This is a genomic window from Aeromonas sp. R10-1 (genome assembly GCF_040908465.1).
Classification (GTDB): domain Bacteria; phylum Pseudomonadota; class Gammaproteobacteria; order Enterobacterales; family Aeromonadaceae; genus Aeromonas; species Aeromonas caviae.
This window is the reverse complement of sequence record NZ_JBFODT010000036.1, coordinates 1-225,831: the sequence shown is the minus strand read 5'-3', so window position 1 is coordinate 225,831 and position 225,831 is coordinate 1. Positions and strand designations below refer to the sequence as shown.

Annotated in this window: 193 protein-coding genes, 5 tRNA genes, 3 pseudogenes, 2 riboswitches and 1 other annotated feature (1 of these 204 only partly in view); of the genes and pseudogenes, 106 read left to right on the top strand and 95 right to left on the bottom strand. The window is 62.5% G+C overall.

Features of this window, described 5'->3' with window-relative positions; translation table 11 throughout:
• On the top strand, positions 1–1,031 hold the end of the coding sequence (dnaE, locus tag AB5Y93_RS18635) for a DNA polymerase III subunit alpha (protein WP_368230066.1). 2,449 nt of this gene lie to the left of the window's left edge; only the last 1,031 of its 3,480 coding nucleotides appear in the window; its start codon lies off the left edge, out of view; its stop codon occupies positions 1,029–1,031.
• A 16-nt stretch (positions 1,032–1,047) separates the two neighbouring features.
• Positions 1,048–1,998 carry an acetyl-CoA carboxylase carboxyl transferase subunit alpha gene (gene accA, locus AB5Y93_RS18630; RefSeq protein ID WP_368230064.1) on the top strand — a complete coding sequence of 317 codons (951 nt, stop codon included), beginning with the start codon at positions 1,048–1,050 and terminating at the stop codon, positions 1,996–1,998.
• A gap of 81 nt (positions 1,999–2,079) precedes the next feature.
• Here the strand turns inward: accA and AB5Y93_RS18625 are convergent, their stop codons facing one another.
• Both AB5Y93_RS18625 and AB5Y93_RS18620 read right to left on the bottom strand, forming a co-directional pair.
• Positions 2,080–3,471 (bottom strand): MATE family efflux transporter, encoded by a 1,392-nt coding sequence (locus tag AB5Y93_RS18625; protein ID WP_368230062.1) that lies wholly within the window; start codon positions 3,469–3,471, stop codon positions 2,080–2,082.
• A gap of 106 nt (positions 3,472–3,577) precedes the next feature.
• On the bottom strand, positions 3,578–4,483 hold the full coding sequence (locus AB5Y93_RS18620; RefSeq protein WP_039039436.1) for a LysR family transcriptional regulator: 906 nt from the start codon (positions 4,481–4,483) through the stop codon (positions 3,578–3,580).
• A gap of 496 nt (positions 4,484–4,979) precedes the next feature.
• Here AB5Y93_RS18620 and AB5Y93_RS18615 point away from each other — a divergent pair, with 496 nt between their 5' ends.
• On the top strand, positions 4,980–6,272 hold the full coding sequence (locus AB5Y93_RS18615) for an HAAAP family serine/threonine permease (protein ID WP_049636279.1): 1,293 nt from the start codon (positions 4,980–4,982) through the stop codon (positions 6,270–6,272).
• A gap of 125 nt (positions 6,273–6,397) precedes the next feature.
• Positions 6,398–7,678 (top strand): L-methionine/branched-chain amino acid transporter, encoded by a 1,281-nt coding sequence (gene yjeH, locus AB5Y93_RS18610; protein WP_143237914.1) that lies wholly within the window; start codon positions 6,398–6,400, stop codon positions 7,676–7,678.
• Between the two features lie 42 nt (positions 7,679–7,720).
• Here yjeH and AB5Y93_RS18605 read toward each other — a convergent pair whose 3' ends face one another.
• The 4 genes from AB5Y93_RS18605 to AB5Y93_RS18590 all read right to left on the bottom strand — a co-directional run bounded on the left by AB5Y93_RS18605 (position 7,721) and on the right by AB5Y93_RS18590 (position 12,988).
• Positions 7,721–8,260, bottom strand: a complete 540-nt coding sequence (locus AB5Y93_RS18605) for a GNAT family N-acetyltransferase (RefSeq protein ID WP_368230060.1) — start codon at positions 8,258–8,260, stop codon at positions 7,721–7,723.
• Positions 8,261–8,332: 72 nt separating this feature from the next.
• The gene (locus AB5Y93_RS18600; protein ID WP_368230058.1) at positions 8,333–10,060 is read right to left on the bottom strand and encodes an ABC-F family ATP-binding cassette domain-containing protein; all 1,728 of its coding nucleotides are present in this window, start codon (positions 10,058–10,060) and stop codon (positions 8,333–8,335) included.
• Between the two features lie 350 nt (positions 10,061–10,410).
• On the bottom strand, positions 10,411–10,848 hold the full coding sequence (locus tag AB5Y93_RS18595; protein WP_042883192.1) for a PliI family lysozyme inhibitor of I-type lysozyme: 438 nt from the start codon (positions 10,846–10,848) through the stop codon (positions 10,411–10,413).
• 112 nt (positions 10,849–10,960) lie between these two features.
• Positions 10,961–12,988: a M13 family metallopeptidase gene (locus AB5Y93_RS18590; RefSeq protein WP_368230056.1), complete on the bottom strand. Its 2,028-nt coding sequence runs from the start codon at positions 12,986–12,988 to the stop codon at positions 10,961–10,963.
• A gap of 129 nt (positions 12,989–13,117) precedes the next feature.
• On the opposite strand from AB5Y93_RS18590, the gene tilS reads away from it, so the two are divergent.
• A complete protein-coding gene (gene tilS, locus AB5Y93_RS18585) occupies positions 13,118–14,452 on the top strand; it encodes a tRNA lysidine(34) synthetase TilS (RefSeq protein WP_368230054.1) in 1,335 nt (444 codons plus the stop codon).
• Positions 14,453–14,494: 42 nt separating this feature from the next.
• On the opposite strand, the gene AB5Y93_RS18580 is transcribed toward tilS, so the two are convergent.
• Positions 14,495–15,421 carry a GGDEF domain-containing protein gene (locus AB5Y93_RS18580; RefSeq protein ID WP_041214696.1) on the bottom strand — a complete coding sequence of 309 codons (927 nt, stop codon included), beginning with the start codon at positions 15,419–15,421 and terminating at the stop codon, positions 14,495–14,497.
• Between the two features lie 191 nt (positions 15,422–15,612).
• Between AB5Y93_RS18580 and AB5Y93_RS18575 the strand changes: the two genes are divergently transcribed.
• A complete protein-coding gene (locus tag AB5Y93_RS18575; RefSeq protein WP_368230052.1) occupies positions 15,613–17,565 on the top strand; it encodes a cation:proton antiporter in 1,953 nt (650 codons plus the stop codon).
• Between the two features lie 27 nt (positions 17,566–17,592).
• Here the strand turns inward: AB5Y93_RS18575 and AB5Y93_RS18570 are convergent, their stop codons facing one another.
• The 5 genes and pseudogenes from AB5Y93_RS18570 to AB5Y93_RS18550 all read right to left on the bottom strand — a co-directional run bounded on the left by AB5Y93_RS18570 (position 17,593) and on the right by AB5Y93_RS18550 (position 21,297).
• On the bottom strand, positions 17,593–18,753 hold the full coding sequence (locus AB5Y93_RS18570; protein ID WP_111896669.1) for a patatin-like phospholipase family protein: 1,161 nt from the start codon (positions 18,751–18,753) through the stop codon (positions 17,593–17,595).
• A 117-nt stretch (positions 18,754–18,870) separates the two neighbouring features.
• Positions 18,871–19,728, bottom strand: coding sequence for an alpha/beta hydrolase (locus tag AB5Y93_RS18565; RefSeq protein ID WP_368230050.1), 858 nt, complete (start codon positions 19,726–19,728; stop codon positions 18,871–18,873).
• 72 nt (positions 19,729–19,800) lie between these two features.
• A complete protein-coding gene (locus tag AB5Y93_RS18560; protein WP_368230048.1) occupies positions 19,801–20,382 on the bottom strand; it encodes a TetR/AcrR family transcriptional regulator in 582 nt (193 codons plus the stop codon).
• Between the two features lie 159 nt (positions 20,383–20,541).
• Positions 20,542–20,622, bottom strand: a pseudogene (locus AB5Y93_RS18555) (DNA-binding response regulator); the annotation flags it as partial.
• Positions 20,623–20,652: 30 nt separating this feature from the next.
• A complete protein-coding gene (locus tag AB5Y93_RS18550) occupies positions 20,653–21,297 on the bottom strand; it encodes a response regulator transcription factor (RefSeq protein ID WP_010673435.1) in 645 nt (214 codons plus the stop codon).
• Between the two features lie 158 nt (positions 21,298–21,455).
• Between AB5Y93_RS18550 and AB5Y93_RS18545 the strand changes: the two genes are divergently transcribed.
• Complete coding sequence (locus AB5Y93_RS18545; protein WP_128296890.1) at positions 21,456–22,082, top strand: glutathione S-transferase; 627 nt, start codon at positions 21,456–21,458, stop codon at positions 22,080–22,082.
• Between the two features lie 63 nt (positions 22,083–22,145).
• On the opposite strand, the gene AB5Y93_RS18540 is transcribed toward AB5Y93_RS18545, so the two are convergent.
• From AB5Y93_RS18540 to AB5Y93_RS18520, 5 genes are all read right to left on the bottom strand, one after another.
• Entirely contained in the window at positions 22,146–24,269 is a 2,124-nt protein-coding gene (locus AB5Y93_RS18540) for an alpha-amylase (protein WP_368230046.1), read from the bottom strand.
• Positions 24,270–24,476: 207 nt separating this feature from the next.
• Positions 24,477–25,643 (bottom strand): membrane protein, encoded by a 1,167-nt coding sequence (locus tag AB5Y93_RS18535; protein ID WP_029313951.1) that lies wholly within the window; start codon positions 25,641–25,643, stop codon positions 24,477–24,479.
• Positions 25,643–26,014, bottom strand: a complete 372-nt coding sequence (locus AB5Y93_RS18530) for a GtrA family protein (protein WP_010673439.1) — start codon at positions 26,012–26,014, stop codon at positions 25,643–25,645. The genes AB5Y93_RS18535 and AB5Y93_RS18530 overlap by 1 nt, the downstream gene beginning before the upstream one ends.
• The gene (locus AB5Y93_RS18525) at positions 26,011–27,069 is read right to left on the bottom strand and encodes a glycosyltransferase family 2 protein (RefSeq protein ID WP_368230044.1); all 1,059 of its coding nucleotides are present in this window, start codon (positions 27,067–27,069) and stop codon (positions 26,011–26,013) included. The genes AB5Y93_RS18530 and AB5Y93_RS18525 overlap by 4 nt, the downstream gene beginning before the upstream one ends.
• A gap of 57 nt (positions 27,070–27,126) precedes the next feature.
• Positions 27,127–27,672, bottom strand: a complete 546-nt coding sequence (locus AB5Y93_RS18520; RefSeq protein WP_010673441.1) for a hypothetical protein — start codon at positions 27,670–27,672, stop codon at positions 27,127–27,129.
• Between the two features lie 309 nt (positions 27,673–27,981).
• Here AB5Y93_RS18520 and AB5Y93_RS18515 point away from each other — a divergent pair, with 309 nt between their 5' ends.
• From AB5Y93_RS18515 to AB5Y93_RS18500, 4 genes are all read left to right on the top strand, one after another.
• Positions 27,982–28,749, top strand: a complete 768-nt coding sequence (locus AB5Y93_RS18515) for a substrate-binding periplasmic protein (protein ID WP_368230042.1) — start codon at positions 27,982–27,984, stop codon at positions 28,747–28,749.
• A gap of 91 nt (positions 28,750–28,840) precedes the next feature.
• Complete coding sequence (locus AB5Y93_RS18510; RefSeq protein ID WP_368230040.1) at positions 28,841–30,322, top strand: murein L,D-transpeptidase; 1,482 nt, start codon at positions 28,841–28,843, stop codon at positions 30,320–30,322.
• 148 nt (positions 30,323–30,470) lie between these two features.
• Positions 30,471–31,016 carry a DUF882 domain-containing protein gene (locus AB5Y93_RS18505; RefSeq protein ID WP_039039271.1) on the top strand — a complete coding sequence of 182 codons (546 nt, stop codon included), beginning with the start codon at positions 30,471–30,473 and terminating at the stop codon, positions 31,014–31,016.
• A gap of 103 nt (positions 31,017–31,119) precedes the next feature.
• Complete coding sequence (locus AB5Y93_RS18500) at positions 31,120–31,371, top strand: hypothetical protein (RefSeq protein ID WP_010673445.1); 252 nt, start codon at positions 31,120–31,122, stop codon at positions 31,369–31,371.
• Between the two features lie 94 nt (positions 31,372–31,465).
• Here AB5Y93_RS18500 and AB5Y93_RS18495 read toward each other — a convergent pair whose 3' ends face one another.
• Both AB5Y93_RS18495 and cysZ read right to left on the bottom strand, forming a co-directional pair.
• Positions 31,466–32,080, bottom strand: a complete 615-nt coding sequence (locus AB5Y93_RS18495) for a trimeric intracellular cation channel family protein (protein ID WP_010673446.1) — start codon at positions 32,078–32,080, stop codon at positions 31,466–31,468.
• A gap of 134 nt (positions 32,081–32,214) precedes the next feature.
• On the bottom strand, positions 32,215–32,979 hold the full coding sequence (cysZ, locus tag AB5Y93_RS18490; protein ID WP_368230039.1) for a sulfate transporter CysZ: 765 nt from the start codon (positions 32,977–32,979) through the stop codon (positions 32,215–32,217).
• A 110-nt stretch (positions 32,980–33,089) separates the two neighbouring features.
• On the opposite strand from cysZ, the gene AB5Y93_RS18485 reads away from it, so the two are divergent.
• The 3 genes from AB5Y93_RS18485 (at position 33,090) to ligA (ending at position 39,716) form a co-directional block, all read left to right on the top strand.
• The gene (locus AB5Y93_RS18485; RefSeq protein ID WP_368230037.1) at positions 33,090–36,464 is read left to right on the top strand and encodes an AAA family ATPase; all 3,375 of its coding nucleotides are present in this window, start codon (positions 33,090–33,092) and stop codon (positions 36,462–36,464) included.
• A 15-nt stretch (positions 36,465–36,479) separates the two neighbouring features.
• Positions 36,480–37,610, top strand: coding sequence for a cell division protein ZipA (zipA, locus tag AB5Y93_RS18480; RefSeq protein WP_042864248.1), 1,131 nt, complete (start codon positions 36,480–36,482; stop codon positions 37,608–37,610).
• A gap of 99 nt (positions 37,611–37,709) precedes the next feature.
• The gene (gene ligA, locus AB5Y93_RS18475; protein ID WP_368230035.1) at positions 37,710–39,716 is read left to right on the top strand and encodes an NAD-dependent DNA ligase LigA; all 2,007 of its coding nucleotides are present in this window, start codon (positions 37,710–37,712) and stop codon (positions 39,714–39,716) included.
• Between the two features lie 57 nt (positions 39,717–39,773).
• Here the strand turns inward: ligA and AB5Y93_RS18470 are convergent, their stop codons facing one another.
• On the bottom strand, positions 39,774–40,742 hold the full coding sequence (locus AB5Y93_RS18470) for an ABC transporter substrate-binding protein (RefSeq protein ID WP_368230033.1): 969 nt from the start codon (positions 40,740–40,742) through the stop codon (positions 39,774–39,776).
• Between the two features lie 439 nt (positions 40,743–41,181).
• On the opposite strand from AB5Y93_RS18470, the gene nrdD reads away from it, so the two are divergent.
• The 4 genes from nrdD to AB5Y93_RS18450 all read left to right on the top strand — a co-directional run bounded on the left by nrdD (position 41,182) and on the right by AB5Y93_RS18450 (position 44,676).
• The gene (gene nrdD / locus AB5Y93_RS18465; RefSeq protein WP_368230031.1) at positions 41,182–43,299 is read left to right on the top strand and encodes an anaerobic ribonucleoside-triphosphate reductase; all 2,118 of its coding nucleotides are present in this window, start codon (positions 41,182–41,184) and stop codon (positions 43,297–43,299) included.
• A 113-nt stretch (positions 43,300–43,412) separates the two neighbouring features.
• A complete protein-coding gene (gene nrdG / locus AB5Y93_RS18460) occupies positions 43,413–43,922 on the top strand; it encodes an anaerobic ribonucleoside-triphosphate reductase-activating protein (RefSeq protein WP_182935980.1) in 510 nt (169 codons plus the stop codon).
• A 57-nt stretch (positions 43,923–43,979) separates the two neighbouring features.
• Positions 43,980–44,150 carry a YqaE/Pmp3 family membrane protein gene (locus AB5Y93_RS18455; RefSeq protein WP_010673454.1) on the top strand — a complete coding sequence of 57 codons (171 nt, stop codon included), beginning with the start codon at positions 43,980–43,982 and terminating at the stop codon, positions 44,148–44,150.
• A gap of 133 nt (positions 44,151–44,283) precedes the next feature.
• Positions 44,284–44,676, top strand: a complete 393-nt coding sequence (locus AB5Y93_RS18450) for an energy transducer TonB (protein WP_319883969.1) — start codon at positions 44,284–44,286, stop codon at positions 44,674–44,676.
• Between the two features lie 58 nt (positions 44,677–44,734).
• Here the strand turns inward: AB5Y93_RS18450 and AB5Y93_RS18445 are convergent, their stop codons facing one another.
• From AB5Y93_RS18445 to slyA, 4 genes are all read right to left on the bottom strand, one after another.
• On the bottom strand, positions 44,735–45,094 hold the full coding sequence (locus tag AB5Y93_RS18445) for an MliC family protein (protein WP_010673456.1): 360 nt from the start codon (positions 45,092–45,094) through the stop codon (positions 44,735–44,737).
• 183 nt (positions 45,095–45,277) lie between these two features.
• A complete protein-coding gene (locus AB5Y93_RS18440; protein ID WP_010673457.1) occupies positions 45,278–46,306 on the bottom strand; it encodes a DUF2955 domain-containing protein in 1,029 nt (342 codons plus the stop codon).
• A 10-nt stretch (positions 46,307–46,316) separates the two neighbouring features.
• Positions 46,317–47,372, bottom strand: coding sequence for an HlyD family secretion protein (locus AB5Y93_RS18435; protein WP_010673458.1), 1,056 nt, complete (start codon positions 47,370–47,372; stop codon positions 46,317–46,319).
• A gap of 1 nt (position 47,373) precedes the next feature.
• Positions 47,374–47,847, bottom strand: coding sequence for a transcriptional regulator SlyA (gene slyA, locus AB5Y93_RS18430; protein WP_010673459.1), 474 nt, complete (start codon positions 47,845–47,847; stop codon positions 47,374–47,376).
• 258 nt (positions 47,848–48,105) lie between these two features.
• On the opposite strand from slyA, the gene AB5Y93_RS18425 reads away from it, so the two are divergent.
• On the top strand, positions 48,106–49,671 hold the full coding sequence (locus AB5Y93_RS18425; RefSeq protein WP_214002724.1) for a sensor histidine kinase: 1,566 nt from the start codon (positions 48,106–48,108) through the stop codon (positions 49,669–49,671).
• 3 nt (positions 49,672–49,674) lie between these two features.
• Positions 49,675–50,367, top strand: a complete 693-nt coding sequence (locus AB5Y93_RS18420; protein WP_039039279.1) for a response regulator — start codon at positions 49,675–49,677, stop codon at positions 50,365–50,367.
• Positions 50,368–50,481: 114 nt separating this feature from the next.
• Here AB5Y93_RS18420 and AB5Y93_RS18415 read toward each other — a convergent pair whose 3' ends face one another.
• A complete protein-coding gene (locus AB5Y93_RS18415; RefSeq protein ID WP_043152344.1) occupies positions 50,482–51,390 on the bottom strand; it encodes a LysR family transcriptional regulator in 909 nt (302 codons plus the stop codon).
• A 99-nt stretch (positions 51,391–51,489) separates the two neighbouring features.
• On the opposite strand from AB5Y93_RS18415, the gene AB5Y93_RS18410 reads away from it, so the two are divergent.
• From AB5Y93_RS18410 to AB5Y93_RS18400, 3 genes are read left to right on the top strand one after another with little or no spacing between them, the layout of a single operon-like run.
• Positions 51,490–52,473, top strand: coding sequence for an aldo/keto reductase (locus tag AB5Y93_RS18410; protein WP_368230029.1), 984 nt, complete (start codon positions 51,490–51,492; stop codon positions 52,471–52,473).
• Positions 52,470–52,709 carry a hypothetical protein gene (locus tag AB5Y93_RS18405; RefSeq protein ID WP_368230028.1) on the top strand — a complete coding sequence of 80 codons (240 nt, stop codon included), beginning with the start codon at positions 52,470–52,472 and terminating at the stop codon, positions 52,707–52,709. Before AB5Y93_RS18410 ends, AB5Y93_RS18405 begins: the two co-directional genes overlap by 4 nt.
• A 6-nt stretch (positions 52,710–52,715) precedes the next feature.
• Entirely contained in the window at positions 52,716–53,009 is a 294-nt protein-coding gene (locus AB5Y93_RS18400) for a carboxymuconolactone decarboxylase family protein (protein ID WP_368230112.1), read from the top strand.
• Here AB5Y93_RS18400 and AB5Y93_RS18395 read toward each other — a convergent pair.
• Positions 52,969–53,856: a DMT family transporter gene (locus AB5Y93_RS18395; RefSeq protein ID WP_368230026.1), complete on the bottom strand. Its 888-nt coding sequence runs from the start codon at positions 53,854–53,856 to the stop codon at positions 52,969–52,971. The two genes, AB5Y93_RS18400 and AB5Y93_RS18395, sit on opposite strands and share 41 nt — an antisense overlap.
• 96 nt (positions 53,857–53,952) lie before the next feature.
• On the opposite strand from AB5Y93_RS18395, the gene AB5Y93_RS18390 reads away from it, so the two are divergent.
• Positions 53,953–54,747: a helix-turn-helix transcriptional regulator gene (locus tag AB5Y93_RS18390; protein WP_010673466.1), complete on the top strand. Its 795-nt coding sequence runs from the start codon at positions 53,953–53,955 to the stop codon at positions 54,745–54,747.
• A 51-nt stretch (positions 54,748–54,798) separates the two neighbouring features.
• On the opposite strand, the gene AB5Y93_RS18385 is transcribed toward AB5Y93_RS18390, so the two are convergent.
• Positions 54,799–56,316, bottom strand: coding sequence for an aldehyde dehydrogenase family protein (locus AB5Y93_RS18385; RefSeq protein WP_139700619.1), 1,518 nt, complete (start codon positions 56,314–56,316; stop codon positions 54,799–54,801).
• A gap of 290 nt (positions 56,317–56,606) precedes the next feature.
• Here AB5Y93_RS18385 and AB5Y93_RS18380 point away from each other — a divergent pair, with 290 nt between their 5' ends.
• The 19 genes and pseudogenes from AB5Y93_RS18380 (at position 56,607) to AB5Y93_RS18290 (ending at position 74,911) form a co-directional block, all read left to right on the top strand.
• Positions 56,607–58,283 carry a sigma-54-dependent Fis family transcriptional regulator gene (locus AB5Y93_RS18380; RefSeq protein ID WP_043152357.1) on the top strand — a complete coding sequence of 559 codons (1,677 nt, stop codon included), beginning with the start codon at positions 56,607–56,609 and terminating at the stop codon, positions 58,281–58,283.
• Positions 58,284–58,566: 283 nt separating this feature from the next.
• The gene (locus tag AB5Y93_RS18375; protein ID WP_324040738.1) at positions 58,567–59,853 is read left to right on the top strand and encodes a GGDEF domain-containing protein; all 1,287 of its coding nucleotides are present in this window, start codon (positions 58,567–58,569) and stop codon (positions 59,851–59,853) included.
• A 68-nt stretch (positions 59,854–59,921) separates the two neighbouring features.
• Entirely contained in the window at positions 59,922–60,332 is a 411-nt protein-coding gene (locus tag AB5Y93_RS18370; RefSeq protein ID WP_010673470.1) for a VOC family protein, read from the top strand.
• A 102-nt stretch (positions 60,333–60,434) separates the two neighbouring features.
• Positions 60,435–61,124, top strand: a complete 690-nt coding sequence (phoB, locus tag AB5Y93_RS18365; protein WP_010673471.1) for a phosphate regulon transcriptional regulator PhoB — start codon at positions 60,435–60,437, stop codon at positions 61,122–61,124.
• Positions 61,125–61,196: 72 nt separating this feature from the next.
• Entirely contained in the window at positions 61,197–62,492 is a 1,296-nt protein-coding gene (gene phoR / locus AB5Y93_RS18360) for a phosphate regulon sensor histidine kinase PhoR (protein WP_042014623.1), read from the top strand.
• 273 nt (positions 62,493–62,765) lie between these two features.
• Positions 62,766–63,740, top strand: coding sequence for a PstS family phosphate ABC transporter substrate-binding protein (locus AB5Y93_RS18355; RefSeq protein WP_039039286.1), 975 nt, complete (start codon positions 62,766–62,768; stop codon positions 63,738–63,740).
• A 152-nt stretch (positions 63,741–63,892) separates the two neighbouring features.
• Complete coding sequence (locus AB5Y93_RS18350; protein ID WP_010673474.1) at positions 63,893–64,708, top strand: M48 family metallopeptidase; 816 nt, start codon at positions 63,893–63,895, stop codon at positions 64,706–64,708.
• Entirely contained in the window at positions 64,696–65,202 is a 507-nt protein-coding gene (locus tag AB5Y93_RS18345; RefSeq protein ID WP_039039287.1) for a GNAT family N-acetyltransferase, read from the top strand. Before AB5Y93_RS18350 ends, AB5Y93_RS18345 begins: the two co-directional genes overlap by 13 nt.
• 109 nt (positions 65,203–65,311) lie before the next feature.
• The gene (locus tag AB5Y93_RS18340; RefSeq protein ID WP_368230024.1) at positions 65,312–66,214 is read left to right on the top strand and encodes an ROK family protein; all 903 of its coding nucleotides are present in this window, start codon (positions 65,312–65,314) and stop codon (positions 66,212–66,214) included.
• Positions 66,215–66,255: 41 nt separating this feature from the next.
• Positions 66,256–66,981: a copper homeostasis protein CutC gene (locus AB5Y93_RS18335; protein ID WP_368230022.1), complete on the top strand. Its 726-nt coding sequence runs from the start codon at positions 66,256–66,258 to the stop codon at positions 66,979–66,981.
• A 38-nt stretch (positions 66,982–67,019) separates the two neighbouring features.
• A pseudogene (locus AB5Y93_RS18330) lies at positions 67,020–67,109 on the top strand (copper homeostasis protein CutC); the annotation flags it as partial.
• A gap of 191 nt (positions 67,110–67,300) precedes the next feature.
• Positions 67,301–67,912: an FKBP-type peptidyl-prolyl cis-trans isomerase gene (locus AB5Y93_RS18325; RefSeq protein ID WP_010673478.1), complete on the top strand. Its 612-nt coding sequence runs from the start codon at positions 67,301–67,303 to the stop codon at positions 67,910–67,912.
• A gap of 137 nt (positions 67,913–68,049) precedes the next feature.
• Complete coding sequence (locus tag AB5Y93_RS18320; RefSeq protein WP_336591885.1) at positions 68,050–68,931, top strand: ABC transporter ATP-binding protein; 882 nt, start codon at positions 68,050–68,052, stop codon at positions 68,929–68,931.
• A 79-nt stretch (positions 68,932–69,010) separates the two neighbouring features.
• A complete protein-coding gene (locus AB5Y93_RS18315; protein ID WP_368230020.1) occupies positions 69,011–70,024 on the top strand; it encodes an ABC transporter permease in 1,014 nt (337 codons plus the stop codon).
• The gene (locus tag AB5Y93_RS18310; protein WP_029313965.1) at positions 70,009–70,320 is read left to right on the top strand and encodes a DUF2845 domain-containing protein; all 312 of its coding nucleotides are present in this window, start codon (positions 70,009–70,011) and stop codon (positions 70,318–70,320) included. The genes AB5Y93_RS18315 and AB5Y93_RS18310 overlap by 16 nt, the downstream gene beginning before the upstream one ends.
• A 460-nt stretch (positions 70,321–70,780) precedes the next feature.
• Positions 70,781–71,800, top strand: a complete 1,020-nt coding sequence (locus AB5Y93_RS18305) for an amino acid ABC transporter substrate-binding protein (protein ID WP_368230018.1) — start codon at positions 70,781–70,783, stop codon at positions 71,798–71,800.
• Positions 71,801–71,862: 62 nt separating this feature from the next.
• Positions 71,863–73,050, top strand: a complete 1,188-nt coding sequence (locus AB5Y93_RS18300; protein WP_233462977.1) for an amino acid ABC transporter permease — start codon at positions 71,863–71,865, stop codon at positions 73,048–73,050.
• 9 nt (positions 73,051–73,059) lie between these two features.
• Positions 73,060–74,154 (top strand): amino acid ABC transporter permease, encoded by a 1,095-nt coding sequence (locus tag AB5Y93_RS18295; protein ID WP_041214718.1) that lies wholly within the window; start codon positions 73,060–73,062, stop codon positions 74,152–74,154.
• Positions 74,155–74,167: 13 nt separating this feature from the next.
• Entirely contained in the window at positions 74,168–74,911 is a 744-nt protein-coding gene (locus AB5Y93_RS18290; RefSeq protein ID WP_010673485.1) for an amino acid ABC transporter ATP-binding protein, read from the top strand.
• Positions 74,912–75,006: 95 nt separating this feature from the next.
• Here the strand turns inward: AB5Y93_RS18290 and AB5Y93_RS18285 are convergent, their stop codons facing one another.
• Positions 75,007–75,222, bottom strand: a complete 216-nt coding sequence (locus tag AB5Y93_RS18285; protein WP_010673486.1) for a DUF1107 family protein — start codon at positions 75,220–75,222, stop codon at positions 75,007–75,009.
• Between the two features lie 177 nt (positions 75,223–75,399).
• Here AB5Y93_RS18285 and yfcD point away from each other — a divergent pair, with 177 nt between their 5' ends.
• The 3 genes from yfcD to AB5Y93_RS18270 all read left to right on the top strand — a co-directional run bounded on the left by yfcD (position 75,400) and on the right by AB5Y93_RS18270 (position 77,606).
• The gene (yfcD, locus tag AB5Y93_RS18280; protein ID WP_368230016.1) at positions 75,400–75,930 is read left to right on the top strand and encodes an NUDIX hydrolase YfcD; all 531 of its coding nucleotides are present in this window, start codon (positions 75,400–75,402) and stop codon (positions 75,928–75,930) included.
• A gap of 112 nt (positions 75,931–76,042) precedes the next feature.
• A complete protein-coding gene (locus tag AB5Y93_RS18275) occupies positions 76,043–76,513 on the top strand; it encodes a peroxiredoxin (RefSeq protein WP_041213349.1) in 471 nt (156 codons plus the stop codon).
• Between the two features lie 124 nt (positions 76,514–76,637).
• Positions 76,638–77,606, top strand: a complete 969-nt coding sequence (locus tag AB5Y93_RS18270; RefSeq protein ID WP_010673489.1) for a calcium/sodium antiporter — start codon at positions 76,638–76,640, stop codon at positions 77,604–77,606.
• Positions 77,607–77,671: 65 nt separating this feature from the next.
• On the opposite strand, the gene AB5Y93_RS18265 is transcribed toward AB5Y93_RS18270, so the two are convergent.
• Positions 77,672–78,820: a type III PLP-dependent enzyme gene (locus tag AB5Y93_RS18265; protein WP_010673490.1), complete on the bottom strand. Its 1,149-nt coding sequence runs from the start codon at positions 78,818–78,820 to the stop codon at positions 77,672–77,674.
• 506 nt (positions 78,821–79,326) lie between these two features.
• A riboswitch (glycine riboswitch) is annotated at positions 79,327–79,437 on the top strand.
• A gap of 107 nt (positions 79,438–79,544) precedes the next feature.
• On the opposite strand from AB5Y93_RS18265, the gene AB5Y93_RS18260 reads away from it, so the two are divergent.
• Positions 79,545–80,921 (top strand): sodium:alanine symporter family protein, encoded by a 1,377-nt coding sequence (locus AB5Y93_RS18260; protein ID WP_045523510.1) that lies wholly within the window; start codon positions 79,545–79,547, stop codon positions 80,919–80,921.
• A gap of 201 nt (positions 80,922–81,122) precedes the next feature.
• Here the strand turns inward: AB5Y93_RS18260 and AB5Y93_RS18255 are convergent, their stop codons facing one another.
• The gene (locus AB5Y93_RS18255) at positions 81,123–81,836 is read right to left on the bottom strand and encodes a protein ligase (protein WP_368230014.1); all 714 of its coding nucleotides are present in this window, start codon (positions 81,834–81,836) and stop codon (positions 81,123–81,125) included.
• Positions 81,837–81,936: 100 nt separating this feature from the next.
• Complete coding sequence (locus AB5Y93_RS18250) at positions 81,937–83,334, bottom strand: nucleobase:cation symporter-2 family protein (protein ID WP_128272630.1); 1,398 nt, start codon at positions 83,332–83,334, stop codon at positions 81,937–81,939.
• Positions 83,335–83,577: 243 nt separating this feature from the next.
• Between AB5Y93_RS18250 and AB5Y93_RS18245 the strand changes: the two genes are divergently transcribed.
• Positions 83,578–84,717 carry a diguanylate cyclase gene (locus tag AB5Y93_RS18245; protein ID WP_368230012.1) on the top strand — a complete coding sequence of 380 codons (1,140 nt, stop codon included), beginning with the start codon at positions 83,578–83,580 and terminating at the stop codon, positions 84,715–84,717.
• Positions 84,718–84,747: 30 nt separating this feature from the next.
• On the opposite strand, the gene AB5Y93_RS18240 is transcribed toward AB5Y93_RS18245, so the two are convergent.
• Both AB5Y93_RS18240 and AB5Y93_RS18235 read right to left on the bottom strand, forming a co-directional pair.
• Complete coding sequence (locus AB5Y93_RS18240; RefSeq protein WP_010673495.1) at positions 84,748–84,996, bottom strand: YciN family protein; 249 nt, start codon at positions 84,994–84,996, stop codon at positions 84,748–84,750.
• 151 nt (positions 84,997–85,147) lie between these two features.
• Positions 85,148–86,527 carry an MATE family efflux transporter gene (locus AB5Y93_RS18235; RefSeq protein WP_029313969.1) on the bottom strand — a complete coding sequence of 460 codons (1,380 nt, stop codon included), beginning with the start codon at positions 86,525–86,527 and terminating at the stop codon, positions 85,148–85,150.
• 120 nt (positions 86,528–86,647) lie between these two features.
• On the opposite strand from AB5Y93_RS18235, the gene AB5Y93_RS18230 reads away from it, so the two are divergent.
• Positions 86,648–87,505: an AraC family transcriptional regulator gene (locus AB5Y93_RS18230; protein WP_253585339.1), complete on the top strand. Its 858-nt coding sequence runs from the start codon at positions 86,648–86,650 to the stop codon at positions 87,503–87,505.
• A gap of 55 nt (positions 87,506–87,560) precedes the next feature.
• Positions 87,561–89,255: an NAD-dependent malic enzyme gene (locus tag AB5Y93_RS18225; protein ID WP_214005300.1), complete on the top strand. Its 1,695-nt coding sequence runs from the start codon at positions 87,561–87,563 to the stop codon at positions 89,253–89,255.
• A 74-nt stretch (positions 89,256–89,329) separates the two neighbouring features.
• On the opposite strand, the gene AB5Y93_RS18220 is transcribed toward AB5Y93_RS18225, so the two are convergent.
• The 4 genes from AB5Y93_RS18220 to AB5Y93_RS18205 form a co-directional block, all read right to left on the bottom strand.
• A complete protein-coding gene (locus AB5Y93_RS18220; RefSeq protein WP_368230009.1) occupies positions 89,330–90,388 on the bottom strand; it encodes an OmpA family protein in 1,059 nt (352 codons plus the stop codon).
• 219 nt (positions 90,389–90,607) lie between these two features.
• Positions 90,608–91,609 (bottom strand): porin OmpA, encoded by a 1,002-nt coding sequence (gene ompA, locus AB5Y93_RS18215; protein WP_039039303.1) that lies wholly within the window; start codon positions 91,607–91,609, stop codon positions 90,608–90,610.
• 412 nt (positions 91,610–92,021) lie between these two features.
• Positions 92,022–93,041, bottom strand: coding sequence for a porin OmpA (gene ompA / locus AB5Y93_RS18210; protein WP_010673501.1), 1,020 nt, complete (start codon positions 93,039–93,041; stop codon positions 92,022–92,024).
• A 305-nt stretch (positions 93,042–93,346) separates the two neighbouring features.
• Positions 93,347–93,934 carry a hypothetical protein gene (locus AB5Y93_RS18205; RefSeq protein ID WP_103244459.1) on the bottom strand — a complete coding sequence of 196 codons (588 nt, stop codon included), beginning with the start codon at positions 93,932–93,934 and terminating at the stop codon, positions 93,347–93,349.
• Positions 93,935–94,192: 258 nt separating this feature from the next.
• On the opposite strand from AB5Y93_RS18205, the gene AB5Y93_RS18200 reads away from it, so the two are divergent.
• Together AB5Y93_RS18200 and AB5Y93_RS18195 are read left to right on the top strand one after the other, a co-directional pair.
• Positions 94,193–94,459 (top strand): DNA-binding transcriptional regulator, encoded by a 267-nt coding sequence (locus AB5Y93_RS18200; protein ID WP_010673503.1) that lies wholly within the window; start codon positions 94,193–94,195, stop codon positions 94,457–94,459.
• 195 nt (positions 94,460–94,654) lie between these two features.
• Complete coding sequence (locus AB5Y93_RS18195) at positions 94,655–96,016, top strand: sodium-dependent transporter (RefSeq protein WP_042864227.1); 1,362 nt, start codon at positions 94,655–94,657, stop codon at positions 96,014–96,016.
• 65 nt (positions 96,017–96,081) lie between these two features.
• On the opposite strand, the gene rssA is transcribed toward AB5Y93_RS18195, so the two are convergent.
• A complete protein-coding gene (gene rssA, locus AB5Y93_RS18190) occupies positions 96,082–96,951 on the bottom strand; it encodes a patatin-like phospholipase RssA (protein ID WP_029313973.1) in 870 nt (289 codons plus the stop codon).
• Positions 96,952–96,985: 34 nt separating this feature from the next.
• Positions 96,986–98,542, bottom strand: a complete 1,557-nt coding sequence (locus AB5Y93_RS18185; RefSeq protein ID WP_368230007.1) for a diguanylate cyclase — start codon at positions 98,540–98,542, stop codon at positions 96,986–96,988.
• A 210-nt stretch (positions 98,543–98,752) separates the two neighbouring features.
• Here AB5Y93_RS18185 and AB5Y93_RS18180 point away from each other — a divergent pair, with 210 nt between their 5' ends.
• The 3 genes from AB5Y93_RS18180 (at position 98,753) to AB5Y93_RS18170 (ending at position 105,523) form a co-directional block, all read left to right on the top strand.
• A complete protein-coding gene (locus AB5Y93_RS18180; protein WP_368230006.1) occupies positions 98,753–99,805 on the top strand; it encodes an efflux RND transporter periplasmic adaptor subunit in 1,053 nt (350 codons plus the stop codon).
• Positions 99,805–102,957 (top strand): efflux RND transporter permease subunit, encoded by a 3,153-nt coding sequence (locus tag AB5Y93_RS18175; protein WP_368230005.1) that lies wholly within the window; start codon positions 99,805–99,807, stop codon positions 102,955–102,957. The genes AB5Y93_RS18180 and AB5Y93_RS18175 overlap by 1 nt, the downstream gene beginning before the upstream one ends.
• Before the next feature lie 196 nt (positions 102,958–103,153).
• Entirely contained in the window at positions 103,154–105,523 is a 2,370-nt protein-coding gene (locus AB5Y93_RS18170; protein ID WP_368230004.1) for a YgiQ family radical SAM protein, read from the top strand.
• A 61-nt stretch (positions 105,524–105,584) separates the two neighbouring features.
• Here AB5Y93_RS18170 and AB5Y93_RS18165 read toward each other — a convergent pair whose 3' ends face one another.
• Positions 105,585–106,952 carry a hypothetical protein gene (locus tag AB5Y93_RS18165; RefSeq protein WP_368230003.1) on the bottom strand — a complete coding sequence of 456 codons (1,368 nt, stop codon included), beginning with the start codon at positions 106,950–106,952 and terminating at the stop codon, positions 105,585–105,587.
• 407 nt (positions 106,953–107,359) lie between these two features.
• Between AB5Y93_RS18165 and AB5Y93_RS18160 the strand changes: the two genes are divergently transcribed.
• Complete coding sequence (locus tag AB5Y93_RS18160; protein WP_368230002.1) at positions 107,360–108,310, top strand: transposase; 951 nt, start codon at positions 107,360–107,362, stop codon at positions 108,308–108,310.
• 114 nt (positions 108,311–108,424) lie between these two features.
• On the opposite strand, the gene AB5Y93_RS18155 is transcribed toward AB5Y93_RS18160, so the two are convergent.
• The 4 genes from AB5Y93_RS18155 to AB5Y93_RS18140 all read right to left on the bottom strand — a co-directional run bounded on the left by AB5Y93_RS18155 (position 108,425) and on the right by AB5Y93_RS18140 (position 113,799).
• Entirely contained in the window at positions 108,425–108,601 is a 177-nt protein-coding gene (locus tag AB5Y93_RS18155; protein WP_368230001.1) for a hypothetical protein, read from the bottom strand.
• A gap of 1,210 nt (positions 108,602–109,811) precedes the next feature.
• A complete protein-coding gene (locus tag AB5Y93_RS18150; protein WP_104454538.1) occupies positions 109,812–110,645 on the bottom strand; it encodes a hypothetical protein in 834 nt (277 codons plus the stop codon).
• Positions 110,646–110,647: 2 nt separating this feature from the next.
• Entirely contained in the window at positions 110,648–112,243 is a 1,596-nt protein-coding gene (locus AB5Y93_RS18145) for an SPOR domain-containing protein (RefSeq protein WP_368230000.1), read from the bottom strand.
• A 17-nt stretch (positions 112,244–112,260) separates the two neighbouring features.
• The gene (locus AB5Y93_RS18140; protein ID WP_368229999.1) at positions 112,261–113,799 is read right to left on the bottom strand and encodes an OmpA family protein; all 1,539 of its coding nucleotides are present in this window, start codon (positions 113,797–113,799) and stop codon (positions 112,261–112,263) included.
• A 634-nt stretch (positions 113,800–114,433) separates the two neighbouring features.
• Between AB5Y93_RS18140 and AB5Y93_RS18135 the strand changes: the two genes are divergently transcribed.
• The 4 genes from AB5Y93_RS18135 to aqpZ all read left to right on the top strand — a co-directional run bounded on the left by AB5Y93_RS18135 (position 114,434) and on the right by aqpZ (position 117,595).
• Positions 114,434–114,661 carry a hypothetical protein gene (locus tag AB5Y93_RS18135; RefSeq protein WP_368229998.1) on the top strand — a complete coding sequence of 76 codons (228 nt, stop codon included), beginning with the start codon at positions 114,434–114,436 and terminating at the stop codon, positions 114,659–114,661.
• Between the two features lie 283 nt (positions 114,662–114,944).
• The gene (locus AB5Y93_RS18130; protein WP_368229997.1) at positions 114,945–115,853 is read left to right on the top strand and encodes a Gfo/Idh/MocA family protein; all 909 of its coding nucleotides are present in this window, start codon (positions 114,945–114,947) and stop codon (positions 115,851–115,853) included.
• A 233-nt stretch (positions 115,854–116,086) separates the two neighbouring features.
• On the top strand, positions 116,087–116,608 hold the full coding sequence (gene ruvC, locus AB5Y93_RS18125; RefSeq protein ID WP_010673515.1) for a crossover junction endodeoxyribonuclease RuvC: 522 nt from the start codon (positions 116,087–116,089) through the stop codon (positions 116,606–116,608).
• 300 nt (positions 116,609–116,908) lie between these two features.
• A complete protein-coding gene (gene aqpZ / locus AB5Y93_RS18120) occupies positions 116,909–117,595 on the top strand; it encodes an aquaporin Z (RefSeq protein ID WP_010673516.1) in 687 nt (228 codons plus the stop codon).
• Positions 117,596–117,700: 105 nt separating this feature from the next.
• On the opposite strand, the gene AB5Y93_RS18115 is transcribed toward aqpZ, so the two are convergent.
• Positions 117,701–118,441 (bottom strand): lytic transglycosylase domain-containing protein, encoded by a 741-nt coding sequence (locus AB5Y93_RS18115; protein WP_368230111.1) that lies wholly within the window; start codon positions 118,439–118,441, stop codon positions 117,701–117,703.
• Between the two features lie 342 nt (positions 118,442–118,783).
• Here AB5Y93_RS18115 and AB5Y93_RS18110 point away from each other — a divergent pair, with 342 nt between their 5' ends.
• Positions 118,784–119,224, top strand: coding sequence for a GNAT family N-acetyltransferase (locus AB5Y93_RS18110; RefSeq protein ID WP_223919618.1), 441 nt, complete (start codon positions 118,784–118,786; stop codon positions 119,222–119,224).
• Between the two features lie 4 nt (positions 119,225–119,228).
• On the opposite strand, the gene AB5Y93_RS18105 is transcribed toward AB5Y93_RS18110, so the two are convergent.
• Positions 119,229–119,771 (bottom strand): DUF1439 domain-containing protein, encoded by a 543-nt coding sequence (locus AB5Y93_RS18105; protein WP_042017301.1) that lies wholly within the window; start codon positions 119,769–119,771, stop codon positions 119,229–119,231.
• A 96-nt stretch (positions 119,772–119,867) separates the two neighbouring features.
• Between AB5Y93_RS18105 and cls the strand changes: the two genes are divergently transcribed.
• Together cls and AB5Y93_RS18095 are read left to right on the top strand one after the other, a co-directional pair.
• Positions 119,868–121,349, top strand: coding sequence for a cardiolipin synthase (cls, locus tag AB5Y93_RS18100; protein WP_010673520.1), 1,482 nt, complete (start codon positions 119,868–119,870; stop codon positions 121,347–121,349).
• A 109-nt stretch (positions 121,350–121,458) separates the two neighbouring features.
• Positions 121,459–122,727: a DUF945 family protein gene (locus tag AB5Y93_RS18095; RefSeq protein ID WP_319903147.1), complete on the top strand. Its 1,269-nt coding sequence runs from the start codon at positions 121,459–121,461 to the stop codon at positions 122,725–122,727.
• 58 nt (positions 122,728–122,785) lie between these two features.
• On the opposite strand, the gene purU is transcribed toward AB5Y93_RS18095, so the two are convergent.
• Positions 122,786–123,622, bottom strand: a complete 837-nt coding sequence (gene purU, locus AB5Y93_RS18090) for a formyltetrahydrofolate deformylase (RefSeq protein WP_029313992.1) — start codon at positions 123,620–123,622, stop codon at positions 122,786–122,788.
• Positions 123,623–123,831: 209 nt separating this feature from the next.
• Positions 123,832–123,989, top strand: a riboswitch (FMN riboswitch).
• Between the two features lie 104 nt (positions 123,990–124,093).
• Between purU and ribB the strand changes: the two genes are divergently transcribed.
• Both ribB and AB5Y93_RS18080 read left to right on the top strand, forming a co-directional pair.
• Positions 124,094–124,747, top strand: a complete 654-nt coding sequence (gene ribB / locus AB5Y93_RS18085) for a 3,4-dihydroxy-2-butanone-4-phosphate synthase (RefSeq protein ID WP_368229996.1) — start codon at positions 124,094–124,096, stop codon at positions 124,745–124,747.
• Between the two features lie 225 nt (positions 124,748–124,972).
• Positions 124,973–125,215, top strand: a complete 243-nt coding sequence (locus AB5Y93_RS18080; RefSeq protein WP_010634682.1) for an Lpp/OprI family alanine-zipper lipoprotein — start codon at positions 124,973–124,975, stop codon at positions 125,213–125,215.
• 142 nt (positions 125,216–125,357) lie between these two features.
• Here AB5Y93_RS18080 and AB5Y93_RS18075 read toward each other — a convergent pair whose 3' ends face one another.
• Positions 125,358–126,206 (bottom strand): tetratricopeptide repeat protein, encoded by an 849-nt coding sequence (locus AB5Y93_RS18075; RefSeq protein ID WP_041214740.1) that lies wholly within the window; start codon positions 126,204–126,206, stop codon positions 125,358–125,360.
• The gene (locus AB5Y93_RS18070; protein ID WP_368229995.1) at positions 126,203–126,925 is read right to left on the bottom strand and encodes a 4'-phosphopantetheinyl transferase superfamily protein; all 723 of its coding nucleotides are present in this window, start codon (positions 126,923–126,925) and stop codon (positions 126,203–126,205) included. The genes AB5Y93_RS18075 and AB5Y93_RS18070 overlap by 4 nt, the downstream gene beginning before the upstream one ends.
• Before the next feature lie 276 nt (positions 126,926–127,201).
• On the opposite strand from AB5Y93_RS18070, the gene AB5Y93_RS18065 reads away from it, so the two are divergent.
• From AB5Y93_RS18065 to AB5Y93_RS18055, 3 genes are all read left to right on the top strand, one after another.
• Positions 127,202–127,690, top strand: coding sequence for a C40 family peptidase (locus AB5Y93_RS18065; protein ID WP_039039319.1), 489 nt, complete (start codon positions 127,202–127,204; stop codon positions 127,688–127,690).
• Positions 127,691–127,841: 151 nt separating this feature from the next.
• Positions 127,842–128,789, top strand: a complete 948-nt coding sequence (gene rlmF / locus AB5Y93_RS18060; RefSeq protein ID WP_368229994.1) for a 23S rRNA (adenine(1618)-N(6))-methyltransferase RlmF — start codon at positions 127,842–127,844, stop codon at positions 128,787–128,789.
• 236 nt (positions 128,790–129,025) lie between these two features.
• The gene (locus AB5Y93_RS18055) at positions 129,026–129,751 is read left to right on the top strand and encodes a MaoC family dehydratase (protein ID WP_201969436.1); all 726 of its coding nucleotides are present in this window, start codon (positions 129,026–129,028) and stop codon (positions 129,749–129,751) included.
• Between the two features lie 63 nt (positions 129,752–129,814).
• Here AB5Y93_RS18055 and AB5Y93_RS18050 read toward each other — a convergent pair whose 3' ends face one another.
• Entirely contained in the window at positions 129,815–130,798 is a 984-nt protein-coding gene (locus AB5Y93_RS18050) for a DUF481 domain-containing protein (RefSeq protein ID WP_368182453.1), read from the bottom strand.
• A 22-nt stretch (positions 130,799–130,820) separates the two neighbouring features.
• A complete protein-coding gene (locus AB5Y93_RS18045; protein ID WP_368229993.1) occupies positions 130,821–131,738 on the bottom strand; it encodes a L,D-transpeptidase family protein in 918 nt (305 codons plus the stop codon).
• Between the two features lie 340 nt (positions 131,739–132,078).
• On the opposite strand from AB5Y93_RS18045, the gene AB5Y93_RS18040 reads away from it, so the two are divergent.
• A tRNA-Ser gene (locus AB5Y93_RS18040) sits at positions 132,079–132,168 on the top strand.
• Between the two features lie 388 nt (positions 132,169–132,556).
• On the opposite strand, the gene AB5Y93_RS18035 is transcribed toward AB5Y93_RS18040, so the two are convergent.
• Positions 132,557–135,994 carry an ATP-binding protein gene (locus tag AB5Y93_RS18035; protein ID WP_368229992.1) on the bottom strand — a complete coding sequence of 1,146 codons (3,438 nt, stop codon included), beginning with the start codon at positions 135,992–135,994 and terminating at the stop codon, positions 132,557–132,559.
• A 249-nt stretch (positions 135,995–136,243) separates the two neighbouring features.
• Between AB5Y93_RS18035 and AB5Y93_RS18030 the strand changes: the two genes are divergently transcribed.
• Together AB5Y93_RS18030 and AB5Y93_RS18025 are read left to right on the top strand one after the other, a co-directional pair.
• Positions 136,244–136,319, top strand: a tRNA-Gly gene (locus tag AB5Y93_RS18030).
• A 55-nt stretch (positions 136,320–136,374) separates the two neighbouring features.
• A tRNA-Cys gene (locus AB5Y93_RS18025) sits at positions 136,375–136,448 on the top strand.
• Between the two features lie 63 nt (positions 136,449–136,511).
• Here AB5Y93_RS18025 and AB5Y93_RS18020 read toward each other — a convergent pair.
• A complete protein-coding gene (locus AB5Y93_RS18020) occupies positions 136,512–136,799 on the bottom strand; it encodes a hypothetical protein (protein ID WP_368229991.1) in 288 nt (95 codons plus the stop codon).
• A 214-nt stretch (positions 136,800–137,013) separates the two neighbouring features.
• On the opposite strand from AB5Y93_RS18020, the gene AB5Y93_RS18015 reads away from it, so the two are divergent.
• A complete protein-coding gene (locus AB5Y93_RS18015) occupies positions 137,014–137,214 on the top strand; it encodes a YbfA family protein (RefSeq protein ID WP_010673543.1) in 201 nt (66 codons plus the stop codon).
• 256 nt (positions 137,215–137,470) lie between these two features.
• Here the strand turns inward: AB5Y93_RS18015 and AB5Y93_RS18010 are convergent, their stop codons facing one another.
• From AB5Y93_RS18010 to AB5Y93_RS17995, 4 genes are all read right to left on the bottom strand, one after another.
• Complete coding sequence (locus tag AB5Y93_RS18010) at positions 137,471–140,692, bottom strand: transporter substrate-binding domain-containing protein (RefSeq protein ID WP_368229990.1); 3,222 nt, start codon at positions 140,690–140,692, stop codon at positions 137,471–137,473.
• Positions 140,693–140,835: 143 nt separating this feature from the next.
• The gene (locus AB5Y93_RS18005; RefSeq protein WP_041213317.1) at positions 140,836–141,603 is read right to left on the bottom strand and encodes a class III extradiol ring-cleavage dioxygenase; all 768 of its coding nucleotides are present in this window, start codon (positions 141,601–141,603) and stop codon (positions 140,836–140,838) included.
• 298 nt (positions 141,604–141,901) lie between these two features.
• On the bottom strand, positions 141,902–142,372 hold the full coding sequence (locus AB5Y93_RS18000; RefSeq protein ID WP_010673545.1) for an FKBP-type peptidyl-prolyl cis-trans isomerase: 471 nt from the start codon (positions 142,370–142,372) through the stop codon (positions 141,902–141,904).
• Positions 142,373–142,510: 138 nt separating this feature from the next.
• A complete protein-coding gene (locus AB5Y93_RS17995; protein WP_368229989.1) occupies positions 142,511–143,665 on the bottom strand; it encodes a Na/Pi symporter in 1,155 nt (384 codons plus the stop codon).
• A 251-nt stretch (positions 143,666–143,916) separates the two neighbouring features.
• On the opposite strand from AB5Y93_RS17995, the gene AB5Y93_RS17990 reads away from it, so the two are divergent.
• Complete coding sequence (locus AB5Y93_RS17990) at positions 143,917–144,309, top strand: hypothetical protein (protein ID WP_069651686.1); 393 nt, start codon at positions 143,917–143,919, stop codon at positions 144,307–144,309.
• A 75-nt stretch (positions 144,310–144,384) separates the two neighbouring features.
• On the opposite strand, the gene AB5Y93_RS17985 is transcribed toward AB5Y93_RS17990, so the two are convergent.
• From AB5Y93_RS17985 to AB5Y93_RS17965, 5 genes are all read right to left on the bottom strand, one after another.
• Complete coding sequence (locus AB5Y93_RS17985; RefSeq protein ID WP_039039328.1) at positions 144,385–145,728, bottom strand: APC family permease; 1,344 nt, start codon at positions 145,726–145,728, stop codon at positions 144,385–144,387.
• Between the two features lie 470 nt (positions 145,729–146,198).
• Positions 146,199–147,542, bottom strand: coding sequence for an APC family permease (locus AB5Y93_RS17980; RefSeq protein WP_041214747.1), 1,344 nt, complete (start codon positions 147,540–147,542; stop codon positions 146,199–146,201).
• Positions 147,542–147,679, bottom strand: coding sequence for a hypothetical protein (locus AB5Y93_RS17975; protein ID WP_368229988.1), 138 nt, complete (start codon positions 147,677–147,679; stop codon positions 147,542–147,544). The genes AB5Y93_RS17980 and AB5Y93_RS17975 overlap by 1 nt, the downstream gene beginning before the upstream one ends.
• A 233-nt stretch (positions 147,680–147,912) precedes the next feature.
• Complete coding sequence (gabT, locus tag AB5Y93_RS17970) at positions 147,913–149,202, bottom strand: 4-aminobutyrate--2-oxoglutarate transaminase (RefSeq protein ID WP_368229987.1); 1,290 nt, start codon at positions 149,200–149,202, stop codon at positions 147,913–147,915.
• A gap of 231 nt (positions 149,203–149,433) precedes the next feature.
• Positions 149,434–150,897 carry an NAD-dependent succinate-semialdehyde dehydrogenase gene (locus tag AB5Y93_RS17965; RefSeq protein ID WP_368229986.1) on the bottom strand — a complete coding sequence of 488 codons (1,464 nt, stop codon included), beginning with the start codon at positions 150,895–150,897 and terminating at the stop codon, positions 149,434–149,436.
• Positions 150,898–151,206: 309 nt separating this feature from the next.
• Between AB5Y93_RS17965 and puuR the strand changes: the two genes are divergently transcribed.
• Together puuR and AB5Y93_RS17955 are read left to right on the top strand one after the other, a co-directional pair.
• Positions 151,207–151,815 (top strand): HTH-type transcriptional regulator PuuR, encoded by a 609-nt coding sequence (gene puuR, locus AB5Y93_RS17960; RefSeq protein WP_029314011.1) that lies wholly within the window; start codon positions 151,207–151,209, stop codon positions 151,813–151,815.
• 49 nt (positions 151,816–151,864) lie between these two features.
• Positions 151,865–153,142 (top strand): FAD-binding oxidoreductase, encoded by a 1,278-nt coding sequence (locus AB5Y93_RS17955; RefSeq protein WP_239053903.1) that lies wholly within the window; start codon positions 151,865–151,867, stop codon positions 153,140–153,142.
• Positions 153,143–153,238: 96 nt separating this feature from the next.
• Here AB5Y93_RS17955 and AB5Y93_RS17950 read toward each other — a convergent pair whose 3' ends face one another.
• The 5 genes from AB5Y93_RS17950 to AB5Y93_RS17930 form a co-directional block, all read right to left on the bottom strand.
• Positions 153,239–154,438, bottom strand: a complete 1,200-nt coding sequence (locus AB5Y93_RS17950) for a transporter (RefSeq protein WP_041213311.1) — start codon at positions 154,436–154,438, stop codon at positions 153,239–153,241.
• 62 nt (positions 154,439–154,500) lie between these two features.
• Positions 154,501–155,160: a hypothetical protein gene (locus AB5Y93_RS17945; protein ID WP_010673556.1), complete on the bottom strand. Its 660-nt coding sequence runs from the start codon at positions 155,158–155,160 to the stop codon at positions 154,501–154,503.
• 7 nt (positions 155,161–155,167) lie between these two features.
• Positions 155,168–155,845 (bottom strand): C39 family peptidase, encoded by a 678-nt coding sequence (locus AB5Y93_RS17940; protein ID WP_039039335.1) that lies wholly within the window; start codon positions 155,843–155,845, stop codon positions 155,168–155,170.
• A gap of 52 nt (positions 155,846–155,897) precedes the next feature.
• Complete coding sequence (locus AB5Y93_RS17935; RefSeq protein ID WP_010673558.1) at positions 155,898–156,857, bottom strand: hypothetical protein; 960 nt, start codon at positions 156,855–156,857, stop codon at positions 155,898–155,900.
• A gap of 187 nt (positions 156,858–157,044) precedes the next feature.
• Positions 157,045–157,623 carry a hypothetical protein gene (locus AB5Y93_RS17930; RefSeq protein ID WP_223924172.1) on the bottom strand — a complete coding sequence of 193 codons (579 nt, stop codon included), beginning with the start codon at positions 157,621–157,623 and terminating at the stop codon, positions 157,045–157,047.
• 346 nt (positions 157,624–157,969) lie between these two features.
• Between AB5Y93_RS17930 and AB5Y93_RS17925 the strand changes: the two genes are divergently transcribed.
• Positions 157,970–159,271 (top strand): sigma 54-interacting transcriptional regulator, encoded by a 1,302-nt coding sequence (locus tag AB5Y93_RS17925; RefSeq protein WP_368229985.1) that lies wholly within the window; start codon positions 157,970–157,972, stop codon positions 159,269–159,271.
• A gap of 98 nt (positions 159,272–159,369) precedes the next feature.
• Here the strand turns inward: AB5Y93_RS17925 and ybaL are convergent, their stop codons facing one another.
• Complete coding sequence (gene ybaL / locus AB5Y93_RS17920) at positions 159,370–161,001, bottom strand: YbaL family putative K(+) efflux transporter (RefSeq protein ID WP_368229984.1); 1,632 nt, start codon at positions 160,999–161,001, stop codon at positions 159,370–159,372.
• A 373-nt stretch (positions 161,002–161,374) separates the two neighbouring features.
• Positions 161,375–163,150: a gamma-glutamyltransferase family protein gene (locus AB5Y93_RS17915; protein ID WP_368229983.1), complete on the bottom strand. Its 1,776-nt coding sequence runs from the start codon at positions 163,148–163,150 to the stop codon at positions 161,375–161,377.
• Between the two features lie 112 nt (positions 163,151–163,262).
• Between AB5Y93_RS17915 and AB5Y93_RS17910 the strand changes: the two genes are divergently transcribed.
• Positions 163,263–163,880 carry an arylesterase gene (locus AB5Y93_RS17910; RefSeq protein WP_103244482.1) on the top strand — a complete coding sequence of 206 codons (618 nt, stop codon included), beginning with the start codon at positions 163,263–163,265 and terminating at the stop codon, positions 163,878–163,880.
• Between the two features lie 179 nt (positions 163,881–164,059).
• Here AB5Y93_RS17910 and rdgC read toward each other — a convergent pair whose 3' ends face one another.
• The gene (rdgC, locus tag AB5Y93_RS17905; RefSeq protein WP_010673564.1) at positions 164,060–164,971 is read right to left on the bottom strand and encodes a recombination-associated protein RdgC; all 912 of its coding nucleotides are present in this window, start codon (positions 164,969–164,971) and stop codon (positions 164,060–164,062) included.
• Between the two features lie 179 nt (positions 164,972–165,150).
• Between rdgC and AB5Y93_RS17900 the strand changes: the two genes are divergently transcribed.
• The 3 genes from AB5Y93_RS17900 to AB5Y93_RS17890 all read left to right on the top strand — a co-directional run bounded on the left by AB5Y93_RS17900 (position 165,151) and on the right by AB5Y93_RS17890 (position 170,754).
• Positions 165,151–165,579: a GNAT family N-acetyltransferase gene (locus tag AB5Y93_RS17900; RefSeq protein ID WP_010673565.1), complete on the top strand. Its 429-nt coding sequence runs from the start codon at positions 165,151–165,153 to the stop codon at positions 165,577–165,579.
• 110 nt (positions 165,580–165,689) lie between these two features.
• Positions 165,690–166,916, top strand: coding sequence for an exonuclease SbcCD subunit D C-terminal domain-containing protein (locus AB5Y93_RS17895; protein ID WP_368229982.1), 1,227 nt, complete (start codon positions 165,690–165,692; stop codon positions 166,914–166,916).
• A gap of 82 nt (positions 166,917–166,998) precedes the next feature.
• Positions 166,999–170,754 carry an AAA family ATPase gene (locus AB5Y93_RS17890; RefSeq protein WP_368229981.1) on the top strand — a complete coding sequence of 1,252 codons (3,756 nt, stop codon included), beginning with the start codon at positions 166,999–167,001 and terminating at the stop codon, positions 170,752–170,754.
• Between the two features lie 81 nt (positions 170,755–170,835).
• Here the strand turns inward: AB5Y93_RS17890 and AB5Y93_RS17885 are convergent, their stop codons facing one another.
• The 5 genes from AB5Y93_RS17885 to cysK form a co-directional block, all read right to left on the bottom strand.
• A complete protein-coding gene (locus AB5Y93_RS17885) occupies positions 170,836–171,381 on the bottom strand; it encodes a cytochrome b (protein WP_042015896.1) in 546 nt (181 codons plus the stop codon).
• A gap of 254 nt (positions 171,382–171,635) precedes the next feature.
• Positions 171,636–172,145, bottom strand: a complete 510-nt coding sequence (crr, locus tag AB5Y93_RS17880) for a PTS glucose transporter subunit IIA (RefSeq protein ID WP_010673569.1) — start codon at positions 172,143–172,145, stop codon at positions 171,636–171,638.
• A 43-nt stretch (positions 172,146–172,188) separates the two neighbouring features.
• A complete protein-coding gene (gene ptsI, locus AB5Y93_RS17875) occupies positions 172,189–173,916 on the bottom strand; it encodes a phosphoenolpyruvate-protein phosphotransferase PtsI (protein ID WP_323901464.1) in 1,728 nt (575 codons plus the stop codon).
• A gap of 44 nt (positions 173,917–173,960) precedes the next feature.
• Entirely contained in the window at positions 173,961–174,218 is a 258-nt protein-coding gene (locus AB5Y93_RS17870; RefSeq protein WP_005303128.1) for an HPr family phosphocarrier protein, read from the bottom strand.
• A 443-nt stretch (positions 174,219–174,661) separates the two neighbouring features.
• On the bottom strand, positions 174,662–175,630 hold the full coding sequence (cysK, locus tag AB5Y93_RS17865) for a cysteine synthase A (protein WP_010673571.1): 969 nt from the start codon (positions 175,628–175,630) through the stop codon (positions 174,662–174,664).
• 162 nt (positions 175,631–175,792) lie between these two features.
• Here cysK and AB5Y93_RS17860 point away from each other — a divergent pair, with 162 nt between their 5' ends.
• From AB5Y93_RS17860 to AB5Y93_RS17850, 3 genes are read left to right on the top strand one after another with little or no spacing between them, the layout of a single operon-like run.
• The gene (locus AB5Y93_RS17860) at positions 175,793–176,635 is read left to right on the top strand and encodes a MoxR family ATPase (protein ID WP_049636619.1); all 843 of its coding nucleotides are present in this window, start codon (positions 175,793–175,795) and stop codon (positions 176,633–176,635) included.
• Positions 176,636–176,638: 3 nt separating this feature from the next.
• Positions 176,639–177,802 (top strand): VWA domain-containing protein, encoded by a 1,164-nt coding sequence (locus tag AB5Y93_RS17855; RefSeq protein ID WP_368229980.1) that lies wholly within the window; start codon positions 176,639–176,641, stop codon positions 177,800–177,802.
• A gap of 55 nt (positions 177,803–177,857) precedes the next feature.
• The gene (locus AB5Y93_RS17850) at positions 177,858–178,979 is read left to right on the top strand and encodes a beta-ketoacyl-ACP synthase III (RefSeq protein WP_368229979.1); all 1,122 of its coding nucleotides are present in this window, start codon (positions 177,858–177,860) and stop codon (positions 178,977–178,979) included.
• 67 nt (positions 178,980–179,046) lie between these two features.
• Here AB5Y93_RS17850 and tsaA read toward each other — a convergent pair whose 3' ends face one another.
• The gene (tsaA, locus tag AB5Y93_RS17845) at positions 179,047–179,751 is read right to left on the bottom strand and encodes a tRNA (N6-threonylcarbamoyladenosine(37)-N6)-methyltransferase TrmO (RefSeq protein ID WP_041214760.1); all 705 of its coding nucleotides are present in this window, start codon (positions 179,749–179,751) and stop codon (positions 179,047–179,049) included.
• A gap of 316 nt (positions 179,752–180,067) precedes the next feature.
• Between tsaA and AB5Y93_RS17840 the strand changes: the two genes are divergently transcribed.
• Positions 180,068–181,063, top strand: coding sequence for an NAD-dependent epimerase/dehydratase family protein (locus AB5Y93_RS17840; RefSeq protein WP_368229978.1), 996 nt, complete (start codon positions 180,068–180,070; stop codon positions 181,061–181,063).
• 71 nt (positions 181,064–181,134) lie between these two features.
• On the opposite strand, the gene AB5Y93_RS17835 is transcribed toward AB5Y93_RS17840, so the two are convergent.
• The 4 genes from AB5Y93_RS17835 to cydD form a co-directional block, all read right to left on the bottom strand.
• Positions 181,135–181,521, bottom strand: a complete 387-nt coding sequence (locus tag AB5Y93_RS17835) for a DUF488 domain-containing protein (protein ID WP_368229977.1) — start codon at positions 181,519–181,521, stop codon at positions 181,135–181,137.
• Between the two features lie 8 nt (positions 181,522–181,529).
• Positions 181,530–181,901, bottom strand: a complete 372-nt coding sequence (gene rcsF / locus AB5Y93_RS17830; protein WP_010673578.1) for an Rcs stress response system protein RcsF — start codon at positions 181,899–181,901, stop codon at positions 181,530–181,532.
• Between the two features lie 107 nt (positions 181,902–182,008).
• Entirely contained in the window at positions 182,009–183,754 is a 1,746-nt protein-coding gene (cydC, locus tag AB5Y93_RS17825) for a cysteine/glutathione ABC transporter ATP-binding protein/permease CydC (RefSeq protein ID WP_368229976.1), read from the bottom strand.
• A complete protein-coding gene (gene cydD, locus AB5Y93_RS17820) occupies positions 183,747–185,522 on the bottom strand; it encodes a cysteine/glutathione ABC transporter permease/ATP-binding protein CydD (protein ID WP_368229975.1) in 1,776 nt (591 codons plus the stop codon). Before cydD ends, cydC begins: the two co-directional genes overlap by 8 nt.
• A 201-nt stretch (positions 185,523–185,723) precedes the next feature.
• Here cydD and AB5Y93_RS17815 point away from each other — a divergent pair.
• Positions 185,724–185,797 (top strand) — tRNA-Gly (locus AB5Y93_RS17815).
• A gap of 94 nt (positions 185,798–185,891) precedes the next feature.
• Positions 185,892–185,966 (top strand) — tRNA-Gly (locus tag AB5Y93_RS17810).
• A gap of 147 nt (positions 185,967–186,113) precedes the next feature.
• Here the strand turns inward: AB5Y93_RS17810 and arcA are convergent.
• A complete protein-coding gene (gene arcA / locus AB5Y93_RS17805) occupies positions 186,114–186,833 on the bottom strand; it encodes a two-component system response regulator ArcA (RefSeq protein WP_010673581.1) in 720 nt (239 codons plus the stop codon).
• A 385-nt stretch (positions 186,834–187,218) separates the two neighbouring features.
• Between arcA and AB5Y93_RS17800 the strand changes: the two genes are divergently transcribed.
• Together AB5Y93_RS17800 and AB5Y93_RS17795 are read left to right on the top strand one after the other, a co-directional pair.
• Positions 187,219–187,611 (top strand): DUF3293 domain-containing protein, encoded by a 393-nt coding sequence (locus AB5Y93_RS17800; RefSeq protein ID WP_368229974.1) that lies wholly within the window; start codon positions 187,219–187,221, stop codon positions 187,609–187,611.
• A gap of 113 nt (positions 187,612–187,724) precedes the next feature.
• Positions 187,725–188,204, top strand: a complete 480-nt coding sequence (locus tag AB5Y93_RS17795; RefSeq protein ID WP_039039382.1) for a putative 4-hydroxy-4-methyl-2-oxoglutarate aldolase — start codon at positions 187,725–187,727, stop codon at positions 188,202–188,204.
• 3 nt (positions 188,205–188,207) lie between these two features.
• Here the strand turns inward: AB5Y93_RS17795 and AB5Y93_RS17790 are convergent, their stop codons facing one another.
• Entirely contained in the window at positions 188,208–188,684 is a 477-nt protein-coding gene (locus AB5Y93_RS17790; protein ID WP_039039355.1) for a hypothetical protein, read from the bottom strand.
• A gap of 166 nt (positions 188,685–188,850) precedes the next feature.
• Here AB5Y93_RS17790 and AB5Y93_RS17785 point away from each other — a divergent pair, with 166 nt between their 5' ends.
• Positions 188,851–189,240: an META domain-containing protein gene (locus AB5Y93_RS17785; RefSeq protein ID WP_368229973.1), complete on the top strand. Its 390-nt coding sequence runs from the start codon at positions 188,851–188,853 to the stop codon at positions 189,238–189,240.
• 102 nt (positions 189,241–189,342) lie between these two features.
• Here AB5Y93_RS17785 and aceK read toward each other — a convergent pair whose 3' ends face one another.
• Positions 189,343–191,070 carry a bifunctional isocitrate dehydrogenase kinase/phosphatase gene (aceK, locus tag AB5Y93_RS17780; RefSeq protein ID WP_368229972.1) on the bottom strand — a complete coding sequence of 576 codons (1,728 nt, stop codon included), beginning with the start codon at positions 191,068–191,070 and terminating at the stop codon, positions 189,343–189,345.
• 195 nt (positions 191,071–191,265) lie between these two features.
• On the opposite strand from aceK, the gene AB5Y93_RS17775 reads away from it, so the two are divergent.
• The 5 genes from AB5Y93_RS17775 to AB5Y93_RS17755 all read left to right on the top strand — a co-directional run bounded on the left by AB5Y93_RS17775 (position 191,266) and on the right by AB5Y93_RS17755 (position 197,484).
• Positions 191,266–191,973: a tRNA/rRNA methyltransferase gene (locus tag AB5Y93_RS17775; protein ID WP_039039357.1), complete on the top strand. Its 708-nt coding sequence runs from the start codon at positions 191,266–191,268 to the stop codon at positions 191,971–191,973.
• 72 nt (positions 191,974–192,045) lie between these two features.
• Positions 192,046–192,176 (top strand) — a sequence feature (Thr leader region).
• 57 nt (positions 192,177–192,233) lie between these two features.
• A complete protein-coding gene (gene thrA / locus AB5Y93_RS17770) occupies positions 192,234–194,693 on the top strand; it encodes a bifunctional aspartate kinase/homoserine dehydrogenase I (protein WP_104451710.1) in 2,460 nt (819 codons plus the stop codon).
• Between the two features lies 1 nt (position 194,694).
• Entirely contained in the window at positions 194,695–195,687 is a 993-nt protein-coding gene (gene thrB, locus AB5Y93_RS17765; RefSeq protein WP_319899313.1) for a homoserine kinase, read from the top strand.
• On the top strand, positions 195,684–196,958 hold the full coding sequence (gene thrC, locus AB5Y93_RS17760; RefSeq protein WP_368229971.1) for a threonine synthase: 1,275 nt from the start codon (positions 195,684–195,686) through the stop codon (positions 196,956–196,958). Before thrB ends, thrC begins: the two co-directional genes overlap by 4 nt.
• A 124-nt stretch (positions 196,959–197,082) precedes the next feature.
• Complete coding sequence (locus AB5Y93_RS17755; protein WP_368229970.1) at positions 197,083–197,484, top strand: nuclear transport factor 2 family protein; 402 nt, start codon at positions 197,083–197,085, stop codon at positions 197,482–197,484.
• 295 nt (positions 197,485–197,779) lie between these two features.
• Here AB5Y93_RS17755 and AB5Y93_RS17750 read toward each other — a convergent pair whose 3' ends face one another.
• The 3 genes from AB5Y93_RS17750 to AB5Y93_RS17740 are packed head-to-tail and all read right to left on the bottom strand — an operon-like array spanning position 197,780 to position 200,961.
• Entirely contained in the window at positions 197,780–197,989 is a 210-nt protein-coding gene (locus tag AB5Y93_RS17750; RefSeq protein ID WP_368229969.1) for a KTSC domain-containing protein, read from the bottom strand.
• A 1-nt stretch (position 197,990) separates the two neighbouring features.
• Positions 197,991–199,781 carry an ATP-binding protein gene (locus AB5Y93_RS17745; RefSeq protein ID WP_368229968.1) on the bottom strand — a complete coding sequence of 597 codons (1,791 nt, stop codon included), beginning with the start codon at positions 199,779–199,781 and terminating at the stop codon, positions 197,991–197,993.
• A complete protein-coding gene (locus AB5Y93_RS17740; protein WP_368229967.1) occupies positions 199,774–200,961 on the bottom strand; it encodes an SIR2 family protein in 1,188 nt (395 codons plus the stop codon). The genes AB5Y93_RS17745 and AB5Y93_RS17740 overlap by 8 nt, the downstream gene beginning before the upstream one ends.
• A gap of 478 nt (positions 200,962–201,439) precedes the next feature.
• Here AB5Y93_RS17740 and AB5Y93_RS17735 point away from each other — a divergent pair, with 478 nt between their 5' ends.
• Positions 201,440–201,820, top strand: a complete 381-nt coding sequence (locus AB5Y93_RS17735; protein WP_368229966.1) for a hypothetical protein — start codon at positions 201,440–201,442, stop codon at positions 201,818–201,820.
• A 160-nt stretch (positions 201,821–201,980) separates the two neighbouring features.
• On the opposite strand, the gene AB5Y93_RS17730 is transcribed toward AB5Y93_RS17735, so the two are convergent.
• Positions 201,981–204,005 (bottom strand): BCCT family transporter, encoded by a 2,025-nt coding sequence (locus tag AB5Y93_RS17730; RefSeq protein ID WP_368229965.1) that lies wholly within the window; start codon positions 204,003–204,005, stop codon positions 201,981–201,983.
• 297 nt (positions 204,006–204,302) lie between these two features.
• On the opposite strand from AB5Y93_RS17730, the gene AB5Y93_RS17725 reads away from it, so the two are divergent.
• The 8 genes from AB5Y93_RS17725 (at position 204,303) to AB5Y93_RS17690 (ending at position 210,848) form a co-directional block, all read left to right on the top strand.
• Positions 204,303–204,566 carry a DUF2282 domain-containing protein gene (locus AB5Y93_RS17725; RefSeq protein ID WP_010673595.1) on the top strand — a complete coding sequence of 88 codons (264 nt, stop codon included), beginning with the start codon at positions 204,303–204,305 and terminating at the stop codon, positions 204,564–204,566.
• A gap of 59 nt (positions 204,567–204,625) precedes the next feature.
• Entirely contained in the window at positions 204,626–205,468 is an 843-nt protein-coding gene (locus AB5Y93_RS17720) for a DUF692 domain-containing protein (protein WP_368229964.1), read from the top strand.
• Positions 205,461–206,213, top strand: a complete 753-nt coding sequence (locus AB5Y93_RS17715; protein ID WP_368229963.1) for a putative DNA-binding domain-containing protein — start codon at positions 205,461–205,463, stop codon at positions 206,211–206,213. The genes AB5Y93_RS17720 and AB5Y93_RS17715 overlap by 8 nt, the downstream gene beginning before the upstream one ends.
• Positions 206,210–206,665, top strand: a complete 456-nt coding sequence (locus tag AB5Y93_RS17710) for a DoxX family protein (RefSeq protein WP_368229962.1) — start codon at positions 206,210–206,212, stop codon at positions 206,663–206,665. The genes AB5Y93_RS17715 and AB5Y93_RS17710 overlap by 4 nt, the downstream gene beginning before the upstream one ends.
• A 60-nt stretch (positions 206,666–206,725) precedes the next feature.
• Positions 206,726–207,190 carry a GNAT family N-acetyltransferase gene (locus AB5Y93_RS17705; protein WP_368229961.1) on the top strand — a complete coding sequence of 155 codons (465 nt, stop codon included), beginning with the start codon at positions 206,726–206,728 and terminating at the stop codon, positions 207,188–207,190.
• Between the two features lie 202 nt (positions 207,191–207,392).
• Positions 207,393–208,688, top strand: coding sequence for a methyl-accepting chemotaxis protein (locus tag AB5Y93_RS17700; protein ID WP_368229960.1), 1,296 nt, complete (start codon positions 207,393–207,395; stop codon positions 208,686–208,688).
• A gap of 144 nt (positions 208,689–208,832) precedes the next feature.
• Positions 208,833–209,390, top strand: a complete 558-nt coding sequence (locus tag AB5Y93_RS17695) for a DUF3332 domain-containing protein (RefSeq protein WP_319884014.1) — start codon at positions 208,833–208,835, stop codon at positions 209,388–209,390.
• Between the two features lie 84 nt (positions 209,391–209,474).
• Positions 209,475–210,848 (top strand): HD-GYP domain-containing protein, encoded by a 1,374-nt coding sequence (locus AB5Y93_RS17690; protein ID WP_045523958.1) that lies wholly within the window; start codon positions 209,475–209,477, stop codon positions 210,846–210,848.
• A 69-nt stretch (positions 210,849–210,917) separates the two neighbouring features.
• Here the strand turns inward: AB5Y93_RS17690 and AB5Y93_RS17685 are convergent, their stop codons facing one another.
• The 3 genes and pseudogenes from AB5Y93_RS17685 to mobA all read right to left on the bottom strand — a co-directional run bounded on the left by AB5Y93_RS17685 (position 210,918) and on the right by mobA (position 213,439).
• Positions 210,918–211,997, bottom strand: a complete 1,080-nt coding sequence (locus AB5Y93_RS17685; protein ID WP_045523960.1) for an FUSC family protein — start codon at positions 211,995–211,997, stop codon at positions 210,918–210,920.
• A gap of 345 nt (positions 211,998–212,342) precedes the next feature.
• Positions 212,343–212,828 (bottom strand): annotated as a pseudogene (gene mobB, locus AB5Y93_RS17680) (molybdopterin-guanine dinucleotide biosynthesis protein B); the annotation flags it as partial.
• Positions 212,825–213,439: a molybdenum cofactor guanylyltransferase MobA gene (gene mobA, locus AB5Y93_RS17675; protein ID WP_368229959.1), complete on the bottom strand. Its 615-nt coding sequence runs from the start codon at positions 213,437–213,439 to the stop codon at positions 212,825–212,827. The gene mobA and the pseudogene mobB, both read right to left, overlap by 4 nt.
• Before the next feature lie 221 nt (positions 213,440–213,660).
• Here mobA and AB5Y93_RS17670 point away from each other — a divergent pair, with 221 nt between their 5' ends.
• A complete protein-coding gene (locus tag AB5Y93_RS17670) occupies positions 213,661–215,370 on the top strand; it encodes an NAD-dependent malic enzyme (RefSeq protein ID WP_010673606.1) in 1,710 nt (569 codons plus the stop codon).
• 117 nt (positions 215,371–215,487) lie between these two features.
• Here the strand turns inward: AB5Y93_RS17670 and AB5Y93_RS17665 are convergent, their stop codons facing one another.
• Positions 215,488–216,657, bottom strand: a complete 1,170-nt coding sequence (locus AB5Y93_RS17665) for a Hint domain-containing protein (RefSeq protein ID WP_368229958.1) — start codon at positions 216,655–216,657, stop codon at positions 215,488–215,490.
• A 317-nt stretch (positions 216,658–216,974) separates the two neighbouring features.
• Here AB5Y93_RS17665 and AB5Y93_RS17660 point away from each other — a divergent pair, with 317 nt between their 5' ends.
• Together AB5Y93_RS17660 and AB5Y93_RS17655 are read left to right on the top strand one after the other, a co-directional pair.
• Positions 216,975–218,213: a uracil-xanthine permease family protein gene (locus AB5Y93_RS17660; RefSeq protein ID WP_041213272.1), complete on the top strand. Its 1,239-nt coding sequence runs from the start codon at positions 216,975–216,977 to the stop codon at positions 218,211–218,213.
• Between the two features lie 134 nt (positions 218,214–218,347).
• The gene (locus AB5Y93_RS17655; protein ID WP_368229957.1) at positions 218,348–219,088 is read left to right on the top strand and encodes a dienelactone hydrolase family protein; all 741 of its coding nucleotides are present in this window, start codon (positions 218,348–218,350) and stop codon (positions 219,086–219,088) included.
• Between the two features lie 63 nt (positions 219,089–219,151).
• On the opposite strand, the gene AB5Y93_RS17650 is transcribed toward AB5Y93_RS17655, so the two are convergent.
• From AB5Y93_RS17650 to pykF, 4 genes are all read right to left on the bottom strand, one after another.
• Positions 219,152–220,150, bottom strand: coding sequence for a beta-propeller fold lactonase family protein (locus AB5Y93_RS17650; RefSeq protein WP_368229956.1), 999 nt, complete (start codon positions 220,148–220,150; stop codon positions 219,152–219,154).
• Positions 220,151–220,206: 56 nt separating this feature from the next.
• Positions 220,207–220,815: a LysE family translocator gene (locus tag AB5Y93_RS17645; protein ID WP_368229955.1), complete on the bottom strand. Its 609-nt coding sequence runs from the start codon at positions 220,813–220,815 to the stop codon at positions 220,207–220,209.
• Positions 220,816–220,935: 120 nt separating this feature from the next.
• Positions 220,936–224,253 (bottom strand): mechanosensitive channel MscK, encoded by a 3,318-nt coding sequence (mscK, locus tag AB5Y93_RS17640; RefSeq protein WP_053288265.1) that lies wholly within the window; start codon positions 224,251–224,253, stop codon positions 220,936–220,938.
• Positions 224,254–224,403: 150 nt separating this feature from the next.
• Positions 224,404–225,816 (bottom strand): pyruvate kinase PykF, encoded by a 1,413-nt coding sequence (pykF, locus tag AB5Y93_RS17635; protein ID WP_368229954.1) that lies wholly within the window; start codon positions 225,814–225,816, stop codon positions 224,404–224,406.
• Between the last annotated feature and the right edge of the window lie 15 nt (positions 225,817–225,831).

Sequence of the window (225,831 nt, the reverse complement as noted above, 5' to 3'; positions counted from 1 at the left end):
ACACCGGTCGCTACCGCTTCAGCGTCAACGAGGACGGCCACATCGTCTACGGCATCGGCGCGGTGAAGGGAGTAGGGGAAGGGCCCATCGAGGCGATCCTGGACGCGCGGGATCGGGACGGACCGTTCCGCGACCTGTTCGATTTCTGCAACCGGGTCGACATCAAGAAGCTCAACAAGCGGGTGATGGAGAAGCTCATCCTCTCCGGCGCCATGGACAGGCTCGGCCCCCACCGCGCCGCCCTGATGGCGACCCTGGAGGAGGCGATGCGCGCCGCCGAGCAGCACGCCAAGGCCCAGGCGGTGGGGCAGGTCGACATGTTCGGCGTGCTCACGGAGGAGATCGACGACGTCAAGAAGGCGTTCGCCAACGTGCCGCACTGGCCCGACAAGGTGTGGCTGGAAGGGGAGCGCGAGACCCTGGGGCTCTACCTCACCGGTCACCCCATCAACCAGTACAGCAGCGAGCTGCGGCGCTACACCTCGGGCCGACTGTGCGATCTGCATCCCACCTCCCGGGATACGGTAACCACGGCGGCGGGGTTGGTGATCGCGGCGCGCAGCATGGTGACCAAGCGAGGCAACAAGATGGGGATCTTCACCCTGGACGACAGATCCGGCCGTCTGGATGTGACCCTTTTCAGTGAAGCGCTGGAAAAATACGAAGAATTGATGCAAAAAGACCGTATTTTAGTGGTTTCTGGACAGGTCAGCTTTGATGACTTCTCCGGTGGCCTTAAAATGTCGGCCCGCGAGTTGCTGGATATCAACGATGCGAGGGAGCGTTTTGCCAGGGCAATCCGCATCTCCCTCGATGAACAACGCATTGACGAGCGCTTTTTCCCGCGTTTGTGCGAGATTTTGGAGCCCGCCCGTGCCGGAGTCTGTCCGGTTCAGGTAAACTATCGTCGCCCCGGTTCCCGGGTGCGATTGACGCTCGGTACCGAGTGGCGGGTGACGCCCACCGATCAACTGATAGATGACTTGCGAGTCCTGCTTGGACGAGAGCGGGTTGAATTGGTTTTTGATTAGAGGATCTATTGTCCCTATGAGTCTTTTTCTGGATTTTGAACAGCCGATCGCCGAGTTGCAGGCACAGATCGATGAACTGCGCCATGTGAGCGAGCACAACAGTGCCGTGGATCTCAGCGAAGACATTCGCCGGCTGGAGAAGAAAAACGAAGAGCTGACCAAGAAGATCTTCGGCGATCTGGGTGCCTGGCAGGTATCCCAGATGGCACGTCATCCCCAGCGCCCCTACACCCTCGACTACATCGAGCAGATCTTCACCGATTTCGACGAGCTGGCCGGGGATCGCGCCTATGCCGATGACAAGGCCATCGTCGGCGGCATCGCCCGTCTCGACGGCGAGCCCGTGATGATCATCGGTCACCAGAAGGGTCGCGAGACCAAGGAGAAGATCAAGCGCAACTTCGGCATGCCGCGCCCGGAAGGGTACCGCAAGGCCCTGCGCCTGATGGAGATGGCCGAGCGCTTCAAGATGCCGATCATCACCTTCATCGACACCCCGGGTGCCTACCCCGGCGTGGGTGCCGAGGAGCGTGGCCAGTCCGAAGCCATCGCCCGCAACCTGAAAGTCATGGCCGGCCTGACCGTGCCGGTGGTCTGCACCGTGATCGGTGAAGGCGGCTCCGGCGGCGCTCTCGCCATCGGCGTGGGCGATCGGGTCAACATGCTGCAGTACTCCACCTACTCCGTCATCTCCCCGGAAGGGTGCGCCTCCATCCTCTGGAAGAGCGCCGAGAAGGCCTCGGTGGCGGCGGATGCCATGGGCATCACCGCCCAGCGCCTGAAGGAGCTGAAGCTCATCGACAACATCGTCGAGGAGCCCCTCGGCGGTGCCCACCGCGACGTGGAGAAGATGGCCAAGCACCTGAAAGCGCGCATCAAGCAGGATCTGGATGCCCTGCGCCCCCTCGAGAGCGAGCAACTGCTGGAGCAGCGCTACCAGCGTCTGCTGGGTTACGGCTACTGCTGATCTGCCGCTTCCAATAAAAAGTCCCCGCATGCGGGGACTTTTTTTATGGGCGACGTTTGTGGGGGGACGCCGGGGCGGGCCTCAGGGGGCGGTCAGCGCCCGTTGCATGGGGGCGGAAGCACGCCCTCCGGCAGGGCTCAGGGCCCGCCACTCCCGCCACAGCAGCCAGCACAGGGGGGGCGTCAGGAGCAGCACGGTGGCGGGCTGGGCCATCAAGACCCCGTCGCGCCCCCACCAGAGAGGCAGCAGGAAGATGAGGGGCAGCAGCAGCACCGTCTTGGCCACGGAGATGACGAGGGCCTGGCGGGTGCGGGCCATGGCCTGCAACAGCACGATGCCGAACATGACGATCCCCTCCAGGGGCAGGGCAGCGAGGTTGAGGGTCAGGCTGCTGATGGCGGCGGCGAGCAGCTCTGCATCCTGATCCCCGGTGTAGAGCATGGCGACCGGCTGCGGCAGCAGCTGGACAATCAGCCAGACCCCCAGGCCATAGACCAGGGTGATCTTGAGCCCCATCGCCATCAGGAACTGGAGGTCGCGATGGCGCCCGGCTCCCGCTGCCTGGCTCACCAGGGGCTGGATGCCAAACGCCAGTCCCTGCAGGATGACGATGAAGACCGCCTCCGTGTATCCCGCCACGGTGAAGCCCGCCAGATCCTTGACCGTGCCGTGCACCATCAGCTGGCTGTTGTGCAGCAGCAACAGCAGCCCCAGATTGAACTGGGCGATGAGGCTCGGCAGCCCGGTGAAGAGCAGGCCGGGCATGGCCGGGAAGCGTGGCACCAGCTGGCACCAGGTCAGCCGCAACCGGGCGTGGCGGGTGAAGAAGTACCCCAAGCCGAGCAGGCTGACCATGGCCTCCGAGAGGAGGGTGGCCTGGGCTGTGCCCACCAGCCCCAGCCCGAGCCGGCCCACCATGATGTAGTTGAGCAGGATGTTGAGGAGGGCGCCGCCGCTCACCAGTACCATGGCGAGGCGAGGGCGGCCGTCGTTGCGAAGCAGGTAGGGCACCGCCAGGTTGCTGGCGAGCAGCAGGGTGCCACCGCCAATCCAGGTGAGGTAGTCGCTGGCCTGCTGCCAGGTGTCGGTGCCGGGGGCCATTCCCAGGGCCTGCAGGATATCGGTGTGCCAGTGGTGCAGCAGCAGCGGCGCTACCGTGCCCAGGATCAGCAGCAGCCAGAGGGCGCTGACCAGAGCCTGGCGGGCCAGAGCGAGGTTCCTGGCGCCCTGCTGGAAGGAGATGGCGGTGGCGGCCCCCATGGCGATCATGGCGGCGAGGCCGATGAGCACCATGATGACCGGATAGACCAGGTTGATGCCGGCAAGGCCGGCGGCCCCCACGTAGTGGCCGACGAAGATGCCATCCACCAGGTAGTAGGCGCCGGAGACCAGCATGGCCATGACGGAGGGGAGGGCATAGCCCCAGAAACGGCGGGCCATGGCCCGTTGACGCAGGCGGAAGTAGGCGGACATATCTGTACTCGGGAAAAGGGCCGGAATCGAACAGACAGTCTAGTTTCTTATGGTTTAATTGATAATCAGGCTTTCATTTGATGAATTGCTGAATTCAGCTCATCAATTAACGGATCCTGTGATACTCCTTCAGCATGTCGATCAGGGCTCGCAGCCCTTGCCCCAGCTGGTGCCGGCCCGGATAGAAGAGGTTGAACCCGGCAAAGCTGGGGCTCCAGTCATCCAGCACGCTCACCAGCCGCCCCGATGCCAGGGCGTCGAACACCTCCCCTTCATGGCAGTAGGCAAGCCCGAGCCCCGCCTCGGCCGCCCCCAGGTAGAGCGCGGGCGTGCTGGTGGTGAGCGGGCCCGTCACTTCGATCTCAAGCAGCTCCCCCTCGGCGGCAAAGGCCCAGCGATAGTGGTGATGGGGCGTGAGCCGATAACCGATGCAGTCGTGCTGACGCAGATCCGAGGGGTGGCGAGGGGTGCCACGCCGTGCCAGATAGTCGGGGGAGCCCACCACCAGATAGCGCTGCTGCGGGCCCAGGGGAACCGAGATCATCTCCTGGGGCAGCAGGTCGCCATAGAAGAGGGCGGCGTCGTAGCCATCCTCGATGAGGCGGGGCATCAGCTCCAGCTCCTCCACCTCCACCTGCATGCGCGGGTAGCGCACCAGATAGTCGATGAGCACCGGGGCCAGCACCTCCTGGATGGCGGCTCGCGGGGCACAGAGCCTGAGCCTGCCCACGGGTTCGCCCGCGTGGCGCGTCAGCTCCGCCAGCGCCGCCTCCAGTTGCCCCAGGGTTGGCAGCACCTGGGCCAGCAGCCGTTCGCCCGCCTCGGTCGGCACCACGGCCCGGGTGCTGCGATTGAGCAGCCTGACGGCCAGGCGACTCTCCAGCCCTTTGAGGGCATGACTCAGGGCCGAGGCGGAGACCCCGAGCTCGAGGGCGGCCTTGCTGAAACTGCGGTGACGGGCGACGGCGGCAAACACGGCCAGCTCGGCGAGATCGGTGCGGGAGAGGGTCATGGTCGGTACGCAGAAAAGGGGCGGACACAAAGGGTACGCCATGGGGCGACGGGAGACAATCGGGGGGCAATGAGGGGGTTGTGACAAAATTGTTGCGCGTTTCAAGGGTGAGGTGGATCACACTAGAAAGTTTATATGTTAAAAAAAAATCGCAATATGGCGATTCAAGTGTGATCTGAAGCGATGGAAAGGCGATTCCAATCAAACTTTGGTTGATTAATTCAAAAAAACGCTGTGATTAATAGGGCCTTTTAACTAGAGTCATCTCATCGGATGAGGTGAGCGTTATCCCGTTGTTAACGAGCGAGCACGATCCCCTCTGTATTACGACTCCCCGCCCGTGTTTGTTGCAATCAGGTTGCCACAAGGAGTGGCGGCCGGATGGCCGGGGCGGAGGAATAAACAGGACGAATAGCTGGAGTTCCAGGGAAAGGAACCGGGCCCAGGCCCACTGACAAGTTAAGATCCCACTTTCCTTGATGACAGGAACACCCCTATGTCTGACATGAACATTGCAGTTGAAGGCAGCTTGAGCAAAGCCTCCTCCCGTGGCATCAACAAGGCCGACGTGGTCTGGATGCTGGGTCTGTACGGTACCGCCATCGGCGCCGGTGTCCTCTTCCTGCCGATCAATGCCGGTGTCGGTGGCCTGTGGCCGCTGGTCGCCATGCTGATCCTGGCCCTGCCGCTGACCTTCTTCGCCCACCGTGGCCTGACCCGCTTCGTGCTGTCCGGCTCCACCCGTGACGGCGACATCACCGAGGTGGTGGAAGAGCACTTCGGCAAGACCGCAGGCAAGTTCATCACCCTGCTCTACTTCTTCGCCATCTACCCCATCCTGCTGATGTACTCCGTGGCCATTACCAACACCGTCGAGAGCCTGATGGTGCACCAGCTGGGCATGACGGCACCTCCCCGTGCCATCCTCTCCCTGGTGCTGATCCTGGGTCTGATGGCGATCGTTCGCCTGGGCGGTCAGGTCATCGTCAAGGCGATGAGCGTGCTGGTCTTCCCGTTCGTGGTCACCCTGATGGGTCTGGCGCTCTACCTGATCCCGCACTGGAACGGTGCCATCATCACCGAAGCCCCTGCGCTGGGTGAGGCCTTCAACGGCGACTTCATCAAGACCCTGTGGCTGGCCATCCCGGTGATGGTGTTCTCCTTCAACCACTCCCCGATCATCTCCTCCTTCGCGGTGGACAACAAAGGCCGCTACGGTGCCAACGCCGAGAAGAAGTGCAGCAACATCCTGCTGGGTGCCCACGTCATGATGGTGATGACGGTGATGTTCTTCGTGTTCAGCTGCGTGCTGAGCCTCTCCCCGGCTGACCTGGCGGCGGCCAAGGAGCAGAACATCTCCATCCTCTCCTACCTGGCCAACCACTTCGACAACCCGGTGATCGCCACCGTGGCACCGCTCATCGCCATGGTTGCCATCAGCAAGTCCTTCCTGGGTCACTACCTGGGTGCGCAAGAGGGCATGAACGGCCTGATGGCCAAGTCCCTGCGCGAGAAGGGCAAGAACGTCGACGTCAAGCAGCTGAACAAGGTGACCGCGGTCTTCATGATCCTGACCACCTGGGCCGTGGCCACCATCAACCCGAGCATCCTCGGCATGATTGAAGATCTGGGCGGCCCCATCATCGCCATGCTGCTCTTCCTGATGCCGATGTACGCCATCGCCAAGGTACCGGCCATGCGCAAATATGCCGGCAACCTCAGCAACGGCTTCGTCACCCTCATCGGCCTCATCGCCATGTCCGGCATCATCTACAAGCTGATTGCCTGATGACAGCGTTCATCCCTGTGAGAAAGCCGCCCCCCGGGGCGGTTTTTTTATGGGCACAAATGCTTAACAAAGCGGTGGTGGCGGCCTAACATGGCGGGATGTTTTTCTAGACGGGACAACAGGATATGTCTGGGTTGAAAAAGGATCTCGGGCTCTGGCAGGGGATGGGGCTGCTCGCCACCTCCCTGCTCGGTACCGGGATCTTCGTGGTACCGGCCACCGCCGCCTCGCTGGCGGGAGGGGCGTCGCTGTGGGCCTGGTTGCTGCTGATTGCCCTGGTGCTGCCCATCGCCTTTACCTTCGCCCGCCTCGGGCGGCGTTATCCCCACGCGGGTGGCGCGCCCCATCTGATTGGCCTCGCCTTTGGCAACGGCGCTGAGCGCTTCTCCGCTTTCCTCTTTCTGGCGGTGCTGCCGGTGGGCCTGCCTGCCGCCCTCACCATCGCCGCCGGTTTCTGGCACGCCCTGTTCGACATGGGGGAGTGGACCCTCTGGGGCATCCAGCTGCTCACCCTGCTCGGGGTCTTTCTGCTGGGGCTGCGGGGGGCGCGCTCCTCCGGCAATCTGCAATTGCTCATTGCCCTGGCTATCCTGGGGCTCACCCTGCTCATCTGGTTCAAGGGGGATCTCAGCTGGCGCGATGCCGCCCAGCCTCTGCCAACGGCGAGCGAGTGGCCCGCCATGGGATCGGCGCTGGCGGTGATGTTCTGGTGTTTCGTGGGGCTCGAGGCCTTCGCCCACATGGGGGAGGAGTTCAAGCGGCCGGAGCGGGACTACCCCCTTGCCCTGCTGGGGGGCGTGCTGCTGGCGGGGCTCATCTACTGGGTGCACTCGCTGGTGGTGCTCAAATATGACCTCTACGGGGACGAGGCGACCAATGCCACCGCCATTCCGGCCCTGCTCTCCCTGCTGTTCGGCCCCACCGCCAAGTGGCTGGTGGCGGTGCTGGGCTATCTCTCCTGCTTCGCCAGCATCAACATCTACCTGCAAGGTTTTGCGCGCCTTATCTGGAGCATGGCGCGGGAGGGCAAACTGCCGGTCTCCCTCTCTCGCCTCTCGGCCCGGGGCGCTCCCCTGCATGCCCTTGCCTGGGTGCTCGCCATCTGTTTCGTCTCCATCACCCTGATCCTCTGGCTGCGTCTGCCCCTCGATGCGCTGATCCGCTACGCCAACGGCAACTTCGTGCTGGTCTATCTGCTCTGCATGGCGGCCGGCTGGCGCTTGCTGTCGGGGACCGGCAAGGGGCTGGCGGGCCTCAGCGTGCTGCTCTGCACCCTGGTGCTGCTGGCCCTCGCCACTCAGGTGCTCTATGCCGTCGTGCTGAGCCTGGGGTATGGCGGCTTCTCCCTGTGGCGGCGCAGACGCCGCCGCTCGGCGTCCGATGAGGGTGTCTGCGCCATCAAGTAACTCCCGAAAAAAGCCCCGCAGTGCGGGGCTTTTTGTTGCTGGTCACAGGCTGGCGGGCAGGTCGCTGCGCAAGATGGCGTAGTGGCGCAGGGAGATGAAGCCATCCCCCTTGCGCTCGCACTCCCGCGCCGTGCCCTCGTAGTGAAAACCGGCCCGCTCCAGCAGGCAGGCGGAGGGGTGGTTGGGCTCCTCCACCACTGCCATAAGCCGGTGCAGGTTGGTGGTGCGGTAAGTGAGCGGGAGCCAGAGTTGCAGCGCCGCGCTCATCACCCCCTTGCCCCAGTGTTCGGGATAGAGCCAGTAGCCCAGCTCGGCACACCGGTGAGTCGGGTCGGCATCGTTGTAGCCGATGGCCCCCAGCGGCTCGCCCGAGAGTCGGTCGCGAATGAGATGCCAGGCGCCACGGCCGGTGCGGGTCAGCTCGGCATACCAATCCATCTGTGCCCGGCATGCCGCCAGGCTGTCGTAGCTGACGCCGTAGTAGGCGACGACCCGGGGATCGGAGAGGCCGCGATAGATGTGAGGCAGGTCGGTGTCGGTGACGGGATCCAGCCTGATGTGAGGTTGTTGCATTGATGTCATGGTGGCTCCTTGCGGCCAGCCGTGGCTGGCCGCGTGTGTTGCGTAACAAGAGATGGATGATCCGGGCTGGCGTCAGGCAAACCCGAGCCGCTCGGCAAGGCGCGCCAGCTCGTCACGCCACTGCTGCTGCAGGCGCGGGGTCTGGTGCCTGGGCTTGCGGGCCAGATCGGCGGCGAGCAGGGCATCGAGCTCATACCAGCGCGCCAGCAGCGCCTCTTCGTCATCCCCCGTGGCGGCCGCGGTCTGCGGGTCACCTGATCGAGCCGGGCTGCCCGCCTGCGGCAAGGGGGCATCGCCCAGCAGCTCGGCATAGGCCCGCGCGGCACTGTGAGCCTCCTGGATGCGCCCGTCCTTTATCAGCCAGAAGCGGTTGCAGCTGCGCTCGATCAGCTCCCGGTCGTGGGAGACCAGCAGCACGCCCCCGGGGAAGGCCGCAATGGCGTCGGCCAGCTCCTCCTTGCCCGCCAGATCCAGGTGATTGGTGGGTTCGTCGAGCCAGAGCATGTGGTGGCTGCCGAGGGACAGGGCGAGGAACAGCAGCCGTGCCCGCTCGCCCCCGCTCAGGGTGTGCACCTGCTGGCCGTGGCGGGCATAGGGGAAGCCTGCCCGGATCAGCGCCTGTCGCCGCGTCACCTCAGGCAGAGGGGCCAGGGGGTACAGCGCGTCGCTCAGGGTGGCGTCGTCAAAGAGCTGCTGCAGGGACTGATCGTAATAGGCGATGCTGGCGCCGGGGTGGCAGTACCAGCCCGCCTGCGGACTCAGGTCTGTCAGTTCGCGCCAGCACTGGCGCAGCAGGGAGGACTTGCCGGTGCCGTTGGCACCGAGCAGGGCGACCCTGTCCCCTGCCCGCAGCCAGAGTCCCTCGGCACGCAGCAGCGGCGGCAGTGCCGGTGCCGGCGATACGTCGAGGGCCTCCAGTCGCAGCAGGGTGTCGGCGGGCAGGCTCACTCCGCGCAGCTCGAGCCGCCAGGGGGCCAGCGCCGCCACCTGGCTCTGTTCCTCCTGCAGGCGGGCGATGCGCTTTTCCATGGACTTGGCCTGGCGCACCAGCTTCTCGTTGTCATGCTCCCGCCCCCAGATGGCGAGGCGCTTGCTGCTGGCGCTCAGGCGGTCTATCTCCTTTTGCTCGTCCGCCCGGCGCAGGCGGGTCTGCTCATCCTCGGCAGCCAGCGCCGCCCTGGCCTGGCTGCAGGGCAGGGCGAAGCGGTGCAACTGGCCGTCTCGCAGGATCAGGGTCTGATCCGTGACGCTGTCCAGCAGGCGACCGTCGTGGGAGACCAGCACGAAGGCGCCGCGCCAGCCCAGCAGAAACTGCTCGAGCCAGAGCAGGGCGGGCAAGTCCAGGTGGTTGCTGGGCTCATCGAGCAGCAGCAGGTTGGGTTGACGCAGCAGGGCGCGCCCTATCTGCAGCCGGCTGTGCTGGCCACCGCTCAGTGCACTGACCGGCAACGTGGCCTGGGCCTCCAGCTGCAGTTCGGCCAGCAGCTTGTCCACCTGCCATTCGGCGGCGGGGTCATTGCCCAGTGCATCCAGCAGCACGGCGCGGGTGCTGAGGGTGGAAAGCCCGGCGGGCAGTTGCTGGGCCACGAACTCGCAGCGGCAGGCGGCGGCCTGCACGACCCGGCCGGCCTGGGGCGTGCGCTCGCCCGCCAGCAGCGCGAGCAATGTGCTCTTGCCGCAGCCGTTGGCGCCAATCAGGCCGAGTCGGTCGCCTGCGCGAATGCCGAGTTCGAGGTGATCAAATAAGGGAAGGTGCCCCGCACTCATCTGCAGGGAATGGGTACTCATCAGGGTTGTCATGCTCTTGCTCTCTTAAATCGCGGGATGGGAAATCCCTGTCATCAGGAGCGCTGGCGACAACGGCAGAGTCGAGAAAGGTCTCGGTATGGAAGGGAGTCGGCTTTGCTCGAACCCGCTATCGCAGCGCGATGGTATGCAGGCAAGAGCACTTGAATGTGCCGAACAGGCGAGCCGAGAACATCGGACACGCTTGGATAACCATTTTTTACCTCCTTGTGTTTCGTTATGGCAGGGTGCGGCGATTATAGGCACAGAAAAAAACAGTCGTCCATCCGCCCTGTGGGGGGCCGTGGGCACCGCATCGGGAGGCGCGGGGTAAAAAAACGCCCCGTGATACGGGGCGTGGGGGGTCAGTCGCGGGGGGTCTTGAGGGCCTCAATCACATCGTCACTGGGGGCCAGTCCCTCCACGTGGTTGAAGCTCTCCAGCCCCTCCTGGGGATTGATGGTGAGGGCGTCGGCGCTCAGGTAGCTGCCGCTGCCGGCGCTCTCCACCACGACGATGACTTCAGGCTGCTTGTCGCCGTTGAGATCCAGCAGCTTGAGCTCCTTGATGCTGCCATCGCGCGGCAGCACCTTGCCGTCGATGAACTGATCCAGCGGAAACTGGGGGTTGGCACCGGAGTAGAGGCGCACGTCGTAGCTGCCGGTGGAGGCAGGCTCGCCGCGCCCTTCGCTGACGGTCACCACCTGGCCGGAGGGGAGTGTCAGCTGTTTGAAGAAGCCGTCCGCCGCCTGGCTGGCGAGGGGCAGGGTGAGCAGGCCGAGAGTAAGGAATAAGGCTTTCATGGAGAGGACCCTTGTTGCTGCTTGTGTGTCTGTGACGGGCAGGGGACGCTTCCCTGCCACGTCGGAAGCGGGCAGGGGGCCGCTGGTCGACCGCCCCCTGCCCGGGTTGTCATCACCATATCTTGACCCGTTTGGCCGGGTCCAGATAGAGCTTGTCGCCGGGCTGGATCTTGAACGCCTCGTAGAAGGCGGGGATGTTTGGTACCACGCCGTTGACCCGGTATTCCGGTGGCGAGTGGGGATCCGAGGCGAGCAGCATCTGCATCAGCTCGGGGCGATACATGCCCTTCCACACCTGGGCCCAGCCGAGGAAGAAGCGCTGCTCGCCGGTAAAACCGTCCAGCACCGGGGCCTCCTTGCCATCCAGGGAGAGCTGGTAGGCCTTGTGGGCGATGGTGAGGCCGCCGAGATCGCCGATGTTCTCCCCCAGGGTAAACTGGCCGTTGACGTACTGGCCCTTGATGGGCTCGAAGCGGTTGTACTGGGCCACCAGCCGGCTGGTGCGGAAGCGAAACTCCTTGAGATCCGCCGGCGTCCACCAGTCGCGCATCACGCCGTCACCGTCGGATTTGGCCCCCTGATCATCAAAACCGTGGCCCATCTCGTGGCCGATCACCCCGCCGATGGCGCCGTAGTTGACTGCATCGTCCGCCGTCATGTCGAAGAAGGGGGGCTGCAAAATGGCGGCCGGGAAGACGATCTCGTTGTTGCTCGGGTTGTAGTAGGCGTTCACCGTCTGGGGCGACATGTGCCACTCGTCCCGATCGACCGGCTTGCCGAGGCGCGCCAGGCTGTCGGCGTATTCGAAGGCGCGGGCCCGCTGCAGGTTGCCCACCAGATCGTCGGGGCGAATGGTGATGGCGCTGTAGTCCTTCCACTTGTCCGGGTAGCCGATCTTGGGTCTGAACTTGGCGAGCTTCTCGAGGGCCTGGGTCTTGGTGGCCGGGGACATCCAGTCCAGCTCCTGGATGCTCTGGCCGTAGGCGGTGCGCAGGTTCTCCACCAGCTGCTCCATACGGGCCTTGGCCGCAGGCGGGAAGTAGCGTTCGACATAGAGCTTGCCCACCGCCTCCCCAAGATTGTTGTCCAGTACCCCGAGGGCCCGCTCCCAGGAGGCGCGCTGCTTGGGCGTGCCGCTCAGGGCGGTGCCGAAGAAGGCAAAATTCTGGGCATCGGTCTGGCTGTCGAGGTAGGGGGCGTAATCGGTGATGAGCTGCCACTTGAGGTAGGCCTGCCAGTCAGCAACCGGGGTCTGCTGCATCACCTCGTTCAGAGCCGAGAGATAGGTGGGCTGGCCGATGACCAGGCTCTGCTGCCCCGCAAGGCCGGCCTGGGCCAGGTAGGCGTCCCAGTCGATGGCGGGGGCGAGGCGTTTGAGCTCGCTCTGGGGTCCCTTGTTGTAGTTCTTCTCTCTGTCCCGCAGGGCCACGTTGTCCCACTGGATCTGGGCGAGCCTGGTCTCGAGGGCCAGGATGCGTTTCGCCTTGGCCTGGGCATCCGTCTCACCGAAGCGGGTCAGCATGGCGGCGATGTGTTGCTCGTACTTGTGCAGCAGCGCCTGGCTGTTGGGGTCGCGCTTGAGGTAGTAGTCCCGATCCGGCAGGCCGAGGCCGGCCTGGTAGAGGTAGACGGCATAGCTGTCAGGGGCCTTGGCGTCGGCGTCTATCCAGAAACCGAAGGGGGAGCCGCCACCGGTGCGGGCGCTCTGTGCGAAGGCGCGGGCGAGATCCTGCGGCGTGCTGATCTGCTCTATCTCGCTCAGCATCGGCAGCAGGGGCGTGGTGCCCTTGGCGTTGCGGGCGGCCTGATCCAGATAGCTCTGGTAGAGGTCGTGGATCTGCTGGGCCGGGGTGCCGGCGGCTTTGCCATCCAGCCCCTCCACCAGCACTCGCACGTCCGCCAGGGATTTGTCCCGCAGCAGGTAGAAGGCGCCGTCGGCGGGCCTGTCATCGGGGATCTTGGCCGTGGCGAGCCAGTGGCCGTTCACGTAGCGGAAGAAGTCGTCACCAGGCTTGACGCTGGTGTCCATGTTGGCCAGCGCAAGGCCGGAGTGTTTGTCCGGTTGGCTCGGTGCCTGACTGCAACCGGCCAGCAGGGCCAGCCCGACGAGGGTGGCCAGGATGTGTTTCTTGTTGTTCATTATGGTTTTATTCCAATTCGGGTTATATGGCTTCCTTGCCCACGCAGGGAGCGATTCACTCTAGCAGCCGGGTTAGCGCTTGATAAGCCCGACTCTGCTAAGATCGGCCTGGTCGTATTGGGGAAGCCTATGATTTCTCGTATTTATTCTCGTTTTTGTCAGACCCTGCCCGCGCCGGAAGGTTCCCGCGGTCTGCTGGTGGCTTTCAGCGGCGGGCTCGACTCCACCGTCTTGCTGGTGCTGGCGGCCCGTTTTGCCCGCGCCCACGGCCTCGCCCTGAACGCCCTGCACGTTCATCACGGCCTGAGCCCCCATGCCGACGACTGGGTGACTCACTGCGAAGGGGTGTGCCAGCAACTGGCGGTGCCCCTCATCGTGGAGCGGGTGCAGCTCTGTCGGGGCAACGGGGAGAGCCTGGAGGCCCAGGCGCGGGCGGCGCGTTATGAGCGACTCGCCGCCCACCTGGGGGAAGGGGAGTGGCTGCTCACCGCTCACCATCAGGACGATCAGCTGGAGACCCTGCTGCTGGCGCTCAAGCGGGGTGCCGGTCTGCGCGGGCTGGCGGGCATGGTGGCGAGCCAGCCTTTTGCCGCAGGCCATCTGTTGCGCCCCTTGCTCGACATGAGCCGGGCCGAGCTGGCGGAAGCCGCGCAGTCACTTCCTTATGGCTGGGTAGAGGATGAGAGCAACGAGGACCCGAGCTATGACCGCAACTTCCTGCGCCAGCAGATCATCCCCCTGCTCAAGGACCGCTGGCCCGCCATGGCCCGGACGACGGCGCGCACCATGGCCCTGTGCGCCGAGCAGGAGGCGCTCATCAGCGAGCTGGCCGAGGCGGACTGGCAGGCGGTGGGTGAGGGAGAAGGGCTGCGCATTGACGGACTCCTCTCCCTCTCCCCCGTGCGGCGCAACAACCTGCTGCGCCACTGGATCCGCCGCCAGGGGGGAGAGATGCCCTCCCGCGAGCTGCTGGGCCTGCTGTGGCAGGAGGTGGCGCTGGCGCGCGATGACGCCAACCCCAGGCTGAGCTTGCAAGGGTTGGCGTGCCGCCGCTATCAGGGGCGCCTGTACCTGGTGGCGCCGGATCTCGCCCCCCGCGAGGAGGTGCTGCCCATCCGGATGGAAGAGACGCTCACCCTGCCGGACGGGCTCGGGCAGTTCAGGCTCTGGAGAACGGATGGCGAAGGGTTGCGGACACCGAGGGGGGACGAGCCGCTCTCGGTGCGTTTTCAGGTCGCCCCCGGCGTCATGCTGAAACCGGTGGGGCGGGTGGGCAGCCGGCGGCTCAAGAAGCTGCTGCAAGAGTACGGGGTGCCCTCCTGGCAGCGGGGGCGCATTCCCATCCTCTACTACGGTGAACAGGTGGCACTGGTGGCCGGGCTCTTTGTCTGCGACGGATTTATGGCGCCAGAAGAGGGGGTGGCGTGGGAGTGGCGGCCCCCCGTCACCCCGGATGCGGATTGACATCGCAGAGTGACAGGGGGCCGGGAGGTGAAGGGGGATGCCCTATTCGGGCAGGCCGGAGCCCCCGGCTTTCTTGCGGGCGTAAAGATGAGTATCGGCCGTCTCGTAGAGGCGCTGCACATCCATGCCCGACTGCCAGCTGGCGGCTCCCAGGCTGCACCCCACCGAGAAGGCGCTGAGCTCCTTGTGGCTGTGGAGCACATGTTGCAACCGCAGCCAGACCGGGCGCCAGGCCTCGGGGTCCGCGGGTTGTAGCAGCAGGGCAAACTCGTCCCCGCCGAGGCGAAACGCCTGATCCGTCCCGCGAATGCACCCCTGCAGCAACTGGGCGAAGCGGCTTAGCACCAGGTCGCCCACCGGGTGGCCCCAGGTGTCATTGACCTGCTTGAATCTGTCGAGATCCAGCAGCACCAGCACCAGGCCGTGGGGTTCCCGGCTGTGTTGCTCCACCGCCCGGCCGATGGCCTCATCGAAGTAGGCGCGATTGCCAAGCCCGGTCAGGTGGTCGAGCCGCACCTGCTGTTCCAGCCGATCCAGCCGCAGATAGAGGGGCAGGGTGAGACTGAACAGCTGATGATATTGCTCAAGCAACCGCCTCTGGCCGTCGCTCAGGGGGTGCTCCAGCTCGTAGTGCAACTGGCCGAGCAACTGCTCGTGTCGTCCCCGCAGCTCGAAGCGATAGGCATGCAGGGTCAGCCTGGCCTGGGGCGGGTGCGAGATGAGGGGATGGGGCTGGCCACAGTCGAACTGGAGCGAGTGGATCCGGACAATGTTTGCCACCCGCTCGGCAAAGATTGCCAGCAGGGCGTCAAGATCCCGTTGCCCCAGCAACTGCTCTATCTGCTGATAGCGGTCCTGCCCGGTCAAGGGCGCAAGCCGCTCCATCTGCTGTACCCACTGCTCTATGCCATGTCCGAAGCCGTTCAATGACGATGTGTTTTCCACGTTACAGCCCTTACACCTCTCCATTCATTGCGCAGGCTCTTGCAAGCCCTGTGCCTAAAATATGTCCGATGAAAAACAAGGGGGCTGGCTAGGCTTAACGGGATGAAACGGGAGGGGAAATCCCTGCCGCTGAGCGAGTGGCGTGCCATATGGGGAGCGGGCGCTGTGCTTGCTGTGTCAGGGAAGAGGCCCGGGCAGATGAAGGAGAGGGATGGGTGTACGCCGATGTGTTGATCCTGCTGATCTTCGCCGTTGTGCTGGTGGCCATTTTCCGGCGCCTCGGCCAGCCGGTGATCCTTGCCTATCTGTTTGCCGGCATGCTGCTCGGCCCCCATGGCGTGGCCATCGTCACGGGTCAGGCCATGATGCAGACCATAGGGGAGCTTGGCATCGTGTTCCTGATGTTCTCCCTCGGGCTCGAGTTCTCCCTGCCGCGTCTGCTCGCCATGCGCAAGCTGGTGCTGGGGGTCGGCAGCCTGCAGGTGCTGCTCACCTCACTGCTGTTTTTCGGGCTCGGCTGGTGGTGGGGGCTGAGCCTGGCCCAGGCGCTGGTGGTGTCAGGCACCCTGGCGCTCTCCTCCACCGCCGTGGTGATCAAGCAGCTCGGCGAGCTCAAGCAGCTCCATACCCGGCGAGCCCAGCTCGGGGTGAGCGTGCTGCTGTTCCAGGATCTTGCCGTGGTGCCCCTGCTGGTGATGATCCCCATCCTGGCCCAGCCCGAGGTGCAGGGCAGCGCCCTGCTGGCGGAGGTCGCCTGGGCCTCCCTCAAGGGGTTGTTTGCGCTCTCCGTGCTGCTGGCGGTGGGGAAGTGGCTGCTGCCCATGCTGTTTTTCGAGGTGGCGCGCGCACGTTCAGATGAACTCTTCGTACTGAGTGCCCTGCTGGTGGCATTGCTGGCGGCCTCCCTGACCCAGTGGATGGGGCTCTCCATGGCGCTCGGTGCCTTTCTGGCGGGCATGATGCTGGGGGAGTCCCACTATCGTCATCAGCTCGAAGTGGACATCAAGCCGTTTCGCGACGTGTTGATGGGGCTCTTCTTCATTACCATCGGCATGACCATGGACTGGGCGCTGGTGGCGGGCGCCTGGTGGCAGGTGTTGGCCTGTGTGACGGGGCTCATCCTGTGCAAGTCGCTGCTCATATTGCTGGCGGGCCGCCTGATGGGGGAGCGCAAGCGCGACGCCATGGCCGCTGGCATCATGTTGAGCCAGGTCGGGGAGTTCGGTTTTGTGCTGCTGGCGCTGGCGAGTCATCACGGCTTGCTGGATCACCAGCTGGTCTCTCTGCTCATCGGCATCGGTGTCATCTCCATCGCCCTCACCCCCTGGCTGGTGTTGCGGGCGCTGGGGCTTGCCCACTCCCTCACCGACAGTGCCCTGCTCTCTCGCGCCGAGGTGGCCCAGTCGGGCCTGAGCAAACACCAGCACGTCATCATCGCCGGGTTCGGACGCACCGGCCAAACCTGTGCCCGCTTTCTCAAGCTCGAAGAGATACCTTTCCTGGCCCTGGATCTCGATCCCGAGCGGGTGAGTGAGGCGAAGCTCGCGGGGGAGCAGGTGGCGTTCGGCGATGCCAGCCGGCGCGACATCCTGCTGGCGGCCGGTCTGTTGCGGGCGCGGCTGGTGATCATCACCTTCGACGATCAAAAGCGGGTCGATGCCATGCTGACGCTGATCCGGGAGCTGGCGGGGGAGATCAAGGTGCTGGTGTGTACCCGGGATGACAGTTTCCTTGAACACTACAAGCAGGCCGGCGCCTTCGAGGTGATCCCCGAATCCCAGGAGGGAGCCCTGATGCTGGTCTCCCACCTGCTGCTCAACTGCGACATTCCCATCGGCCGGGTGATCCGGCGCATGGAGCACGAGCGCAGCAGCCAGTATCGCTTTCTGCACGGTTTCTACTGGGGCGGCAAGAGTGCGGGCAATCTGGAGACGGATCAACAGCTCGAGCGACTGCATCCCGTGCTGCTGCACGACCAGGCCTGGGCGGTGGGACACAGGGTACGGGATCTCGCCCTGGGAGAGGTGCGCATCAAGGCGATTCATCGCGGGGAGCGCAGCCTGGATCCCAGGCGCGAGCTGGTGCTGGCGGCGGGAGATACCCTGGTGCTTTTCGGCACGGCCGTGGCCATGGAACAGGCCGAGCAGCGCCTGCTGGAGGGACGCTAGGATCTCCTTGCCATGGGATAAGGCCCCTCAGGCCTCTTCGCGAAACTGCTGCTGCCTCCCGCTGCCCGGCAGGTCGAGGAAGGCCTCGATGCGCTGGCGGTGATCCAGCGCGTCCTGGTATCCCAGCTTGATGAGCCGCTGGCAATAGCCGGGGTCAAACATCAGGAAGCTGGCCAGGCTGCTGCTCTCTTCGCCGTTGACCCCGAGCACTCGCAGCAGACGGCGCAGCTGGGTCGGCAACCGTGGGAGGTATTCGAGGGCGATGAGGTCGAGATCCTGGCTGGGGCGGATCACGCAGGTCTCCACCTGGCGCAGTTTCAGTCGACTGCGCTCCCGTGCCGGAATAAGGGAAAGGGTCTGGTTGATGCGCCCGAGCCGCTCCAGATCCGAATTGAGGGTGTCGGAGAAAACGGTGTTGAGCAGATGGCTCGCGATGTTGGAGCTGGTCAGGTGCCCCTGGCGGGGAGTCGGGTTCTCCCTGTGAGGGGAGTCCAGGGTCACCAGCAGGATCCGCTCCGCCCCCAGGTGGATGGCGGGGCTGAGCGGGCTCAACTGGTGGATGGAGCCATCCCCGTAGACGCGATCGCCGATGGAGGTGGCGGGAAAGACAAAGGGCAGCGCCGACGAGGCCAGCAGATGATCCGAGGTGAGCAGGGTACGCAGGCCACGTCGTCTGGCGCGCTCCCAGGGCTGATGTTCGGCCCGCCCCTGGAAGAAGGTGGTGGAGAGGCCGTCATCGTAGTCGGAGGCCGTGATGGCGATGGCCTCCAGGCTGCCGTAGAGGATGTTGTCATCGATGCGGTGATAGTCGATGAGCTGATCCAGCAGACGGCGCAGAGGGGCGTTGTCAAACAGGTGAAAGGCTCGGTTGCTCTGGGGGGTGATGAGGCCGGCCGAGCCCTGATAGAGGGTGCGCCACAGCAGTTGGCAAGGGTGGAAGTCGAAGATGTGGTGGGTCTCGAATCGTCGCCAGACCCACTCCAGCTTGCGCACCCCCAGATGGAAACAGGAGGCGTAGCACGCCAGCGCCGTGATGTTGAGAGCCCCCGCCGAGGTACCGCACAAAATGGGGAAGGGGATGCCGATGTTGCGGGGGTAGAGTTCGGCCACCGCCTTGAGTGCGCCGACCTGATAGGCGGCGCGGGCACCACCACCAGTCAGCAGAAGAGCAGTATTGGGTCTGGCCATGAGGGTGCGCCTTATCGTGATCGCCAGGGCGGGTTGCCACCGCGCAATTCAACTATAAGACGTTGTATACCGGATAAAAATGGGCCGCACGCTCAATTTTTGCGGCCCGTTTCATTTTCAGTTTGCCAAGGGCGTCTGGCTCAGTTGATCGAAGGCGGCGAAGGCTGGAGGGCTTGCCAGAATACGGCCATGGCCGAGCCCCCGGGTGCTCACCAGCCGGGTGCGGCCATCCTGGGCCGCGCGCAGGGAGTCCCGGTGGGGGGCGAATCGGTCTTCCTCATCGTGAACGATGAGGGCGGCGCCGCTGCGCCGGGCGAGCCGGCCAAGGGGGTCAACCGTGCTGAGCGGGTGCTGGTATTCGTGTTCTATCTCCTTGACCACCGCATCGAACAGCCGGATGGAGTAGCCGGAGCGCGCCACCATGCCGTAGAGCTGGGGCACGTAGTCGAGCACCGGGGAGATGAGCAGCAGCGGCAGCGCATCGATTGCCGGGTGACGGCTGCTGAGGGTGACGGCGCCCCCCATGCTGTGGGTGATGACGCCCTGGACGGGGCCGACCCGCTCGAGGATCTCGTCGAAAGCGCGCACGAAGCGGGGCAGGTGACCCCTGTTCCCTTCGCTCCGGCCGTGGGCAGGGTGATCGTAGGCGAGGGCCGTATAGCCCTGGGCGGCGATGTGACTCATCAGCGGATAGAACTGGCTGGCACTGCCTGACCAGCCGTGCATCAGCAGCCAGACCGGCCCCTGGCCGAGCCGGTAGCTCATCAGGGTCCCTTCACTGGTGTGGATGGCCTGCTCGACCACGCTGGCCGGGGCTGCGACGTCCCGGGTCGCCCGCTGCGGGGTGAGCAGCAGCTTGCTGGCGGTGCGCTTGGCGTGGGTGGGCGCGAGCACGTGATGCAGGCGGGTGCCGAGGCCCAGCAGCAACTTGCTCGGGCTGAAGCGGCGTGTGTTGAAGTAGATCTTGCTGCTCATGGTCATCCTGTGTCTTTTGTGTGCGAACGGTCGTGCTTTTTTGCGGGTTTTTAAAAAGAAGAGCCCGTCGGGTCAGCGCCAGCTGGCCAGCAATTGTTCCACCTCGGGCCAGAAGTGGCGGGCCGGATCCTCGCTGAGCGCCAGGGCATGGAACACCTGATCCCCGAGATAGAGGCCATAAAGGCGATAGACGGCGCGCCAGGGGTCGAGATCGCTGCGCCACTCCCCTCTGGCCTGCCCCTGCACTACCTGGCGTGCCAGGTAGTCGAGCCAGAAACGGACCAGCTCGCGTGCTGCCTGCTGGACCTCACCCTCCTGGGCGGAGGTCCAGGCATCGAGGAACATGCAGCGGCCGGCAAAACTCTGGTTCCAGGCCAGCCAGGCCTGCAACAGGGCGAGCAGTTTCTCCTGCTGGGTTGCGTACCCCTGTTGGCGCACCGGCTGGATCACCCGCTCCCGAAATACCTCGGCGGAATGGGTGAGTACGGCGATCTGCAGGTTGTCGCGGGACTGGAAGTGGGCGAACAGACCGCTTTTTGACATCTCGCAGGCCGTTGCGAGGGAGCCTATGGTGAGGCTCTCAAGCCCCTGCTGGCTCGCCTGCTCGAATGCAGTCTGCAAAATGGTGTCGCGGGTCAGACGTCCCTTGCTCATCCGGCTCTCCTCTCTCTGGATTGGCAGCATAAAGTACGACCGTGCTAATTGTCGAGCCGCAAATGGTGCAGGGAGGCCGTTTCCGGCTGCCGCGGGGGGCAAGAGAGTCTTCTGGGAGGCGGGTGTGGCTGGCTTGTTACGAGCCAGCCGGGGACGAGCTCAGTCGTCCTTGATGCCCATTTGCTGCAGGGCGATGACCGCCTGGGTGCGGTTCTTGACCCCGAGTTTGCGGAAGGCGGAGTGATATGGGCTCTGATGATGGCAAGGGGCTCAACTGTCCTTGATATCCATCTGCTGGAGGGCGATGACTGCCTGGGTGCGGTTCTTGACCCCTAGTTTGCGGAAAATCGCGGTGATATGGGCCTTGATGGTCGCCTCGGAGACGTTGAGCTCCCAGGCGATCTGTTTGTTGAGGCTGCCATCCCGCAACATGATGAGCACCTTGTATTGCTGGGGGGTGAGGCTGGCCAGCTTGGTGGCGAAATCGGGCCCTTCGCTGGGCTCGGGATGGAGGGAGATGCCTTCCGGCACCCAGTTGTCCCCCCCGATCACCGTATTGAGGGCGCTGACCAGCTCTTTCATGGGGACGGACTTGGGAATGAAGCCGAGCGCACCCAGGCGCAGCACCTGCTGGATGATGGCGGGATCCTCGGAGGCCGAGACCACGACGATGGGGAGATCCGGGTGATGTCCGCGCAGATAGGCCAGCCCCTCGAAGCCGTTGGCCCCCGGCATCTTGAGATCCAGCAGCAGCAGGTCGACGTCGGGATGTTCATCGAGCAGGTGGCTCAGGCTGTCGATGGAGTCAGCCTCCAGCAATCTGGCGTCGTCGATGGCCATGTGCACCGCTTGATAGAGGGCGCCCCGAAACAGGGGGTGGTCATCTGCGATGACGATGGTAAATTGGCTGTCCATAGCTCACATTGTTGCTAACTGATTGTTTTGAAAAATCAAACTAGCACTGCTACCCAAGTGGGTCAAACCCGCCAGTACGCAAATGTGAGGTGGTCATCGGATGTCGTGCCACGGGGCCGACGGGATGGCCAGTAAACAACCCATGCAGGAGGCAATCGATGGGATCCCTGGTTTTGACGGTGGGCACGGGCTCCACCTGGGCAATGAGAACGGCGCTGGTGCTGGCCATGAGCGGGCTCAAGTGGCAGGAGCAGGTCTTCGATCTGGAAGATGCCAAGGAGCTGCAACGGCTCAAGCGCACGGCCCCCGCCGGCCTGGTGCCCTGGCTCGACGACGGTGAGCTGCGTATTCACGACTCTCTGGCCATCGCCGAATATCTCCACGAGTGTTGCCCGGAGCGCCACCTTTATCCGGTGGACAAGGCCGAACGGGCCCTGGCCCGCAGCCTGTGCGCCGAGCTGCACGCCGGTTTTCGTCAGATCCGCACCCTGCTGCCCTTCTTCCTGGGGGCGCCCACCCAGAGTGAACCGCCGGTGGAGGTCATCGACGAGCTGGCCCGGTTGCAGACCCTCTGGTCCCAGGCGCGGGGGCCCTTCTTTTTCGACGAGGCGAGCATTCTGGATGCCTTCTATGCGGTGATGGCCTATCGACTGGCAAGCTATGGCATTTCGCTGCCCGGTCAGGCTGGCGCCTATCAGCAGGCCTTGCTGGCCTGGCCCCTGTGGCAGGAAACCCTGCTCAGGGCGAGGTTGCAGTGGCCAAAGGCGGCCCGCCAGTCTGATTGATGCGGGCGTCGGCAAGACAAAAAAGGGGAGCCATCGGCTCCCCTTTTTATTCAGGCCAGGTCGCTATTTCTGCCGACCTGCGAAGACCACGACCACTTTGTCTTCTCCTTTCTCCCGCACGAAGCCGTAGGGGGCATCGGAAATCTTCTTGTGGCTGCCCGCCGCGATGGCAGGGTGGGCGGCACGGAACTGGCCGAGCCGTTGCCAGTGCTTGACCAGCTCCGCCTTCTCGCCACTCGCCAGCTCCTGCCAGTTCATGTCCGAGCGCACGCTCTGATCGAACACGCCGCCATCCTTGGCCAGTCCCCGGCCGGACTCGTCGCCATAGTAGATCTGGATGCCCCCCGGCAGCAGCATGAAGCTGTTGGCCACCCGCCGTTGCAGCGCCACGTCCTGATAGTCGCCGAAGAAGAGCTTGGTGTCGTGGGAGCTGATGTAGCTCAGCACGTTGAACTCGGGATCCTGGTTGATGCGGCTGGCGTAGCTCGCATAGGTGGGCTCTGCCCCCGCCATGCACTGGGCCTGGGGCAGGGCGAATTCACGCTGGTAGTCGAAGTTGATCAGGGAATCGAAGCCGTGCTGGTACCAGAAGTCCTTGGCGACCCCGTGATCCCACACCTCACCCACCATGTAGAAGGGAAGGTCATCGAGGGCCTTGCCAGGGTTGGCGGCCTTCCACTCCTTGAGCGCGTCGGTGCCCGCCTGCTTGAGCCTGGCCCAGACCGCGGGCTCCAGGTGTTTGACGGTGTCGGCACGGAAGCCGTCGATGCCGAAGCGGCGCACCCAGTCGGTGTGCCAGGCAATGAGGTAGTCGCTCACGGTGGCGTTGGGCAGGGCCTTGGCCCTGGTGTCTTTTTTGGCAGCGAGCAGCGGTGGCAGCCCCACCGAACTGGTGGATTCGGTCAGGAAGTCCGGCAGTCCCGCCACCGAGCCGGTGACGTCGTCGGTGCCGGGTTGCGGGTAGCCGGGCAGGCCGGCCCGCACCCAGTCAGGGCCCCACCACTTGTCCCAGTGGGATGACTGGTAGTCGATGAACTGGTTGTAGCCATGCCAGTTGAGGCCGCCGCTCGGGCGCCATTCGTTCCAGCGACTCGGCAGCTTGCCGGTGTTCTGGGTGAGATCGGTGAGCCCCAGATCCTGCAGGTCGGCGAGGGTGGCGTAGCCTGCGTGGTTCATCACCACGTCGAGGATGATCCGCATGCCGCGCTTGTGGGCCTCGTCCACCAGGGTTTTCAGGCTCTCTTCGTCGCCGTAGTTGGGGTCGATTTTGGTGAAGTCGAGCGCCCAGTAGCCGTGGTAGGCGTAGAAGGGGAAGTTCCCCTGTTCGCCACCGCCGATGAAGCCGTGGACCTGTTCCACCATGGGGGTGATCCAGATGGCGTTGATGCCGAGTAGCTTGATGTAGTCGAGCTTCTCGGTCAGCCCCTTGAAGTCACCGCCATGCCAGGTGGCCACTTCGTCCTGACCATCCTTCTGACGACCGAAGCTGTGATCATTGGCGGGATCGCCGTTGTGGAAGCGGTCGGTCAGCAGAAAATAGACGCTCGCCTGATCCCAGCTGAAGGGAGCAGGCTTGGCGGCCTTGACCGGCTCGAGCAGCAGCAGGCCGCCGCTCTCCTTGCTCGGTGTCAGGGTGATCTTGCCGCCCTTGACCACGGCTTCCTGTCCCGAGTAGGCATCCCGCAACCGTGTGCCGTCGGGCCAGACGCCCTTGAGTGATGTCGTGACCGGGCCGCCATCCCAGCTGATGCAGGGCTCTTCCGGGGGCTGGCGTTTGAACTCGCTCTTTTTGGTTGCCCGCAACACCTTGAGGCTGGGGGTATCGGGGTTGAAGGTGAACTCGTAGTCCCCCGCCAGCATCACCCTCAGATTGAAGTCTGTCCCCTTGCTGCACTTGTCCATGGGCTGGGCGGTGCCGAAGGGAAGGGGCTTGGCCTCGGTTGGCCCGAAGCTGGTGCCGCAGCTGTTGCCCGCATCGCTGATGCGGATCTGGTGGCTACCCTTGTCCAGTCTGTGGGTCAGGGTGACGGTGCCCTTGTCCAGCGTCAGCGCCTCGGCCACCGGTTTGCCATCCACATGGAGATAGACCTCGGGGGCGGCCATCGCCTGACCGATGAACAGCGGTGTGGCGAGCACGGCCAGCCACAGGGGTGATGGGCGAAGAGCGGGGCGCGAAGAGAGACGCATAAGCCATTCCTTGAGCAGAGTGTGAGGAGCAGGGTCCGTTGAGGCACTCATTCTAGGGGGCGCTGGGGCAGGCTTGGACCGGTAAAATACCGATTTGTGACGTCAGTTCAAATGGTTACGTTTTCAAGAATGGAAAAGTGTGAACCGGGTGTCGCGGCCATGAAAAAAGCCGGTCAGTTGACCGGCTTGTAGGCATTCGGGGTGGCGTCAGACGGTGAAGAACTTGAAGTTGACGAAGGCCACCGCAATGAAGGAGGCAACCATGCCGCTGATGCAGAGCACCGCAGGGCGGATGGCAGGCCAGCGATGGGCCAGCAGCACGATGGCCAGCAGGGTCGGATAGAGGCCGAACATGTAGCGGGGCATGGCGTTGAGGCCGGTCATCAGGGGGATGGTGCAGCAGATGAACATCAGGGTCGCTTCGGCCCAGCGTTTCTGGCTGAACAGGTAGCCATTCAGGCACCAGCCGAAGATCACCATGATGGAGAGATAGGCCTTGCGTCCCCCCAGCTCGAAGCCGCTCAGCCACCAGTCCAGGGGGCTGTCCATATAGCGGCCCCAGGCCACCTGGATGTGCTTGAAGGCCAGGGCATCCCCGGTGAGGTGGTAGAGATAGACCATGTAGGAGAAGAGGCCGAGGGGAATGAGCCAGAGGGTGAACACCACCTTGAAGGCCCGCTCGGTGAAGCGGAAGAACTCGCGCCAGCCGTAGGCTTGCAGGGCCAGGATCAGCACCGGGAACACCATCATCACCCCCAGGTTGCGGGTGGCGGAGATGAAGATGCCGAGGAAGGCGACCATGAGCCACTGTTCGCGGTAGGCGAACAGGAACATTCCCAGCATCAAGGCCATGAACATGGGCTCGGTATAGCCGGAGACGAAATAGGCGGAGAAGGGGGAGAAGGCCAGCAGCCAGACCCCGAAGCGGGCGGTGTCGTCCCCCAGTTTGAGCTGGCGCAGCACCAGCAGCATCAGGGGCAGGCTGATGAAGAAGGCGATGTTGGCCACCAGCATCAGGCCGATGAGGCTCTCCATGTCAAACAGGCTGGAGAGACCGCCGGCCAGCATGGGATAGAGGGGCATGAAGGCCCAGTTCGCCGCATTGCCCTTGCTCAACCAGCGTGGATAGAGGTCGTAACCATTCTCGATGATGCGCTGGAACCAGACGCAGTCGAACTGGCAGTAGGCCTGCAGCGGCCCGATGTCGGTGGCGCCATAGAGCTGGACGCCGAAATAGCCCATGCCATAGAGCGCCACCCGGCTCAGCACAAAGGCGGCGACAATCATCAGCCAGTCGCGGCCGCTGATGCGCAGTGACGGGCGATAGGGGAGTGCAGCCCCGGTTGACGGGGCGGTATTGGTCATATCATTCATCAGGCAAAAACCCAGATACGGGAGAGAACGTAGGTGAGCACGGTGACGGTCAGGGTGGCGATCACCACCGGCAACAGGCCGGAGAGACCGGCAAACAGCAAACCGCTCAGGATGAGATTACGCACCGCCAGAGAGAAGAGGGCAACCAGCAGGAACTTGCTGGCGGCACCTTGTTTCTGGAAGGTGATGTAGCGATGGCCGAAGAACGAGAACCAGAACGCCACGGCAAAGGCCAGGGTCGTGACCAGGTGCTCGGAGATGGCCGGCCAGGTATGAAACAGGGCGATGGAGGTGCCCAGATCGACGAGGGTGGCCCCCCCGCCGACAAAACCGAAGCGAACCAGCCGCCAGAATTCCTCGCGGGAGATCATTGAGACGCCTGCTCCTGCTGATCATCAGCGGCTTTCGCGGCGGCCTTCTTGCCAGCGCCCTTCTTGCTGGTGGTGGGCACTTCCTGCTTCTGCTCTTCATCCTGCTTGGCGTACTGGCCGTAGACCCCTTCGATGAGGTAGACGGGGCGCTGTTTCACCTCGACGAACATGCGGCCGATGTACTCGCCGATGATGCCCAGCGACAGCAGCTGGATGCCGCCGAGGAACAGCATGACCGACATCAGGGAGGCGTAACCGGGCACGTCGATGCCGAAGAAGAGCACCTGGGTGATGATCTTGAGGATATAGAGGAAGGCGATGAAGGAGACACCGACCCCGATGTAGCTCCACACCCGCAGCGGCCAGCTGGAGAAGCTCATCAGGCCGTCAAGGGCGAAGTTCCACAGCTTCCAATAGTTGAACTTGGTTTCGCCGGCATGGCGGGCCGGGCGCTCGTAGGGAACGCCGACGGCGCGAAAACCGGCCCAGGCGAACAGCCCCTTCATGAAGCGGTTGCGCTCCGGCAACTGCTTGATGGCCTCGACCACCTTGCGATCGATGAGGCGGAAGTCACCGGCGTTCTCCGGCAGCTTGGTGCTGGTGGAGAGGGCGTTGAAGAAGCGGTAGAAGCCACCGGCGGTCAGGCGTTTCATCGGGGTATCGGCGCTGCGATCCACCCGGATGCCGTAGACGGTGTCATAGTCGCCGGTCTGCCACAGCTTGACGAACTCCAGAATGAGAGAGGGGGGATCCTGCAGGTCCACGTCCATGGGGACGATGGCGTCGCCCTGGGCCTGGTGCAGGCCGGCGGTCATGGCCGCTTCCTTGCCGAAGTTGCGGGCCAGGTTGACCAGGGTCACACGGGGATCCCGGGCGATGGCCTGCTCGACCACCTCACGGGTGCGGTCACGGCTGCCATCGTTGACGAACACGATTTCAAGCTGGTCTTTGAGCGGGGCCAGTTCGGTATCTATCGCGCTGATGAAGGCGTCTATGCTCTCTTCCTCGTTGTAAACGGGAACGACCAGAGAGAGTCGAAAATCGGCACGGGACATGGGAACTTCCTTATTGAAAGAATTATTTTACGGAACAGATACTTGGGGCATTCCGCTTCACTGAGCCACGGTCAGTCGCACGGACTGGACGTTGAGCGGTGTCGGGGCGGAGAGCGCCAGGAAGTTGGGACGCTTGGGATCGGCGGTCAGGGAGTCGCCCGGCAGGCTGAGACGGATCTCGTTGATGCCCGCCTTGGCCAGCTTGACCGTGGTGGTGAAATCATGACCCAGCGCCACCTTGAGCAGGGCGCCAGCCTGGGGGCTGTTGATCCTGGCCTGGATGGTGAGCTGCTCCGGCTGGGCCTGCTGCTTGGGCAGCACGAAATAGAGACCGCCCTGACCGCTCAGCTCGGTGCCTTGCTCGCTGGGCTTCTTGGCCCAGCCTTCGCTTGAGAGGAAGCGGCTCGGCTTGGTCAGGTTGAGTTCGTTGCCGGGCTGGTAGGTCATGCTGGAGTTGTGCTCCCAGAAACGGGTCTTGCCTTCCAGGTAATAGAGCTTGTAAGCCAGGCTCACGTTGGGGTGAGCGGCCAGATAGAGGGTATAAAGGTAGAAACCGCTCAGTGCCAGGATGGCAGCCAGAAAACCGAACTTTTTGTAGGTCATATTACTCACTCGACGCCCGACAGATTGATAGGCAGATTTCGCGCATATGCTAATCCAATTGCAAAAAAAGCATAGTGGATCACAAAAATATATTTGCTCACATATTAACCCTCAATCACCCTGCTTACCAAGGGGCTTTGGGGTCGTTTGCTTCCTCTTCTTGATTGTGGCTTTTTCGGCGCCAACCTGTCTGCCGCCACCTGGGGCGCATCAGGCAAACGGCTGATATTGTGCTTTGTTGTGGCAGGATCTGTCGCCATTTCACCCGGGCAGAATTAAGATGGCCTGTCCCGTCGTCAAGGATGACCCATGAGACTCTTCTCTCTCTCTGTGCTCTGCTGTCTGCCCCTCCAACCGTTGTGGGCGCAATCGTTCTGCTCCTCCCCCCTTCGCGTCGGTTTCGATGACTGGCCCCCATACCACTATTACCAGCAAGAGGGAGCACGTCGGGAACTGCGTGGATTTGCGGTCGACTACCTCAATGCCGTGTCGAATCGGCTGGGGTGTCGTCTGGTCTATGTGGAGCGTCCCTGGAAGCGGGGGTTGCACGATCTTGAGCGGGGTCGGCTGGACATCGTGATGGAGGCGTATTTTGCTGATGAGAGGGCGCGTTATGCCTGGTTCTCCATCCCCTACAACCCGGGCCGGACATCGCTCTGGGTACGCAAATCCGGTACCGGTGAGGAGTTGGATCTGGCGAGCTGGCTGGCCCACGGTCATCGCCTCGGTGTGACCAGGGACTACTATTACGGCCCGGAAATCACCAAGGTTCTGCAGCGATACCGCAACCAGGTGAGCGAGGTCAACGATGTGCAAAACTATCGCAAGCTGTTGCTTGGGCGGATAGACGGTTTTCTCGGGGATAGTCTGGCCACGCCCTGGGGTCTGAAGAGAGAGGGGCTGTTGGATGCGGTCGTCCCCCACACCATGGCGATCCATGAGACGCCCACCTTTTTCATGTTGAGCAAGAAAACCCTGTCCGGGGAATTCGTAGAGCGGTTCAACGAGGCGATAGTGGCCGTCGGCGACAGCGGGGAGCAGGAACTCATCTGGCGTCGTTACACCTCCGTCCGCTAGCAAAGTCGCTGGCATTCACGCATCATGGGGACCTGACCGTCGCGCCTGACAGGCCGAAATGAACTGATTTGAGGCAAGCGTGGTAAGAAACATGGGTAAGAAGTATTGGTTGGCATTGGCGAATCTCATCTGGCTGGGCTGCTGGCCGGCCAGCATGGTTCATGCCAGCACGGAACAGGCGGTAGTGGCCAGTCCCAGCATCCAGCATGACTGGTATCAGAACGAGGTGGCCGAGCAGGCTCGTCATGAGCTTGAACAGCAGTTGCAGGAAGCGGTGCTGGCCCAGCTGCATCCGGATTTCTACCGCCTCTGGCAGCAGTTGCAAAAGACCCCGGCGGATCGGCGCGGTGCCCTCTATGATGAGGCCTTTGGCAAGCTGGCCCGGTTCCAGCAGGCTTGGCGAGGGATGGATCTGGTCGCGCGCGAACAGATGCAGACCCTCAAGCTGAATCTGAACCGCCCCCTGGCCCATGCCCCCCAGGGAGACAATCTGCTGGAGCAGGTCAGGCAACTCAGGCCACAGGTGGCGGAATACGACGCCGTGCGCGAAGAAGTGCGCAAGCTGCTGGCCATGCCCATGGCCAAGCACTGGCCCACCCTCTCCATGCCAACCCTGCGGGCCGGGGAGAGCTCGACCGAGCTCGGCCAGATCCGCTCCATCCTGAACGAACTGGGGGACAGTGCCCCGACTCACCAGGACAGCCTCTACGATCCCGAGACCGAACAGGCCATCAAGCAGTTCCAGCGCCGCCACGGTCTGACGGCCGACGGCATCATCGGCCGTCAGACCCGCAGCTGGCTCAATACCGGCCCCGAGGTGCGCGCCAGCCTGCTGGTTCGCAACCTGTGGCGCCGTGATCTGGTGGATCACCTTGCCGGTCGCTATGTGCTGGTCAACATTCCGGACTACCGCCTGAGCGTGGTGGAGTCGGGCAACGAGGTCTTCACCAGCCGGGTCATCGTCGGCAAGGAGCAGCGGGCCACCCCCATCCTCGCCAGCGAGATCCGCTCCATCGTGCTGAACCCGGCCTGGCACGTGCCGCGCTCCATCCTGAGCAAGGACATTCTGCCCAAGCTCGGGCGCGATCCTGCCTACCTGGATCGCGAACAGTTCGAGGTGATCGACGGCGAGGGCAATCCGGTGCAGTTCAGCGAAGATGGCTGGCACCATGCGCTGGCCTCCGGTTTCCCTTACCGGTTGCGGCAAAAGCCGGGGGATCACAATGCCCTGGGTCGCTACAAGTTCTATCTGCCCAACAACGATGCCATCTATCTCCACTCCACCCCGCGCAAGGCGCTGTTCGAGCAGGGGGCCCGTGCCTTCAGCTCGGGTTGCATCCGGGTGGAACACGCCGACGATCTGGCGGAGCTGCTGCTGGCGGACTCCCGCTATCAGCCGGACAAGGTGGCCAGCATCCTGAAAGAGACCCAGACCAAGTGGCTGCCCCTGAGCAACCCTATCCCGGTGTTTACCGTCTACTGGAGCAGCTGGATTGATGAAGAGGGACGTCAGCAACTGCGCAACGATATCTACGGATTCGACAGAGTCAGCTATCAAAGCCGCTTGCTGTGATCCTCGCCACAGAGTGAAAAGCCCGGCCCGTGCCGGGCTTTTTCATGGGTGAATGGGGTTTGACAGCGCTTTTTCTGGCAGGTAGTTTCGGCCCTTGTATCAAATTCATTCACCTGTGTGACTTCACCATGAGATGGACGGACAATGGATGCTGGGACAAGAGATAAGCCGACGCCGTCTGCTGCTGGGGGCGGGTTGCCTGATGGGGACCAGCCTGCTGTCGTTCCCTGCGCTGGCGAGCCGCAGCACTTCGGGACGGGAACTGAGTTTCTTCAACCTCAATACCGGCGAGCGGGTACGCGCCAGTTATTGGGAAGATGGCCACTATCTGAGCGACGGGTTGGCGGAGCTCAACCATATTTTCCGTGACTACCGTCGCAACGAAGTGTTCAACATCGACAGAAAGCTGTTCGATCAGCTCTTTCTGCTGCAACACAAGCTGGGACGCCACGGCGAAATCCAGCTCATCTCGGGTTATCGCTCCCCGGCCACCAATCAGCAGAAGCGGCGCAAGAGTCGCGGCGTCGCCAAGCACAGCTACCACACCCTGGGGCAGGCGGTTGACGTGCGCATCCCCGGCGTGCAGCTGGCGCACCTGCGCAAGGCCGCCCTGAACCTCAAGGTGGGCGGTGTGGGTTATTACCCTTCCGACAACTTCGTGCACTTGGACACAGGCCCCGTTCGCAGCTGGTGAGTCGGGATTTCCTCAAGGGTTGAGTGCCGATTGTGTCTTTTTGCTGCTGGCATTGAGGGGGACCAAGCTGCTAGGCTCTGGACTCCAGCCAGAGGAGAGAAAGATGAAGCAGATTGTGATCGGGGGGCTCATCGCCCTGTTGTTGACTGGTTGCGGCAAGCTCAATCGCGAGAGCTACGACAAGCTGAAAGTCGGGATGAGCTATGCCGAAGCGAGTGCCATCCTCGGCAAGGCCGAGCGTTGCGACGATGCTCTCGGCACCACGAGCTGTGTCTGGGGAGGGGAAGGTAAGAACATCAAGGTGCGTTTCATCGCCGACAAGGCGACCTTCTTCAGCTCGGAAGGGATCAACTGACCCTTTCCTCTCTTGCCGATGCCCAACAAAAAAGCGCCGTATGGCGCTTTTTTGTTGCTCGTTATCCGTGCGATATGGCCAGGAACTGGCGCGATCAATGGGTGGCGTACTGATAGTTGAAGGTGGGCAGTCCCCACTTGAAGCGTACCGCCAGGAGCCGCAGCACGAAGCCGATGCCGATGGCACCGAAAGCGGCCCAGTCGTTGGGCAGCCCATGGTGCAGCGCAAAGCAGTAGAGCGCGGCGGTGATCAGCGAGACGGCAGCATAGAGCTCGCGCTTGAACACCAGCGGGATACGCTGGCACAGCAAGTCCCGCAGTACCCCCCCGAACACGCCGGTCACCACGGCCATGATGCAGGCGATGCCGGCCCCGTGGCCCATCTCGAGCGCCCGGGCAGCCCCGAAGATGGAGAAGACCACGAGCCCCAGGGCATCGAGCGCCAGGAACAGCTTGCCAAGGTAGCGCATCAGCGGGGCCGAGATGACCCCAGCCATGGCGGCGCCCGCCACCAGCAGCACGTATTCGGGGTGCTCGACCCAGAGCAGGGGATAGTGGCCCAGCAGCACATCCCGAATGGTACCGCCACCGATGGCCGTCGCCGAGGCGATGATCACGACGCCAAACAGATCCATCCGTCGCCGACCCGCTGCCAGCGCGCCAGTCATCCCTTCGGCCACCAGGCCGAGCAAGAAGAGTGCATGTAACATGAGATATCCCAGGGTGCGAGAAAGGCCCGCATCCTAACAACCCTGCGCTGGGGCGACAAGCTATCTTGGTTATGCATTAGATTAAGTAATGAAAAGGGGGCTTTCGCCCCCTCTTTTGATCATGATGACGCGGTTCAGCGTCCAAGCTGCTCGCTGCGGTATTGGTCCACCCACATGGCGGTGGCGCCACAGATGGCCACCGGCATCACGAAGAGATTCACCACCGGGATGGCGGAGAAGAGGGTCACCAGGGCGCCGAAGCTCAGGCACTTGCCGCGCCGCTGCTTGAGGGCGTCGCGCATGGTGATGAAGCCGATCTTGTGGTTGTCGAACGGATAATCCACATACTGGATCGCCATCATCCAGGCGCTGAGCAGGAACCAGAGTACGGGTGCCAGGGTCTGGCCCACTACCGGGATCAGGAAGAGGATCAGGCAGCCGATGGCCTTGGGCAGATAGTATTTCAGCTTGGTCCATTCGCGGCCGAAGGTACGGGGTACATCTTTCACCACATCCAGCATGCCGGTGTCATTCATGGCTTCACCGGTGAGGATCTGTTCCACCTTCTCTGCCAGCAGGCCGTTGAAAGGGGCAGCTACCCAGTTGGCCACCGAGCTGAAGATGAAGGAGAAGACCACCAGTATGGTGATGAGGGCGATGGGCCAGAGCAGGTAATCAAGCCAGGAGAGCCAGCTCGGGATCTGCTGGTGCAGCCAGGCGAACAGGCCGTCCAGTTGTAGCAACAGGGCGTAGAAGGCACCGGCAAAGAGCACGAAGTTGACCAGCAGGGGGATCAGCACGAAGGTGCGGATGCCAGGCTGGCGGATGAGCGAGAAGCCGCGCAGGAAGTAGTCTGCACCGCTGACCGAATCTTTGACCATGTGGGGTGATTGGCTCATGTGAGCTCCATCAGTGAATGGGGAAAGTGCCAGCATATTACAAACAAGCCTTTGATTTGGTAAAGTCGCCTGCCCGCCTCCTCTTTATTTCGTTACCCACATAGGCCGCCATGCGTCTGAAATTGATCAAACTCGCCGGTTTCAAGTCGTTTGTCGAGCCGACCCGCATCGAGCTCAACGCCGACATGACCGCCGTGGTGGGCCCCAATGGCTGCGGCAAATCCAACGTCATCGACGCCGTTCGCTGGGTGCTGGGGGAGAGCTCCGCCCGCCATCTGCGTGGCGAAAACATGACCGACGTCATTTTCAACGGCTCCGTCAACCGCAGCGCCCACGGCCGCGCCTCGGTGGAGCTGGTGTTCGACAATCCCCACAACCGGGTGCCCGGCGAGTTCGGCCGCTTTACCGAGATCTCGGTGCGCCGCGAAGTGCTGCGCGATGGCTCCAACCACTACCAGATCAACGGCCAGAAGTGCCGCCGCAAGGACGTGACCGACCTCTTTCTCGGCACCGGCCTTGGGCCACGCAGTTACGCCATCATCGAACAGGGCACCGTCAGCCGGCTGGTGGAGTCCCGCCCCGCCGATCTCAAGCTGTTCATGGAAGAGGCCGCCGGGGTCTCCCGCTACAAGGAGCGGCGCCGGGAGACCGAGCAGCGCATCCGCCATACCCAGGAGAACCTGGAACGCCTTGGCGACATCCGCGGCGAACTGGGCTCGCGCCTCGAACATCTCAAGGCCCAGGCCGAAACCGCCGAGCGCTACAAGCAGCTCAAGAGTCGCAGTCGCGCGGCCCGCAGCGAACTGATCGGCTCGGAACTGTGGGCGCTGGAGACGCGTCTTGGCGAGGCCAAGACCGAACTGGCCCAGACTGAACAGGCGCTGGCGGCCCTCGATGCCAAGCGCACTGCAGACGAAGGGCGCCACGTCACCCTGTCGGTGGCCCGCCAGGAGGCGCAGGCCGAGCAGGCGAGCCGCCAGCAACAGATTTTTCTCGGCGGGCAAGCCATCGCCCGCCTCGAGCAGCAGCAATTGCACCAGAACGAACTCGGTCGTGACTGGCAGGCGAGGCGGCAGGCCCTCGGCGAGCGTATCGACGGTCTCAAGGCCCAGCTGGCCGGCCAGCTGGAACAGCTGAGCGACAGCACGTTGCAGGGGGAGGTGGCGTCGGCCCGCCTCGAGCAGTGTGAGCAGTTGCTTACCGACCAGCAGAGCGTGCGTGCGGTAGCGGGCGATCGGCTCGAGCAGGCGCGCCAGCGTCAGCAGCAGTGGCAGCAGCAGCTGGGCCAGTTGCAGGGGCGGCTCAACCAGACCCGCGCCGAGGTGAACGGTCTGCAGGAGCTGCAGGCCAAGACCCGGCTGGCCCGCCTCAAGCTGGAAGACGAACAGGCCGGGCCCCTTGGCGGGGAGGGGGAGAACCTGCAACCGGCCCTCGATGCGCTGGCGGCGGAGCTTTCGCTCTCCCGCGCCCGCCATGAGGAAGCCGATGCGGCGTGGCAGGCCGGTGTGTCGCGCCATGAAGCCCTCAAGGCAGAGCAGGGTCGCCAGCAGGGCCTGCTGCGCGAGCTGGAGGCACGCCTCGCCACCCTGGATCAGATCCTGGGGGAGCAGATGGCGGGCGCGACCCTGGCGGATCGGTTGCAGGTTCCCCCCGAGTGGGCCCGGGGGCTGGACAAGGTGCTCGGCCGCTGGCTCACCGCAATCCCGGCGGACGAGTGCAACCTGGCGCAACCCGGACTCTGGATTGGCCCGGCCCAGCCAGCCAGGGCCGGTACCCTGGCGGCGCAACTGGGGGGCGAGCACATTCCGGCTTTCCTCAACGCCATCTGGCTGGCAGAGAGCAGGGAAGAGGCGCTGTCCCGCTTGCACAGCCTCTCTGCCGGTGAGTCGCTGCTCACTCCCGCCGGCGACTGGTTCGGCCCCAACTGGGCGGATCTGGGGGAGGGCATGGCCCTGGGTACGCTGGCGTTGCTCGGTGAGCGTGAACGGCTGCACACCGAGCTGGCCGCGGGTCGGGAGGCGCTGCACAGACTCGACGAGCAGCTTGTCGCCGCCGATGCAGCGCGGGCCCAGCAGCATGGAGCGCATGAGCTGGCTCAGCGTACCCTGCGCGAGCAGGAGCTGCGGTGGCAGCAACTGCGCGAAGCCTGGAGTCTGCGCGAGGGGCAGCGTCAGGAGCGCTTGCAGCGCCTGGGCCAGCTGGGGGAAGAGCTAACCTGGCTCGACAAGGAGCAGGCTGAGGAGGCGCAGCGGCTCGCGTCGGCCGGGGAGCGGCTTGAGCAGGATGAAGCGGCCCTTGGCGAGCTGCAGGAGCAGGGGGAGGTACTCGCCGAGGCGCTGCTGCTTGCCCAGGAGCAGGTGAGTGGGGCGGAGCGGGCGCTGGAAGAGGCGCGCCTTCGCCGGGAGCAGCAGCAGGCGGCCTGCCAGCGGTTGCAACTGGAGCAGCAGAACCAGCGCCAGCTCATCACGCTGCGCGAGCAGGAGCTGGCCCGTCTCGGCCTGGAGCTGGCGGAACTCAAGGAGCCAGGGGCCGCTCCGAGTCAGGATCTGTCGCCCCTGCTGGTCGAACAGCGCAATCTTGAGGCGCAGCAACTGGCCTGTCACCAGCGGCTCGCAGAGCTGGATCGTCAGCTGACCGAGCTGGAGCAGGCCAGAAGCGCCGATCACAAGCAGCTGGTGAAAATTCAGGAGAAGCTGGCGACCCTGCGGCTCGAGCGCGAGCGCAACCTGACGCGCAGGCAGGGACTGCACGAGCAGTTCGAAGAGCTGGGCGTGCGCCTGGTGGACCTCGATCAGGCTGTGCTGATTGCCGCTGATCGCGGCAAGCTGCGCCAGGAGATCCAGACGCTGGAGACGCAGGTGGAGGCGCTTGGCGCCATCAACCTGGCGGCACTGGAGGAGTATGAGGAGGCGAAAACCCGCGCAAGCTACCTGGAAAATCAGTGCCAGGATCTGGAGCAGGCCCTCGACACCTTGAGCCAAGCCATTAAAAGAATTGATAAAGAAACACAAATACGCTTCCGCGACACTTTCGATAAGGTCAATGAAGATTTAAAATCCCTGTTCCCAAAAGTGTTCGGGGGGGGCAGTGCCTGGCTTGAGCTGACCTCGGATGATCTTTTGGAGGCCGGAGTGAGCATCATGGCAAGACCTCCGGGCAAGAAGAATGCTACCATTGCCCTGCTTTCCGGGGGGGAGAAGGCGCTAACCGCCCTTGCGCTGGTTTTTGCCATCTTCAGACTCAATCCAGCACCATTTTGTCTGCTGGATGAGGTGGATGCACCGCTCGATGAAGTGAACGTCGGTCGCTTCTGTTCTCTTGTCAAAGAGATGTCGAGCACAGTACAGTTCGTTTACATCAGTCATAATAAGGTCTCCATGGAGATGGCCGAGCAGCTGGTTGGCGTCACGATGCAAGAGCCCGGGGTTTCGCGCATAGTGTCGGTCGATATCGGTGAAGCCGTCGCTTTGGCTGAGCAAAACTAGAAAGAGAAGCAGCTAATGCAGGAATTGCGTTACATCTTGGTTGCCCTGGGCGGTATTGCCATCGCGGCATTGCTCATTCACGGGTTGTGGAGCAACAGAAAGAATCGTCAGGCACCGATCAAGGAGAAACCCCTGGGTCGGATGGAGTCCAAGTCCCGTGAGCGTGACAACGACGCCTTCGACAGCGATGGCATCGGTCAGGTGCGTGTGGTTAGCGGTGGCCGTCGTGCCGAGCCCAAACTGCGCAGCGACGAGGCCCGTCAGCCCGAACCCCGCCGTGTCGCCCCCGTTCCCGCCTTCGATGATGAAGATGACGACGCCGATCTGCCGCCTCCCGTGGTGCGCAAGCCTGCCGCTCGCCCTGTCCCCCCTCAGCCTGTGTATGAGGAAGAAGAGGACTATGAAGAGCCGGTTGCCGCCCCTGTTGAAGAGGCCCCTGCCGCGCCGGTGCGCAAACCTGCCCAGGTGATCCGCCGTACCCCGGTACACCGTTCCCGTCCGCAGCGCGAGCCCATGATGCAGCCGCTGGACGAAGAGCCGCTGGTGGAGCCGGCCTATGCTCAGGCGCCGACCTTCGGTGCACGCGAGCCGGCACCGGTTGCCCAGCAGGCTCCCCGCTACGCCCAGCCGGCTTATGAAGAGCCCGCTTACGATGACGAGCCAGCCTATGAAGAGCCTGTTCACGCAGCCGAGCCAGAACCCGCTCCGGCCCCGGTCGAGAAGATCTGGCAGGATGTCTATGTCATCAACCTGATGGCCCGTCCCGGCCACGATCTGCAAGGGGCGACCCTGCTCTCTTCCCTGCTGGCGCTGGGCTTCAAGTTTGGCGAGATGGACATCTTCCACCGTCACGAAGATCTGGGCGGCAAGGGGGAAGTGCTCTTCTCCATGATCAACATGGTCAAGCCGGGTACCTTCAACCCCTATCGCATGGAGCAGTTCAGCACCCCGGGTGTGTCCCTCTTCATGCAACTGCCCCTTCGCAGCAATGCCGCCTTCGCCTTCGAGCACATGTTGCAGGCTGCGGATCAGCTGGCGAGCGATCTCGATGCCATGCTGACCGACGCCTCGCGCAGTCCCCTCAGCGACGACGACATCGCCCGCTACCGTCACGAGCTGGCGGCCTACGAGGCCAGCCGCGACTGATGCGCCATGGGGCTTGAACAATGAAAAGTGCGGTACCCCGGTGCCGCATTTTTGTTTCTGCCCCAGACTGAATGTTCCATCACACTTCGAGACTTTTTCATGAGCGATATCCTCTCCCGCCACCGTCAACTGTGTGAGCTGCTGACCGAGTACGGCCATCAGTACTATGTGCTGGACAACCCCACGGTGCCGGACGCCGAATACGATCGCCTGATGCGCGAGCTGATTGCGCTGGAGGCCGAGCATCCCGAGCTGAAAACCCCGGCCTCGCCGAGCGTGCGGGTGGGAGGCCAGCCGCTGACCGCCTTCAAGCAGGTACGCCACGAGATCCCTATGCTGAGTCTGGACAACGTCTTCAGCAGCGAGGAGTTGCAGGCGTTCGAGCAACGCATGAGTGATCGCCTCAAGCGGGAGGTGACTTTCACCTTCTGTTGCGAACCCAAGCTCGACGGTCTGGCGGTGAGCCTGCTCTACGTGGATGGCCAGCTGGTACAGGCCGCCACTCGCGGGGACGGCACCACAGGGGAGGAGATCACCGAGAACGTGCGCACCATCAAGGCCATTCCCCTGACCCTGCGCGGCCAGGGGTGGCCTGCGCGGCTGGAGGTGCGTGGGGAGGTCTTCATGCCCAAGGCGGGGTTCGAGGCGATGAACCGCGATGCGCTGGCGGCGGGGGAGAAGGTGTTCGTCAACCCGCGCAACGCCGCTGCCGGCAGCCTGCGCCAGCTCGATTCACGCATCACCGCCAGCCGCCCCCTCAGCTTCTATGCCTACGGCGTGGGAGTCGGTGGCGACGAGCTGGGGGATTCCCACTTCGGTCGCCTCAATCAGCTCAAGGCCTGGGGTCTGCCGCTCAGCCCGGAAGTGAAGCTGAAAGAGGGTGCCGCCGGCTGCCAGGCGTTTCACGACGACATTCTGGCGCGCCGTGGGGATCTCCCCTACGAGATCGACGGCGTGGTCTACAAGGTGGATGACATCGCCCTGCAAGGGGAGCTCGGTTTCGTGGCCCGCGCGCCGCGCTGGGCCACTGCCCACAAGTTCCCGGCAGAAGAGGAGATGACGGCGCTTGAGAACGTCGAGTTCCAGGTGGGCCGCACCGGTGCCATCACCCCGGTAGCCAAGCTCAAGCCGGTGTTTGTCGGCGGCGTCACCGTTTCCAACGCTACCCTGCACAATGCGGACGAGATCGCGCGCCTTGGCGTCATGATCGGCGACACCGTGATCGTGCGCCGGGCCGGGGACGTGATCCCCCAGGTCGTGGCTGTGGTGGAGGCGCAGCGCCCGGCGGATGCCCGCGAGATCCTCTTCCCGACCGAGTGCCCGGTGTGCGGCTCGGCGGTGGAGCGGCTGGAAGGGGAGGCCGTGGCCCGCTGTTCCGGCGGTCTCTTCTGCGAGGCCCAGCGGGCGGCCGCCATCAAGCACTTCGCGGCGCGTCGCGCCATGGATGTGGATGGCCTTGGCGACAAGATAGTGGAGCAACTGGTGGACAAGGGGCTGGTGAAGACCCCGGCGGACCTGTTCAGCCTCAACGCCATCCAGCTGGCCGGTCTCGAGCGGATGGGGCAAAAATCGGCCCTCAACCTGGTGGCCGCCATCGATGCCGCCCGCAGCACCACCCTGCCCCGCTTCCTGTTTGCCCTGGGGATCCGCGAAGTAGGGGAGGCGACCGCCTTGAACCTCGCCAACCACTTCCTCACTCTGGATGCCCTGCGCGCCGCCTCGGTGGAGCAGTTGCTGGAAGTGGCCGACGTGGGAGACATAGTGGCCAAGCACGTCTACTACTTCCTGCGCCAGCCCCACAACATCGAGGTGCTCGACGCCCTGCTGGCCGCCGGCATCCACTGGCCGGTCATCGAGAAGAAAGAAGCAAGTGATCAACCTTTTGCCGGCAAGACCTTCGTGCTGACTGGCACCCTCACCGCCTTGTCCCGCAACGACGCCAAAGCGGCGCTGCAGGCCCTGGGGGCCAAGGTGGCGGGCTCGGTGTCGGCCAAGACCGACGTGCTGGTAGCGGGGGAGGCGGCAGGTTCCAAGCTGGCCAAGGCCCAGGAGCTGGGGATCACCATCTGGACCGAAGCCGAGTTGCAGGCGGCCATTCAGCCCTGAGGATGCACGTTTGAGCAGACAAACCCGGCCCACTGGCCGGGTTTGTCGTTGGTGGGCTCACTCGACGTAGCTCACCTTGTCCTGCCAGGCATCGGGAGCCGTCAGGTGCCAGCGTGCCAGTTCGCTCTTGCTGAACAGATATTCCCCGCGGGATGCGGCGCGGGGGGAGAGGGCGCCGGGCGCCGTGCCCGAGAGGATGGCATTGGCCAGTTCGGCGGCTCTCTCTCCCTGACTGTGGCCGTCGAGCACCAGGCCGCCGATGGCGGCTCCCCTGCCCACCGCAAAGGCCCAGAAGCAGAACAGTGGCACCGGGCTGTTGGCGCTGGTCCATGCCAGCACTTGCTGCTCGCTCACATGCTGGCCCTGCGCGTCGGTGAGAGTGTGGTAGAGGCCGAGGAAGAGCGCCTGATAGCCATTTTCCCGGCTGGCGAGCACTGCCTCCTGCCAGCGTCCGTAGTCGGTGAACTGGCGGCTGCTGACCCGGGTCTGGCCGATCGTCAGCTCGCCTCGCCCCTTGAACTCGTGGGCGACGGCGGTGCGGGACACCTCGCTTTCGTCAAACAGCACCAGGGCGCGCTCCAGTCCTCCCATCAACTGACTCATCTCGCTGATGCTGCGCTTGAGCAGGGGGCGTTCCAGTACGCCGGTGATCAGGGGGTGGCCGACCAGCCCCTTGGGGCGCGGATTCTCGTTCATCCCGAGAAATACCACGGGCGTTCCCCGGGCGGCGATGGGTCGGGCGAGGGCGTTGATGGCGTTGTCATCCCCCAGGATCACCAGCGCCGGCTGGTGGGTCCGGTAGGCGGCCATTCCCTTGGCGAGCAGTTCGTCACGGGTCTGGCCGGGCTGGCGCTTGGTGTCCAGATAGAGATAGCCGAGGTGATGCGCCTGCTCGAGGTGTTTCTCGAGGCCGGCACTGTAGCTTTGATCCCACTGGTTGCTCTGGTGATAGCTGCTGATCACCAGGATCTCGGCGGCCAGCAGCGGGAGGGAGAGGAGGGAGAGCAGGAGCAAGACCTTGGTCACGTGTGTTTTCCGCAAGGGACAGACTGTTCCCCAGTATGTGCTCTCCCGCTCTCCGGCGCCTCGGTCAATTGTTGTCGGAAGGCGTGCCCCTCTCTTTTTATCCCTTGCCGGGCGGGAGCCCGCATCCCGTCTGGGGTGAGCAAAAAGAGCTCCTTTTGGCGCTGGTCGTGAACTGCCCCACTCCTTCCAAAACCTGTTCTGGATCAAGAAACAGGGTACCGCTTTGGTGCCTAATAGACCCCACATATAGGGGTAAGCATAAAAAAAACACCCATATATAGTGTCATAAAGCTGTGCATAAGTGGTCGCCCTCTCAGTGTCAGCCCAGGTGTTTCAAGCCTTGGCTGACCTTGTTTGCGCCGGGGACGGGCGTGGAGAAGGGGACTCAACGAGGGTGAGCCGAGGGTGGCCACCAGGTCTTTCAATACGGGGAAAATCGATGAAACCGGTAGTGATCAAACGCGATGGATGTCGTGCACCATTCAATGGCCAACTGATCCGCGATGCGGTCAGCCGAGCGGCGGCAGCGGTCAATCAGGCCAGTCCGGCGCTGGCAGAGCGCATTGCCGCCGCTGTCAGCCAGGAGCTGGAGGGGCGAGGGGAGGTAGACATCCACGAGATCCAGAACCGGGTCGAGAACCACCTGATGGCCTCCGACGACAAGGCCATCGCCCGTGCCTACATCGAATACCGTCACGACCGGGATCAGGCCCGCGAGGCCCGGGGTCGCCTGGCCCAGGAGATCCGCGGCCTGGTGGAGCAGACCAACGCGGCCCTGCTCAACGAGAACGCCAACAAGGACTCCAAGGTGATCCCGACCCAGCGTGACCTGCTGGCGGGCATCGTCGCCAAGCATTACGCCATCAGTCACATGCTGCCCCGTGATGTGGTGCAGGCCCACGAGAGCGGCGACCTGCACTTCCACGATCTCGACTACTCCCCCTTCTTCCCCATGTTCAACTGCATGCTGATCGATCTGCAGGGGATGCTGACCCACGGCTTCAAGATGGGCAACGCGGAGATAGACACCCCAAAATCCATCAGCACCGCCACCGCGGTGACCGCCCAGATCATCGCCCAGGTGGCGAGCCATATCTATGGCGGCACCACCATCAACCGCATCGACGAAGTGCTGGCACCCTATGTGACCATCAGCTGGCACAAGCACCGGGAGGTGGCCGAGGAGTGGGGGATCAGGGACGTGGATACCTATGCCATGGCCCGCACCGAGAAGGAGTGCCACGACGCCTTCCAGTCCCTCGAATATGAGGTCAATACCCTGCACACCGCCAACGGTCAGACGCCGTTCGTCACCTTCGGCTTTGGCCTGGGGGACAGTTGGGAATCGCGCCTCATCCAGCGCGCCATCCTAGGCAACCGCATCGCCGGCCTTGGCAAGAACAGGAAGACCGCCGTCTTCCCGAAACTGGTGTTCGCCATCAAGGATGGCCTGAACCACAAGCAGGGGGATCCCAACTACGACATCAAGCAGCTGGCGCTGGAATGCGCCTCCAAGCGGATGTACCCGGACATCCTCAACCACGACCAGGTGGTCAAGGTCACCGGCTCCTTCAAGACCCCCATGGGGTGCCGCTCCTTCCTCGGTGCCTTTGAAGAGAATGGCGAGCTGGTCCACGAAGGGCGCAACAACTTGGGGGTTGTGAGCCTCAACCTGCCGCGCATTGCCCTGAAATCCCGCGATGAAGCGGACTTCTGGGACAAGCTGGACGCCGCCCTGCGGGTGGCCAAGACAGCGCTCATGTACCGCATCAAGCGCCTGGACGGGGTCAAGGCCCGGGTCGCCCCCATCCTCTACATGGAGGGGGCCTGCGGGGTGCGCCTCAAGGCCGATGACAACATCAGCGAGATCTTCAAACATGGCCGCGCCTCCATTTCGCTGGGTTACATCGGGGTACACGAGACCATCAACGCCCTCTATGGCACCGACGTCCATCTGTTCGACAGCGAGACCCTGCGCCAGAAGGCCATCGCCATCATCGCGCGGCTCAAGGCGGCCACCGACGAGTGGAAGGAGGAGACCGGCTACGGCTTCAGCCTCTACTCCACCCCGAGCGAGAACCTCTGCACCCGTTTCTGCCGCATCGATGCCAAGGAGTTTGGCGTGGTAGCCGGGGTGACCGACAAGGGCTACTACACCAACAGTTTCCACCTGGACGTGGAGAAGCAGGTGAACCCCTACGACAAGCTGGACTTCGAGGCGCCCTATCCGCCCATCGCCAGCGGCGGCTTCATCTGCTACGGCGAGTACCCCAACATCCAGCACAACCTGGAGGCGCTGGAGAACGTCTGGGACTACAGCTATGACAAGGTGCCCTACTACGGCACCAACACCCCCATCGACGAGTGCTACGACTGCGGTTTCACCGGCGAGTTCGAGTGCACCTCCAAGGGCTTCACCTGCCCGCGCTGCGGTAACCATGACCCGGCCAAGGTGTCGGTGACCCGCCGGGTGTGCGGCTATCTCGGCAGCCCGGATGCGCGCCCCTTCAACGCGGGCAAGCAGGAAGAGGTGAAGCGCCGGGTCAAGCATATGTAAGCGGGCAGACCCCACCCCAGTCCTCCCCTTGGCAGGGGAGGGGGCAAAGAAGCTCCTCCCCCTTTCGAAGGGGGAGGTTGGGAGGGGGTTGGCCGTGAACCCAGAGAACTCGAATGCACTATCACCAGTACTACCCGGTCGATGTGATCAACGGCCCAGGCACCCGCGCCACCCTGTTCGTGTCGGGTTGCGAGCACCAGTGTCCCGGCTGCTACAACCAGAGCACCTGGCGGCTCGATGGGGGCAAGCCGTTCGATGAGGCGATGAGCGATCGCATCATTCACGATCTCAACGACAGCCGCATCAAGCGGCGCGGACTGTCGCTCTCCGGCGGCGATCCGCTCCATCCCGCCAACGTGCCGCATGTGCTGGCGCTGGTGAAGCGGGTGCGAACCGAGTGCCCCGGCAAGGACATCTGGTGCTGGACCGGTTATCTGCTGGCAAATCTCAGCCCGGCCCAGCGGGAGCTGGTGGCCTTGCTGGACGTGCTGGTGGATGGCAGGTTCGAGAAGGCCCTGGCGGATCCCGGTCTGCTCTGGCGCGGCAGCCGCAATCAGATGGTTCACGACCTCAACGCCTGGCGGAAAGGAGGAGAGCGGATCCCCTGTCTGGTTTGCAGTTGAGGCCTTGGGTGTTTATGGTTAGGCCAACCCCAAGCGCTGTTTACACGAGGAATCCCGATGAACAATCTGCTCAAGATCCTGCTGGCCATCTTTCTCCCCCCGGTCTGCGCCTTTATCCAGGTAGGCTTCAGCCTCCATTTCCTCATCAACATAGTGCTGACCCTGCTGGGCGGTCTGCCCGGCATGGTTCATGCCCTCTGGCTGGTGGTCAGCGACAAGCGCGCCTGAGCCGTGAGAGATCACAAGGCCAGCCCTCCGGGGTTGGCTTTTTTTTGCCTGCCAGATGGGGGCTTCCCGGATGAGCCCCTTTGCCTGACACTGGCGCGTCGCTCATGGAATCGAGCGATACAACGAAGAGGGAATGTCAGTGCGTGTGAAAGGGTTGTTTCTGTGGGCCGCCCTGGCCCTGCTCGGGGGCTGTGCCAGCCCCACCGCCAAGCTGAATCAGCCTCCGGTGGATGTCACCTGGGAAACGCTGCCCGAATACTGGGTGTTGGTGGGGGATGCCATCACTTTTAACCCGGTCGGGGGGCTGCCGGCGAAGAGGCCGGTCAAGGGGTATGTGACCCTTCGCTACCTCATCGATTCCAATGGCACGCTGTTCAGCCCAGAGGTACTGGAGTCCCAGCCCCCCGGCGTGCTGGATCTCATCGCCATCTCCGGGCTGGCGCAGCTGCGCTACCGGCCATCGGAGCAGAATCAGCAAGCCATTCCGGCTCGGGTTGTGGCCCGATTCGAAGTGGAAGTGAAATGACAAACACCCCGGCCAGGCCGGGGTGTTTCGTGTGGGCTGTGTTCCATGACGGTGCGGATCACTGCTCCTTGCAGTCGTTGTAGCGGCTCTGCCACTCCCCGGCGTCATCACGCATCTCGACGAACCCCTCCTTGCCCTTGTTCCACCAGACCACCTCGTGATCGTCGGTATAGCGTGCACCGGAGGCGGAAACCGCCTGGGGCAGGGTGTAATCCTTGCCATCGGGGAGGGAGAGCTTGACGAAGTTCAGGCTCTCGTCCGAGAGGGAGAAGTAGCGAACCTGCACTTTCTGGTTCTGTTCACACAGATAGGTGACGGGATCGCCGCCGGTCACTCCCAGCTTGCCGCTGCCCAGATCGCAGCCGCCGAGCAGGGTGATGGCGCCCGCCCCCAGTAGAAAGAGCTTGGCGTGTTTCATGTTTGATCCTCACAACGGTGTCATATGGCCTTGAGCCTAACAGGATGAGGCACAACTGCAACCTCGTGGCGAGAACCCTGCGTCGGGATGCGTCCGTCTCCCTCCGGTCCGTGGGGCAGGCAAAAAAACGCCCCGGCAGGCAAGCGGGGCGAAAGGGAGCCATCCAATGGCTGCAGAAAAGGGTCAGTGGCCGAACCGTGTCGCCTCGAAGCGATTGAGCAGCCGGTGGATGAGGTAGCAGGCGAGCAGGGTGACCACGATGGCAAAGAGGATGCTGCTCACCCGATAGAGGGCGCTGAACACCAGGTCGTTGCCCGGGGTCAGGTACTGGCCGAACAGGATGCCGAGGGTGGTGAGGGCACCGAAACCGACTCCGGAGCCGCTCGCCTCCTTCACATGGGCATAGCTGAACAGCATGGCGCCGAGCCAGAGCACCGGGGTCACCAGCAGCAGCAAGCCGGACCAGTCATAGAGCACCAGCTGCCCCAGGATGCCGAAACTCACCCCCAGCAGGGTGCCCATGGCCCGCTTGCGGGCATAGTCCAGGGCGCCGTTCCAGTGCATGGGGAAGAGCAGCAGCAGGGTGGTGGCCTGGGCGGACATGGAGTCGCGCAGATCGAAGATCTGGAACACCAGGAACGAGAGGGTCGCGATGGACGCCCCCAGCAGGGCTTCGTGGCGCATCCGGTGCGGCGCCTTGGGGGAGGGGGCCGGCCTGGGGCGCTCCTCCACGTCCGGAATGAGGGCCGTCATCAGATAGGCGATGAGCACCGACAGGACGCTGGCCCAGAGGTTGCTGAAGATGAGGTCGTTCAGATCAATCCCGGGGTAGCTGGCAAAGTGCAGCATGATGCTGAGGCTGAGCACCCCGTTGGCACCGAACAGGAACAGGCTGCCCCGGGACATGGCGGCGAAACGGTAGAGGAAGAGCAAAAAGACCAGGGGGGTCATGAGCCCCGGGTGGCCGCCAAACAGGCCGCCGAGCAGCCCCACTTCCAGACCGCACATGGCGGCGGAGGCGATGAGCTGGCGGGCGGCGTGACCGTTCATCACCGGCACCAGGCCGAGCAGCAGCACCGGGGTGACGGTGAAGAAGACCCCGTTGCTCCAGCCGAAGATCTTGCACAGCACAAACCCCAGGGTGCAGCCAAAGGCGATGCGCAGACACTGGCGCAGTTCGTTGGGGGTGAGGGGTCTGTGCCACAGGTTCATGGTCGTCATCTCAATAGATGTAGTGCAGCAGGCTGAGCAGACGGATCTGGCCGCGGGCCAGCAGCCCGGTCAGGGTGTTGTCCGGCAGCAGCTGCACCGTGGCGCGGGCCCCGGCCGGCAGGTGGGCGGGCAGTTGCTCCAGGGTCAGGTGCAGGCGCAGGCGCTGGGCATCCCGCACCCAGCGATCGGACTCGACGGGGTTCGCAAGCTGGCCGTTGGCGTCAAACTGGCCGGCACTGACCCCGGCATCCAGGCTGGCGACGCGGGCCGGATAGAGACGACCGGGCTCGCCGTCGAAGGCGACGAGGGCCTGACTGCCGGCGCTGACGTGGCGCAGGCTCTTCTCGCGAAAATCGGCGATCACGTCCACCTGCTCGGAGACCAGGGCCAGCAGGGGGGAGCCCGCATTGGCCACGCTGCCAGGCTTGAGCTGCAGGTTGGTGATGATGCCGTCCTGGCTCGCATGAACCCGGCTGTAGGCGAGGTTGAGCTCGGCCTGGGCGAGGCGGTTGCGGGCCTGGCGCAGCAGCAGGTTGTCTTCCCCTGGCAAGCCGCGGTTGACGCGGGCCTGCTCTACCCGGGCCTGGCTGCCGAGCAGGTTGGCACGGGCGGTGCGGGCGGCGCTGTCGGCGTCATCTTTCTGCTGTTCAGAGACCATGTGACGGCGGTAAAGGGCGTCGATGCGCGCCGCTTCCCGCTGTTTCTGGTCGGCCTGGGTGCGCAGCGAGCTGTACTCCGCCTCATAGGCGGTCAGGGTCGCGTCCAGCTGGCGGTTCTGCTGCCTGGCCTGATCCAGGGCGAGCCTGGCCTGATCCACGGCGAGCTGGAAGGGTTCCGGGTCGAGGGCGAACAGCAGATCCCCCTGCTTGACGTGCTGGTTGTTGGCGACGGCGACTTCGACCACCTTGCCGCTGACCTGGGGGGCCATCCGGGTGACGACCCGGGTGGCCATGGCCTGGGGGGTCAGGGGCATCTTGATGTCGGCCAGCAGAAAGTAGCCAAACACCAGGACGAAGCAGACGATGGCCCACTTTATCCAGCGCTTGAATTGTTGATCCGGTGTCATCTTATTCTCTCTCTTCATGCTGTGCGGCTATCTTGCCAAGGGCATTGGCGGAGATGCGGTGCACAATGTCTTCAAACTGGGCCAGCTCCTGCTGGCTGATGCCGGTGAGCAGCTCCCGGCGCACGGCGATGATGCGGCCCTCGATCTGATCGAGCAGCGCCTTGCCCGCCGGGGTCAGGGTGACGATGCGGGCCCGCTTGTCCTGGCTGCAGCAGTGGCGCTCGATCAGCCCCTGCTCCTCGAGCTGACCCAGGGTCCGCATCAGGGAGGGGAGCTCTATCTCCAGGGCCTCGGCCAGGGTCTTCTGGCTGAGGTGGCCGCCGAGGCGGCTGAGTTTCCACAGGGCGGTCCAGCGGGGATGGGTGAGCCCCAGAGGTGCCAGCTCGAGATCGGCCACGGTGCGCCAGAGCCGGTGCAATCGCCCCAGTTGCTCGGCGAGGGAGAGTTCTCGCAACATCTCCAGATCCTTTTTCATGACGGGCACCTCAATTACTTAGCTTGCGAAGCATTATATTTATTTCGCAGGCTAAGTAAATAGTGTGATACAGCTCACGTTCAGGTTTTTTGCCCGGGCCGTGGTGTTTAAGTTTTTATATGGCTTTGCGGGCCAGCTAACCGACAACGGCCGGGGGAGGCGCTAGAGTGGCCACCTTTGAGGTGCGTCAGGCTGGCCATTGACCCGGCGGGGCGACACCCTCACCCTGGGCTTTCCCGTCCGCTGCAAGGTTGAACGATGAAACTGCGCCACCAGCTAGTCACCCTCTCGCTTGGCTTGTCACTGCTGCTGATCCTGATCCTGGGCTGTCTGCTCGCCCTCTTCATGCGCCACCTGCTGGAGAACAACCTGAAGGAGAAGGGGAGCGATCTGGCCCGGGTGCTGGCGGCGGACAGCCGGGTGGTCCAGGCCCTGGAGAAGGGGAGCGATCCCGGGCTGCGGGATTATGTGCAGGGGATCTGCAGCCGCACCGATGCCGCCTACATGGTGGTGACCGACGAACATGCCAGGCGCCTGAGCCACCCCTCGCCCGAGCTGGTGGGCCAGACCTTCCGGGGGGAGGACATCTGGCCTGCACTCCAGTCGCGCGAGAGCTACTGCTCCCGGGACGTGGGCACCCTGGGCCCCGCCATCCGCTGCTTCGCCCCCGTAGTGGGGCCCGATGGCCAGGCCATTGGCGCGGTGGCGGTGGGTTATCTGATGCGCACCGTGGAGGGCACCTATCAGGAGCGGATCGCCCTGCTGGTCGGCGCCATCGCAGCGGTGCTGGGGTGCGGCCTGCTGCTGGCGCTCTGGGTGCAGCACCTGCTGCGCCGCACCCTGCTGGATCTGGAACCGGAGACCATTGCCAATCGCTTCGCCCAGCAGGATCTGGTGCTGGAGGGGATCTCGGAGGGGATAGTGGCCCTGGACAACCAGCACAGGATCACCATGCTCAACAGCGCCGCCTTCTATCAGTTGCGACTGCCCGGAACCGGGCGCCACGCCCTGCTGGGCCGCTCCCTGGCGGAGCTGGTCCCCGGCCTCGTGCCCACGTTGCAGCAAGGGGGGGCGGTCAGGTTCACCGTGCAGGGGGATGACTTCGTCGGCCACTGGCAGGAGCTCAGCGGTCGCGAGCCGGGGCGCATGCTCATCTTCAGCCGGCCAGACGGCACCGGCAGCCTGGGCATGCAGGTGACCCACCTGCGCCAGTACGGCGAGATGCTGCGCATCCAGACCCATGAATTCGCCAACAAGCTCAGCAGCCTCTCCGGTCTGCTCCAGCTCGGCCACGTGGATCAGGCGGTAGACCTCATCCAGCAGGAGAACGAAGCCTGCCAGAACATGTTGCAGGATCTGCTGCGGGTCATCGAGAACAAGCCGGTGGCCGGGCTCATCCTCGGCAAGTTCAGCCGGGCGCGGGAGCTGGGGGTGGAGCTGGTGCTGGATGCGGGGTCGGCCCTCGGGGAGTATCCGGCCGAGGTGTCGGCGGATCTCATCACCTGCATCGGCAACCTGCTGGACAACGGCATTCGCGCCGCCTGGGGGAACCGAGAGCACGCCGCTCCCAGGGTGCTGCTCTCCCTCGATGATCTGGGGCGGCGGCTGGTGATCGAGGTGGAGGACAGTGGCGAGGGGGTGGACGAGGCGCTGGCGGATCACCTGTTCGACTACGGTGTCAGCCGCCAGACCGGGGATCACGGGGTCGGCCTCTTCCTGGTCAAGAAGACGGTGGCCAGGCGGGGGGGCGTGATAGAATGGCGCCGCACCGCCGAGCAGACGACCCTGTTCGGTATCTATTTGAATAAAAACCAATTGGTGTAAGTCATGAAGCCAATCTTCACGCTGATTATCGAGGATGACGAGCGGATAGGCGCCATGTTGGGGGAGCTGGTCTCCTCCACGGCCGGGTTCTCCCTGATGGGGCGGGCCGGCACCCTGGCCGAGGCGGATCGCCTGATGGCGGGGAGCGAGCCCCGCTTGCTGATGGTCGACATCTCCCTGCCCGATGGCTCGGGCCTGGAGTGGGTGAGCCGGCTGCGCAGCCACAACCGGGAGGTGATGGTGATGATGGTGACCGCCTCCTGCGACGTGGAGACCATACAGCAGGCCCTCAACCTGGGCGTGCAGGACTACGTCATCAAGCCGCTGCGGCTGTTTCGCATCCAGCAGAGCCTGGAGGAGATCCTGGTCCTGCATCGCCGCCTGTGCGAGCCGGGGGAGCTGGCCCAGAGCGACCTGGACCGCCTGATGGGCAAGGCGCGCAACCAGGGTCGGGAGGCGCGGGAAACCCCCAAGGGGATCGACGCCATCACCCTGCGCCAGGTGCTGGACCTGCTAGCGGGGGAGCCGGACAACACCTTCTCCACCGACACCGTGGCCCTGCGCCTCTCCCTGAGTCGCACCACGGCCCGCCGCTACCTGGAGTTTCTGGAGTCAGAAGATCGGCTGGACGTGGAGCTCAACTACGGCCAGCGTGGTCGCCCGGAGCGGCGCTACCACTGGCGCCGGGAGTCGTGACCCCGCCGCGGGCACAACGCCGAAGAGGCCGCGCACACCATGCTGCGCAGGCCGCGCAGATAAAAGGGAGCCTTTGAGCTCCCTTTTGTTTTGCCCCGATGCGACCCGGCCCCTTTATCTGGGGTCGCCCGAGAAGGGGTGCAGGGCGGTGCGGGCGCGCTCGAACAGGGCGATGAGGTGATCCGCCACGGCCCGCACCCGCCGGGAGTGGGCGAGATCGCTGTGGAGCACCAGCCAGATGGGCTGATCCACCCCGAGCTCCGGCAGCAGGCAGACCAGATCCGTCTGGCGGGCCAGGTAGTGGGGCAGCACCGCGAGCCCCAGACCGGCCTGGGCGGCGGCGAGCTGGGCCGCCAGGGTGCCGGTCTCCACCCGGCAGGGGCGGCCGCGCAGCATGCGGGTCATCCATCTGGCGGCGGGCAGGTGGCTCTGGGTTTCGTTCCAGCCGATGAAGTCATCCTGATCGAAGCTGGCGGCATCCACCCCGGGGCTGCGTGCATCCAGGTAGGCGCCGGTCCCGTAGAGGCCAAAGCCCAGGGTGCCCAGGCGCCGCAGGGTGAGGTGGCCGGCATCGGGCTTGACCATGCGCACCGCGAGATCGGCATCGCGCCGGTGCAGGTTCACCGTCTGCACCCCGGTGACCAGCTCCACCCTCAGCTCGGGGTGCTGGGCAAAGAGCGTCGGCAGGGAGGGGATGATGAGGGGATTGGCCAGGTTCTCGGCGGTGGCGAGGCGCACGGTGCCGGCCACCTGTCCCTGCAACTGCCCCGCCTCGCCAAAGGCCAGCCCCGCATGTTCCAGCGCTTCGGCTCGCTCCAGCAGGGCCTCCCCGTCGTCGGTCAGGCGATAGCCCTGCTGGTGGCGGCTGAACAGGGGCAGGCCGAGGGCCGCCTCCAGCCTGTCCAGGCGCCGGGAGACGGTGGCCACCCCCATGCGAAGGGCGTGGGCGGCACCGCTCAGGGTGCCGCTGCGGGCGATGGCCAGGAAGACGCGGGCGTCGTCCCAGAGCAGGGGATCGTGCATAGTGTTTCCATAATCGGAAAATAGGTTGCCAGTTATCTCTATATTTCATTCATTTTCGGAAGACAATACTCCCCTGCAACTTGTCAGGGAGAAAATGCGATGCAACGACGAACACTGGGAGCCAACCTGCAGGTCTCTGCCCTGGGGCTGGGCTGCATGGGGATGAGCGAATTCTACGGGCCGCGGGACGATGAGATGTCCTTGCGAGTGCTGGCGGAGGCGGTGGAGCGGGGCATCGACCTGCTCGACACCGCCGACATGTACGGCCCCCACCACAACGAGGCGCTGATCGGGCGTTTTCTCGCGACCCGGCGGGGGCAGGTGAAGGTCGCCACCAAGTTTGGCATCGTGCGCCAGCACGGGGAGTACAGGCGTACCCTCGACAACAGCGCCCGCTATGCGCGCCAGAGCTGCGAGGGCTCCCTGCGCCGCCTCGGCATCGAGCAGATCGATCTCTACTATGTGCACCGCCTCGATCCGGCCCATCCCGTCGAGGAGACCATGGCCGGGCTGGCGCAGCTGGTACAGGAGGGCAAGATAGCCCGCATCGGTCTGTGCGAGGTGACCGAGGCCACCCTGAGGCGCGCCCATGCCGTGCACCCGGTGGCGGCGGTGCAGACCGAATACTCCCTCTGGACGCGGGAGGTGGAGGCGGCGGTGCTGCCCGCCTGCCGGGCGCTGGGGATTGGTCTGGTGGCCTACTCCCCCCTGGGGCGCGGGTTTCTGACCGGGCGTTACCAGCAGGAGGCGGTGTTCGAGGAGGGGGATTTTCGGGCCAGTCTGCCGCGCTTTCAGGGGGAGAACCTCGCCACCAACCGCACCCTGGTGCAGGCGGTCATGGCCCTGGCGCAGCAGAAGGGATGCTCGGCGGCGCAGATAGCCCTGGCCTGGCTGCTGGCGCAATGGGAGGGGATAGTGCCCATCCCGGGCACTCGGCGCATGACTCACCTGGCGGATAACCTCGGCGCCCTCTCGGTGCGCCTCTCCCCAGCAGAACTCGGGGCCCTGGGCCAGGCCATCCGGACCCTGCCGGTGGCGGGGGAGCGCTATACCGCCGAGGGGATGAAGGGGGTGAACGCATGAGCGGCTCGCACACGGATCGTCGTGAACGGGCGTTCGCGCTGCTGGCCCGGCTCGATCCCCAGGCGCCCACGCGGGTCGCCGCCAGCCTGGATGCCCTGTCACCGGAGCTTGCCGAGCTGGTGCTGGGGTTTGCCTTTGCCGATGTGCTCGCCCGTCCCGGCATCGATCTCTGCACCCGCGAGATGCTCACGGTGGCGACCCTGATGGGAATGGGCACGGCGCCCGGACAGCTCTAGTTCCATATCCGGGCCGCCCTCAATGTGGGGGTCAGCCGGGAGACCATCATCGAGATCCTGCTCCAGGTCGCCGTCTATGCCGGAGTGCCCGCCTGCATGAATGGCATCAGTGCGGCCCGCAGCGCCTTCGCCGCCCATGACAAGGGGCGGGGGGCAGGGATTAAGGAGGAGACGCCACCATGGCGAAAAGGTCAGGCGTGCCCTGACGGGGGCAGCAAGAAGGGAGCCGAGGCTCCCTTCTTTCATGGTGCTGGCCGGCTCAAGCACCTTCCGGCAGAGGACGGCGTACCCTCGGCTTGAGCTGGGAGAGCATGACCCCGGTCAGGATGAGGCCGCCCCCCAGCAGGTGATAGCCGTGGATGGGCTCCCCCAGGGTGATGACGGCGATGAGGGCTGTGCACAGGGGCATCAGGTTCATGAAGACCGAAGTGCGCTCCGCCCCCAGGGTGGCGAGGCCGCGCATCCAGCAGTAGGCGGCGAAGATGGAGGAGGCGAGGCCGGCGAACAGCACCATGCTCCAGCCCTGGGCGGGAATGGCCAGGGAGTCGGCAGAGAGGGCCACCGGGATGAGCAGCAGCACCGCCAGCAGGATCTGCAGGTAGAGGTTGAGCCAGGGGCCGAACGGCAGTTGCCAGCGGCGGATCAAGAGGCCATAGAGGGCATAGCTGGCCGCCCCCAGCAGCATCATGCCGTCGCCGGGGTTGATGCCGCTGTGCAGCAGTGCCAGGGGGTTGCCCTGACCCAGCAGCCAGAGCACCCCGAACAGGGAGAGGCTCATGCCGAGCAGCGCCTGCTTGCCCGGCTTCTGGCCAAAGCAGCAGGTCCCGATGAGCAGGGTGAGCAGGGGCAGCAGGGAGCCGATGACCCCCATGTTGGTGGCCGAGGTGCTGTGGGCGGCGTAGTAGGCGAGGCACTGGTAGAGCACCATGCCGAGCAGGGAGAGCACCAGCAGCTTGCCGAGCCAGGGGCGGATGTCGGCCCGGCGGCGCCAGAGCTGCGGCAGGCAGAAGGGGGAGAGCGCGAGGGCGGCGATCACCCAGCGATAGAAGGAGATAGCAGCGGGATCCAGCACGCCAGCGGCGGCCTTGGAGACCACGGTATTGGCGGCCCAGATCAGGATGGCGAGCAGGGGAAAGAGAAAAGGCATAGGCACTCCTTGGTACGATGGGGAGAGTCTAGCCTTGTCTTGAACGAGGCAAGTAGCGTAAATAAGACATGTCATAACCGCTTTGGGACAATCTGCATGGGCACCCTCACCCTGGCCGAGCAGGATCGCCTGCTGGCCGACCCCAACCCCCTCTACTTTCGCTACAGCCAGATCCAGGGGGGCAACGCCTGCGCCGAGCACGCCCACCCCTGGGGCCAGCTCAGCCTCATCAGCCTGGGGGTCATGGTGGTGGAGGTGGGGGGAGAGCGGCTGGTGGCGCCCCCGGACTACCTCATCTGGGTGCCGGCGGACCTGCCCCACACCGCCTTCAACGAGCAGACCCTGGATTACACCTCCATCTACGTGAGCCACGCCCTGGCACCGCGCCTGCCACGGGAACCCCAGCTGCTGGCCCTCACCCCCTTGCTGCGGGCCCTGCTGGAGGATTTCACTCAGCGCCGGGTCGGCCACATGGAGGATGAGTGGGATGCCCGTCAGGGTGAGCTCTTCATCGAGAAGCTGGCCCGCACCCGTTGCCAGCCGAGCTACCTGCCCCAGAGCCGGGATCGCCTGCTGGCACCCTTGCTGGCGGCATTGCAGGCGGCGCCGGAGGACAACCGCACGCTGGTGGAGTGGGCCAGGGCGCTGCACACCACGGAGCGCACCCTGGCGCGGCGTTGCCAGAAGGAGCTTGGCATGAGCCTGGGCCAGTGGCGCACCCGGCTGCGGCTGGTGAAGGCGCTGGACTGGCTGCGGGGCGAGATGCCGGTGCAGGAGATCGCCTGGCGCCTCGGTTACGCCTCCACCTCGGCTTTCATCGCCATGTTCCAGCGCGAACAGGGCTGCGCCCCCCAGCGCTATCGCCAGCAGCTGGGCCAACCCGTGGCCTGAACCGCATGAAAAAGGGCGCCCGCAGGCGCCCTTGTGGATCATGGGATGGGCTTAGAAGAAGCCGAGGGGGTTGATGTCGTGGCTCACCAGCAGGTTCTTGGTGTTCTGGTAGTGGTCCAGCATCATCTTGTGGGTCTCGCGACCGATCCCCGACTTCTTGTAGCCGCCGAAGGCCGCGTGGGCCGGGTAGGCGTGGTAGCAGTTGACCCAGACCCGGCCGGCCTGGATGCCGCGCCCCATGCGCCAGGCCAGATTGCTGTCCCGGGTCCACAGGCCCGCCCCCAGCCCGTACTGGGTGTCGTTGGCAATGGCCAGGGCATCCGCCTCGTCCTTGAAGGTGGTAACCCCGAGCGCCGGCCCGAAGATCTCCTCCTGGAACACCCGCATCTTGTTCTGGCCCGAGAAGATGGTGGGCTGGATGTAGAAGCCCCCCTCCAGCCCGCTCACCTTGGCCGGGCCGCCGCCCAGCAGCATCTTGGCCCCTTCGCCGCGGCCGATCTCCATGTAGCTCAGGATCTTGTCGAACTGCTCGCGGGACGCCTGGGCCCCCACCTGGGTCGTGGTGTCGAGGGGGTTGCCCTGCACGATGGTGCGGGCGCGGGCCAGCACCCGGTCCATGAAGTCGTCATAGATGCTGGCCTGCACCAGGGCGCGGGAGGGGCAGGTACACACCTCGCCCTGGTTGAAGAAGGTCATCAGCATCCCTTCCACCGCCTTGTCGATGTAGCTGCTCTCGTGCTGCATCACGTCGGCGAAGTAGATGTTGGGGGACTTGCCACCGAGCTCCACGGTGGAGGGGATCAGCTTGTCGGCGGCGCAGCGCAGGATATGGGCGCCCACCTCGGTGGAGCCGGTAAACGCCAGCTTCTGGATCCGGTTGCTGGTGGCGAGCGCCTGGCCTGCCTCGGCGCCGAAGCCGTTGACCACGTTGACTACGCCAGGGGGCAGGATGTCCTTGATGAGATCCATCATCAGCATGATGGTGACCGGGGTCTGCTCGGCGGGCTTGAGCACGCTGCAGCAGCCGGCCGCCAGCACCGGGGCCAGCTTCCAGGCGGCCATCAGCAGGGGGAAGTTCCACGGGATGATCTGGCCGACCACGCCGATGGGCTCCTTGAAGTGGTAGCTGACGGTGTTCTGGTCCAGCTCGGCGGCGGAGCCCTCCTGGGCGCGGATGCAGCCGGCGAAGTAGCGGAAGTGATCCACCACCAGGGGCAGGTCGGCGGCCAGGGTCTCGCGCACCGCCTTGCCGTTCTCCCAGGTCTCTGCGACGGCGAGCACTTCAATGTTCTGTTCGATGCGATCGGCGATGCGCAGCAGCAGGTTGCTGCGCTCGGTGACGCTGGTCTTGCTCCAGCTGGCGAACGCCTTGTGGGCCGCGTCCAGGGCGAGCTCGATGTCGGCGGCGTCGGAGCGGGCCACCTCGCAGAACACCCGGCCATCCACCGGCGAGATGTTCTCGAAATAGCGGCCGGCGCGCGGCGCCACCCAGTCACCACCGATGAAGTTGTCATAACGGGATTTGAAGCTGACCAGGGCACCTGCCTGACCGGGAGCGGTATAAATCATCTCATCATCCTTATGTGTGTGTGGTCCTGACCGGCCTGGCGGGCAGTCCGGTTGCTTCCTGTCATCGCAAGGGGCGTGCCAGCGGGTGGCGCTCTACACAAAAAGGTTGCAAAAACGTTATCAAACGGGGTGCCAAGGGGTATCTTGGTTAACCAGTGCCCCCCAGGGCGGCCCCCGAACTGTGCCGTTTCTGAACACCGGGTGTGACACTGTGCCGTTTGTGAACAGGAGACGTGATGAAGGCGCTCCCCCAAGGCGGCCCTATTCGCGAGTGTGTAGAAGGAGGTGTGATGAGCGAGTTGCCTCAATCCGGTGCCAGCCCAATCCAGCGCTCCTGGGAGCGCTGCCTGCATCAGGGGCTGAGCCGCCAGCAGAGCGCCGAGCTGGACTTGCTGCCCCAGGGGGAGCTGTCGGCTCGCCAGGAGCAGCACAGGACGCTCATCGCCTGCTTCCAGCGCTTCGTGCTGCCGCTCTTTGGCCAGTTGCTGGCAGGCAGACCCTGTCGTCTGCTGCTGTGTGACGGCGAGGGGGCCATCCTCGCGGTGAGCGGAGACGATCGGTTTGCCCGCCATGCCGAGCGCATTTTTTTGCGCAGCGGCGCCCGCTGGGGGGAGGCGAGCAAGGGCACCAACGCCATCGGCACCGCGCTGGCCGAGCAGAGCGAGGTGCAGGTGCTGGGGGCGCAGCACTTCTTCGCCCAGCACAGCTTTCTCAGTTGCAGCGCCTGCCCCCTGCTCGGGCCGGACGGGCAACTGCTCGGCGTGCTCGACATCTCCACCGATGCAGCCCACCACGGCGGCGACATGCTGGGCACCGTGCGCCTCCTGGCCATGACCCTGGAAAACGCCCTGCTGGCCCGCCAGCCGGGCTGGCTGGTGGATCTCGATCCCCAGAGCCTCTGGTCTGCCCGCCTGCTGCTGGGGGAGGGGGGCGAGCTGCTCGGGGCCAACCGGGCCGGTCGGCTCTGGCTCGGCCAGCACCCCTTCGACGGTCAGCAGTTGCTGCGCGAGCGCCGCGGCCTGCGGCTGGTGCCGGAGGCGGGGGAGCGCGCCGCCAGGCTCCCCCTGCCGAGCGCGGTTGAGGAGGGGGGATCGCAGGCGCAGCAGGTGCCGCTCAAGATGCTGGAGCGGGGCATCTCATTGCTCATCGAGGGGGAGACCGGCAGCGGCAAGGAGCACCTGGTGCGCACCCTGCACGCCAGATCGAGCCGTCGGGAGCGGCCTCTAGTGTGCGTCAACTGCGGCGCCCTGCCGGCGGAGCTGGTGGAGGCCGAGCTGTTCGGCTACGTGGGGGGGGCCTTCAGCGGTGCCCGCAGCCAGGGCAGCCAGGGCTATCTGCGCGCCGCCCACGGCGGCATCCTGATGCTGGATGAAATTGGCGAGCTGCCGCTCCAGGCCCAGACCCGGTTGCTGCGGGTGTTGCAGGAGCGCGTCGTCACCCCGGTAGGCAGCCACAGACCCGAGGCGGTGGATTTCTGGCTGGTCAGCGCCAGTCATCGGGATCTGGCGGCCATGGTGGCGGCCGGCACCTTTCGCGAAGATCTCTACTACCGCATCTGCGGCTGGCGCCAGCAACTGGCACCCCTGCGGGCCTGGTCGGTGCCCGAGCGTCAGGGGCTGATCCTGAACCTGCTCGCCCAGATGGACCCGGCGCTACAACTGAGCCGGGAGGCGGAGCAGCGGCTGCTGGCCCACCCTCTGCCCGGCAACGTGCGCCAGCTCAAACAGGCACTGGAGGTGGCCTGTGTGCTGGCAGAGGGGCAGGGCTGGATTGAACCTGCCCATCTGCATCTGCCCGCCGTGGAGGGGGGGCAGAGCTCACCTTTGGGAGGGAGTACCCTGCGCGAGCAGAGCCGGCAGCGGGTGCAGCAGACCCTGGCAGAGTGCGGCGGCAACGTGAGCGAGGCGGCGCGCCGTCTTGGCATCAGTCGCACCACCCTCTATCGGGCGCTGCGGGAGGAGGGGTGAAGGGTGTCGCGCCGTCCAGCGCTTGTGTAGACTGCGGTGGCAAGGACGTTTTTTCGTTATGTTTCCATCGCAGGGAGTGCGCAATGACCCATCTTACGACCGACGATGCCCCCCGCCTCTCTCCCGGCTGCTGGCCGATGCCGCTTGCGCCCCATGGGGCCCGTGCCGGTTAGTCGGCACCCGTCTGCGCCCGGTGCGGCGCGTGTAATAACCTTGGATCTGGATCAGCGCGGTCCGGCGCTTCAAGGTGTAGGGTAAAAGCCTTTTTTCAGGTGTGATGCCGATGATCCCTTCCTATTCCCGCATGACGACGCTGTTGTTCTGGTGCCTGCTGGCGGCGAGCCTGCTGGCCATGGTGTTATTCGAATTCGGACCCGAGCGGCGGCTCGACATCCTGAGCCAGGCCGGTTTGTCCGTGCGTGCCCAGGATGACAGGGCCCACAAGGGCTCCTCCGTTGCCACCCTGAGTCAGGGGGGTGACAGACCCGCCATCCAGTGCACCCTGCGAAGCCAATATGCCTATCCTTTCTGCGAGCTGGTTTTGACCCTGACCGACCCCGAGCGGGGGCTGGATCTCTCCGGCTTCACCGGGGTGCGGGTGAGGCTGGATGTAGAAGGGCAGGGGGTACAGGCCTGGCGCCTTTATCTGCGCAACTACGATCCCGTCTACTCGACGCGGGAAGACGAGAGTTCCCACAAGTTCAACGAAGTGCTCTTCACCGCCAGGGATTTTGGCCGCGAGCAGGATGTCCCCCTGAACGTCTTCGCCCCCAGCTCCTGGTGGGTGCAGCAGTACGACATTCCGCTGGTCCAGCAGGGGCCGGATCTGCACCATGTCTACGCCATCGAGATCGCCTCCGATGACAAGATGCTGCCGGGGGAGTACCGGTTGCGGCTCGAGCGGCTGGAGTTCTATGGCCGCTGGTGCAAGCCGGGGGACTTCTATCGCTACTTGCTGCTGGGGTGGCTTGTCTACGGCGTGCTGCTCTTCCTGGTCCAGAACCTGATGTTTGGGGATCGGCTGCGCAAGGCCAGGGAGGCGCGCCTTGCGGCTGAAGCTCTGAGTGCGAGCCTGTGCGAGCAGAACCGGCGCACCGAGGAGGAGGCCCGCTACGATCCCCTGACCGGGGCCCTCAACCGGCTCGGCGGCGAAAAGCTGCTCGGGGAGCTCGGCGAGATGCCGCTCTCCTTCATCTATATCGACATCGATCACTTCAAGGGGGTCAACGACGGTCACGGCCACCCGGTGGGGGACGAGGTGCTCAAGCACATGGTGAGCGAGCTGCTGCGCCATTGTGACAGCCTGTGCCGACTGGTGCGCTGGGGCGGGGAGGAGTTCGTGCTGGTCTGCCTCCATTACGACGAGGGACGGGCCACCGCCCTGGCGGAGCGGCTGAGAGGGGCGCTGGAGGGGTACAGGCACTGGCCGCTGGGGCTCGGGATCACCGCCTCCTTCGGGGTGGCCGAGCGGCGCAAGGATAGCCTGGAGCAGGCGCTCAAGCGGGCCGACGAGGCGCTCTATCAGGCCAAGCAGAATGGTCGCAACCGGGTGGAGGTGGCTCCCGACTGATCCGGCGCTGGAGCCCATGGCCGGGCGGGGCTATCATGCGCCCCATCATCCATCCGAGGAGAGATTCCATGGCACAACACATTGGCGCCCTGACGCTGCTGGTGGCGGATTACGACGAGGCCATCGCCTTCTTCACCCGGGGAATGGGCTTCGAGCTATTGGAAGACACCCCCCTCGACGAGCCGGGCAAACCGGGCAAACGCTGGGTGCGGGTCGCTCCCAAGGGGGCTCCCGGCTCCGCCCTGCTGCTGGCTCGCGCGGCCAACGAGGAGCAGCGCGCCGCCATCGGTCGCCAGGGGGGCGGTCGGGTCTTCCTGTTCCTTGAGACCGACGACTTCTGGGGCGATTACGAGCGGATGCAGGCCTATGGCGTTCATTTTTGTGAACAGCCGCGCCTCGAACCCTACGGCACCGTGGTGGTGTTCGAGGACATCAGTGGCAATCGCTGGGACCTGCTGCAACTCGCTGCTGCCAACTGAATCTGAAAACGTTTATCATCCCGCCCGTCATAAAGTCATAAAAGTGTCACAGAAAGTTCTAATAATTGGCGCACCCATCTTCACAGAGGAGAGAGAAGGGATATGGCTAAGCGAATTCTGGTGGTCGAGGACGAGGCACCGATCCGCGAAATGCTCTGCTTCGTGCTTGAGCAGAAGGGATATGAAACAGTAGAAGCAGAAGATTACGCCGATGGACTGGCAAAGGTGCGCGAACCCTACCCCGAACTCATCGTGCTGGACTGGATGATGCCAGGTGGCAGCGGTATCCAGTTCCTCAAGCAGCTCAAGCAGGATGAGATGACTCGCCAGATCCCGGTGGTGATGCTGACCGCCCGGGGCGAGGAAGAGGACAAGGTGCGCGGGCTCGAGGCCGGTGCCGACGACTACATCACCAAACCCTTCTCCCCCAAGGAGCTCACCGCCCGCCTGCACGCCGTGATGCGCCGCGTCTCTCCCACCTCGGTGGACGAGGTGATCGAGGTGCAGGGGCTCAAGCTGGATCCCGTTTCCCACCGGGTCAGTGCCGAGGAGAAGGCTCTCGACATGGGGCCGACCGAATTCAAGCTGCTGCACTTCTTCATGACCCACCCCGAGCGGGTCTACAGCCGCGAACAGTTGCTCAACAACGTCTGGGGTACCAATGTGTATGTCGAGGACAGGACGGTGGACGTGCACATTCGCCGCCTGCGCAAGGCCATCGAAGAGACGGGGCACGACAGATTGATCCAGACGGTGCGCGGGGCCGGCTACCGCTTCTCGACCCGTCTCTAGGTCAGGGCCAGTGCCGCCAGCCCCTGCCGGCGGGCATTGGACCCGGCTCTTTGCTGTCTCTAGGAGATCTTAATGTTGCAACCTTACGCCTGGCGGCGACAGTTGTGGCGAATGGCGTTCTTCTACAGCCCCTTCGTCTTGGTAGGTTGGTTAATCGATCATCTCGTTCTTTGCCTGCTGGTGGCCACGGTGCTGCACCTGGTCTGGCACTACCGCTTCCAGAAGCGGCTGTCGGACTGGCTGTGGCACGATCGCAGCCTGGTGCCGCCCCACGGCAGTGGCAGCTGGGAGCACATCTTCAACGGTATCTACAAGTTGCAGCAGCGTCACCGGGCCCGGCGCCGAGAGCTGGCGGGCCTCATCCGCCGCTTTCGGGAAGGGGCGGAGGCGCTGCCCGATGCGGCCGTGGTGTTTCGCACCGACGGCAGCATCCTCTGGTGCAACCGGCTGGCGGAGCAACTGCTCGGCTTTCGCTGGCCCGAGGATGCCGGCCAGCACATCGGCAACCTGATTCGTCACCCTGCCTTCGTCGCCTATCTGGGCAAGGGGCAGTATGACGAGCCGTTTGAGATGCACTCCCCCATCAACGAGGAGAAGTTCCTCGAATTTCGCATCATGCCCTATGCGGAGGACCAGGCCATGCTGGTGGTGCGGGATGTGACCCGGCTGCGCAGCCTGGAGAAGACGCGCAAGCACTTCGTCTCCAACGTCTCTCACGAGCTGCGCACCCCCCTCACCGTGCTCAAGGGGTATCTGGAGATGACCGAGGAGCCGCCGCCCCCCGCCATGTGGGCCAAGGCGCACAAGGTGATGATGGAGCAGACGATCCGCATGGACAATTTGGTTAACCAGCTGCTCACCCTGTCTCGCATCGAGGCGGCGCCCACCGTGGATCTCTCCCATCTGGTGGACATGCCCGCCATGCTGGGGCTGCTGGAGCAGGAGGCGCGGGCGCTCTCCGGCGAGCGGGCCCACGAGATCGTCTTCATGGTCCAGCCCAATCTGCTGGTGCGCGGGGATCAGGATCAACTGCGCAGCGCCGTCTCCAACCTGGTCTACAACGCCATCCACTACACCCCGGCGGGGCGCAAGATCACCGTGGAGTGGCGCAAGCAGGGGAGCATGGCGCTGTTTGCGGTGCAGGATGAGGGGGAGGGGATCCCCCCCGAGCATCTGGCACGGCTCACCGAGCGGTTCTATCGGGTCGACAAGGCCCGCTCGCGCCACACCGGAGGGTCCGGGCTCGGCCTTGCCATCGTCAAGCACGCCCTGAGTCATCACGATGCCCATCTCGATATCGAGAGCCGGGTCGGTGCGGGCAGCCGCTTCAGCTTTCTCATTCCCGCCCGCATGGTGCTGGTGAAATAATATTTTGTGTCAATGTGTTAGCAACGAGAGAAGGGCTGCATCGCAGCCCTTTTTTCATCCGGGCCATTCTCGGCCCATGTCATCAAAGTGTCATATAAATTCCATAAATTTGTCACTGCCAGGCCAGATACTGGCGCCGTCTTAAAGAACGGACCTTCTGTAACACTGGAGAAGGAGTGGTGCTGGCCCACGGATCATTGCGATCGGGTGTCAACCACGTTTAGACGTCAACCTGACGATTGCCTTCTGCAACCTTGGACTTGGAGAGATTGGATGAAACTCAACAAACTGGCTGGTGTCATCGGATTCACCGCAGCAACCCTGTTTTCTGTCAGCGCTCTTGCTGCCGGTGTGGATAAAGACCTGCCGGAATACACACCGACCAGCGGCATCTCGGGCAACCTGTCCTCTGTCGGCTCGGACACCCTGGCCAACATGATGACCCTGTGGGCCGAAGAATTTAAGCGCATGTATCCCAACGTCAACGTGCAGATCCAGGCCGCCGGTTCTTCCACCGCACCGACTGCCCTGACCGAGGGCGTCGCCCAGTTTGGCCCCATGAGCCGTGCCATGAAGGCCGGTGAAGAGGAGGCATTCGAGAAGCGCTACGGCTACAAGCCGACCGCCATCCGCGTCGCCGTCGATGCCCTGGCGGTGTTCGTCAACAAGGACAACCCCATCAAGGGGCTGACCATGTCGCAGATCGACGCCATCTTCTCCAGCACCCTCAAGTGCGGCGAAGCCAAGGCGGCCACCAAGTGGTCTGATCTGGGTCTGGACGGCAGCTGGTCCGGCAAGGATCTGCAACTGTTCGGTCGCAACTCCGTGTCCGGTACCTACGGTTACTTCAAGGAACACGCCCTGTGCAACGGTGACTTCAAGAGCGGCGTGAATGAGCAGCCGGGCTCCGCCTCCGTGGTACAGTCCGTCTCCTCCTCCCTGAACGGCATCGGCTACTCCGGTATCGGCTACGTCACCTCCGGCGTGCGCGCCGTTCCGCTCTCCAAGGATGGCAAGACCTTCATCGAGGCGAGCTCCGACAACGCCATCACCGGCAAGTACCCGCTGTCGCGCTTCCTGTACGTCTACGTGAACAAGCATCCGAACAAGCCGCTCTCCCCGATGGAGCAGGAGTTTGTGAAGATGATGCTCTCCAAGGCGGGCCAGACCATCGTTGCCAAGGACGGCTATGTGCCGGTCCCTGCCAAGGTGGTTCAGGCCGACCTGAAGAAGCTGGGCATCATGTAACAGAACGAGCCCTTGCAGAAAAACGAGCCCCATGCGGGCTCGTTTTCATTGGTGCGCCCCAGGATCTTTTTGGTCGCAGGGCGCAGCGCCCGGCTTGCGCCGGGCGGCGGCATTTCCGAGAATAGGGCAACTTCACGGCAAAGGACCCTCTCATGCGTGCATCTTCCCTCTCCAGACTGGCCCTGACGGCCTTGTGCAGCGCCCTGCTGGCCGGCTGCGCCCAGTCACCGACCGGTCGCAACCAGATGCTGCTCTTCTCCCCCCAGCAGATGAACCAGCTGGGCGCCGACTCCTTCACCCAGATGAAGCAGCAGGAGAAGGTGAGCACGGATGCCAGGATGAATGCCTATGTGGGCTGCGTGGCCAAGGCGGTGACCGCCCAGGTGCCTGCCAGCTATGGCATCACCAGCTGGGAGGTGGTGGTGTTCGACTCCAAGGAGATCAACGCCTTCGCCCTGCCCGGCGGCAAGATAGGCGTTTACAGCGGCCTGCTGAAAGTCGCCAAGAATCAGGACCAGCTCGCCACCGTCATCGGTCACGAGCTGACCCACGTGCTGGCCCAGCACTCCAACGAGCGCCTCTCCCGGGATCAATTGACCGGTATCGGGCTGGCGGTGGCGGACGCCGCCATCGGTAGCAGCGACAGCCTCGGGGGCGCTGCCACCATGGCCGCCCTGGGCCTCGGGGTCCAGGTGGGGATAGCCCTGCCTTATGGCAGAACCCAGGAGAGCGAAGCGGACCGGCTCGGTCTCGAGCTGATGGCCCGCGCCGGGTTCAACCCGGCCGAAGCCGTCACCCTGTGGCAGAACATGAGCGCCGCCTCCGGTGGCAAGGCACCGCCCCAGCTGCTCTCCACCCACCCCAGCGACCAGAGCCGGATCGCCAACCTGCAGGCCCAGCAGGCCGAGGTGCAGCCCCTGTACCAGCAGGCGAAAGCATCAGGGCTGGTTCCCCAGTGCAAGGCGTAAGCCTGCGCCTGGCGCGTCCCGCCGATGCCGCCGCCATGACGGTGATGCAGCGGGCGAGCTGGCTGGCGGCCTACGGGGAGGTGCTGGGGGCCGACATGCTAGCCCAGCTGGCGGTGACCGACCACCTGCAGATCTGGCGACACCGGCTCGCCGAGCCCGGCCCCGTTCCCATGCTGGTCTGCCAGGACGACGTGGTCATCGGCCTGCTCTACTGGCAGCCCTCCCTGGAGGAAGGCTTGATGACGGCGCGGATCCGGGCGCTCTACCTTCATCCCGATCACTGGCGTCAGGGTCATGGCAAACGGCTGTGGCAGGCGGTGGCGGTGCAGATGCGCCGGGCCGGTTGCGAGTGCGTCAGGCTCTGGCTGCTGGATGGCAATCACATCGGCGAGGGATTCTACCTGCGCCGCGGCTTCATGTTCGACGGTCAGGAGCGCACCCTGATGAGCCTTGGACAACCTTGCCAACAACGACAAATGTTCCGTTTGCTTTGAGCTGGCTCCCGTTTTTCGCCCTCGGTCACTTTATTTTTTTTGCGAATTAATACAATGTGCCCCATCTGGACAGACTGAGGTGGCCGGGTCCACCGCAAGGGAGTGTGGCATGTACTACGGATTTGACATTGGCGGCACCAAGATAGCGTTCGCTGTGTATGACGGCGCCTTGAATCTCTGTCACGAGGAGCGCATGAGCACTCCCGGCAATGATTACGAAGGGTTGCAGCAGCTGATCCGCGAGCGGGTCGAGGCGGCGGATGCGCGTTTCGGGGTGAAAGGGGCCGTCGGCATCGGGTTTCCGGGGATCCTCAATCGCCTTGACGGGAGCATAGTGGCGGCCAACCTGCCCGCCATCCATGGCCGCCATCTGGGGACGGATCTGGCCGAGCTGCTGGGCCGACCGGTCAAGGTCGACAATGACGCCAACTGTTTCCTCTGGTCGGAAGTGCATCAGGGGGCCGCAGACGGTGCTGGCAGCGCCCTCGGCGTCACCATAGGCACCGGTATCGGCGGCGCCGTCTACCTGGCGGGCAAGCTCATCCAGGGGCGCAACTGGCTGGCGGGGGAGATAGGTCACTACCCGCTGCCCGCCACCATCCTGATGAAATACCCGGATTTGCCCCGTCCCCGCTGTGGCTGCGGGCGCCTGGGCTGTTTCGAAACCTATGCGTCGGGCACGGGCCTGGAGCGGCTATACCACCATGTTCATGGGGAACGGGTGAGCGGCCACCAGATCGTCGCCCGTGCCGATGCCCGTGAGGCGGCGGCCCTCTCGACCATCGACTGCTGGCTCGAGATCATCGCCGCCGGCCTTGCCACCGCCATCTCGGTGATTGATCCCGATGTGGTGGTGCTGGGGGGCGGCCTGAGCGCCCTGCCAGCCCTCTATGAGGAGTTGCCCAAACGTCTGCCCGGCCACCTGCTGCCCGGTGTCGCCCTGCCGGCGATCCGCGAGGCCCGCTTCGGTGGAGCCGGCGGTGTGCGCGGTGCAGCCCTGCTCAATCTGTGAGATCGGACAGAGGGTCTGATCTCCCCGAACAAGGAGTCATCATGACCCGTCTTGAAATCTGTATCGACAACCTCGAATCCCTGTTCACCGCCCAGGCGGCCGGCGCCGATCGCATCGAGCTCTGCTCTGCGCTGGGGCTGGGCGGTCTCACTCCCTCCTATGGCTTCATGCAGCAGGTGGCGCGCCACGCCACTATCCCCGTCTACGCCATGATCCGGCCCCGTGCAGGGGATTTCTGTTTTGGCGAGGGGGAGTTCGACATCATGTTGCAGGATATCGCCGCCGCCCGTGCCGCCGGCCTGCAAGGGGTGGTGGTCGGTCTGCTGGATGAAGATGGACGGGTACCCGAAGGCAAGCTCCGGCAACTGGTCGAGGCGGCGGGGCCGCTTGGCGTCACCTTCCACCGGGCCATCGATCTCTCCTCCGACTGGCGGCTGGATCTCGAGACGATCGTCGCGGCGGGTTGCGAGCGCATTCTGAGCTCCGGCCATGCGCCGACCGCGCTGGCGGGGCTCGAAACCCTGCAGGCCATGCACCAGGCGCTGGCGGGACGGGCCAGCCTGATGCCGGGGGCCGGGGTCAACGCCGACAATGTGCGCACCATCATCGAATTCACCGGCGTCAATGAAGTACACATGTCCGGCATGGGCTGGCGCGGCGGCATGGTGCCCCATGGTGTCAACATGGGCACCTCGGACGACGGCCGGGTCAACATCACCGACGGCGTCAAGGTCGCGGCGGTGCGGGCTCTGCTGGACAGGGCCTGATGCAGACCGTGCGGCGCCATGGTGCCGCTCTCTGTGACGTCAACATGGGCACCTCGGACGATGGCTGGGTCAACATCACCGATGGCGCCAAGGTCGCGGCGGTGCGGGCTCTGTTGGACAGGGCCTGATACAGACCGTGCGGCGGCATGGTGCTCTGTTTTGCTCCCTTCTCCCCTTGCGGGAGAAGGGGCGGGGATGAGGGGGCCGATGTGAAGCGTCTCCCACCGACGGGCAATTGAGGGGCGTCTTGGCAGCACGGTGCGAAAAAGTCTGTTATCATCCCGTTTCTTTTACCATCAGGACCCGGAGCAACCTCTCAATGTCCCAATACGACTCTATCGAACAGAAGGCCAGCTACGGCATCGGCCGCAACATGGGCGACCAACTGGCTCAGCAAGCCTTCGCCGGTCTGGATATCCCGGCCCTGCAACAAGGTCTGGCAGATGCCCTGAACGGCCTGGAGTTCGCGGTCAGCCGTGACGATATCAACGATGCCTTCCAGGTCATCACCGCCCGCATGCAGGAAGAGCAGGAAGCAGCCGCCAAGGCCGCTGCCGCCGAAGGCGAAGCCTTCCTGGCCGACAACGCCAAGCGCGCCGAAGTGAAGACCACCGACTCCGGTCTGCAATATGAAGTCATGGTCGAAGGCAATGGCGCCGTGCCGGTTGCCGGTCAGTCCGTGCGCGTGCACTACCACGGTACCTTCACCCATGGTGGCGTGTTCGACAGCTCCGTTGCTCGCGGCCAACCGGCCGAGTTCCCGGTGACCGGCGTGATCGCCGGTTGGGTGGAAGCGCTGCAGATGATGCCGGTTGGCTCCAAGTGGAAGCTCTACATTCCGCAGGATCTGGCCTACGGTGCCCGTGGTGCCGGCTCCATCCCGCCGTACTCCGCTCTGGTATTCGAAGTGGAGCTGCTGGACATCCTGTGATCCGGCTGGCGTGATGCAAACGGCGACCCTGAGGTCGCCGTTTGTTTTTGGACCGCCCAAACGGGCCATGTGCCTTCGGCGGGGATTTGGATATAGTCAGAGCGTCGTCCATTCCGGCCATGTGAGGGAGACACGCCATGGCAGCCATCATCGAGGTCGTCGATCTCGTCAAGCATTTCCCCGGCGTCAAGGCGGTGGACGGGCTCAGCTTTGCCATTCCCGCCGGCAGCTGCTTCGGTCTGCTCGGCCCGAACGGGGCGGGCAAGACCACGACCATAGAGCTGCTGGAGGGGATCCTCACCCCGGACAGCGGCCAGATCCTGTTTCACGGCACCCCGCGCGGCCCGGATTATCGCTCCCGCATCGGCATCCAGTTCCAGCACACGGCGCTGCAGGATTTCCTGACGGTGCGCGATACCCTGCGCCTGTTCGCCAGCCTCTACCCCAATCCCTTGCCACGGGAGCTGCTCATCGATCTGTGCGCCTTGGGCGAGTTCATCGACAGGGACAGTCGCAAGCTCTCGGGGGGCCAGCGTCAGCGCCTGCTGCTGGCTCTGGCCCTGCTCGGGGATCCCGAACTGCTGTTTCTGGATGAGCCCACTACAGGACTGGATCCCCAGGCGCGCCACCACTTCTGGCAGCGAATAGAGGCGATCAAGGCCCAGGGCAAGACGGTGGTGCTCACTACCCACTACATGGACGAAGCGCAGCAGCTGTGCGATCTGATTGCCATCGTCGATCACGGCCACCTGCTCAGTCTGGATACGCCGGCTGCCTTGCTGGCGCAACACTTCGACGGCGTGCTGGTGCGCCTTGGGGGGCACCCGGCCCTGGCTGGGCTCGGCTATCCCCTGCGTCCGGTCGGCGATCAGGTGGAGCTCTGTTGCCCCGACGTGGCGACCCTGTTGCCAGCCTTGCTGGATCTTGGTGTGCCGCTCACCGGCATGCAGGTGCGCTCCCCCAATCTGGAGGATCTCTTCCTGAACCTGACCGGCCACAGCCTGCGGAGCGGCGCATGAGAGGGATGACCGAGTTCTGTCTGACCGTGGCCCCCGTGTTGCGGTACGCCTTGCCGACATGCAATCCCGGGAGTGGACGATGAAGGGATCCCTCAAGCGCATCGGGGCGCTCTTCTATGCCCGCACCCTCGAGTTCGTACGCGATCGCGCGGCCCTGGTGTGGAACCTGCTTTTCCCGCTCCTGCTGGTCATCGGTTTCTCCCTCATTTTCTCCGGCCCGCCCAAACCGCTGGTACAGATCGGGGTGGTGGGGGAACTGCCCGCAACCTATGCCCCGCTGCGCGCCGTGCCGCTGCTCAAGATCATCCCCTATGACGAGGCGTCGAGAGGTCAGCTCAAGGTCCGTCACCATCAGCTGGATCTGCTGCTCTCACCCGCCGGGGGGCGTTACTGGATAAACCCGGACGCTCCTCAGGGGGCCATGGCCGAGTATCTGCTGCGCCAGGCGGTCCAGGTGCCCTTGCAAAGAGAGACCCTGAGCGGGCGCGCCATCCGCTACGGCGACTGGCTGCTGCCCGGGGTGATCGGCATGAACCTGATGTTCTCCGGCCTGTTCGGGGTCGGGTTCGTCATCGTGCGTTATCGCAAGAACGGGGTGCTGAAACGGCTGCGAGCCACGCCGCTCGGCGCGCTGGAGTTTCTCTTCGCCCAGTTGCTGTCACGGGTGCTGATCACCCTGGTGGTGAGCCTGCTGGTCTTCTGCGCGGCCTACTGGCTGCTGGATGTGCCCCTCATCGGTTCGGGGTGGCTGCTGCTGGTGATCGCCCTGGCGGGAGGAACGGCCATGGCCTCCCTTGGCCTGCTCATCGCCGCTCGCCTGCAGAACGAGGAGCTGGCGAGCGGTTTGCTCAATCTCATCAGCTTGCCCATGATGTTTTTATCCGGTGTCTGGCTCTCGCTGGAAGGCGCGCCCGCCTGGCTGCAGCAGCTTGCGGCCAGGCTGCCCCTCAGCCAGATCATCGAAGCAGCCCGCGCCGTGATGCTGGAAGGGGCGGGATGGCAGGAGGTGGCAGGCCCTCTGGGTCAGGTCATGGTGTTCGCCCTGGTGTGCATCTCGCTGGGCGCCATGCTGTTCAAATGGAGTGCAAAATGAAACCTGTTCTGTGGTTGTTGCTGGTGGCGGCCTTGCCTGTGCAGGCAGGTACCCTGCGTTGCAAGAACGCTTTGCTGACCGAGGGAGACACCACGGCAGAGCTGCTGGTTCGCTGCGGCCAGCCTATGCTCAAGGAAGATCTCACCCGCTTCGAGGAGAACGGCTTCGGGGCGAGAGTGACGGTCAAGTATGCCGAGCGCTGGACCTACAACTTCGGCAAGCGGGAATTCATGCAGTTTGTCACCGTCGAAAACGGCGTCATCACCGACATTGCGGATGGTCCACGGGGAGGATGACCTCCTGGTTTTCTGAAGCCCAGCCTGCGGGAGATGAGGTCGCCATTTCCCCGCCTTTTAGCTCCTGTTTATTTGCTTTTCCCTGCCTGTTTTCGCCATTTTTCCATATGGGGTCATGCTGCCTCACTCTGGTGCTTTTGGCATAAAACCGAATCCGATGAGTCAGTTGTCAGCATAAATGGCTGCCCCAATGCGGTGCAGCCGATTTATTTTCGAAAAATAATCCTCATGCCAAGAAGGGTTTTAAGCAGCAGGCTATTTGGCAAATAAGGGTCTACTTTTGATTCTGAGAGTGCATATTCCCCCGTTTAGATATTTTGTTCTGTTGCACCATGGTTGGGCCGGATTGCACTGATTGACAGGTTTTTCTGCGGCTGGATAAGCTGCCAAAAAGCAGGGAAACGATGGCATCTCGCTAGATTTTGATGCCTGTTCGAATCAAACCACAGGGAAGAGTGACATGAAGCAGATACACAAGGCAGGTATGGTGATGGCGCTGTCGCTGATGGCAGCCAATGCGTGGGCGGACGGTACGCTGGATGCCGTCAAGAAGAAGGGATTCGTGCAGTGCGGGGTCGGTGACGGCCTGCCCGGGTTCTCCAACCCGGATGCCAAGGGAACCTGGACCGGGCTCGACGTGGACGTGTGCCGCGCCGTGGCCGCCGCGGTACTGGGGGACGCCAGCAAGGTCAAGTATGTCTCCCTCACCGCCAAGGAGCGCTTTACTGCCCTGCAGTCCGGGGAAGTGGATCTGCTCTCGCGCAACACCACCTGGACCCTGACCCGGGATGGGTCGCTGGGCCTCACGTTCGCCGGGGTGAACTACTACGACGGGCAGGGGTTCCTGGTCAAGCAGTCCCTCGGGGTCAAGAGCGCCAAGGAGCTTGACGGTGCCGCTGTCTGTATCCAGTCCGGTACCACCACCGAGCTCAACCTGGCCGACTATTTCCGCGCCAATGGCGGCATGAAGTACACCCCAGTGGTGTTCGATACCTCGGATCAAACCGTCAAGGGCTTCGAAGCCGGCCGCTGTGACGTGCTGACCTCGGATCAGTCCCAGCTCTATGCCCTCAAGATCAAGCTCACCAAGCCAGAGGAAGCCGTGGTGCTGCCGGAGGTCATCTCCAAAGAGCCGCTGGGCCCAGCCGTGCGTCAGGGTGACGATCAGTGGTTCAAGGTGGTGCGCTGGAGCCTCAACGCCATGCTCAATGCCGAGGAGGCCGGGGTCAACAGTGCCAACGTGGACGAGATGCTCAAGTCCACCAACCCTGACATCCGTCGCCTGCTGGGGCTGGAAGAGCCCAAAGGGACTGTGCTGGGGCTGGATGACAAATGGGCCTACAACATCATCAAACAGGTCGGCAACTACGGTGAATCCTTCGATCGCAACGTCGGTGCCGGCTCCCCCCTCAAGATTGATCGCGGCATCAATGCCCTCTGGAACAAGGGCGGTCTGATGTACGCGCCACCCATCCGCTGAGTCGACAGTCACCGGGGGGCCTGGCCCCCCATGTTATCCCTGGCTTTGTCGGAGTCATCCTCATGGCGTTACATGCATCAAACCATAGGAAAGAACAGGGCCGCTGGTGGTATGACGCCAAGGTGCGGGCGCTGCTCTTCCAGTGCCTGGCCATCGCGGCGGTTATCGGGTTTCTGTTCTACATCGTCAACAATGCCCTGACCAATCTGGCCACCCGTGGTATCACCACAGGCTTTGATTTTCTGGGCAACACGGCCGGTTTCGGCATCTTGCAGAGCCTCATCCCCTACGACGAGACCTATACCTTCGGTCGCACCTTCGTGGTGGGCCTGCTCAACACCCTGCTGGTCTCCGTGCTCGGCATCCTGTTTGCCACCCTGCTCGGGTTCGCACTCGGGGTCGCGCGCCTGTCGCGCAACTGGCTGGTGGCCAAGATAGCGGCCGTCTACATAGAGACGTTTCGCAACATCCCGCTGCTGCTGCAGATCTTCTTCTGGTACTTCTCGGTGCTGCGTACCCTGCCTTCCCCGCGTCAGAGCGTGGATATTGGCGGGCTCGCCTTCCTCAACGTGCGGGGCTTCTATCTGCCCAAGCCCCTGTTCGAAGAGGGATTCGGCTACGTGCTCTGGGCACTGGTGCTCGCGGTGCTGCTGAGCTGGGGGCTGGGCCGCTGGGCTCGCCGCCGTCAGGCCCTGACCGGCAGGATCTTCCCGCTCTGGCGCTGTGTGGCCGCCCTGGTCATTCTGCTCCCGGGGATCACCTTCCTGCTGGCGGGCAGCCCGCTCAGCTGGAGCGTGCCTGCGCTGCAAGGGTTCAACTTCCGGGGCGGGCTGACGGTGCTGCCGGAGCTCGCGGCCCTCTTGCTGGCGCTCACCATCTATACGGCGGCCTTCATCGCCGAGATAGTGCGATCCGGCATCCTGGCCATCAGCAAGGGGCAGACGGAGGCGGCTTCCGCCCTCGGGCTCTCGCCCACCAAGACGCTGCGGCTGGTGATCATTCCCCAGGCCATGCGGGTCATCATTCCTCCCTTGACCAGCCAGTATCTGAACCTCACCAAGAACTCCTCCCTGGCGACCGCCATCGGTTATCCGGATCTGGTCTCGGTGTTCATGGGGACGACTCTCAACCAGACAGGGCAGGCCATCGAGGTCATCGCCATGACCATGGGGGTCTATCTCGTCATCAGTATCACCACCTCGGTGCTGATGAACATCTACAACCGCAGAATGACGCTGGTTGAGCGCTAGGGAGCTGTCATGTTCGTGAATGAATTGCAGGAGGCGCTGCCGCCTCCCAACCACCGCCGGGGGCCGCTCGCCTGGATCAGGCAGAACCTTTTCCCCAACTGGTGGAACGGCCTGCTGACCCTGGTGCTGGCCTATCTGTTGCTGCCACTCATCTGGTCTGCACTGGACTGGGCGCTGTTCTCGGCCACCTGGCAGGGGAGCAGTCGCGAGTCCTGCGTCCAGGGCGGTGCTTGCTGGATCTTCATCGAGAGCCGGCTGGGGCAGTATCTCTATGGCTTCTACCCGGCCGATCAGTACTGGCGCATCAACCTGACCTTCGCCGGTCTGGCGGCGCTGCTGGCCTTGCTCATCTGGCCAAAGACCCCGCGCAAGGGGTGGCTGGCGCTCTTCACTCTGCTGGTGTTCCCTGTCATCGCCTTCTTCCTCATCCATGGGGGAGCGGGGCTGGAGGTGGTGGAAACGAACCGCTGGGGCGGGCTGATGCTCACCCTGGTGCTGGCGGTGGTGGGCATAGTGGTCGCACTGCCGTTCGGCATCCTGCTGGCACTGGGGCGCCGCTCCCACATGCCGGTCATCTCCAGCCTCTGTACCGTCTACATCGAGTTCTGGCGGGCGGTGCCGCTCATTACTGTGCTCTTCATGGCGTCCGTCATGCTGCCACTGTTCATGAGTACCGAGGTGGAGCTCGACAAGCTGCTGCGGGCGCTCATCGGCATCATCCTGTTCCAGGCGGCCTATGTGGCCGAGGTGGTGAGAGGGGGGCTGCAGGCGATCCCCAAGGGGCAATATGAGGCGGGGGATGCCCTCGGGCTCTCCTACTGGAAGGTGATGGGCCTCATCATCATGCCCCAGGCCCTCAAGATCACCATTCCTTCCCTGGTGAACACCTTTATTTCCCTGTTCAAGGACACCAGCCTGGTGCTGATCATCGGGCTGTTCGATCTGCTGGCCATCTCCAAGGTGGCCCTGGCGGATCCGGCCTGGCTGGGGTATTCCACCGAAGCTTATGTCTTTATCGCCATGATCTTCTGGATGTTCTGTTTTGGCATGTCCCGCTACTCCATCTATCTGGAGCGCAAACTCAACACGGGTCACAAGCATTAGGAGTCGTTCTGATATGAAAACGGACGCAGTTGTCGAACTGAAAGAGGTCAACAAGTGGTACGGTGAGTTTCACGTGCTGCGCAACATCAACCTGCAGGTGGGCAGAGGGGAGAAGATCGTCATCTGCGGACCATCGGGGTCGGGCAAGTCCACCATGATCCGCTGCATCAACCGGCTGGAAGAGCACCAGAGCGGAGACATCCTGGTCAAGGGCACGGCCCTGACCTCGGATCTCAAGAACATCGAGACGGTGCGCCGGGAGGTGGGCATGGTGTTCCAGCACTTCAACCTCTTCCCCCATCTGACCGTGCTGGAGAACTGTTGCCTGGCGCCCATCTGGGTCAAGCAGTTGCCGCGCAAGGAGGCCGAGGAGATCGCCATGAACTTCCTGCGCCGGGTGCGGATCCCCGAACAGGCGCTCAAGTATCCGGGGCAGCTCTCCGGTGGCCAGCAGCAGCGGGTCGCCATCGCCCGCAGTCTGTGCATGAATCCCCAGGTCATGCTGTTTGACGAGCCGACGTCTGCGCTGGATCCCGAGATGGTGCGGGAGGTGCTGGATGTGATGGTGGAGCTGGCCCACGAGGGGATGACCATGCTCTGCGTCACCCACGAGATGGGGTTTGCCAAGCAGGTGGCGGACAGGGTGATCTTCATGGACCGGGGGCAAATCATCGAAGAGAACGTGCCGGATCAGTTCTTTGACAACCCCCAGTCCGATCGGACCAAGCTCTTCCTCTCCCAGATCCTGCAGCACTGAGGCAGGGCACAACCTTCAGAAAAACAGCCCGCACGCTCGAATGAGCGGCGGGCAAATGTGTACATGGAAGTCGACGACAGACAGAAAGGAGTATGTCAGCCCGGCAACAGGGTGGTGGTGCGCAGATCGCGCACGGCCAGGTTGATCTGCCGGGCCAGGCTCAGCGCCTGATGACAGCTCAACGGCTTCACATCGATGATCCCCCCTTGAAACTCAAACCGCCCCAGTGCTTCAACCATGAAACTTCCATGATGGAAGCTCTTGATATATCGAGCAATTCGACGGGGAGACCACTGCTTGAACACCTTCATGGCAAGAGACCCTGTTGTTTGGACAGGGCACACTATGCCGACGGACCGTGACACTGATGTGACACTTGATAAAGATTTGTATGAATCTGTCTTGTGATCGACTGGCGTGCAGCCCCGGCGTTGAAAAAGTAGTGAGAGTCCGGGTCCGGGGCCCGATATACTGCGGCCATTGCAGACATGACAAAGGTGCCGCACGTGGAGTGGGTGGACATAGTAGACGAGCAGGACAGGGTGATCGGGGTGGCCGAGCGCACCAGGGTGCGTCAGGAAAACCTGCGCCATCGTGCCAGCTACATCCTGGTGCTGGATGAGGCTGAGCGCATCCTGGTGCAGCGGCGCACCCCGAGCAAGGATTTTTGCCCCGGCATGCTGGATGCCTGCGCCGGTGGCGTGGTGACCACGGGGGAGGCCATGGCCCTTTCCGCCCGGCGTGAGCTGGCCGAGGAGCTGGGGATCCAGGGCGTGCCCCTGCAGGATTACGGCACCTTCTATGCCGAAGGGGAGGCGAGCGGCAGCCGCTACCGGGTCTGGGGCGGCCTGTTCAGTTGTCACTATCAGGGGCCGCTGCAACTGCAGGCCGAAGAGGTGAGCGAGGTGCACTGGATGAGCCTGGGCGAGATAGCCGATCGGGCGGGCGAGTTCACGCCCGACTCCCTGCTCGCCATCGCCACCTGGCAGGCAAGGCGCCTGCCATCAGGCCAGAAATAGGGGCGACAGGCGTTCGCTCCCCAATCGCTTTGTTGCTGCTCGATGGACCCCTTCGCCTTCTGGTGGAATGGGGTAGACTGGGCCTCTTTGAACCACAGAAGGATGCGTCATCATGATCACGGTCGGTCAATCCCTGCCCGCAGGGGAATTTACCTTTATCACCGCCGAGGGCAAGCAGGTGAAGGATACCCGGGCCCTGTTTGCCGACAAGCGGGTGGTACTCTTTGCGGTGCCCGGCGCCTTCACCCCCACCTGCTCCAACGCCCACCTGCCGGGCTACGTGGTGCTGGCCGATCAGTTCAGGGCCAAGGGGGTGGAACTGTGCTGTCTGTCGGTCAACGACGCCTTCGTGATGAAGGCGTGGCAGGAGGCACAGAACGCCGCTGACATCACCATGCTGGCGGACGGCGACGGCAGCTGGACCCGGGCACTGGGTCTTGCCAAGGAGACCGGGGCCTTCGGCGGCGTGCGGGCCCAGCGTTTTGCCCTCATCGCCAACGATGGTGTGGTGGAGCGGCTCTTCGTAGAGGCGCCGGGCAAGTTCGAGGTGTCGGATGCCCAGAGCCTGCTGGCGGCGCTGTGAAAGATTAATCGGTGTTTGATTACACCTTGAAATAGCAAGCGGCCCCGTTACACTGAGGCCGCGTTTGGATGGAGCCAGGCAACTTGCCTGGCTCTCGTGTTTGCCGTGGATGAGATAGAACAATATGACCCTGGCTTTTGTTGCCCTGATTGCCGGACTGGCGTTGCTGGTCTGGAGTGCCGACAAGTTCGTGGACGGCGCCGCCGCCACCGCCCGTTACGCCGGTATGCCGCCGCTGCTGATCGGCATGGTGATCATCGGTTTTGGTACCTCGGCCCCCGAGATGGTGGTCTCCGCGCTGGCGGCCTCCCAGGGCAATCCTGGGCTCGCGCTCGGCAATGCCTATGGCTCCAACATCACCAATATTGCCCTGATCCTGGGTCTGACCGCCCTGATCAGCCCCATCGCCGTCGCCTCCCAGGTGGTGCGCAAGGAGATCCCCATCCTGCTCGGCATCACCCTGCTCTCCGGCGCCCTGCTCATCGACGGCAATCTGGGCCGGATGGATGCCGCCATTCTGGGGGCCGTGTTCGCAGTGCTGATGGGCTGGTCCATCTGGGCCGGCATGAACGGCAAGGGGGATGCGCTGGATACGGATACCGAGGAGGACATCGTCTCCGAGGGTATGTCTCTCAAGAGCGCCATCCTCTGGCTCATCGTCGGCCTGGTGCTGCTGATCGGGGCTTCCCGTCTGCTGGTGTGGGGGGCGGTGACCATCGCCCAGGGCTTTGGCATCAGCGATCTGGTGATTGGCCTGACCATAGTCGCGGTGGGGACCTCCCTGCCGGAGCTGGCATCGTCCCTCATCGCCATCCGCAAGAACGAGCACGATCTGGCCCTTGGCAACGTGCTGGGTTCCAACCTGTTCAACACCCTGGCCGTGGTGGGCATCGCCGCTGGCATCCACCCGCTCGAGGTGGCGCCCGAAGTGCTTTCCCGCGACTGGAGCATCATGATGGGGCTGACCCTGTTGCTGCTGGTGATGTGTCTGGGCCGCAAGGGGCAGGGGCGCATCAACCGGCTGGAGGGGGGCGTGCTGCTCGCCTGCTTCGTCGCCTACACCGGCTGGCTGCTGACGAGCCAGTTCATCTAGTCTGGTGATGAAATGAAAGAGGGGGCGCCGCGGCGTCCCCTCTTTTTTGTGCGCGGGGCCTGGTCTCAGGCCACGGCAACCAGCTTCTGCTTCTGGGCGCTGTCCAGGATCAGGATGCTCGCCTTGGGGAAGAAGTTGAAGGTGGACGCGGAGGCCCAGGTGTAGGCCCCCATCACCCGACCCACCACCAGCTCGCCGATCTCGAGATCCGGCAGCATGATGCTGTCGCGGATGACGTCCACGCTGTCGCAGGTGGGGCCGGAGAGCACCGCATTGTGCAGTTCGCCGTGGGCATAGGGCGTGCTCACCGGGTAGGTGACGTGGTCGTAGAGCTGGCCGTTGTAGCTGCCGTAGAGACCGTCATCCAGGTAGTACCAGATCTTGTCGCCGCGGTGGGCCTTGCCCATCACGCTGGAGACCGAGGTCATGGCCGGCGCGCTGATGAAGCGGCCCGGCTCGGCAATCTTCTGCACCGTGGCGGGCAGCTTGGCCAGGGCCTCGCGGATCGGGGCGCAGAAACCGTCGATGTCGAACTCGCCGCCGTCATAGTCCACCGGGAAGCCGCCGCCGATATCCAGCACCCAGGGCTTGAGCCCGAGCTCCCAGGCCTGCTCCATGATCTCGCGGCAGGCGTCGATGGCCTGCACGTGGCGACGGGCGTGGGGCACCTGGGAGCCGACGTGGAACGACAGCCCCATCACCTTGATCCCCTTGGCCTGGGCCAGTTGCAGCAACGGCAGTGCCTGCTCCGGGGTGCAGCCGAACTTCTTGGAAAGATCGACCTTGGTCTCGGGGTTCGGGAAGCTGACCCGCAGCAGCAGTTTCACTTCATCCTTGTAGGGCAGGAACTTTTCCAGCTCCAGCGGGTTGTCATAGACAAACACGGTGCAGCCGAATTCCAGGGCATAACGGATGTCGCTGTCACGCTTGATGGGATGGGTATGGATGCAGCGTCCCGGGCGAACCCCTTGGCTGCGCACCAGATCCACTTCGCCATTGGTGGCCAGATCGAAACAGGCCCCCTCTTCCTTCAAGACAGAGACCACCGCCTCGTGGGGCAGGGGCTTGAGTGCATAATGCAAGCGCACATCGGGCAGGGCGGCCGCCAGGGCCCGATACTGTTTGCGGACGGCTGCCTTGTCGAGCAGCAGCAGGGGGGAGCCGAATTGTTCAACCAACTGACGGTAATCTTGTGCGACCAGGGTCTCGTTCATTCTCTTTTGATAGTCCTTAGGGGGCGTGATATGCCCAAGCCATATGCGATTGAACCGGCGACGGCCGGCTCAGGCGAGCGGTCCGGAGGGACCCACCAGGCACATTGCATAACTCCCTTGCAAAGTGCTTAGTTATGCGCGGGATTATCGGCTTATTGAGTTTGTGTGCAAGCATTTTGATTGGATATGTCGGCAAGTTTTTCTGGTCGAGACGAAACAGGCTCTTGATACGGGGAGCGATCAGGGCCGTGATGGGGAGCACCTCTGAAGGGAGCTTGATAAGCTGTTGATAGTTAACGAACTAATAACATCAGGCCCGGGGGTTGCGGCCAGGTAAAAAGGGGGCGCCGGGGCCAGGGAGTGCGAGACAGCTCACATTTTTTGGATTACCATGCCCGCTTCCTGATCCAAACTAGTTCGGATGAAGGTAGCAGGAGAGCGATGGACAACCATCCACCGAAGAAGTGAATCTTTCAGGTACCGGGCAACCGGTGTGGACTGCTACTGGACGATACTCTGGAGAGACCCGTTGAATCGGGCGCCGAAGGAGCAAGGCACCGTGATTGCATCGCAATCTGGCGCCGGAAACTCTCAGGCAAAAGGACAGAGGGGATGGGATGGTTGTACCTGGGCTTGGCCCGCATCCGATCGCCTCTGGCCGATCGCGACACCTATGGGAAGATCATCCTTCTCCTCCTTAATCGTTGTTTTTTAAGGAGGATGCATGTCATCAATTCAATCGGCGCTCGCCGCCATCGATAGCTTTATCTGGGGTCCCCCCCTGCTGATCCTGCTGGTCGGGACCGGTATCTATCTCACCTGGCGATTGGGTCTGCTTCAGATCGTGCGTTTGCCGCTGGCCCTCAAGCTGGTCTTTGGCCGCGATCAGGGGCAGGGCAAGCAGGGGGATGTCTCCAGCTTTGGTGCCCTGTGCACCGCCCTCTCCGCCACCATCGGCACCGGCAACATCGTCGGGGTCGCCACCGCCATCAAGCTCGGCGGCCCGGGCGCCCTGTTCTGGATGTGGATGGCCGCCCTGTTCGGCATGGCCACCAAGTACGCCGAGTGCCTGCTGGCGGTGAAATATCGCCAGCAGGACGCCAACGGCCAGATGGCAGGTGGCCCCATGTACTATCTGGAGAAGGGGCTCGGCTCCAGGCCGCTCGCCAAGCTGTTTGCCCTGTTCGGCATCGGCGTCGCCTTCTTCGGCATCGGTACCTTCCCCCAGGTCAACGCCATCAGTGATGCCATGAGCCTCTCCTTCTCGGTACCCCGTGAAGTGACCGCCGTGGTGCTGACCCTGATCGTGGCGTTGGTGACCCTGGGGGGTATCCAGTCCATCTCCAGTGTGTCGAGCAAGGTGGTGCCCTTCATGGCCATCTTCTACATCGTCGCCTGTGCCGGGGTGCTGGTGAACAATGCAGGCGCCCTGCCCGATGCGGTCATGCTGGTGATCGGGAGCGCCTTCACCGGCCATGCGGCCACCGGCGGCTTCGTCGGCGCCGGCATTATGCTGGCGATCCAGTCCGGGGTGGCGCGCGGGGTCTTCTCCAACGAGTCGGGCCTGGGCTCGGCCCCCATCGCGGCGGCGGCGGCCAAGACCGATTCCTGCGTGGAGCAGGGGCTGGTCTCCATGACCGGCACCTTCATCGACACCATCATCATCTGCACCATGACCGGCCTGACGCTGGTGGTGACCGGGGTGTGGAGCGGCGATGCGAGCGGTGCGGCCATGACCAGTCTGGCCTTTGCCCAGGGGCTGGATGCCCATGTGGGCCAGTATCTGGTGAGCATCGGCCTCCTGTTCTTCGCCTTTACCACCATCCTTGGCTGGAACTACTACGGCGAGCGCTGCACCGAGTACCTGTTCGGGGTGAAGGCGATCAAACCCTACCGCCTCATCTATCTGGTGCTGGTGGCGAGCGGTGCCTTCCTCCATCTGGACCTGATCTGGCTCTTGGCCGACATCGTCAACGGCCTGATGGCGGTGCCCAACCTCATCGGCCTCATCGGCCTGCGCCACGTGGTGATTGCCGAGACCCGCGCCTACTTCAGCCGCGACCGAGATACGGAGTCCGAGCCCGAGCCGCAGACGGCCTGATGAGAAGCGGGCCTGCGGGAAGTCCTGTCACCGGGCTCCTGTCCATGGTGTCAACCGGGATCCGGGCTGGGATGGCAAAACCCGGGGCTTGATCCCGGCTCCTCTGACAATATCTGTGCGAAATACGCAAAAGCCACGACGCTCATCGTGGCTTTTTTGCATTTTACGCAATGAATGGCGGCGCTTGTTGCCCCCAGGGGGTCAGGGGGAGGGAATATCTCCGGTGAGCCGCTGCGCCAGCGCCCTGCTCACCCGGCTCACCAGGGCCGCCTCATCCCCCTGCCAGCCAATGGCGTGGGCCAGGGTGGTGGAGGTGCCCGGAGCAAAGCGCAGCTCGCCCCCGGCCAGTTCGTAGAAGCGGCTCGCCATCCGGGTGCCCTCGTCCACATCCCCCGCCACCAGCAGCATGGCCTGAGCCAGCACGGCGCCGTCGTGATCCCGGCCCGGCGCCAGCCAGCGCTGGGCGGTGCCGGTCACCTTGCGCCCTCCGATCACCAGGTTGTACTGGCCGTCGCAAAACGAGCCGGGCACGAAGTCGTAGCTGCCCGCAAGACCGTGTTCCTCCAGCAGGGCGAGCAGGGGCGCCCCCAGCAGCCGGTAGTAGTGGGCCAGATCCGTGGTGGTGCGGGGCAGCATGAGGGAGAGGTTGAGGATGCCGGCGCCGTGGGGCACGGCGGTGCCGCCGCTGTCGCGCACGAACACCGGCCAGCCCTCGGCGGCAAGCTGCTCGCAGGCGGCCTGGTAGCGGGGCAAACGGGTGTCCTTGCGGGTGACGATGAGGCATTGGGGGCCCTGCCAGAGGAGGGCCCTGGGCTCGCCGTCACCGGCGCACTCCCGCAGCCAGCGCTGCTCCTCGGCCAGGATCTGGTCGGGTGTCTGGTGGGCGGGCGGCGGGGGCTGCAGGGTATAAGGCATGAAAGGCATCCTTTGGCAGAGGCTGCCAAGCACAGTACGCGCGGGGGCAAACAAGGTAAAGCCCCGCATGGCGGGGCTTTGGTGCAAGGATGGCGGAGTGTCAGGCCTGTGCGGCGGCGCGCCTGGGCAGCAGCAGATTGAGCAGGATGGCGGTGAGGCCGCCGGTGGCGACGCCGTAGGAGAGCACGCTCCTGGCCAGCTCCGGCAGGTGTTGCAGCACCTCGGGCACCTGGGCCACTCCGAGACCCATGGCGAGCGACACCGCCAGGATCATCAGGGCGCGGCGGTCCAGCTCCTCCCGGGAGATGATGCGCACCCCGGCGGCGGCGATGGTGCCGAACATGACGATGGTGGCGCCGCCGAGCACGGGTTCAGGTATTTGTTGCACCAGGCTCGCCACCGCCGGGAACAGGCCGAGCAGGGCCAGCATGGCGGCGATGAAGAGGCCGACATGGCGGCTGGCCACCCCGGTCAGCTGGATGACGCCGTTGTTCTGGGCGAAGGTGGACATGGGGAAGGTGGAGAAGACCGCCGCCAGCATGGAGTTGGCGCCATCGGCCAGCACGCCCCCCTTGATCCGCGCCATGTACACCGGCCCTTCCAGCGGCTCGCCGGAGATGTCGGAGGTGGCGGTCATGTCGCCGATGGCTTCCAGCGCCGTCACCACGAAGATGATGGCGAGCGGCACGAACAGCTGCCAGTCAAAGCCGAGCCCGTAGTGGAGCGGAACAGGCACCATCAGCAGCGGGCCGTCGAAGGTGGGGACTGCCACCTTGCCCAGCAGCAGCGCCACCGCATAGCCCGCCAGCATGGCGATCATGATGGCGGAGAGGCGCAGCCAGGGGTTGCGACTGCGCTGCATCAGCACGATGAGGCCGAGCACCAGTAGGGAGAGAAAGAGGTTGGTGTGGCTGGCGAAGCTGCCGTCCGCCAGGGCGCCGTAGCCGCCCCCCATGCTGATGAGCCCTACCTTGATGAGGGTCAAGCCGATGAGCAATACCACGATGCCGGTCACCAGCGGGGTGATGATCCGTTTGACCAGGTGCAGGAAACGGCTCATGACGACGATGGTGAGGGCCGCTGCCAGCATGGTGCCGAACAGGGTGCCCAGCAGATCGTCGGTGGGCATGGCCGCCTGCTTGAGGGCGAGGCCGGAGGCGATGATGGGACCGAGGAAGTTGAAGCTGGTGCCCTGTACCGAGAGCAGGCCGGAACCGAGGGGGCCGAAACGGCGGGTCTGGATGAAGGAGGCGATGCCGGACATGACCAGGGACATGGAGACGATGTAGCGGGTGTCATCGGCGGGGAGGCCGAGGGCGTTGGCGATGATGAGGGGCGGGGTGATGATGGCGACAAACATGGCGAGCATATGCTGCAGGGCGGCGAACAGGGTCTGGGGCAGGGGGGGTACATCCTCGATGCCGTAGACCAGTTCGCTGTGGGCTCGCCTGGGGGGATGGGCCTCTCGGATGGCGCTTGGGGCGGCAGCCTGTTCCATAAATACCTCGAATGTGTGGGGGGATGGGAGAAAATTGGGCGCTATTTTAGTGATTGGTATCGCGCTTTCCAGCGCTAATTGAGCGCAAACTCGTTTATTTCTCGATGGGTTGAAACGTTTTCCTGTGGCGATTAAGATCCGCCGGTTTGTGTGAGACCGATCCCTCACAAAGGGGAGGGAGGCTGATGCATCAGGATGGGGACGGTGTAGAATGAGCCCTCGGTTCGAAGATGGAGACTCTGGATGCTGAAGCTGTCGGAGTTCTGGAGTGCCCGCGCCCACTCCGAAGATTTTACCCTGACCCGGATGGGCTTCATGACGGTGCGGCTGCGGCTGCTCACCTGTCTGCTGATGGCGGGGCTCCCGAGCTGGGCCCTGGTGGACTGGCTGACCCTGCCAGCCATCCAGTTCGAGGCGCTGTTCCAGGTCAGGATCTTCTGCCTGCTGGCCCTCTCGCCCCTCATCCCCCTCTCCTATCTCATCCACTTCAAGCGCGAGCGCATGAAGCTGGCGCTGGGCTACCTGATGGCGGTGATGATGCTCTTCTCCCTCATCTGCCTGCACAGCTTCGGCGCGGATCAGGAGATGCAGGCGGGCTACATGGCCTTCCCCTATCTGCTCATCAGCCTGTTCGCCATCTTCCCCATTCCCCTCTCCCTCAGCCTGCAACTGGCGGGGGGCATTCTGGCCACCATGCTGGCGGGCAACTGGTTGCTGGTGGGCCAGCCTCTTTGGAGCGTGCAGACCCTCAATCAGGTCTGGCTGCTGGGGCTCTTTGCCATCGCCAGCGCCTGGGTGCAGTGCGGCCAGCTCAACATGCTGCTGCAACTCTATCGGGAATCCACCACGGACGAGCTGACCGGCATGATGAACCGCCGCCTGCTGATGAAGCAGCTCGAGAAGGCGAGGGCCGCCATGATCCGCAAACAGGCTCCCTTCGCGGTGCTGCTGCTGGATCTGGACCGCTTCAAGCGCATCAACGACACCTTCGGCCATCTGGCGGGGGATGCGGTGCTCAAGGAGGTGGCGGCCACCCTGTCGGAACAACTGGAGCCCGGCATGGTGCTCGGGCGTTACGGCGGGGAGGAGTTTGCCATCCTGTTGCCCGGTTGCACGGATCTGGCACAGGCCAAGCGGGTGGCGGAGCGGCTGCGGGTCGCGGTGGAGGCGAGGTTGGTGAAAAGCCCCACCTCCGACGAGCTGCTGGAGGTGACGGTGAGCATCGGTCTGACCCTGGCCCAGCGTGGCGAGGGGGTGGAGGAGCTGCTCAACCGGGCGGACGAGTGCCTCTACATGGCCAAGATGGCGGGTCGCAACTGCGTGGTGGCCGAGGCAGGGAAACCCGCGGACGATGCAGGGCGCACAAAAACGGATGCCGCCTGAGGGCGGCATCCGGTGATGACGGGGCTGGCGTCAGGCCAGGGTGTATTTGCCGGAGAGCTGCTGGGCCAGCAGCTTGAACATGTTGAACACCGCCATGGTCTTGCCGGTCGGGGTGCCGTCCTCTGCCAGGAAGAACTCCCCCTTGAACACCAGAATGTCCCCCTTCTGCTCCACCGAGTCGGCGCGCATGCCGTGGATGAAGTCCTCGTGTTCACGAATGATCTTGTTGGCCATCTCCAGCAGGGCAGTCTCGGTGATCCGCTCTTTTTGTGGTTGCATGCTCGTCTCCTTAAACGACTACTGGGCAGGGGCACAAGGGTCGGCATGGCCGGCGCACCCCGCCTCTGATTGAAGAGGGGGCCAGCATACTGCAAAGCGGGATTTTCTGTCATTGATATGACCCCGCATTTTCCCGCTTTGCGCTCTTCCCTTATCCCAGCACCAGATTGCGCAGCCAGCGCCGCTGGCGAATGCGGCGCTGCACCAGCAGCACCTTGGAGAGCTCCTCCAGCAGGACCACGGCCACCACCCAGGAGAGGGGCCAGCCCAGCAGGCTGACCGCCACCCAGGCCAGCGGCAGGCCGATGCACCACATGCCGACGATGTCGATGAAGATGCTGTAGTTGACGTCCCCCCCCGAGCGCAGCACCCCGACGATCCCCACCATGTTGAACACCTTGAGCAGCATGCCCAGACACAGGATGGCGAGCACCTGGCCGGCCTCAGTCATCAGCTCGCCCGGCAGGTTGCCGACCCATTGCAGCAGGCTGCCCTGCATCAGCCAGACGGCGGTCCCCACCAGCAGGGCGCCGACGGGGGCCAGCAGCAGGAAGAGCTGGGAGTGTTGCCAGGCCTCGTCATACTCCTCTGCCCCGAGCCGGTGACCGAGCAGGGTGGAGCAGGCCACCGCCAGCCCGAAGAAGAGGGAGATGAGGATGCTCTCCAGCGTGCCGAGGGTGGTCATGATGGCCAGGGCGTCGGTGCCGAGGTGCGCGTAGAGGAAGCCGTAGAGTAGCATGCCGAAGGCCCAGAGCCCGTCGTGCAGCAACAGCGGCAGGGCGATCAGGGTGAAGCGCACCACCTCCTTGCGCCTGAAGGCGGCGAGCCAGTCTTGCTTACGCGGGATGAGGCGGGGCTCGGCACGCCACACATAGGCAAGCAGCAGCGCGGTCTGCAGCAGGCGCGACAGGGTGGTGCCCCAGGCGGAGCCGGCTACTCCCATGGCCTCGGCGCCGAAATGGCCGAAGATGAGGGCATAGTTGAGGATGACGTTGGCGATGATGGCGATGATGCCGATGCGGGTCGGCGCCGCGGCATTGCCCACCGAGCGCAGGGCCGACTCCAGGGGCACCACCACGGCGGTGCAGAGGATGGTGGCGCCGGTGATCATCAGGAACTCGTCGGCCAGCTCGCGCAGCGCGGGCTCCTGGCTGGCAAACCCGAGCACGCTGCCCGGTGAGAACACATAGACGAGGGCAAAGGGCAGGCTCACCGCCAGGGCGCCCACCAGGGCCAGGGCCAGGGAGCGGCGCACCCCGGCCATCTCGCCACGGCCGAAATATTGTGCCGCCAACACCGAGACCCCGCCCGAGAGCCCCGCTATCACCAGCAGATTGAAGAAGAAGACCCGGTTGCCCAAGCCGACCGCCGCCACAGCCGTGGTGCCGAGCTGGCTCACCATCATGATGTCGATGAGGCCGAGCAGGGAGAACATCATGGATTGCAGCGAAACCGGCAGGGCCAGTCGCCACAGTCGCGTCATGAACTCGCGATCGGTGGTTTGTTTTAAAATCGCTTGCCAATAATTCATTTATGTTAACCGGGTTGGTAAAAATCAGGGTTTGTCGTGGGTATGATAGGGGTGATATCGGGAGGCTTCACTGTGAGCCCCTCTCGGCTTTCTTGTGCAAAACTATCCTGTTGAGGTGCTATGCCATTTATCAGCGAGAGTCTGGAAATTGCCCCGGCCTGCGAAGAGCGGATGCTGGGACGCGAAGGGCTGCCCCTGCTTGGGGAGGCGGGCGTCTTCCTGACCGGCCTCTCGACGATACGGGAGCACTACCTTATCCGCCGCAACCGACCGGAGTTTCACATCCTGATGGTGAGCCATGACGAGGGGGGCGCCCTGCTCACCGATGGCGGGGAGCAGCCCATCCCGGCGGGAGCCCTGGTCTTTCTCCCGGCCGCCGTGCCGGGGGGCCTCAGGCTGGTGGGGGAAGCCTGGCATACCAGCTGGATCCTGCTGGACGACGTGCCGCGCTGGCAGCATCTGCACCGGCTTGGCCATCGCATCTGGCAGGGGGAGGAGGGGGAGCAGCTCTACCATCTGCTCAGCCTGATGCAGGGGGAGGGAATACGTTCGCCGCTCCAGCCCCAGCTGCTGAGCCTGCTGCTGGCGCTCTTGGAGCGGACCCTGCAGGGGGAGGTGCGCGGCACGCCGGAGTTGCGGCTACAGGCGCTGTTTCGGCGGGTGGAGGCGCGTCTGGACGAGCCCTGGAGCGTGGCCCTGCTGGCCGACCAGATGGCCTGCTCGGTGCCCCATCTGCACCGGCTCTGCCAGCAGGTGTTCGGCATGGGCCCCATGGCCTGGCTCACCGGACTTCGCATGAACAAGGCGCGCCAGTTGCTGCTCTACACCAACTGGCCGCTGGCCGAGCTGGCGGCCCGGGTCGGATACAGTGACGGCGCCAACTTTGCCAACCGTTTTCGGCGTCTGACGGGTCAGACTCCGGGGGCCTTTCGTCGACTGGGTCGCAAACCTTTCGCAAGGGAGGTGCAAACCCTTTGAAATTGTTGGCTCAAGCCCATAGGATCGACGGGCCACACAGTCAAGGTACAGATCCATGTTTGAAGATAATAATCAGAAACGTCCCCTCTACATTCCCTACGCAGGTCCAGCCCTGCTGGAGACGCCGCTGCTCAACAAGGGCAGCGCCTTCACCAGCGAAGAACGCAGCAGCTTCAACCTGGAAGGTCTGCTGCCCCAGAACATCGAAACCATCGAAGAGCAGGCAGAGCGTGCCTATCGCCAGTTCATGGCGTTTGGCAACGACATGGACAAGCACATCTATTTGCGCAATATCCAGGATACCAACGAAACGCTCTTCTACCGCCTGCTGAACAATCACCTCACCGAAATGCTGCCGGTCATCTACACCCCGACGGTCGGCAAGGCGTGCGAGGAGTTCTCCAACATCTATCGTCGTGCCCGCGGCCTCTTCATCTCCTATCCGGACAAGGACAGGATCGATGACATGCTGCAAAACGCCACCAAGCAGAACGTCAAGGTGATCGTGGTCACCGATGGCGAACGCATCCTGGGCCTCGGGGATCAGGGCATCGGCGGCATGGGCATTCCCATCGGCAAGCTCTCCCTCTACACCGCCTGTGGCGGCATCTCCCCGGCCTACTGCCTGCCGGTGGTGCTGGACGTGGGCACCAACAACCAGCAGTTGCTGAACGACCCCTTCTACATGGGGTGGCGCCATCCGCGCATCTGTGGCGAAGAGTACGACGAGTTCGTCGATGCCTTCATCCAGGCGGTCAAGCGCCGCTGGCCGGACATCCTGCTGCAGTTCGAGGATTTCGCCCAGGGCAATGCCACCCCACTGCTCAACCGCTACAAGGATGAGCTGTGCTGCTTCAACGATGACATTCAGGGGACCGCCGCGGTGACCCTGGGCAGCCTCATCGCCGCCTGCAAGGCCTCCGGTGCCAAGCTCTCCGAGAAGCGGGTCGCCTTCCTCGGGGCGGGCAGTGCCGGGTGCGGCATCGCCGAGCAGATCGTGGCGCAGATGAAGGCCGAAGGGCTGACCGACGCCGAGGCGCGGGGCCGGGTCTTCATGGTGGACCGATTCGGTCTCATCACAGACAAGATCCCCAACCAGCTCGACTTCCAGCGCAAGCTCTCCCAGCCGGTCGAGCGGATCAAGGAGTGGCCGGTGGGGGACAACATCTCCCTGCTGGAGGTGATGGAGCACGGTCGCCCGGACATCCTGATCGGGGTCTCCGGCCAGCCCGGCCTCTTCACCGAAGAGGTGGTCAAGACCATGCACAAGCACTGTGCCCGTCCCATCATCTTCCCGCTCTCCAACCCCACTTCCCGGGTGGAAGCCACACCGGCGGATCTCATTCGCTGGACCGACGGCCAGGTGCTGGTCGCCACCGGCAGCCCGTTCGCACCGGTGGAGTACAAGGGCAAGCGCTACGTCATCGCCCAGTGCAACAACTCCTTCATCTTCCCGGGGATCGGCCTTGGGGTGATCGCCTCCGGTGCCAACCGGGTGACCGATGCCATGCTGATGTCGGCCAGCCGTGCCCTGGCGGATTGTTCACCCCTGGTGAAGGGGGAAGAGGGCTCCTTGCTGCCGGATCTGGCGGACATCCATCAGGTCTCCCGCTACATCGCCAAGATGGTGGCCAAGACCGCCATGTTGCAGGGCAAGGCGGTGCAGACCCCCGATGATGTGATCGATCAGGCCATCGAGGCGAACTTCTGGCGCCCCGAGTACCGCCGCTATCGTCGTACTTCCTTCTGATCCCAAGGGGACAGACATGCAGAAGGGATGCCTCGGCATCCCTTTTTTGTGCACGGCGGTTAAGGAAGAGGAGGTTATTGTGCCGGTTGCTCGGCGGGGGCGGGCTCGGCGGGATTGCTGACACCGGTGACCCGGATTTCGACCCGGCGATCCGGGGCCAGGCAGTCGATGAGGGCAGCCCTGGCCTTGATGGCATCACACTGGGTGCCGGTGACCGGGTTGCTCTCGCCGTTGCCCTGAATGCTCACCTTGTCTGCGGGCAGCCCCTTGCCAATCAGGAAGTTGGCGACCGTGCTTGCACGGGCCTCCGACAGTGCCTGGTTGTTGGCATCCGAGCCGATGCGGTCGGTGTAGCCCATCACCACGGCGTTGCCATCCTTGGGTTTGACGTCGACGATCTGCTGGTAGAGGGTGTCGAGTGCCTGCATCCCCTCCGGTTTGAGCTCCGCCTTGCCAAAGGCAAACAGCACATCCGAACTCAGGTTGAAGGTCTGATCCACCGGCTCGGGAGCCGGGGGCGGCGGTGCCACGACCAGAGGCGCGGCCACCGGCACCGCGGCGACGGTGCGATTGGGGTGAAGCACCAGCTCGATGGTGGCGGTACTGATGTCGCTGACCCAGCGTTTGGTACCGCTGCCCACCTTGTCGTTGTCAGGATCGTCCCCGACTCGCACCATGTAGCGGTAGCGGGTCTGGATGTCTACCCAGTCGCTCAGTCTGGCGGTCAGGCCCAGACCCGCCAGGGGAGCCAGGTTGTCATCTCCCCCGTTGACGGAGTCGACGTGATAGAGATAACCGCCCCCTTCGGCAAAGACAGAGAAGATGTCCCCCAGCGGCAAACGGCCAATGACCGACAGGGTGGCCCCCTTGCTGTTGAAGTCCTGGCCGGCGATATCCCAGTCACCGGTGGAGAGGTAACCGAGTTCGGTCCCCAGGTTCTCGTTGTAGTTGTAGCCGACAAAGGCGTTGATGGCGGTCGCGTCCTTGCCGACACCCTGGCTGAAATCATCGATGTCATGGGCAAAGGCCCAGCCACCCCCAGCCCCCACATACCAGTCGTGAACAGGTGCCGCCTGGGCGGCACTCGTCGCCAATGCCAATGCAATCCACACAGGTTTCAGTCTTATGTTCATCGCGTATCCTCGTCGATGTTGGGTGTTATAGGGCTCCCAGCCCTTTGCTATGTATAGCCAACATTATGTATAGGCGATGTGAGCGCATTAACCATTTAAGTGACGCATCTGTATGGAAAATCGGTGAGACAGGCAGGTGGGCTGCCCGCGCTGGCGGTGCCGTCCGGGCATTAAAAAAGGGGCCGGAATGGCCCCTTTTTGCAACAGGTGGTTGTCCCCTTATTGCTGCACTTCCTGTACGCCGGTGACGCGCACTTCGACGCGGCGATCCGGTGCCAGGCAGGCGATCAGCTGAGCCTTGGCCTTGATGCCGTCACACTGGGTACCGGTGACCGGGTTGGCTTCACCACGACCTTCGATGGATACCTTGCCAGCCGGCAGACCCTTGCCAACCAGGAAGTCGGCCACGGTGCGGGCACGGGCTTCAGACAGCTTCAGGTTGTAGGCATCGGAGCCGATGCGGTCGGTGTAACCCACCACCACGGCGCTGCCATCTTTCGGCTGGACGTCGACGATCTGCTGATACAGGGTGTTGAGCGCAGCAGCCCCTTCCGGCTTCAGGGTGGATTTGCCGAAGGCAAACAGCACATCCGAGCTCAGGGAGAAGTTCTTGTCGACCATGACGGGCTCGGGAACCGGCTCGGGAGCCGGTGCCGGGGCCGGTGCCACATAGGTGGTGCGGTTCGGGTGCATCACCAGTTCCAGGGTGGCGACGCTCATGTCGGTTTTCCAGGTTTTCTGATCGTCACCCAGATCCCACATGTAGCGGTAGCGGGCCTGCAGGTCGATAAGGTCGGAGAGCTTGGCAGTCAGACCCAGTCCCGCCAGCGGCGAGGTGCCGTTGTCGCTCTGGCCGTTGCCGTTGACGTGGTTGAAGTAGGCCCCCCCTTCGGCGAAGACGGAGAAGATGTCATTCATGGGCAGGCGTGCGATACCGGACAGGGTGGCACCCTGGGTCTTGAAGTCGACGCCATCGACGCCAGCCTTGCCGGCATAGAGATAGCCGAGCTCGGCGGCAAAGTTCTCGGTGAAGTTGTAACCGCCGAACAGGGAGAGCGCGGTGGCGTCCTTGTCAGCATCCTGGCCGAAGGTATCCAGGTCGTGGCCATAGGCCCAACCTGCACCCATACCCGTGTACCAGTCGTCGGCCGCCTGAGCGGTGGTGGTTCCCATGGCTGCAATGGCCAGAGCAATCAGGGTTGGTGCCATTTTCATTTTCATCGTTTTATCCTCGTTGAGTTGCCGTGCTATGGGCGTACTGCGCACTCTTTGTTATACCGGTCGCAGATGACACTTCATGTGCGACACCGTGAGCGGATCACGGACGGCTTGAATAAAAAATGGATGGAAACCTGGATTCTCATGAAGCTGTTTCTCCATGGACAACTAACCGGGCACTGAGCACTTTTAATAGTTCATCCAATGTCTTACAAGCGTTGCTACTGTATTCTTTTGAATCAGCGTGATCAAGTTTCTGCACAGATATGCAGCGCCGACACCGGTGTCGCGGGGCCGCAATACGGGGGCAAAGGGGAGAAAAGGTGAGACAGAGAGTGTCGCTGGGGGGAGGAGAGAGACAGCAAAAGGGGATGCCGTTGCATCCCCTTTTTTACGTTACCTGAGCGAAGTCAGATTACTTTTGAACTTCTTGTACGCCGGATACGCGAACTTCTACGCGACGGTCCGGAGCCAGGCAGGAGATCAGCTGAGCCTTGGCCTTGACGCCGTCACACTTGGTGCCGGTGACCGGGTTGGCTTCGCCGCGACCTTCGATGGCAACCTTGCTGGCAGCCATACCCTTGCTGACCAGGAAGTTGGCAACGGTGCGGGCACGAGCTTCAGACAGCTTCTGGTTGTAAGCGTCGGAACCGATACGGTCGGTGTAACCAACAACAACGGCGTTGCCGTCTTTCGGCTGGAACTCAACAATTTGCTGGTACAGAGCGTTCAGGGCTTGCACACCTTCGGCCTTCAGGCTGTCTTTGCCAAAGGCGAACAGCACGTCGGAGTTCAGGGCGAAGTTCTTCTCAACGATTTGCGGAGCCGGGGCCGGTGCTTCTTCAACAACCGGGGCCGGAGCAGGCGCTACGTAGGAAGTACGGAACGGGTGGTAAACGGCTTCCAGGGTCGCAACGCTCTGGTTGGACTTGTAGCGTACGTTGTCGGCGTGCAGGTCAGCCACGTCCCACATGTAGCGGTAGCGAGCTTGCAGATCCAGCGCGTCGTTGACCTTGTAGGTCACACCGGCACCGGCCAGCGGGGATACTTTGGTATCGCTGGTGCCCAGACCGTCGGTGTGGCCCCAGTAGGCGCCAGCTTCACCGAACAGGGAGAAATCGTTGCCCAGCGGCAGACGAGCGATACCGGACAGGGTGGCACCCTGGCTCTCGTAACGGTTGCCGTCGGTGTTGCCACGGCCGGTGTACTGGTAGCCCAGCTCGGAACCGAAGTATTCGTTGAAGTTGTAACCAACGAAGGCATTGGCAGCAGCCGCATCTTCTTCGCCAACGTTCACGCCTTCGATCTTGTTCAGACCGTTGAAGTGAGTTGCACCAACACCGGCGCCGAAGTAGATGTCGTCAGCGGCGTGAGCTGCAGTTGCACCCATGGTGGCCATAGCGATGGCGATCAGGGAAGGAGCCATTTTCATCATAAAATAATCCTCGTTGAGATGGCACGTTGTTCACGTGCTTCGCACTTTGTAATTTATGTAAGCTGCTGGCTCTGTCGACCAACGACGTTGGTGCGAACAGGGATCCTAGATCCATCCAGGAGGCACGTATCTGGGTGCACAAGTGCGCGGGTTGCACTGTCGACAATGCATACTCCGCCACGAACAGCCGACGTCATTCCGATGACGTGGCGCACTTTATGCCCATTTCAAAACATGATCAAGCTCACAGATAAGGGATGGGGCAAATTGTGTCGTAGGGATAACTGGCTGTTTCTTGGGATTTATTAGTGATCCAAGTAGGCGCGATGCAGTTTCTTCTCAAGCTTCATATAAGCCTCAGCCCAAGCGTGCCGCGGGGTGGCGTCACCCGCCCTGACCGAGAGGACAGCAAGATAGTCCGCCTCAGTTGCTTCGCACAGCAAGGGTGTGAAACTGAGCAAGAAGTGACGGGCGAGGTAGGGATCGAGAGGCCAGATGTTGAGGATGGCCCGCGCCACGGGCTGGACGGCGGTGGAGCAGATGAAGTGCCGATGACCTGCTTCCAGCCATTGGGCCATCTCGGCGAGGCTTTCTTCCGGCACGATGCCGCCATCGCCTTTCTCCCTGGCCAGCGTCATCGTGTGACCATTGCCCAGTGCCAGGGTGCCGTTTTCTGCCACGACGCCGTCGTGGCTGCGCAGGGGAAGCGTCGCCTGGCCTTCAAGATAGAGGCTGCAGCTGTCCGGGAGGGCCGCCAGCACGGTGGTGGCGTCTCCCTGCATGGCCATGGGCAGCCAGAACGCTTCGGCCCGGGTCTGCAGACCCTGGGCGAGCTGACGGGGGAGGGAGTCCGGGTCGGAATGAAGACGGGAAATGATGCCGGGAAATGCCATGTTTATGACTCTCTTGGAAATAACCGACGAATTATACGAGGGATGGCCGGGCAACAAGAAAGGTTTCTTTTCGAGACTGTTTACCTGAGGCGACGCAGCGATTACCATCCCCGAGGTTTGTGAAGGGTTGTCGTCGAAAGACGCTGATTATAGATAGAGGCTCGACCATAACGAGTCCGTTCAAAACTGATACACTTGACTACGAGTCGTCGCGAAAAATAAAGGTGGAGTCAATCCGCCGAACGGAGTATGGAACACATGAATTCAAATATCGTAACTGTTGGCAAGAAGATCCGTCAGATCCGCGAAGCGGTAGGCCTGAGCCGTCCCAAGTTTGCCGATCTGCTGGGCGTCCCCCCAACCACCCTGAAGAACTATGAACTGGGTTACCGTGAAGTCGGAGGCGCCTTCCTGGTTGCCCTGGCCCACCACCCCGATCTGCACAAGTTCACCCTCTGGCTGCTGGCTGACAAGAAAGTCGCCGAAATCGGCCAGATCGGTCCGGACGATATTGCCAAGGCTTGATTCAGTTCAACCTTGATAAAAATGCCGCCCTCGAGGCGGCATTTTTTATTTGTCAAAATGGATGATTATTTAATTAAATAATGCGTTGTGTGCGGTCAGCGGCGATTTTCACTAAATCATCTTGTCGGGCTGGATTAATCCACGGAACACTCCGACCCTTTTAATTCAGGCGGTGATCCACACAGCGAGACAACGATGAGCCAATCCATTACCAAAGCCAGAGATGGGTTTACCAGCACCTTTGGCGTGCTGGCCGCGACCCTGGGGTCTGCCGTCGGGCTCGGCAATATCTGGAAGTTTCCCTATCTGACCGGTGAGAACGGTGGCGCCGGTTTTCTGCTGGTCTATGTCATCGCCACCCTGCTGGTGGGATTGCCGGTGATGATCTCCGAGATCATGCTGGGGCGCGAGGCCAGGACGGATGCGGTCAGCGGGCTCATCAAGCTGTCTCCAAAGGGGCAACCCTGGTGGCTGATCGCCGCCATGGGGGTGAGCGCGGCCTTCCTCATCATGTCGTTCTACTCCGAGGTGGCGGCCTGGGTGTTTGCCTACATCTTCAAGGCGGCCAGCGGCGAGATCCTCTCCACCGATCCCGCCGTCACGGGTGCTGCCTTCAATTCGCTCATCACTGATCCCTTGCAGAGCCTGCTCTGGCAGTGGCTGGTGCTGGCCCTGATGGGGGGCATCCTGCTGATGGGGGTCTCCAGGGGGATCGAAGCGGTCACCAAGCGGTTGATGCCACTGCTCTTCATCCTGCTGCTGGTGATAGGCGTGCGCAGCCTGACTCTGCCCGGAGCGAGCGAAGGACTGCATTTCCTGTTCTCGCCGGATTTCTCCAAGGTGACCGCAGGTGTCGTGCTGACAGCCATGGGGCTGGCGTTCTTCAAGCTCTCCATCGGGATGGGCTGCATGATGACCTATGGCAGCTATTTTCGCGATGATCAGCACATCCCTCTCACCACGGTACGGGTGATGTGCGCGGATCTCTTCGTCTCCATGCTGGCGGGGATCGCCATCTTCCCGGCGGTGTTTGCCTTTGGCTTCGAGCCGAGCGCAGGCCCCTCCCTGCTGTTCATCACCATACCAGCGGTCTTTGCCAGCATCCCGTTTGGACACCTCTTCATGGTGCTCTTCTTCGTGCTCTCCGCCATCGCAGCCACCGGGGCCATGCTCTCCATCCTGGAGGTGCCGGTCTCGGTGCTCTCCGAGCGCTTTCACATGAGCCGCACAAGGGCGACCCTGATCAACCTGCTGGTGCTGGGGGCGGTCGGCTCGACCTGTGCGCTCTCGAGCAGCACGCTGGCGGATGTGCAGGTTGGCGGGAAAACCTTCTTCGATCTGTTCGACTTCGTCTCTTCCAACGTGCTGATGCCCCTTGGCGGCATCTTCCTCTGCCTCTTTGTGGGCTGGGTATGGGGATTCGAGCGGATGACGACGGCGCTGACCAATGGAGGCAAGCTGGCGCTGCCCATCCTCAGCCCCCTGTTTTTCATCATCCGCTATGTGTCGCCGCTGCTGATCCTGGTGGTGATGCTCAAGGGGCTGGGGCTGTTCTGAGCCGCGTCGCCCGAAACAAAAAAGCGCCTATTGGCGCTCTTTTTGGCTTTTACCCCGATATGCCTTCATATCAGGCAGAGTCGTGACAGCTCCTCCTTGAGCTGCTCCAGGTTGCGCTCGACACAGGCTTCCCCCTCGTTGATGGCGTCGCTCGCGCGGTGGAAATCCATGATGGAGAGGTTGCCAAGGCGCGGGCAGAGCTGGATCTCGGGGGGATCCCCGGCCATCCGGGCACGGGTGATGCGCTCCTGCATGATGTTGATGGAGCCCGTCATCACCCCCCACATGCCGGGGGTACTGGGCTCGCGCTCGCCCCGGTTCAACCACTGGCTGAGCAGCCCCCCCTGCACGGGCTCGTCCGGTTCGTCGGTCCAGGGCTGGTGCATATCGGTGTTGAGGTTGACGGCGATCACCACCTCGGCTCCCATGGCGCGGGCCAGGGAGATGGGGACAGGGTTGACCACGGCCCCGTCCACCAGCCAGCGATCCTCCACCCGGGTCGGGGTGAGCAGGCCGGGCATGCCGCAGGAGGCGCGCACGCACTGGCGAAGCGGCCCTTCCTGCAACCAGATCTCGCGACCGGTATCGAGTTCGGTGGCGACGCAGGCAAAGGGCAGCGGCAGGCTTTCGATGGCGGGATCCCCCAGATGGCCGGCGGCGATGCCAAACACCTTGTCACCGCGAAACAGGCCGCCGGAGAGGGCAGGATCGAGCAGTCCCATCACCTGCAGGCGGCTGAAGCCGCGCACCCAGCTCTCCAGCTTGTCCAGTTCACCAGCGGCATAGGCGGCGCCGACAAAGCTGCCGATGGAGCAGCCAGCCACCAGATCCGGCTTGACGCCCAGTCGCTCCAGGGCACGGATGATGCCGATGTGGGCCCATCCTCGGGCCGCACCGCTGCCCAGGGCCAATCCCAGACGGGGTTTTCGTGACACAGTTGCGTCTCCTGACATGAAGTGGGAGTCCAGCTTACTCCGGCTTCTCCTGTCCGTCATCCCGCCACGCTTCGCTGCGATTGCGGCCGTTGGCCTTGGCCTGATAGAGGGCGATATCGGCGCGGCGGATCACCTCCTGCAAGGAGATGGCTGGTGACTGGCGACAGTGGCCCAGGCTGACGGTCACTTTCAGCTCGGCCGCGATGGCGCTCCAGGGATGCTCTGCTATGCACAGGCGAAGCCGCTCGGCCAAGGTGGCCAGAGGGATCGCTTCATCGGCGACGAGCAGCAGGAACTCCTCGCCGCCCCAGCGGATCAGGTGGCACTCCCGTGTCAGCAGGGACTGGCAGAGCTGCACCAGACGGATGAGGACCTGATCGCCCACCCCGTGGCCGAAACGGTCGTTGACCTGTTTGAAGTGAACGCAGTCAAACATGATGGCGCCGATGCGTTGGCGGCCTGCCAGGGCCTGGCGGTGTTCGAAGGCATCGAAGTAGTGGCGGTTGAAGGCGCCGGTCAGGGCATCGTGGCGCGACAGGTAGTTGAGGCGCCGGTTGAGGCGCTGGGCACGCAGGCTGGAGACGGTCGCCACCACCAGGCAGAGAATGGTGATGAGCGCCGTCGCCGATTGCCACAACAGCGTCTGCAGCAGAGGCAGCAGCGGGATGCGATGGATGAGGGAGAGCGGTGTCTCCGGGATGGGATAGACGAGCTGCAAGGCGCCCTGTTGCCACTCATATTCCGCTGACTGCGCCGTCCTGACCGGGGGCGGCGCGGTACCGGACTGGCTGCTGGCAAGGATCTGCTGATGGGCGTTGAGCAGGAACAGGGTGCCAATCCGGGGGGCGAGGCGGTGCAGGGTCTGCGCCAGCGTGACGGTCTGGATGTCGATGCTGAGCAGGCCAATGATCTGGCCGCCCTGGGTAATGGGCTGGGAGAGGGTGATCATCTGCCCCCGTCCGGCAAAATCCTGGTAGGGGCGCGAGAGCATGGCGTGCTCCAGGTGGGGATGCCTGGCCATCGCCTCCTGCCAGTAGGCCTTGCTGTAAATCACGGGATCGAAGCGAAACTGGCTGGATGGCACCCAGGGATAGAGGTAGATGAAATTGTCCGTACCGGTGAAGTAGATCCAGGCCACGTCCCTGTCCAGCAGCTTGCTGGCCGTGGCGAGCAGGGGGGAGAGGCTGAGGGCGAGATGTATTCTGGCTTGCCGCTCGCTGCCGTCGTGGGGCAGCGGGCCCTGCCCGGTCAGGTTGCCGATGAGGGCGGGGGGCAGATCGACGGGGATGCGATCCAGGTTGATGCCGTGCTCCCCGTCGGATTGCAGCGCCTGATAGAGCTGGCGAGAGAGCACGGACTGGGGATTGCTGCGCAGGCGCTCCTCCGCCTGGCCGCGCATGGCCTCAAGGAAGGTCTCCATCCGCTGGTGCTGGCTGCTGAGCTGGGTCGCGGCGTTGATGGTGTCACGCTTGTTGATCTCGGTAACCTGGCGAAACGCATGTTGCAGGGCGAGCAGCAACAGCAGCAGGCCGAGGCCCAGCAGCAGCCACTGCAATCGGTATCTGGCAAAGGCGGGGGAGGGAATGGACATGGGCGTACCGGAAGATGGCGAGAGTCGGCATCAGTGTAAGGCAGAACCCTGACGCGCGTGCCGACAAGATGCGTTTTTGATGATCTTCTCACCGGACTGTTACGTTTTGTCACATTTATACATAGTCACGGCATAGTCAGGGGGTAACATGGTGCCATCCTTGATGAAGCTATCTCTTCTTCCTCTCTCTTTGACTGCATGGATCTTGTGATGAAAACGCGCGTGTGGCTGTGGCTTTTCCCTCTTCTTCTATTGCTGGCGGCGGGCGCCTGGCATCTGCGGCAGGCTGAACCTGCCAGCAAGCCTGCACCAAGAGAGATCAATATCAGGGCCGAAACCGTCAGGCAGAGCCTGGCCAAGCCCTCCATCAAGCTGGTGAGCAAGCTTGCGGCCAATCGCTCCGTGGCCATCAGTCCCGAGGTGACCGGCCGCATTGCCACCATCGCGGTGAGTTCCGGCCAGCAGGTCAAACAGGGGCAGAGCCTGATCGCCCTGGATGCGGGCAAGCAGCAGGCAGAGCTGGCCGAGCAGAGCGCCAGCGTGCGCGACGAGGCCCGCAAGCTGCGGGACATGCGCAAGCTGGTGGCGCGAGGCGCCGTCACCACCTCGGAGCTGGAGGGGCAAGAGGCGACTGTTGCCCAGGCCCAGGCCCGGGTCGATGCGGCCCGTTACGAGCTCTCCCTGCGCACCCTGGCCGCCCCCTTCGACGGCACCGTCAGCCTCATCGATCTCAGCGAAGGAGCCCTGGTCAACAGTGGCGACGTGCTCTTGCATCTGGACGAGCTGGCAAAACTGCGCCTCGATCTGGCGGTGCCCGAGCGCTACCTCTCCCTGCTGCGCCCCGGCATGGCGGTGACGGCCACCAGCTCGGCCTGGCCGGATCAATCCTTTTCCGGCGTGCTGGAGACCCTAGACAGCCGGATCTCCAGCGACACCCAGAACATCAAGGCCCGCGTCATCCTGCCCAACACCGGTGGCCAGCTGCGTCCCGGCATGCTGATGAACGTGGATCTCTCTCTGCCACCCCAGAAGATGACCCTGATCCCCGCCCAGTCGGTGGAGTATGCCGGCGAGCAGCGCTTCGTCTATCGCCTGGAGGCGGACGGACGGGTGAAGCGGGTGCCGGTGGAGCTTGGCGACACCCATGGCGAGGCCGTCTGGGTGCTCAAGGGGTTGAACGTCGGCGATCGCATCGCGGTGGAGGGGCTGGTCAATCTGCGCGACGGCGCCCAGGTACGTGATCTGGGCGAGGTGAAAGGCTGATGTGGCTCTCCGATATCTCAGTACGCCGTCCCCTGGTGGCGGTGGTCATCAGCGCCCTGCTCACCGTGTTCGGTCTGGTGGCCTTCAGCAAACTCACCGTGCGGGAGATGCCGGATGTGCAGACTCCGTCCGTCTCCATCACCACCACCTATGAGGGGGCGGCCCCCGAGGTGATGGAGAGCCAGGTCACCAAGCCCATCGAGGATCAGCTCTCCGGCATCAGCGGCATCAAGAACATCAACTCGGTGACCCGCAAGGGGCGCTCCTCCATCACGGTGGAGTTCAAGCTCGGCTGGAACATGCTGGAGGGCACCTCCGACGTGCGTGACGCCATCTCCCGGGCCAGACCCAAGCTGCCAGACGGGGCGGACGAGCCCATGGTGACCAAGGACAACGGCAACGGGGATGTGGCCATCTGGCTCAACTTCAGCAGCACCCAGATGGATCGTACCGCCATGACGGATTACGCCAATCGCATGCTGGTGGACCCTTTGAGCCTGGTGGACGGGGTGAGCGAGGTGTCCCTCTCCGGGGACCTGACCCAGGTGATGTACGTGCGGCTGCGCCCCGCCGACATGGCGGCCCGCGGCATCACGGTGGCCGACGTGCAGGATGCCCTCAAGCGGGAGAACATCGAGCTGCCGGGCGGCGAGATCCGCAACAACACCATGACCATGGCGGTGCAGATCGCACGGCTCTATCACAGTGCGGAAGATTTTCGCACCCTGCCGGTCAAAACCGCCACCAATGGTCAGAGCATCTATCTGGCGGACATTGCGGATGTGGAGGTGGGGGCCAAGAACGAAGACAGCGCCTATCAGCGCAACGGCCGCGAGAGCCTGGGGATTGGCATCGTCGCCCAGTCCACCGCCAATCCCCTGGCGGTGGCCCAGGGCATCGAGAAGAAGCTCGTGGAGATGCAGCGCTTCCTGCCGGAGGGGGCCACCCTTGAGGTCGACTACGACTCCACCATCTTCATCAAGCAGGCCATCGACGAGGTATACGAGACACTCGCCATCTGCGCCCTGCTGGTGGTCGCCGTGCTCTATCTCTTCCTCGGGCAGGGGCGCACCACGCTCATCCCCGCCATCACGGTGCCCGTCTCCCTGATTTCGGCCTTCATCGGTGCCTGGTATCTGGGCTTTTCCATCAACCTCATTACCTTGCTGGCCCTCATCCTCGCCATCGGCCTGGTGGTGGATGATGCCATCGTGGTGGTAGAGAACATCCACCACCACCTGCAACGGGGCGAGTCCCCCTTGATGGCGGCCTGGCACGGCACCCGGGAGGTGGGCTTTGCCGTCATCGCCACCACCGCCGTGCTGGTGATGGTGTTCGTCCCCATCGCCTTCATGGACGGCATGGTGGGGCGCCTCTTCACCGAGTTCGCCATCCTGCTCTCCCTGGCCGTGCTCTTCTCCTCCCTGGTGGCGCTCACCCTGACCCCGGCCATGGGCTCCTGGCTGATGCGTGCCGTGGACAAGCCCAACGCCCTGACCGCCACCCTGGACAAGGGACTTGGCTGGGTGGAGGAGCGTTATCGCCGCGTGCTGGGGGCCGTGCTGCGCCGCGCCGTCTGGATGCCCCTGGTGTTGCTGCTCTGCCTTGGCGGAATTGGCGCCCTCTTTGGCAAGCTGCCCGCGAGCCTCACCCCGACCGAGGACAGGGGCGTGCTCTATGTGTTCGTGAAAGGGGCGGAGGGTACCAGCATCGAGCGGATGAAGCGCAACATGCAGCAGGTGGAGGCCGCCATCCTGCCGCTGCTCGGCAAGGGGGTGGTGCAGGCCATGAGCTTCAGCACCCCGGCCTTCGGGCGCGGCGGCGATCAGACCGGCATGGCCATCATCCAGCTCAGTGACTGGGCGGTGCGGGACGAAACGGCCACCGAGTTTGGCCGCTCCCTGAGCGGTCGCCTCGCCGGCATCCCCGACGTGATGATCCGCACCTTCCAGCCGGGGTTCAGAGGCGGCTCCACCGCGGCGGTGCAGTTCGTGCTGCAAGGCTCCGATTACGGCGAGCTCAACCAGCAAGGGCTGGCGCTCAAGGAGGCGGCGGCCCAGAGCGGGCTGATGCAGAGCCCGGATCTCGACTATGCCGAGAAGACCCCGGAGCTGCAGGTGACCATAGAGCGGGAGCGAGCCACCCAGCTCGGCATTCCGGTCTCCACCATCGCAAGCTCCCTTCAGGCCCTGCTCGGCGGCGTCAGCCAGACCACCTATGTGGACAGGGGCGAAGAGTATGATGTCTATCTGCGCGCCAACCAGACCCAGTTCAACGGCATTTCGGATGTGAGCCGCATCTATCTCAAGGCCGCGAGCGGCGAGATGGTGAGCCTCTCCACCCTGGCGACCGTCACCCAGGTGGCGAGCCCCCAGCGCCTCAACCACTACCAGCGCCAGAAGGCGGTCACCCTCACCGCGGACGTGGCCCCCGGTCACACCCTGGGGGAGGCGCTTGACTTCCTGGATGGCTGGGCCGCAGATTACCTGCCCACCGGCATGTCGGTGGATTATGCCGGCGAGTCCAAGGACTATCGCGACAACCAGGGGGAGATGGCACTGGTGTTCGGCCTGGCCCTGCTGGTGGTCTATCTGGTGCTGGTGGCCCAGTTCGAGAGCCTGCTGACCCCGGCGGTGGTGATGATGACGGTGCCGCTCGGCATCTTCGGCGGCCTGCTCGGCCTCTGGCTCACGGGGCAGGAGCTCAGCATCTACAGCCAGATAGGCATGATCATGCTCATCGGCATGGTGACCAAGAACGGCATCCTCATCGTCGAGTTCATCAACCAGCTGCGCCAGCGGGGTGAAGGGTTCGAGGAGGCGATCATCAAGGGGTCGGTGCGCCGCTTGCGCCCCATCTTGATGACCTCGCTCACCGCCATCATCGGCGCCGTGCCCCTGATGCTCTCCATGGGGGCGGGGTACGAGAGCCGGATGGCCGTGGGGACCGTGGTCTTCTTCGGCTTGTCCTTGGCGACCCTGGTGACCCTGCTGGTGGTGCCCGCCATCTATCACCTGATCGCCAGACGCGCGGGGATGACGGGGGCGCGGGACCGACTGGTGGACGAGGTACTGGCCACGGCAATCCCGGCCAGTCCCTCCACGGTGCCGGGGGCGGTGGCCCCCGAGGGGCGTGACAAACCGGCGGCCTAGCGTGCCGACCCGGATGACAGCAAGCAGGGCGCCAATGGGCGCCCTGCTTGTTGATGAGATCGGAGTCTGTCACGCCGACCCGTCACGCCCGCTCGAAGGCGCCCCTTCCCCTCGCGTTCTGTAGGGGCAAAAAGCCGTCGCCCCCGCCTTGCTCTGCCGGTATAATGCGCGACCCGAATTGTTCCAGGTGGTCAAAATGCAGCCGGTTACCAACCTCTTCTCCTATCCCCGTTACTGGGCCGAGTGCTACGGCACGGCGCCCTTCCTGCCCATGTCCCGCGCGGAGATGGACAAGCTCGGCTGGGACAGCTGCGACATCGTGCTGGTGACAGGCGACGCCTACGTGGATCACCCGAGCTTCGGCATGGCGGTGATCGGCCGCATGCTCGAATCACAGGGTTTTCGGGTCGGCATCATCGCCCAGCCGGACTGGTCATCGAAAGATGACTTCATGCGCCTGGGCAAGCCCAACCTCTTCTACGGGGTGACGGCGGGCAACATGGACTCCATGATCAACCGCTACACCGCCGACAAGAAGCTGCGCCACGACGACGCCTACACCCCGGGGGATGTGGGCGGCAAGCGGCCGGACCGCGCCACCTTGGTCTATACCCAGCGCTGCAAGGAGGCCTATAAAGAGGTGCCGGTGGTCATCGGCGGCATCGAGGCATCCCTGCGCCGCATCGCCCATTACGACTACTGGTCCGAGACCATCCGCCGCTCCATCCTGATCGATGCCAAGGCCGACATCCTCATCTACGGCAACGCCGAGCGCCCCCTGGTGGAAGTGGCTCACCGCATCGCAGGCGGCGAGACCATCGACACCATGCAGGACATTCGCGGCACCGCCGTGATCCGCAAGGAGCCGCTGCCGGGCTGGCGCGGGGTGGATTCGAGCAAGCTCGACCAGATTGGCCGCATCGATCCCATCCCCAACCCCTATATGGAAGGGGCCCCCTGCGCGGACGACGAAGGCACCGCACCGGTGGAGCAGGAGGCCAAGCCCATCCTGGTACAACCCCCTAAGCAAAAGCCGTGGGAGCTGACCTACGTCAAGCTGCCGGCGTTCGAGCGGGTGAAGGAGGACAAGGTGCTCTACGCCCATGCGTCCCGCATCCTGCACCACGAGACCAACCCGGGCTGCGCCCGCGCCCTCTCCCAGGCCCACGGCGATCGCATCATCTGGGTCAACCCGCCCGCCTTCCCGCTCGAAACCGACGAGATGGACGGGGTGTTCGGCCTGCCGTACCAGCGGGTGCCGCACCCGGCCTATGGCAACGAGAAGATCCCGGCCTACGACATGATCAAGACCTCGGTCAACATCATGCGCGGCTGCTTCGGTGGCTGCTCTTTCTGCTCCATCACCGAGCACGAGGGGCGCATCATCCAGAGCCGCTCGGAAGAGTCGATCCTCAAAGAAATCGAAGAGATCCGCGACAAGGTGCCGGGCTTTACCGGCGTCATCTCGGATCTGGGCGGCCCCACCGCCAACATGTATAAGCTCCGCTGCAAGAGCCCCAAGGCCGAGCAGACCTGTCGGCGCGCCTCCTGCGTCTGGCCGACCATCTGCCCGCACATGGACACCGACCACAGCCCGACCATCAACCTCTATCGCAAGGCGCGCGACCTCAAGGGCATCAAGAAGATCCTGATCGCCTCCGGCGTGCGTTACGACATCGCAGTGGAAGATCCGCGCTACATCAAGGAGCTGGCCAAGTACCACGTCGGCGGCTACCTCAAGATCGCGCCGGAACACACCGAGGAGGGCCCGCTCTCCAAGATGATGAAGCCGGGCATGGGCAGCTACTACAGCTTCAAGGAGCTGTTCGACAAGTACTCCAAAGAGGCGGGCAAGCAGCAGTACCTGATCCCCTACTTCATCTCCGCCCACCCGGGCACCACGGATGAAGACATGGTGAACATGGCGCTCTGGATTAAAGCAAACCGCTTCAAGCTCGATCAGGTGCAGAACTTCTACCCGTCGCCGCTCGCCAACGCCACCACCATGTATTACACCGAGAAAAACCCGCTCAACAAGGTGAGCCGCCAGGGCGGGGACGTGTTCGTGGTGAAAGGGGAGCGTCGCCGTCGCCTGCACAAGGCGCTGCTGCGCTACCACGATCCGGCCGGCTGGCCGATGATCCGCGAGGCCCTGCTGGAGATGGGCAAGGGCCACCTGATCGGCAACGGCCCCGACTGCCTGGTGCCGCCGGAAGGGCGCGGCGAAGCCAAGGCCGAACGCAGCCGCAACAAGGGCCTCAAGCCCGCGTTGACCCGCCACAGCGCCATCACCCATCAGCGCAGCAATGGGGCTGGCAACAAGGCCGGCAATGGCAAACCGGTGGGTTCCCAGCTGCACAAAGGCGCGGCTAATGGCAAACCGGTCTCACAGGGCGAAGGCAAGAGTGCGGGCCAGAATGCGGGTAAAAGCAAACCTGCCGGCAAACCCGCCCATAAGGGCAAGGCGCCAACCCGCGCAGGCTCTGCCAAGCCGGGGGCCAACCCCACCACTCAGGGCGGCAAGCCTGCGGCAAAAGGGAATAGTGCCAAGCGACCGGCGCGGTAAGTTTTCCTGATTGGAAAGTGATAGAAATAAAAAGGCGACCGAATGGTCGCCTTTTTTAGTTTTATTTATTTAATACTTCAGTATGTATTAGTTTTATATAGGATGGCTCTTTACCTGCTTGTAAGATGGCAATCGGTCCAGAAAATGCCAATGTATTCAAAACTAGTTTGTGGAATAAATTCAAGCAAGATGAAACTTTTTCATGCTCTAGCCTTTCATTAGCTAGATTATTTTCTCTAACCTTGGGGTGAGCACTTTCATTACGAAGTTCTTGCCATAACTTTTTATCCTCCTTCGTAATTACACCTTGAACAATCAATTTTTCTAAAGCTGTAGCCGCTGTAATGGCTTTCCAGTAGCTCACGTTGCTCAGAAGCCTGCCACGTTGGATTTCGGTCAAATGGAGAGTTTTAATCTGCTGCTTTATTTCTGCTATTTCATAAGCTAACTCTACATTTTCCTCGCTAGTCTTGAATGCCGGAATGTAAATATCGTTTAAAAGCCCTTCGATAGCTACCGACAAAGTAAGCATCATAATGCTATTTTTTGATTGAAATGAGAACCACACCCTCTCCCACTGTGAGTAAATACTTTCAAAATGCTTATGGTTATTTTTATGTAGATATAATATTTGGTTGAAAAGCATATAATGATAAATAGAGTTTTCACCAACAACATTCGCTACCATCGGGCTAGAAGCGCGTTGGTGCTTTTGGGTGTTATCTACACTGGATATAGTTTCTTTTTTATTTGTTCCCTCGCGTTTTTGTATATAAACAAACTGAGGCATAGATGCGCTTGAAAACCCGATATAAAATTTCAAACACAACAGTAGTACTTCAGGTTCAAAGGATCCAGTAACACGAACTTCTGTGTAACCAGCCTTTTTAACCATCGATATTGAGTAACCTTCCATATCTAGTACTGTCTGGTTCCAACTGTGTGACTCACTGCCTAGACTAGACACCACGGAATTAGATTTGTTTGCTGGTATGTTGAAATTTTCTGAAAATTCAAAGTACAAGTAGTTATTGTCTGATGGCTCATATGGTTCAGTAGTGGAATAGGAATAAATAGATGATAAAAAGATGTAGTGATGAGCTGGTGGATGTGATGAGTTAAAATTTACTTGAATTGAAAAACCATCTGACTCATAGATGAATCCATCTATTGTCTGAGCGCGAAGATATAGCTTTTGCCCATTATCTAATGGATCTTTAGGCAGCTTTTCATTAAAAAATGCATTTGGTATATTCTCACTTATAGTGCAAATGAACTCCATGTAGATTGTTCCGACACTGTTGATTTTAATAGTGCCGTGCCCCGACATTTTTAATCCATTCTCCATTCGCTGAAATATTTCTACTTGGACGCAATGTAGAACCAATTCACCATTACGAAGTTTTTCAATTTCATTGCCTATTGTCATAAAAATACCAACCACTCGATCATTTTGAAAATGCCAGCAGCAAAGAATAATGAGAAATCTAGGACACCCACCTTTCTGTATGGGGTGTAACGTTACCAAATCCTACGCTACCGCCCATGGATTACAGCTTCCAATATGCTCCATTGACCAGCGAGGGAAGTGACCCATCGCAGTTCAACAGGTTCCAGATAGCCACTGTAAGACAAACGAAACTACCCAAGCGAGCCTTAAAAGGATGTAACCATCAGAATCACATCGTTTTTTGAACTTGATCAGCAAATTGTGAAATCTGGGGGTGGAAATCTGGGACACCCACCTTTTTTGACGGGAAATCTGGGACACCCACCTTTTTGACAGCGGCGTAGCCCTGTACTTGGCTTGAGGTGTCACTGCCCAGGGAGGGAGCCATGACCATTGCCCGTTCACGTCAAATCAGTTTGCAGGATACGCCTTACTATCATGTGGTCAGTCGCTGTGTGCGGCGGGCGTTTCTGTGCGGGGAAGATGCCCACTCCGGCCAGAGTTACGAGAATCGGCGCCAGTGGGTGGTCGACAAGTTGGGCCAATTGTCGCGACTGTTTGCCATCGGTGTGTGTGCCTATGCGGTGATGAGCAATCACTATCACCTGGTGCTCAAGGTCGAGCCGGATACCGCTGCCAATTGGAGCGAGCGGGAGGTGGCCGAGCGTTGGGCGGCGCTATTCCAGTGGCCGCTGCTGGTACGACGCTGGTATCAGGGGGAATCCCTGATTGAGCCTGAACTCGCTGTGGTGCAACAACTGATAGGGCAGTGGCGGGAGCGGTTACATTCCATCAGCTGGTTTGTGCGGTTGCTCAACGAAAACCTAGCTCGGCAGGCCAATCGGGAAGATGGTTGCAAGGGCCATTTTTGGGAAGGGCGCTTCAAGAGCCAGGCCCTGCTCACCGAATCAGCCCTGCTGGCCTGCATGGCCTATGTTGATCTCAATCCGATACGGGCGGCGATTGCCGACCGGCCCGAGCAGAGCGATTACACCAGCCTCAAGCAGCGTCTCGATGGCGAGCAGTCCGCCGCCCCATTGCCGCCGTTGCTGTTGCCATTCGCGCACGAAGCGCGACCCGATAGCCTGCCATATACCTTTGCGGATTACCTGATGCTGGTGGACTGGACAGGTCGCGCCATCCGAGTGGACAAACGGGGCCATATCCCAGTTTGTCTTGCCCCCATCCTGGCGCGGCTGGGGTTGGACGAGGTGCGCTGGCTCAAGCAAGTGACGCTGTTTCGGCGCCAGGGTATCAGAGTGGTGGGTGACAAAGAGCATTGTCAGCAGTTTGCCTGGCACTGTGGCCAGCGACGGTGTCATCAACCATCCCTTTGAGTGATGAATACTCGCGTCATAACAACGTTCGGTATAGCGCCAGCTCCCCGCCGGTGTGATCGCATCTGAATTGGCGTCATCGATGCCAAGACATTCTCTTTAATCCCCCGAGTTTCACAAATGCCATCGCAAATACTGGATGACGAATTGTGCTGGGCGCTGGATGAGGGCTTTCTCCAAAAGATGGCTGTCCTGATAAGGCGATTGTTTCGGCGCCAGGGTATCAGAGTGGTGGGTGACAAAGAGCATTGTCAGCAGTTTGCTTGGCACTGTGGCCAGCGACGGTGTCATCAACCATCCCTTTGAGTGAAGAATACTCGCGTCATAACAACGTTCGGTATAGCGCCAGCTCCCCGCCGGTGTGATCGCATCTGAGTTGGCGTCATCGATGCCAAGACATTCTCTTTAATCCCCCGAGTTTCACAAATGCCATCGCAAATGCTGGATGACAAGTTGTGCTGGGCGCTGGATGAGGGCTTTCTCCAAAAGATGGCTGTCCTGATAAGGCGCTGGATGAGGGCTTTCTCCAAAAGATGACTTTCCTGATAAGGCGGGTTGGGGAAGAGGGGCTATCGGTCCTTTGTCATCAGGCCCTCTCTCACAATGCGGCGACATCGTGGGTGTTGCTTGAACAGGTGATTTTTGCATCAGTGAAACAGGCGGACTTTAAAGGGTTTCCATATTGGAACAATCCGTACACAAAGATGGCTGTCCAAAGTTAGAGTCCGTCCAACACAAAGATGGCTGTCAAAAGTTAGGGTCCTTCTGTGCAGAGGGATGCTCATTATTATTAGATTATTTCGCTTACAATCAGAAAACTTACAAGTAACATTGAGAAAATAAACGTAGCTAAAATAAATATTCGAGTTAGCGTCACTTTAACATGCACTGAAATATACCTTTGAAGATCAAAATATAATATGTATTGATACAGTAACCTCTTCGATATTCCTCTGGAATGGGAGTAATCCTAATAGTGCCTAGAAAAGCCTATTACGGATAAATTTGAGGCCAGAAATCGAGAATACCCACCTTTTTGATCTCAACCGCTATACGCGCAGGATTGGCCGAGCGACCTGTGTAGAGCGGCTACATCAGCCTCGTGCAGCCTCTTGATGGCGATCCACAGGTTGTTTTTGCATCAGTGAAACAGATGGATCTTAAATGGTTCCTCCATTGGAACAATCCGCACACAGAGATGGCTGCCCCAAACCAGGGACTCCCGAACACAGAGATGGCTGTCCCAAATAAAAAGTAAAAAGAGACCTTATCGTGCTCGGCCTATGGGGAAGGGGGAGATGACGACGTCCCTTGGGGATCTTTTACAAGAGTCGGCAAATATGGGGATCCACCTTTGGCTCGCATGACCAAACCTGATGCCAAGGGGCGGGTTGGCCGATATCTCGAAGGGGGGCAGCGTTGGCAATAAATAACAAGGGCGACCAGTTGGTCGCCCTTGTGTGATGGGCAGAAGCGCGTGCTCTGCCTGTGAAGGTGACGGTTATTGCAAATCCGTGCTCAGGCTGGGGGCGCCGAAGTTCACCAGGGTGGCATGGGAGTGCTCGAAGTACTGTGACCAGAAGTCACCGAGTGCATCCATGGTCTTGCCGGAACGATAGGCGTGTTTCACCGCGTCGGTCACCAGCCCGGCCCCCGTGACGTAGACGCGAGCGCCTTGCAGATCGGCAAACAGCCCCTTGCTCTTGGCCTGCTTGAGCTCGTCACCGACATTGAGCTGCTTGATCTTGTTGGTGGCATAGAAGCTGGTGTAATCGGAGTGCTCCAGCATGTCCGAAATGAGGAACACGACGCGGTCATTGACGCCTTGCTCGGCCTTCATATCTTCACCCACCTTGCGCAGCGAGTTCATGATCTCGCTCTTGGGGATGTCCTGGCGGGCATCACGCAGTGCTTTCACGAACTGTTTGCCAAAGCCGTTACGAAAGACCTTGGTCTGCGTCGTCAGGCAGGTGTCCAGGCCGCGCAATTTGCGCATGCTGACATCGTCCCGGATCTCCCCTTCCAGCGGCATATCCAGTTGCCCCGCGTAGGCCAGGCGAAGGTATTCGCCAGGCAAGAAGGCGGAGAAGGTATAGAGCTTGACGCGATCGCCAGCCTGCACGAAGCGCTCTATCTGCCCCCAACTGCTGCGTTGCAGATCGTCAGGCATCGGAATGGTCTGGTCGATGATGACCACCAGTTCGCGACCGGTGCCCGCAGGCTTGATGTCGGTCAGGCCATTGCGCTCATAGCAGCTCTGTATGTCGTTACGCTCGGCCGCCAACGCTGCACAAGGCAGCGTCAACGCCAGTAGCAATACCTGGGTGATCTTCACGATTAGGCACTCTGCTTGGTGGGAAAGAGGCCCAGGGTCTTGAGGGCCATCTGCTGCTCACGGATATCACGCAACTGCGCTTCGTCCACCCCCAGTGCGCGGCTGGCTGCTGCCAGACTCTCTTCGGGCAGGCCAGTGACATCATGGAAATCGGCGGCCTTGACGGCAGCGTCGGTCTGGCCGGGGGCGTCAGTGGTGGGCGGGAGAGCCGCCTTTGCCTGCGCAACGGCCGGTTGTACGGCGGGTGCCGGCTCGGCTTGCACTGTCGGTGCGACCTGGGGGGCCGCCTGAGGGGCCGGCTTGGGCGGCACGGTGCCTGCCTTGTACTCGATAAAGGCCAGGAAATTGCGATGGGCGGATTTCTCCCCTTCCAGCGCCCCCAGCACACCCGAGTTGGTATGGTCACGGCTCGACAACAGGGTCTGCAAGCGGCGGAGCTTGTCATCGGCATGGCTGGCAATGGCGGTGCGTTGCTGGTCCATCGCGTCCAGCATCTCTTCGGCGGTCGCGTATTCGTGTGTCAGACGCCAGGCTGTTATGGAATGGGTGCCCGCAAAGTGGTATTTGCTGGCAAGCCAGATGCTGATCCCCTGGATGGCGATGTAGATGAGCGACAGCATGACGTAGGTGGTCAGGCTGGCCTCACGGATGGCCTGCATCTTGTCTTCGATGGTGGCCTCTTCCGCCTCGTTGTTGATGGCTTGAGACTCTTCCGGCAGATCAAACGGCGACCCCATGCTGCTGTCACTCTGTGCCGTTGTTTCGGCGCGCATGTTGTTGACCATCTCGGTTTCGATGCTGTCGAGGGTGGCTGAACGCACCACGAAGGCGCCCACTGCCATGCAGGCAACAAACGAAGCACAGACAATCAGCCAGACAAACTTGCGGCTGACACCTGAATTCACGTCTTTCAGGCGGGCCAGCAACTGCTCGTAGTCAGGTTTGTCAGAGTCCGAGAAGGAGTCTTCCAGATTGATGGCCTTGTTTGCCTTGAGGGTACGGGAGCGTTTTGAGGGCTCTTCCCCTTGCCACCAGTGACGCGCCCGGGCGATCAGGCTGTTGTGATGCAGGGAGTGTCCGGCCACTTCAGCCAGGAATGCGGATGCGACGGCGAGCAGCAGAGCCGTTGCGGCTGCCAGCAGGTGACGGTCATTGGTGGAGGCATCCATGTTCATCCAGCCTGCCAGCACGTAGGCAAAGCCCATTGCCTCGACCAGCACCAGCACCAGCACCAGAGCAAGCACCCACGCCGGGCGCGGGGAGCGGCCGGCCTCTCCTGCCTTGGCAAGGTAGTCGAGGGAGGCGTTGTAGGCATCTGTCCCCTTTAAATGCTTCTTGTATTCGCGGTAGTACACATTCGACAGGGTCACTTCATGGTTGATCCAGCCATCGCCATCGACCGAGGCCGGCTTGCGGGCGAGACGGGCCACTGTGCCGATCAGCGGCAGGTTGTGCCATACCCGGATCAGGAAGTAGGAGACATGCTCCCAATGCCGCCACACCACTACGGCGCTGACGAGGAATGAAACAATGCCAACGGTCAGCATCTGGTTGGCGAGGATCAGCGTCTTGAGCGCTGCCAAAGAAAAGTCTTCCACTAAGTTTCTCCGTTTTCTTATTTGGAATGGGTGGCGGGAATGGGCAGGTACGAAGCCACATAAGCCTCGGAACCTGCCGGATAGAACAGGGCTCCCTGGCTGACCTTGGCGTTGCCTTTGCTGAACACGAGATCCATGCAGGACACCGACGCCTTGGGATCGCTGGTGAAGACGCGGTATAGCACCTCACTCTCGCCCTCATAGGTGTTGGCCACCGCCTTGAGGGTCTGGGGCTTCTTCTGATTCGAGGATTTGTAACCCTGAACGACTTGCAGGATCGGTTGACGATCGACCTGGGCGTTGTCACGCAAGATGGAAACCGGAGAGACAGTCACCAGGTGGCCGTTGACGGTATTGGCCCAGACGCGATTGTTATAGCCGGGCATGTACTCCTTGGTGGCATGGCGCGGGAGAGGCTTGTCGTCTGCCATGCTCAGTACTTGGCCTGCACTGCGTGGCTTATCTGCCTCACAGCTCGACATCGGCATGTCGTTTGCGTATGCGCTGCTGATCAGTGCAAAACCACTCGCCTTGGGCTTGATGTTCTGAGCCATGTTCCACTGATAGGTGCCGGCAGGCTTGCCGCCGAAGTCCACTGCGGCCTTGGCATCGGGCAGGGCCTTGGTCGTGCTGGTGTTTGAGGCGCTCTGCTTGGCGGCGGGTTGGCGAGGGGCGGTTTGCGACGTGGCCGCCACCTTGCTTGAACCGCTTGCGGACTGAGTCGCCGGTTTGGTCGTAGCCACACGCGGTTTGGCGGTGTCGGAAGCCCCGTAACGCAGATAGCGGGTGTTGTTCTCTTCGGATTGGGCCCGCATGACCAGAGCCTGCTCGTTCGCCAGTTCTACAATTTCGACCCGGCGATTCTGACCGCGAAGCAAGGGGTCGCTGTTGTCTGCGATGGGACGCGACGAACCCGCGCCTTGATAGTAAATGGAAGAGGCCGGGATCCCCGATGCGACCAGGACCTTGCCGACGGCTCGCGCACGTTGCTCGGAGAGTCGCAGGTTGAGTTCTGCAGGGCCGGTGGCGTCACTGTGGCCGACGAGGAGGATACGGCGCTGATCCGAGGCGTCTGCGGCTGCGGGTTTGGCATAGAGCTGGGCCAGTTTCGTGACCACGCGCAGGCCGCTTTCTGTGAGCTGGGCAGAACCACTCGAGAACATGCCGGAATCGGGGATCTGGGCCACAAGGCCGGCGTCCTGAGGGACACCGGTCACTGCGGCTGGCTCGGCAACGGTCAGCTTCTCGGTAGCGATGTTGAGATTCTCTTCCTTTGCTATCCGGTCAAGCTCTTGTAGCCTGGACTGCCACATATAGCCTGCCGCGCAGCCCAGCGCCCCACCGAGGGCAACCCCCGCGACAGCCCCTTTTTTCCCGTTGATGGCATAGCCCGCAGCCCCTCCTGCAATCATGCCAGCCCCACAAAGCACCGGCATGCCGTAATCCTTGCCGATATCATTGACCGTGGATTTGAAATTCTGCATCTGCTGAGAGCTGCAACCCACGGCGGCAATCAATACACAGCTGAGAGGTGCAAGACGAAACGATTTATCCATAGCGATTCCTTGCCATTTATATTTAATAGCGAGATTCAGACATGCCAGTGAGGCCAGAGAAAAGCGTCTTCGTGTGGAGTGAAATATCGACACTTGCTGATATAAAAGATATTAACGCGGGCTGATGTTTAATATCGGCGCCAGGCGTGCTCATTCTCGCAAGCGGCTGTGTCTGATATGTCCTGAGTGTCAGAAGAGGCAATTATCTATGCGGTTCAATAGGTATCGAGTGGCTATGATAAGCCAAACGAACCTGATCATGCGAGTGGAAAAGTGATGCAACCATAGGAAAAACATCGACTTTCCAATATCTTTGTCAATCTCCCCGACGCTGAACACAAAGAGGGTTATTGTGACGCTCTTGTGGTTTGTGAAAGGCGCTGGCCGATTATCGCTATTGAGGATGAGGGCTGTTGGGGGAAGTATGTGGTTGCCCCCACTGACAGTGTTGGCGAAATGATGTTCATGGGAAGGATAACGTCTGGCATCCCGTTTATATAATGGATTAATTGTCGATAAATATGTCTGATAACAGTTTATAGAGTGGGGCACAGGCAGTGCGAAGCATTGCAAGACCTCTGTTGAACGCATTGTTTGATAATATTGTCGAAAGAGTTTGGTCAGGAGCTATCAGATGGCGATAACAACGCGATCCCGAAGAGAGAAGGTAGGCAGCGGGCTCGGGCTGGTGATGGGGCTCATCGCCTTTAACCTGATTGTGCCCCTGCTTCCGGTTGCAACAGAGATATCGGATATGACCCGGATGATAGGTGCCATGGTCAGCGCCATGCTTTGCGCCGAGCTGGGCGCCAGGATTGGCAAGTGGCGGGATGCCAAAGAGCAGGCCGGATCGGCAGAGTAACTCGACGTGAAAAGAGCGCCAATCGCCCGAGTACGGCGGTGTGTGCGGGTGACACAGGCAGGGCGACAGTTGTCGCCCTGCCTGTTTTGCTATCGCGGTTTGCCGCTCAAGCGCCGCGCCGCCGGGGGGCGCTTCGATGGAGGAAGGTGGCCAGGGTGTCGCGGGGCGATGCCGCATTGCATCAGAAGGCGCCTGGAGCGAGATGGCGCCAAGGCTGGATCTGCGCGGGAAATCCTGAGATCGTGCAGGCAGTTATCTGGTTATCCCCTTGAGAGGAGTGCCCATGCGCATTGCCCTGATTGGCCTTGGCGATATCGCCCGGAAGGCCTATCTGCCGCTGCTTGCAAACGACGAGCGAGTCACCCCGCTGCTCTGTACCCGGAGTCCCTCGGTGCTCGGCGAACTGGCGCGCCAGTACCGGATTGGCGAGTGTTTTACCGAGGTCGATGCGCTGCTGGCGAGCCGACCTGATGCGGTGATGATCCACGCTGCCACCGCCGTGCACGGCAAACTGGCGGAGCTGTGCCTGCGTGCCGGCATTCCCACCTTTGTGGACAAGCCGCTGTGTGACAACGCAGGAGAGGTGGAGGCGCTCGCCAATCTCGCCATCGCCAGGGACTGCCCGCTGTTTGTGGGCTTCAACCGTCGCTATCTGCCCGCCATGGCCGCCGCACGCGGCCAGCCGCTGACCGAGCTCCATTGGCAAAAGCACAGGCACGCCCTGCCGGGGGCGCCTCGCCAGTTCTTGTTCGACGACTGTATCCATGTGCTCGACAGCCTCTGCTGTTATGGCGGCGAGCCGGACGGGGAGCTGCATGCGGTGCTGCGACGCAGCAGTGAGCAGCCCGAGCTGCTGGCCGGGGTGAGCGTCGCCTGGCAGAGCGGGCAGATGGCGGTGAGCGGCAGCATGAATCGCAGCGCCGGCATGACCGAGGAGCGCATCGATGCCTATGGCGACAACCTCACTCTGCATATCGAGAATTGCACCCGTGGCCTGCTTGCGCGAGACAACACAGTGCAGACTCTGGCTCCGGGCGACTGGCAGCCCGTGCTGGCGAGCCGAGGCTTTGTCGCCATGCTCGAGCACTGGTATGGGCAGATTGACGTCGGGCGGGCTGACGGGGCGCTGGTCGAGAGCTACCTGAAAAGCCATCGACTGGCGGAGCGCCTCGTCGCCCTGGCAAAGGGATGACCCGGAGGCAAGGGGCTGGTGACACCGGCAGGCATCACTGGCCAGAGAAGCGGCAGAGCACTGTATGAGATGGTGGCTCCTTGCGCAGTCAGCCGGGAAAGGTGCCAGCGAGCGAGCCAAGCGAAGGCGGGTTTGTTATCTTGGCGGCCATCAAGAGCTGCAGGGCAAGAGATCGCAATGAACAAGGTGTCGAAGATGAGATGGCTGACCGCAGTGGGCGGGGTATTCCGTTCATGAGCATCATTCTGGGGATCGATCCCGGTTCGCGCATCACCGGTTACGGGGTCATTCGCATCGTCGCGGGCAAGGCGGAATATCTGGGATCGGGCTGCATCCGCACCGATCTGGGGGAGCTGCCGTCTCGCCTGAAGCAGGTCTATGACGGGGTGAGCGAGATCATCACCCAGTTCAAGCCGGACGAGTTCGCCATCGAGCGGGTTTTTATGGCGCGCAACGCGGACTCGGCCCTGAAGCTCGGCCAGGCCCGTGGCAGCGCCATCGTCGCGGCGGTCAACGCCCTGCTGCCGGTGAGCGAGTACTCGGCGACCCAGATCAAACAGGCGGTGGTGGGCACCGGTGGCGCCGCCAAGGAGCAGGTGCAGCACATGGTGACTCATCTGCTCAAGCTCTCTGCCACCCCCCAGGCGGATGCGGCGGATGCCCTCGGGGTGGCGCTTTGCCACTTCCACACCCGTCAGAGCCTCATTCGCATGGCTGGGCGGGCCAGCGGATCGGTGCGCGGCCGTTATCGCTGATCCCTGGAGGAGGGCTACCCGGTGTTGGCAGGGGAGCGCCGGGTGCCGGAGCTGCTGGCAAAATCGCTGGTAGGGTCACAATCTGTCGCGTCCCTCCATAGGACTCCCGTGGAGAAGCGCACCGGGCGGGGGGATATCTTTCTACTTTATCAATAACTTGTGACCTTCATCACATATTCGCGATGAGCCGGGTCGGTTTCGTCTTGCTCCGCCACACTCCCATAATATGGCGCCTGTTCAATAACAGTGTCCGTATGAGCCTTTCTGGCTCTCGTGTTAATCATCATGGGAGAGACAAGAGTGAAACCTTTTGCTGCTGAATTTATGGGAACCTTCTGGCTGGTACTGGGAGGCTGCGGGAGCGCCGTGCTGGCTGCCGCCTTCCCCAATGTGGGGATCGGCCTGCTGGGCGTCGCCCTGGCGTTCGGTCTGACCGTGCTGACCATGGCCTATGCCATCGGTCATATCTCGGGTTGCCACCTTAACCCGGCCGTGACCGTCGGGCTCTGGGCCGGTGGCCGCTTCCCGGCCTCCAACGTGCTGCCCTACATCGTGGCCCAGGTGCTTGGCGGGATCGTGGCAGGTGGCGTGCTCTATGTCATTGCCAGCGGACAGGCGGGTTTTGATGTGAGCGCAGGCTTTGCTTCCAACGGCTATGGCGAACATTCCCCCGGTGGTTACAGCTTGCTGGCCGCGCTGGTGTGTGAAGTGGTGATGACCGGTTTCTTCCTGTTTGTCATCATGGGTGCCACCGACAGCCGTGCGCCGGCCGGGTTTGCTCCCATCGCCATCGGTCTGTGCCTGACCCTCATTCACCTCATCAGCATTCCGGTGACCAACACCTCGGTCAACCCGGCGCGCAGCACTGGGGTGGCGCTTTTTGTCGGTGACTGGGCCGTGGGCCAGCTCTGGCTGTTCTGGGTTGCCCCCATTGTCGGTGCCATTCTGGGTGCATTGGCCTATCGTGTGATCGCCACGAAAGAGTGATGTGTTGCTAGTTAACGTGTGGTATCGACACGCCCCCGGGCGTGTTTTTTTATGTCTGAAGGAATACCGGGCAGGGCGCCATGCTGACGATAGGGTGCGGCATGATCACAGTCCCTTGGCGCTCAGCATCTCTTTGTAGCGCTGATGCAGCAGCTTGACTCGTTCCACATAGGCCCGGGTTTCGGCATAGGGCGGTATGCCGCCGTGTTTTTGCACCGCACCGGCGCCTGCATTGTAGGCGGCGGTGGCCAGGGCCACATTGCCGTCATACTGCTTGAGCAGACCCGCCAGGTATTTCACCCCGCCAAAGATGTTCTGCTCCGCCAGCAGGGCGTTGCCGACCCCGAGCTCGCGCGCCGTGGCGGGCATCAGTTGGGTCAGTCCCATGGCGCCCTTGCGGGAGACGGCCAGAGGATTGAAAGCGGACTCGGCATGGATAAGTGCCCGGATGAGGGCAGGCTCGACCTGATAAGCCTTGGCTGCCGCCTGTATGGTGCTGGCGTAGTCATAGAGGAAGAGGCCTGTCGTGCGCCAGTTGACCTTGGACGCCGGATCGCAGGCATAGCAGTCGTTGAACAGCAGCAGTTCGTAGTGACCCTGCTCCGGCATCATGTCGGAATAGCGTATGACCCCGTTCTTTTGTACCGACTTGTAGACCTGGATCTGACGGCTTGCAGGCTTAGCGGGTTCAGGGGAGGGGAGCGGCGCCGTGGTGAGTGCCACGGTACGCGGCGTGGGAACCGGGGAGGAGACAGCCGTCTCCGGGGTCAGGATCACCACCTCTGCCGGCGGCGGTATCTGAGCCGGGGCTGCGTGGAAAAACAGCGGCATCATGCCCAGCAACATCCATGCTTTCAACGGCTTGCTCCTTAAGCCTCGTTAGCCACGTTGAGTAAAGCATTCGGGATGGCGCAGAACAAGTGCCCGTGAACAGGGGAGGCTGGAAATGTGATGGCAGAGGGACGTCCCACCTGTGTGCTCACTCAGGACAAGGGGCGCGGCTCATGGCGTCAAGGGACGCATGATCGCAACCTCGTCTTTTCCATCTAGTTATTGGCTTTTTTGTAAGTTAAAGGCGTGTTATCTTGCTGTTGCTCCACTCTGGTCAGATCTCTTCGTGGAGCCAGAGAGCGAGCAGGAGAGGGCCGGTATGGCCAGAGCGAAATGGGCATGACAAGCAGGCGAGCGATGGAGCTCAGATTCGAAGAGTACTGTGATGCGGATCTTTCCCTCATCAGAGACTATTACGAGACGACGTTTTCCCACTATGTGCCGGATTTGGCAGAACGGATTTTTGTGGTTCGTGATGCGCACTGGCTGGTGGGGGCGGTGCGCCTGCGCGATGAACAGGATTACTACCACTTGTGTGGCTTTCGTCTGCTCCCTCACTACCAGTCTCTGGGGCTGGGGTCCCGCTTGTTGCAGCATGCCTGCCGCGATCTTTCCGACAAGCCCGTGATCTGTCACGCCCTGCCGTTCGAGAAACCTTTCTACCTCAAGGCGGGATTTGACCACCTTCCCCTGCATGAACTCGACGGACCCCTTCACTCCCACTATCACCAGCAGCACGAACAGGGTTACCAGATCGAGCTGCTGGTGCGTCAGGCGAAGGCGCCTGTTTTCAACTGACGTCTTATTGGGGTTTGGTCAGCAGGTGGATCTTGCCTGGTGACAGCTCCAGCCCCAGCAAATTTTCCTTGAGCCAGGCCTGATTGGGGTCCTTGTCATCCAGCTTGTAGACAGGCTGAGTCTCCAGCCGTTTCTCCATGCTCTGCAGCAGCATCCTCAGCATGAAACCAAACTTCTGTTCCGCCGCGGCAGGCTCCAGCTTGTAATCGATGAGCTTCATGTTGTCGAGGAAGAGCGCACTCTTAGCCTTGTCGTAGCGGGGCCTCGCCTCATAGGTCATGTTGAGGCGCGCGTCGTACTCGGTCTGATCCGGGAGCGCGATTTTCAACTTGCCTTTGCCAAACACCCTGGCGGTATCCGGGCTCTGGCGACCAATCTGCACATCGCTCTGCTCGAGTTGCACATGGGCCTTGATGATGCCGGGCAACTCCAGCTGTTTGTCCACTTGCACCTGGGACTGCAGGTACTGATTTATCTGCTGCTCATTGATGTCATATGAGCCTTGACCTAGCATGGCCAGACTCAGCAGCATAGATTGCAGGATCATGCTAACGACCTGATAGAATGGGTGTGCCCCATAGCATACCATCCCGACCCTGTGGGGTCTGCCCGTGCCATCTGTCCAATACACCAAGGAGTCGCCTTGCTCGACGGTCTGGAATACGACATTCAGTTGCTGTTTTCCCGCTTTCTCGGCTGGTTGTTGCTGTTGTTTCACACCGTGATCGTGGCAGGGATCTCCCTGCGGGTGGTGATGAAGCGACGTCCCATCGGGGTATCTCTCGCCTGGTTGGCCCTCATCTATGCCATCCCCTTCGCCGGGGTCGGTTTCTACGTGCTGTTTGGCGAGATACGCCTCGGTCGCAAGCGGGCGGAGCGGGCCCAGGCCATGTACCGTCCTTACGCCATCTGGATCCGCCAGCTCGCGCGCCTCTTCCCCCAGCACTGCTGCGAGGTGGGCAGCAAGGCACGCCCGCTCCACGATCTGATCCAGGGGCGCTTGGCCATGCCCATGCTCTCGGGCAACCGGATGACCCTGCTGCACAAGCCCAAGAGCATCGTAGAGGAGATAGTGCGCGACATCCGGGGCTCCTCCCAATCCTGTTATCTGGAGTTCTACATCTGGCACCCCGGCGGGGATGTGGACGAGGTGTGCGAGGCGTTGATGGAGGTGGCGGCACGCGGCGTGGATTGTCGTGTCTTGCTCGACTCCATCGGCAGCAAGACCTTCTTCCGCTCCTCCTGGCCCAAAACTTTGCGCGCCGCCGGCGTCAAAGTCGTGGAAGTGTTGCCGGTCGGCGCCTGGCGAATCCCCTTCCAGCGCCAGGACTTGCGCATGCACCGCAAGCTGGTGGTGATCGATGACAAGGTTGGTTATACCGGCTCCATGAACATGGTGGATCCCCGTTTCTTCAAGCAGGATGCCGGGGTCGGCCAGTGGGTCGACATCATGATCCGGGTGCAGGGCCCCGTGGTGCCGTTGATGTGGTCCACCTTCGTCTGGGACTGGGAGATGGAGACCGGCGAGCGGCTGCTCGACAGTCTGCAACATGAGCCGGAAGCCTGGCCCCAGACCAACTATCGGGCCCAGCTCATTCCCTCCGGCCCCTTCGTCGGCGGTGACTGCATCCAGCAGAGCCTGCTGCTCGCCATCTACCAGGCTCGTCACCATCTGGTGCTGACCACCCCCTATTTCGTGCCGGACGATCCGCTGGCTGCGGCCCTCTCTTCGGCGGCGGCCCGCGGCGTGCTGGTGCAGTTAGTTCTGCCTGCGCGCAACGACTCCCTGATGGCCAACCACGCCAGCAACTCCTTCATGGAGGATCTGCTGGCGGCAGGAGTGGAGATATACCGCTATGATGCCGGACTGCTGCACACCAAGAGCGTGCTGGTGGACGATGATTTCGCCCTGGTGGGCACGGTCAACCTCGACCGGCGCAGTCTCTGGCTCAATTTCGAGATCACCCTGCTCATCGACAACCCGGTGTTTGTCGCCGAGATGAACCAGCTGGTGCAGGGCTACATGCTGGAGGCGACCCCCATGTCACTGACCAGGTGGCGTGCCCGCCCCTGGTACAAAAAATTGCTTGAGAACATCTTCTACCTGTTCAGCCCCCTGCTGTGACAGCCAGAGCGTGGACCCCAAGCCGTTGTCTGGCTTGTGTTGATGCCCATCCTCCCCGTAGAGTGCGCCCATGCACCCGCCATTGAACGATTGTGGAGAAACAGAACTGATGAAGAAAAAAGTGGCCTTGGCCGTCGGAGCCGTGTTGGTGGTGGGAGGGCTTGGCGCCTGCTGGTACACGGGCAATACGTTCGACCGGATCCTGGCCGAGCAGATCGCCAGGGCGCAGCAGGAGAGCGGGATAGAAGTCACCTGGAGCCCAGAGACGGAGAATCTGTTTACCCGCGACGGCGTACTCAAGGTGGTGGTGCCGCCCCAGACGCTGGCGAGTTTTGATCCCCAACTGGCGGGAAGCGAACCCATCGAGATGCAGTTCGCGTTCAACAGCCGCCTGTTGCCGCTCTATATCAAGAGTCACCTCCAGCTTGATACCGCACAGGGCACGCTGGCGCCCATCCTGACCTCCCTGGGGATGCAGCAGTGGCAATTGGGGGCAGAATCGGCGAGCAGCCTCTGGACCATGAGCAACAGCTCCCGCTTCTGGGTGAGCGACTTCAAGGTCAAGGAGGGGCTCAACGAATTCACCTTCCTGCCCTTGAACGGCGACTATCGTGGGGATCTCGACGGCAATGGCCATCTCACCGCCCACTGGCTGGGGATGACGGTCCATGATGCCCAGAGCAAGACAGATCTGGCCCTCGCGGATCTCAAGGGCAGTGCCGACATGGCCGAGATCAGCGGACTCTGGCTCTCTCCCCGCAGCGATGCGACCCTTACGGCCTTCTCCCTGACCCAGCCGGGGAACGTCAAGATCACGCTGGAGGGGCTGACCACGGCCACCGAGCTGGCGGGGGACGATCTTCAGACGCTCTCCACTCGCTATCAGATGAAGGTGGCGACCCTCAACATGGAGAGCGAGGAAGACCGGCTCGCGCTGACTCAGGGTAATCTGGATCTCTCCCTCAAGGGGCTGGATCTCGAGGGGTATCAGACGCTGCAGGAGGCCAGCAGCAAACGGGTGGACGAAGCGGCCATCCAGGAAGCGCTGGACAAGATGCTCCAGAGAGGGGCCACGCTGGAACTGGCGGATCTGAGTGCGCGATTGAACGGTGAGCCTGTCAGCCTGCAAGGGGAGGCCAAGCTGGCGTCCACCACCCTGGCACAGTTGATGGGCAGCGAGGAGGGGATGCAGGCACTCTCCGGTCTGCTGCATGCCCACCTTGGGGAGAAGCTGGGCCAGGCCGTACCCCAGTTGGCCCCCATGCTGGAGCAATTCACTGCCATGGGATATCTGAAGGCGCAGGAGTCACAGCTTCAGGCCGAGCTCAAGCTCGACAAAGGGGCCGTGACCGTCAATGGTCTGCCGCTGCACCCGTGAGTGCCGCGCAATGAAAAAGGCTCCCTCGGGAGCCTTTTTTCTGGGGGCGCGCAGCCGCTTATTTGAACACGACTGTCTTGTTGCCGTAGACGAAGACCCGCTCGTTCAGCACCAGTTCCAGCGCCCGGCTCAGCACGGATTTCTCCACGTCGCGTCCGGCCTTGGCCATGTCATCGGCACTGAAGGTGTGATCGACGTGGATCACGTCCTGCTCGACGATGGGGCCTTCATCCAGATCGTCGGTGACGAAGTGGGCGGTGGCACCAATCAGCTTGACCCCGCGGTCGAAGGCCTGACGATAGGGGCGGGCGCCGATGAAGGCAGGCAGGAAGGAGTGGTGGATATTGATGATCTTGCGCGGATAGGCTTCCACGAAGCTTGGGGTCAGCACACGCATGTATTTGGCCAGGATGACGTAATCCGGCTGGTAGCCATCGATGAGCGTGCGCACTTGCTCCTCATGCTCGGTGCGGCTGAGATCCTCGTGGCTCACGCAGTGGAAGGGGATGTCGAACTTGCCGGTCAGCTCGGCGAGGGTGTCGTAGTTGCCGATGACCGCGACGATGTCCATGTCCAGGGCGCCGGCATAGTTTTTCATCAGGATGTCGCCGAGGCAGTGAGTCTCCTTGGTCACCAGGATGACGATGCGCTTCTTGCCCGCCTTGACGAGGCGACGTTGGGCGCCGGCAGGCAGGGCATCATCGAGGTCGGCCAGCAGGGTCTCGTCGTTGAAGCGCCCTTCCAGCTCGGTGCGCATGAAGAAGCGGCCGTTTTCGTGATCCACGAACTCGTCGTTCTTGTTGATGTTGAGCTGGTGCTTGTAGCAGATGTTGGTGATCTTGGCGATGAGACCCTTGGCGTCGGGGCAATCGGTCAGCAGTATTTTCTTTTCCATCTCTGTCATGATTCCGTTTGTGATGTTGGCACCCGGTCTGCGCGGGCGCGCGCGTTTTTGCTGGCACTATGCCACAAACGAAATCAGAAAGGACAGCGCGCCGTGTATCGGGTGGTGCTCGCGCGAAAATTGCCGTGCAGCCAGCACCCGGTTTGTCTTTGATGGGTTTTTGGCTGGCATCCTGCGTCTTTTTTCTTTAGGCTGTCTGCGCTTATTCTCAGGGCGGGGCGAAATTCCCCACCGGCGGTATCCCGATGTGACTCGGGGAGCCCGCGAGCGCCCGACCCGGCATTCATCCGGGACGGGGTCAGCAGATCCGGTGAGATGCCGGAGCCGACGGTCATAGTCCGGATGAAAGAGGATAAGACAGATATTGCTGGCCAGACCCTGCCGGGTTGGCTGCCGCATGGCTACTTCTGTCTGCCTTTCCATGCCCTGATTCTGGTCCTTGTCTTTTTTAGGAGTCTTACCATGAATCAGTCTCTACTCAGTGAATTCGGTGATCCCATTGCTCGCGTCGAAGCCGCGCTGGCCGCCCTGCGTGCCGGTCAGGGTGTGCTGGTGGCCGATGATGAAGATCGCGAGAACGAAGGCGATCTCATCTTTGCCGCAGAAACCATGACCAACGAGCAGATGGCCATGATGATCCGCGAGTGCTCCGGCATCGTCTGCCTCTGTCTGACCGACGAGCGGGTTCGCCAGCTCGAGCTGCCGATGATGGTGGAGGCCAACTCCAGCCACTATCAGACTGCCTTCACTGTGACCATCGAAGCGGCGCAGGGGGTGACCACCGGGGTGTCCGCCGCCGATCGCATCACCACCATCCGTGCGGCCATCGCCGACGGTGCCCGGCCCTCCGATCTGCATCGACCCGGCCATGTCTTCCCGCTGCGCTCCCGCACGGGTGGGGTGCTGACCCGCCGTGGTCACACCGAAGCGACCGTCGATCTGATGCAGCTCGCCGGGCTCAAACCTTACGGAGTATTGTGCGAGTTGACCAAGGAAGATGGCTCCATGGCCAGGTTGCCGGACCTGGTGGCCTTCGGTCGCCAGCACCGGATGCCGGTCCTGACCATCGAAGATCTGGTGCAATATCGTCAATTGCTGTCAGAACGTTCAGCCTGAGCCTCATACGAAATTGTAATAAGCCCAAATTTTGGTTACGCTTTGTGCGAACCTCATCCAGGGACACTCATTTTTGCTTAAAGTTTGTACGGAAAGTGTGCAACTAAAAAAAAATGAGGGTTTTAACGCATTTATCTGTGATGAGGCCTATCCAAACTATGATTTTTTTGTGCCATAATCACGCCGCTTGCTAAACGTCTGGCGAGTTAAAGGGAGCTTTTAAAAATGAAAAAAATGTTGTTGGTAGGTGTTGTTGGTCTGTCCGCTCTGCTGGGCGGTTGTGCAAACACCAGCGAACTGGAAACTTCCGTTCAGAATCTGTCTAACAAAGTTGACCAACTGGCTCAAGATGTTAGCGCTGTTCGTGCTGATCAGTCCAAGATCGCTGCTGATGTTGCAGAAGCCAAGCAAGAAGCTATGCGTGCTAACCAGCGCATCGACAACATGGCTACTTCCTACAAGAAGTAATCCATGCGAAAAAATGGCGCATTTCAATGCGCCATTTTTTTTGCCTGAAATTCGTCAAATACCCGCTTTTTTTCCCGCTAAATATCCGCCTGACAAGGCAATGCCGACGAATCGGCATCCCCTCATCTGATTTTCCTGTCGCTCAATAGAGCAGGCTGTAGAGCTTGCGACGATAACTCTGTGCCGCCGGGTGCGCACCCATGGTTGCCAGCACATCGAGATAGATCTTCTTGGCATCGCCAAAGGCGAGATCACGTTTGAGGATGGTGAACAACAGGGCCAATGCCTCCTCCTGTCTACCAACCTGGCTGTAGAGCACCGCCAGCTCCTGAGCGAGGGCATGGTCATCAGGCTGTTCAGCGTGGCGCAGCTCCAGGGCGCGCAGCTCAGGACTGTCGCTGGCCTGCAGCGCCAGCGAGAGGCGGGAGCTCAGGGTCTGGTAATGGTCATCCTGTGCCACCATGGGGATGGTCGAAAGCAGGCTCTGCGCCTCGTCAAGGAGATTGAGATCCAGCGCGGCCTGTATCAGCCAGAGCGTGATGTCGTGACGCTCGGGTGCGAGGCGATGGGCCTGGCCAAGATGGGTGTGCGCCACATCGGCTTGCCCGTTCTCCAGCGCCTGCTTTGCCTGATCGAGCAGCAACTCCTCCTCTTTGGGGGCAAAGGCGGCGAAATACTGGCGCAATGTGGCTTCATCCTGCGGCCCTTCCAGAATGGCCTGTTCATCCGGGCGCCCCTGATGGAACAGCACCAGCGCGGGCAGTGCGCGCAGGGCAAGCTGGCTGGCCAGAGGCTGCAACTGGGGGTCGTTCATGTCGACTTTGGCAAGGGTCACCGCCGCATTGGCCGGGCCGACCAGCGCCTCCACTTGCGGGGTCATGGCTTGGCACTCCGGCATCTGGGGGGCGTGGAAATAGATGACGACCGGCTTTTTCATGGACGCATCGAGCAATTCTGCGTGGAAGTTCTGGGGAGTGATGTCGACGATCATGAGGCTGACTCTCGAAAAATGGTGTGGATCAACATGGGGTCCAGCGGGATGGAATTCAAGCGCGCATCCAGCAGATGGGCATCGACCCGGCGAGTCGGGGCAGCCAGGCTGAGCCATCCGCTGCCCGCGGGCCAGTCGCGGATTTCATAGTGGCGATTGTCGAGATGATTTTTGAGCTGCCATGCCTGCTCCGGAAGGAAGCAGATTTTGTCGAGTCCGGCGGAAATACCATCGCCATGCGCCTTGAGCACAGCTTCCTTGCGAGACCATAGTCGATAGAAGGCCGAATGTTGCTCCTCTCGGGGCTGGGTGTTCAACCATTGGTATTCGCTTGGCGCATAGAAGCGTTTGGCCAGCGGCAGTATGGGGCGGTGACGCAATCCCATCTCGATGTCCACCCCAAGGGGGCCCTCCTCACAGAGGGCGATCACCAGCCACTCTCCGCTGTGGCTGAGGTTGAACTGCCAGCGATGACTGAGCAGTGTCGGTTTGCCATGCGCACCGATGCCAAAAGTCAGGGCATCGGCCCGGCAATGGAGTCGCTCGGCCAGCAGGCGGCGCAGCAGCACCCGGCCGAGCAGGTACTCATGCTGGCGACCCGCCTGCTGGATCTCGTGCCAGTGACGGCGTTCATCCGGGGCGAGTTCGGATGCCAGCCTGATCACCAGGTCTGAATCAACGCTTGCCGTATTTAACAAATAGAGATCCGCAGATAGCATAATATTTCACTTAAAAATGGGGGCGAAATAGCGATAACAGTCCGTTTGATGCGCTCAAAACCGATGCTTTCGAGATTGTATATTGTTTGGGCATGATCACATAAATTGCGCTAAACAGAGCATTTCCTTGCAAAAATGTGAGGTCGATTGGGATTTTCGCTTGCCTCGATAGAATTCTTGGATATAGTCGGATGCTGTTGCCTTATAAATTGCCCTTTCGGGCTGCATTTTAACAAGTTTCACTCTTTTTGCGGGGATAAAGGATTGCGCCACCTGATGCTACTGCTGGTCGCGCTCGGAATGGTGGGTTGTGCATCGGCACCCCAACCCGAGGTCGCGAGCAAGATCGAGGTTTCCATGATGGAACCCGTGATTGAACCCGAAGTTTCACCAACCCCTGACGTCAACGAAATCCTGACTGTATACAAAGAGTGGCGCGGCGTTCCTTACCGGATGGGAGGCAGCAGCCAGCGAGGCATCGATTGCTCCGCCTTCGCCCGTGAAGTGTTCCGCAATGCCGTCGGCATCGAATTACCCCGCGATACCCGCTCCCAGGTCCATGAAGGCACCCGGGTTTCCAAACAGGATCTGGTCGAAGGAGACCTGGTCTTCTTCAAGATCAACCGCCGCCTCAATCACGTGGGCATCTATGTCGGCAATGGCGAATTCATCCATGCCTCCACCCGCGCCGGGGTGACACGCTCCAAGCTCGACAGCAGTTACTGGCGCAGCAAATTCTGGCAGGCACGCCGGATAGACATCTGAGTCAGGCTGGACAAACGGCTCGCAGTACGGACTGTTTTTCCAACCTCACTTGAACCGGGCCCTCAGGGCCCGGTTTTTTTATGACCCTCGTTTAGACTTTCCCTGGTCGACTCTCTATAGTGTGGCCCCCTTGATCCTCGGCAGGTCCAGCATGACACCCCAGCAGAAAACCGGATTGCACCCGCGCAATCGCCATCAGGCACCCTACGACTTCGACGCGCTCTGCCAGCGTACCCCGGCGTTGACGCCTTTCGTGTTCACCAACGAGCACGGCACCCGAACCCTGGACTTTGCCGATCCGGCCGCCGTCAAGACGCTCAACCGGGCATTGCTGGCACTGCACTATGGCATTGCGCATTGGGATCTGCCCCCCGGCTATCTCTGCCCGCCCATTCCGGGCCGGGTAGACTACCTGCATCGAGCCGCGGATCTGCTGGCCGAGAGCGCGGGATACGTACCGACGGGCAAGCAGGTTCGAGTGCTGGATGTCGGTGTCGGGGCCAACTGCATCTATCCCTTGCTGGGCGCCCGGGAGTATGGCTGGCGCTTCGTGGGCTCAGACATCGATCCTGTGTCGGTGAAGGCGGCGACCCTGCTGGCCACCAGCAATGGGTTGGGCAACCAGATCACATGCCGTCATCAGGGTAACCCCAAGCATGTCTTTCGCGGGATCCTGGGGCCGAAGGAGCACTTTGCCCTGACTCTGTGCAACCCGCCGTTTCATGCTTCTCTGGCGGAAGCGAGCAAGGGGACGGAGCGCAAGCTGCGCAACCTGGGCAAGGGCCAGGCAGTGGCCGGGGCGCCCGTGCTCAATTTCGGCGGTCAGAAGGCCGAGCTCTGGTGCGAGGGAGGCGAGGCGGCGTTTCTGGCGGCCATGATAGAGCAGAGCAAGGAGTTTGCCAGCCAATGCCTCTGGTTCAGCTCGCTGGTGTCGAAAAAGGAAAATCTGCCGGCCGCCCGCAAGGCGCTGGTCAGGGTCGGTGCACGGGAAGTGCGGGTGCTCGAGATGGCGCAAGGCAACAAGGTGAGCCGGATCCTCGCCTGGAGTTTCCTGGACGATGGGCAGCGCAAGACCTGGTGGACAGCCCAGGGGAGATGATCGAGGACGGGGCTCAGTGGCGACACGGGCCCCGTCTCTTTTTCAGATCAGATGTTGATTCGTTTGCAGCCTTCCATTCAATCGTTTTCCTGCCCGTGTTTGCTCGCATGTTAGTGACCACTCTCGCGCCTGGTACAGGTGTACGCCGAGATTTTTTTGTACTTGCTGATGAAACTTTCATAAAATAGGACTGGTTAGACCTCTTTACAGGCTTTGAATCGAATAGGGATCGGTAAATGAAAGTTGTCGATTTTCTGAAGCACAAGCGCGAAATTCTGGCGCAACACCCCTTTGAGCTCAAGGATTGGCTCTCTCCGGCGATCCGCGACTACTGGCGTGAGTTTCAGCAAAAGGCACACCTTCACCCCTTGCTGGGAAGAGTGCTGGATCTGCAGGGGGAGTCACAGGATGCCCGCCAGCAAGAGACTGCCAGAGTCACCCAGGTCGCGAATGGCCAGCCTGCCCTGGCGCAGGATCCCGTGGTGGAGCTCGAAGGCGAAGCGGCGGCACTCTATGCCGAGTTGCAGACCCGCATCGGTGAAGAGACCCATGTAGGTGAGTGGTTGCAGGTCACCCAGGCGTTGATCAACCAGTTCGCGACCGTGACCGGCGATCATCAGTGGATCCACACCGATCCCGAGCGTGCGGCAGCCGAGTCTCCCTTCAAGACCACCATTGCCCACGGCTTCCTGACTCTGGCCCTGCTGCCCCAGTTGACCGGTTCGGTGGACGAGAGCACGCCGGAGTTCCCGACCGCTCGCATGGTGGTGAATTTCGGTCTGGAACAGGTCCGCTTCCCTTATCCTATCAAGGTGGACAGCAACATCCGCGCCCGTACCAAGCTGTCGCGTGTCACGCCCATCAAGGGAGGCATCGAGCTCCTCAAGGAGATCAAGATAGAGATCGAGGGGATCCGTCGCCCTGGCTGCGTCATCGAGTCGGTCACCCGGATCTATTTCTGACGCGCTCGTCTTGCGTCCATGAACACAGGCCCACTTCGGTGGGCCTGTGTCGTTTCTGGCGGGTTAAAAACTCGCCCCTAGGGTGATGAGGTGACGCCACTCCTTCTCGCTCACATCCATGTGCAGTCCGTGGTAGTCGAGCCAGGCATCATCCCAATCCAGCTCGCTTGACCAGGAGAGACGCAGATGATCGCTGAAGTAATACCTGAGGCCCAGGCTGCCGCTGACGGACTGCTTCCTGGTCAGATAGGGGGAGGGTTGGTCGACGAACCTTTCATAACTGCCCTTGCCAAACAGCTCGAACTTCTCTTCCCAGAGTGCCAAGGGCTGCCTGTAGTCCCAACCCAGGCTGACGAAGGGGTAATTGATGATCCTGTCGTCAAACAGGTCTGAATTGCTCCACACCTCCGGCCTGAAATAGGCCCGTTCCAGACCGAGCTGGCTGATGAGCTCCAGCCGGCGTTGCCTGTCATTCCAGAAGCGGTAGCCGGGGCCGGAAGCGTAGTCAATCTCCAGATAGCTCGCCTCGATCATGTTGTAATCGATGTCGACGGAAGATCGCAGGAACCAGTGATCGTCGAAGAAGAAGTCGAGCTTGGGCTTGAGCTTGTATTCGTGGCTGTCGGTGACGTTGTTCGCCGTTTCGTAGATGTACTCGCCATCCAGGCTGTAACGCCAGTCCAGATTGGCAAACTCGGTGGAGACCTTGAGATTGACGTTGTTGGTCCTTTTGGCGTTCTCCTTGAGCTTGATGTTGAGATCCCCGTTCCCCGTCAGCAGCCAGGCATTGGCCTCGTCAGGAGAGTCCAGCAGGGGGATCCCCGTCTTGGTGAGCGGCTTGGGTTTCTCCTGCTTGTCCAGACGCCAGCGTTTGATGGCGTGGCGCGGGACCGTCATGGCCTGGCTGTAGGCGGGCTTGATACGGATCTGCTCGTCCGTGATCTCTTCTATGGTTCCGCTCAGTCGATCACCGTTGTGCATCCAGAGGATGTCCGCCATCGCCGAGGAGCCAGGCAGCAGAAGCAACAGGCAAACCACATGACTGATTCTGTTCATGGTGGTCAGGCCTTCAGCCACTCACGGGCTTGGGCAGCCCGCTCTTGTGCTCGAGCAGTGCGGTCACCCGGGCACTGTCGATGTCGGGGGCGGCGATGAACTGCTCGGCTTCGGGGGAGAGCACCAGCGGTGCCCCTTGTGCCATCTCCGCTTCGGTGCGGGAGAGGGGGGAGTGTACCTCCAGCCAGCGACGACCGTCGGGTTCCACCGCCATCTTGACCGGCTGGTTGATGACCCGGACCGGGGTGCCGACGGGAACAAGACCAAACAGGGTTTCGATGTCATCCGGGCGCAGCCGGATACAACCCGCGCTGACTCGCAGACCGACCCCGAAATCCTTGTTGGTGCCGTGGATGAGGTAGTCCTTGTTGCCATAGCCAAGGCGCATGGCGAACTTGCCGAGGGGGTTGTCGGGGCCGGGGGGGACCACGGCGGGCAGATCGATCCCCTTCTGCTCCAGCCAGGACTTGCGGACCATGGGGCCGGGCACCCAGGTCGGGTTGGGATTTTTCGCGATGACGGTGGTGGTCATCTCCGGCGTCTCGCGGCCGATGTCACCGATCCCGATGGGCAGCACCATCACCTCCTGCTTGCCCTTGGGGAAGTAGTAGAGGCGAAGTTCAGGCAGGTTGATGACGATGCCTTCTCGCGGCACGTCGGGCAGCAGCATCTGGGTCGGCAGAGTGAGCCGGGTGCCCGGGGGGGGCAGATAGGGGTCTACGCCGGGATTGGCTTCGAGCAGTGCCAGAAAGCCTGTCCGGGTATGCTTGCCGATCAGTTCCAGATGATCGCCAGGCTGTACGATGTAATCTTCCAGGGCGCCGATGAGACGGCTGTCCGCTGGCGGCAGGGGATAGGTGTTGGACCAGACAGGTGCGGCCCAGAGGCTGGCGGCAGCCAGCAGCAGTGAGACGATACGAGTGTTGAGCATGGTTGTTCCTATCGGCTGGGGCGAGGGACGGGTTCCCTTCCAAAAAATGAGCAGAGATTGTCAACGAATCCCTCGGGGATTACCAGTCCGGCACCATGACTGCCGGGAGGGCGGTGGCGAGCGCGTCACAGGGTGTCACTGGCCCATCAGGCTCGCCGTATTCACCCGCCGGGAACCGGGTACAGGGTGGAGACAATGAGCGAGGAGGCGTTGCCGGGTGAAAGTCACTGGCGTTGGGAGGGGCGGGATCGCCGGATGGCGGTTTTATCGCCAGTCGTCTGATCTGCAACGAGATTTACATTGATTTCCCGGCTAGGGTTGGGTCAATATGAGTGCCCGTGGAGAGATGCCGGAGTGGCCGAACGGGATTGACTCGAAATCAATTGTGGCAGCAATGCCACCCAGGGTTCGAATCCCTGTCTCTCCGCCATTTATTCCCCTCAAGCCCGCGTCCGTCGCGGGTTTGTCATTTCTATCTCATCTCTGTCCATCCCCCGGCTCAGCCATCTCCCAATGTCTTTTCCGATTTGGGGCCTGTGGTCACGGGGTAGCGAAGCCTCACCCCATTCTCTCTAATGTCCATTCACCTGATTAGCCACTTGCCGGCCCAGACAGGTCTCCCGGGCTCATCACCAACATGGTGATGGGGAATGGGCCCGCACCTGCAGGGCCATCTGGCCGCCCCCGCGAGCTCAGCCATCGCGATCCCCCTGAGAGGTGCAGAAAGCGTGCGGGTAGATGTGTCCAGAGCAGGCCATTGGTGCTTGGTTTTCTATCCCGCAGCCATCATCAGAGCAACGTGGCTGCGGGTTGGAGACTCATGCCTTGCGGCTGGCGAGCTGGCGAAGGCGCTGGGTGCTCTGGTGCAGACTCTGGTGCTGCACCTCGTTCAGGGCGCAGTGCTTGAGCACGTACTCGGCGCTGGCCACCACCGTCTTCCAGCGCGGTGCCTTGGGCAGGGTGTCGAGGTTCAGGTACTTGTCGAGGGTGCGGGTCTGGGGACTGGAGCGGTCCATGTAGACCCGCCACAGCTTGCTCTTCTCCGCCAGCACTATCTTGCCCTTGCCGGTGCTCTGCTGCCAGGTCTCCAGGGTGAGACGCATGGTGTCCACCAGGGCGCGGCGCAGAGGTTCGTCATCCTGCTGGCGAATGAGATCGTCCGCCAGCGACCTGAACTCCCCTCCCAGCCGGCTCAGTTCCCCCAGCAACTGGCCATCCTCGATGATGGCCTGGCGAGAGAGGCTCTTGAGGGCGTTCTCCAGTGCAGCCATGCGATTGTCGTCCTGGCGCGGTTCTGTGCCAAGGGTCAGCGCATAGGCGTGCTGCCCCCCCAGGTTGATGGGCAGGGCGCGGGCGTTGAGGGTGTCTCGCTGGCCCGCCACCAGGAAGTCCAGCTCCCGCTCCGGCTGCGCGGTCATGTCGGGCCACTGGCTTGCCAGCGGGGCGGCCAGCCACTCGTCCAGCATCTGCCCCTCCATGGCTTCCGGCTCCTGACCCAGCAGGCGAGCCAGGGCCCGGGAGGCAAACAGCACCCCTCCTTGCTCATCGAGGAAGACCATGGGGTCGGCCCCCTCGCCAAGCAGGGCGAGGAGCCGCTCCTGATCCTGGTGCAGTTGCTCCTGGAGCAGCAGACGGTGCTCTATCTCCTGTTTGAGCAGGCGGTTCTCCACCAGGGAGGCGCGCCCGGCGCTGGCCTCCAGCAGGGCTCTCACCCGGGCGAACAGCTCCTCCTTGCAGAAGGGTTTCACCAGATAGTCGTTGGCCCCGGCGTTGAAACCCTCTTCAATCTCCTTGGGCTGGTTGAGGGCGGTGAGCAGCAGCACCGGCAGCTTCTCCTTGGGGTGCTGCTGGCGCAGACGGCGGCAGACGTCGAAGCCCGAGAGGGTGGGCATCATCACGTCAAGCAGGATGAGATCCACCGGCTCCTGAGCCAGCTTGGTCAGGGCGTCGTGGCCGTCGCTGCTGGGCAGGATGCGATAACCGCAGGGCTGCAGCAGGTGGCGCAGTATGTGCAAATTGATGGGCTCGTCATCCACCACCAGGATGACGGGGGCATCTTGCGGCGGGGGCGGCAGATCCTCGCTCTCCCAGTCCGGCAGGATGACGGGTTGCTGGCGCACCAGCTGGTGCTCTATCTGGCGGCTGTCGAGGGTCAGGCTGCCCGCCTTGCCGCTGGCCAGCGGCAGGGTGAAGGCGAAGGTGGAGCCGACGCTCGGCTCGCTCTCCACGAACAGCTCCCCCCCCATCAGGTGCACCAGCTGGCGGGTGATGGAGAGACCGAGGCCCGCTCCCTGCTTGCTCACTTCCGGGCTCATCTGCACCAGGGGCTCGAAAATGTGCTCCAGATGGTCCCTGGCGATGCCGATGCCGGTGTCGGTCACCTTGATGCGCAGGAAGTTGCCCTCCACCTGGGCGCTCAGCACCACCTTGCCTTGGGGGGTGTACTTGATGGCGTTGCCCACCAGGTTGTAGAGCACCTGTTCGAGGCGCTGCTCGTCCGCCAGCACAGGGGGCAGCTCGGCGGGGCTCTTGTCCACCAGGGTGAGGGGCTTGGCCTGTACCAGGTGCTGGCAGAGATCCAGCACCAGCCGGATGACCCCCTTGGAGGAGACCGGCTGGGGGTGGATCTCCAGCTGGCCGTAGCGCATCTGGTGATAGTCGAGCAAGTCGTCCACGAGGCGCGCCAGACCGTCGGCGCTCTTGATGATGAGGCCGAGCTGTTTCTGCTGCCCTTCGCTCAGGTCCTGCTGGCTGGCGAGCATGGACTCGGCCATCCCCTTGATGCCGTGGATGGGGGTGCGCAGCTCGTGGGAGGTGTTGGCCAGGAGCTCGTCTTTGAGCTTGTCCGCCTGTTGCAGGCTGAGGTTCTGCTTGTGGGTCAGCTTGACCTGCTGTTGCAGCTCCTGGGTCTGGCGTTCGATGAGCTCGATCTTGTCCTTCACCGAGCGCTGCATGTGGCGAAATGCCTGGGCCAGCCGGTCGATGTCATCGTCGGTGCGGGGGATGGTGATGGGGTGATCCAGGGCGCCGTCCGCCACCTGTTCGGCGGCGGCGGTGAGGGATCGCAGGGGCGCCGTGATGGAGTGGGAGAGCCAGCGGGAGAAGAGGATCAGCAGCAGCAGTGAGCCAGCTCCCAGCAGGATCACCAGGGTCTCGAGCTGGCGGATGGGGGCATAGGCCTCGCTGGTGGAGATCTCGGCGATGAAGGCCCACTCGGTATCGAACACCTTCACCTGGGTATAGGCGGCCAGCACCTCGTCATCGTGGTAGGAGAGGAAGGGGCCGACCCCCTGCTCCCCGGAGAGGGCCTTGATGATGAGGGGGGTCTGCAGCGGTCGGAAGTCGGGGCTGAAGCTGTTCTCCACGCTGAATTCGGGGGCGAGCCAGGCGTTGGCGCGCATCCGCTTGTCCGGGCCGATGAGAATGGTCTCGCCGGTTGCGCCGAGCCCCTCCCGCTCCGCCATGATCTGGTTGAGCTTGTCCGGCAGCAGCTCGAAGATGACCACGCCGCGCACATAGTCGTATTGCATCACGGGGGCGGCGAGGTAGGCGACCACCTGGCCGGTCAGCTCGTTGCGGCCAAAATCGGTGAACTCGAAGAGCTGCTGGGGCTTCTGGCCGCCATCGAGGCGGCGCTTGATCTTGGCGAAGGTGTTGCCAAGACCGCTGGACTGGTAGGGGCCCGAGAGCAGGTTGGTGGCGAAGTTGGCCTGCTTGGTGACCGAGTAGACCACGTCACCGTTGAGGTCGACCAGGAAGATGTCGCTGTAGTTGGATTTGCGCACCATGTCGGCGTAGCCGCGATGGAAGCGCTGGTGGACGCGGCCATACATCTCGTCCGCCAGGATGAGGGCGCTGATGGAGGGCTCTATCTCCACCTGACTGTCAGGTTGTTGCAGCTTGTCCCAGGAGCCAGGCACATAGCGGGCCTGGGCGCGGGCACGGGCCTCCTGCGGCGTGGTGCCGAGCTTCTCGAAGGCACCGGTGAAACCGTAGAAGCGACCGATACTGTTGCCGGCAAAGTCCTGCTGGGAGAAGTTGATGATCTGCTCCTTGAGGTTGCCGAAGTAGTCTTGCAGCTGGTTTTTCTTGATGTTGCGCACCGAGACCAGATGGTTGGAGGTCTGGGTGGTGAGATCCTTGCCGTGGCTATAGAGGAAAAACAGGGTGACGACCAGGAAGGGCACCAGGCCCAACATGAAAAAAGCCAGCATCAGCTGCGGTCTGAGCCCCCGAGGTCTGAAGTTCCATTTCATCGCATGATTTTCAATTGAGAATCCAGTTACTAAGCGCGATGAGTTTCTGACTAAAGGCTAACTATTTCAATGGCTTTATCTTAAATTCGCTCGTCGGGTCACAGGGAGCGGGGGGATTTTCGACCAAGGCGTCTAAAGGGTGAGCAAACAGCACGGGAAAGGGCTTAAAGTGAGAAAAAAGGGTTGTGCCCGGGCTCGGGGTACGTATAATGCGCCTCGTTGTCAGGCAACTGGCACGCAAGCAGTCATGCGGGAATAGCTCAGTTGGTAGAGCACGACCTTGCCAAGGTCGGGGTCGCGAGTTCGAGTCTCGTTTCCCGCTCCAATACTCCATGGCACCAACCATGGACATCACTCTCAAGGCAATGCCTTGTCAGCATGGCGCGTTAGCAAAGCGGTTATGCAGCGGATTGCAAATCCGTTTAGTCCGGTTCGACTCCGGAACGTGCCTCCATCTTCTCCCTGTTATCCACGTCACTGATGTTGTCCATCCGCCATGGCGGCCCAGGATGATGCTTCATTGCATGTCAGTCAGCCGTGAACAACCCTCCCGTTGCCACGTCTTGTGCAGATGCTGATCCATCTCGGCCAATGCCTCGCCCCTGGATCCGGACCTCTCTTCGCCCTCCTGTTCTGCCAGCGCGGCCATCTCCTTTATCAGCAAACCGCATTGCCACAGGCTGGCGGTGGGGACCCCGTGATAGGGGATGTCGATGGCGACGTCACGATTGAGCCGCCACTCCTGCCACTGGCTCCAGGCGAGCACGCCCAATGCCCCCAGCAGCACTGCATCTGCAAGTTTCATCCTGTGTTCTCCCGTTCTGGTCCAGTCCTCGTTAACTCTGGAACAGGGGCCGCGTTTTGCCACCTTTGTTGTTTTTTAGTTAAAGAATGTAACCCGGTTTCATTTTTAGGCTTTTAGCCCCATTTTTTATCAAAAAATGGCGCTGTCGGTGTAGTAATCCTACAATGATTGGCGTAATCTTTGTTCAGTGGTCTTACCAGTGAGGCGTTACATCATGTTTCATCCCTTCTCCCTGACTCAGATAATCCTTCGCCGCATCTTTGTCCTGATGGCGGGTCTGCTCGCCTTCCCGGTGATGCTGTTTCGCCGGGATCGCGCCCGTTTCTACAGTTACCTGCACCGCATCTGGAGCAAGACCAGCACCAAGCCGGTCTGGCTCAAGATGAGCGAGCGAGGGGAGCGGATCTTCTACTGATCCTCCCCGTGACGCCCGCTTCACCCGGCGCCAGACTGGCGTGACAGGCAGGGCGCACCTCCCGATATAAAAAAACCGACACCCTGGTGTCGGTTTTTTTTATGGGTCTCGAACCGCCACCGGCCTTGTATCCATGGCCGGTCCACGTTGTCTCTTGTCCCTGTGGGCGACCCTTTATGCGGCAAACGCCGGCGCACTCTCAGCCGCACTCTCAGCCGCGCCCGTGCGACGTGACGGGAGGAAGGGCTGGCGGTACTCAGGGCGCAGGCCCCAGGGTGGCCAGCGCCGCGCGCAGACGGGCGAGGCCGATAGGCTTGAACAGGCAGTCGTTCATGCCGGCGGCGAGGCAAAGCTCCCGCTCGCGAGGCTGAGCATGGGCGGTGAAGCCCCAGACGGGCAGGTCATGGCCAAGGGCACGCAGGCTGCGTGTCAGCTCGAAGCCGTCCATCACCGGCATCTGGCAGTCGGTGATGACCAGATCGAAGGGGTGGCTGGCGAGGGCGCGCAGGGCCTCCAGGCCATTGCTGCGCACACTGACGTCGTGTCCCAGGTGCTTGAGCTGCTGGCGCAGCAGGATCTGGTTGGCGTGATTGTCATCGACCACCAGGATATGCAGCCGATGGGGGAGGGGTTGAGCCTGGTGGGGCTGGGGCGCCGGCATTGCCGTGATCGGGGCGGGGGGTTGCTGGGCGAGCGTGAGGGGCAGCCTTATCTCGAGCCGGGTGCCTTCGCCGACCTGGCTGTGAACGGCTATCTCCCCCCCCATCATCTGGCACAGGATGCGGGCGATGTTGAGGCCCAGCCCGCTGCCGGGGAACTGGCCCTGGCCGTGGGCGCGATAGAAGGGGGTGAAGAGCCGGGGCAGCTTGTCCGCGGGAATGCCGGCTCCGGTGTCGGTGATGGTGAGGTGCAGCACAGGAGGCTGCTCGCCCCCGGTCAGGGTGGCGGTAATGGCGACCCGGCCCTGCTCGGTGAACTTGATGGCGTTGCCGATGAGATTGAAGAGGATCTGGCGCAGGCGAAGGGGATCGATCAGCACCCTTGGCATGGGGGTGTCGGGCAGCCTGACCTCATAGATCAGCCCCTTCTGCTCGGCCATGCCCGCAAAGACCCGGGTGACGGACGAGAGCAGGGGAGCGAGATCGCAGGGGGTGGGAGTCAGGGTCATCTGGCCCGCCTCTATGGAGGCGATATCCAGGCTGTCCCCCAGCAGATCCAGCAGGCCGTTGGCGGAGTCGGCGGCGATGCGCAGCAGCTCGCCGCTGTGACGGCTGAGAGCGGGATCCTCGGTGGCCAGCTCCAGCATGCCGAGGATGGCGTTCATGGGGGTGCGGATCTCGTGGCTCATGGTGGCGAGGAAGTCGCTCTTGGCGCGGCTGGCGCTGTCGGCCTGCTGTTTGGCCTCGCGCAGCGCCTCTTCCAGCCGCTTGCGGTCCGTGATGTCTATCCAGCCGTCGATCACCCCGCTGATGGCCCCCTCCCCGTCGAAATAGGGCACCATCCAGTGATAGATGTCGCTCTGGGTTCCCCTGTGATGGAAGAGGCGATCCGCAAAGATGGGCTGCCCCTCCTGCAATACCCTGGCAAAGTCCTGCTCCAGCACGGCGATGCTGTCTGCATCGAGCACCCCTGACAGCCCCTGGGCGAAGGGCTGACCCAGGATGGCCTTTGGCTCGGCGCCGAGCTGGGTCAGGTATTTGCTGTTGCACAGCAGCACCTTGCCGCTCTTGTCCCGCACGACGATGGGGTGGGGCAGGCTCTCTCCCAGTGCCCGGATGAACCTGACATGGGCCTCCAGTTGCTGGCGGGAAGCCTGCTCGGCGCTGGCCATCCGCTTGAACATGCGGTTGCGATAGAGCAGCACCAGCGCCAGGGTGAGGAGCCCCACGAACACCAGGTAGACGATGTGGGCGTGGCGATCCATGAAGCCGGGCACAGGCAGTTTGCGGTTGCGCCACTCGTAACTCATCATGGCGAGCTCGTTGGGGGGGATGGCGAGGATGGTCTTGTCGAGGATCCCCATCAGCATCCCCTGTCCGGGCAGGCTGGCAAACCCCATCCGGATCGGCTCGTCATCGGCGGGGCCGGCGATGCGCAGCGGGCTCTGGGGATCATTGTCCAGCGCATGGCGGGCAAAATAGAGGGGCACGATGGCGGCATCCACCCGTCCCTGGGCGAGCACCTCCATCGCTTCTGCGGCACTCTCCACCTGGGTGATGCGGCTGCCCTCCAGTCTCTGTGCGAGGGGCACATGGTGCGTCATCGCCACCGTCTTGCCCGCCAGACTCCGGAGGGTGTCGATCCCTTGTTCCTCCTGGCTGGTGAGGATCACATAGATGTTGTCGGTGGCGTAGGGCACCGAGGTGTGCAGCCCGTAGTGTTCGGCCACCTGCTGGGAGATGGCGCCGATGAGGTCGATGGCGCCTGACTGCATGGCTTTTGCCAGTTGACGCTCGGAGTCTGCCCGCACGAACTCGAAGGTGAGGCCGGTGCGTGTGCGGATCTTGTCCAGCATGTCCACCGTCATGCCGACCAGCTGGCCGTCATGATCCAGGGCGCCATAGGGGTAGAGGTTGTCCATCAGCCACACCCTGATGGGGGGCGCTTGCCGCATCCAGGCCCGCTCGGCGGCATCATAGAGATCGGCGCTTCGCTCGTTCATGTCGCGGATGGGCCCGTTCCACTGGGTGAAGAGGGTGTTGCGCGCCCGGTCGTCGATGGCCGCCAGCCCCCGGTTGACCAGGCTGAGCAGGGCGGGCTCGGTGGCCGGGACGGCAAAGCGGAACTCGGCAGGCGCCAGCTCGGGCGGGGCCTCGCCCCGCTGGCGAAGGTTGTCGAAGCGCTCGCTGTTGAGGTAGTGGGTGGCGTGGGCATCCCCCAGCAGGATGTCGTCGCGGCCGAAGAAGACCGCATCGAACGCCTCCATGTTGGAGGGATAGGTCACCAGGGTGAGAGTGGGGTAGTAGCGGCCAAAGCGCGCCCTGTCTATCTGATCCCGGACGGCGGCCACCCGCTGTCCCGGTGTGAGCAGTGCCCCCCGATAACGTCTGGGCACGGAGAAGACGAGGGGGCTGCTGAAATAGGGGTTGCTCAGGCGGATCGCCCGGGTGTCACTGTCCGCCAGGGTGAGATTGCCGAGGCTGGCGAGGTGTATCTCCCCCCGTGCCAGGGCACGGAGCAGGTGCGCCTTGTCGGGGAAGGCGCTCAGGGCAACGGGTTTGTCCAGCATCCGGGCCAGCAGGTCGATGTAGTCGGCACTGAGCCCCTCGACGCGCTGGCGAGCGATCATGGTGAAGGGGCGGTAGTCCTCTTGCAGGATGCCGACCCGCAGTTGGGACTGCTGGCGCAGCCATCCGAGCTCCGCCTCCGACCAGCGGGGAGGCAGCGGGGCGGGATCGTAGCGGCTGTGCAGGGTCAGGGCCTGCACAGGTTGAAGGCAGAGCAGACAGAGCAGGATCAGTGTTCGATATAGGTTCATCTAGCCACCCGACGCGACAGCCATCCCTGCCAAGCCTCATCCAATGGCGGCCATTCTACCGGAAAATGGCTATAACGAGTCCGCTATTTCTCCACGCGCGTCGGCGAGAGCACGGCAAGCAGGGCGGCCTGGCCGCCCCGCCCTCAACCGAACTGGTAGGCCCCCATGTAGAGGCTGCCGTAATCCCAGCTGTCGTGCAGCTTTCGGGGTCTGTCGGCCCCCGCCGCGCCCAGCGCCACAAACAGGGGGCGCAGGTGATCGTCGTGGGGATGGGATTCCACCGCGCCCGGCGCCCGGGCCCGGTAATCTTCCAGCGCCCCTCTGTCTCCCTCTGCCATGGTCTGCTCCAGCCAGCGGGCAAACTGGCTCGCCCACTGGGGAACCGGCGAGCCGTCCGGCCCGAGGGCACGGAGGTTGTGGGTGATGGCGCCGGAGGCGAGGATGCCGATCCCTTGCTCGCGCAGCCCCTGCAATGCCTCCCCCAGTTGCCACAGCTGGGCTGGGGTGAAGCTGGCCGGGATGGCGATCTGCACCAGGGGGAGTTCACTGTCCGGATCCATCAGGGAGAGGGGGGACCAGACTCCGTGATCCAGCTCGCGGCGCACCGGGGTGGCAGGCAGACCGGCCAGCAGCAGCTGATCGCTCACCGCTTCCTGCAACCATTGCGGGCTCGTCGCGGGCCAGCGGATCTGGTAGAGGGGCTCGGGGAAGCCGTAGAAGTCGTACATCAGGGCCGGGCTGGGCTCGACGTTGATCTGCAGCTCGCTTCGGCTGAACCAGTGGGCCGAGATCACCACCAGCCCTCTGGCACCCTCGAGGCGCAGTTGCTTCAGGAACCGGGTCGCGGGCTGATCGCGCAGGACCAGATCCGGGGCGCCGTGGGAGATGAACCAGACAGGGGCGATAGACATGACAGACTCCATATGCGTTGTGCCGATGCGCGCGGCGCACCGACAACCCGAGGCCAGGGCGACATGCCGCTGACGATGTGGTCATTATCTGTCCCTATTAATGGGTTAACAATCAGGCTTTATGGATAAGCACTCTTCACTTTTGGTTGATAGTATGGCATCAGGGCGAGGGAGACCGGGGCAGAAACGACAACGCCGGCGCAGTGCGCCGGCGTTGTGATCAGGGTCCGTCGGACGTGGCCTCTGACGGGATGCCCCGCAGCACCACCGCCAAGATCAACGCAGGCCCAGTGCGGGTTTATTGAATGCCCAGCAGCTCCACGTCGAAGATGAGGACTGAGCCCGGCGGGATCTTGCCGGCGGCGCGATCGCCATAGGCCAGGTTGGCGGGGATGTAGAAGCGGGTCTTCTCCCCTTCCACCATCAGTTGCACCCCTTCGGTCCAACCCTTGATCACCTGGTTGAGGCCGAACTCGATGGGCTCGCCACGGGCGACGGAGCTATCGAACACGGTACCGTCCAGCAGCTTGCCCTCGTAGTGCACCTTCACCTTGCTGGTGGCGGTGGGGTGAACGGTGCCGGTGCCCGGGGTCAGCACTTCGTACTGCAGGCCGGAGGCGGTGGTGGTCACCAGGGGTTTTTCCTGGTTGCTGGCGAGGAACTCGGCCCCCTTGCGCACGTTCTCTTCCGCCAGCTTCCGGTTGTTGCTGCTGGAGTAGAAGTAGTAGGCGGCGCCGGCGATAAGAAGGGCTATCAGAATGAATTTCATCGGGTTTTCCTGTTCCTTGAAATCAGAGTGCGAGTGAGGGGGCATCTTATCCCAGCCGGGGAGGGAGGGCGAGGGGGGATGCCGGAGGATGTGACCGGACGGGCAAGGCACCGGGGGCATGATGCCCCCGGTTCGGATTTACTTGACGGCCACCATCATCAGGGCGGGCAGGGCGAAGAAGAGCCCGGCCACGTAACCCAGCGCCAGCAGCTTGTTCTCGCTGCCGACCCGGGCCAGGGTTTCGGCGGCCTTGATGGGCAGCTCCCGCAGGAAGGGCACCCCGTAGATGAGCGCCACGGCGAAGACGTTGAACAGCACATGCACGAAGGCGATGGTCAAGGCCAGCTGGGCGCCGGCGCCGCTGATGGCGGTGGCCGCCAGCAGGGCCGTGATGGTGGTGCCGATGTTGGCCCCCAGGGTGAAGGGGTAGAGCTGACGGGTGTTGAACACGCCGCCGCCCGCCAAGGGGATCATCAGGCTGGTGGTGGTGGAGGAGGACTGTACCATGACGGTCACCAGGGTGCCGGAGGCGATGCCGGTCAGGGGACCACGGCCCAGCGCCTTGTGCAGCAGCTCCTTGGCACGGCCCACCATGACCCGTTGCAGCACCTTGCCGAGGGCGGTGACGCAGCCGAGGATCAGCAGAATCCCGATGAGAATGGTGGCGATGGCGGGGCCCTTGCCCGGCAGGAAGGCGACGGCGCTGTCGATGAGATCCAGGGAGGGGGAGATGAGGGGCTTCATGAAGTCCATGCCCTTCATGGACATGTCGGCGGAGCCCATCAGCAGACCGGACAGCCACTCGGCACTCTTTTGCAGCAGACCGAACATCAGCTCCAGCGGCAGGAAGATGAAGACGGCCAGCAGGTTGAAGAAGTCGTGCACGGTGGCGGCGGCGAAGGCGCGGCGAAACTCGCCCCTGTCACGGATATGGCCGAGGGAGACGATGGTGTTGGTGATGGTGGTACCGAGGTTGGCCCCCATCACCATGGGGATGGCCATGCTCATGGGCAGGCCGCCCGCCACCAGGCCGACGATCACCGAGGTGACGGTGCTGGAGGATTGCACCAGGGCGGTGGCCAGGATGCCGAGCAGCAGGGCGACGAAGGGGTTGTTAGCAAAGGCGAAGATCTGGGCCGCGCCCTCGGCGCCGCCGGAGAACCCTTTAAAGCCGTGTGAGACGGCCCCGACGGCGACCAGGATCAGGTAAACAAAGGTGATCACCGCTAGCCAGTTGAACAGGGGGCCGGGACGACGGATCTGCTGGGGTGCGGAAGATGCGGTGCTGTGCATATGGCCTCTTGGGGTCGTTCTGCGTTGAAAATGGACGGGCGCATTACAACAAGGCTCCATGACAGAAATATGACAACGTGACACTTTTATGATGCTTTGGTGACAGGGCGGCAGGGGGCGTCGCAGACAAAAGGTGTCGGAGCAAACGCCGATATGGCGCCATCCGGCTCATCACCGGCCCCCGCCCTTGCACTGGGATCCCAGGGTTATATGCTGCGGGACTTTCCTGTCTTGAAACTGAGGAAGTGATGATGCGTGCATGGGTTTTGTGCCTCTCCCTGGGTCTGCTGTCTGCCGGTGCGCAGGCCAGCGTGTTCAAGTCCGAGTGCAACCTCGACAAGGCGGTCAGGAACGAGGCGATGAATGCCACCCTGGGGGTCAAGGGCAACTGCGATGCCGACAAGCTGGTGCGCCAGCAGAAGGAGAAGGCCAATGCCGAGGTGAAGAAACACACCACGGACGTGCTGGACAAGAAGACGGCGGGACTGAAAGAGACCAGGCAGCACACCAATGCGGCCCTGAACAAGCAGAGTGCCGGTGTGAAGCAGGCGCAGGACAAGGTCAACCAGACCCGCAAGGATGTCAACGCCGTGACCAGGGATCCGGTCAAGGCGGCCGCCACGGCCGTGCTCAATCAGGGGTGAGGGTCCGCGCACCGGACGTCTGAATGCAAGAAGGGGAGCCATGGGCTCCCCTTCTGTTTGGGCGTGTGTGCCGCCTTACTGGCCGTCGGCCGCTTCCTCGTACTGACGGAAGGGGATGCGGAACACGGCGAGGCGCAGGAAGAGGTAGGTGACCCCGATCCCCGCCCAGATGAGGCCAAGCTCCAGGGAGCTCTGCTCCAGGTTGATCCAGAGGGCGCCGATGGTGGCGGCCCCCAGCAGCGGCAGCACCAGGAACAGCAGGTGCTCCTTGAGGCTCTTGTTGCGCTTCTCGCGCACCCAGAACTGGCCGATCACCGAGAGGTTGACGAAGGTGAAGGCCACCAGGGCGCCGAAGTTCACCAGGGCCAGGGCCATGTCCAGATCGAAGGAGACCGCGGAGAGGGCCAGGGCCCCCACCAGCAACACGTTGATGGCCGGGGTGCGCCAGGTGGGGTGAATATAGCCGAACACCCGCTCCGGGATCATGCGATCGCGCCCCATCACGTAGAGGATGCGCGACACGCCGGCGTGGGCCGCCATGCCGGAGGCGAGCACGGCCGCGGTGGTGCACACCAGCACCACGCTCTGGAACAGGGTGCCACCCACGTAGAGGGCGATCTCCGGCAGCACGGCGTCCGGCTCCTTGAAGCGGGCCAGATCCGGGAAGAAGAGCTGCAGGCTGTAGGAGACGGTGACGAAGATGATGCCGCCGATGAGGGCCGTCAGCACGATGGCGCGGGGGATCACCTTGCCGGCATTCGGGGTCTCTTCGGAGAGGGAGCTCAGGCCGTCGAAGCCCAGGAACGAGAAGCAGAGGATGGTGGCGCCGGTGAACAGCGGCAGCATGCTGGCAGACTCCACATGGAACGGACGGCTGCTCATCAGGGTGCCGGCCCCTTCACCGTGACTCAGGCCCCAGGCGATGAGGCCGAGGAAGGTGACGATGATGGCGATCTGGATGAAGACGATGAAGCCGTTGAGGTTCGCCACCAGCTTGATGCCGCGCAGGTTCAGGAAGGTCATCACGGTCACCAGACCGAAGATGAAGATCCAGGGCTCCACGGTGGGGAACATGGCGGTCAGGTAGATCTTGGCCAGCAGGATGTTGATCATCGGCATGAACATGTAGTCCAGCAGGGAAGACCAGCCCACCATGAAGCCCACATAGGGGTGGAACACCTTCTGGGCATAGGTGTAGGCGGAGCCTGCGGACGGGAAGCGGCGCACCAGGTGGCCGTAGCTGAACGCGGTCAGCAAGATGCCGCCGAGCGCCAGCAGGTAGGCGGTGGCCACGCGACCATCCGTGATGTCACCGACGATGGCGAAGGTATCGAATACCGCCATGGGCGTGAGGTAAGCCAGACCCATCACCACGACCTGGAACAGGGTGAGGGTCTTGAGCAGCTTGGCACCGGCCATCACGCTTTCTCCTCTGCACAGGCCCCGTGGGCGAGATGGGACGGGATCAGGGACGCGGAAACGCGTCGCTGGACACAGGGGGCGCCCATCTGTGGCACAGATGCGTGGCGCACGCCGGCGGGGACCGGCAGGAAAGCAGTGAAATGCCCCATGTTTTTCCTCACAACGTCGGGAGATTGCTTGGCAATCTGGGTATCAATTCCGGCACATGGCCGGCCTCTTGGTGAATGGTGGTGTGCCCCAGAAAAGCAAAGAACCGATGTTGTTGAAACATCGGCTCTCAAGGGGCGCCGTATTGTGCCCTCAGGGGGGGGAGGAGACAAGCGAAAAAGGCCGCCAGCGGGGAATTTGTTCCCCCCGTGAGCGATCACTTCGCCACCGCTGCCGGAAAGTCGATGACAACCTTGTCATCAGGCGGGGCCCTGCTTTGCCGCCATGTGAAACCGGCGCCCTGGGGGCGCCGGTTTCACTCAGGAGGCGTCCTGCTCGGGGCGGCCGAGGCGGACCCGGAACACGGTGAGGCGCAGCAGCAGGTAGATGGCGCCGAGGGCGGCCCAGATCAGCCCCAGCTCGAAGGAGGCGGGCTCCAGGTTGAGCCAGAGCACCCCGATGCAGGCGGCGCCGCACAGGGGCAGGGCGAGGAACAGCAGGTGATCCTTCAGGGTCTTGTTGTGACCCAGCCTGAGATAGAAGTGGGCAATCACCGCCAGGTTGACGAAGGTGAAGGCCACCAGGGCGCCGAAGTTGATGAGCGCCAGCGCCATCTCCAGATCGAAGGCCACCGCCGAGAGGGCCAGCATGCCCACCAGCAGCACGTTGAGAGCCGGGGTCTGCCAGGTGGGGTGGATGTAGCCGAAGACGCGGCTCGGCAGGGCGCGATCCCGGCCCATCACATAGAGCAGGCGCGACACCCCGGCGTGGGAGGCGAGCCCCGAGGCGAGCACCGCTACCGTGGTGCAGACCAGCACCACCGCCTGGAACAGCTTGCCGCCCACATAGAGGGCGATCTCCGGCAGCACCGCATCCGGCTGCTGGAAGCGGGAGATGTCCGGGAAGAAGAGCTGCAGGAAGTAGGAGACCGAGATGAAGAGCACGCCGCCGATGAGGGCGGTGAGCACGATGGCCCGGGGGATCACCCGATCCGCGTTCGGGGTCTCCTCCGACAGGGTGGTGATGGCGTCAAACCCGAGGAACGACAGGCAGAGGATGGAGGCGCCGGTCAGCAGGGGATTGATGTGCATCTGCTCGGAGAAGAAGGGGCGGCTGCTCGCCACCGTGCCGAGCCCCTCGCCGTGGCTCACGCCCCAGGCGATGAGGCCGATGAAGACGGCGATGATGCTGAACTGCATGATGACGATCAGGCTGTTGAAGTTCGCCACCAGCTTGATGCCCCGCAGGTTCAGGAAGGTCATGACGGCGGCCAGGGCCAGGATGTAGGTCCAGGGGGCCACGCCGGGGAAGAGGGCCTCCATGTAGATCTTGGCCAGCAGCATGTTGATCATGGGCATGAACATGTAGTCGAGCAGGGAGACCCAGCCCACCATGAAACCCACATAGGGGTGGAACACCTTCTGGGCATAGGTGTAGGCGGAGCCTGCCGAGGGGAACTTGCGCACCAGGTGGCCGTAGCTCATGGCGGTGAACAGCATGCCGATGAGGGCGAGCAGGTAGGCGGTCGGCACATGGCCTTCGGTGATTTCGGTGACGATGCCGAAGGTGTCGAACACCGCCATGGGGGTGAGATAGGCCAGCCCCATGATGACCACGTGCCAGAGTTTCAGGCTTTTTTTCAGACCGGCGGGGTGCGGGTGCATCAGGCGATCCCCCGCAGGCAGGCTGACGGGATCAGGCTGACGGTGAGGTCATCCTGCATGGTGGGGGCGCCAGTCCGGGATGCGGACGGATGGCGCAGACCGGCGCGGGCCGGCAGGAAAGCGATGATATGCCCCATGGAGTTCCTCACTAAGAAGCGGGTGTCGTGAGATGGCGTGCCACCTCGTTATCATTTCCGGTCTGTTCCGGCCTCGTTATGGATTTGTTTGGCGCAAAAAAAGAACCGGGCTCCGATGAGCGGACGGTCCTTGAATACGGCGGCGCATTGTGCATTCGTGATGCCCCCTTGACAAGCATATCAAGGGAGCAAAAACGCATTTTTTTGCACGTGGGCGAACGCGGTCTTCCGGATCAGGCCAGGGAGGCGGACAGGGCCTGCTCCAGCAGGTCGAGCCCCTCGTCGACGATGGCCGCCGGGGCGGTCAGGGGGGCGAGGAAACGGATCACGTTGCCACGCACGCCGCAGGCCAGCAGCACCAGCCCCCGCTTGCCCGCCTCGGCCACCAGCCGCTTGGTGAGATCCGGGTCCGGTCTGGCGGCATCTCCCTCCTTCACCAGCTCCATGGCCACCATGGCGCCGGGGCCGCGGATGTTGCCGATGCAGTCAAACCGTGTCGCCAGCTGGTGCAGGCGTGCCTTGATCTGCTCCCCCTGGGCCAGGGCCTTCTGGTTCAGGCGCTCCTCCTCGATCACCTCCAGCACTGCCAGGGCGGCGGCGCAGGCGATGGGGGAGCCCGCGTAGGTGCCCCCCAGGCCACCGGGCTTGGCGGCGTTCATCACCTCGCTCTTGCCCACCACGGCAGAGAGCGGGAAGCCGCCGGCCAGGCTCTTGGCGAGGGTCATGATGTCGGGTTCGACACCGCTGTATTCGGTGGCGAAGGTCTTGCCGGTGCGACAGAAACCGGTCTGGATCTCGTCGCAGATAAGCAGGATGCCGTGCTGGTCGCACACCTGGCGTAGGCGCAGCATGAAGCTGGCGGAGGCGGGGTAGAAGCCCCCTTCCCCCTGCACCGGCTCGATGATGATGGCGGCCACCCGGGTGGGTTCGATGTCAGCGCTGAAGCAGAGATCCAGCGCGGCCAGGGCATCGTCTTCACTCACTCCCAGGTAGTCGGCGGGGAAGGGGAGGTGATAGACCTCCCCCGGGAAGGGGCCGAAGCCGGTCTTGTAGGGCACCACCTTGCCGGTGAGGGCCATGCCCATCATGGTGCGGCCGTGGAAGCCCCCCTTGAAGGCGATGGTACCGCTGCGACCGGTGTGGGCGCGGGCGATCTTGATGGCGTTCTCCACCGCCTCGGCGCCGGTGGAGAGGAAGAGGGTGCGCTTGGGGGTGGGGCCGGGCACCAGGGCATTCAATTTTTCCGCCAGCTCGATATAGCCGGAGTAGGGGGTGACCTGGAAGCAGGTGTGGCTGAACTTCTCGAGCTGCTCGCGCACCGCCGCCACCACCTTGGGGTGGTTGTGGCCGGTGTTGAGCACGGCGATGCCGGAGGCAAAGTCGATGTAGCGGTTGCCCTCCACGTCCCACAGCTCGGCGTTGTGCGCCCGGTCGATGAAGACCGGCAGCAGGGTACCGACCCCCTGGACCACGGCCGCTTCGCGGCGGGCCTGCCACTGCTGGTTGTTGCTTGAATGACTCATCTTTCCTCCCTGAGGGGCATGGGCCCCCGCTGTTCCTGTGCCATCTGGCCATATGTGTGCCGCCAACTGCCCTCGGGCAGGGCGGCCTGTTCGCAAAAGGGGCCCCGGGCGTGCCCTCAGGGCCCACAAGGCGCTCGGTCGTGACCGGCGACCCCCTCTTTCTATCTGTGAAAACGATGGGCTGCGTCATAACGCATCTGTTTTAACGATGCGATTGCCCCTTCACTCCCCTCAGCGAATGCCGCCAAAGCAGAGGTATTTGGTCTCCAGGTACTCCTCCAGCCCTTCGGCCGCCCCTTCCCGGCCCAGCCCCGACTCCTTGATCCCGCCAAAGGGGGCCAGTTCGGTGGAGATGATCCCCTCGTTGATCCCCACCATGCCGTATTCGAGCCCCTCGGCCACTCGCCACACCCGGGCGATGTCGCGGCCATAGAAGTAGGCGGCCAGGCCATAGGGGGTGTCGTTGGCAAGCGCAATGGCCTCGGCTTCCGTCTCGAAGCGCACCAGAGGCGCGACGGGCCCGAAGATCTCCTCGTCCAGAATGGGGTTGCCCCGGGTGACCCCGGTCAGGATGGTGGGGTGATAGAAGAGGGGACCGGCGGGATGGGCGTTGCCCCCCACCAGCACCCGGGCACCGGCGGCGACCGATTGCTGCACCAGCTCGGCCACCTTGCTGGCGGCGGCCGGGTTGATGAGGGGCCCGATCTGGACGCCCTCGCCCATGCCGTCCCCCACCTTGAAGGCCTTGACCGCGGCGGCGAGCTTCTCGGCGAAGGCGTCATAGACGCTGGCCTGCACCAGGATGCGGTTGGCGCAGACGCAGGTCTGGCCGGCATTGCGGTATTTGGACGCCAGGGCCCCGGCCACGGCGGCGTCGAGGTCGGCGTCGTCAAAGACGATGAAGGGGGCGTTGCCGCCAAGCTCCAGGGAGAGGCGCTTCATGGTGTCGGCGCACTGGCGCATCAGCAGTTTGCCGATGCGGGTGGAGCCGGTGAAGGAGAGCTTGCGCACCACGGGGTTGCTGCACAGCTCGTTGCCCACCGCGCTCGCCTGATGGGAGGTGACGATGTTGATGACCCCGGCGGGAATGCCCGCCTGCTCCGCCAGTACCGCCAGCGCCAGGGCGCAGAGGGGCGTTTCGGCGGCGGGCTTGATGACGATGGTACAACCGGCGGCCAGCGCCGGACCCGCCTTGCGGGTGATCATGGCGATGGGGAAGTTCCAGGGGGTGATGGCGGCTACGACCCCCACCGGCTGCTTGATGGTAGCCAGGCGCCGATCGGCGGAGAAGCCGGGGATGGTGCGGCCATAGGCACGCTTGCCCTCTTCCGCGAACCACTGGATGAAGCTGGCGCCGTAGGCCACCTCTCCTTTGGCTTCCGCCAGCGGCTTGCCCTGTTCGCAGGTCATGATACGGGCGAGCTCCTCCTGGTTGGCCATGATGCGCTCGAACCAGGCGTAGAGTTTGCTGCTGCGCTCCTTGGCGGTGAGGGCCGCCCAGGCGGGTTGCGCCGCGTGGGCGGCCGCGATGGCGAGGCGGGTATCCTCCCCGTCCATGTCGGGCACCTGGGTGATGACCTGGCCGGTGGCCGGGTTCAGGACCTCGAACCGGCGCCCGCCCAGGGACTCGCACCAGCGGCCGTCGACATAGGCCAGGGATTTGATCAGGGAGAGAGCAGGTTGTGATGCTGACATAAGTAAGGGGCCTCGATAGTGGGTCTGGGTGGCGCGTTTATGTGGGCACCGCCGTATAGAATAATAAGCACGTAACGACCATAAAATGAGCCGAAATGTTTTTCAAGTGTTAAATATATTTGAGTGAACTGGGCGTCACATGCTAGAAATGGGGCTGTTAGCGTGATTGTAGCGGTTTTCATTGCGCAGGGTGTGCAAAATAATGAACGCTCTGGGTTGTGCAGGATAGTGAACGGGGCTGACGTGCCTGACTCACTATATTGACCAGTCGGCCCCAGGTATTCGAATGACCATGGAAGGAGGTGGGCGATGGAGCAATCCCGTGGCGAGGTCCGGTGGCGGACCATGACGGACAACCCCCTGGCGGAGCACGAGAGAAACATGGGGGAGCGGCTTGCACGGATCCGCAGGGAGCTCGGGCTCTCCCAGCGCCGGGTGGCGGAGCTGAGCGGCCTGACCCACGGCGCCATCTGCATGATAGAGCAGAACAAGGTGAGCCCCTCGGTGGCCTCCCTGCAAAAGCTGCTGAGCGTCTACGAGCTGCCGTTGTCGCGCTTCTTCGCCGAAGAGGAGGTGGCGAGCACGCCCAGCGTGGTGATCAAGGCGGAGCAGCTCATCGAGCTCGGCAGCCAGGGGGTCTCCATGAAGCTGGTGCACAACGGCAACAATCGGCGCCAGCTCGGCTTCATGCTGGAGACCTATGCCCCCGGCACCGACACCGGCGGCGTGGTGAAGCATCAGGGGGAAGAAGTGGGCACCGTGCTGGAAGGGTCGGTGCTGCTGACCCTGGCCGGCCAGACCTATGAACTGTGCGCCGGGGACAGCTATGTCATCGACACCGGCGAGCCCCACAGTTTCAGCAATCCCTCGGGGCAGGTCTGCCGCATCGTCAGCGCCCACACCCCGGCCAGCTTTTAATGTGAACAACCCGTTGTGTTGGAAACGAACCGGTAAGGAAACAGGGATCATGACCGAACATGTAAAGAGTTACTACGCAGCCAGTGCCAACAAACACGCGCCCTATCCCACGCTCACCGAGCAGCTGGAGTGCGACGTCTGCGTCATAGGCGCAGGCTACACCGGCCTCTCCAGTGCGCTGCATCTGGTGGAGAAGGGGTACAAGGTGGTGGTGCTGGAGGCGGCCAGGGTCGGCTTTGGCGCCAGCGGCCGCAACGGCGGCCAGATCGTCAACTCCTACAGCCGCGACATCGACACCATCGAAGCGAACTGCCCGCCGGATCAGGCCAGGCTGCTCGGCTCCATGCTGTTTGAGGGGGGCCAGATCATCCGCGAGCGGATCAAACGCTACAACATCCAGTGCGATCTGCAGGAGGGCGGGGTCTTTGCCGCCGAGACCGAGAAGCAGCTTCACGAACTCAAGGCGCAGAAGGCGCGCTGGGAGAAGTGGGGCAACGACCAGCTGGAGCTGCTCGATGCCAAGGGGGTGCGCGAGGTGGTCGCGAGCGATCGCTACGTCGGCGCTCTGCTGGACAAGAGCGGCGGCCATATTCACCCTCTCAATCTGGCGCTGGGGGAGGCGGAAGCCATCCGCATGCAGGGGGGGCTTATCTTCGAGCAGTCCGCCGTGACCAGCATCACCCCAGGTCAACCCGCCCTGGTCAAGACCGCCAAGGGGGCGGTGAAGGCGCGCTTCGTGGTGGTGGCCGGCAACGCCTATCTCGGCAACCTGGTGCCCGAGCTCGCCGGCAAGAGCATGCCCTGCGGCACCCAGGTGATCGCCACCGAGGTGCTGGGGGAGGAGCGGGCCCGTTCACTCTTGCCACAGAACTACTGTCTGGAGGATTGCAACTACCTGCTCGACTACTACCGCACCTCCGGCGATCACCGGCTCATCTATGGCGGCGGCGTGGTCTACGGGGCGCGAGATCCGGCGGATATCGAGCGGCTGATCATCCCCAAGATGCGCAAGACCTTCCCCCAGCTCAAAGACGTCAGGGTGGAGTACACCTGGACCGGCAACTTCCTGCTCACCCTGTCGCGCCTGCCGCAGTTTGGCCGCATCGGTCACAACATCTACTACATGCAGGGCTACAGCGGCCACGGCGTCACCTGTACCCATCTGGCGGGCAAGCTGCTCTCCGAGGTGCTGAGCGGTCAGGCGGAGCGCTTCGATGCGTTCGCCAGGCTGCCGCACTACCCCTTCCCGGGTGGCCGCCTGCTGCGCATCCCCTTCACCGCCGCCGGCGCCGCCTGGTACACCCTGCGCGATCGCCTGGGGGTGTGATGTCACCGATGGCCCGCCAGGCTGGCTGGCGACAACAAGAAGAGGGAGGCGTTATGCCTCCCTCGTTTTTTGTCGTCAACCTGCCCGGGCACGGGGCTAGAAGCGGTAGGGGAAGCGGATCCCGATGGTGTAGTCCGGTGCATCCGTGGTGAGCCCGGCAGACCAGTTGACCGCCATGGAGAGGTTGTCGGTGATGGCCCAGGTCGACCCCATGCCAAAGCTGGCGGCGTTGGCATCGGAGCCAGTGACCTTCTCCATGGCAAAGCCTTCGGACCCCTGTTCGGACTCCATGGTGACGCGCTGGTTGATGTTGAAGGAGAGGCTGAAGCGTTCGTTGAGAGCGAATGCGACCCCCAGGCCATATTCATACCAGTCCCCCAGCTGGATGCTGCCGGGCTGGTTGCCGGGCTGGTAGGATATATCGTCAAAGTCCTGTTTGAGGCTGTGGCCATAGTTGAGGCTGGCAAACAGGATGGCGGGATCCATGGTCTTGACCAGGGAGAAGCCGGTGGAGAGCTGCCAGAGCCCGTTGCCGGTGGCGAGCTCCTTGGGGGTCACCAGGTTGCCCGATTCCGAGGTGTTGATCTCGATGCCGTAAGGATCCTTGCCGGTCGGCGCCTTGGCCCGGAAGTTCCACACCAGATCCGGCCAATCCTCGCTCTCGGCCATGACCCTGTAGTAGATGGCGAGGCTGAGATCCCCCAGACCGCCATCGCTGACGCTCTGCTCCTCGAAGTCGCGGCTGGAGTTCTCCTTGCCGGTGCTCTGGTAGTTGGTGTTGCGGAACATGTAGGGGAGGGCCAGCTCCAGTTGCCAGCGATCGTTGAGGGTGTAGCGGGTGATGACATCCGCCGTCCACTGATCGGAGCGAACCCGATCCAGGTTGATTTCGCCAAGGAAGATGGCGTCCAGGGCGAGGAAGCCGCGCAGGGCGAGATCCTTGCGGTTGTAGTGCTGATAGGAGAGGCCCACATCGACGGTCAGGGCGCGGTCGAACACATTGTGCTGTTCGATCATCAGGTCTTCGGTACTGCGGCCGACCTCCGGCGTGCGCCGTGAGGCGTCCTGCTGGGTGGAGGCGACGGCGGCCCCGGCTCCGACCCCGGCGGTTGCCGTCGTGGCACCGGCGGCCTTGACGGCCTCCAGGCGGGCCTGGAGCTGATGAAGGGCCTGATTTTGCTGGATCAGTTGCTGGCGCAGGAGATCCAGCTGTTGTTGCAGGGCCTCCTCTTCGGCCGTGGCCCCCCAGCAGGCGAAGGGGGCGAGGGCAATCAACAGCATGCGAGACTGTTTCATCGGGATACGTCCTTGTTGTTTATCATCCTTTCTGATGGTTCAGCCCCCGGGCTCACCGGTGCTCAGCGCGAAAACCAGATGCGGGTCTGATTGAGCGTCTGCAAACCGTCCCCTCTGACCTTGTTGAACTGCAGCAGCCCCCGGCTGAAGTCGGTACCACGCAGGCTCTGCTCCAGCAGGACCCGGCCGTCGGAAGAGTGTAGTTGCAAGCCGGCATAATTCCCCGAGACCCGATAAGTGGCGGTGCCAAGATCGCCCTGGTGCTCGTAGCTGCCCGCCTGAACCAGGTGTCCCGTCATGGTCGGAGTGGTCAGTTCAATACCGGTCTGGTTGACCGAGCTGTTGCCGCTCCCCTCCAGTTGAACGACCTGCACCAGCCCGGCCCCCTGCACCTGGGCCTCCTTGGCGGGCGTGGCCGCGGGCTTGACCTCATCCTTGACGCGCACATCCAGCTTGGGTTTGTTTTGCACAATGCTCAGCGCCAGGTTCATGGCCGCCGTCTGCTGGGCCTGGGCCGTGGTCAGTGACGAGATGAACTCGATGCCGAAGTAGCTGATGCCATGGCTGCTGACATAGCGGCCGCGCAGGTGGGCCAGCTCCCCGTCCGCCAGTTCGGGCGCAAAGTGGTCTGACAGATGGGCCAGCGGGTCCGGTGCTGCTAGCAGCGGAGAGGCGATGCCACCCAGGCTGCAGAGGAGGCATAGGGCGGGTCGGGTATTCATGATGACCTCACATTAGCTCTTTGTGCTGAAAACCGAATTCCAGCAGGGATGTTTCATTGACCGGGGCGAAGAGCCCATCCTTGCCTCTGACAGAGAGCGGGGGAGAGGGGTTGGCAAGGGGGGCATCGGGACGATAGCCCGCGCCGATGACGGCGAGGAGGATGCCGTTCCAGCTCTCCTTGAACTCCTTGAACGTGATCACCCGGTTGCCGAGGGCCGGGTCTGCCAGATAGACGCGATCGTGGCGATCGATGGCCCGCAGCACGGCAAAGTGCTGATAGCCGCGAATGTTGAGCAGGACGATGGTGGGCACCCTCACCTGGCGCAGTTTTTCATCGCCCAGTCGATACCCTCTGACCCGCATGCCGAGCATTTGCAGGTACTGCTTCATGTCGAGCATGGAGAAGCCGTAGTGCTTGACCTGCTCCGGGTCTGCCATGGCAAGCATGCCATCCATGACCCAGCGTTCATTGGTTGCATGGCCGTAGGCGTAGCGCAAGATGGTGGCGACGGCGGCGGCCCCGCAACTGAAATCCGTATGTTGGCGCTCGATGTTGGCGTACCGGCGCTCCAGAATGCTCTGTACCGGTTTGTTGAGATCCCCCAGCGCCGGGAGATGCTCCCCCAGTGGCACCGAGCCTGCCCAGACGGCAGGACAGCACAGCAACAGCAACAGCCAGCGCATTCAGACCTCCAGTGTCAGGGAAAAAGGGGGCACTGGGCCCCCTCGCATCGACTTACTTGGCAAACCCTGCGGCCAGCGAGAGATTGTTCGCTTGCAGGTTGTTGGTCCCCGAGGAGACGTTCACCCCGATGTTGCCCACGGCACCGTTGAAGGCGCCGCCATCGATGGTTGCCCGGTTGAAGGTTTCGCGGCTGGTGTAGGTGTTGACCACGGGAATATACCCGACGGCGTACCCACTGAGCTTGATGTCACCCTCTTCCTTGAACTCGAACTTGCCATCATCTTTCGGGTTGTTGTTGCCGTACCTGTCGTTGTCATTGTCGTGGCCATGTCCTTTCTTGACATCATGACCGGTACCGCCCCCCTCGTAATCGCCCCAAGCCTTGAGACCGAGGAACACACCCGCCTTGTCAACTGTCTTGGTTGCACTCAGGCTTTGGTTTTCGGTCATGTTCTTGGAGACGCTCTGGCTGTTGGCCACGGTGGCCACGGCCATGTTGCCGGTGGACACGGACGCTGCCATGTTGTTGGCCTGGACGTTACCCGAGCCCGAGGTCACGTTGACCCCGATGTTGCCTGCGGCATCCTTGAAGGCCCCATCGCCCACACCGGCCTTGTTCTGATGGCCGTGATTGGTCGTCCAGTTGTTGCTGGCGCTCTGGGTGGAGAAGACCTCGGCATCCGACGATCCGCCAGGGGCGCCATGTTGTTGTTGACCACGACCCATGATGAACTCGGCATCGACCTCGTCATAGGCGGCCAGGGAAGCGCTGTTGCCCTGTACGTTGGAGTCACCGGCTGCGACGTTGGCGCCAATGTTACCGGATGCACCCTTGAACGAGCCGTCGATCTTGCTCGTGTTCTCCGTTCTTGTATTGGCGGTGCCTATCATGGAACTGGACTGCTGGTTGTCCACGACGGCCATGCCGAGTTTGTTGACGTTGATGTAGCCGCCGACATTGACCCTGCCTTCGTATTCCACATCGACTTCTGCCTTGACCTTCTTGGTCAAGGTTGCCCCTGTCTCATCTCTGTCACCGCGGTAATCGGCGGATGCAGTGCCCGACACGGCCATGATGACCGCGGCGGCTAATGAGCTATAAATAAGTCCACGCATAATGAGTCTCTCCATTGAACTTTCAGCGGAAGATATGCCCATCGGCTGATACCCCCGGGCCTGGCTTCCTATCCCTGCGGCATCATGGGGATGCCGTTACTGCGCCAGCCAGGGGCAGGGAAACCATGTTGACTGACTGGTTTCCCTGTCCCGTGACCTGGTTCACCTGAATGACCCCCTTGCTGCCCGTGAGGGCGGTGTCATCCAGATAGATGCTGGTAGTGGTGTTGGCGGGGGGCTTTCCCCCTGGGGTCTTCGCGACGCTGGAGCTGAGATTGATGTCGGTCACGACACCCAGGCCGCTGTCATCGAGGGACAGGGCGAAGGCGTTCAGTTGCTGGTTGCCCTCACCCGCCCCCTGATTGATGCCGACCAGTCCCCGGTTCTGGCTCAGGGCCGAGCCCAGGATGGCGACGCTCTGGCTGCCGTTCAGATTGGTGGTGGATTGATTCAGCTGACCAAATTGAATGACGGCCGGACCCGAAATGGCGATGGCGGCAAGATTGCCTTGTTGGTTGTTATTGCCGGCAACCATATTGACGCCCATGGAACCACGAATATTGCTCAATGCCTGAGCACCGAGATCGACCCGGTTTTGTGCCATTGAGGGGGTGGCAAATGCCAGAAAAGGAAATGCTGCCAATGCAATATATATTTTCATGTTCTGTCTCCATATGCCAGGAGGGCTTATTGGAGAGAGCAACGACCATGCCAATTTACAACCATATGATTTTTAGTTGTTTTTTATTTGATATAATTGTTTTTACGTCTCAATATTGAGAGCGACATATTATGTCGTGAAGTAAGCGCTTATTTATCAATGGATTTATTTTTTCTCACGGATAATTTGGCTGTCTCAATATTGTGGTGCCATCAATCTAAAGGCGGGATGGTTTATAGTTATCATCGTCTGGCCATATTAAATGGCGCCATTTGATGATAAAGGGAGTTATCTGGACAAGTCGTCAGACTCCTTCGTGCAGTGGCGATAACAAGGAGTTGTCCCTATGACAGAAACGGCATTGTTGCTCATCAATTCATGTGCCGTACTGGAAAGCCTGCTGGAACAAGGCGAGTGGCAGGTGGAGCAGGCAAGCTCCCTGGTGGTGGCAGAGAAAAAACTGCAGGAAAAGGACTATCCCCTGGTGCTGGTGGTAATCGAGCATCAGCAGCACGAAGCCCTCTACAACCTGATTGCGCAGCACTCCGGCGCCTTGTGGATCGGCCTCATCCAGCGGGACTGTCTCGCCAGCGAAGCCCTTCGCAATTTGCTGGCAGCCTGTTTTCATGATTTTCACACCTTTCCCCTGGACAGAGACAGGCTCTCCCACAGCCTGGGACATGCCCTGGGGATGGCGCGCCTCATCCGGCGACACCGCCCCCGACTGCAACCCCAGCTTCGTTTCATCCAGGGGGAGAGCGCCCCCATCCGCCAGTTGCGCGACCAGATCGTGCGGTTGCAGCATTGCCGCCTGCCCGTACTGGTGACGGGACCGAGCGGCACGGGCAAGGAGCTGGTGGCCCGGGAGCTGCACTACAGCACGTTCGGGGAGGAGAGCCCTTTCGTGGCGGTCAATTGCGGGGCCATGCCCCATCAGCTCATCCAGTCCGAGCTGTTCGGCCACGTCAAGGGGGCCTTCACCGGGGCACAGCACCACAAGATAGGCAAGATAGAGGCCGCCGATGGCGGCACCCTGTTTCTCGACGAGATAGGGGAGTTGCCACTGGAGGATCAGGCAACCCTGCTGCGCTTCTTGCAGGAGCAGTGCATAGAGGCGGTGGGCAGCCACCTGACGCGTCGTGTGGATGTGCGGATCATCGCGGCCACCAATATCGATGTGGAGCAGGCGGTGGCCAGCGGCGGCTTTCGCATGGATCTCTACTACCGGCTCAACGTGGTGCGCCTGCGCACCCCGGCCTTGTGCGAGCGGGCGGAAGACATCCAGCTCCTTGCCGATGACATTCTGGCGGAAGTGCGGGGCGTGCGGGTGCTCAGTTTCACCCGCAAGGCGCGCCAGGCCATGCAGTCCTATGGCTGGCCGGGGAATGTGAGGGAGCTGCGCAACCGGGTTCAGCGGGCGGTGGTCATGTGCAGCGGCCCCTTCATCGAAGCCGATGACATGGAGCTGACCAACATGGACAGCCTGCTGCTCGACGGCTCGCTCAAGGCGGTGCGCGAAGCGGCGGAGCGTCAGGCCTTGCAACGGACGCTGGCCCGCTTCCCCGATCAGCTCGAGGAGGTGGCCCGCACGCTCGATATCTCCCGGGCCACCCTTTATCGCCTGCTGGACAAGCACGATCTGCTGTGAGGGGACGGCAGTATCGCCCCGTCATGCAAAAAGCCCGGGCAGCAGGCCCGGGCTGCTTGTCTGGCCCCGTCGTGGGGACTCGTGACTTCCGATGAGCTTCAGGCCATCTCCATGGCCAGGTGACAGAGTCGCCGCGCAGCCTCCTCCTCGCTCTTGACCACCTGATGCACGCCGCGCACGCGCAGATGATGCACCTCCTCGTGCTGGTGGGCACAGGCGGCGATGCGCATCAGGGCGCCGTATTCCTGCGCCCTGATGGCTATCTCACCGGCCAGCAGGCTGTCATCCAGGGTGATCAGCAGCCAGCTGGCGTTGGGCAGCGCCGCCGTCAGCAGATCCTGCTGGATGGGATGGCCCGCCAGACAGGTGATCCCCATGGCTCGCCAGGGGGCCAGCAGTCGCTCGTCGGTGTCGATCACCACCATCTCCCTGCCTTGTTCATGCAACTGCCGGATGAGGTGCTGACCTATCTCGTCGGCGCCCACTACCACCACATGGCCCTGCAAGGGGCAGAGGTGAGGTGACCAATCGGTGCGTGGATCGGGATGGCGCCTCAGCCAGCGCTCCGCCTGGTTGAAGACCAGCGGATTGAGCACGATGGAGAAACAGGCGCCGACCAGCACCAGATCCCGGGCGACTCCGGGGACCAGCTCGAGCATGACTCCGAGACCCATCAGGATGAAGGAGAACTCCCCCACCTGTGCCAGGCTGGCGGAGATGGTCAGCGCCGTGCGCTGGCTGTGGCCAAAGAGCCGCACGATGGCGAAGGCGGCCACCGATTTGCCGATCACGATGACGAACAGGGTGGCCAGCACGGCCAGGGGCTCGCGCAGCAGGATGACGGGGTCGAACAGCATGCCCACGGAGACGAAGAAGAGCACGGCGAAGGCGTCCTGCAGGGGCAGGGTGTCGTTGGCCGCCTTGTGGCTCAGATGGGAGCTGTTCATCACGACGCCGGCGAAGAAGGCGCCGAGGGCAAAGGAGACGCCAAACAGCTTGACGGCGCCAAAAGCGATGCCAAGGGAACAGGAGAGGACGGCCAGGGTGAACAGCTCGCGGGAGCCGGTGGCGGCGGTGCGGGCCAGCAGCCAGGGGATGAGGCGTCGCCCGCCGATGACCATCAGGGCGATGAAGGCAGCCACCTTGGCCAGGGTCAGGCCGATATCCGCCATCACTTGGGCCGGGGTCAGTGCCTCGCCCCCCTGCTGCAGGTTGGCGAGGATGGGGAGCAGTACCAGGGCCAGCACCATCACCAGATCCTCCACGATGAGCCAGCCGATGGCGATGCGTCCCTCGTTGGTGTCGAGCTGGCCGCGGCTCTCCAGGGCGCGCAGCAGCACCACGGTACTGGCGGTGGAGAGGGCCAGGCCAAACACCAGGCCGGCGGTCACGGTCCAGTCGAGCAGTTGGGAGAGGCCAAGGCCGAGCAGGGTCGCAAGGGTTATCTGGACGATGGCTCCCGGGATGGCGATGTGTTTCACCGACAGCAGGTCTTTCACGGAAAAGTGCAGGCCGACACCAAACATCAGCAGGATGACGCCGATTTCGGCCAGCTCGGGGGCGAGCCGCAGGTCGGCGACATAGCCCGGCGTAAAGGGGCCGCATACCACGCCGGCCGCGAGGTAGCCCACCATGGGGGAGATGCGCAGGCGGCTTGCCAGCATGCCGAAGAGGTAGGCCAGCACGATGCCGCCTACCAGGGTGGTGATAAGGGGGAGTGAGTGGTCCATGTCGTCACCTCGCTAATGGCAGTCAGGGGCTACCAGATCACCCGAAGGTGAAGAGGGCAGCTGTCAATGAGCAGGGGGCGAAAGAGACAGAAGTTGGCCGTATCAAGGGGAATCTTGAGGGCAACAGATGCCGTTTCTATTGAAAAGTAATGCATTTATATGCCATGAGCAACACTGTTCCAGTTTCTGCGTTGGTTTTAATGAAAAGCGTCTTTAATGCATTGCGATTGGGTGAAAAGAGTGTGCAGTTAAAGAAAAATTGGCAGGAATAATCAATCGATGATGATGTCGGGAGGCAAGGGAGAACACCTATGAGCACACGGCATGGAGGAGGCTGGCCTCCTCCATGGTGAACGAGGGTGCTGAAGGGGCATCACTCCCCCCTGGCGACCCCCTCACGTCTGGGGTCTGCGGCCCCCAGCCAGCCGCCGGCATGGCGCTGGACGCCCTGCAGCCCGGAGGTCTGCTCGTTAAGCAGGACCTCGTGCCCTCTGGCCTTGAGCCCCTGAACCACGGCGTCGGGCGTGCGCCCCTGCTCCAGCTCGGTGGGGCCGTTGCGACTGCCGAAATTGGGCAGGTTGATGGCCTGCTGCAGGTCGAGCCCCCAATCCTGGGTGCCGAGCAGCGCCTTGCCCACGTAGTTGATGATGGCCGAGCCTCCCGGGGAGCCCAGGCTCATCTCGAGCTCGCCGCTTGCCTTGTCAAACACCAGCAGGGGAGACATGGAGGAGCGGGGGCGCTTGCCGGGCTCCACCCGGTTGGCCACCGGCAGGCCGGCGGCGTCCACCGAGGTGAAGGAGAAGTCGGTGAGCTGGTTGTTCAGCAGGTAGCCGTTGACCATCAGCCGCGAGCCGAAGCCATCCTCGATGGAGCTGGTCATGGCCACCGCCATGCCGCTCTTGTCCACGATGGAGATGTGGCTGGTGGAGGGCAGCTCCGGGGTGGCGTCCCGGCCCCTGGCCAGCGCCCGTGGCGGGTTGCCGGGCTGGGCGACGCCCATGGAGCGGTTGCCGATAAGGTGCCCCCGCTGCGCCAGATAGCCCTTGTCCAGCAGGCCTGTCACCGGCACGTCGACGACGTCGGCCACATACTGGTTGCGATCGGCGAAGGCGAGGCGTGCCGCCTCGCTGTAGAGGTGAATGGCCTCGCTGGAGGCGGCCAGTTGACCCTGCTCCCCCTGTACCGGTTTGAGGGCGGCCATGTCCCGGCTTTCCAGCATGCCGAAAATCTGGCCGAGGGCCAGGGTGCCGGAGGAGGGGGTCGGGAAGCCGCAGATCTCGCTCTGGCGATAGTCAAAGCAGAGCCCGTCCCGCAGCTTGGCCCGGTAGCTGGCGAGATCGGCGGCGCTCAGCACCCCGGGGTTGGTCGGGTGGGCGTGCACCTTGGCCACCATGGCCTCGGCCAGCGGGCCGCGATAGAAGGCGTCGGGGCCGTCGCTTGCCAGGGTACGCAGCACCCTGGCCAGGGCCGGGTTGGTGAGTCGGGTACCGGCCGTCTTGGGAGTGCCGTCCGCCTGATAGAAGTAGGCACGGGCGTCCGGATCCCCGGCCAGATAGGGATCTTTTGCCAGCAGGGTGGCGAGGCGGGGGCTTATCACGAACCCTTGCTCCGCGAGGGTGATGGCGGGTTCGAACAGCGTGGCCCAGGGCAGCTTGCCATAGCGCTCGTGGGCCAGGGCCAGGGCACGCACCGTGCCGGGGGCGCCGACGGAGCGCCCGCCCACCACCCCCTCATAGAAGGCCATGGGTTTGCCCTCCTTCATGAAGAGCTGATCGGTGGCAGCGGCTGGGGCTGTTTCCCGGCCATCCACCGCCGCCACCTGCTTGCCGTCCCACACCAGCATGAGGGAGCCGCCGCCGATGCCCGAGGATTGAGGCTCCACCAGGGTCAATACCAGCTGGACGGCGATGGCTGCATCGACGGCGCTGCCCCCCGCCTTGATGATCTGGTAGCCCGCATCCACCGCCAGCGGGTTGGCCGCCGCCACCATGAAGTCACGGCCTTGCCAGCCCGGTTTGTCAATCCAGCCGCTGGCCGCTTCCGGGGCGATCAGGGTCTGGGGAGGAGGGACATAGTGAAAGCCGTCCTGGGAGGCGCAGCCGCCAAGCAGGCCGAGGGCGACCAGCAGGCCGAGGGGTTTGAGGGACATGACAGGCTCCTTGTCGGTTTCTTGTTCACCTGCCGAAATGTGTCACACTTGGAGCTTGATTAAAAGTTTGTCTTAATACTCATATGGTTACAAAACTATCAAGGAGGCGCTCATGACACACCGGGGGACTCTGGCGAAACCTTGCATGGCGGGGCTGCTCTGCCTGTTGCTGACGGCCTGCGGGGAGCCGACCTTCAGACCGCTGGCCCAGGGGGAGACCCTGCTCGCCTTCGGGGACAGTCTGACCGAGGGGCGCGGGGTGAGCCCGTCCCAAAGCTACCCCAGCGTGCTGGCGAACCTGAGCGGCCATCCCGTGGTCAATGGCGGGGTGTCCGGAGAGCTGAGCCAGGCCGGTAGGGCCCGCCTGCCCGGGTTGCTGGCCCGGCACAGACCCGCTCTGGTCATCCTGCTGGAGGGGGGCAACGACATCCTGCGTGGCAGCGGGGAGGCGGCCCTCAAGGCCAATCTCGCCGCCATGATAGAGGCGGTGCAGGGGAGCGGGGCCCAGATCCTGCTTGTCGGGGTGCCCCGAAAATCCCTGTTTGCCGATGGCGCTCCCCTCTACGAGGAGCTGGCAGAGCAGTACGGGCTGGTGCTGGACAACGACAGCATCGGCGAGTTGCTGCGAGACCCGGCCCTGAAGTCCGATACGGTGCATTTCAATGCCGAGGGTTACCGCACCCTGGCGCAGCGACTTCATCGACTGTTGCAGGAAAGGGGGGCACTCTAGCGAGGTGTCATGCTGCCGGGGCAGTTCGCCATGCTGCTAAAGCCTATGGGGTCAGGAGATTGCGCGGCGGGAGGGCGACGGCGCTACTCCAGAGGCGTCCAGCCCGTGGCGACAATGCCCGAAGACATGAAAAAACCGCCGTGAAGGCGGTTTTTTGCAATCAGGCTGAGCCAATTTGCTTAGATGGACTGCTCTTCACCACCCAGGGCGGCAAACAGGGCCGGGATGAACTGGGAGAGCTCGGCGGTGACCAGGGCGAAGTCGGCGTCCAGGCGGGCGGCGGGATCTTCACTGGTGACGTCGTCGTTCTGCTCGCGCAGCTCTTCGCTGAACTTGAGGCGCTTGATGGAGAGATCGTCCCCCAGCACGAAGCTCAGGGTTTCGCCCCAGTTGAGGGCCAGCTTGGTCACCAGCTTGTCGTTGGCCAGGTGGTTCTTGATCTCCTCGCTCATCAGATCCTGCTGCTTGCAGCGGATGATGCCGCCGTGCTCCATGGCGCTGCGCAGCTCGGCTTCGTCCTCCAGGGTGAAGGCGGCGGGCAGGTTGCCCTCGTTGAGCCACTCGGTCATGGTGATCTCGGGCGGGTTCTTGAGGGCCACCGGCACTACCGGCAGGGAGCCGATGGATTTGCGCAAGAGCGCCAGCAGATCGTCCGCTTTCTTGGCGGAGCCTGCATCCACCACCATCAGGTTGTCGGCAGGGTTTATCCAGGCGAAGGTCTGGCTGGTGCGGCTGAAGGCGCGAGGCAGCAGGGTGTGCATGATCTCCTCTTTCAGCGCCTCCTTCTCTTTCTTCTTGAGGGCGCGACCCTGCTCGAATTCAATGGCCTCTACCTTCTCCGCCAGCATCTCCTTGACCACGGTGCCGGGCAGCATTTTCTCTTCCTTGCGAGCGCACAGCAGGATGTGGCCAGAGGCGGCGTGGGTCAGGGTGGAGCCGAATTTGCCAAGGGGCTTGACCCACCCGAACCGGGAGATGTCCTGGCTGCCGCACGGGGTGAAGGCGCAGGCTTCCAGCTGGGTTTCCAGCTGCTCAACGGTCAGGTCGAAGGGGCGGGTAAAGCGGTAAATCTGCAGGTTTTTAAACCACATGGCGTCCTCGGTCTCTAGATTGTCCGGCGGGCATTGTACTAGAGAGGCGCTTTGTGATCAGCCAATCATTCTCGCTAAATAAAGGGCGATCGACCTCACAGGGCCCCATCTTGATCCCCCGGGAGCGGGCCCAACTCCCCTAGACTGCGAGTGTTCACATTGCTGACAAGGAGGCGACCATGTTGAGACAGAGTCGGCCGGAAGACATGGAAGAGATCGTCGAAATCTGGCTCCTGGCCTCCCTGCAGGCCCACGATTTCGTCGATGCCTCCTGCTGGTGGCAGGCTCAGGAGGAGCTGCGTACCCGCTACCTCGATCACGCCCGCATCTGGGTGTTCGAGGAGCGAGGGGATCTGCTCGGCTTCATGGCGCTGGTGGATGATTACCTGGCTGCACTTTTCGTGCGCCCCGATAGGCAGGGGCGGGGGGTGGGGCACGCCCTGTTGCAGGAAGCCAGATCCAGATGTGCCGAGCTGCATACCCGGGTCTTCGTGGAGAACGAGCCAGCGGTGCGTTTCTACCGCCGCCACGGCTTTGAAATCGGGGGGGAGGTGCCCGATCCCCTCACCGGCCATCTTCAGTACCAGATGCATTACCAAGCCGTCTGAATCTGACGTCTGGGGCTGCCCCGGTTGAAAACGGGGGGCACCATCCTCATCTTGTCTCCATCCCGGGGCGCCCTCGCCCCCGCTCTCTTCTTCTTATCGAGCCGTTTTCCATGAAGATCCTGCACACCGCCGACTGGCACCTCGGTCATCAGCTTCACGGCCACGACCGCCGCTTCGAACACGACGCCTTCCTCGATTGGCTGGCCGACACCATCAAGACCCGCGACATCGACGCCTTGCTGGTGGCGGGCGATCTGTTCGATACCGCCAACCCTCCCGCCAGCGCCTGGCAGCAGCTCTACCGCTTTCTGGCGCGGCTGCGCGCCGAGCACCCGGCACTGGATATGGTGCTCATCGGCGGCAACCACGATTCTCCTTCCAAGCTGGATGCCCCCCACGAGCTGCTGCGCGCCTTCGACCTGCATCTGGTGGGCAGCATCAGCCGGGACGACGAAGGGCGTCTCGAGACCGAGCGCCTGCTGGTGCCGCTGCGAGGCAAGGATGGCGAAGTGGCCGCCTGGTGCGCCGCCGTGCCGTTTCTGCGCAGCAGCGATCTGCGCCCCGACGGGCTCAACGAGGAGCAGGACAGACTCATCGAAGGGGTACGCCAGGTCTATGAGGCTGTGCTGAGCGAGGGGCGTGCGCGCTGCCATCCGGATCAGGCCCTCATCGCCATGGGCCACGCCTATCTGGCGGCGGGTCAGCTCTCCGAGCTATCCGAGCGGCGGGTGCTCGGCGGCAACCAGCATGCTCTGCCTGCCGAGCTGTTTGCCGCCGCCGACTACACGGCGCTGGGTCACCTGCACCTGGCCCAGAGCCCGGCCGAGGGGGTGCACTACAGCGGCTCGCCGCTGCCGCTCTCGCTGGCCGAGGCGAACTACAACCATCAGGTGCTGGAGGTGACGTTTGAGGGGGGCAAGCTGGCCCGCTTTGAGCGGATCCCGGTGCCCCGCGCGGTGGAGATGATCCGGCTGCCCCAGAGCGGCCTCGACGAGGCGCTCCGGGCCATCGAGGCGCTGGCGCTGCCCGCTTGCCCGCAGCAGGCCCAGCCCTTCCTCGAGGTGCGGCTGCTGCTGCCCAAACCCGAGGCCCGCATCCGCGAGCGCGTGCTGGCCGCCATCGGTGACAAGCCGGTGCGCCTTGCCCGCATCACGACCAGTTATCAAGGCTCGGGCCAGGGGCTGGCGGATGGTGCCGGCCAGCGCCGGCTCGATGAGCTCTCCCCCACCGAGGTGTTTCGCCTCTGCTATCAGCGTCAGTTCGACGGGGAGCCGGAGGCCGAGCTGGTGGCGTCGTTTGAAGAGATCCTGGAGCAGGTGAAGGAGTCCAGCCAATGAAAATCTTGACCCCATCCGATGAGAATCTGGTCAGAGCCAACCTGTCAGCGCAGCAAGCGGCACGGATGAAGGAGTGCAACGCATGAAAATCTTGTCGCTGTCAGGGGAGAATCTGGCCAGCCTGACCGGTCAATTCACCATCGATTTTGCCGGTGGCGCCCTGGGGGCCGCCGGCCTGTTTGCCATCACCGGCAATACCGGCGCAGGCAAGAGCACCCTGCTCGATGCCATCTGTCTGGCGCTATACGACGAGATGCCGCGCTTTATCGCCAATCGCAAGAACGTCGCCGAAGTGGGTCGCATGGATGACGAGGAGAAGCTCAAGGCCAACGATGTGCGCGGCATCCTCAGCCGCGGCCACGCCAGCGGTTTTGCCGAGGTGCAGTTTCGCGGCTGTGACGGCCGCATCTGGCTGGCCCGCTGGGCGGTGCGCCGGGCCCGCAACCGCGCCGAGGGGCGCTTTCAGGCCCAGGAGCGCAGCCTGACCGACGTGGCGTCGGGCCAGGTGTTCAGTGGCAGCAAGAGGGAGCTGCAGGATCGCATCGACGAGCTGGTGGGGCTCTCCTGGGAGCAGTTTCGCCGCGCCGTCATCCTGCCCCAGGGGGAGTTTGCCGCCTTCCTCAAGTCGAGCGCCGACGAGCGTTCGGCCCTGCTCGAACGGATGACCGGCACCGAGCTCTACTCCGCTATTTCGGTCCAGACCCATGAGCGGGCGCGGGAGGAGCAGCAGAAACTGGCTGCCATCCGCCAGCGGCTCGGTGACGTGGCGCTGATGGACGAGGCGACCCGCGAGCAGTGGGTGAGCCAGCAGGTCAGCCTCGCCACCAGCCTCAAGCACGAGCAGCAGCAACAGCAGCTGATGCAGGACTTGCGCGATCTCAACGGCCGCATCGCCGCCCAGTTGCAGGCCTGTCAGGAGGGGGAAGCGGCCCTTGCCGCAGCCGAGGCGGCCCACGGTGCGGCCGCCCCCGAGCGGGAGGAGTTCGCCCGCGCCGAGCAGGCCCAGGTGGCCCGCGCGGATCACGACGAACTGGCTCGCCTCACCCTGGAGGTGCAGCAGCAGGAGAAGGCGCTGGCCGAGCTTGGCCCTGAACTTGGCAAGCTGGAGGAGCAGACCCAGCAGAGCGCCCTCACCGAACAGCAACTGCTGGCGGAGAAGATCGCCGCCGAGCGCGAGTGGGGCGCCCTGCAGCCTGAACTCAAACGGGCGCAGGAGCTCGACACCCGCATTCGGGAAAAGCAGCAGCAACTGCAGAAGATCCAGCAGGAGGGGGCGCAGGAGCGGGAGGTGCAGCTCACCCTGGAGCAGGGCTGGCGCCAGCAGCGCCAGCAGGTGGAACAGCTCCAGGCCCAGCACCTGCAGTGGGGCGCCTGGCTTGAGGAGCACAAGGAGCTGGCGCCGGTGGCCCGCCAGTGGCAGCCCCTGCTCACCGCCATGCAGGATTGGGCCGAGGATGCCGACAGGCTGCAGCAGCTGCTCACCCTGCGTGAGCACAAGCTGCGCGCCCTCAGGCAACTGCAACACCAGCTGGAGCAGGGGCAGCAGGAGCGCGACTACTGGCAGCGCGAGCAGACCCGGTTGCAGCAACAGCAGCACGAATTGCAGGAGCAGCAGTGGGAGGGGCGTCTCGCCAAGGCGCAGGAGCAGTGGCAAGGGCAGACCGAGCAGCTGGGCCAGTTGCGCCAGCTGCTGGAGCTGGCCGACTATGGCCGCAATCACGGCGAGCAGCATGGTCGCCTGCAGCAGGAGATCGCCCAGCTGGAGCAGGCGCTCGGCAAGCTGGCCATCCTCGGCGACGAGCTGGCGCCGGCTCGTGAGCGGCTCGCCCTGCAACGGGACGAGGCACGCCACGCGCTGGAGCAGTCCCGCGCCATCGCCAGTTTCGAGCAGCATCGCCACATCCTGCGCGACGGTGAACCTTGCCCGCTCTGCGGCGCCGAGGAGCACCCCTATCGCCAGAGCCAGCCACAGGTGGCGGGCATCCTCGGGCAGCTGGCGGAGCGCGTCCGCAGCCTGGAGCTCGAGTGGGAGCGGCTCAATCACCAATACATTCAGTGCGAGAGCGAGTGCCAGGAGCTGACCCGCCAGCTGGCGGTACGCCAGCAACATCTGCCTGAGCTAGAGACGCGCGCCGAGCAGCTGACCCAGCGCTGGCAGCAGCTCGGCGGTGCCGAGCTGCTGGGCCATCCGTTGCCGCTACGCCAGAGCCCGAGCGAGTGGAACGAATTGATGAGTACCCTGCTTGGTCGTGGCCAGAGTCTGGAGCAGGGGCTGGCTAGGAGCCAGCAGCAGCTGCGTGAGGCCCAGCTCGGTCAGCAGCAGTTGCAGGCCGTGCGCCAGCAGCTGAGCCAGCTGGCCAGCCAGCACCAGCAGTTCGAGCAGCAGTGGCAGGAGGCCGACCGCCAGCGCATCGCCCTGGAAGGGGAGGTGAAGGCGATGGGCGAGCAGGAAACGACCCTGCGCCAGCGCCTTGAGCAGGGGGGCAGCCGGCTCGATGAGCAGATGGGGGGCCAGCCCTGGCGTCAGTGGCTGGGCAGCCAGCAGTGGCGCGAGTGGCAGCGGGCCTGCGAGGCCTGGCTGCACGGCCAGAGCGAGTGGGAGCGGCTGACCGGCGAGATTGCCAGCCTCACCCCGGCCCTGAGCGCTCAGGAGGCGCGTCTGCAGACCCAGCGTGAGCTGCTGCACAAGCTCGAGCGCGACTACAAGGAGCATGAACAGCAACGGCAGGGGCTGGTTACCAGCCGTGCCACCTGTCTGGGGGGCGAGGAGATTGCCCTGGTCGAAAGCCGCTGGCAGCAGCGGCTGCAACAACTGGCGAGCGAGCTGGAGACGATGCAGGGGGCGGCCCGCGCCCTGCGCGAGCGCCAGACCGAGCTCAAGACCCGTCTCAGCCATCTGGAGCAGGAGAAGCAGGTGAGCAGCCGGCGGCGGCGGGAGGTGCTGGGGCGCTGGGCTGCCCACGCCAGCAGCCTCGGCATCGCCGAATATGACCTGCGCCGCCTGCTGGCCATGAGCCCGGATGAGCTCAAGGGGCGCCGCGCCGCCTTGCAGGCGCTGGAAGATGCCCGCGCCGAGGCGCGTACCCGCTTGACCGAGCGGCAGCGGGCGCTGGCGCTGGAGGAGAGCAAGCGAGATCGTTACCGCGAGCATCACCCCGAGCTGGCCGCGTTGGCGCCACAGGAGCTCGCCAGCCGGCTGACGGCGCTGGAGGCGCACTGCCGCACTCTCGACGAGCAGCTGTTCCAGTGCAAGAGCACGCTGGCCCAGGCCGAGGCGGCGGCCCTCAAGGCGGGCACCTTGCAGGAGGAGCTGGCTGCCCAGCAGGCGGTGGCGGATCATTGGCAGCGGCTCTCCGATCTCATTGGTTCGGCCAGCGGCGCCAAGCTGCGTACCTTCGCCCAGAGCCTGACCCTGGAGCGGTTGCTGCTGGAGGCCAACGCCCAGCTTGCCGAGCTCTCCCCTCGCTATCGACTGGAGCGGGTGCCCGGCACCGATCTGGCGCTGCAGGTGGTGGATCTCGACATGGGGGACGAGGTGCGCTCGGTGGACTCCCTCTCCGGCGGCGAGAGCTTCCTGGTGTCGCTGGCGCTGGCGCTGGCCCTATCCAGCCTGTCGTCGCGCCAGACCCAGGTCGAATCGCTGTTCATCGATGAGGGCTTCGGTACGCTCGATCCCGACAGCCTAGATCTGGCGCTCTCATGCCTCGATTCCCTGCAGGCGGCCGGTCGCCAGATTGGGGTCATCTCCCACGTGCAGACCCTGGTGGAGCGGATCGGCGTGCAGGTGAGGGTGGAGGCCCTCGGCGGCGGCGAAAGCCGGGTGGTGTTGCCCGGCTGACGACGTGTCGCCCATGACCCTCCATGAACAAAAAGGCCCCTGTCACAGGGGCCTTTTTGTTGGTGTGCAACCCGTCGCTGGTTATTTGCGCTCGGGCAGCATATTGGTCAGGGTATTGTCCTTGAGCACATGGTGGTGGTAGATGGCTGCCGCTGCGTGCAGGGCAATCAGAGCATAGCCAATGTTGGCCAGCGTCTCGTGCAGCTCCTTGATGGTACCCTTCAGGCCGTCGTCGGGGGCGATGAGAGCGGGGAGCGCCAGGCCGAAGAAGGGAATGGGCTTGCCGCCCGCACTCAGCAGCAGCCAGCCCAGCAGCGGGGTGAGGATCAGGAAGCCATAGAGCGCCAGATGGGCGAGCTTGGCCAGCGTGAGCATCAGGGGGGAGAGCTCGGGCACGATACGCGGTGAGGGGCTACCCACGCGCACCAGCAGGCGTACGACCACCAGAGCCAAGATCAGCAGACCCACCATGAAGTGAAACTCCTTCATCAGGTCTCGGCCAGCCGACCCTTTGGGGAAGATGTCCCTGAACTCCATCAGCGCATAGACGGCGATCATCAGCAGCAGGGTCAACCAGTGCAGCCCTATGCTCAGGCTGCCATAACGTTGTTCGGTATTTCTCAGCATCGTTGTCTCCTCGCCACTTAAGCGGCTTATCTCTTTTCATCCCGTCTCATATCGAGCCAAAGGACCCGCAGGTATCCCTCTTGAGGGTACTCGGCTTGCTTATGCCCGTGTTGATCTCGATAACATTTCTGCCTTTTTGCCATCATGCTGACCTGTGCGGGAGCCCATGGAGTATCAGGAGATGGAAGGGGCAAAAAAAAACCGAAGCACCAGGCTTCGGTTTTTGGCGGTCGCTGGCGTCAGGCCAGGGCGCATTATTTCTTGATGCGGATCACCGGGGTTTCGCCCACGGTCACGGCGCCAGTCATCTTCACCAGCTCTTTGATCTCGTCCATGTTGGAGATGACCACAGGTGTCAGGGTAGACTTGGCTTTGGCTTCCAGAACGGCCAGATCGAACTCGATGATGGTGTCACCGCGCTTGACCTGTTGACCTTCCTGAGCGATACGGGTGAAACCTTCACCCTTCAGCTCGACGGTGTCGATACCGAAGTGAACGAACAGCTCGATACCAGAGTCGGACTCCAGAGAGAACGCGTGGTTGGTCTCGAAGATTTTGCCGATGGTGCCGTCGCACGGAGCAACCATCTTGTTGCCGGCCGGTTTGATGGCGATGCCGTCGCCGACGATCTTCTCGGCGAAGACGACGTCAGGCACATCTTCGATGGGGACGATTTCGCCGGACAGCGGAGCAAAGATTTCGATGCCGCCAGTGTCAGAACTGTCGTCGGAAACCAGTTTCTTCAGTTTGTCGAACAGACCCATAGTAAAAGCTCCTAGAGATGATTGTCGCTGTTTGCAGCCGATCTTAGCAGACTGCCTTCTGCTTAATAAAGTTATCTACGCACGCTTCGATTTCGGCGGCGGTGGCAAAGCTCAGCGCCTGGTCGGCCATGGCCTTCACATCTTCGAAGTTGGTGTTGCGGATAAGCTTCTTGATACGCGGTACAGAGATGGCGCTCATGGAGAACTCATCCAGACCCATACCCAGCAGCAGCAGGGTGGCGCGTTCGTCACCAGCCAGTTCACCGCACATACCGGTCCACTTGCCATTGTCATGGGAAGCGTCGATCACCATCTTGATCAGGGTCAGGACGGAGGGTGACAGCGGGTTGTACATGGCGGAAATCATCTCGTTACCACGGTCGACAGCCAGGGTGTACTGGGTCAGGTCGTTGGTACCGATACTGAAGAAATCCACTTCCTTGGCCAGATGATGAGCCATCACGGCCGCGGCCGGGGTCTCGATCATGATACCCACTTCGATGGATTCATCAAAGGCTTTGCCTTCGGCACGCAGTTCGGCTTTCAGCGTCTCCACGGTAGCCTTCAGGCTGCGGAACTCTTCAACGGAGATGATCATCGGGAACATGATGCGCAGTTTGCCGAAGGCAGACGCACGCAGGATGGCCCGCAGCTGGGCGTTCATGATGTCGGTGCGATCGAAGAAGATACGCACGGCACGCCAGCCCAGGAAGGGGTTCATCTCTTTCGGGAAATTCATATAGGGCAGTTCTTTGTCGCCGCCGATGTCCATGGTACGGACAATGATCGGTTGATCCGGCATGGCTTCGGCCACTTCTTTGTAAGCCTTGAACTGCTCGTCTTCGGTCGGCAGCGCGTCACGGTCCATGAACAGGAACTCGGTACGGTACAGACCCACGCCTTCGGCGCCGTTGCGGATGGCACCTTCGGTATCCTTGACGGTCCCGATGTTGGCGCACACTTCGACCTGGTGGCCATCCAGAGTGATGGCAGGCAGGTCTTTGAGCTTGGCCAGCTCGTCCTTCTCTGCCTGGAACTGGGCCTGGAACTTCTTGGCTTCGTTCAACTGGTCGGCGGTCGGGTTGATGATGACCTGGTTGTTGATCGCATCCAGCACCAGCATGTCACCGTTCTTGACGCGCTCGGTGATGTCGTTGGTGCCCACGACGGCCGGCAGCTCCAGGGAGCGGGCCATGATGGAGGTGTGGGAGGTACGGCCACCGATGTCGGTGACGAAGCCCAGCACGTATTTCAGGTTGATCTGAGCGGTTTCAGACGGGGTCAGGTCTTTGGCGACCAGGATGACCTCTTCGTCGATGGTGCTCAGGTTGACAACGGCGATGCCCAGTACGTTCTTGACCAGACGGGTGCCGATGTCACGGAAGTCGGTGGCGCGCTCACGCAGATAGGGGTCATCCAGATCGGCCATCATCTTGGCGTACTGTTCGATCACCTCGTGAACGGCTCTGTCGGCAGAGGCCTTGTGTTCTTTGATGAAGGATCTGATATCCCCTTCCAGCTCTTCATCTTCGAGCAGCATGATGTGGCCTTCGAAGATGGCCTCTTTTTCTTCACCGAAGGTGCGACCGGCCATCTCTTTGATGGCTTCCAGCTGTGCGGCTGACTTGGTGCGGGCTTCGAGGAAGCGGTTGATCTCGGCATCAATCTGTTCGGCGGGAATCTTGCCCTGATTGATAACGATTTCATCTTCTTTCAGAAGAAGCGCCTTGCCGAATGCGATACCGGGGGACGCAAGAATGCCAGATATCATAATCCTTCCTATTAAAACGACTGTGGGGGAGGAATAAAGCTGGATTACTCCAGCTCGTCCATCAGGGCAACCAGCTTCTCAACGGCTTTCTGAGCGTCCGGGCCGTCAGCCTGGATGGTCACGTTGGTGCCTTTGGTCAGACCCAGGGTCTGGAGCTTGAACAGGCTCTTGGCGCTGGCGGATTTGCCACCGGAGACCACAGTGATCTCGCTTTGGAATTCTTTGGCTTCTTTCACGAACTGAGCTGCAGGACGGGTGTGCAGGCCGTTTTCAGCAGTAATAACAACAGACTTCTCGTACATGGTTTCACCCCATATTATTGATATTGTTTGGAGAGATGGTCGCCAATGAGGCTTCCTGTCTCACCGTGTCAGTATGGATATGTTGTAAAGTAACGAAATCAGACCTGCAATGGTTTAATCCAGGTCAATTTTCTGTGCAGTATTCGGCGTCGTGGCCAGGTATTTTTTCGCTATCAGGCTGCAAGCCGCGTCAGGACTGGCCTGAAATTATTTTATAACGAAAAATAACACTTTGTTACCTTGTGATACCTTGCCAGCAAACACCTCGTGACGCCGCACAGGATATGAGATTTATCACAGAATGTCTGCTTTTTTTGTCATATCCAATTTTGTTATTTTACCCCAAAAAATAAGGGTCCGAGTGGCACTGGTGGCTAGAGAGTTTAGCGCATAATGAAAACGGCGCTCCGAGGAGCGCCGTCGTTTTGGTGTTGGCTGATCAACTACTGCTGCAATTCCTGCTCGCTGAACACACCGGCGAAGAGGGCGCTGGAGAGGTAACGCTCGGCGGCGCTCGGCAGGATGACGACAATCGTTTTCCCTTCGAACTCCGGCTGCTCGGCCAGACGGTTGGCAGCGACCACGGCAGCGCCGGAGCTGATACCGGCCAGGATCCCTTCCTCTTCCATCAGGCGGCGGGCCATCTCGATGGCTTCGTCACTGCTCACCTGCTCGACGCGGTCCAGCAGGCTCAAATCCAGGTTGCCCGGGATGAAGCCGGCGCCGATGCCCTGGATCTTGTGGGGACCGGGCTTTATCTCTTCACCCGCCAGTTTCTGGCTGATGACGGGGGATTCGCTGGGCTCGACCGCCACGGAGACGATGGCCTTGCCTTTGGTCTTCTTGATGTAGCGGGAGACCCCGGTGATGGTGCCGCCGGTGCCGACGCCCGCCACGAACACATCCACCTCGCCATCGGTGGCGTCCCAGATCTCGGGGCCAGTGGTCTGCTCGTGGATTTCCGGGTTGGCCGGGTTTTCAAACTGTTGCAGCAGCACGTACTTGCCCGGCTCGGATTCGAGGATCTCGTTGGCCTTGGCAATGGCGCCCTTCATGCCGAGGGGACCTTCGGTCAGCACCAGGTTGGCACCCAGGGCCTTGAGCAGCTTGCGGCGCTCCAGGCTCATGGTGGCCGGCATGGTCAGGGTGATGGGATAGCCGCGGGCCGCAGCCACGAATGCCAGGGCAATGCCCGTGTTGCCGCTGGTGGGCTCGATGATCTCCTTGCCCTTGGTCAGCACGCCGCGTTTCTCGGCATCCCAGATGAGGTTGGCACCGATCCGGCACTTGACGCTGAAGCTCGGGTTGCGGCTCTCGATCTTGGCCAGCACGCGGCCCTTGGTAACACGGTTGAGACGAACAAGCGGGGTGTTGCCTATGGTCTGGCTGTTGTCCTCAAAAATTTTGCTCATGGTGCTATCCCTGTGTTTGTTAAGGCGATGAAACAAGATTACCCTGTGGTTTCTGAATGAGAAGTGACGAATCGTTATAACAATATGTTATTACAACATATAGAACTTATTCTCTCTTGCCGAGGGGCTCCCGCTGCCTGGGCATCCAATGGAAGGGATCTCATGGGATTTGCAGGAAGCGACCGCTATCTCGCATCACAGGCACTGAAGATGGCCGTCGATGCCGCCATCGTGCTGGAGAAGCCGCTGCTCATCAAGGGTGAGCCCGGTACGGGCAAGACAGTGCTGGCGGAGGCGGTGGCCGAGTCCCTGGGCGCCGAGCTCATCAGCTGGCACATCAAGTCCACCACCAAGGCCCAGCAGGGGCTCTACGAATACGATGCCGTCGCCCGGCTGCGAGACTCCCAGCTCGGTGACCCCAGGGTAGGGGAGATAGGCCACTACATCCGCCGGGGCAAGCTGTGGCAGGCCTTCAGCGCAGAGCAGCGGCCAGTGCTGCTCATAGATGAAATCGACAAGGCGGACATCGAGTTTCCCAACGATCTGCTGCTGGAGCTGGATCGGATGGAGTTCGATGTCTACGAGACCGGCGAGCGAGTCAAGGCCCGCCAGCGGCCGGTGGTCATCATCACCTCCAACAACGAGAAGGAGTTGCCGGATGCCTTCCTGCGCCGCTGCTTCTTCCACTACATTCGCTTCCCCGACAAGGCCGAGATGCAGGCCATCGTCAAGCTCCACTACCCAAACCTCAAGGAGAGCCTGCTCGGTGAGGCGATGGAGCTCTTCTTCGAGCTGCGCGAGGTAGAGGGGCTGCGCAAGAAGCCGTCCACCTCGGAGCTGCTGGACTGGATCCGGCTGCTTTTGGCCGACGATATCGCCCCCGAGGCGATGCGCACCCGCGAGCCGGGCAAACTGGTGCCTGCCCTCTACGGCGCCCTGCTCAAGACCGAGCAGGACCTGCATCTGTTTGAGAAGCTCGCTTTTCTGGCCAGACGCGGCAGCTGACCCATGCTGATCGACTTTTTTACCCATCTGCGCCGTCACAAGCTCCCCTGCAGCCTGCGCGAATTGCTGGACTTGCACGCGGCGCTGGCAGCCAGACTGGCCAGCCTCGACATGGACGAGTTCTACCAGCTATCCCGCTGCCTGCTGGTGAAAGACGAGGCGCACTATGATCGCTTCGATCGCGCCTTCGCCGAGTATTACGAGGGGTTGGCCGCCATCCCCCTGTTGCCGGAGAGCCTGCCTGACGACTGGCTGCGCAAGGAGTTCGAGCGGCTATTGAGCGCCGAGGAGAAGGCGTTGCTCCAATCCCTTGGCGGGCTGGACAAGCTGCTGGCGACCCTCAACCAGCGCTTGAACGAGCAGAAGGAGCGTCACGCCGGCGGCAACAAGTGGGTCGGCACCGGGGGCAGCAGCCCGTTCGGTCACGGCGGCTATCACCCGGAAGGGATCCGCATGGGGGGAGAGGGTCAGCACGGGCGGGCGACCAAGGTGTGGGAAGCGCGCCACTTTCGCAACTTCAGTGACGACTCGCCCCTGGGGCAGCGCGCCATCCAGCTCGCCCTGCGCAAGCTCAGACGCTGGGTGCGCCGGGGCAATCCCGACGAGCTGGATCTCGACGACACCATCCAAAGCTCGGCCAGGCAAGGCTGGCTCGATGTGAAGCTGCGGCCCGAGCGCCACAACGGGGTCAAACTGCTGGTCTTCTTCGACGTGGGGGGCTCCATGGATGCCCATGTGGCCGAGGTGCAGCGCCTCTTTTCGGCCCTGCGCCACGAGTTCAAGCACCTGGTGTTCTTCTATTTTCACAACTGCCTCTACGACTTCGTCTGGCAGGACAATGCCAGGCGCCTTGATGATCGGTTCGATACCCTGCGGCTGCTGCGCACCTACGGCAGCGACTACAGGGTGATGGTGGTGGGGGATGCGAAGATGGGCCCTTATGAAATCACCTGGCCAGGTGGCAGCGTAGAGTACTGGAACGAGGAGCCCGGCCAGGTGTGGCTCGGGCGCCTGCAACAACATTTCCCCAAGATGGTGTGGGTCAATCCGCTGCCAAGGCAGGAGTGGCTGTGGCACCCCTCCATCAAGTTGATGAACGAATTGATCGGCGGGCGGATGCACCCGCTGACCCTGGCGGGTCTGGCTGCGGCCATCGACCAGCTGTGACCCTCTGAACCCTAAAAAACAGACAAGCCGGGATTGCACCCGGCCAGGAGCAAAGATGACCTCTATCGTAATCAGTGGCTCAGGCCTCTATACCCCTCCCTTTGCCGTCAGCAATGAAGCGCTGGTGGCGGCCTTCAACCAGTACGTGGATCTCTACAACGAGGAGAACGCCTCCGCCATCGATGCAGGGCAGCTGCCTGCCAAGCAGCACTCCAGCTGCGAGTTCATCGAGAAGGCCTCCGGCATCAAGAGCCGCTATCTGGTGAGCAGCGAGGGGGTGCTGGATCCCGACATCATGCAACCGCTCATGGCGGAGCGCCCGGACGATCAGCCCTCCATCATGGTGGAGATGGCGGTGGCGGCCGCCGAGCAGGCGCTGATCGCCGCCGGTCGTGAACCGGGGGAGATCGATCTTGTCATCGTCGCCGCCTCCAACATGCCGCGCCCCTACCCGGCGCTAGCCATCGAATTGCAGCACTATCTCGGCGCCAGCGGCCTGGCATTCGACATGAACGTGGCCTGCTCTTCCGCCACCTTCGGGATCAAGACCGCCGCAGACATGCTGGCGGCAGGCACCGCCCGGCTGGCGCTGGTGGTCAATCCGGAGATCTGCTCGGGTCACCTCAACTTCCGCGATCGGGATAGTCACTTCATCTTCGGCGACGCCTGTACCGCCGTGCTGCTGGAGCGGGAGGCCGATTGCCAGGTGGCCAACCCCTGGCAACTGGTGGCCAGCAAGCTGGTGACCCAGTACTCCAACAACATCCGCAACAACTTCGGCTTCCTGAACCGGCTCAGCCCGCGCACCCGCTACGGCGACGACAAGCTGTTCCGCCAGCAGGGGCGCAAGGTGTTCAAGGAGGTGCTGCCCCTGGTGTGCGATCAGATAGCCTCCCAGCTGGCGGAGCAGGGATGGGCGGCCGATGGCTTGAGCCGGCTCTGGCTCCATCAGGCCAACCTCACCATGAACCAGTTCATCGGCCGCAAGTTGCTGGGCCATGACGCCAGCCAGCAGGAGGCGCCTGTCATCCTCGATCGCTACGGCAACACCAGCTCGGCGGGTTCCATCATCACCTTCCACCTCTTCAACCAGGATCTGCCGAGCGGGGCTCGCGGGGTGCTCTGCTCCTTTGGGGCCGGTTACTCCATCGGCAGTCTGCTGCTGCAGCGGCGCTGAGCACCCTGTTTTGCCCATAAAAAAGCCACCCGGGAGGGTGGCTTTTCATGCTGCCCGAGAGGTTTTTTCAAGCGGGTTCGATGGCCAGTACCTGACATTGCGGTTCTTTTATCTGAAATCGCACGTTCACATCGAACAATCTGACACCGTACACCTTGTCATCCGGCTTGCCCTTCTTGTAAGCAGGGCGGGGATCCTGAGCCAGCACCTCCCTCACCAGTTCACGCAGCTCCGGGTGGGCCTTGAGCCAGGGGGCGAGCTGCTGCTCGGCCTGGGCGCTGAAGCTCACCGCCAGCGGCGGGGTGGGGGCATCGGGGGCGAAACCGCCACGGGCGTGGGGCAGGCTGTCGGCATAGGGGACATAGGGCTTGATGTCGACAACGGGGGTGCCGTCAAGCAAGTCCACGGCGCCCAGCTCGAGCCAGAGCTTGCCGCGCTCACGTCCCACCCCGTGCAGTTCGACCACGGAGAGGCCGAGGGGGTTGGGGCGGAAGGTGGAGCGGGTGGCAAAGACCCCGACCCGCTCGTTGCCGCCGAGGCGCGGCGGGCGCACCGTCGGGTGCCAGCCCTGATCCATGGTCTGGTGAAACACGAAGCTGATCCAGAGATGGGAGAATTGCTCGATGCCGCGCAGCACATCGGGCTGATCATAGGGAGGAAGCAGTTCGAGGCGGGCGCGAGCCGCGCTGACCAGACCGGGCTGGCGGGGTATGGCGAACTTCTCCTTGTAGGGAGAGCGGATGATCCCTAGGGTATCGATATCGAACTTCATGGCGGATCCTGGCTGAAAACCCGGGCAATGTAGCACAGGCACGCCGAAAACGCAGGGGGAGCACCAGGACGCAGCCCCTGTGATCCCGCTCCCAGACCCGGTGCCCGGGGGCTGTGTCCTGGTGCCAACTTGCGTAGGGTGGGGCGGCAAAAGGGGTGGCGGGGGAGCGGGCAAGGAGCCTGCTGCCCGCACCATGACGATATGCCTGGCGGCATCAGGGCGTGCCTGGGACGTGTGCTCACCATGCCAGGCCATGGCCGTTTCGGCTGCCCGTGGAGGGGCTGCAAGGAGAGGGCGCCATAGAGGAGAGACAGGGATGAAATTGTTGATTATCGGCGGCACCGGCTTTCTGGGTCGCCACCTGACCACGCTGGCCCTGGATTGGGGGCACGAGGTGACGCTGTTCAATCGCGGCCACCGCCAGCACCCGGATTGGCGGGAGCTGACCCAGCTTCACGGGGACAGAGACGGAGACCTGGCCCCCTTGCGGGGCGAGGGGCGGCACTGGGATCTGGTCATCGACACCTGCTGCTATCGCCCCGAACAGGCCGAAGGGCTCTCTGACGCCCTGCTGGGGCGCTGCGATCGGCTCATCTTCATCTCCACCATCAGTGTCTATCGCGATTTTTCCCAACCCGGTATGGATGAGTCGGCCCCCCTGCACGAGATGGCAGGAGCGCCCACCGACTACGGCCCCCTCAAGGTGCTGTGCGAGTCGGTGTATCGCGCCCGCTGGGGAGATCGCCTGTGCACCCTGCGCCCCGGCGTGCTCTGCGGCCCCTTTGACCCGACAGCTCGTCTTGCCTGGTGGGTGAGGCGGGTGCAGCGGGGCGGGCAATGGCTCTTGCCGGGGCTGGGGGAGGACAGGCTGCAATACCTGGATGTGCGCGACTGCGCCGAGTTCGTGCTGCGGGCTGCCGAGCAGCGACTCGCTGGGTGCTTCAACCTGATCAAGCCCGGCATTGCACTGAACGACTGGGTGGAGCGTCTCGCTGCCCGGCTGACACCAGCGACCCCCTTGCAGCTCGATTGGGCTCCCTGGCGTGACCTGATGGCGGCAGGGGTGGCGCCCTGGCAAAGCTATCCCACGCTGCTGCCAAACGAGCTGCCCGAGTATGCTGGGTATGGCACTATCAGCGCCGAGGCCGCCATCGTCCATGGGCTGAACTTTCGCCCCCTGGAGGAGACGGTTGACGATCTGGTGGTATGGCTTGCCAGCAACCCCCGGGGGCCGCTGCCGGGCATGACCCATGACGAGGAACAGGCCTTGCGACGACGAGTGGAGGTTTCCTTGTCATCGAATGCGTACTAGCCGACATCATAAAGAAGAGGGCACCCCGGGGTGCCCTCTTCTCATGTGGGGTGTTCATCCATGACGGGCGCTCAGCGCAGCAATGCCCCCGCCTCGGCCAGCAGGGTCCTCAGCACACTGCGATGGCAGCGGGACTCCTGTTCGCAGTAGCATCCCACCGAGAAATGGGTGGTGTGGGAGAGGGCGGCCAGCAGGGCCAGATCGTGCTTCGCGGCCGGGGCGGCCATCTCGGTCTTGTACTGCTTGCAGAAGGCGGTCCACCGGGCCGGGGTGTCGGCAGTCTGACCGAGTTTCATGGTCTCGGCGCTGGGGGCCAGATTGGGGAACCAGACGTCGTACCAATCCTGGCTGGCGAACGCCGCTTTGGGCACGCCGCGAGGGGGGCGACGCACGGTGCCGATGCGAAGCCCCTCATCCTCGAGGCGGGGGCTGCCGAGTCGCACGATGGCGATCGCCATGGCAGGACTTACTTCTCTTCGGCCACTTTCAGCGCTTGGCCGTAGCAGATCACCTGCTTCAGGCAGCCCGGCACGTCGCTGAACTCGGCGCATTTGTCGAAGCTGACGCCGTTGCCCCCCATGTCCGCCACGCGGCGGCGGGCCAGGGTACGGGCTTCACCGGCATTGGGCACCGCCTGGTTGGCATCGCTCTGGCAGGATTCCCCCTCGACGGTGCCGAGGTAGAGGTAGTTGAGGTCGGCGAGCTCGCTCTGCTCGTAGATCCGCACGCTCCCCGGCTTGAAGTACTCGTCGAAGTTTTCCTTGTCCAGATTGCTGTTGAAGGCGAAGTCGGCGCAACCGGAGGCAATCAGGGGCATCATCAGGATCAGGCGTTTCATATCGGCATCTTGTTGGGTGGCGAGTGGGCCATTATAGGGGGCAGTCGCCGATGGCGACCAGCCCCATTTTTAGCCATATCAATGGATTGTAGCGAGACGATCCCGGATCAGGCGGGGGCCAGTCGCCGGTGCAGGCTGTGGTAGTGATCATCTTCCAGCAGCTCCTGGTGGGGGGCACACAGACGGATGCGACCCTCTTCCATCAGGGCTACCCTGTCCATCCGTTCCAGCCCCAGCAAGCGGTGGGAGATGAGCAACAGGGTGCGATCCGCCCCCAGGGTCAGCAGTAGATCCATGATCTCCCGTTCGGTCTGGGTATCGAGCCCTTCGGTGGGCTCGTCCAGCAGCCAGAGCGGTGCATCGTGGAGCAGGGCGCGGGCGATGCCGATGCGGCGGCGCTCCCCGCCGGAGAGCGGACGCCCGCCATCCCCGAGCCAGGCATCCAGCCCCTGTTCTGCCTGCTCACCCTCATCGCGCAGCAGAGTCCCGAGCCCCACCTGGGTGAGCACCTCGATGAGCCGTTCGTCGCTGGCTCCGGGGGCGGCCAGGGTGAGGTTGCCACGCAGGGTATCGGCAAACAGGTGGACCCGCTGGCTCACCACGGAGCAGGAGGCGCGCAGCGCCTCTTCGCTGTAACCGGTGAGGGGCTTGCCATCGAGCAGGATCTCCCCCGATAGGGCCGTCCACTCCCGGGTCAACAACCCCATCAGGGTGGACTTGCCACAGCCGGTCTGCCCCAGCAGCGCCAGCTTCTCCCCGGCATGCAGTTGCAGGTTGCACCCTTGCAGCACGGGAGAATCCTGGCCTGGATAGGTGAAATGCAGGTCGCTTATCTGCACGGCACCCCGGGCAGCGGGGGCTTGCTGTGCTCCCCACTCCGGCGCTTTGGCCTCTTGCAGGATCTCGTTGAGACGGCGGGCGGAGGTGAGGCTGGTGGAGAGGTGCTGGAAGGCACCGGCCAGCGGCAGCAGCGCCTCGAAGCTCGCCAGGGTAGCGAACACCATGAGTGCCGTGATGGGGTCAGGGGCACTGCCACCGACGCCGTGACCGGCCAGCCAGAGCATCAGGGTCAGAGTCCAGCCGCTCAGCAACTGCACCGAGAAGGCGGCCAGGCCGCTGACGCGGGCCATGCGGGCCTGGGCCCGGATCAGGGCCTGCTCCGCCTGCTGCAATCCGGTGAGCGCCTCGGGAGCGGCGGCGAACATCTGCAGTTCGGCCTGGCCGTCCAGATAGTCCACCATGCGGGTACGCAGGTTGGACTTCTCGGCGATGAGCTGGCGGCCCGGCGCGCGCCCGGCAAAATAGAAGACCAGGGGCAAGGCCAGCATGCCAAAGAGCAGAATGGCTCCCAGCGTCAGCGCCAGGCGACCATCGAAGAAGGAGAGGAAGAAGACCAGCCCGGCGCAGCTCAGCAGCGCCGCCCCAATGGGGGTGATGAGGCGCAGATAGACGTGATCCATGGCATCGATGTCGGCCACCAGACGGTTGAGCAGGTCAGCCTGGCGAAAACCGGCAAGGGAGCCGGGGGAGAGAGGGGAGAGCTTTTGCCAGAACCAGACCCGCAGCCGGGTCAGCACCCGGAAGGTGGCGTCGTGGCTCACGACCCGCTCGCCCCAGCGACTGGCGGTGCGCACGATGGAGAAGAAACGCACGCCCCCCGCAGGGGTCATGTAGTTGAAGGTGTCTCGGGTGGCGACCGCCAGCCCGGCGACGGCGGCGGCGGAGAGGAACCAGCCGGAGAGGGAGAGCAGGCCCATGCCGGCCACCAGGGTGACCAGGGCCAGCAGCAGGCCGATGGAGAGGCTGAGCCAGTGCTGGCGATAAAGGCGCAGGAACGGCAATAGATCAGTCATCGAGAGAGTCTCCGAAACCTTGGGATTGCGACAGGAGGTGGGCGAAGGGGCCCTCTGCCTCGCCGAGTGCGGCAAAACGTCCCTGCTCCACCAGCTTGCCGTGCGCCAGCACCAGGATGTTGTCCATCTGGCTGAGCTGATCGAGGCGGTGGGTGATCATCAGCAGGGTCTGACCTTGTGCGGCCTGTTCGAGGGCGCTCATGACGGCTCGCTCAGAATGGCGATCCAGGCTGGCAGTGGGTTCATCCAGCACCATCATCTGGGTCGTCTTGAGCAGGGTACGGGCAAGGGCGATGCGCTGGGCCTGGCCGACGGAGAGACCGCCTGCCTGATCCCCGACCCGATAGTCCAGCCCCTTCTCGTTGACGAACTCCCAGGCCTGGGCGCGCTTGAGCGCGGATTCCAGCTCGGCGTCGCTGGCGGATGGTCTGGCCAGCAGCAGGTTGTCCCGCAGGGAGCTGTGGAAGAGTTGGGGATTCTGGGAGAGCCAGCCTAGCTGCTGGCGCCACTGGCTGATGTCTAGGGTACGAAGCTCCACTCCGTTGACGCACAGGGAACCGCGATAGGGGGCAAAACCGAGAAGGGCATTGACCAGGGAGCTCTTGCCCGCGCCGCTGATGCCGACCAGGGCGGTGCGCGTGCCGGCTTCCAGCGTGAAATCGAGGGGACCGACCAGCACCTTGCCCTCGGCGCTCAGCACTTCCAGGCTGCGGGCTTCTACCTTGACGGGGCCCTCCGCATGGAAGGGGAGCGTCCCGGAGGCGGGTTCGCTCACGTCGGCCTCGAGAAATTCCAGCAGTTGTTCGGCTGCGCCAATGGCCTGTGCCTTGGCGTGATAGTGGGCACCGAGTTCCCGCAGCGGCGCGTAGAACTCGGGGGCGAGGAAGAGCACGAACAGGCCGGTAAAGAGGGTGACCTTGACGCCATAGCTGCCAAAGTTGAGGTGATCGATGTAGGAGAAACCGAAGTAGACGGCCACCAGGGCCACCGCGATGGCGGCGAAGAACTCCAGCACGGCCGTGCTCAGGAAGGCGAGGCGCAGCACCTCCATGGTGCGCTCGCGAAAATCTTCCGATGCATCGCGGATGGCCTCACCTTCCGCCCGGGTGCGCATGAAAAGCTGCAGGGTGCGCAGCCCCTTGAGGCGATCGAGGAAGTGGCCTGAGAGGCGTGCCAGCGACTGGAAGTTGCGGCGGTTGGCATCGGCGGCGCCCACTCCCACCAGGATCATGAAGAGAGGAATGAGGGGGGCCGTGCCGAGCAGAATGAGGCCCGCCGCCCAGTTGACCGGGAACACGGAGACCAGGATCACCAGGGGAATAAAGACGGCGATGGCCATCTGGGGCAGATAACGGGAGAAGAAGTCCTGCATCTCTTCGATCTGCTCGAGCAGCAGGCTGGCCCAGCTACCGGCGGGGCGACGCTGGATATAGGCAGGGCCGAGCCTGGCGAGGCGGGTGAGCACCAGCTCGCGGATGGCCTGGCGCACCGCACTGCCCGCCTTGAAACTCGCCACCTCGCGGCCATAGGCCAGGGCCGCCTTGGTCAGGGTCACCAGCAACAGACTGATGAAGAGGGGGGCGGAGTGCTCCGGCGTGGTGCCTTCGATGATGAAACCGTGCAGCAGGGTCGCCAGCAACCAGGCCTGCATCACCATCAGGACGCCCTGACCCAGCCCGAAGGCGATGGAGATGCCGATCCAGCGCCGACCATGGCCCGATTGTTTGCGCAACCAGCCATAGAGATGTTTCTGTCTGTTCTTGTCCATTACCACCCTCCTCAAACGAGTGGCGCAAGACTATCGTCGCCCCCACGGCTTGGCAACCTTGCAGAACCGGGCGGAGGAACATCATTGTGTGAAAAATCGGCTTCATGCTCATTAGTTGGCCGAACAGCTTGATTTATGGCAAAAAATGCGAGGTCGGTGATTGCGCTCGGCGGCAAAATGCATATAGTAGAGGCCACTGACGCGGGTGTAGTTCAATGGTAGAACGGTAGCTTCCCAAGCTGCATACGTGGGTTCGATTCCCATCACCCGCTCCACATTCCAGATAGCGGCACGCGCCGTTGTCCATATCAGCCAGATGGCTGTCTGTCGTGGGGATTCCCCATCACACCAAGCACGTTTTGATGCCTAGCGGGCATCGTATAATGGCTATTACCTCAGCCTTCCAAGCTGATGATGCGGGTTCGATTCCCGCTGCCCGCTCCAGTCTTCACACAAAAAGCCCACTCCTGCGAGTGGGCTTTTTGTTGTCTGTTTTTTGATGCCGGCGAGAGTGCCAGAGCGGCCAAGCTGAAAGGCGCAGACATGGAAAAGGCGCCACAGGGCGCCTTTTCAACTCGGGAGTGGGGAGGATTACTCCTGCTCCAGCTCGCCGCAGAAGCGATAGCCTTCGCCATGGATGGTGGCGATGATCTCCGGGGTGTCGCCCACGCTCTCGAAGTGCTTGCGAATACGGCGGATGGTCACGTCCACGGTGCGGTCGTGGGGCTTGAGTTCGCGGCCCGTCATCTTCTTGAGCAGCTCGGCACGGGTCTGGATCTGGCCCGGGTTCTCGCAGAAATGCAGCATGGCGCGAAACTCGGAGCGGGGCAGCTTGAACATGTCGCCAGCCGGGCTGACCAGGGCGCGGCTGTTGATGTCCAGGGCCCAGCCATTGAACAGATAACGTTCCACCAGCTTCTTCTCTTCGCCACCGGCGGCCACGTTCATGGTGCGGCTCAGCAGGTTGCGGGCACGGATGGTCAGTTCACGGGGATTGAACGGCTTGGTGATGTAGTCATCTGCGCCGATCTCCAGCCCCAGGATCTTGTCCACTTCGTTGTCGCGACCGGTCAGGAACATCAGGGCGATGTTGTCATCTTCACGCAACTCGCGCGCCAGCAGCAGGCCGTTCTTGCCCGGCAGGTTGATGTCCATGATCACCAGGTTGATGGTGTGGCTGGTCAGGGCCTGGTGCATCTCGTCACCGTTGTTGGCTTCGAGCACGATGTAGCCTTCGGCTTCGAAGATGCTCTTGAGGGTGTTGCGGGTGACCAGCTCGTCTTCGACGATCAGAATATGTGGTGTTTGCATGAGTATTCCCAGATTCTTATCAGTTAATTATCGAAATTTTAACACTCTTTGGCGTTATCCGACCGGTCCTGAAAATTTATTACGTCATCCTGGGTATGAATATCAGGTCGAATCATCGCGAATTTGGTAACTATGTCGGCAAGCATCCCTGTGCCGTACATGGGCTCTCAACAAGTCTGAACAAGAGAAGCCCGGAGAGGTAGTCCATTACAAAAGTTGCTGCATTTTATCAGTTAACAGGCGCATAACAACACTCTTTGCCGTCAGATAGCAACTTTTTAACTCAGCTTTGATATAAGTCAATCCCCGAGTTCGCTGCATCATACTTGGGCTGACCCGCTTTTTCGCCCTTAATAAATGTAATGGGATGTAACATGTGGTTGACATGACTTTGTGGGAAAACTACAGAAAAGTGTGCTTCATCGCCCCCTTTGCGCCTCCCTGCTGCCCAGCCTATGCCATTGTCACGGCCTGGAACCCGGCCAGCCGGTGGGTGGGGCTGCGCCGCAATGCCCGTCGCCAGCGAGCCCTTGTCCGGCAAGTGGGCGAGTGTCCCGTCATGGGAGAGGTCTGGGGGAGCGATGAGGATGAGCGCTGGCAGGAGGCGTCTCTGTTGTTGCCGCTTTCGCAGCCAGAGGCGATCCGGCTGGCCGCCCGATTTGGCCAGAATGCCCTCTATTGGGTGCGTGAAGGAAAGCTCTGGCTGGTGCCCGTGTTGCTGGAAGGGACGCCCTGTCATCTGGGGGCGCTTGCGTCCCGCTGGCGGTTCAGGCCTTAGGGCTGACATGGCCCCCCGCCATCCGGACAGGGCACCCGGCCGGTGGATTGTCAGCGCCCCGACATGATGAAAGAATGAGCGGACACATTTCATTCCATGGAAGGATGATGATCATGCTGGACCTGCTGCCCGACCTTTGCGATGAACATGGCGATGCCCTTCGGATCGCTGACCCCCTCTTTCACGATTATGGCGGCAAGGCGCTGTTTTACGGCGAGGCCGTGACCCTCTCCTGCTTTGAAGACAACAGCCTGGTGCGTGAGCTGGTCAATCGTCCCGGCCATGGCAAGGTGATGGTGATCGACGGGGGCGGCTCCCTGCGTCGGGCGCTGCTCGGGGATCAGCTGGCCATCAAGGCGGTGGAGCAGGGGTGGGAGGGGATCCTCATCAATGGTGCCGTGCGGGATGTGGGGACGCTGGCGACCCTGGCGCTGGGGGTCAAGGCCCTGGCCCCCTGCCCGGTAAAGACCGAAAAACGGGGCCTGGGCACGCTGGACACCGTGGTCTCTTTTGCCGGTGTGACCATAGCGCCCGGCGACTATGTCTACGCCGACCTCAACGGTGTGCTGGTGAGCGGCGCCAGGCTCCTCTGAACCTCAGAAGTTGAAGCCCACGCCCAGAGTGAGAAAGTGTTCCGTGCTGAAGGCACTGAGTCCGTAATTGGCGGTGATGGCCAGGGAAGGGGTCACCAGCAGGCTGCTGTTGAGCTCAACCAGGGTGCTGGCCTTGCTCACCTCCAGTTGCTTGAGCTGGCTGCCGATGTTGAGTGACGGGGAGAGGCGATAGCGCACCCCAGAGCTGATATTGAACCCGGCCTGCCCGCTTTGGGGGCCGATGGCGGGGCCCGCCTCCATGTAGAGGCTGATGTCATCCTGAAGCGGGTATTGATAGCCGGTATTGATGAGCCAGAGGTCGAAATTGTCGCCAAGGTGGCTCTGGTTGCCGAGCAGTACGCCGGAATAGCTTTTGACGTAGAGCGGGTTGTCCGATTCGGTCTGGAGAAAACTCCAGTCGGCGGCCTGAGCCGAAAAGACGAGGCTGGATGCCATGGCGATGACGAGAGACTTGACCATTCGTTTCCCCTCCCTGGGTCCGAACAGGACTACAAGCATGGCACATGCCAGCGGGGAGTAAAGGGAACCCCGATCACAATAAAAGAGTTTTGATTGACGCCGCAGTCATGGTACACAGGCCCCTCACTCCGTGTCGTTACGACACGCTCCATCACGAGGTGAACTGATGAACAACAAACTGATCCTGCTGGCCGCTCTGGCCCTGGGAGGCTGCGCCATGACTACGGGTTCCACTCTGGCACAATTGCAGGCATCGACCTGGCAACTGCAAGGGGCGAGCGGTGACACCTTCACCCTGCAGGTCGCTGGTGACAAGGTGGCGGGCAAGGGCGGCTGCAACCGCTACTTTGGCGGCATCACAGAGCAGGGTGACGGCGTGTTGACGCTGGGCGCCATGGGTTCGACGCGCATGATGTGTGCGGTGGATCTGGCCGGCAAGGAGATGAACTACCTGCAGACCCTGGAGAAGGTGGCGAGTTTCCAGATCAGCGGCAAACAGCTGGTGCTAAAGGATGCCGACAAGGCCACCTTGCTGACCTTTGACGCTGTGAAATAAGCCGGGATCTCGTCAAAGGCTGTCGCAGGCGACCCCTGCGCCAGCGTGCAGGAGAATGTGAAAAGGGACGCCATGGCGTCCCTTTTTGTGCCTGATGCCGGGTCATCCCCCTCGCTGGAAGCGAAACCGCTTCTTGCGCCGGTAGGGATAGACATCCTCGAACATCCCCTCCTTGATGTTGCTCTGCAGCATCTTCCAGTAGTTGGCGTCGAAGAGCTCCTTGTGCAACTGCATCATGATCTCCCGTACCTGGGGTTTTTGCAGCAGGAAGGTGGCGAACTCCTCCGGGAAGATGTCGTTGGGTGCCACCGAATACCAGGGTTCGGCGCTCCACTCGTCCTCCGGGTAGCGCGGCGGTGGGATCTGGCGGAAGTTGCACTCCGTCATATAGCAGATCTCGTCGTAGTCATAGAAGACCACCCTGCCGTGGCGAGTCACCCCGAAGTTCTTGAACAGCATGTCGCCGGGGAAGATGTTGGCCGCCGCGAGCTGGCGGATGGCGTTGCCGTACTCCTCCAGGGCGAGGCGGGTCTGCTGTTCGTCCGCCTGATCCAGATAGAGGTTGAGGGGGATCATCTTGCGCTCGGTGTAGAGGTGTTTGATCACCAGCTTGTCGGCGGTGAGGGTAAGCGCAGAGGGGGCCACCGCCTTGAGCTCGGTCAACAGCTCCGGCGAGATGCGATCGAGGGGAAACTCGAAGTTGGTGAACTCCTGGGTATCTGCCATGCGGCCCACTCTATCGTGCTGTTTTACCAGCCGGTATTTCTCCTTCACTTGCTCGTGGCTCACCTCCTTGGGCGGGGTGAACTCGTCTTTTATCACCTTGAACACCACATCGTAGGAGGGGAGGGTGAACACGCTCATCACCATCCCTTTGATGCCGGGCGCAATGACGAACTGCTCCCGGCTCTGGGCCAGGTGCTGCTGGTAGTGACGATAGAGCTCGGTCTTGCCGTGTTTCTGGCAGCCGATGGCGTTGTATATTTCATAGTCCGGTTTGCGGGGCATGATCTGGCGAAGGAAGGCCACAAAGAGCGCCGGTACCGGGGTATAAACCATGAAGTAGGCGCGGGCGAAGCCGAACACGATGGAGGCCAGCTCCGGCTCGAAGATGACGGTGTCCACATAGATGCTCTGACCAGTGCTGAGCAGGGGCAGGATGAAGGGATAGACTTCTCCCTTCACCCGGATGAGCCCCACCAGGTAGGCTCCCTTGTTGCGATAGAACACCTCCCTGAGCAGCTCGATGGCGAAGGGCTCCTCGTGCAGGATGGCCGGGCCGCTCTCTGCCAGATGGCGGTGGATGTCCATGATGTCCCGCTGCTTGTCTTCGAAAGGGAGGGTGAAGCTGTAATCCCCGAGCAGCTGGCTCAGGGTCTGGGGCAGGTGGGAGAGATCGGTGCGATAGATACGCAGCAAGGATCCCAGGTCAGGCTTGTCGCCCCGGCTCACGAAGGGGTGGATATAAAGGTTCTCGTCGCGGATGTTGCGATGGCGGAAGATGCGGCGATAGACGGAATTGAAGAAGGACTCCGCCACCTCGAAGTTCTCGCAGCGGGGCAGGAGATCGCTGAAGGCGCCTTTCACCTGCTTGAGCAGGGCCTGGGTCGGCAGCTGCTCCCCCATCATCTGTTTGATCTGCGCCGTGGTGGCGCCGACATGGTGATCATAGAGGCGGATGCGCTCTCGACCGGCGAGCTGCACCCCTAGCCAGTCGCTGTTCTCGAAACGGCTCTTGCTGCCCTGGGTTATCTCGAGAAAGCGGCTGTAAAACGACTCAAAACGTTGCAGGATCGTCTCGGCGACCGCCTGCTCCAATGGCTGCTGCATCTCTCTCTTCCTTGTGAACTGTCGGGCCCATGGCGTCAGTGCCCTGAGGCGGCGGACTCGCGTCCAAGGCCACTATGGCAACATCCAAACATCTGTTCAAGTGGCAATATTTCGGGATAAACGGTAGATTGCGCCCCTGTTTTGCCGACGGTTCGCCGCAGTTCGCGGCGTCGGCCCCATCCTGGAGAGAACCCGATGAAACTCTATTTTGTGCTGGTGTCGCCCGCCCGTGCCGCCAACGTGGGGGCTGCTGCCCGCGCCATGAAGACCATGGGCTTCGATGCCATGCGACTGGTGGGGAGCCGGGTGCACGAAGAGGAGGAGGCGAGCTGGGTTGCCCACGGGGCGCAGGAGATCCTGACGGATGCGCAAGCCTTCGACACCCTGGAAGAGGCCCTGGCGGACATGGATCTGGTGGTCGCCACCACCGCCCGGCAGCGCGGCCGCTACCAGCACTACCTCACCCCGGCGGACATTCGCGACCAGATCCGGGCCAAGCCCTCCCTCGAGAAGGTGGCCATCGTGTTTGGCTGCGAGGAGTCCGGACTCTCCAACGAACAGCTCGCCCAGGTGGATCTCATCAGCTACCTGCCTCTCAAGGTCTCATACCCGTCCCTGAACCTGGGTCAGGCGATCATGCTGTATGCCTATGAGCTGAGTCCGCTGCTCGATGACCAGAAAGTGAGCGACGAGCAGGACGTAGCAGAAAATTTCGAGAGTGCCGGGCAGGTTCGCGTGCTGAAATCAAAAACAGCAGAATTGCTTGGTGAACTCGGGGTTTCGCAGGATGAAAAACTGCATCAATGGGTGATGGACCGAGTGCCCATGCTGCCGCAGCGGGATCTCAATATGCTCCATCTGCTCTGTAAAGACCTTGCCCGCAAGTTTGGCAAGGAGGTTTAGGTTGACAGCCCCTCGCCGGGCGCGGTATTGCTAACAACCAGATTCGTTCAAGAGTGTTCGTCATGCAGCTATTCACCAACATCATCACCACCACCATTATTACCGGTACCACCACAGGTGGCACTGGGGCCGGTTGATGCGCTGACGAACAAGCACAGAAATCAGAAAAAGGCCCGTACCCACCCAGTACGGGCCTTTTTTGTTGGATTGTTTTTAGACCTATTAGCAGATCAATTTGCAGGGAATACAGGGAGATAGCGATGAGAGTGTTGAAATTTGGCGGGTCGTCACTGGCCGACGCAGAGCGTTTCTTGCGGGTTGCCGATATCGCGGTGAATACCCACGGCCAATCCCAGGTGGCCCTGGTGCTGTCGGCACCGGCCAAGGTGACCAATCACTTGGTCGCCCTGGTGGAACAGACCAGTCGCGGCATGGATGCAAGCAGTACCCTGTTCGAGATCAACGGCATCTTCTCCCGCCTGCTGGCGGGGCTCAAAGCCGCCTATCCCGCGCTGGATGACAAGGCGCTGCAGGCCCGTCTCACCGCCGAGCTGGATCAGGTCGAGCGGCTGATGCAGGGCATTCGTCTGCTGGGGCTGTGCCCGGACAACGTCCAGGCCCGCATCCTGAGCCGTGGCGAGAACCTCTCCATCGCCTTCATGCACGAGCTCTTGCGGGTGCGTGGCATCGAGCTGGATCTCATCGTGCCCGAGCAGTTGCTGGTCACCGATGGCGGCTACCTCGAAGCCCATGTGGATATCGAAGCCTCCCGGGTGCGCTTCGCCGCCAAGGGCCTGCGCTCTGATTGTCTCTACCTGATGCCGGGCTTCACCGGTGGCAGCGACAAGGGCGAGACCGTGCTGCTGGGCCGCAACGGCTCCGACTATTCCGCCGCCGTCTTGGCCGCCTGCGTCGATGCCGAGTGCTGCGAGATCTGGACCGACGTGGAGGGCTGCTACAACTGCGACCCGCGCCTGGTACCGGATGCCTACCTGCTCAAAACCCTCTCCTATAAAGAGGCGATGGAGCTCTCCTACTTCGGTGCCAAGGTGTTGCACCCGAAGACCATCGCCCCCGTGGCCCAGTTCCACATTCCCTGCCTCATCAAGAACAGCTTCAACCCCCAGGGTCCGGGTACCCTCATCGGGGTAGATCAGGGGGATGACGATCTGAAGGTGAAGGCCATCTCGGATCTCTCCGGCATGTGCATGTTCAACGTCTCCGGTCCCGGCATGAAGGGCATGGTGGGCATGGCCGGTCGCATCTTCTCCGCCGTCTCCCGCGCCGGGGTCAGCATCGTGCTGATCACCCAGTCGTCCTCCGAGTACAGCGTCAGCTTCTGTATCCACAGCTACGACAGCGACAAGACCCGCAAGGTGCTGGAGCGCGAGTTCGAGCTGGAGTTCAAGAACCAGTTGCTGGACCCGCTCGAGATCATGACCGATCTGGCCATCATCTCCCTCATCGGTGACGGCATGCGCACCTCCAAGGGGATGGCGGCGCGCTTCTTCACCTCCCTGGCCCAGGCCTCCATCAACATCGTCGCCATCGCGCAAGGATCGAGCGAGCGCTCCATCTCCGCGGTCGTGCGCTCCGGCAAGGTGGCGGAAGCCATCAAGGCGTGCCACCAGAACTTCTTTGGCAGCCAGCAGTTCATCGATCTCTTCGTGGTCGGGGTGGGCGGCGTCGGTGCGGCCCTGGTGGATCAGATTGCCCGTCAGCAGCCGGTACTGGCCGAGCAGGGCACCGGCCTGCGGGTAGTGGGTATCGCCAACAGCCGTCAGATGGCGGTCAACAAGGATGGCCTGGCCCTCGCCAACTGGCGTGAACAGCTGGTGGAAGCACAAGGCAGTTTCAGCCTGGAGGCGGTGAAGAAGCTGGTGGAAGAGAGCCACCTCATCAACCCGGTGATCGTCGACTGCACCTCGAGCGAAGCCGTGGCCGTTCAGTACGCCGATTTCCTAGGGGCTGGTTTCCACGTGGTCACCCCGAACAAGAAGGCCAACACCGGGTCGCTGGATTACTACAAGGCGCTGCGTCGCACCGCCCGCCAGACTCGCCGCAAGTTCCTGTATGAGACCAACGTGGGCGCGGGCCTGCCGGTCATCGAGAACCTGCAAAACCTCATCAAGGCCGGTGACAAGCTGCGCGCCTTCGACGGCATCCTGTCCGGGTCGCTCTCCTTCATCTTCGGCAAGCTGGACGAGGGGATGGCCTTCTCCGAGGCGACCCAGATCGCCCGCGGCAACGGCTTCACCGAGCCGGATCCCCGCGATGACCTGAACGGCATGGATGTGGCTCGCAAGCTCCTGATCCTGGCCCGCGAGGCCGGCATGGCGCTGGAGCTCTCCGATGTGGAGGTGGAGCAGGCACTGCCGCCGGGCTTTGACGTGAGCGGCGACGTGGAAGCCTTCATGGCCCGCCTGCCCGAGGCCGACGGCTGGTTCCGCGATCAGTTCGCGGCGGCCCAGCGTGAAGGCAAGGTGCTGCGTTACGTCGGCTCCATCGAGGGTGGCAAGTGCAAGGTGGCCATCAAGGCGGTGGGTGGCGACGAGCCCCTGTTCAAGGTAAAAGACGGGGAGAACGCGCTCGCCTTCTTCTCCACCTATTACCAGCCCATCCCCCTGGTACTGCGCGGCTATGGCGCAGGGACCGAAGTGACCGCCGCCGGTGTCTTCGCCGACGTGCTGCGCACCCAGAACTGGAAGCAGGAGCTGTAACATGAGTTCAGAGATGAACCCGAATGTAGAAATCGGCGGCAGCGTGGTGGCCTATGCCCCGGCCTCCAGCGCCAACCTGAGCGTGGGTTTTGACGTCCTGGGGGCAGCGCTCGCCCCCGTGGATGGCTCCCTGCTGGGTGACCGCGTCCAGGTCAAATCGGCAGAGGTGCCTTTCGCTCTCTCTTCCGTGGGCCGTTACGCCCACAAGTTGCCGGACGACCCGAAAAAGAACATCCTCCACGACTGCTGGGTCGCCTATGGCGAGGCGCTGGAGAAGCGCGGCCTGACCCTCAAGCCGCTGGCGATGGTGCTGGAGAAGAACCTGCCGGTGGGCTCGGGCCTGGGATCGAGCGCCTGCAGCGTCGTGGCGGCGCTGGAAGGGCTCAACGCCTTCCACGGCGCCCCTCTCAATGAACACGACCTGCTGTTGTTGATGGGGGAGATGGAAGGGAAGATCTCCGGCTCCGTCCATTACGACAACGTGGCGCCCTGTTATCTGGGCGGCATGCAGCTGGTGCTGGAGGAGGGGGGCGTCATCAGCCAGGGCATCCCGGTGTTTGACGAGTGGTACTGGGTGGTCTGCTACCCGGGCACCGTGGTCTCCACCGCCGCCGCCCGCGCCATCCTGCCGGCCCAGTATCGCCGCCAGGACTGCCTCACCTATGGCCGCCGGCTTGCCGCCTTCGTGCATGCCAGCTACAGCCGCCAGGAAGGGCTGGCCGCCAGCGTCCTGAAAGACGTGATCGCCGAGCCTTATCGCGCGGCCCTGATTGAAGGCTTCAACGAGGTGCGGGCCCAGGGGGCCCAGAACGGGGCGCTCGCCACCGGCATCTCGGGGTCCGGTCCCACCGTGTTCGTGGTGATGAAGGATCTGGCCCAGGCCGAACGCATGAAAGAGTGGATGGAAGCGCACTTTGTGCGCAATGAAGATGGATTTGCCCGGGTCTGCAAACTGGACATGGCCGGGGCACGGGTAACAGGAAGCGAGCTATGAATCTTTACAACATCAAGGACAAGAGTGAACAGGTGAGCTTCGCCCAGGCGGTGCGTCAGGGTCTGGGCCGCGAGCAGGGGCTGTTCTTCCCAGAGACCCTGGAGCCGCTGGCCGACGTGGATGCCCTGCTGGATCTGCCGCTGGCCGAGCGCTCGGCCAGCATCCTGAGCCACCTGCTGGGTGACGAAGTACCGGCTGCCAAGGTGAGTGAGCTCATCGACGCCGCTTTCACCTTCCCGGCGCCCCTGGTGAAGCTGAAAGATGGCACCTATGCCCTCGAGCTGTTCCACGGCCCGACCCTGGCGTTCAAGGATTTCGGCGGCCGCTTCATGGCCCAGTGTCTGGCTGCGTTCAGAACCAATGACAAGATCACCATCCTCACCGCCACCTCCGGCGACACCGGCGCCGCCGTGGCCCACGCCTTCTACGGCCTGGAGGGGATTGAAGTGGTGATCCTCTACCCCAAGGGCAAGATAAGCCCCTTGCAGGAGGCGCTTTTCTGCACCCTCGGCGGCAACATCCGCACCCTCGCCATCGACGGTGACTTCGATGCCTGCCAGGCGCTGGTCAAGGATGCCTTCGACGATGAAGGGCTCAAGACCGCCATCGGCCTCAACTCCGCCAACTCCATCAACATCAGCCGCCTGCTGGCCCAGGTTTGCTACTACTTCGAAGCCGTGGCCCAGTTGCCGAAAGCCGATCGCGCCAAGGCGGTCATCAGCGTGCCGTCCGGCAACTTCGGCAACCTCACCGCGGGTCTCATCGCCAAGGCGCTGGGGCTGCCGGTGAAGCGCTTTATCGCCGCCACCAACGCCAACGACACCGTGCCGCGCTACCTGAAAACCGGCCAGTGGGAGCCGCACCAGACGGTCGCGACCCTGTCGAACGCCATGGACGTGAGCCGCCCCAACAACTGGCCGCGCGTGGAAGAGCTGTGCCGTCGCAACGGCTGGGCGCTGGAAACCTTGGGCTCAGGGATGCGTGATGATGCCCAGACCCGCGATGCGCTCAAACGCCTGCATCAGCTGGATTACCTGTGCGAGCCCCACGGGGCGATTGCCTGGGATCTGCTGAACGAGCAGCTTGGGCAAGACGAGGTCGGTGTATTCCTCTGCACCGCCCATCCGGCCAAGTTCAAGGAGTCGGTGGACGAGATCCTGAATCTGGATGTGCCGCTGCCGGGCCCGCTCGCCAAGCACGCCGCGCTGCCGCTCCTGTCCCAGGATCTGCCCGCAGACTTTGGCCGCCTCAAGGCCTTCCTGCTCGGTTAAGCCGTCATGAGACGCTGACGATCCCCCGCTTTTTCGCGAGAGCGGGGGATTTTTTATGTCCGGTATTGATGTCCGGTATAGGGCGGGTAGCCCGCCCTGATCCCCCTGAAACAAGGAGCACGGCATGAGCCCGCATCCCCTGCACACCCTGATCGAGACCTGTGACGCCGCCATCTCCCGGCGCGACTTCGACGCCCTGATGGCCTTCTATGCCGAGGACGCCGCCCTGGTGGTCAAACCCGACATGGTGGTGCGCGGCATTCCCGCCATCCGCCACGCCTTCACTGCCATCTCCGATTACTTTGACGGCCAGCTTGATGTGACCCAGGGGGCCATGGAGGTGATCGAGGGGGCCGACAACGCCCTGGTGATCATGGAGACCCGGCTCAATTACCCGGATGGCCAGGGGGGCCTGACAGATGAAACCCGCCGCGCCACCTATGTGTTTCGCAAGGAGGTGGATGGGCAGTGGCGCTGCACCATAGATAACTCTTACGGCACTACGCTGTTGGCTGCTGCTCTATGAGTCGGTCACCCTGTTACTGACCTCCTACGATCCCGAATTTGTGGAAGGGGTGGAGGTTGGGAGGGAATATATGTTGGGTGGGGGGGAATAGAAGCGGAAAATGAAAACGGGTGGTGCTTCTCAGTACCACCCGTTTTGTTTACTGAATTGGGGAGCCCACCTTTTTGCACCATTTGTCACAACGGGGATAACCGACCTGTACAGTCTGACTAAAAATTCAGTGCCCTGGGTTTTGTAAACGAGGCGTCAATATCTTAAGGTGGAATCCAAGTGACCATCATTAATGGTTAATGAATTAAATTTTTTGCGTGGGATAATTGTTTCTTATATTTCGGCTGAAAAAAGATCCAACTGAATCAGCATTCATTAGGGCTGTATATACATCTTCTGTGACACCATAGTATTGGTAAGTCCCTCCATGAAGAAATTCAACTTCAAGTGTTAGTGAATTATTTTCATAGCCTACTGATGCTAAGTTAGATGAGTTGACGGCTATTCTTTCCATTTTACTTATCCTCTTTTATCGGTTTATTTAAACGCCATGCTTCAATTAAGCTTGAGTAGTTTCTATTGTTTTTTTTGCTTTGTGCCCAGCACTTACTCACCTCAGGATCTTGACTGTCAGGATAAAAACCCTCTGGAGGTAATTTGAATTTGCAGCGTGCAGGTAATTTCGCGGCCTCACCAATAATGATTGCTTCTCCCGTTCTCAAAATAGGTAATGAATCAATTAGTGAACTTAGCCCATCTGACATCGCAGCTTTTACTTTTGAACGGTCACTAGCATTTGTTAATCTGAGGGCAAATAATGTTCCACATTGCGATAATATGGTATCATCTACTTCAGAAGGTCTTTGGCTAATTATCATTAAACCCACACCGAACTTCCTACCTTCTTTGGCAATTCGCTGAACCAAGTCCTTAGTTAATCCACTATTATTATTTGAGAGATATCGATGAGCTTCTTCAAGAACAAATAAAATGGGGTTTTTCTTAAATCCTGAATCTAAATTCCTACCCCAAAGAGAAGCTTCAAAAATAATGCTCATGATAGAGCCTAAAAGCATGTCTAGTTGATTTGAAGGCATCCCTGATAAATCTAAAATAGAAATTGGTTTTTCATGGTTTAACCATTCATCTAAAAGTGAGTCTAGATCTTTATGGATTTTACCATTTTCGTCTGGAGTATATCCTTCCGGAGATAAGAAAAATGAATACTGACTATCAAGCAATCGAGCCTTCATCATATTTAATTGTTTTGATAGTACATGATTCCCACTCTTAAATGGTGGGTTACTTGATGTTCCAGGAGGTATGAATTTAGGAGGGACTAATGTAGCTGTATCACCTTCAATACCATCTTTGAACGCTGGATTTATAAAACCTTTCTCTAAATAAGTTGCAGTATCATCAAAAGTAAATCTATACCATAGTTTTTTTAAGTTATAAGGGAGTGGAGTAAAAGATGTTATCTTGCTTTCATTGATGTATGTAATGTTATTTGGTTTAAGAGAGCTCTTTTTTTCCTCAGTGATATATTCGATCATTGCATTCTTACTTAGTTCATTAATGTTTCCACATAAAAAATCAATAAGCTTTTCGGTTGGAAGAGCCCAGTAAGGTATGCTTAATTTACTTTCTCCTTCTAAAGGATCAATTGAGAATACTTTTGCGATATCTTTAAGTGCAGCCGAATATTCCCCGTGCATATCTACTAGTAAAATTCTTGAAGAATTGTTCTCTCCATTATTTAACAGACTAATTGAACGTAGTAATCCAGCTACACTAGTTGATTTCCCTGACCCGGTAGAACCAACCACTGCTGAATGCCTTGTGACAAGTTTATCGATATCTAAATTAACATCTATACTTTCAGAGCTAGCTAGTTTACCAACGGTGATGAGGTTTTTGCTTCTAGAGCCATAAACTATTTTTAAGTCTGAATCCAAAACCATGTGGACTTCATCACCCACTGCTGGATATTGACTAATGCCTCTATCAAAGAAACCGCAAGAACTTTCACCAATTAGCTCAACGTTAATCATTCTGTTTTCTAGCGAGACATTTTCATCAATATCTATAGTGGAACTTTCATTACTTGAAGCTACTACGCCATATAAATCATTATAACCTTGAGGTATCCTTACAAAACTTCCAACTTGACCTACCTTATGTGTCCTTCCTTCGATCAATAATAATCCAGAGTTAACTTTTTGAGAAAGTCTAATTGAAATGGAAGAGCTAGATATAGATACTATAACCCCTATAGATGTTGAATTCAGCATTGTATTACTCATCAGTTTTATCCTCAGCTTTATCTTCATAGGCCATTGTAAACGCGGATACTTCCCCGCCAGCAATAGCTAAAAATCGCGCTAAGAATTTAAAATCGCCTAAGATAAATTCGTTGTTATTATTTAAATACTCCTTCCGGACTGATGCCCAGTTTTTACTGGGAAGTTCACCAGTTTTCCAAATTGCACTTATCGTATTTATAACTGCTCCATCCCTACAGTAAATGCTGAGATTAGGTGTTCTTTTAGCTAAATCTACGGCATAACACTCTTCGTTAATATTCTTATACTGAAATGCTATTACTGCGCTTGTAGGATTTGCTGAAAGGCATTCACTTATTTTTGATGAAATATGTGCATCTGCAAAAGAAAAACCTGTGGTTATAAGTAATGAATCAGGCTCCATTATAAAGTTTTTCAATCTTTCGAATAACGCAGAGAAGGGGGCGGCTTGGGTTTGAGAGTATTTAATGTGGGATGGGTAAACCATGCTGGATATTTCGCACTCAGGAACTCTTGTTACTTGTCCATTTGGGCGCATCATCCAACCAATTGAACCGTGTAATTTCCATAATCTTACCCACCTAGGGGGAAGATCATTTTTTGAAATGCTGGCAGGATCAAAAAAAGCGAATCTTGAGCCAGTAAAACCATCGAAAAATGGTGTCTGGGAGCGTTCTAATGCATCTTCACATAATAGATCATAGTTTGTTGTGAAAATCTCGACACCGTAACTGCGGTTTATGCCATTTATCCATGATATTAATTCACTGTAGGGATTTTGATTTTCAGGAAGTGGTTTGCTAACAACATCTTTTATTTTTGAACAAATTGCGAATTCCAATTCTTTAAATATATCAGAGTCACCTCCATGAACCTTGTGTTCACCTATAATATCCGCCAAGGTTCTTACGTCAGAAAGGATCTTTTCTAAATCTTTTTTGGTTGAACCTTCCTCAAGTTTTTCGAATATAGAAAGTAATTGTGGGGTAAGGGATTCCTTAACATGTTTTGTGAGTCCTTCAATATTAGGAATTAAAGGCTCATATTGCCCATTTTGGCCTACATTGATACTCACTGGAGCTCCTGCTCCTATAAGTATTCCTATTTTCTTTCTTCCATTAGTTACAAGTTGTCGGAAGTCAAACATATATGTGTCGGGGTTGTGTATAGATGCGATCATTTTTATCCCACTAAAATGTATTTTTAGAGAACTGGGAAGTATAACGCCCTTGCCAGCCTATTCTTTGTATGCTGCTCTTCGCAAGAGTTGCATCAAGTTACTTGTATTGATGTAGTTTACGGGCCATATCAACGCTACCGCCCCTGGATTACAGCTTCCAATGCGCTCCATCGACCAGCGGGCGGGGCCCGGATGGTGCTGTAGGCGCCGAATGGCCAGCATATCCTCAAGCCTCATACGCAAACCAGTCAAAAGTTGACGCAACCGCAAGGAAGCGCTGGATTTTTGCGCCAGCTCAACAATTGAAGCGAAGGCGCCGGGTGGCCGGAGCGTGGGCAAGGAGGGGGTTGTCGAGAAGGAAGGGGGCATTTTGTTGTCACGGGGAGGGGGGACTATAGTGCAGCGAGGCGAGGGTGCCTCGTTTGGCCCGCGTGAGTGGGGGCCAACCACAATGGATAGAACGAAGGGAGTTGGTCATATGAAGCGGATCCTGATGGTATTGAGTCTGTGTGTGACGGTAATGGGCATGGGAATGGGGGTAGCCCAGGGCGCAACCTCTGGCGCGCAGCAAGAGTGCGAAGCCCAGGCGGCGGTGAAGAAGCTGGCGGGGGCCGCCAAGACCAGCTTTGTGGGCAAGTGCGTCAAGGATGCCTCCGCCAGTGCCAAGGCAAGCCAGTGTGAGAAAGCGGCCACCGACAAGAAGTTGGCCGGTGCGGCCAAGAACAGCTTCGTGCAAAAGTGCCTGAAGACGGACGGGGCCGCCGACAAGGCGACCCAGTGCGAGAAGGCGGCGGCGGACAAGAAGCTCGCCGGGGCTGCCAAGAACAGCTTTATCCAGAAGTGCGTGAAAACCGCCTGAGCCGGTTGAGGCTCTGACACCAACGCCGGTTGAGGCAGTGATGAGAAAGGGGCCCTGGGGCCCCTTTCTCTGTTGTGATGGGTGGTGGGGGTAGCCCTCGCCGCCAGTGTGCCCGGCCATAAGCTGTGGGCGGGGAGCTGACTTGATCCCTGCCTGGTCATCACTCTCCCTGGGTTGGCTGGGTATGTTCGGGGGCGCTGCTCAGCAGATCCTGCCCCTCGTCCTGGCTCAGCACCAGATAGCGCTCGTACTGGCGCAAGACGTCGGCACTCAGCTCGTCCCGGGTCAGGTACTGGATGTCGTAACCGGCGCGGCCATCGGCAAAATAGGTGATGGGCTCGAAGATGCGGGCCTCGGGATCGTGGTTGTGGGCCGCCTCCAGGGGGTTGAAGGCGGGGGCGGGGCGGGCCTCGATGCGCACCCCGTAGCAGAAGTCCCGGCGACCCTGCTGGGGCACCAGCAGATGGCACTGATCCGGCCCATCCTCTTCGACCCGGCTGGTGATGCCCCGGGCAGCGAACTCCTGACTCAGGGCCGTCAGGGCGGGCAGGGCGACCTTGTCCACAAAGGCGCGGGCTTCCTGCTCGGTGGAGGGGCGCAGCAGGTGATCCATCCGGGTGCGCCACTGCTTGCCGTTCCAGAAGTCAGTGGCGGGGGAGAGGCGCCTGGCCGAGTGCTCCTTGTCCGCGACAAGGCCGCGGCAGAGTCCGAGGCAGAGCAGCACCATGATGAAGGCAAACGGCAGGGCGGCGATGAGGGTCATGGACTGGAGTGCCGCCAGTCCCCCTGTGCTCATCAGGGTACCCGCGGTGACCCCGAGCAGCAGAGCCCAGAACAGGCGCTGCCAGACCGGTGAGCCCTCCTTGCCCTGGGTGGCGATGTTGTCGATGACGAAGGCTCCCGAGTCGGCGGAGGTGACGAAGAAGACGCTGATGAGGATCACCGCGAGGGCCGAGGTGATGTCCGCTCCCGGCAAGAGGTCAAAGAAGTTGAACAGCAGGGTATCGATGTTGCCGACCGAGTCGATGAGGCTTGTGCCCCCCTCATGCTGGCTGGCCCAGATGGCGGCGTTGCCGAACACCGTCATCCAGAGCAGGTTGAAGGCGGTGGGCACGAACAGGACGCCGAGGATGAATTCGCGCAGGGTGCGTCCGCGGGAGATGCGGGCGATGAAGAGGCCGACGAAGGGGGACCAGGAGATCCACCAGGCCCAGTAGAGCAGGGTCCAGTTGCCGAACCAGCCCGCCTGGCGGGTCTCGCTGTAGGTGAAGGTGCGGAAGGTGAGCTGGCTTAAAGAGGAGACATAGTTGCCAATGTTCTCCGAGAGGGCTCCCAGCAGGTACTGGGTGGGGCCGGCTACCAGCACGAACAGCAGGAGCACGATGGCGAGAAAGAGGTTGAGCTCGGAGAGGCGCTTCACCCCCTTGTCGAGACCGGTGACCGCCGAGATGCCGGCGAGGGTGATGACGACCCCGATGAGGCCGAAGCGAAACAGCTCCCCCGAGGTGTCCATGCCGGTGAGGCGGGTGATCCCCGCCGAGAGTTGCATCACGCCATAGCCCAGGGTGGTGGCGATGCCGAAGATGGTGCCCACCAGGGCGAAGACGTCCACCGCGTGGCCGAGCGGCCCGTGGATCTTCTCCTTGAAGATGGGATAGAGGCCGGAGCGGATGGTCAGGGGCAGGTTGTAGCGAAAGCCGAAGTAGGCCAGCACCAGGCCGACGATGGCGTAGACGGCCCAGGCGTGAAAGCCCCAGTGGAAGAAGGTGGTGACCATGGCCTCGCGGGCGGCCACCTGGGTCAGGGGCGTCGCCTGGGGCGGGGAGACGAAGTGACTCATGGGCTCGCCCACCCCGAAATACATGAGCCCTATCCCCATGCCGGCGGCGAACAGCATGGCGAGCCAGGAGGTGAAGCTGAACTCCGGGCGGGCATCGTCCGGCCCGAGGCGAATGTTGCCAAAGTGGCTGAAGGCGATCACCAGCAGCAGGATCAGGAACATGCCGACCACCAGCACATAGAACCAGCTGAAGTGCTGGGCTATCCAGCTCTGGCCGCTGCCAAAGAAGCGGGCGGCGGCCTCCGGGGCCAGGGAGCAGATGGCCAGCAGCGCCAGGATGAAGAGCAGACCCGGGATGAAGATGGGCAGCGACAGGGTGCATCTGGTGGGACGGGGAGCGTTCATGGGACACCTTTGGGTGGAAGGACTCAAGACACTATAGGCCCCTCGGGTGCAAAGCAGACAAGGGGTGGACGGCGAGTGACGGGGTCAACGGCCATGAGCACAGTGGGGGAGGCACTCGTCGGTCTGTTTTTTTATCGTATTTTATGCCTTTAAATCAGATGGTTACCGCTTTCTTGTTTGTTAATAGCGAGTTGATGCCGTTTTTTGGGAAATCTTTTCCCCCCTCGTCCGGTTCTATTGAACGTAGCCGGATGAGATGCGCCGGAGACATCACTCTCGACAACAAGGAATAGAGACATGAACGTGAAAAAAAGTACTGCCATCGCCTCTGCCATGACGGGTCTGCTGGCCCTGGGTGCCCAGTTCATCGCCGCGCCGGCCATGGCTGCGGATGACAAGGAGAAGTGCTACGGCGTGGTCAAGGCGGGCAAGAACGATTGCGCCACCAAGGGCGGATCCTGCGCCGGCACCGCCAAGATGGATGCCCAGGGGGATGCCTTCGTGGTGGTGCCCAAGGGGCTGTGCGAGAAGCTCGCTGGCGGGTCCCTGCAACCCAAGTAAGCCGCATGCCATGGTGTGGCGCCCGCCACATCATGGCCCTATCTATTGAGAGCCCAGCCATGAACCCCTTGATCGGTATCGGTTTACGCCCCCCGCACTACGACGAGATCCGCCACACCCTGCCCCGAGTGGGCTGGCTTGAGGTACACAGCGAAAACTACTTCGAGCGCCACAACCAGGGCTTCGAGGTGCTGGCGGAGCTTGCGAGGCACTACCCCGTGAGCCTTCACGGAGTCGGCATGTCGCTGGGCTCCGCCGATCCGCTCGATGCCGGGCACTTGCGCCAACTGGCGGCCCTGGTGGCGGCCATCTCGCCGGTGCGGGTGTCGGAGCACCTGAGCTGGGGCAGCATCGGCGGGCGCTATTTCAACGATCTGCTGCCCATGCCCTACACCCGGGCCGCTCTTTTGCACATGAGCGACAAGATAGATCGGGTGCAGCAGACACTGGGCAGACAACTGCTTGTCGAGAATCCCTCCTCCTACCTGCAACTGGCGGGGGAGATGGGGGAGGCCGAGTTTCTGGCCGAGCTGGCTGGGCGTAGCGGCTGCGGCGTCCTGCTCGATCTCAACAACCTCCATGTGAGCGCGGTCAATCACGGCCTGGAGGTGGACGACTATCTGGCGACTATCGACCTCGACACGGTCGGCGAAATTCACCTGGCCGGTTTTACCGAGAAGCACCTGCCCCAGGGGCCCCTCTATATCGACACCCACAGCTCCCCCGTGGCCGAGCCCGTCTGGGCGCTCTACGAGCAGGTCTGCCAGCAGCGCGCCATCCCCACCCTGATTGAATGGGATCTGGCGATCCCCCCGCTGCCGGTGCTGCTGGGAGAGGTGCAGCGTGCCAGCGAGATCCTGAGCACGGCGCAGCAAACATCCAGGGAGGCCGCCCATGTCTGAGCTTGTTTCCCTGCAACGCGCTTTTGCGAGCGGGCTGCTCGGCCAGGATGATGCCATCCTCGGGCACATTCAGCCGGGACGCTTTGCCCCCGACGCCCTGTTGCAGATCTATCGCAACAACTTCATCCTCGGCCTCACCGAGGTGCTCGCCAGCAGCTACCCCGCGGTACGCGCCATGGTTGGCGAGACCTTCTTTGAGGCGGCGGCACGAGGGTTCGTGCTGGCGGCACCTCTGGAGGAGGGGAGCGTCATGGACTACGGGGAGGGCTTTGGCGACTGGTTGGTACGCTTGCCCACCACGGCCGCGTTGCCCTGGCTCGGGGAGCTGGCCCGCTTCGAGTGGGGGCTGGAGCGGGTTTCGCTGCTTGCGCCAGAGACGCGGCGCTGGCCCGCCGAGCGGCTTGCCGCCATGACCCCTGACCACTGGGAGCGGCTGGTGCTGCATCCTGCCTGCGATCTGCTGCTCCTGGAGAGCCCCCATCCGGTGCTGGCGCTCTGGCAGATGGCCCTGCACGGCGGTGAGACGGTCAGGGAGCTGGATGCTGTCTGCTCCCTGGCACTCAAGAAACGCCCCGGACACCGGGTCGACCCCATTCCCCTGGATGCCGCCGCCTGGCGTCTGCTGCAAGGCTGCCTGCAGGGCAGGCCGCTGGCCAGCCTGCTGGCTCAGGATCCCGCCATGGCCGAACACCTGGCCCCCCTCATCACCCTCGACCTGCTGGTCGATCTGGAGCTTGCACCATGACAACGCAAACCCTTGCCAGGCCCCTTGGCCCCCTAGTTGAACGCATCTTGCCCTGGTGCAGCGGTGGCCTGTTGCTGCTTGCCAGGCTCTGGGTCGCCACCATTTTTTTGCGATCCGGCTGGCTCAAGTTCACGGCCTGGGACAGCACCCTCTATCTGTTCGAGTTTGAATATCAGGTGCCCCTGCTGCCCTGGCTGTGGGCGGCCTATGCGGGCACGGCGACCGAGCTGTTGCTGCCCCTCTTCCTGCTGGCGGGCCTCTTCACCCGTCCGGTCGCCTTGCTGCTGTTTGGCTTCAACGCCATGGCGGTCATCTCCTACCCGGCCCTCTGGGCGGGGGGCTTTCACGATCACCAGTTGTGGGGCTGGATGCTGCTGACCCTGGCTGTGTGGGGGGCGGGCCCCCTGGGGCTCGACAGCTGGCGCCTTGCCCGTCGTTCGCCTCCGGCGTAAGGTGGCCGCACACGAGCCCTGCCTGACTGACGGGTGGGAAAGGAATGCAAAGGAGAAGAGATGAAGGTTCGCGAGGCCCTGGCGGCCGATATTCCCGCCCTGACGACACTGCGCATGGCGCTCTTTTGTGAGGTGGGGGAACTTGCCCGGCCCGATGAGGATCCGGTCCTCAGGGAGGCGACGCAGGCCTACTTCATTCAGGCGCAGGAAGAGGGCAGCGCCCGTAGCTGGGTGGTGGAAGAGGAGGGCGAGGTGGTGGCGTGCGCCACCCTGGCACTCTTCGTGCGCCCGCCCTACCCGGGCAATCTGGCGGGGCGGGAAGGGTACCTGCTCAACATCTACACCCGGCCGGCCTGGCGCAGACGGGGAATGGCGAACGCCCTGCTGGTGGTCATGGTGTCGTATGCCCGCGAGCAGCAACTGGGCAAGCTGTGGCTCCATGCCAGCAGTGATGGGCGCGCTATCTACGAACGGTTCGGCTTTGCCGCCAATCCCGCCTGCCTCGAGTGCGTACCTGCCCGTTAGCCTCCTTTTTTTCTGCACCGGGCTGATCCTCTTTCACAAGGGCTGCGTACTGGGAGCCCTTGGCGGCATCGCCGCTTTTCTATACACTGCGCGCCCCATTCGTTTCAGTCGTCCGACCACTTATGTCGGCGCTGGCGGTGCCGATACCCTCAACGGGTGAGGCGGTGGTGCCCATGGGGATGGTCAACGAGGAAGAAGTGTCATGTTCAATCAGAAGCTCAAAGCGCAGTTGCAGGCATGCCAGACCCGGCTCGACGAGGAGCAGGGCATCATAGAGGCGATCAAGGCGGGTGCCGCCACCGTCATCTTCAGCCCGGAGGGGATCATCCAGGAGGCGAGCACCCCTTTCCTGGCCCTGATGGGATATGGTGCCGCCGAACTGATTGGGCAGCCCCACAGCCAGCTCTGTCCGAGGGCCTGGGGGGAGTCCGGTGACTATCGCCAGTTCTGGCGCCGCCTGGCCCAGGGGGAGGTGCAGTCAGGCACCTTCGAGCGCGTGAACCGGCAGGGGGAGACGCGCTGGCTGGAGGCGACCTATTTCCCGGTGAAGCACCAGGGCCGGGTGACCCGGGTACTCAAGATTGCCAGCGACGTCACCGAACAGCACCAGCGGCTTGGGCGGCTCGAAGCGCTGACCGAGGCGTTGGACCGCTCCCGGGCCATGATCGAGTTCACCCCGAACGGCGACATCCTCCATGCCAATGCCAACTTCCTGAGCGTCATGGGTTACACCCTGAGTGAGATCGCGGGCAGGCACCACAGGATCTTCTGTGACGAAACCTTCCTGCGCGAGCAGCCCCGTTTCTGGGAAGAACTGGCCCGGGGCCAGTTCAAATCCGGCCTCTTCATGCGCCACAACAGCCGGGGGCAGGCCGTCTGGCTGGAGGCGACCTACAACCCCATCCGGGATGGCAGCGGCAAGGTGGTGCGGGTGGTGAAGTTCGCCAGCGACATCACCGCGCGCATCGAGCAGAACCACGCCACCCGGGAGGCGGCCCGCCTGGCCCACAGCACCGCCCAGGAGACCCTGCACAGCGCAGAGGAGGGGGCGGGCTTGCTGCGCGCCGTGGTGCAGACCTCTTCCCTCATCGCCTCCCAGGTGGATGAGGCCATCGCCCTCATCGGCCAGCTCAACGAGCAGTCCAGAAGCATCGAGGCCATCGTCTCGACCATCAGCGCCATCGCCGATCAGACCAATCTGCTGGCCCTGAACGCCGCCATCGAGGCGGCGCGGGCGGGTGAGCAGGGGCGCGGGTTTGCGGTGGTGGCGGACGAGGTGCGCCAGCTGGCCGCCCGCACGTCGCTCTCTACCGACGAGATCGCCAAGGTGGTGCAGAAGAACCGCGAGCTGACCGCCAGGGTGACCGACGACATGGCCGGGGTGGCGGGCAGCGCCGAACTCGGCAAGCAGCAGATCGCCGGCGTGGACAAGCTGATGAGCGAGATCCACCAGGAGGCGGACAGGGTCTCCCAGACGGTGTCGGCCCTCTCCATCTGAGGGGCTGACCGCAAGATTGCCAACAGAGTGAGCGATCGGACGGCCAGGCTGAACCCTGGCTGTATGAGGCCCCCCTTCGTCATTGTGCCGCCCGGCCCCCTTGTTTAGGCTGCCGCCTCCTTTTTATTGAGCAGGTAGACAACAATGGCAGTACGACAGAGAGGCAGGGCACTGGCCCTGCTGCTGGGAATGGGGGCGAGCCTGGGGCTCGGTGGTTGCATGGGTCAGATGGGCCTCTCCTCCATGGTGACCAAGGGCAACCTCAGCGTGGTGGACAATCGCTACGGCCGTGCCGGCGTCTTCGTGCTGCTCTCCCCCGTTTATGGCCTGGCGGCCACGGCGGATCTCTTCGTGTTCAACACCATCGAATTCTGGTCCGGCAAGAACCCCATCACCGGCAAGGCGCCCGCCCTGGTGGATCAGAAGAGCGATGCGATCATCAAGGTGAACCCGCACCTGGATCCCGCCCTCAACCAGGTGCCGCTGGCCCTGCTGCCCCAAGGGGTGCGCGAGGTGCAAGTGAGCTACCCGGACGAGCGCACCGCCCAGATGGAGATCCACTACATCGACGGTCAGCGCAGCCTGATGCGGGGAGAGATGCGCGGGGAGCGACTGGATCTCTATCTGGACGACAGACTGGTCTCGACCCTGAGCCGCGAGCAGCGCGATGCGGCGGCAAGTCGGGGAGCGGTGCAGGTATAATTTGTCGCGCCCCTGATCCTTTACTCCCAACAAATGCTATACATGCCTGCGGGCAAGTACGCCCCGATGTAGAGGGAGTGGGCTATGACGGTAAACGGGTTGCGTTTGGCAGAGCTGATTGGTTCTCTCAGCCATGCTCTGGACATGACGGAAGGGCAGCCGAGAGGCCATTGCATCCGCTGCTGCTGGATAGGCTCTCGTCTGGGGGAGCAACTGGGACTGGATGCCCGGCAGCGCCACGACCTCTACTACACCCTGTTGCTCAAGGATCTGGGGTGCAGCAGCAATGCCGCCCGCATCTGCGAGCTCTATCTCACCGACGATCTTCACTTCAAGCGCGACTTCAAGCTGGTGGATGGCTCCCTCTCCGAGGTGGTCAACTTCGTGCTGGGCCACACCGGCTTGCAGGCGGATCTGCTGGGCCGTTTTCGCAGCCTGTTCCACATCTTTCGCAACGGGGATCAGATAGCCAACGAGCTGATCCTGACCCGCTGCCACCGGGGGGCGGACATCGCCCGCCAGTTGCGTTTCAGCGACGAGGTGGCCCAGGGGATCCTCTCCCTGGATGAGCACTGGAGCGGCAAAGGGCGGCCGCAACAACTGGCGGGAGAGGCCATCCCGCTCTTCTCCCGCATCGCCCTGCTCTGTCAGGTGGTGGACGTGTTTCACGCCGCCGCCGGACCGGACGCGGCGATGAGGGAGCTGCGCGAGCGCAGCGGCAACTGGTTTGATCCCGCCCTGGTCAGGGCCTTCGAGGCGCTGGCCGACGACGCCTTCTGGCAAGGGCTGGCGGATCCCGCGTTGGCGGAGCGGGTCTTCGCCCACCCGGCGGGGCAGGGGGAGGTGGCGCTGGATGAGGATTATCTGGACGAGATAGCGGCGGCCTTCGGCCAGGTGGTGGACTCCAAGAGCCCCTATACCGCGGGGCACAGCGGCAGGGTGGCGCTCTATACCGACATCCTCGCCGCCCAGATGGGGCTGTCCGAGGCACGGCGACGCTGGCTCAAGCGGGGTGCCCTGCTCCACGACGTGGGCAAGCTCGGGGTGAGCAACGCCATTCTCGACAAGCCGGGCAAGCTTGACGAGCAGGAGTGGGCGGCGGTGCAGATGCATGCCGCCTACACCGAGGAGATCCTGAGCCGCATCGGCGCCTTCGAGGAGCTGGCCCAGGTGGCAGGCGCCCACCATGAGCGACTCGACGGCAAGGGCTACCCCAAGGGGCTCAAGGGGGAGGCGATCACCCTAGAGACGCGCATTATCACCACCGCCGACATTTTCGATGCCATCACCGCCAAGCGCCCCTATCGGGATGCCATCCCGGTGCCGCGGGCCCTGGAGATGATGGCGGAAAACCTGGGCACGGCCATCGACCCCGACTGCTTTGCCGCCCTGAAGGCGGGGATAGAGGACTTCTCCCTCTACCTCACTCCGGAGCAGCCCCTGGCTCGTGCAAGTTAAGGCGCGAGCCCGAGACAAGCAAGCCCCGCATCGGCGGGGCTTTTTTGTGGGCGGTTGCAGGCGGCGCGATCAGGGGCGGGCCGAGGGCTTGGCATAGGGTTGCAGCACCAGCCCCAGCAGGCGATGGAGGTGGGCGAGCTGCTCGATGAGATGGAGATTGAGCCAGAGGTAGCCGCCAAGGGTGGGGTCGTGTCCCTGGCCTGGCGCCTGGCTTGCGTCCCCATCGAGCCGGGCGGCGGCCTCTTGCAGGCGGCCGATGGCCTGGTCGGCCGCCGTGGTATCACCGCTCTTGAGCATGAGGGCGAGTTCGGTGAGCACTGACTCCGTCGCCTGCTGGCAGGCGCGAAGCCCCGGGTGGCTCTGCATCAGGAAGTGGCTCTGGCGATCCCGCCAGTAGGTGTTGGCCAGCATCTCCAGGGTGCAGACGCTGTTGCGAAGGGTGGTCTGGGTCGCCTCGAACAGCGGGCTGCCAAGGCGGGTCTCCTTGACCGCCGGGGCCAGCAGGGGGCGCAGGCTGACTATTTTGGCGAGCAGGCGGGCATGGCTTCGGGTGAGCTTGGGGCGCTCCAGCACGTTGGGGGAGAGGTGGGTGTGGTAGAGCCGCCCGGCCTGCTGCAGGGTGTCGTGCATCTGCAGACGCCAGTGGGTATAGGCCCGCTGGGGGTAGATGCTGCAAAACAGCAGTGCCAGCACCGATCCCAGGATGACGTCGCCACTGCGCCAGAGCGCGGTCTCGATGTCCCCGGGCACCCCGCCGACGATGACCCCCAGGGTGATGCCGATGAGCAGCCCCACATAGGGGCGCTTGCCGAGCGCCAGGTAGCCGCACAGGAACATGATGGCGCAGCACCAGGCCAGCATCAGAGGCAGGGAGTAGAGCTCCAGATAGAGGGCCACCACCCCGCAGGCGGCGCCAAAGACGGTGCCCACCACCCGTTGCAGGGCGCGCGACAGCACGTTGCCCCAGAACGAGATGGGGCCCATCACCACCACCAGGGTGATGAGGGGCCAGGTGCTCTCCGGCAGCTTGAGCTCCCGGGTCAGCAGGAAGGTGAGGGTGAAGGCCAGGGCGATGCGCAGGCCGTGGACCAGGCGGTAGCGGCCATAGATGAGCAGATCGAAGCGGGAGAGCGGGGCATTGAGGCGCAAGGGCGTTCTCTTATCTCGGGTCAGGGTTGTGAGGATAGCAAGGGGGACGGCATTCGCCTTGACCTGCGTCGTTTCTCCGGTTCATGGGGGCGCACCTGTCGGCAGGCGCACCATGACCCGCTCGCCGGGGGGAAGGGCCGCGCTACCCGGCGCCCGTTCGATGCGGCAGTTGGCACTGTCGTGGCCCCCATCCACCGGGCGCACCAGCAGGGTGCCCGCCTCGTCCTGACTGAGCAAGCCGGGCACAACGCCCTGCTCTGCCGATGGGGGCAGGGCCGCCAGCAGCCGGGCGCAGAGGCGAAGGGGCGGCGGGGACTGACGGGGGGCGTGCGGGGGCAAGCGGGCGCAGATGAAGTCGGCGATGGCCTCCAGATCCTCGAAGGGGAATCGGGGCAGGGTCGTGGCCTGGGGAGCGTCGCTCACGAGGGCGACGATGTCAGGATCATCGGGGAAGAGCAGGGGCCGGCCGATGGCGGCGCGATACAGCTCCACCTTGGGAAAGCGCCTGTGCTTGAACCCCTCGACCAACAGCAGATCCAGGGCGCTCCCATCGAAGCGGGCCAGCAGCGCCTCGAAGGGGGGTTCCCCCTCCGGGGTCTCCCGGATCAGGGCGTGGCGCCGGTCGGAGGCCGCCATCACCTGGGTGGCGCCCGCCTGGCGCAGGCGGTGGCTGTCCTTGCCGGGCTGGTCCATGTCAAAGGCGTGGTGGGTGTGCTTGAGCACCCCGAGGCGCAGACCGCGCGCCACCAGGCGCGGGATGAGGCGCTCCAGCAGGGTGGTCTTGCCGGTGCCGCTCCAGGCGACGAAGCCGAGCAGGGGCAGGGGGCTCATGGCGCGCCCCCTGCCCGCAGCCTCGCCTCCCAGGCGGCGAGTTCGGCCGGGCTGTTGAGGTTGACGAAGGCGTCGGGCAGATCGGCAAAGGGCACCACCGCCATCCGGTGGCGGGCAAACCAGGCCCCGGTCTTGCGCTCCCCGTCCGCCAGCGCCTGTTGCAGGGAGGGGCGCAGGGTGCGATGCAGCAGGGCGACCACGGGCTGGAGGTGCTCCCCGTCGTGGGCCACCACCAGATCGGTGTCCGGGGTGATGGCGGCGCGAAAGCGGGTCATCAGATCAAGGGGCAGGGCGGGGCCGTCACAGGGGACGAACAGCACCCAGTCGTGACGGGCCGCCGTCAGCCCCGCCAGCATGCCGGCCAGCGGCCCCTGGAAGTCGGCCTGCGCATCTCCGATGACGGGGGCAAGCTGCCGGTAGCGAGCCTGGCTGCGGTTGGCGTTGATCAGCACCTCGTCCACCTGGGGGCGCAGGCGGGTCAGCACGTGTTCGATCAGGGGAGTGCCCGCGAGGGGCACCCAGCCCTTGTCATCGCCCCCCATGCGGGTGGCGCGACCGCCCGCGAGGATGACGCCGCTGACGAGAAAAGCGGGGGAAGAGGAAGGGGTCATGGTGCTCCGTTGCTCGCAAAGGGATGCCCACAGGGGCGTGTCGGGATCTTGCGCCAAGGCGGGCGCGTGAGCAACCTTCGGCTGCCCCGGCAAAGGCGCCTTTGGCCGCAGGGTTTGTCCAAGCTCACAAAACCGGATCGGCAAACGTCATATGATCCCCAGCATTCTGAGTCTTGCTCTCCTGCCTGATGGCAACTTCATGTAAATCAAAGAGAATGACTATGGCTACCGGACAATATCTGCTGTGGAAAGATGCACAGGGTCACGATTTTCGCCCCGTTGCGCTGACGGGCACCAATCTGCTCAACGATCGCAACCTCAACAAGGGCACCGCCTTCACCGAACAGGAGCGGGCCGATTTTGAGCTGGGCGGCCTCTTGCCGCCCCAGGTGCAGACTTTCGAAGCCCAGCTGGAGCGGGTTTATGAGGCCTTCCTGAGCGCCTGCAGCGACATCGAGAAGTACCAGAACCTGCGAGCCTTGCAGGATCGCAACGAAACCCTGTTCTACGCCCTCCTGTCCCGCCACGTGGAGGAGATGACTCCCTACATCTACACCCCGACCGTGGGCAAGGCGTGCCAGGAGTTCAGCCACCGCTTCCAGAAGCCGCGCGGCCTCTACATCACCCCGAAGAACGTCGATGACATGGGCTCCCTCGCCCGCCACATGGATGCCAAGGCGGTGCGCATCATCGTCGTGACCGACAGCCAGGGGATCCTCGGCATCGGCGATCAGGGGGTGGGGGGCATGGGCATTCCCATCGGCAAGCTCGCCCTCTATACCCTGGGGGCGGGCATCCACCCCGCCTGCTGCCTGCCCATCGCGCTGGACGTGGGCACCGACAACCAGGCGCTGCTGGATGACCCCATGTACCTGGGTCAGCCCCACAGGCGCATTCGCGGCAAGGAGTACGACGACTTCATCGACAAGTTCGTGGCCGGGGTCAAGCGCCACTTCCCCAACGCCGTGCTGCAGTGGGAGGACTTCAGCAAGTCCAACGCCTTCAACAACCTGGCCCGCTACCAGCAGGCGCTGCCGTCGTTCAACGACGACATCCAGGGCACCGGGGCCGTGGTGCTGGCGGGCATCATAGGGGCCGTCAAATCCAAGGGGGAAACCCTGGGCCAGCAGCACTACCTGGTCTACGGGGCCGGTGCTGGCGGGGTCGGGGTGGCGGATCAGATCTGCGCGGGGATGATCCGCGAGGGGCTTGACCCGCAGGCGGCGCGGGATCGCATCTATATCCTGGATACCCAGGGGCTGGTGTGTGACAACCGCGAGGGGCTGGATGAGTACAAGCGCCGCTATGCCAAGCCGGGCCTCTTGCTGGCCCAGTGGGATCTGCAGGGCAAGGCGGGGCTGACCGAGGTGCTGCGCCACGTGCCCATCACAGTGCTGCTCGGCACCAGCGGCGCCGGTGGCGCCTTCCAGGAGGAGCACATCCAGCTGATGCTGACCCACTGCGAGCGCCCCATGGTGTTCCCCCTCTCCAACCCCACCGCCAATTGCGAGGCCCTGCCGGAAGACATCTTCCGCTGGAGCCAGGGGCGCGCCATCGTCGCCACCGGCAGCCCGTTCAAGGACGTGCACCATGAGGGGCAGGATTATCGCATCGGTCAGGGCAACAACGTCTTCATCTTCCCCGGCGTGGGGCTGGCGGCCATCGTCAGCCAGATCCGCGAGATAAGCCCGGACATCTTCACCACCGCCGCCTTTGCGCTCGCGGAGTGCGTGAGCGAGGCGGATCTCGCCCGGGGCACCGTCTACCCGAGGATCAGCGAGCTGCGCAACATCTCGGTGCACGTGGCGACCGCAGTGCTCAAGGATATCGTGCGCCGCGACCCCTCCCACCCGCTCATCGGTCAGGATCTGCAAGAGCACATCCTGAGCCATATGTGGGAGCCGGTCTACCTGCCCTATCGCCGGGTCTGAGGTGCGACCTGCCCGCACGTGTCGCGGGCATGACGATGCCATAGAAACAGAGAGGGTGGCCCAGGCCACCCTCTCTGTTTTCCGCCCTGCTGTGTGTGCGGGGCAGGACGCTGCCACTTATTGAGCGGGCGGGGGCACCAGGCGGTCATCGACGCTGCCGTCGCCCCGAAGCTTGTTGCCATTGGCATCGACGGCGTCCACACCGTTGTCGTCCACGCTGCCATCGCCTCGAAGCTTGTTGCCATTGGCGTCGACGGCGTCCACACCGTTGTCATCCACGCTGCCATCGCCCCGAAGCTTGTTGCCACTGGCGTCGACGGCGTCCACACCGTTGTCGTCCACCCGGCCACCGGCATGACGCTCCCCGCCTGCATGCTTGTCGCCACCGCCGTGGCGATCGCCGCCAGCGTGCTGGTCGCCACCGGCATGTTCGCCCTGACCACGGTCATCGCCGCCGTGGCCGCTGTCGTCCCCGCCATTGTTTCCGTTATGGCTACTATCGCCTCCATTTCCGCTATTGTTTCCACTGTGGCTACTATTGCCCCCACCGCTGCTGTTGCTGCCTCCGCCGCTGCTGTTGCTGCCTCCGCCGCTGCTGTTGCTGCCTCCGCCGCCGCTGTTGCCGCCTCCGCCGCCGCTGTTGCCGCCTCCGCTACCACTGTTGCCGCCGCCATCCCCCCCTTTGTTGTGCACGATCAGCCCATTGGCCACATAGCTGTGGCTGCCATCGAGGATCAGGTTGAACAGCGCCGTGGCGGGCGGGGCATCAACCCAGGAGAGGGAGGCCACCGGCAGTTCGACAAGGTGCGGTGCCAGCGCCAGGTTGCCCGCGCTGCCCCCCTCTGACCAACCCAGCAGGTGCATGCCGGTAAAGAGCGGCAGCACGGCGAGGGCCGGGTTTTCGGTGCGGGTCATGGCCGGTGCGATGGCCGCCCAGCCCCGGGTGGTGAGGAAGGGGTGCTCGGCGGTAAAGAAGGGGGGCAGATGATTGAGCCCGTAGAGCCTGCGCCCCCCCAGCGCCACCCGCTCGATGGCCTGGATGCGGTTGCTCTGCCCGTGCCTGTCCCGCACCCGATCGCCGACCCGCAGGGTCTCGATGGGGCGTTCGCAGCCATCGGCCATCAGGATGCGGGTACCGGCAATGAAACAGGATTTGGCATGGGCCTGGTTTACCTGCCACTGGTGGTGGTCGAAGTCATAGCTTAGCGGGGTGGCGAACAGGGCCAGGGCGATGGCCGAGCCCAGCAGCAGCCGGCGCTGGCTGGGTTTGAATGAGGGCAGTGACATGGGGAACTCCTTGTCGGTGTGGGGTCACGCCTTCGAGTATAGAGAGGGGATTGGGGCGATATCTGCGTCGACCAGTTGAAAGCCTTGTCATGTCAACTCGCCGGAAAAACGATTGGCGTTGGCCATAAAAGTGCGTAAAATCGCTTCCTCGATGCTTGTAGCAGCGAATCCCGCCTAAAAAGCCAGTTTCATGCCCTCCCCAAGCAGTAAAAGGCAACAAATGACGCCATTTGGCCCGTTGGCTGCCTTGAAAACGTCTTGTGATGACTGAAAAGTGTCAAATATCCCTGTCAGTTATCAAAAAATTAAGGATACCCATGTTTTCCTTGGTCAAGCAAAGCGTCGCCGGGCTGCAAATTCTGTTTGTCGCCTTCGGTGCCATGGTGCTGGTGCCCCTGCTCACCGGTCTGAACCCCTCCATGGCCCTGCTTGGCGCCGGTGTAGGCACCCTGCTGTTCCAGCTCTGCACCCGTCGTCAGGTGCCGATCTTCCTCGGCTCCAGCTTCGCCTTCATCGCCCCCATCATCTATGCCACCCAGACCTGGGGCCTGCCCTCCACCATGTTCGGTCTGTTTGCCGCGGGCTTCATGTATTTCATCCTGGCGGCCATCATCCGCGCTCGTGGCATGGGCTTCGTGCACAAGCTGCTGCCCCCCGTGGTCATCGGTCCCGTCATCATGGTGATCGGCCTGTCGGTGGCCCAGGTAGCCTGCAACATGGCCATGGGCCGTGCTGGCGGTGAGCAGGTGGTGCCTGCCACCACGGCGCTGACCCTGGCGGGCATCTCGCTGGCGGTCACCCTGATTGCCGCCGTGTTCTGCAAGGGCTGGATCAAGCTCATCCCCATCCTGTGCGGTGTCATCGCCGGTTATGTCTCTGCCGTGCTGATGGGCCAGGTGAGTTTCGATGGCATGGTCAACGCCCCCTGGCTGGCGCTGCCCCACTTCGAGACCCCGGAGATCAACTGGGCCGCGGCCCTCTTCATGCTGCCGGTGGCCATCGCCCCCTGCATCGAGCACATCGGCGGCGTGCTCGCCATCGGCGGGGTGACCGGCAAGGACTACACCAAGGATCCGGGCCTGCACCGCACCCTGGCCGGTGACGGCATCGGCGTCTGCTTCGCCGGTTTCATCGGTGGTCCCCCCGTCACCACCTATGCGGAAGTGACCGGTGCCGTGATGATCACCCGCAACTTCAACCCGGTCACCATGACCTGGGCCGCGGTGTTCGCCATCATTCTGGCCTTCTTCGGCAAGTTCAACGCCCTGCTCACCTCCATCCCCATGCCGGTGATGGGCGGCATCATGCTGCTGCTGTTCGGATCCATCGCCGCCATCGGTCTCAAGACCCTGGTGGAGTCCAAGGTGGATCTGGGGCTGTCCCGCAACATCGCCATCGTGGCGGTGACCCTGACCGTGGGTGTCGGCGCCCTGGAGATGAAGATTGGCGACTTCGCCCTGGCGGGCGTGGGGCTGGCCTCGGTGGCGGCCATCCTGCTCAACCTCATCCTGCCCCAGCACTCCGAAACGGGTGCCATGGAGAGCGCCAAGGATTAAGGGTCGTCTCTCCCTGACGTGACAAGAGGCCACCTTCGGGTGGCCTCTCTTTTTTTGCCTGCGTACCACTGAACCCGGGCTCCCATGTGAAGCGGCTACACTCAGGGGCACCATTGACGGGAGAGGACGAAAGGATGAAGAGGGCATGGATCCTAGCCCTGCTGGGGCTGATGGGGAGCGGTGCGGCCGAGGCCGGTGCGGTGCGCTACGAGGTCGAAGGCAAGCCGTTCGAGGGCTATTACCTGGCGGGTGCCGACAAGCAGGCCCCTCTGGTGGTGCTGGTGCACGACTGGGACGGGCTCAACGGTTACGAGATCAAGCGGGCCGAGATGCTGGTGGCCCTGGGCTACAGTGTCTTTGCCGTAGATTTGTTCGGTGCCGGGGTCAGGCCGAGCACGGTGGAAGACAAGAAGCGCTTCACCGGGGCCCTTTATCAGGACAGGACCAGGATGCGCTCCCTGCTGCAAGGGGGATTGGCGGAGGCGGGTAGGCAGGGGGGGCGGCTCGACAATGCGGTGGCCCTCGGTTACTGCTTCGGCGGCGCCGCCGTGCTGGAGCTGGCCCGCAGCGGGGCGGATCTCAAAGGGGTGGTGAGCGTACACGGCGGGCTGGAGACCCCGGCCGGGCAGGACTACAAAGAGGTGAAGGGAGAGTTGCTTGTCCAGCACGGCAGCGCCGACGAGGCGGTCTCTCTGGGTCAGTTTGCGGCGCTGGTGGCCGAGCTGGAGAGCGCCGGGGTGAAGCACGAGGCGACCAGCTACAGCGGGGCTCCCCACGCGTTCAGCGTCTTTGGCTCGGACAACTACCGCGCCGATGCCGATGCCAAGTCCTGGCAGCGTTTCACCGGTTTCTTGAAGGAAGTGACCGGCTCCTGAGGGGGCCGGCTCACGCAGGCCATGGCAGTGCCATGGCTTTTTTTATGTCCGTTTTTTGCCATCTCAGGGGAGGGCGAGCACCCTCACCCACATGGCCCCCTTGCCCACCTCGCTCCGTGGGCCCGGGGTGAGCTGGCCGCTTTCGGGGTCGATGGCATGCAGTGCCACCTCATGGGATTGCTGCCCGGTCGCGATGAGCCAGTGGCCGCTGTGGTCGATGGCAAAGCCCCGGGGACAGGCCTCGGTCGGGAAGTGGCCGAGGGGGGTGAGGGCGCCATCTTGGGGGGAGACGCCGAACAGGGTGAGCAGGCTGCTGGCCCGTTCGCTGGTGTAGAGAAAACGTCCATCCGGGGTCAGGTGCAGGTCGGCGCCCCAGCGCTCCCCCTGATAACCCTCGGGCAGCATATCCAGGCTCTCCCGCGCACTGATGCGACCATCCGCCTCCCTGTGGTAGCGGTCGAGGGTGGCATCGAGTTCGTTGAGGCAATAGAGATCGCCGTTGTCCGGGTGCAGTGCCAGATGGCGGGGCCCGGCGCCGGGGGTGGTGTGAATGTCCCCCAAGGGATGGGGAACCAGCCTCTCGTCCACCAGGGCAAAGCGGCGCACCCTGTCCTCTTTCAGGCAGGCCACCAGCAGATCCTGCTCCCCGTTTTGCCCCGGGAGCCAGGTGACCGAGTGGGCCGCCATCAGGTGGTCGAGACGCTGGTGAGGGGGCTGCATCCGGCCCGCCTGATCCTGGCGGGAGACGGTGACGTGGTTGAAGGCGTAGGAGGCGGCAAAGAAAAGGCGGCCGCACCCATCGGTGCAGGTGTGGGAGGCGCTGCCGAGCAGTGGCGCCGAGGTCGGGGCCCCGAGCCGCCCATCGGCGGCGATGGGGAAGCTCAGCACCCGAAAATCGGGGCGCACCCCCGCATGGAGCCAGCGCCGGTCCGGGCTGATGACCAGGGGCTGCACCTCGCCGCCGGTCTGCACTTCCTGCAGCGGGGCGAGGGTGCCTGCTTCGAGGCGAAACACATGGATCAACCCGCTCACCGGGTTGGCCACATAGACCACTTGTTGCATTGCATCTCCTTTGCGACGGCCATCCGTCGGGTCAAGGGAAAGGGAGTCCCGGCGTCTCAGGCGGGGATCAGGATCTCGCGAATGACGGGCACCACTGACAGTGCCAGCAGGGCCGCCATCACCTGGTTGAAGCGGCGACGGGCAAGATCGTTTGCCAGCCAGCGCTTGAGCAGGGAACCGCACAGGAGCCAGAGTCCGACGCAGGGGAAAGAGACGATGAAGAAGGTCAGGGCGATGACGAGGTGCTGCTCAAAGGGGTCGCTCCCCGCGCTGGTGAAGGCGGCGATGGCGCCGGTGGCAACCACCCAGGCCTTGGCATTGACCCACTGGAACAGGGCTCCCTTGAAAAAGCCGAACGGGCGGGCCCCGTTGCTGTCAGCCATCCCGTCCGTCGGGCGGGCGATGAGCCAGGCAAGATAGAGCAGATAGAGGGTGCCCGCGCACTTGATGAACAAGTGGAGTTCGGGGACGCGGGTAAAGAGCTGGCCAAAGCCCAGCCCCACCAGCAACAGCATCAGAGTGAAGCCGACGCAGATCCCCATGAGCAGGGGCAGGCTCTTGCGTATCCCGACGCTGGCGCCGGCGCTCATCACCATGATGTTGTTGGGGCCGGGGGTGACCGATGCCGAGATGGCAAAGAGCACCACGGCGTAGAGCGAGTCCATTGGGTTCCTCGTGCAGACAGTCCGTTGTCTTCCCTATATTGGGGGCGATCTGCGCTTTCCAAGGCGGGGGGCGGGCAGAAAAAAACAGGCCCCGTGACGGGGCCTGTGAAGTGGGCGGGATCAGACGGGCTGGTTCCCTGCCGGCGGCAGCGCCGGGCGGGATTCCACCTTCTGTTCGTCTCCCTGCATGTTCTTGATGTAGACGTCCATCTGGTTGAACGCGATCTCGATGCCATGCTCGCGGAACAGCACGTCGATGCGGCGGTTCAGCTCGTCGATGGCCGGGTTGCGATCCCCCAGCTCGCTCACGAAGAAGCGCAGCTCGTGATCCAGGGTGCTGGGCCCGAAGGTGAGGAAGTAGACGATGGGGGCCGGGTCTTTCAGCACCCGGCTGTTCTCCATGGCGGCCTGCATCAACAGCTTGCGGGTCAGATCCAGATCCGAGCCATAGGCCACCCCGACCCGGGCGATGACCCGGGTGACGGTGTCGGACAGGGACCAGTTGATGAGCCGCTCTATCATCAGCTGCTGGTTCGGGATGATCACCTCCTTGCGGTCGAAGTCGGTGAGGGTGGTGGAGCGGATCCTGATCTTGTTGACCGTGCCCGAGATGGTGCCGATGGTGACGGTGTCGCCGATCCGCACCGGGCGCTCGAACAGGATGATGATGCCCGAGATGAAGTTGGAGACGATCTGCTGCATGCCGAAACCGATACCGACCGAGAGACCGGCGGCCAGCCACTGCAGCTTCTCCCACTGGACCCCGAGCATGGCCAGCGCCGTCAGGCTGCCCACCCCGATCAGGGCGTAGTTGAGCATGGTGGTGAAGGCGTAGGCCGTGCCCTGGGCGAGGCGCAGCTTGGAGAGCACCAGCACCTCCAGCAGGCCCGGCAGGTTGCGGGCCAGCGACAGAGCCGCACCAAACACGAACAGGCCGGTCAGCACGTCGCTCAGGCTGATGGGATAGAGCACGGCGTTGGCCCCGGTCCCCTCGCTTTTGTGCCACAGCACCACGCTGTCGAGGTAGGTGAAGACCGCCACCAGATCAGACCAGAGCCAGTAGAAGGCGACGCCGAACACCAGCAGCAGCATGATGCGGGTCAGACGCAGGGACTGCTGGCTGACCTCTTCCAGATCCATGGGCTGCTCTTCGATGGCTTCGCCCCCTTCCGCATCCTCCTGGGTCTTGTGTTCCCGCTTGGCGACCGCGCGGCGATAGGCCAGACGACGGGCCGCCAGCTCAAGACCGCGCAGGGCGGTGCGATAGACCAGACCCCAGATGATGATGAGGTAGAAGGACTCGATGAGCCTGCCGGTGAGTTTCAGGGCCGTGTAGTAGTAGCCAAGGGCTGCCAGCACCATCAGGGCCACCGGCGCCAGCGCCAGGGCGACGGCGGTCAGGGTCTGCAACATGCTCGCCTCGCCCTTGATGCGGGCGCGGGAGATGGGCAGCACCAGGTAGGCGGTCAGCCCCAGCAGCAGCATGGTCATGCCCTGGCCGATGACGTCGTTGCCAAGGGAGGAGGGCTCCACCACCGCCTTGGTCGACAGCATGATGAGGGGCAGCAGGGGCAGCCAGAGGTAGCGCATGCTGTTGCGCTTGGCCTGCAGCTCGTCCCGCGGCATGCGGAAGTGGGTCTCGCCGATGCCCCCCGGTCGCATCACCGACAGGTAGACACTGAACACCAGGTAGCCGAGGGCCAGGTTCAGGGTGATCTGGAAGATGAGTCTCGGGCTCAGCAGGCCGCAATAGGCGAGCAGCAGGCCGGCGGCCAGGATGAAGAGGGTGCCCGGCAGGCGTTGCAGCACGGTGAACAGCAGGGCACGGGGGGTGTGCCACTGGCTGTCCTGACGAAAACGTCCCAGATCCTTGACGATCTTCTTCTGGCGCTCGAGCAGGGTGCCGCGCTTCCACAGCAGCAGGCCCCCCACCAGCAGCAGCGGCAGGGAGAGCAGGGAGACCGCCAGCAGCATGTCGCCCCAGCCGCTCCAGTCCGGTTTCAGCACCCAGTCGGAGGCCTGCTTGAAGGCCTGGGCCGGCCAGGTGATGAACCACTTGGCATCGATGGGCTTGTTGCTGCTCACCCAGAAGATGTGCTGCTGCAGGGTGAACTCGATGGAGGCATAGACCCGGGTCAGCTGCTGCTGGGTCAGTTGCAGGCTGATGGCGTTGGTGAGCTGGGCATCCATCTGGCGGTTGAGCTGATCCAGCAGGCCGATGCGGGTGTCGATGAGCTTGGCAAGGCTGGCCCTGTCTTCGTCGCTCACCGTCTCGCCGCTGCTGGCAATGAGGTTGTCCAGATACTGGTTCTTCTGGAACAGCTGGTCACGCTGCTGGCTCAGTTCGAACTGGGCCAGGTGCAGGTCGGCGATCTGCTCCTCCAGGTTCTTCACCAGGGTGGAGGGGGCCGCTTCCAGCTGCTGGTAGAGCTGATAGAGGATGCGCGAGAGCAGCAGGTTGCCCTTGAGCATCTGCACCTGTTCGTTGAGGTTGCGCTCGGTCTGGGTGCCGCGCTCCAGCATGCTCTTCGCCTGCAGGTTCTTCTGGGCCAGGGTGTTGAGGCTGTTGGTGGAGCTGATGAGCTGCTGGCTGAGCTGGTAGTTGAGCTCCTGCTCTTTTTGCACCAGAGGGTTGTCTTCGGCGGCCACCAGCTCGCCGGTCTCTTCGGCGGTCTTCTCGGTATCCCCCAGGCGCTTGGCGCTGCTCTGCTCCTGCAATGCCTGCAGTTTCTGCTCTTCACTGGCGAGACGGGCACTCTGGTAGTCCCGTTGCTTGACCACCAGATCCTGCATGCTGGTGCGGTTGTCCAGCTCCTTTTGCAGGTTGGCCAGTTGCAGATCCAGCAGGGCCAGTTCGGCATTAAGCTTCATTTTCTCGGCGCTGCTCACCCCGTCCCCGGCGTTGAGGCGGGTGCGGATCTCCTGGCTGCGCTGATAGGCGCGGCTCATGCTGGCCTGGGCCCGCTCCGGCAGGGTCTGCAGGTTGGTGATCTGGCTGCCGATGGTGCCAAGGGCCTCCTGGGCCGCCTGCATGTTGGCCATGATCTCGGGTTGGCGGGCATCGAGCTCCGCCAGGCTCATGGTGGCGTATTCGCTCTTGAGCTGCTCCGGGCTCTTGCCCTGGGTCAGGGCGTCGAGCTTGGCGCCGATCTCCTTGAGCTCTGCCGGCAGGGTGCGCAGGCGTTCGCTCTGGGTTTTGGCCTTGCTCTTCTCCTTGTCGATGCTGTCGAGGAGGGAGAGGGTGTCAGTCAGGAACTTCTGGTCCGCCTGCTGGCTGGCCGTGGGGGTGTCCGATTTGCCGAGGGCGTCGAGCGCCCGCTGCACGGTGGCGCGCTGGGGCAGATCCTGCGCCAGGGTGCTCGGGGTCCAGAAGGTGATGAGTAAACAGAGCAGCGGCAGCAGGGTGGCCGAGGCTCTTTTGAAGCGTGTTGAGAGCATAAAGCGTCCGGGTGATTATGCGATGTTCGGGGGATTTTCCACCAGGGTAAAATCCGCGTGGATTCTAGCACCGGCGCAAGAGGGGCAGCAGAGGGAGAGATAAAAAAAAAACGGCGCCCGCAGGCGCCGCTTTCATCGGTTCAGGACTGATTACAGTACGTGAACGGAGGCGGTGTTGGTGGTACCGCTCGGTACCAGGGCACCGGAGACCATGACAACCACGTCACCCTTCACGCCCATGCCGATTTCCAGCGCAGCTTCTTTGCCGATGCGATAGAAGTCGTCGGTGGAGGCGATGGAGTCAACCACGTGAGCAACCACACCCTTGGTCAGCACCAGCTGGGCAGCGGTCTTCTTGTTGGTGGTGATGGCCAGGATCCAGGCTTTCGGGAAGTACTTGCGGATGGCCTTGGCAGACTTGCCGCCTTCAGTGGCGACCACGATCAGCGGGGCGTCCAGCTTCTCGGAGGTCTCGACCGCGCCTTTGCAGACCGCTTCGGTGATGCGCAGCTTGTTGCTGTCGTTGGCGGCAGACAGGTTGGACGGCATCACGGAGTCGGTACGCTCGCAGATGGTGGCCATGATGGTCACGGCTTCCAGCGGGTACTTGCCCTTGGCGGACTCACCGGACAGCATGACGGCATCGGTACCGTCCAGGATGGCGTTGGCCACGTCGCCGGCTTCGGCGCGGGTCGGACGCGGGTTCTTGATCATGGAGTCCAGCATCTGGGTGGCGGTGATGACCACTTTGCGTGCCTTGTTGCACTTCTCGATGATCATCTTCTGGGCGAAGATCACTTCTTCCACCGGGATTTCCACACCCATGTCGCCGCGGGCGACCATGATGCCGTCGGACACGGCCAGGATCTCGTCGAAGTTGTCCAGGCCTTCCTGGTTTTCGATCTTGGAGATGATCTGGATGGCCTCGCCACCGTGGGCCTTCAGGTGCTCACGGATTTCCAGCACGTCTTCCTTCTTGCGGATGAAGGAGGCGGCCACAAAGTCGACGCCCTGCTCGCAACCGAAGATCAGGTCGCGCTTGTCTTTCTCGGCCAGGGCCGGCAGCTTGATGGAGACGCCCGGCAGGTTGATGCCCTTGTTCTCGCCCAGATCGCCGTTGTTCAGGACTTTACAGATCACTTCGCGTTCGGTGATCTCGATGACGTCCAGGCCGATCAGGCCATCGTCAACCAGGATACGGTTGCCGACGCGCAGGTCGCTGGCAAAACCGGCATAGGTGACGGCGACTTTGTCTTTGTTGCCCACCACGGTCTGGTCGGTGGTGAAAGTGAAGGTCTGGCCGGCGACCAGGGAGACGTCGTTGCCGCCTTCGAGCTTGATGGTGCGGATTTCCGGACCCTTGGTGTCCAGCAGGATGGCTGCGTGCTTGCCGGTTTCGGCCATGACAGCGCGCAGGTTGCTGATGCGACCACCGTGTTCGGCGTAGTCGCCGTGGGAGAAGTTCAGGCGCATGACGTTCATGCCGGCATCCAGCATCTTGCCCAGCATTTCTTTGGATTCGGTCTTGGGACCGATGGTGCAGACGATTTTGGTCTTTTTCATGTCAGTCTTCATGGT

What these genes read in the sequence shown, in the direction of transcription:
- AB5Y93_RS18495 (WP_010673446.1), bottom strand. Translation starts at nt 32,080, where the DNA reads ATGTTACATGCACTCTTCTTGCTCGGCCTGGTGGCCGAAGGGATGACT.
- AB5Y93_RS18000 (WP_010673545.1), bottom strand. Translation starts at nt 142,372, where the DNA reads ATGAAATTCATTCTGATAGCCCTTCTTATCGCCGGCGCCGCCTACTAC.
- AB5Y93_RS18305 (WP_368230018.1), top strand. Translation starts at nt 70,781, where the DNA reads ATGAAGCAGATACACAAGGCAGGTATGGTGATGGCGCTGTCGCTGATG.
- AB5Y93_RS17800 (WP_368229974.1), top strand. Translation starts at nt 187,219, where the DNA reads ATGACTTTGTGGGAAAACTACAGAAAAGTGTGCTTCATCGCCCCCTTT.
- ompA (WP_010673501.1), bottom strand. Translation starts at nt 93,041, where the DNA reads ATGATGAAAATGGCTCCTTCCCTGATCGCCATCGCTATGGCCACCATG.
- AB5Y93_RS17650 (WP_368229956.1), bottom strand. Translation starts at nt 220,150, where the DNA reads ATGCAACAAGTGGTCTATGTGGCCAACCCGGTGAGCGGGTTGATCCAT.
- AB5Y93_RS18590 (WP_368230056.1), bottom strand. Translation starts at nt 12,988, where the DNA reads ATGAACAACAAGAAACACATCCTGGCCACCCTCGTCGGGCTGGCCCTG.
- AB5Y93_RS18560 (WP_368230048.1), bottom strand. Translation starts at nt 20,382, where the DNA reads ATGAGCAAGGGACGTCTGACCCGCGACACCATTTTGCAGACTGCATTC.
- AB5Y93_RS17755 (WP_368229970.1), top strand. Translation starts at nt 197,083, where the DNA reads ATGAGCCCGCATCCCCTGCACACCCTGATCGAGACCTGTGACGCCGCC.
- aceK (WP_368229972.1), bottom strand. Translation starts at nt 191,070, where the DNA reads ATGCAGCAGCCATTGGAGCAGGCGGTCGCCGAGACGATCCTGCAACGT.
- AB5Y93_RS18420 (WP_039039279.1), top strand. Translation starts at nt 49,675, where the DNA reads ATGAAGCCAATCTTCACGCTGATTATCGAGGATGACGAGCGGATAGGC.
- AB5Y93_RS18595 (WP_042883192.1), bottom strand. Translation starts at nt 10,848, where the DNA reads ATGAAAGCCTTATTCCTTACTCTCGGCCTGCTCACCCTGCCCCTCGCC.
- AB5Y93_RS17975 (WP_368229988.1), bottom strand. Translation starts at nt 147,679, where the DNA reads ATGGGGCATATCATCGCTTTCCTGCCGGCCCGCGCCGGTCTGCGCCAT.
- AB5Y93_RS18550 (WP_010673435.1), bottom strand. Translation starts at nt 21,297, where the DNA reads ATGGACAGCCAATTTACCATCGTCATCGCAGATGACCACCCCCTGTTT.
- AB5Y93_RS18335 (WP_368230022.1), top strand. Translation starts at nt 66,256, where the DNA reads ATGACCCGTCTTGAAATCTGTATCGACAACCTCGAATCCCTGTTCACC.
- AB5Y93_RS18380 (WP_043152357.1), top strand. Translation starts at nt 56,607, where the DNA reads ATGAGCGAGTTGCCTCAATCCGGTGCCAGCCCAATCCAGCGCTCCTGG.
- tilS (WP_368230054.1), top strand. Translation starts at nt 13,118, where the DNA reads ATGATTTCTCGTATTTATTCTCGTTTTTGTCAGACCCTGCCCGCGCCG.
- AB5Y93_RS17725 (WP_010673595.1), top strand. Translation starts at nt 204,303, where the DNA reads ATGAACGTGAAAAAAAGTACTGCCATCGCCTCTGCCATGACGGGTCTG.
- AB5Y93_RS18315 (WP_368230020.1), top strand. Translation starts at nt 69,011, where the DNA reads ATGAAGGGATCCCTCAAGCGCATCGGGGCGCTCTTCTATGCCCGCACC.
- AB5Y93_RS17790 (WP_039039355.1), bottom strand. Translation starts at nt 188,684, where the DNA reads ATGGTCAAGTCTCTCGTCATCGCCATGGCATCCAGCCTCGTCTTTTCG.
- AB5Y93_RS18255 (WP_368230014.1), bottom strand. Translation starts at nt 81,836, where the DNA reads ATGCCTTATACCCTGCAGCCCCCGCCGCCCGCCCACCAGACACCCGAC.
- ruvC (WP_010673515.1), top strand. Translation starts at nt 116,087, where the DNA reads ATGAGCATCATTCTGGGGATCGATCCCGGTTCGCGCATCACCGGTTAC.
- rlmF (WP_368229994.1), top strand. Translation starts at nt 127,842, where the DNA reads ATGACACCCCAGCAGAAAACCGGATTGCACCCGCGCAATCGCCATCAG.
- ompA (WP_039039303.1), bottom strand. Translation starts at nt 91,609, where the DNA reads ATGAAAATGAAAATGGCACCAACCCTGATTGCTCTGGCCATTGCAGCC.
- AB5Y93_RS18310 (WP_029313965.1), top strand. Translation starts at nt 70,009, where the DNA reads ATGGAGTGCAAAATGAAACCTGTTCTGTGGTTGTTGCTGGTGGCGGCC.
- AB5Y93_RS18140 (WP_368229999.1), bottom strand. Translation starts at nt 113,799, where the DNA reads ATGGATAAATCGTTTCGTCTTGCACCTCTCAGCTGTGTATTGATTGCC.
- AB5Y93_RS18545 (WP_128296890.1), top strand. Translation starts at nt 21,456, where the DNA reads ATGGGATCCCTGGTTTTGACGGTGGGCACGGGCTCCACCTGGGCAATG.
- AB5Y93_RS18450 (WP_319883969.1), top strand. Translation starts at nt 44,284, where the DNA reads ATGTCAGTGCGTGTGAAAGGGTTGTTTCTGTGGGCCGCCCTGGCCCTG.
- mscK (WP_053288265.1), bottom strand. Translation starts at nt 224,253, where the DNA reads ATGCTCTCAACACGCTTCAAAAGAGCCTCGGCCACCCTGCTGCCGCTG.
- AB5Y93_RS17840 (WP_368229978.1), top strand. Translation starts at nt 180,068, where the DNA reads ATGAAATTGTTGATTATCGGCGGCACCGGCTTTCTGGGTCGCCACCTG.
- AB5Y93_RS18600 (WP_368230058.1), bottom strand. Translation starts at nt 10,060, where the DNA reads ATGACAACCCTGATGAGTACCCATTCCCTGCAGATGAGTGCGGGGCAC.
- AB5Y93_RS18530 (WP_010673439.1), bottom strand. Translation starts at nt 26,014, where the DNA reads ATGATCTCCCGCGAGGAATTCTGGCGGCTGGTTCGCTTCGGTTTTGTC.
- AB5Y93_RS18390 (WP_010673466.1), top strand. Translation starts at nt 53,953, where the DNA reads ATGGGCACCCTCACCCTGGCCGAGCAGGATCGCCTGCTGGCCGACCCC.
- AB5Y93_RS18620 (WP_039039436.1), bottom strand. Translation starts at nt 4,483, where the DNA reads ATGACCCTCTCCCGCACCGATCTCGCCGAGCTGGCCGTGTTTGCCGCC.
- AB5Y93_RS17980 (WP_041214747.1), bottom strand. Translation starts at nt 147,542, where the DNA reads ATGCACCCGCACCCCGCCGGTCTGAAAAAAAGCCTGAAACTCTGGCAC.
- AB5Y93_RS17925 (WP_368229985.1), top strand. Translation starts at nt 157,970, where the DNA reads ATGACAGAAACGGCATTGTTGCTCATCAATTCATGTGCCGTACTGGAA.
- AB5Y93_RS17730 (WP_368229965.1), bottom strand. Translation starts at nt 204,005, where the DNA reads ATGAACGCTCCCCGTCCCACCAGATGCACCCTGTCGCTGCCCATCTTC.
- AB5Y93_RS17670 (WP_010673606.1), top strand. Translation starts at nt 213,661, where the DNA reads ATGGCTACCGGACAATATCTGCTGTGGAAAGATGCACAGGGTCACGAT.
- nrdG (WP_182935980.1), top strand. Translation starts at nt 43,413, where the DNA reads ATGCACTATCACCAGTACTACCCGGTCGATGTGATCAACGGCCCAGGC.
- AB5Y93_RS18045 (WP_368229993.1), bottom strand. Translation starts at nt 131,738, where the DNA reads ATGCTCAACACTCGTATCGTCTCACTGCTGCTGGCTGCCGCCAGCCTC.
- AB5Y93_RS17995 (WP_368229989.1), bottom strand. Translation starts at nt 143,665, where the DNA reads ATGCACAGCACCGCATCTTCCGCACCCCAGCAGATCCGTCGTCCCGGC.
- AB5Y93_RS18485 (WP_368230037.1), top strand. Translation starts at nt 33,090, where the DNA reads ATGCGTCTGAAATTGATCAAACTCGCCGGTTTCAAGTCGTTTGTCGAG.
- AB5Y93_RS18205 (WP_103244459.1), bottom strand. Translation starts at nt 93,934, where the DNA reads ATGGCATTTCCCGGCATCATTTCCCGTCTTCATTCCGACCCGGACTCC.
- thrA (WP_104451710.1), top strand. Translation starts at nt 192,234, where the DNA reads ATGAGAGTGTTGAAATTTGGCGGGTCGTCACTGGCCGACGCAGAGCGT.
- accA (WP_368230064.1), top strand. Translation starts at nt 1,048, where the DNA reads ATGAGTCTTTTTCTGGATTTTGAACAGCCGATCGCCGAGTTGCAGGCA.
- AB5Y93_RS18055 (WP_201969436.1), top strand. Translation starts at nt 129,026, where the DNA reads ATGAAAGTTGTCGATTTTCTGAAGCACAAGCGCGAAATTCTGGCGCAA.
- AB5Y93_RS18570 (WP_111896669.1), bottom strand. Translation starts at nt 18,753, where the DNA reads ATGGCCAGACCCAATACTGCTCTTCTGCTGACTGGTGGTGGTGCCCGC.
- AB5Y93_RS17855 (WP_368229980.1), top strand. Translation starts at nt 176,639, where the DNA reads ATGCTGATCGACTTTTTTACCCATCTGCGCCGTCACAAGCTCCCCTGC.
- AB5Y93_RS18160 (WP_368230002.1), top strand. Translation starts at nt 107,360, where the DNA reads ATGACCATTGCCCGTTCACGTCAAATCAGTTTGCAGGATACGCCTTAC.
- AB5Y93_RS17965 (WP_368229986.1), bottom strand. Translation starts at nt 150,897, where the DNA reads ATGTCAGCATCACAACCTGCTCTCTCCCTGATCAAATCCCTGGCCTAT.
- AB5Y93_RS18320 (WP_336591885.1), top strand. Translation starts at nt 68,050, where the DNA reads ATGGCAGCCATCATCGAGGTCGTCGATCTCGTCAAGCATTTCCCCGGC.
- AB5Y93_RS18260 (WP_045523510.1), top strand. Translation starts at nt 79,545, where the DNA reads ATGTCATCAATTCAATCGGCGCTCGCCGCCATCGATAGCTTTATCTGG.
- AB5Y93_RS18185 (WP_368230007.1), bottom strand. Translation starts at nt 98,542, where the DNA reads ATGTCCATTCCCTCCCCCGCCTTTGCCAGATACCGATTGCAGTGGCTG.
- AB5Y93_RS17645 (WP_368229955.1), bottom strand. Translation starts at nt 220,815, where the DNA reads ATGGACTCGCTCTACGCCGTGGTGCTCTTTGCCATCTCGGCATCGGTC.
- AB5Y93_RS18540 (WP_368230046.1), bottom strand. Translation starts at nt 24,269, where the DNA reads ATGCGTCTCTCTTCGCGCCCCGCTCTTCGCCCATCACCCCTGTGGCTG.
- AB5Y93_RS17895 (WP_368229982.1), top strand. Translation starts at nt 165,690, where the DNA reads ATGAAGATCCTGCACACCGCCGACTGGCACCTCGGTCATCAGCTTCAC.
- AB5Y93_RS17950 (WP_041213311.1), bottom strand. Translation starts at nt 154,438, where the DNA reads ATGAAACAGTCTCGCATGCTGTTGATTGCCCTCGCCCCCTTCGCCTGC.
- AB5Y93_RS18165 (WP_368230003.1), bottom strand. Translation starts at nt 106,952, where the DNA reads ATGACAATAGGCAATGAAATTGAAAAACTTCGTAATGGTGAATTGGTT.
- AB5Y93_RS18350 (WP_010673474.1), top strand. Translation starts at nt 63,893, where the DNA reads ATGCGTGCATCTTCCCTCTCCAGACTGGCCCTGACGGCCTTGTGCAGC.
- AB5Y93_RS17665 (WP_368229958.1), bottom strand. Translation starts at nt 216,657, where the DNA reads ATGTCACTGCCCTCATTCAAACCCAGCCAGCGCCGGCTGCTGCTGGGC.
- AB5Y93_RS17860 (WP_049636619.1), top strand. Translation starts at nt 175,793, where the DNA reads ATGGGATTTGCAGGAAGCGACCGCTATCTCGCATCACAGGCACTGAAG.
- ybaL (WP_368229984.1), bottom strand. Translation starts at nt 161,001, where the DNA reads ATGGACCACTCACTCCCCCTTATCACCACCCTGGTAGGCGGCATCGTG.
- AB5Y93_RS17795 (WP_039039382.1), top strand. Translation starts at nt 187,725, where the DNA reads ATGCTGGACCTGCTGCCCGACCTTTGCGATGAACATGGCGATGCCCTT.
- AB5Y93_RS18410 (WP_368230029.1), top strand. Translation starts at nt 51,490, where the DNA reads ATGCAACGACGAACACTGGGAGCCAACCTGCAGGTCTCTGCCCTGGGG.
- AB5Y93_RS18395 (WP_368230026.1), bottom strand. Translation starts at nt 53,856, where the DNA reads ATGCCTTTTCTCTTTCCCCTGCTCGCCATCCTGATCTGGGCCGCCAAT.
- AB5Y93_RS18605 (WP_368230060.1), bottom strand. Translation starts at nt 8,260, where the DNA reads ATGACATCAATGCAACAACCTCACATCAGGCTGGATCCCGTCACCGAC.
- yfcD (WP_368230016.1), top strand. Translation starts at nt 75,400, where the DNA reads ATGACAAAGGTGCCGCACGTGGAGTGGGTGGACATAGTAGACGAGCAG.
- AB5Y93_RS18615 (WP_049636279.1), top strand. Translation starts at nt 4,980, where the DNA reads ATGTCTGACATGAACATTGCAGTTGAAGGCAGCTTGAGCAAAGCCTCC.
- puuR (WP_029314011.1), top strand. Translation starts at nt 151,207, where the DNA reads ATGGAGCAATCCCGTGGCGAGGTCCGGTGGCGGACCATGACGGACAAC.
- AB5Y93_RS18370 (WP_010673470.1), top strand. Translation starts at nt 59,922, where the DNA reads ATGGCACAACACATTGGCGCCCTGACGCTGCTGGTGGCGGATTACGAC.
- AB5Y93_RS18155 (WP_368230001.1), bottom strand. Translation starts at nt 108,601, where the DNA reads ATGACACCGTCGCTGGCCACAGTGCCAAGCAAACTGCTGACAATGCTC.
- AB5Y93_RS17890 (WP_368229981.1), top strand. Translation starts at nt 166,999, where the DNA reads ATGAAAATCTTGTCGCTGTCAGGGGAGAATCTGGCCAGCCTGACCGGT.
- AB5Y93_RS18225 (WP_214005300.1), top strand. Translation starts at nt 87,561, where the DNA reads ATGTTTGAAGATAATAATCAGAAACGTCCCCTCTACATTCCCTACGCA.
- AB5Y93_RS18295 (WP_041214718.1), top strand. Translation starts at nt 73,060, where the DNA reads ATGTTCGTGAATGAATTGCAGGAGGCGCTGCCGCCTCCCAACCACCGC.
- AB5Y93_RS18240 (WP_010673495.1), bottom strand. Translation starts at nt 84,996, where the DNA reads ATGCAACCACAAAAAGAGCGGATCACCGAGACTGCCCTGCTGGAGATG.
- AB5Y93_RS17700 (WP_368229960.1), top strand. Translation starts at nt 207,393, where the DNA reads ATGTTCAATCAGAAGCTCAAAGCGCAGTTGCAGGCATGCCAGACCCGG.
- AB5Y93_RS18445 (WP_010673456.1), bottom strand. Translation starts at nt 45,094, where the DNA reads ATGAAACACGCCAAGCTCTTTCTACTGGGGGCGGGCGCCATCACCCTG.
- AB5Y93_RS17660 (WP_041213272.1), top strand. Translation starts at nt 216,975, where the DNA reads ATGTTTTCCTTGGTCAAGCAAAGCGTCGCCGGGCTGCAAATTCTGTTT.
- AB5Y93_RS18455 (WP_010673454.1), top strand. Translation starts at nt 43,980, where the DNA reads ATGAACAATCTGCTCAAGATCCTGCTGGCCATCTTTCTCCCCCCGGTC.
- AB5Y93_RS17735 (WP_368229966.1), top strand. Translation starts at nt 201,440, where the DNA reads ATGAAGCGGATCCTGATGGTATTGAGTCTGTGTGTGACGGTAATGGGC.
- AB5Y93_RS18075 (WP_041214740.1), bottom strand. Translation starts at nt 126,206, where the DNA reads ATGATCGTCGACATCACTCCCCAGAACTTCCACGCAGAATTGCTCGAT.
- AB5Y93_RS17900 (WP_010673565.1), top strand. Translation starts at nt 165,151, where the DNA reads ATGTTGAGACAGAGTCGGCCGGAAGACATGGAAGAGATCGTCGAAATC.
- AB5Y93_RS18115 (WP_368230111.1), bottom strand. Translation starts at nt 118,441, where the DNA reads ATGTTGCTGGGCATGATGCCGCTGTTTTTCCACGCAGCCCCGGCTCAG.
- AB5Y93_RS18300 (WP_233462977.1), top strand. Translation starts at nt 71,863, where the DNA reads ATGGCGTTACATGCATCAAACCATAGGAAAGAACAGGGCCGCTGGTGG.
- AB5Y93_RS17740 (WP_368229967.1), bottom strand. Translation starts at nt 200,961, where the DNA reads ATGATCGCATCTATACACAACCCCGACACATATATGTTTGACTTCCGA.
- AB5Y93_RS17930 (WP_223924172.1), bottom strand. Translation starts at nt 157,623, where the DNA reads ATGAAAATATATATTGCATTGGCAGCATTTCCTTTTCTGGCATTTGCC.
- AB5Y93_RS18515 (WP_368230042.1), top strand. Translation starts at nt 27,982, where the DNA reads ATGAGACTCTTCTCTCTCTCTGTGCTCTGCTGTCTGCCCCTCCAACCG.
- ligA (WP_368230035.1), top strand. Translation starts at nt 37,710, where the DNA reads ATGAGCGATATCCTCTCCCGCCACCGTCAACTGTGTGAGCTGCTGACC.
- AB5Y93_RS17775 (WP_039039357.1), top strand. Translation starts at nt 191,266, where the DNA reads ATGAAACTCTATTTTGTGCTGGTGTCGCCCGCCCGTGCCGCCAACGTG.
- AB5Y93_RS18010 (WP_368229990.1), bottom strand. Translation starts at nt 140,692, where the DNA reads ATGAACCTATATCGAACACTGATCCTGCTCTGTCTGCTCTGCCTTCAA.
- AB5Y93_RS18015 (WP_010673543.1), top strand. Translation starts at nt 137,014, where the DNA reads ATGTTTCATCCCTTCTCCCTGACTCAGATAATCCTTCGCCGCATCTTT.
- AB5Y93_RS18230 (WP_253585339.1), top strand. Translation starts at nt 86,648, where the DNA reads ATGCCATTTATCAGCGAGAGTCTGGAAATTGCCCCGGCCTGCGAAGAG.
- AB5Y93_RS18200 (WP_010673503.1), top strand. Translation starts at nt 94,193, where the DNA reads ATGAATTCAAATATCGTAACTGTTGGCAAGAAGATCCGTCAGATCCGC.
- AB5Y93_RS18195 (WP_042864227.1), top strand. Translation starts at nt 94,655, where the DNA reads ATGAGCCAATCCATTACCAAAGCCAGAGATGGGTTTACCAGCACCTTT.
- AB5Y93_RS18500 (WP_010673445.1), top strand. Translation starts at nt 31,120, where the DNA reads ATGAAGCAGATTGTGATCGGGGGGCTCATCGCCCTGTTGTTGACTGGT.
- AB5Y93_RS17885 (WP_042015896.1), bottom strand. Translation starts at nt 171,381, where the DNA reads ATGCTGAGAAATACCGAACAACGTTATGGCAGCCTGAGCATAGGGCTG.
- rdgC (WP_010673564.1), bottom strand. Translation starts at nt 164,971, where the DNA reads ATGTGGTTTAAAAACCTGCAGATTTACCGCTTTACCCGCCCCTTCGAC.
- AB5Y93_RS18510 (WP_368230040.1), top strand. Translation starts at nt 28,841, where the DNA reads ATGGGTAAGAAGTATTGGTTGGCATTGGCGAATCTCATCTGGCTGGGC.
- AB5Y93_RS18020 (WP_368229991.1), bottom strand. Translation starts at nt 136,799, where the DNA reads ATGAAACTTGCAGATGCAGTGCTGCTGGGGGCATTGGGCGTGCTCGCC.
- AB5Y93_RS17940 (WP_039039335.1), bottom strand. Translation starts at nt 155,845, where the DNA reads ATGCGCTGGCTGTTGCTGTTGCTGTGCTGTCCTGCCGTCTGGGCAGGC.
- AB5Y93_RS18135 (WP_368229998.1), top strand. Translation starts at nt 114,434, where the DNA reads ATGGCGATAACAACGCGATCCCGAAGAGAGAAGGTAGGCAGCGGGCTC.
- tsaA (WP_041214760.1), bottom strand. Translation starts at nt 179,751, where the DNA reads ATGAAGTTCGATATCGATACCCTAGGGATCATCCGCTCTCCCTACAAG.
- AB5Y93_RS18435 (WP_010673458.1), bottom strand. Translation starts at nt 47,372, where the DNA reads ATGACACCGGATCAACAATTCAAGCGCTGGATAAAGTGGGCCATCGTC.
- AB5Y93_RS18325 (WP_010673478.1), top strand. Translation starts at nt 67,301, where the DNA reads ATGTCCCAATACGACTCTATCGAACAGAAGGCCAGCTACGGCATCGGC.
- ribB (WP_368229996.1), top strand. Translation starts at nt 124,094, where the DNA reads ATGAATCAGTCTCTACTCAGTGAATTCGGTGATCCCATTGCTCGCGTC.
- cysZ (WP_368230039.1), bottom strand. Translation starts at nt 32,979, where the DNA reads ATGAGCCAATCACCCCACATGGTCAAAGATTCGGTCAGCGGTGCAGAC.
- AB5Y93_RS17750 (WP_368229969.1), bottom strand. Translation starts at nt 197,989, where the DNA reads ATGGAAAGAATAGCCGTCAACTCATCTAACTTAGCATCAGTAGGCTAT.
- AB5Y93_RS17915 (WP_368229983.1), bottom strand. Translation starts at nt 163,150, where the DNA reads ATGTCCCTCAAACCCCTCGGCCTGCTGGTCGCCCTCGGCCTGCTTGGC.
- purU (WP_029313992.1), bottom strand. Translation starts at nt 123,622, where the DNA reads ATGGAAAAGAAAATACTGCTGACCGATTGCCCCGACGCCAAGGGTCTC.
- AB5Y93_RS17745 (WP_368229968.1), bottom strand. Translation starts at nt 199,781, where the DNA reads ATGAGTAATACAATGCTGAATTCAACATCTATAGGGGTTATAGTATCT.
- AB5Y93_RS18110 (WP_223919618.1), top strand. Translation starts at nt 118,784, where the DNA reads ATGGAGCTCAGATTCGAAGAGTACTGTGATGCGGATCTTTCCCTCATC.
- AB5Y93_RS18235 (WP_029313969.1), bottom strand. Translation starts at nt 86,527, where the DNA reads ATGAATTATTGGCAAGCGATTTTAAAACAAACCACCGATCGCGAGTTC.
- AB5Y93_RS17710 (WP_368229962.1), top strand. Translation starts at nt 206,210, where the DNA reads ATGACAACGCAAACCCTTGCCAGGCCCCTTGGCCCCCTAGTTGAACGC.
- pykF (WP_368229954.1), bottom strand. Translation starts at nt 225,816, where the DNA reads ATGAAAAAGACCAAAATCGTCTGCACCATCGGTCCCAAGACCGAATCC.
- AB5Y93_RS17655 (WP_368229957.1), top strand. Translation starts at nt 218,348, where the DNA reads ATGAAGAGGGCATGGATCCTAGCCCTGCTGGGGCTGATGGGGAGCGGT.
- AB5Y93_RS18170 (WP_368230004.1), top strand. Translation starts at nt 103,154, where the DNA reads ATGCAGCCGGTTACCAACCTCTTCTCCTATCCCCGTTACTGGGCCGAG.
- AB5Y93_RS18405 (WP_368230028.1), top strand. Translation starts at nt 52,470, where the DNA reads ATGAGCGGCTCGCACACGGATCGTCGTGAACGGGCGTTCGCGCTGCTG.
- AB5Y93_RS17955 (WP_239053903.1), top strand. Translation starts at nt 151,865, where the DNA reads ATGACCGAACATGTAAAGAGTTACTACGCAGCCAGTGCCAACAAACAC.
- AB5Y93_RS17945 (WP_010673556.1), bottom strand. Translation starts at nt 155,160, where the DNA reads ATGAATACCCGACCCGCCCTATGCCTCCTCTGCAGCCTGGGTGGCATC.
- AB5Y93_RS17705 (WP_368229961.1), top strand. Translation starts at nt 206,726, where the DNA reads ATGAAGGTTCGCGAGGCCCTGGCGGCCGATATTCCCGCCCTGACGACA.
- AB5Y93_RS18580 (WP_041214696.1), bottom strand. Translation starts at nt 15,421, where the DNA reads ATGGAGAGGTGTAAGGGCTGTAACGTGGAAAACACATCGTCATTGAAC.
- cysK (WP_010673571.1), bottom strand. Translation starts at nt 175,630, where the DNA reads ATGAGCAAAATTTTTGAGGACAACAGCCAGACCATAGGCAACACCCCG.
- AB5Y93_RS18440 (WP_010673457.1), bottom strand. Translation starts at nt 46,306, where the DNA reads ATGAACCTGTGGCACAGACCCCTCACCCCCAACGAACTGCGCCAGTGT.
- AB5Y93_RS18385 (WP_139700619.1), bottom strand. Translation starts at nt 56,316, where the DNA reads ATGATTTATACCGCTCCCGGTCAGGCAGGTGCCCTGGTCAGCTTCAAA.
- AB5Y93_RS18355 (WP_039039286.1), top strand. Translation starts at nt 62,766, where the DNA reads ATGAAACTCAACAAACTGGCTGGTGTCATCGGATTCACCGCAGCAACC.
- AB5Y93_RS18270 (WP_010673489.1), top strand. Translation starts at nt 76,638, where the DNA reads ATGACCCTGGCTTTTGTTGCCCTGATTGCCGGACTGGCGTTGCTGGTC.
- AB5Y93_RS17870 (WP_005303128.1), bottom strand. Translation starts at nt 174,218, where the DNA reads ATGTACGAGAAGTCTGTTGTTATTACTGCTGAAAACGGCCTGCACACC.
- AB5Y93_RS18535 (WP_029313951.1), bottom strand. Translation starts at nt 25,643, where the DNA reads ATGAATGATATGACCAATACCGCCCCGTCAACCGGGGCTGCACTCCCC.
- yjeH (WP_143237914.1), top strand. Translation starts at nt 6,398, where the DNA reads ATGTCTGGGTTGAAAAAGGATCTCGGGCTCTGGCAGGGGATGGGGCTG.
- gabT (WP_368229987.1), bottom strand. Translation starts at nt 149,202, where the DNA reads ATGAGTCATTCAAGCAACAACCAGCAGTGGCAGGCCCGCCGCGAAGCG.
- phoR (WP_042014623.1), top strand. Translation starts at nt 61,197, where the DNA reads ATGTTGCAACCTTACGCCTGGCGGCGACAGTTGTGGCGAATGGCGTTC.
- zipA (WP_042864248.1), top strand. Translation starts at nt 36,480, where the DNA reads ATGCAGGAATTGCGTTACATCTTGGTTGCCCTGGGCGGTATTGCCATC.
- AB5Y93_RS17985 (WP_039039328.1), bottom strand. Translation starts at nt 145,728, where the DNA reads ATGGCCGGTGCCAAGCTGCTCAAGACCCTCACCCTGTTCCAGGTCGTG.
- AB5Y93_RS17835 (WP_368229977.1), bottom strand. Translation starts at nt 181,521, where the DNA reads ATGGCGATCGCCATCGTGCGACTCGGCAGCCCCCGCCTCGAGGATGAG.
- AB5Y93_RS18625 (WP_368230062.1), bottom strand. Translation starts at nt 3,471, where the DNA reads ATGTCCGCCTACTTCCGCCTGCGTCAACGGGCCATGGCCCGCCGTTTC.
- AB5Y93_RS17720 (WP_368229964.1), top strand. Translation starts at nt 204,626, where the DNA reads ATGAACCCCTTGATCGGTATCGGTTTACGCCCCCCGCACTACGACGAG.
- AB5Y93_RS18035 (WP_368229992.1), bottom strand. Translation starts at nt 135,994, where the DNA reads ATGAAATGGAACTTCAGACCTCGGGGGCTCAGACCGCAGCTGATGCTG.
- AB5Y93_RS18520 (WP_010673441.1), bottom strand. Translation starts at nt 27,672, where the DNA reads ATGACCTACAAAAAGTTCGGTTTTCTGGCTGCCATCCTGGCACTGAGC.
- ptsI (WP_323901464.1), bottom strand. Translation starts at nt 173,916, where the DNA reads ATGATATCTGGCATTCTTGCGTCCCCCGGTATCGCATTCGGCAAGGCG.
- AB5Y93_RS18375 (WP_324040738.1), top strand. Translation starts at nt 58,567, where the DNA reads ATGATCCCTTCCTATTCCCGCATGACGACGCTGTTGTTCTGGTGCCTG.
- rcsF (WP_010673578.1), bottom strand. Translation starts at nt 181,901, where the DNA reads ATGAAACGCCTGATCCTGATGATGCCCCTGATTGCCTCCGGTTGCGCC.
- AB5Y93_RS18525 (WP_368230044.1), bottom strand. Translation starts at nt 27,069, where the DNA reads ATGTCCCGTGCCGATTTTCGACTCTCTCTGGTCGTTCCCGTTTACAAC.
- arcA (WP_010673581.1), bottom strand. Translation starts at nt 186,833, where the DNA reads ATGCAAACACCACATATTCTGATCGTCGAAGACGAGCTGGTCACCCGC.
- AB5Y93_RS18290 (WP_010673485.1), top strand. Translation starts at nt 74,168, where the DNA reads ATGAAAACGGACGCAGTTGTCGAACTGAAAGAGGTCAACAAGTGGTAC.
- AB5Y93_RS18340 (WP_368230024.1), top strand. Translation starts at nt 65,312, where the DNA reads ATGTACTACGGATTTGACATTGGCGGCACCAAGATAGCGTTCGCTGTG.
- AB5Y93_RS18415 (WP_043152344.1), bottom strand. Translation starts at nt 51,390, where the DNA reads ATGCACGATCCCCTGCTCTGGGACGACGCCCGCGTCTTCCTGGCCATC.
- phoB (WP_010673471.1), top strand. Translation starts at nt 60,435, where the DNA reads ATGGCTAAGCGAATTCTGGTGGTCGAGGACGAGGCACCGATCCGCGAA.
- thrC (WP_368229971.1), top strand. Translation starts at nt 195,684, where the DNA reads ATGAATCTTTACAACATCAAGGACAAGAGTGAACAGGTGAGCTTCGCC.
- AB5Y93_RS18505 (WP_039039271.1), top strand. Translation starts at nt 30,471, where the DNA reads ATGCTGGGACAAGAGATAAGCCGACGCCGTCTGCTGCTGGGGGCGGGT.
- AB5Y93_RS18095 (WP_319903147.1), top strand. Translation starts at nt 121,459, where the DNA reads ATGAAGAAAAAAGTGGCCTTGGCCGTCGGAGCCGTGTTGGTGGTGGGA.
- AB5Y93_RS17715 (WP_368229963.1), top strand. Translation starts at nt 205,461, where the DNA reads ATGTCTGAGCTTGTTTCCCTGCAACGCGCTTTTGCGAGCGGGCTGCTC.
- slyA (WP_010673459.1), bottom strand. Translation starts at nt 47,847, where the DNA reads ATGAAAAAGGATCTGGAGATGTTGCGAGAACTCTCCCTCGCCGAGCAA.
- AB5Y93_RS18265 (WP_010673490.1), bottom strand. Translation starts at nt 78,820, where the DNA reads ATGAACGAGACCCTGGTCGCACAAGATTACCGTCAGTTGGTTGAACAA.
- cydC (WP_368229976.1), bottom strand. Translation starts at nt 183,754, where the DNA reads ATGACTGATCTATTGCCGTTCCTGCGCCTTTATCGCCAGCACTGGCTC.
- AB5Y93_RS17910 (WP_103244482.1), top strand. Translation starts at nt 163,263, where the DNA reads ATGACACACCGGGGGACTCTGGCGAAACCTTGCATGGCGGGGCTGCTC.
- AB5Y93_RS18065 (WP_039039319.1), top strand. Translation starts at nt 127,202, where the DNA reads ATGCTACTGCTGGTCGCGCTCGGAATGGTGGGTTGTGCATCGGCACCC.
- AB5Y93_RS18130 (WP_368229997.1), top strand. Translation starts at nt 114,945, where the DNA reads ATGCGCATTGCCCTGATTGGCCTTGGCGATATCGCCCGGAAGGCCTAT.
- AB5Y93_RS18250 (WP_128272630.1), bottom strand. Translation starts at nt 83,334, where the DNA reads ATGGAACAGGCTGCCGCCCCAAGCGCCATCCGAGAGGCCCATCCCCCC.
- AB5Y93_RS18105 (WP_042017301.1), bottom strand. Translation starts at nt 119,771, where the DNA reads ATGATCCTGCAATCTATGCTGCTGAGTCTGGCCATGCTAGGTCAAGGC.
- AB5Y93_RS18425 (WP_214002724.1), top strand. Translation starts at nt 48,106, where the DNA reads ATGAAACTGCGCCACCAGCTAGTCACCCTCTCGCTTGGCTTGTCACTG.
- AB5Y93_RS18275 (WP_041213349.1), top strand. Translation starts at nt 76,043, where the DNA reads ATGATCACGGTCGGTCAATCCCTGCCCGCAGGGGAATTTACCTTTATC.
- AB5Y93_RS17695 (WP_319884014.1), top strand. Translation starts at nt 208,833, where the DNA reads ATGGCAGTACGACAGAGAGGCAGGGCACTGGCCCTGCTGCTGGGAATG.
- AB5Y93_RS18565 (WP_368230050.1), bottom strand. Translation starts at nt 19,728, where the DNA reads ATGAGCAGCAAGATCTACTTCAACACACGCCGCTTCAGCCCGAGCAAG.
- AB5Y93_RS17690 (WP_045523958.1), top strand. Translation starts at nt 209,475, where the DNA reads ATGACGGTAAACGGGTTGCGTTTGGCAGAGCTGATTGGTTCTCTCAGC.
- AB5Y93_RS17785 (WP_368229973.1), top strand. Translation starts at nt 188,851, where the DNA reads ATGAACAACAAACTGATCCTGCTGGCCGCTCTGGCCCTGGGAGGCTGC.
- AB5Y93_RS18180 (WP_368230006.1), top strand. Translation starts at nt 98,753, where the DNA reads ATGAAAACGCGCGTGTGGCTGTGGCTTTTCCCTCTTCTTCTATTGCTG.
- AB5Y93_RS18220 (WP_368230009.1), bottom strand. Translation starts at nt 90,388, where the DNA reads ATGAACATAAGACTGAAACCTGTGTGGATTGCATTGGCATTGGCGACG.
- AB5Y93_RS17850 (WP_368229979.1), top strand. Translation starts at nt 177,858, where the DNA reads ATGACCTCTATCGTAATCAGTGGCTCAGGCCTCTATACCCCTCCCTTT.
- cydD (WP_368229975.1), bottom strand. Translation starts at nt 185,522, where the DNA reads ATGGACAAGAACAGACAGAAACATCTCTATGGCTGGTTGCGCAAACAA.
- thrB (WP_319899313.1), top strand. Translation starts at nt 194,695, where the DNA reads ATGAGTTCAGAGATGAACCCGAATGTAGAAATCGGCGGCAGCGTGGTG.
- AB5Y93_RS18005 (WP_041213317.1), bottom strand. Translation starts at nt 141,603, where the DNA reads ATGTCTATCGCCCCTGTCTGGTTCATCTCCCACGGCGCCCCGGATCTG.
- AB5Y93_RS18175 (WP_368230005.1), top strand. Translation starts at nt 99,805, where the DNA reads ATGTGGCTCTCCGATATCTCAGTACGCCGTCCCCTGGTGGCGGTGGTC.
- AB5Y93_RS18245 (WP_368230012.1), top strand. Translation starts at nt 83,578, where the DNA reads ATGCTGAAGCTGTCGGAGTTCTGGAGTGCCCGCGCCCACTCCGAAGAT.
- AB5Y93_RS18080 (WP_010634682.1), top strand. Translation starts at nt 124,973, where the DNA reads ATGAAAAAAATGTTGTTGGTAGGTGTTGTTGGTCTGTCCGCTCTGCTG.
- AB5Y93_RS18285 (WP_010673486.1), bottom strand. Translation starts at nt 75,222, where the DNA reads ATGAAGGTGTTCAAGCAGTGGTCTCCCCGTCGAATTGCTCGATATATC.
- crr (WP_010673569.1), bottom strand. Translation starts at nt 172,145, where the DNA reads ATGGGTCTGTTCGACAAACTGAAGAAACTGGTTTCCGACGACAGTTCT.
- mobA (WP_368229959.1), bottom strand. Translation starts at nt 213,439, where the DNA reads ATGACCCCTTCCTCTTCCCCCGCTTTTCTCGTCAGCGGCGTCATCCTC.
- AB5Y93_RS18070 (WP_368229995.1), bottom strand. Translation starts at nt 126,925, where the DNA reads ATGCTATCTGCGGATCTCTATTTGTTAAATACGGCAAGCGTTGATTCA.
- AB5Y93_RS17990 (WP_069651686.1), top strand. Translation starts at nt 143,917, where the DNA reads ATGCGTGCATGGGTTTTGTGCCTCTCCCTGGGTCTGCTGTCTGCCGGT.
- nrdD (WP_368230031.1), top strand. Translation starts at nt 41,182, where the DNA reads ATGAAACCGGTAGTGATCAAACGCGATGGATGTCGTGCACCATTCAAT.